Consider the following 230,686-nt stretch of genomic DNA (forward strand, 5'->3'; position numbering starts at 1 on the left):
CGCGTGCTTGACGAATCAATAGAAACTTTTTTTATGATGACGAACAATCAGTACTCTTTTTTAAGTTCAAGCATCGTAAAAGAAGTCGCAAAATATAACGGGCCTGTTTCAGAGTTTGTTCCTCCGGAAGTTGAACAGGCGCTGAAGCAGAAATTTAAAGGATGAGAAGCGCTGATCGGCGTCTCATCCTTTTTTTGTCCGTGCTGACAGCCTGTAACAATAAATCAATGCGTATACGGCGAGAGCTGTCAGCGTGATGGCGGGCCCGGTTTCAACAAGTGTATTCCATCCGCTGACGGCAGCAGATCCCGCGTCCTGATCGCGGAAAGGGAGGAATACGGACTGGTAAGGTTCGTCCAATGCAAGGTAAAGCGGCTTCCACAGTAAGAGAATAAAGAGTGCGGCATAAATGCCCTGAAGGATACGCGCCGCGAAAAACGGTTTAAAGCGGATATCTGTTTCCGATAAAATGCCGGCTACCTGGGCCTGTACGGAAAGGCCGCTGAACCCGAGAATAAAACTCACAATCATGGCTTTCGGCAGCAAGGCGGCATCAGCTTCACTGACCAGCTTGCTCCCAAGTGTAATTTCAAACATTCCGCTGATAAGAGGGATGTCCAGATTTGCCGGAAGATGAAAAAGGGAAAGCAGCGCGTTTGTAAATACAGAAAGCACATCCATGACTTGTACGATTGATAATAACCGGCTGAAAACCGAAAACAATATAATAAAACCGCCCACCATCAGCAAGGTTTGTACAGAAGAGGTGACGGCGTCGCCCAAAATTTTTCCGAGCGGCCGCTTTTCCGAAAGCCGCGCCTTGTGGAGGGCCAGAAATGCTTCCTTCAGAGAAGGGAGAGCGATCGTCTTTTTACCGGTATACGCCGCTTCTTCTTTCCGTCCGTATGAACGCATCGTCAGGCCGACGGCGATGTTTCCGAGATAGTGAGCCGATGCCAGCAGAATGCCGAGAGACGCGTTATGAAAAAAGCCGACCGCCACAGCAGCGAATATAAATAACGGATTGGATGAATTGGTAAAAGAGACGAGGCGTTCAGCCTCTACTCTGGAGATTTGTTTATCCTGGCGCAGCCGTGCAGTCAGCTTCGCGCCGGCCGGATTGCCTGAAGCCATGCCCATAGCCAGTACAAATCCGCCGACCCCCGGCACTCTGAAAATGGGACGCATAAAGGGTTCGAGTAAAAGGCCGACAAATTTGACAATGCCGAATCCGATTAAAAGCTCAGATAGAATAAAAAACGGAAGCAATGAAGGAAAAACGACCTCCCACCACATGGAAAGACCGGTTTTGGAGGCTTCGAATGAGGCCTGAGGGTGTGAAATAACCGTCGCCGTCAAAAAAATGAAAAACAATGAAATCAAAAATGTATGAAACTTAGACAAATTCATTCTTACCTCCCCGATGCTAAAATTGCACACTGACATTTATATCATGATAAAATATAGAACAGACCTTAAAGGCGGCCGGGCAAGTACCTATTTGTCATCCTGTACTAATATACGAGCATAGGGGTTCAATTTAGACCATAGAATTCATGTATAGGATGTCTATTAGGGGGTTCGTCGCGTTGGCCAAACCTACAATCGGGTTAGCGTTAGGTTCGGGAGGGGCAAGAGGCATCGCTCATCTCGGAGTGTTATCCAGTTTACATAAGCATCAGATTCCAATTGATATGATTGCCGGCAGCAGCATGGGAGCATTAGTCGGAAGCTTTTATGCGGCCGGGCATGACGTGGCTACGATGAAAAAAGTCGCCAAAGCATTTAAGCGGCGGCTGTACGCGGATTATACGATGCCGAGGCTCGGATTTTTAAAAGGAGACCGCATCAGGCAGCTTGTTCATGCCTATACGTACGGCAAGCCGATAGAAGAACTGCGGATCCCGCTCGGCATCGTGGCCTGCGACCTTCAGACCGGCGAAAAACTCGTTTTTACGAAAGGTTCAGTGTCCGAAGCCGTCCGCGCGAGCATCAGCATACCGGGCGTTTTCGTCCCGCAAAAAATGAACGGACGTATGTTAGTCGACGGCGCGGTGGTTGACAGAATCCCGGTTTCCGCCGTAAAAGATATGGGTGCTGATATCGTCATCGCCTCTGACGTATCCCGGGTGAAAAAAACGGAAAAAGCGGCACATATTTTTGATGTAATCATGCAAAGTATGGATATACTGCAAAATGAATTGGTCCGTCACCAGACCATTGCCGCAGACGTCATGATCCGCCCTTCTCTTGAATCATTCAGCTCAAGTTCTTTTGCCAACATTGATCATATGATCACAGCGGGCGAAGAAGCCGCAGACCGGATGATCGGCCGGATTAAACAAGAAATAGAGAACTGGGAGGGCTAACTCATATGAAAGCAAAACATTTTCGCTGGGTGTTTATCATCCTGATCTTATTAATTGCTGTTACATTTATTAAGCTTCCGTATTACATTACACAGCCGGGAGAAGCATCAGAGCTGAGACCGCTGATTAAGGTGGACGGAGGCTATCCTGAAAAAGGAAGCCTTTCCTTGATGACTGTCAAAGTAGGCCCCGCCAATCCGTATACATATCTTTGGGCGAAAGTGCATCCTTACGATGAAATCGTCCCTGATGAAAGCATAAAAGAAGAGGGCGAATCGGACTCGGATTATATGAAGCGCCAGCTGCAAATGATGAAAAGCTCCCAAGAAAACGCGGTCATTGCCGCTTATCAAAAAGCCGGGAAACAGGTGAAATATTCATTTAACGGGATTTTCGCCAGCTCAGTCGTCTCTGACATGCCGGCAAAAGGAAAAATAGAGGTCGGTGATAAAATCATCAGCGCGGACGGGAAAACATATGAATCCGCTGAAAAGCTGATTGATTATATCAGCAGCAAAAAAGCGGGGGAAAAAGTAACGTTTCACGTTGAACGGGACACGAAAGAAAAGACCGTTGACATTGTGCTGAAATCATTCCCGGAAGACCCGAAAAGAGCGGGAATCGGCGTCGCGTTATATACGGACCGGAACGTGAAAGTAAAGCCGGATCTTCATTTCAGCATTGAAAACATCGGCGGGCCTTCTGCGGGTCTCATGATGTCTTTAGAAATTTACAACCAGCTGACAAAACCTGACGAAACAAAAGGCTATAATATAGCCGGAACGGGGACAATCGACGTGGACGGCAAGGTCGGACCGATCGGCGGAATCGATCAGAAAGTCGTCGCCGCAGACAAAGCGGGAAAAGATATTTTCTTTGCGCCGAATCAAAACGGAGCTGAAAATTCTGATTACAAAAATGCGCTAAAAACGGCGAAAGCAATCAAGTCCGATATGAAGATCGTCCCTGTCGACACCATGCAGGACGCACTTGACTATTTGGATCAGCTGAAAGTAAAAAGCACCTGATACAGGCAGGTGCTTTTTTTACGCATTCAAAAAACGCTGTTCGTCTTCATCATAGCGGATCGGCGCTTGTGAAAATTCCTGTTTCTCAAACAATGTGCGTTCAGGTTCTTTTATCGGCAGGCTGTAAACCCGTCCCGCCAGTATGTCCAGATCCAGAGCGGGATGAGAGAAAGAAGAGAGCTTGCTGACGAGAGGTGCGGTAAGCTCTTTTTTCTTTGCCGACAGGTACGCCTGTCCTTTTTTCGTCATTCCGAGAAGACGGATATAAGGAGCGCTTGAAGGCTGTAAAAGCCGATGCATGTCTTCCTTTTTCGTCCGTGTCAGAATGTGCGTGTTCATCCGCTGCAGCCTCGTCCACGTGTATCGTTTTGTTTTCAATCGTTCCATCATTTCGCGATAGGATCGGGCTTGTCTGATGGTGCGCAAAATTCTGTGCTCAAGGCCTTCTTCCACTTCGTAGATTCGGCTCAATTCTTCAGCGGACAGAGTGCTGACGCTGTATTTTACATATGAAAAATAGTCTTCCGTGCTGTGCCATATCCCGTATGCATTTCTGTATGCCTCCAGCTCACGCGCAGACGCTTCCGGGAGAAAGCTCCTTGCGGCCGCCGTTCCTTTTTCTATCAGCGCTTTCCGGATGCTTGTTGCGCTGGCTATCCGGCTGTTATCTCCGGGAAGCTCGTCGTCATGATACTGGGAAGCGATTCTGGCTGTCGTATAAGGCTTCATAGCGGAACCGAAGGCGTGTATCGCTCTAACGTAGTGAAAACCGAGAATATTGTTCGGCTTGGACAAATCGAGCATGTCCCGCCCTTTGAATATGTGTGAAAAAGCTTTTGAGGCGGCGGCCGGATAGCTGAGACCCTTTTTCATCTCCTCTTTCAGAATCTGGCTGCAGTCATCTTCCTTTCGGCTGAACGCTTCAGACGCTTCAATAAAGGGTTCGATCCGCCCGTTTTCGCTGCCGAAAAACAAGCTGCTGCATCCTAAATGATGAAGAAGCGAAACGCTGCCGCGCGCGAATAATTCCGCTTTTTGTACGGCATATATATAAGGGAGCTCAATGACGATATCTACGCCGTTTTCCAGCGCCATTTTTGTCCGGGCCCACTTTGAGACGGCGGCCGGTTCCCCGCGCTGCAAAAAAGGGCCGCTCATCACCGCCGCCGCGACGCTGCTGTCCGTTTTGATTTTTGCTTGTTCCGCATGATAGCGGTGTCCGTTATGAAAGGGATTATATTCAACAACCAGGCCGACTGCTTTCATATTTGTCCCGCCTTTCTTGCTATGTTTTGCTTCGTGTGGTACATTTGCAAATGAAGTGCATATTTTAGTCCGTTTCGTTTAGTGTATGCATAGCCTATCCGGCTGTCAACGATTGCATGACGGCGGCATTATGCTGTAAAGAAAAAATATTGACAAAAACATTCTGAAAAGCTATAATCATGTTTGTTGCTTTCCTGAGGTGATACAAATGAAATGGACGATTTATCAGCTTCATCAAATGGCGAAAAAGAGCTTTGAATTTGATGAAACAGTTGAGTTAAATGAGCTGACAAAATTGAATTCTGACATCCGCCGCATTTCTCCCGTCCGGGTGAAGGGCCGCGCGGAGATTGAATCCAAGCAAGTTTCGTTTGACTTTACGATTTCAGGCGAAATGGTTTTGCCGTGCTCAAGAACTTTAGTTGATGTGCCGTATCCATTTACAATCGCGACAAAAGAACTGTTTAGATTTCATAAGTCGGATGATATAGAAGATGAGGACGTTCATATTGCTGAAGACGATATCGTTGACTTAACTCCGATCGTAAAAGAAGAGATTCTTTTAGAAATTCCTATGCAAGTCTTTTGTGAAACTGAACAAAAAGAAGGAGCCGCTCCCCAAGTGGGGAAGGATTGGCAAGTGATTTCTGAGGAAGACAAGAAAAATCAAATCGACCCCAGACTTGCGGATCTGAAAAAGCTCTTAACACAAGATGATGAATCTTAACTCTTTAAGGAGGTGGGAATAATGGCTGTACCTTTTAGAAGAACTTCTAAAATGAAAAAAAGATTGCGCCGTACACATTTCAAACTAAATGTACCTGGTATGACAGAATGCCCGTCATGCGGAGAGATGAAATTGTCTCACCGTGTATGTAAAGCATGCGGATCATACAACGGCAAAGACATAAATGTTAAAAGCAATTAATGTATGAAGAAAAGCGCGGGAATCTCGGTTCCTGCGCTTTTCTTTTTTTTTTGCCCCTCCGGCCTGCTTCCGCCGAAAAAATTGTGAGCGCCAGTAGTCTATCTAATCTATCAGCGGCATATGTATGAGGTAAATGAGCAAATATGGAGGGAGATACGATTGACGATAACGAGACAAGACGCGTGGACGCAAGATGAAGATTTGCTGCTGGCCGAAGTGGTGCTCAGGCATATTCGGGAAGGCGGGACCCAGCTTTCCGCTTTTGAAGAAGTCGGCAGAGCGCTGACGAGAACGGCTGCCGCCTGCGGGTTCAGATGGAATTCTTATGTCAGAAAACAATATCAGTCAGGGATAGAACTGGCGAAAAAACAGCGGAAGGAATTAAGAAAGCAGATCGGGGTGCATTCCGCCAATCTGCCGGGAACCGTCAAACAGCCTCCGATCCGCAGGGCGGAAGGAGAAAAAGAGCTGTCCATTGATGATGTCATTTTGTTTCTTCAGCAATTTAAAGAGTCGCCGGCCGCAGCGGATGTTCGTCATGAAAAAGAAAAACTCACAGAACAGCTGACCGCGCTGCAAAAAGAAGTCGAGGATCTGCGTGAGGAAAATGAAAGCTTGAGAAACAAGCTGGAGATGACGGAAGAAGATTATAAAGCGTTAATTGACATTATGGACAGAGCGAGAAGGATGGTCAATTCAAAAGAAGACGACAGGAAATCGGCGCAGAGCCTGTAAAATGAACCGGCCTGAGGGCGGCGGCCCGGCCGGTTTTTTATTATGCCGTTTCTCCGGATGTCATTTCACCGTCCATATCGGGGTGCCAGATGTAAGGATTTTCTCCTTTATCACGCGCCATATCATATTTAACGGGCTCAAAATTCATCTTATCCCAGAATTCTGCTGATTTCATGCGTGAATTTGTCCTGATCGGCATTCTGAAGGATTTTGCAAAATCAACAAGCGCTTTTCCGTATCCGTTGTTTTGATAGCCCGGAAGAACCTCAAGCTTCCAAAGTTCCAAAAAGTCCTGACGCTGATCAAAATACGGATTCGCACCTCCGTTTACCTGATATAAACTCATTCTCGCCACTAGTTTATCCCCGAAGTAAATCCCGTAAAAAGGCGAGGTGCTGTCATTTTCAATGATATTATCCTGAAGATCTTCAAGCATCGACAGCTCCTGCATTCCGTATTCCTTAAACCTTTTAAATTCTTCGAGTGTCTTAAAGTTGATGAGCAGGCGCTCTATTTTCAACACAAACTCCCCCTTTGTTGTGTTCTACCATTATTGTAAACGCTTTAATTGAAAATTCCAACTATAATATGCTTGCCTGTCTTTTTGCTCAAAACGAAATTGAAGTAATTTGCGGCGGCTTCTGCTATGATAATATGGAAAAATGCAGATATAGGGTGTGACAGTGTGAAAATCGGAATTATCGGCGGCGGAGCGGTAGGTCTTTTATGTGCTTACTACTTATCGTCCCGCCATCAGGTAACGGTCATTACGCGGCGGACGGAACAGGCTGATGCGATTAACTCAGGCGGTATCCGGCTTTTGAAAGACGGAATAGAATGTACGGCGGCATGCAGAGCGCAAACCGGCCTCACTTCCGGATTCGACCTCTTAATCGCAGCCGTTAAACAGCACCAGCTCAGTGCTGTGCTGCGGGATCTTGAGACGATAAAAGGGACGAATGTGCTGTTTTTGCAAAACGGCATGGGACACATACACGACATTAGAGATTGGCATACGGATCATTCGCTTTATGCCGGCACAGTTGAGCACGGAGCAAAAAAGATATCGGATCATGCCGTTGAACATACGGGAGCGGGAGCCGTAAGATGGAGTGTATTCAGCGCATCCCGGCCGGAAACGCTCAAAAGCATCTTTTCCGGCATGCACCGGGATTTTCCCGTATATGATGAAAACGACTGGTATCGGCTGTTAACGGGAAAACTGATCATCAATGTATGCATCAACCCGTTAACTGCATTGCTGCGCGTGAAAAACGGAGAGCTGTTAAGAAATGACGCTTACAAAAAATATATGAGAAACGTGTTTGAAGAAGCGGAGACAATACTTGGCCTCGCCGATAGAGAAAAAGCGTGGAACAAGGTTTGCGAAGTTTGCAGACTGACGGAAAAAAATCATTCTTCCATGCTCGTCGATATCATGGCAGGCAGGCGGACAGAGGCCGATGCGATTATCGGCTATCTTGTAAAAGAAGCGGAAAGCCGAGGATTGCCGGCCGTTCATCTCACGTTTTTACACCGCAGCATAAAAGCGTTAGAAAGAAACTGAAACAAAGTCTTTTGAGGTTTTCCGGTAACATGCTATACTCATTTCGGAAACCTAACTATTTATTGGAGAAAGGAAGTTCCAGACAGATGCAGCTAACTGAACTTTCCATCAAAAGTCAAAATAAGTTTGTGCAGCACTATATAGATGGAGAAAACATGTCTTCATTTTTTGATTATGATATTCATTCAGAGGACGTATGGCAAAAGAGGCTTCATGACTTGTCTTTGCGGCCGTTTGCCAGAGAGGAATTAGCCGATTATTTATCCTCCTATCACGAAAAATTTCACTCTGCCGCCATGCAGGCCTCCATCGAAAAACTGAGAGATCCAAAAAGCGCAGCGGTTGTAGGCGGCCAGCAGGCCGGTCTTTTAACGGGGCCTCTTTACACCATACATAAAATTATCTCCATTATCGTACTTGCCAGACAGCAGGAAGAGGCGTTACAGATTCCTGTTGTTCCGATTTTCTGGGTGGCGGGTGAAGATCACGATCTGGAAGAAATCAATTTTGTGCATACGTCAACAGAGAATAAAGGTCCGGTGAAACAGAAACTGCCGCAGTCGTACTGGAAAAAAACATCGGCGGCTAAAACCGAGCTAGATCAGCAAAAATGCGCGGCTTGGATTGATGAAGTGTTCGCTGCTTTTGAGGAAACGGATCACACAAACACACTCCTTCAAAACGTGAAGCGATGTTTACGCTCATCAGAGACATTCACGGACTTTTTTGAGCTGTTGATCGCCGACTTGTTTCAAGAAGAAGGCCTTATTCTGATGAATTCGGGAGATCCGGGGATTAAAAAGCTGGAAACGAGTATGTTTCAGCAGATTTTAAAACACAATCATGAGCTTGCCAAAGCCGTGTCAGACCAGCAGCGTCTTATGCGGGAAGCCGGTTATCACCCGATTATTGAAACGGACAAAGATCAGGCCAATCTGTTTTACGAACACGAGGGAGAGCGTTTCTTAATTGAAAAAGAAAACGGCGTTTTTGTCATTAAGGAGCTTGACCTGAAGTGGACGAACGACGAGCTTCATACTCATATGGAAGAAAAACCGGAATGTTTCAGCAATAACGTTGTGACAAGGCCGCTTATGCAGGAGTTTCTCATTCCGACTCTGGCGTTTATCGCGGGGCCGGGAGAAATCAATTATTGGGGTGAGCTGAAGCAGGCTTTCTCATTAATGGGCTTTCGCATGACGCCGGTAGTGCCGAGACTGAACATTACGATTCTTGAGCGCCATATTGAAAAGAAGCTTTCAGAACGGAATATCCCGCTTCAGGAAGCGATTGAACACGGCACCGGACACCTGAAAGACACTTATTTTGAAGAGCAGATTCCGGAAGAGTTTTCTTCTGTAATGGAACAGGCGAAGTCTCAGATTGAAGCTGTCCATAAACGCGCAAGGGACGAAGCGCTGAAGGTCGATTCAAGCCTTGAGCCGCTCTTACAGAAGAATGCCGCCTTCATTCAAGATCAGCTCTTCTTTTTAGAACGGACGGTAACGAAAAGAATTGAAGAAAAAGAAGGCTTTGTGCTGCGTGACTATGAAAGAATCCAAAACAGCATCAGACCGCTCGGCGCTCCGCAGGAACGGATTTGGAATGTGATGTATTATCTGAACCGCTACGGTCCAAAATTCTTCACAACCTTCAAACATCTGCCATTTTCTTTTCAAAACCAACATCAGATTGTCAAACTTTGAAATAAAGTTTTAAAGAACCCTGAATAGTTCAGGGTTTTTTTTTATGTGTAAACAGTGTAAAATGAGGTTGTGGAGAGAAGTGGCGGATAGTGGTGAGTTTAGGAGGGAAAGTGGGGGTCCTTATCATGTTTATGGGTGAATACCGGCATACTGTTGATGCAAAGGGCCGCATGATCGTACCCGCAAAATTCAGAGAAGGCCTCGGTGAGCAGTTCGTGCTGACCAGAGGACTGGACCAATGCCTTTTCGGCTATCCGATGAATGAATGGAAGCTGATTGAAGAAAAGCTGAAGGCTCTGCCGCTCACCAAAAAAGACGCCCGCGCATTTACCCGATTCTTTTTTTCCGGTGCGACCGAATGCGAACTGGACAAGCAGGGAAGGGTTAATATTGCGTCATCTCTTCTGAATTACGCAAAACTGGAAAAAGAATGTGTTGTCATCGGGGTTTCCAATCGAATTGAATTGTGGAGTAAGGTAATATGGGAACAATACACAGAAGAGCAAGAAGATTCATTCGCTGAAATTGCTGAAAACATGATTGGATTTGATATATAATGGATCTTCGTGCATCACAACAACAACTGACAATTCAATTCATTCCTGATAAAGGTGGGACCGACACAAATGTTTCAGCATAAGACAGTACTTCTTCGTGAAACCGTCGACGGTTTGAATATCAAACCGGACGGAACCTATGTGGACTGCACCCTTGGCGGCGCCGGGCACAGTACATATTTATTGCAGCAATTATCGGAAAAAGGACGCTTGATCGCCTTTGACCAAGATGACACGGCACTTGAAAACGCAAAGAAAACATTGTCCGAATACAAAGGACAGCTCATTCTGGTAAAAAGCAACTTTCGTTATTTAAAAGAGTGTTTACATGAACACGGCATTACGAGTGTCGACGGAATTTTATTTGATTTAGGAGTATCCTCTCCGCAGCTTGATACACCGGAACGGGGATTCAGTTATCATCATGACGCACCGCTGGACATGAGGATGGACCAGTCGGCCGCCCTTACGGCGAAAGAAGTCGTAAATGAATGGCGGTATGAGGACCTTGTGAGGATTTTCTTTAAATACGGAGAAGAAAAATTCAGCAAGCAGATCGCCCGGAAAATTGAAGAGGCAAGAGAAAAATCGCCTATTCAAACAACCGGCCAACTGGTCGATCTAATAAAGGACGCGATACCGGCTCCGGCAAGAAGAAGCGGAGGTCATCCGGCCAAACGTGTATTCCAAGCCATTCGAATCGCCGTAAACGACGAGCTTCAAGTATTTGAAGAGGCCCTCTTGCAAGCGATAGAGGTGCTGAAGCCGGGCGGAAGGGTGTCTGTGATCACTTTTCACTCGCTGGAAGACAGAATGTGCAAGACGACATTCAAGGAAAAATCATCACTTCCCGAACTGCCTCCGGGTCTTCCCGTGATACCGGAAGAATTTGAACCGGAATTAAAACTGATTACGAGAAAGCCCATAACGGCATCAAAAGAGGAGCTTGAAGAAAATAACCGCGCCCGGTCAGCGAAGCTCCGCATTGCGGAGAAACGAAAATAACGGGCAGCAAATGACAACATTAAAGGAGGTCATCAGCCTATGAGCAACTTAGCTTACCAGCAGGAAAAACAACAACGGCCAGTGATAAGTCCCGAAAAAAAGGTGATTGTCAAAAAGAGGGCTTCCATTACACTAGGGGAAAAGGTGCTGCTCGTCCTGTTTGCCATTGCCGTTCTCTCCACATCAATGTTTATCGTATCAAAGGCATACGCGGCGTACCAATCCAATATTGAGGTGCAAAAACTGGAGGAGAAAGTATCTGAGAAGAATAAGCAGATCGGTGATCTCGAAAAGACGGCTGCTGACTTAAGCCAGCCGCAGCGCCTGATGGATATCGCTAAAAAGCACGGTTTGAATCTGAAAGATAAAAAAGTGAAAAACATACAGGAATGATAACCCATGCCGAAAAAAAATAAGTTTATGAACAGAGGAGCAGCGATACTCAGTATTTGTTTCGCTCTCTTTTTCTTTGTCATTCTCGGGAGAATGGCGTACATTCAATTAACCGGTAAAGCAAACGGTGTAGAACTTGCAACAAAAGCGACCGAGCAGCACGAAAAAAAGCGGATGATAGAAGCGAGCCGCGGCTCTATTCTTGACCGGAACGGCAAAGTGCTTGCAGAGGACACGGCGACATATAAGCTCATTGCCGTACTTGATAAAAAAATGACGAGTGATCCGAAGCATCCTCAGCATGTCAAAGACAAAGAGAAAACGGCGGAAAAACTGGCGACCGTTATCAATCTTGATAAAAGCAAGATTCTGGACATCTTAAACAGGGATGGCGCGAAGCAGGTGGAATTCGGTTCAGCCGGCCGCGATATCTCTTATGCGAAAAAACAAAAGATCGAAAAAATGAATCTTCCGGGTATTTCTTTCTTAAGAGATACGAAGCGCTACTATCCGAACGGCATATTTTTGTCAAATGTTCTCGGCTATGCCGATGTGAATGAAAAAACAAACGAGATACAAGGCTCTTTAGGGCTTGAAAAAATACTGAATAACTATCTGACGGAACGTGACGGGTCCGTCACTTACGAAAGTGATAAATCCGGCTGGAAACTTCCGAACAGCAAAGAAAAAATCACCGCACCTAAAAACGGTGACAATGTATATTTAACCATTGATCAGAAAATTCAAACCTTTCTAGAAGACAGCATGACGAAAGTAGCGGAAAAATATAAACCGAAAAAAATTATGGCGGCTGTCGTAGAACCGAAAACAGGCAAAGTGCTTGCGATGGGGCAGCGTCCGAGTTTTGACCCGAATATCAGAAACGTCACCAATTATTACAACGACTTAGTGTCGTACGCGTATGAACCGGGATCGACGATGAAGATCTTTACGCTTGCCGCGGCGATTCAGGAAAATGTGTTTTCCGCAAACGAGAAATATAAATCAGGAACATATAAAGTGGGAGGCGGACCTGTTAAAGATTGGAACGATGGCGCCGGATGGGGTATGACAAGCTTCCATGACGGCCTCATGAGGTCATCGAATGTTGCTTTCGCCAAACTGGCCAATGAAAAACTGGGGTTTGACCGGTTTAATGAGTACCTGCACAAATTCGGGCTCTATCAAAAAACAGGGATTGATCTGCCCGGTGAAGTATCAAGTAAAATTAACTACAAATATGATTTTGACAAAGCGTCTACGGCTTACGGCCAAGCATCGGCGATAACACCGATCCAGCAGCTTCAGGCCGTCACGGCGATTGCCAATAACGGCAAAATGATGAAACCTTACGTCATTGATCATATTGTCGACCCCGATACGAAAAAAGTCGTCAAGCAGACAAAACCGGAGCAAGTTGGCACGCCGATTTCAGCCGATACGGCGAAAAAAGTCCGGAACCTGCTCGGAGAAGTCGTGACGTCAGACATCGGAACGGGAAAACCTTATAAAATTGAAGGTTTTGACGTCGCGGGTAAAACGGGAACCGCACAAATCGCCGGGACAGGCGGATATTTAAGGGGAACGAGCAACTATGTGTTTTCATTCATGGGCATGGCGCCGAAAAATGATCCTAAGCTCGTCATCTATGTAGCCGTGCAGCAGCCGCAGTTAAAAGCGGGTCAAAGCAGCTCTGATCCTGTCGCGGAAATCTTTAACCCGACGATGAAAAACAGCCTCCACTACATGAATATCGAACCGACGGAAAAAACAGATTCCGGCCAGGAAGAAACGAAAAGCCAAAAGATGCCTGACCTGACAGATAAGACGGTCACGGGCGCTGAGAAGGAAGCGAAAAATGAACACCTCACACCGATTGTCATCGGCAGCGATGTTGCTGTAAAAGAGCAGTATCCGACAGCCGGAGAAGATGTGATCACCAATCAGAAAATCTTCTTAAAAACAGACGGAAAGATGACGATGCCGGATATGTCCGGATGGTCGAGACGGGAAGTGCTTCAATTCAGCAAAGTATCAGGCATTCACATCGATGTGAGCGGTGAAGGTTACGCTTCAAGCCAAAGTGTGAAAAAAGGCAAAGAACTGAAAGAAAATACCGTGATTAAGGTGAAATTTAAAAATCCTGATTAACGGGACAGAGAAGTCCGCGGATGCCCGCGGGCTTCTTTTTTATGCGCTGCCGTTCTATGTGTCCAAGCTGAGGCATAAATTGAAACAAGCCTAAATAAGGAGTGGACGGTCCCTTGCGCGTTTCAAATGTAACGGTTCGAAAACGTTTATTACTGGTTTTGCTTTTTGGCGTAATCATTTTTTTGATCATTGACAGCAGATTAGGCTATGTCCAATTTGTGATGGGAGAAAAGCTGACTTCACTGGCTAAGGATTCCTGGAGCCGGAATTTGCCGTTTGAGCCTGAGCGGGGAGAGATCCTTGACCGAAACGGCGTGAAGCTGGCTACGAATAAAAGCGCGCCGACCGTCTTTGTCGTACCGCGCCAGATTCAAAATCCCATAAAAACGGGCAAGCTTCTCGCGTCAGTTTTAAATATGTCGGAAGAGAAGGTCTACAAACACATTACTAAGAAAACCTCCATAGAAAAAATCTCACCCGAGGGGCGGAAAATTTCCAATAAAAAAGCGAAAGAAATCAAAGCGCTCGACTTAAAAGGGGTTTATGTGGCTGAAGACAGCATCCGCCATTATCCGTACGGAAGCTTTTTGTCTCATGTTCTCGGTTTTGCCGGTATTGATAACCAGGGCCTTCTCGGATTGGAGGCTTATTATGATGATGACTTAAAAGGTGTAAAGGGATCAGTGAAATTTTATACGGATGCCAAGGGGAAGAAAATGCCTGATGAAGCGGATGATTACACCCCTCCGAAAGACGGACTTGATATGAAATTGACGATTGACGCCAAGGTTCAGACGATTATAGAAAGAGAGCTCGATAATGCTGCGGCGAAATATAATCCCGACGGAATGATTGCGGTCGCAATGAATCCGAAAAACGGGGAAGTGCTCGGTATGTCAAGCCGTCCTGATTTTGATCCGGCTGACTATCAATCCGTAGATCCGTCCGTTTACAACCGGAACCTGCCGGTATGGAGCACATATGAACCGGGTTCGACCTTTAAGATTATTACGCTTGCGGCCGCTCTCCAAGAGCAAAAAGTAAACTTGCAAAGAGACCACTTTTATGACAAAGGATTTGCCGAGGTTGACGGCGCCCGCCTCCGATGCTGGAAAAAGGGCGGCCACGGTTCGCAATCTTATCTTGAAGTCGTTCAAAATTCCTGCAACCCTGGGTTTGTACAGCTGGGGGAACGGCTCGGAAAACAAAAGCTGTTTCAATATATTAAGGACTTCGGCTTTGGAAAGAAAACAGGCATTGATCTGCAAGGGGAAGGAACGGGGATCTTATTCCCGCTTGACAGAGTCGGCCCGGTCGAACAGGCGACAACCGCTTTCGGACAAGGGGTTTCCGTCACGCCGATTCAGCAGGTGGCAGCCGTTTCCGCAGCAATAAACGGCGGAACGCTTTATACTCCGTTTATCGCCAAAGAGTGGGTTGATCCCGTTACGAAAAAAACCGTTAAGAAACAATCGCCGATTGCGAAAAGGCAAGTTATTTCCCAGGAAACGTCAAAGCAGATCAGATATGCTTTAGAAAGCGTCGTCGCTCAGGGAACGGGGCGGAATGCCTTTGTGGAAGGATATCGCGTCGGCGGAAAAACAGGTACCGCACAAAAGGTCAAAGACGGCAAATATCTCGAAAACAACCATATCGTCTCCTTTATCGGTTTTGCGCCGGCTGATGACCCGAGCCTTGTCGTGTATGTCGCGGTTGATAATCCGAAAGGCACGATTCAATTCGGGGGAACCGTCGCCGCGCCGATTGTCGGAAATATGATGAGAGACAGTCTGCCGGAGCTCGGCGTGAAACCGCGAAAAAATCAAATCGAGAAAAAATATCAATGGAACGACACAAAAACAATAGAGGTTCCGAATGTTGTAGGGATGTCTGTCTCTGATCTTGAGTCGCTGCTTGTCAATTTGAATATTGACTCCTCAGGAAAAGGAAGCAAAATTGTGAAACAATCACCTGCAGCCGGAACGAAAGTAAAAGAAGGCTCAAAGATCCGTGTTTACTTGAGTGAAGAATGAGTCTTTTTGAGGCAGCCGATTGTTTTCGGCTGCCTTTTATCATAAAGAGAAAAAAAGAAGATAACTTTTAAGATTAACTGGATGTATCCTTTTATTTACGCTAAAATATGAACTGTATGTTTAAAAGCCATTCTGACTTTTATAAACGGTTATCATGATAAAAGAATGAATAGAATTTCTGAGAGGTTTGATACAATGAAACTTACAAAGCTGCTTACATATTTAATGGCCGAACCTGTTCAAAATGACTTTCATGACCCTGACATAACTTCAATTGAGATGGACTCCAGGGAAGTGAGAAAAGGGAGTCTTTTTGTGTGTATAAAAGGGTATACGGTAGACGGACATGATTTCGCTCAAAAAGCCGCAGAAAACGGCGCAGCGGCCATCGTTGCCGAGAAAGAGCTTGACGTCGATGTCCCTGTCATTATCGTCCGCCGGTCACAGCGGGCGCTCAGCGTTCTTTCTGACGCGTTTTACGGGCAGCCGACAAAGCAGCTTCAGCTTATCGGCATCACCGGCACAAACGGCAAAACATCAACGACGCACATGGTTGATGAGATTTTCAAAAAAGCGGGAAGACAGACCGGTTTAATCGGAACGATGTACATTAAAATCGGGGATGAGACATTCCCGGTCAAAAATACAACGCCCGAAAGCGTCACACTGCAAAAAACGTTCAAGAAAATGAATGATGAGCATGTTGACACAGCTATTATGGAAGTGTCTTCGCACGCTCTGTCACTCGGCAGGGTTCACGGCTGCGATTATGATATCGCCGTATTCACGAACCTGACGCAGGACCATTTAGACTATCACAAGACGATGGAAGACTACAGACAGGCTAAAAGCCTCCTGTTTTCCCAGCTGGGCGGCTCCTTTAACCATGAAAAGCCAAAGCGGGCAGTTTTAAACGCAGATGACAAAGCCAGTGCTTACTTTGAAAAAGTGACGGCGGCGCACATCCTTACATACGGAATCGAGAACGATGCCGATGTCATGGCGAAACAAATCGAGATCTCTGCGCAAGGCACAAGTTTTGAACTCGTTACGCCAAAAGGAACAAAGCAGATCACGGTTTCACTCGTCGGCCGCTTCAACGTGTATAACGTACTGGCTGCAGCGGCGACAGCGATCGCAGCGGGTCTGCCGTTTGATACGATCACAAGCGCTCTTGAAGAGCTGCAAGGTGTCAGAGGCCGGTTTGAACTGGTGAATCATAATCAGCCGTTTCCTGTGATCGTCGATTACGCGCACACGCCTGACAGTCTGGAAAACGTTCTGAATACATGCAAAGACATGACAGAGGGCAAGCTTTTCGTCGTCGTCGGCTGCGGCGGAGACCGGGATAAAACGAAACGCCCGAAAATGGCGGAAATTGCGGTGCGGATTGCCGACGAACCGATTTTCACTTCAGATAACCCGAGAAGCGAAGACCCGCTGGCCATATTAAGAGATATGGAAAGAGGGGTAGAAGGCACCTACTATCACAGTATCGCAAACCGCGAGCAGGCTATCTTTTTTGCCATTGCCAACGCGAAAAAGGGAGATGTGGTTCTGATTGCCGGGAAAGGGCATGAAACCTATCAGCAGATCGGCAATGAAACATTCGACTTTGATGACGCCGAAGTAGCGGGAAGAGCTATTGTTGAGCTGAATAAAAAGTAAAACAGGAAAGAGTGTTAGAATGAGGGAAATGAAAAGAATTACGGGGACACAATGTGAATATGATAAATACGTATGTCGTTTGAACGAAACGGGAGGAGAAAAGAGCAATGCTTGAGCAAGTGATTTTATTTACAATAATAATGGGATTTTTAATCAGTGTTCTGATATCTCCGATTCTTATCCCGTTTTTAAGACGTTTAAAATTCGGCCAAAGTATCAGGGAAGAGGGGCCGAAATCACATATGAAAAAATCAGGGACGCCGACGATGGGCGGGGTCATGATTATCGTATCCATCGCCATTACGGCGATTGTCATGACGCAGAAATTTTCGCATCTGAGCGCGGAAATGTTTCTTCTGCTGTTTGTTACGATCGGATACGGCCTGCTCGGCTTTCTGGATGACTATATTAAAGTAGTAATGAAACGGAATCTCGGATTGACGTCGAAGCAGAAATTGATCGGCCAGATCATTATTGCCATTGTATTTTACGGAGTATATCATTATTGCCATTTTTCAACCGGCATCAGGGTGCCGGGCACACATCTGTCAATCGATCTCGGCTGGGGATACTTTATCCTCGTTCTCTTTATGCTTGTCGGAGGTTCAAATGCCGTCAACCTGACAGACGGTCTGGACGGTCTCTTGTCCGGTACCGCGGCTATCGCATTCGGCGCTTTCGCCATCCTTGCGTGGAACCAGTCACAATATGACGTTGCGATTTTCTCGGTTGCCGTTGTCGGCGCCGTTCTCGGTTTTCTTGTATTCAACGCCCATCCCGCCAAAGTATTTATGGGGGATACCGGTTCGCTTGCGCTCGGAGGAGCGATCGTGACCGTTGCCATTCTGACGAAGCTTGAAATTCTGCTCGTCATTATCGGCGGAGTTTTTGTTATTGAGACCTTATCTGTTATCTTACAAGTCATCAGCTTTAAAACGACAGGAAAACGAATCTTTAAGATGAGTCCGCTTCACCACCATTACGAATTGGTCGGATGGTCTGAATGGAGAGTTGTCGTCACATTCTGGACTGCGGGACTGCTGCTTGCCGTTTTAGGAATTTACATCGAGGTGTGGTTATAAGTGGAAAACGAACTTTTTTTGCAAAAACAAAACTTTCTGGTCCTCGGACTGGCGAAAAGCGGATATGCGGCTGCGTCGATTCTTCATGAAAAAGGCATTAACGTCGTCGTGAATGATCAAAAAGCCTTTGAAGAGAACGAACCTGCCAAAAGGCTTTCAGAAAGAGGAATCGAGGTCATCTGCGGTGAGCATCCGACGTCACTTTTTGATCAGCACCACATTACCATTCTGATCAAAAACCCCGGAATCCCGTATGAAAATATCATGGTGGAGGAAGCGCAAAGAAGAGGCATCCCGGTCTGGACGGAAATTGAGCTTGCGTATTATATCACCAATGCAAAATTCATCGGCATTACAGGTTCAAACGGGAAAACAACAACGACGACCCTGATTTATGAAATGCTGAAAGCTGACTCGATAAAGGCGCTGATCGCAGGGAATATCGGCACTGTCGCCAGTGAAGTGGCTTATCATGCTGACGGTGATGAATGGATCGTCACAGAGCTTTCTTCGTTCCAGCTTATGGGGACTCATGCGTTCAGACCTGAAATCGGCCTGATTTTAAATGTGTTCGACGCTCATTTGGATTACCATCACAGCCGTGAAAACTATGAAAAAGCCAAGCAGAACGTGTATCTTCATCAGCTTGAGAGTGATACGGCCATCGTGAATCAAAGCGATGAAACAGTCGTTCGGCTTGCCGAAAGCGGAAAAGCCGGCACCGTTCCGTTTTCAGTTCACCAGGAACTGTCAAGCGGCGCATTTATTAAAGACGGAATGCTGATGTTCGGCGATGAAGCGATTCTGCCTGTTGATGACATCGTGCTGCCGGGCGCGCACAATTTAGAAAATATATTGGCCGCTGTAGCCGCGGCAAAAACGGCGGGCGCGTCTAATAAAGCGATTCAGAAGGTGCTGACAAGCTTTACCGGTGTCAAACACCGTCTGCAGTATGTAACAGCAATCCGGAATCGTAAATTTTATAATGACAGCAAAGCGACGAATATTTTGGCCACAAGCAAAGCGCTCTCCGCGTTCAAAGCACCGGTTATTCTGCTTGCAGGCGGACTGGACCGCGGCAACGGTTTTGACGATCTGAAACCGTATATGGACAATGTCAAAGCGGTCCTGACGTTCGGACAGACAGCGCCGAAGATAGAAAAACTGGGCAATGAGCTGGGAATACAACATGTCAAACGTGTCGATAATGTTGAACAAGCAGTATCTGCGGCGTTTGCGCTCTCAAATGAAGGAGACGTCATCCTCTTGTCACCCGCGTGTGCAAGCTGGGATCAGTTCAAAACATTTGAAGAACGCGGTGACATGTTTATAGATGCCGTGCATATGCTTAAGTAAGGGCTTGTCTCTGTTCATCGGCAGCCCTAAATGACTTATGCTTGGGGTGTCGATTGCTTTGACTACTAAAAAAACAGCGCCTGATTTGTTATTAGTTATTATTACGTTATTGCTTTTAACAATAGGATTAATTATGGTCTACAGTGCAAGTGCGGTATGGGCGGATTATAAATTTGACGACTCGTTTTTCTTCGCAAAACGGCAGCTGCTGTTTGCGGGGATCGGCGTCATTGCCATGTTTTTCATTATGAATGTGGATTATTGGACATGGCGCACATGGTCGAAGCTGCTTCTGATCATTTGTTTTTTTCTGCTTGTGCTTGTGCTGATTCCGGGAGTCGGAATGGTGCGGAACGGTTCAAGAAGCTGGATCGGAGTGGGAGCGTTCAGCATTCAGCCTTCGGAGTTTATGAAACTCGCGATGATTGCGTTTCTGGCTAAATTTCTTTCTGAAAAACAGAAGAATATTACGTCATTCAGACGCGGATTCGTTCCCGCGCTCGGAATCGTGTTTTCTGCATTTATTATTATTATGTGCCAGCCGGACCTGGGAACGGGGACGGTAATGGTGGGCACGTGCATCGTGATGATTTTTGTATCCGGTGCGCGAATCGCTCATTTCGCGTTTCTCGGACTCATCGGTTTAAGCGGATTTGCGGCGCTTGTTCTGTCCGCTCCTTATCGGATTAAACGGATTACCTCTTACTTAAACCCGTGGGAGGACCCGCTTGGAAGCGGATTTCAGATCATTCAGTCGCTCTATGCCGTAGGTCCGGGCGGACTGTTCGGGATGGGGCTCGGCCAAAGCCGGCAAAAGTTTTTTTACCTGCCGGAGCCGCAAACCGATTTCATTTTTGCTATTTTATCTGAGGAACTCGGCTTTATCGGCGGTTCGCTCATATTGCTGCTGTTCAGTATTTTATTATGGCGGGGCGTCAGGATTGCCCTCGGCGCGCCGGATTTATACGGAAGCTTTGTCGCCATCGGTATTATTTCTATGATAGCTATTCAAGTCATGATTAATATCGGCGTTGTGACGGGGCTGATCCCGGTAACAGGAATTACGCTGCCGTTTTTAAGCTACGGAGGCTCATCACTGACGCTGATGCTCGCAGCGGTCGGCGTGCTTTTAAATGTCAGCCGGTACTCGAGGTATTGATCTGTATCTTGCCTCATCACTCATGATCTATTCGTTATCTATAAAAAAACAGACAACATCAATAACCCTGTCCTAAAAAACAGGGTTATCGCTATGTGATTAAGGGGGACATACGAATGCGTATTGCAGTAAGCGGAGGCGGAACCGGAGGACATATTTATCCGGCTTTGGCCTTTATTAAAGAAGTTCAGCGCCGGCATCCGGATGTGGAATTTTTGTATATCGGAACAGAGAACGGTCTTGAGAAAAAAATTGTTGAACGGGAAAATATCCCGTTCCGCGCCATTGAAATTACAGGTTTCAAACGAAAACTTTCTTTTGAAAATGTAAAAACCGTCATGCGTTTCTTAAAAGGCGTGAAGAAAAGCAAATCATATTTAAAAGAGTTTAAACCGGATGCCGTTATCGGTACAGGCGGCTATGTATGCGGTCCGGTTGTATACGCGGCCGCAAAAATGGGAATTCCGACGATCATTCATGAGCAAAACAGCCTTCCAGGCATCACAAATAAGTTTCTCTCGAAATATGTTAATAAGGTGGCAATTTGCTTTGAAGAGGCAAAATCGCATTTTCCTGCTGAAAAAGTTGTGTTTACGGGAAACCCGAGAGCCTCTGAAGTCGTCTCAATTAAGACAGGCCGCTCATTAACTGAGTTCGGGCTGAAAGACAATCAAAAAACGGTGCTCATTTTCGGCGGAAGCAGAGGCGCGGCTCCCATTAACCGTGCCGTTATAGATATGCAGGAAGAATTGAAAACGAGACCTTACCAAGTGCTTTATATTACCGGGGAAGTGCATTATGAGAAGGTAACGGCTGAGCTGAAAGGCGGAAAAGCCGCTGATAATATGGTGACAAAACCGTTTTTGCACCAAATGCCGGAGTACTTACAATCAATTGATGTCATTGTGGCAAGAGCCGGAGCGACGACGATTGCGGAGATCACCGCTCTCGGCATTCCGAGCGTGCTTATTCCGAGCCCGTATGTGACAGCCAATCACCAGGAAGTCAATGCGAAGGCGCTCAGCCAGCATGACGCTGCAATCGTACTGAAGGAAACCGAGCTCAGCGGAGAAAAACTGATCGCTGCGCTGGACAAAATCGTCATGAATGAAGAAACCTTAAAAGACATGAGTGAGCGGACAAAATCACTCGGTGTTCCGGATGCGGCAGCCAGACTGTACAGTATCATGGAAGACATAAAAAAATAGAGCAAATGGAATGCGGAGGTTTATGATGGAGAACGTAATTCAGGAATTAAGAGACCGCGAAGTCGGCAAAGTGCTGGAACAAGAACCGCTCGCGAACCATACAACGATGAAAATCGGCGGTCCGGCGGACATTTTAATCATCCCCAACCGTGTGGAAGCGGTCAAAGATATTATGGATATTGTGAAGAAACATGATCTGCCATGGACGGTTATCGGCCGCGGTTCAAATCTGCTCGTGCTTGATGAAGGCATAAGAGGAGTTGTCATCAAACTGGGCGCAGGTCTGGATCATTTGGAGATTGACGGTGATCAGGTGACGGTCGGAGGCGGCTATTCGGTCGTCCGGCTTGCGACTTCCATGAGTAAAAAAGGAATGTCCGGTCTCGAATTTGCAGCGGGCATCCCCGGATCAATCGGCGGGGCCGTCTATATGAATGCCGGGGCGCACGGATCTGATATGAGTGAGATTCTTGTGAAAGCCCGTATCTTATTTGAAGACGGCACAATCGAATGGCTGACAAACGAAGAGATGGATTTCAGCTACAGAACGTCTGTTTTGCAGAAAAAACGCCCCGGCGTCTGTCTCGAGGCAGTTCTTCAGCTTGAGCAAAAGGAACGGGAAGCCATTACGGCGCAAATGCAGCAGAACAAAGATTACAGAAAAAATACGCAGCCGTATTCAAGCCCATGCGCCGGAAGCATATTCAGAAATCCGCTGCCGAATCATGCCGGAAACCTCGTTGAAAAAGCGGGATTAAAAGGACATCAGATCGGCGGAGCGAAAGTATCCGAAATGCACGGGAATTTTATCGTCAATGCCGGCGGAGCGACTGCCAAGGACGTTCTTGACCTGATTGAGTATGTGAAAAAGACAATCCGTGAGCAGTATGATGTTGACATGCATACAGAAGTTGAAATCATCGGAGGGAATCGTTAAAAGGTTCTCTGATTTCCATGAGCTCATGTGATATACTTTTAACAAATGTCAAACGGCATCACAGCATGCCGTTTGTTTTTCAATCAGACGAATGTCAAGCTGTTTCATTCTTAGTGAGGTGGACAGGCAGTGAACCCAAATCATGAAAGAGAAAAAATCGTAAATATTGAAGAGCGGATTCCGAAAATCAAAGAGCAGCGGAAACAAAAAGCAAACCGCCGGCTGATTTCATTCATTGTGCTCTTTTTTATGATGGTGCTGATCATCGTGTACTTGCAGATGCCGATCAGCAAGGTGTCTTCTGTCACCGTTTCCGGAAACGAAAACGTGTCTGTAAAAGAGATCAACGCGCTTTCTGATATACATAACGGACAAACCGAGTTCTGGAGTCTGAACAAGAAAAAAACAGAAGAAAAGATTGAGCAGAATAAACTGGTGAAAAAGGCGGATCTTTCAAAAGTATTTCCTAATAAAGTCAGCATTCACATTGAAGAATACAAGACGATCGCGTATCTGCAGCGGAATGATGTGTATTATGAAGTGCTGGAGAACGGCACCGTGCTGCCGAACGAAGTCACGCCGGATGACGCGGGCCCGATTTTGGTTGACTGGACAAACGCGAAAAAGCGGGTCAAAATGGCGGAGCAGCTTGATAAGCTTTCCGGTTCGCTAAAGCAGTCGATTTCTGAAATCTATTATACACCGGTAAAAATGGATCAGGACCGGATCAAGCTGTATATGAACGACGGGTATGTAGTTACCGCTTCTATTAAAACATTTGCCGACCGGATGAAGACCTATCCTTCTATCGTTTCCCAGCTGGACGGCGGGAAAAAGGGGATTATCCACTTAGAAGTCGCTACGTATTTTGAAGAATTTAACAAAGGTAAATCCGGCAAGAAAAAAGAAAATGATTAATAGTTCTAAAGAACTAATTTCAAGGTGATTCAAAAGAATCTATTACAATCAGCGGGGCAGCCGATATAACCGATAGCGGAATAATTATGACTATGTTTGTTTTTGCCCGGGATAGGCTGCCGGACAAGCGGAAAATTCTCAATGCAATGGGCGTGTCTTCTTTAATGAGCATTGCATTTGGAATTTTCCTCCTGTTTCTTCTTTTTCCGGATGTTTCTGGAAATATCTATAGCTTTTCTGGAGGTTCATCTTAGTGTAGACTAATGGAAAGCGGGTATATTTGCATCTGGTTTGCACATTATGGCACCGTGACAGGAAATCTTACGGTAAGGTGGGCCGTCTCTAAAAAAAATAAAAAAAATGCGATATAAAAGAGGATATACATAGAATATAACGAATAGTTTCATTAAACATAAATTGTGAGAAATCAGATATAAATTTGTTGATGCTGTTGTTTTTGTTACACACTTGTAAAGCCACATCCATTGTATTGTTGTTCCGCAAATAATAGAATAGAATTTGATCGAAATGTGAGGAGGTGCCATAGAATGAACAACAATGAACTTTACGTCAGTCTTGACATCGGTACGTCCAATACAAAAGTGATCGTCGGAGAAATGACAGATGATTCCCTTAACATTATCGGAGTGGGAAATGTACCGTCTGAAGGGTTGAAAAAAGGCTCAATCGTTGATATAGATGAAACCGTTCATTCTATAAGAAAAGCGTTTGACCAAGCTGAAAGAATGGTAGGTTTTCCGCTGAAAAAAGCCATTGTCGGCGTTAATGGAAATTATATTCATATTCAAGATACGAACGGCGTTGTCGCTGTTTCCAGTGAAAACAAAGAAATTCACGTTGAAGACGTCCGCAGGGTAATGGAAGCGGCACAGGTCGTGTCGGTTCCGCACGAGCAGCTGATCGTTGACGTCATTCCGAAACAGTTTATCGTTGACGGAAGAGACGAAATTACCGATCCGAAAAAAATGCTCGGTGTGCGCCTGGAAGTAGAAGGCACGCTGATTACCGGCTCCAAAACGATCTTACATAATTTACTTCGCTGTGTGGAGAGAGCGGGCGTTGAAATTACTGATATCTGCCTGCAGCCGCTTGCGGCCGGTTCGGCGGCTTTGTCAAAAGACGAAAAAAACCTCGGAGTCGCCATGATTGATATCGGCGGCGGCTCGACGACGGTGGCGGTATTTGAACAGGGGCACCTGAAGGAGACAGCCGTCATTCCGCTCGGAGGCGAAAACATCACGAAAGATGTATCGATCGGATTGCGCACTTCCACCGAAGAGGCTGAAAGAGTAAAAAAACAATTCGGACATGCATTCTACGATGAGGCTTCAGAAGATGAAGTATTTGAAGTCACCGTCATAGGAACGAATCAAAAGCAATCTTTTACACAGCAGGAAATTGCCAATATTATTGAAGCAAGAGTGGAAGAGATTCTTGAGATTGCCGCAGCCGAAATTGAGCAGATGGGAATTACAGATCTGCCCGGCGGCTTTGTGCTGACCGGCGGACAGGCCGCAATGCCCGGAGTGCTTTCATTGGCACAGGAAGTGCTGAGGCACAATGTAAGGGTCGCAAGCCCGAATTATATCGGTGTAAGAGACCCTCAGTATATGACGGGTGTCGGCTTGATACAATTTGCCTGCCGAAATGCCAGAATTCAGGGAAGAAAAATAGGCTTTCATATGCCGGAAGAAGCCGTGCAGGAAATCGCGGTCTCTCACGAAGAAGAACATCATCAGCGGCCTGAGGCGCAGCAGCGTCCAAAAGCAAAACAAAAAACACAAGCCGAACACAACAAACCGAGCAAAATGAAAAAACTATTAAGCATGTTTTGGGAATAGATTGATAGTCATTCGGCAGATTAGGAGGATTTAGCATGTTGGATTTCGAAACAAACATAGACGGCTTAGCATCAATTAAAGTAATCGGAGTAGGAGGCGGCGGTAATAACGCGGTCAACCGAATGATTGAAAATGAAGTGCAGGGTGTAGAGTACATTGCGGTAAACACGGACGCGCAAGCTCTTAACCTGTCAAAAGCGGAAGTGAAAATGCAGATCGGGGAAAAGCTGACCCGCGGTCTCGGAGCGGGAGCGAATCCGGAAGTCGGCAAAAAAGCCGCTGAAGAAAGTAAGGAACAAATCGAAGAAGCGCTAAAAGGCGCTGACATGGTGTTCGTTACAGCCGGAATGGGAGGCGGTACCGGAACGGGAGCCGCACCGGTGATCGCGCAAATCGCAAAGGACTTAGGCGCTTTGACTGTCGGTGTCGTAACAAGACCGTTTACATTTGAAGGAAGAAAACGCCAGCTGCAGGCTGCAGGCGGTATCACGGCAATGAAAGAAGCCGTTGACACACTGATCGTTATTCCGAATGACCGCATTCTTGAAATTGTCGATAAAAACACACCGATGCTTGAAGCATTCCGTGAAGCTGATAACGTGCTTCGCCAAGGGGTGCAAGGTATCTCTGACCTCATCGCAACGCCTGGTTTAATCAACTTGGACTTTGCCGATGTCAAAACCATCATGTCCAACAAAGGTTCAGCATTGATGGGTATCGGGATCGCTACGGGCGAAAGCCGTGCTGCTGAAGCCGCCAAAAAGGCGATCTCCAGTCCGTTACTGGAAGCGGCAATCGACGGAGCGCAAGGTGTTTTGATGAACATTACGGGAGGTACAAACCTGAGCCTCTACGAAGTGCAGGAAGCAGCCGACATCGTCGCTTCTGCATCTGACCCTGATGTCAATATGATTTTCGGTTCAGTTATCAATGAAAATCTGAAAGATGAAATCGTCGTCACCGTTATTGCGACCGGTTTTATCGAACAGGAAAAAGATGACTCAAAACCGCAGCGTCCGAATTTAAACCAAGGATTGAAGTCTCAAAGCCAAAACGCTGCGAAACGTGAGCCGAAACGAGAAGAAACACAGCATCAAAACACGGTGAACCGCCATACATCACAGCCGGCGGATGATGCTCTCGACATTCCTACATTTTTAAGAAACCGCAACAAACGCGGCTGATGTAAAAAAGGACAAGACCACATGGTTTTGTCCTTTTTCTTTTTTGTGCACAGTCTTCCTTCCTATCCCCCATGATCTATACAGTGAAAAAAGAAGCTTTATACCTATGACGAATTGATTGTTTTTTAGTTTCATACGGCTTTCTACAGAATGTGACAATATCTGAATGGAAGATTGTCTACATTTAACGTACAGCATCGAAATGACAAACGATTCCAATTATGAAGGAGGGATACACATTTTATAGGGCGTTACCAAATAAGGGGGGATACGATTGAAGAAAAAAACAAGAAACAGATGGACAGGCTCCGTTTTAAGCGCGATTGTCGTCAGTTCACTGTTGTTTCCGGGTGCAGCCGGAGCGAACAGCACACCGGGGGCAGTTTCTTTCACCAAAGATCTTTCTTCCTCTAAGAGCATTCAGCATAAGATTTCCGATTCAGTCAAGAAGCGTTTTGAAAAAAATGATAAAGTCACGTTTCTTATCAAATTTAAAGAGAAAGCCAATACGAAAAAAGCGGTCAAACAAGCAGAAAAAAATGCCGAGTCTCAATCGCTTTCCGCAGCAAAAACCGAATATCAAAAGCGGTCAGCCGTCGTTTCTTCTTTAAAACTGGCGGCTCAAGATGCGCAGCAGAATCTGAAAACATATTTGGAAAAACAAAAAAAGAAAGGAAAGGCTGATCACATCCATTCCTATTATATTGTCAACGGAATGGCAGTCACTGCTTCGAAAGAGGTAATGGAAAAAGCCGCCTCATTTCCTGAAGTAGAAAAAGTTCTTCCGAATGAAAAACGTCAGCTTACTCAACGGCAATCAAAAGCTCCTTTTCAAATGAAGAAAAAACAAAAAGAGGTCAAAGCAAAGGAAGGCATCGAATGGAATATCAGCCAAATTGATGCGCCGCAGGCCTGGGCCTCAGGATACGACGGAACCGGCACGGTTGTCGCCTCCATTGATACGGGAGTTCAGTGGGATCATCCCGCGCTTAAGGAAAAATACCGGGGTTACGATCCTGAAAATCCCGCAGCGCCGAATCATGAAATGAACTGGTATGATGCCGTGTCCCATAAAGAAGCTCCCTACGATGACCTTGAACACGGCACTCATGTAACAGGGACCATGACGGGTTCAGAACCTGACGGCTCAAATCAAATCGGTGTGGCTCCGGGGGCGAAATGGATCGCAGTAAAAGCATTTTCAGATGACGGAGGAACCGATGCCGATATTTTGGATGCCGGTGAATGGGTGCTCGCGCCTAAAGATAAAAACGGCACGCCGCATCCCGAGATGGCGCCGGATGTTGTCAATAATTCCTGGGCAGGCGGTTCGGGAATGGACGAGTGGTACCGCGATATGGTGAATGCGTGGAGAGCGGCAGGGATTTTTCCTGAATTCTCTGCGGGAAATGAAGACTTATTTACACCGGGAGGACCGGGTTCAATCGCAAATCCGGCCAATTATCCTGAAGCATTTGCGACAGGTGCGACTGACATCGACAAGAAACTCGCTGATTTCTCACTTCAAGGCCCCTCACCGTATCATGAAACAAAACCGGACATTTCGGCTCCGGGAGTGAATATCCGTTCTTCTATTCCTGGAGGATCATACGAAGGCGGCTGGGACGGAACTTCAATGGCCGGGCCGCATGTGGCGGCGACGGCGGCTTTGTTAAGGCAGGCGAACGCCTCTATTACGGTCGATGAAATGGAAGACGTTTTGACGCGCACCGCCGAAAAGCTGACAGATTCCGTTTTTCCGGAATCACCGAATAACGGTTACGGCCACGGTCTCGTTAACGCTTTTGATGCCGTTTCTGCCGTAACGGACGGAATTGGAAGCGTAGAAGGCAAGGTATCTTCTGCGGGCGAAGATCACAATCCGCCCAGCTTTCGTCATGAACCGGTCTCAGAGGCTTACAAAGGGACAAACCTTCCGTTAACGGTTACAGCAGAAGATGATGTAAGCGTAACTGAGGTGATCCTCTCCTATCAGTTTGATGAAGGAGAGTGGAAAACGACAGCCGCCGTTCAAAAAAGCGGTGATGAAAAAAAGGGAACATACCAGGCGGAGATTCCGGACATAACGGGAAGCAAGATAAGTTATAAATGGACCATAAAAGATTTCGGAGGTCATTCTGTAGAATCTGATACGTACCGGGCTGACGTGAAACCGAGCATTACGGCGGGATACAAAGAGGATTTTGAATCACAGCCGGCGGGCTGGTCAAGTTACGGGACACATGACCAATGGGAATGGGGTATCCCGGGTTCAGGGCCAGGCGCCGCATTTTCCGGAGAAAAAGTGTATGCGACGAATCTGTCCGGCCCTTATGCCGATTCGGCCAATATGAATCTGGTGATGCCTCCGATACAAGTTCCGGAAACAGGGCGGCTGTTTTTACAATTTAAAAGCTGGCACAAGCTCGAAGAATTTTTTGATTACGGGTATGTGTTCGTTCTGCCGGAAGGGAAATCAAATTGGGAGCAGGCGGCCGTTTACAATGGTGATTCCGCAGGATGGAATGATGAAGAGGCAGATTTATCTGCGTATAAAGGCCAAAACATAAAGCTCATGTTTAATATGCAGTCTGACGAAGTACTCAATGAAGACGGATGGTATATCGATGATGTCCGGCTTTCAAGCAGCCCTCTCGGCAAGGCGGCTAAAAATAGTAAACACAATAGACAAACACCTCCCGGCCACCTGAAGAAAAAAGCCATCAATCCGAAACAGGCCAAACCGGCAGTGAAATCGCCCGGAAAAAGAGTGAAACGTGAAACAAACCTCCTGCCGCTCAGAGCGCAAATCAGTGTCGCCGAGACGGGGAAATCCGTATATTCCGACCCTGCAAGCGGAAGCTACAGCCTGTCACATAAAGCGGGAAACTATACGCTGAAAGCCGAGGCATACGGATTTAAGTCCGCTTCGAAACAAGTTTCTGTTCAAGCAGACAAAACCGCGCAGGCAGACTTTATACTGGAGCAAATGCCGTCCGGCACGCTAAAAGGAACCATCACCAATCAGTCCACAGGCGAACCGGTAAAAGGGGCTGCGCTTTATGTGGCCGAGGATGCCGCAATTGAGCCGGCGGTGACAAACGATAAAGGGGAATATTCGCTTAAGGCGTACGAAGGCTCCTACACAATCAAAGTAGCGGCAAAAGGCTTTTACAATAGCGAATTTTCTGTCGACATCAAAGGAGATGCTGAAAAAAACGTCAAGCTTAAGCCGTATGTCGGTTATGAAGGGGAAATCGCCTATGATAACGGGACGGAAGAAGCCGCGCTGTCATATTTTAAAGCCGGCAGCAAATCTGCCGTTAAGATGACCCTCAAAGATGGAAAAGAACACGGTATGCTGACAGGAGGCCTTTTTAAATTTTGGGGCGCCGACTGGCCTGATCCGGGCGGTATCGAATTTCAAGCAGAAGTATATGATGTATCCGGCCCTGATGGAGCTCCTGGCAGCAAAATTGCCGGCCCGTTCCAAGCTGAAGCGCTTCGAAACGGCGAGTGGACCAAAGTGGATCTCAGCTCAAAAGGAATCGCGGTCGGAAAGGATTTTTATCTTGTGTTCCGTCAGACGAAACCCGATCCTTATACACCTGCCCTGTCATCTGATGACGGCAGTCCGTACTCGAACAGAAACTGGCAATACCTCGACGGCCGCTGGTCAAAAGCCGATAAATCAGACGGAAACTTTATGATCAGGGCTTTGGTCGACTACGAAGCTTCTGTGCCTGAGATAACGTCGCCTGAAGACCGGTCATTTACAAGCAAGAAGTCAATCACGGTGAAAGGAACGGCTTCACCAAAAACCGCTGTCCGTCTTACCAATAACGGTAAAACCGCCGCAGAAACGAAAGCAGATGCAGACGGCAATTTCCAGGCCGGTGTCACACTCACTAAAGATGCCAATCGGCTGACGGCGGCATCTGTGACAGACAGCGGGTCAACCGACGAGTCACGCCCTGTCACGGTCATACTGGATGAGGATAAGCCTGATGTGACGATTGACAGTCCGGCAAACGGTGATAAAACAAATAAAGAAGCAGTGACTGTAAAAGGAAAAGTGCACGACGACCATTTAAAATGGGTAAAGGTGAACGGAAAAAAAGCTGAAGTAAATAACGGTTCTTATCAAGCGAGAACCCTTCTGGAAAACGGCAGCAATGAGATCAAGGTCACGGCCTCAGATGAAGCGGGTAACAAAACAACGAAAAAGACGGTAATCGATGTCAATTACAATGCTCCCGTCATTTCCGGATTGGTTCCCGGAGCGGATAAGGAATTAAAAGCCGGAGAATCAGTGAAAATCGCTTTTTCAAGCGGAAAGAAATTAGACGCTTCCTTCGTGATCCGTCTGCCTCTGACAAACGCCCGGGCAGGGAGCCAAAACGCAACAGAGCTTCCGCTGAGAGAAATTTCTCCGGGACGATATGAGGGTTACTGGACGGCGGCTTTTTCCATCAAAGCAAGCGGAGCAAAAATTGACGTTATCGCAAGAGATGACTACGGAAATGAAACGAGACAGACGGCTAAAGGAAAACTTTATATCAATGAGTAAAAACAGAGCGCTGCCAAATCACGGCAGCGCTTTTTTAGTTGAAGGGAACAATAGAAAATCAACCTTTTCGGCCCTCGACAAATAAAACGGTTATCCCTTAAAAATTGTACTTTACCCTCAACATTAATTGACAGACTTTCCCACAGAGCTTGCTTTATACTTATGAAACAAGAGAGAGAAACAGATATGTAAGACAAAAGAGGAAAGGGGTCAGATGTGAAAATCTATTTGGATGTCATTTGGCTGTTGAACTTTTGTTTTGATTCTCTTTTGCTTTTATTGACCGCCTTTATTTTAAAACGCCAGGTGAAAAAAAGAAGAGTGGCCGCCGGCGGTTTCATCGGGTCAGCCATTGTGCTTCTGATGTTTACGCCTGTTTCTCCCTTTGTGGAGCATCCGGCGGGAAAAATGGCGTTTTCGGTAGTCATCGTGCTTACGGCTTTTGGCTTTAAACGGTTCCGATACTTTTTTCAAAATTTGTTCGCCTTTTATTTCGCGACTTTTCTCGTCGGCGGGGGAATGATCGGCGTACATTCCCTGCTGCAGACAGAATCAATTGTGCAGCAAGGCGTAATGGTCACAAGCCAGACCGGATTCGGCGACCCGATCAGCTGGATGTTTGTAGTTATCGGGTTTCCGGCCATATGGTTTTTTTCGAAAAAGAGAATTGAAGACATTGAGACGAAGTCCATTCAGTACGATGAACTTGTCATGGTGCAGGCGGAATTCAGCGGACAGACAATCCGCGCGAAAGGATTGGTGGATTCCGGGAATCAGCTGTATGATCCGCTGACGAAAACGCCGGTCATGATTCTCCGCATTGACAAATTCGCTCCGATTCTCAGCGAAAAGGAAACGGACCTCATCAAATCCGCCAGTCCGCTTGAAGTGATAGAGCAGCTTGATGATTCGTTCCGCCATGCGGATAAGCTGAGGCTGATTCCATACAGGGGCGTCGGCCAGGACAATCAATTTTTACTCTGTTTAAAGCCGGATTACGTCACGATTTTAACAAAAGACGAGATGATCGCATGTGAAAAATGCCTGATCGGCATCAGCACGAAGCCATTATCCGCGGACGGTGAATTTGACGGAATTGTTCACCCGAAGATGCTGACAGGGAAGGCTGTAAAACATGTTTCCTGACGAAAAGTCTGTTATTCATCATACTCAAAACGCGTGGTATTTAGAAGGGGGAGGAAGATGAAAAAACTTAAGCTGCGTCTGACATATTTGTGGTATAAATGGCTGATGAAACTCGGACTGAAAAGCGATGAAGTGTATTACATAGGAGGAAGCGAGGCGCTGCCGCCGCCTTTGTCTAAAGAAGAGGAGCAGGTGCTCTTATTAAAGCTGCCGAGCGGGGATCAGGCGGCGCGGGCCATCCTGATTGAGAGAAACTTACGTCTTGTCGTTTACATTGCCCGCAAATTCGAAAACACCGGCATCAATATCGAGGACTTAATCAGCATCGGCACCATCGGTTTGATCAAAGCGGTAAACACGTTTAATCCGGAAAAGAAAATCAAACTCGCCACCTACGCATCGCGATGTATTGAAAACGAAATTTTAATGTACTTGCGCCGAAACAATAAAATCCGTTCAGAGGTGTCCTTTGATGAACCGCTGAACATTGATTGGGACGGAAACGAACTGCTGCTTTCGGATGTGCTCGGCACAGATGATGATATTATTACAAAAGACATTGAAGCCAATGTGGATAAAAAACTTTTGAAAAAAGCGCTTGAGCAATTAAATGATAGAGAAAAGCAGATCATGGAACTGCGATTCGGGCTTGTCGGTGAAGAAGAAAAAACACAAAAAGATGTAGCCGACATGATGGGGATTTCACAATCTTATATCTCCCGGCTCGAAAAGCGGATTATCAAAAGACTGAGAAAAGAGTTTAACAAAATGGTGTAAAATTTTTTCCATCTGACAGCCCTTACTGCTGCAAGGATTGCCGCCGCCGGATGTTTATTTCTGTAAAATGGCGGTGCATATTTTTCCCACCCGAGGAGATACTTAACGTTGTACAGCAGCTCCTAGTGGGAGGGAAAAACGTGTCAAGAAATAAAGTCGAAATTTGCGGGGTGGATACCTCCAAATTACCGGTGCTCAAGAATGAAGAGATGAGAAAGCTGTTTAGGCAATTGCAGGATGAGGGCGATGATTCAGCGAGGGAAAAGCTTGTAAACGGCAACCTGCGCCTTGTCTTAAGCGTCATTCAGAGGTTTAACAACAGAGGAGAGTATGTTGATGACTTATTTCAGGTCGGCTGCATCGGACTAATGAAATCCATTGATAATTTTGACCTAAGCCATAATGTTAAGTTTTCAACATACGCTGTACCGATGATCATCGGAGAAATCCGCAGATATTTGCGGGATAACAATCCGATCCGCGTCTCGAGGTCGCTTCGCGATATCGCATATAAAGCGCTTCAAGTAAGAGAGCGGTTAATCAGTGAGACAAGCAGGGAGCCGACAGCAGAGGAAATCGCCAAAGTTCTTGAAGTGCCCCATGAAGAAATTGTGTTTGCCCTTGACGCCATCCAGGATCCGGTTTCACTGTTTGAGCCGATTTATAATGACGGCGGCGATCCGATCTACGTGATGGACCAGATCAGCGATGAGCGCAACAAGGATACACAATGGATTGAGGAGCTCGCTCTGAAAGAAGGCATGAGAAGACTGAACGAACGGGAAAAAATGATTTTGCGAAAGCGCTTTTTCCAAGGGAAAACCCAAATGGAAGTCGCTGAAGAAATCGGGATATCCCAAGCTCAGGTCTCAAGGCTTGAAAAGGCAGCCATTAAACAAATGAATAAGAATATCCATCAATAACGGAAAAAGCCTTTAAACTTTGTTTAAAGGCTTTTTTCATGCGATGGTTTACGTTTGCAAAAAAGTGATGTATTCTAATGTGTAAAAGTTTTTAGAAAATTTAAATAAAGTAAACGGGGGAAACTGCAATGATTTTACAGCTGGACAGTGTGTCATTAAAAAGAAACGGGAAATGGATTTTGAAAGATATCAACTGGCGCGTTGAGAAAAACGAAAATTGGGTGCTGTACGGATTAAACGGAGCCGGAAAAACGGCTTTGCTGAATATGTTATGCTCTTATTACTTCCCCACTTCAGGAGAGATGCAGGTGCTCGGCCATCAATTCGGCAAAACAGAGCTCGGTGACAGGCTCAGAAGGAAAATCGGCCTTGTTTCGGCAGGTCTTCAGCACAAATTATATGCCGCGGACTCCGCTTTTGAAATCGCCCTCAGCGGCGCGTACGCCTCAATCGGGCTGTACGAAACTCCGAGTGAGCAGGTAAGGGAAAAAGCGATCGGTCTTCTGAAGGATTTGGGCGCCATCAGTTACGCCGACAGACGGTATGAAACATTATCACAAGGGGAAAGACAAAGAGCGCTGATTGCGCGGGCGCTTATGGCTGATCCGGAACTGCTGATTTTGGACGAACCCGTGACGGGTCTTGATTTTATGGCAAGGGAGCAGCTGCTGGACACGATTACGTCGATCGCCGAAAAAGAAAATGCACCGTCCATCCTTTATGTCACCCATCACGCTGAAGAAATTCTGCCGGTATTTGATCAGGCGCTGCTTTTAAAACAAGGCGAGGTGTTCGCCTCCGGGAAAATCAGGGACATGCTTTCTGACGAGCGGCTTACAGCGTTTTTCGATACGCCTGTCAATGTCTTATGGAACAATGGCCGCCCGTTTTTAACACGTGCAAAAGCGGCATCATCCGTCAAATAACATCAATTCACCCTGGGGGTGCTGCTGACATGCAGCTGAGAGAGACGTTGGTCTCAACCCTTAACGGACCTGATCCGGATCATGCCGGCGGAGGGAAGCGGTGAAAAAAGCGGAGGAAGATCCGTTTTTTACCCGTTTCATTTTAATGAAACGGGTTTTTTGATACAGCCAAAGGGGAGATTTCCAATGCATCAGATTGATATGCTGTTACACCAGGCGGATAAACGGCGGGGCGATTTAATACAAATAGCTGAAAGGTTGATCGCCTTTCCGACACCGGCTCCGCCTGCAAGAAATACAACAGAAGCCCAAAAGTGGGTGGCCGGCTTTTTAAAAGAAACGGGCTGCTCGGTCGATATGTGGGATGTGTATCCGGAAGATCCGAATGTAGTCGGTGTTTTAAAAGGGACAGATTCAAGCAGGCATCAAAGCCTGATTTTAAACGGACACATTGATGTGGCAGAAGCCGGGGGCGAAGACTGGAACTCTGACCCGTTTCAGCCGCTCGTAAAAGACGGCATGCTGATCGGAAGGGGCGCCGCTGATATGAAAGGGGGTTGGGCGTGTGTTCTTTTCTCTCTGAAGCTGATCCATGATGCCGGCATTAAGCTTCCGGGCGACCTCATTGTACAGTCTGTAATCGGAGAAGAAGTCGGCGAGGCGGGGACGCTGGAATGCTGCAAACGCGGCTATCACGCGGATTTTGCGGTTGTCGCGGATACGAGCAGCCTGCATATTCAGGGGCAGGGCGGTGTCATCACCGGCTGGATAGAATTGAAAAGCAAACAAACATTTCATGACGGCATGAGGCGCAATATGATTCATGCGGGCGGAGGCACATTCGGAGCGAGCGCCATCGAAAAAATGGCGAAAATCATCACTGCCTTGGGAGAGCTGGAGCGTCACTGGGCGGTAACGAAAAGCTATCCCGGCATTGCGCCCGGCACCAATACGATCAACCCCGCCGTCATTGAAGGCGGAAGACACGCAGCGTTTGTCGCCGATGAATGCCGGTTATGGATCACCGTCCACTTTTATCCGAACGAAACGCACGAACAAGCAGCTGCAGAAATCGAAGACTATATTAATCGTGTCGCTGACAGTGATCTGTGGCTCAAAGAAAACAGGCCGGTGTTCAAATGGGGCGGATCTTCGATGATTGAAGACAGAGGAGAGGTGTTCCCGGCGCTGGAAATCGATCCGCATCATCCGGCAGTTTCTGTCTTGGCTGCATCACACTCAGCCGTCAAAAAACAGGAGCCCGTCATTGATGTTTCCCAAACCGTAACAGACGGAGGGTGGCTTTATCAGGCCGGGATTCCGAGCGTCATATACGGCCCCGGCGATTTAAAAAACGCCCACTCCGTAAACGAGGAAGTGTCCGTTGATGAGCTTATGGACTATACGAAAATCATGCTGAGATTTATTCTCGACTGGTGCAGCCGCAAAAAAGATTGCCCGATGTGACAAGGTTCAGCCCGGCCGTTCATATAATAGGAAAAAGAACGGGCAAAGGGCGTGATACGGATGATCAGCATATCTGAATTTCAAATAAAAGATGTGGTAAACGTGTCGAACGGAAAAAAACTCGGAAGCATCGGGGATATTGATATTAACGTGACAACGGGAAAAATTCAGGCGATTATTTTAGGCGGCAGCGGAAAAGTTCTCGGTTTTTTCGGAAAAGAAGAGGAAATGATCATTCCTTGGCGAAATATAGTTAAAATTGGGGAAGATGTCATCTTAGTGCGTGTAAATGAACCAAAGGGGGGAGCGTAATCCTCCCTTTACTTGTAAAAAGCCGGAAATCTCAATGTTTCCGGCACATTTATTTATCTCATTTTTCAATCAGCCGCTAAACGTATGCTTAAAATTGTGTTAAAATGAGTGGGAAATTACGCTTTTTTAATGTTTGTCGAAAGGTTGGATCTCCATGAATACATATCACCCGTTTAGTCTTACCACCCCCTCGGCACTCATGATAGAAGACTGGAACTGTGTGAATCAGCTTAACACAAAGGTCATCGCCGGATTCACAACGAAAAACGGCGGTGTCAGCAATCCTCCGTATGAGTCATTAAATACCGGATTGCACGTCCGGGACGAAGCTCATGATGTTGTGACAAACCGTGAAGTCATAGCGTCCTTATGCGGTACTGATCTGGATTCCTGGGTGTTTGCCGACCAGACACATGAAAACCGCGTCCGGCGCGTGACAGCCGGGGATAAAGGAAAAGGAGCGAGAGACTATTCTTCCGCATTCCGCGGGACGGACGGGCTCTACACGAAAGATGCGAATCTTTTTTTGGCCCTTTGTTTTGCGGACTGTGTGCCCTTGTATTTTTATGACCCGGTGAAATCCATTATCGGCGCTGCCCATGCCGGATGGAAGGGGACGGTCAAACAAATCGGACGCATCATGACGGAACGCTGGGTAAACGAAGAAGGCTCCCGTTTAACAGATATTCAGGCTGTCATCGGTCCGTCCATCAGCGCGGGAAGCTATACAGTCGACGACCGCGTCATCAATGAAGTGCGGGCGCTGCCCTTTACGGCTGAATCCGCCATATGCGAAACGGAAAAAGGCCAGTATCAGCTTGATTTAAAAGAGGTCAACCGTCTTCTTCTGATACATTGCGGCATTCCGGAAGAAAACATTTCAGTCAGCGGTCTATGCACCGAACGAGAGCATGAACTATTCTTTTCACACCGCCGCGACAAAGGGAAAACGGGACGCATGATGTCCTTTATCGGAATGAAGGAGGCATAAGATCTTGCGTGTTGCTGATCAATTACGACATATAAACGAAAGAATAAACGAAGCATGTAACAGATCGGGCCGAAGCCCCGAAGATGTAACCGTCATCGCGGTTACAAAATACGTATCAGCTGAAAGGGCTCAAGAGGCCGTTGATGCCGGTATTACAAGTCTGGGAGAAAACCGGGATGCCGAGCTTATCCATAAGCAGGAAGTCGTCAAAGGAAGCCCGGAGTGGCACTTTATCGGCAGTCTTCAGTCCAGAAAGGTGAAGGCCGTCGTTGACCGTGTATCTTATATTCATTCCTTAGACAGACTGTCATTGGCAAAAGAGATTGAAAAACGGGCGCAGCATGCGGTTCGCTGTTTTGTGCAGGTGAATACTTCGCTTGAACCGTCTAAGCACGGTTTGAAAACAGAGGAGGTCATCCCCTTTATCAGAGAGCTTTCTGAGTTTAGAAACATTTCTGTAGAGGGCCTGATGACGATGGCTCCCCTGACAGACGATACAGAAACGATCAGAGCCTGCTTCCGGCAATTGCGTGATCTGAGGGATCAGGTGCAAAAACTGAATCAGACAAACGCACCGTGCCGGGAACTGTCAATGGGCATGTCAAATGATTATGAAATCGCTGTTGAAGAGGGCGCAACTTTTATCAGAATCGGCTCTTCATTAGTCGGAAATGAACCGGGGGGTGTAAACAAATGAGCATGAAAAATAAACTGAAAAACTTTTTCTCAATGGATGAGGAGGAGTATGAGTACGAATACATTGAAACAGAGCAGGATCATCAGGAAGAGCATGAACAGCAGAAAGATAAACAGCCTGCTTACGCTCAGAAGCCGCAGGGCAAGCAGAACGTAGTAAGCTTGCAAAGTGTTCAGAAATCCTCTAAAGTGGTGTTGAGTGAACCGCGGGTATATGCGGAAGCGCAGGAAATCGCCGATCATTTAAAGAACAGGCGGGCGGTTGTCGTCAATCTGCAGCGCATCCAGCATGATCAGGCGAAAAGAATCGTCGACTTTTTAAGCGGTACCGTCTACGCCATCGGCGGCGACATTCAGAGAATCGGTTCAGATATTTTTCTGTGCACGCCTGATAATGTCGACGTTTCCGGCACGATTTCGGAGCTTATAAATGAAGACGAACATCAGAGGTGGTAAAGCAGGATGATTCTTTATCAAATTTTTTCCGTTCTGAGTTATTTAATTTACATCTACTCGTTTGCCCTGATCATCTATATCTTTATGTCATGGGTGCCGAGTACGAGAGAAACGGCGGTCGGACGGTTTCTCGCAGCGATTTGCGAACCGTATTTAGAGCCGTTCAGAAGGATCATTCCGCCCATTGCCATGCTGGATATATCCCCGATTGTAGCGATTATCGTGCTTCGGTTTGCCACGACGGGGCTTTGGGGCCTATACCGCATGATCGCAATGTATACTTGAATGCGACAGTTTGATACGGGCTTGGCACCAGCCAAGCCTCTTTACATAGAAAGGAAAGAACATGAGCGATATTTACCAGCACTTCAGACAAGACGAGCGGCCTTTTATTGATCAGGTGCTTGAATGGAAACAGATTGTCCTGGACCAGTATCGGATGAAGCTGACTGATTTCTTAGATCCCAGGGAACAGGTGATTGTAAAAGCCGTTATCGGCGACGCCTGCGGTCTTGCGTTTTTCGGAGGATATGACAGAGCTGAGCGCAAACGCGCGATTTTATACCCTGAATATATGGAACCTGAACAGGATGATTTTGAGCTTCGGGCTTTTGACGTTCAATACGCTGAAAAATTCGTCAGCATTGACCACCGCTCTCTTCTCGGATCATTAATGGGGATCGGCTTAAAGCGGCAGAAATACGGCGATCTGATTTTCTCAGAGGCAGCCGTGCAGCTCATCGTCTCCGCTGAAATCGCCGATTTTGTCAGCACTCAGCTGACCAAGGCGGGCAAAGCGCCGGTAAAGCTTGAGAAAATCGAGCTTTCCGCTCTTCACATTCCCGCTTCAGATGTCGAAATAAGGGATGACACGGTTTCTTCATTGCGTCTCGACGCCGTCTGCGCTTCAATGAGCAGGCAATCCCGGCAGAAAGCGCAGGCGCTTGTGAAAAATGGGCTCGTTAAGGTGAATTGGAAAGCTATTGAAGATCCGTCTTATCAGGTTGCTGAAGGGGACATGCTCTCGATTCGCGGCTTCGGACGATGCAGTTTGGCAAAAGTTGACGGAAAAACGAAAAAAGACAAATGGAAAGTTACATTTGAACGGCAAAAATGAGTCGTTTTTTCAGTTTTTTTCTCCATCTGTGCCGTATTTGTTTTATAATGTGAACTAGATAACCGTACTGAAATGTAAAAATGGAGGTGGCAATATGCCATTAACGCCGAATGATATCCATAACAAAACGTTTACAAAAGGTTTTCGCGGATATGATGAAGATGAAGTAAATGAATTTTTAATGCAGGTCAGAAAAGATTACGAAATCGCACTCCGTAAAAAAACGGAGCTTGAGGCGAAAGTGAACGAGCTGGACGAAAAAATCGGCCACTTTGCCAATATCGAAGAAACGCTGAATAAATCAATTCTCGTAGCCCAGGAAGCAGCAGAAGACGTAAAGCGCAACTCGCAGAAAGAAGCGAAGCTGATCGTCCGTGAAGCAGAAAAAAATGCCGATCGCATCATCAATGAGTCGCTTTCCAAATCAAGAAAAATCGCAATGGAAATCGAAGAGCTGAAAAAACAGTCTAAAGTCTTCAGAACACGTTTCCAAATGCTGATTGAAGCGCAGCTCGACCTGCTGAAGAACGATGATTGGGATCATCTGCTGGAATACGAAGTCGACGCGGTATTTGAGGAAAAAGAATAATTTTCAGATTTTCTTGACATTCTCCGGCCCGTTCGAATATAATACGTTCATAAATTCAGATGAAAAGACGATTGAAAGGGACCGGCATGACTCAAAACAGGCTATAAAGCGAACCGGGGAAGGTGAAAGCCCGGGATGGCCGGAATCATGCAGATCAGCCCTTTAGTTTCCTTTCTGAACCGAGAGTAGGAAAGGACGTTCCATCACGTTACGATGTTCGAGAGGAAAAGACGGATGATCCGTTTTTTCTAAAAGGGTGGTACCGCGAGATAAGCTTTCTCGTCCCTTATGGGATGAGAGGGCTTTTTTTATTTTCTGAAAAATGTTGTGGAGGAATGAAAATGGATTACAAAGATACGCTGTTAATGCCGAAAACAGATTTTCCGATGCGGGGAAATCTGCCGAATCGTGAGCCGGACATGCAAAAAGACTGGGAGGAGCAGGATATTTACCGTCTTGTTCAAGAACGGACGAAAGACCGCCCGAAATTCGTGCTGCATGACGGACCTCCTTATGCAAACGGAGACATCCACATGGGCCATGCCCTGAACAAAATCCTGAAAGACTTCATCGTCCGCTATAAATCAATGAGCGGCTACAACGCACCGTACGTGCCGGGCTGGGATACGCACGGACTGCCGATTGAAACGGCGCTGACGAAAAACAAAAAAGTAAACCGGAAAGAAATGTCCGTCGCTGATTTCCGCAAGCTTTGCGAAGATTATGCATGGCAGCAGATCGAAAGACAGCGCGAACAATTCAAGCGTCTCGGCGTCAGAGGCGATTGGGAAAACCCGTATGTTACGCTTCAGCCTGAATTTGAAGCGCAGCAGATCCGCGTTTTCGGCGAGATGGCGAAAAGAGGCTATATTTATAAAGGGCTGAAGCCGGTCAACTGGTCGCCTTCAAGTGAATCTGCCTTAGCAGAAGCGGAAATTGAATATCAGGACAAACGTTCCGCGTCTATTTATGTTGCGTTTAAGGTGAAAGACGGTAAAGGCGTTCTGGAAAACGGAGAAAGCTTCATCATCTGGACGACGACGCCGTGGACGATGCCTGCCAACCTCGGAATTTCCGTTCATCCTGATCTTGAATACAATGTCATCAAGGTTGGAGACAAGCGTTATGTAGTGGCGGCTGAACTGATCGAAAATGTAGCGGAGGCATGCGGCTTTGAAAATCCTGAAGTTGTCGCATCATATAAAGGCAGAGAATTAGAATACATCACTGCAGAACATCCGCTGTACGGCAGAGATTCACTCGTCATGCTCGGTGACCACGTCACAACCGATGCCGGAACAGGCTGTGTTCATACTGCCCCGGGCCACGGGGAAGATGACTTTATCGTCGGCCAAAAGTACGGCTTAGAAGTACTGTGCCCTGTTGATGAAAAAGGAAACATGACCGACGAAGCGCCGGGCTTTGAAGGAATGTTTTACGATAAAGCCAATAAACCGATCACGGAGAAGCTTGAAGAAAACGGCGCGCTCTTGAAACTCGAGTTTATTACACACTCCTATCCGCATGACTGGAGAACGAAAAAACCGACCATCTTCAGAGCGACAGCGCAATGGTTTGCGTCAATTAAAGATTTCAGATCCGATCTGCTTGATGCCATCAAACAAACGAAGTGGGTGCCGGAGTGGGGCGAACAGCGCCTTTACAACATGGTTCGCGACCGCGGTGACTGGTGTATCTCAAGGCAGCGCGTGTGGGGTGTTCCGATCCCGGTATTTTATGCAGAAAACGGTGAGCCGATCATCACTGACGAAACGATTGAACATGTGTCTGAGCTGTTCAAACAGCACGGCTCAAACGTCTGGTTTGAAAGAGAGGCAAAAGACCTCCTGCCGGAAGGATTTACACATCCGGGAAGCCCCAACGGAATCTTCACGAAAGAGCAAGACATTATGGATGTATGGTTTGATTCGGGTTCTTCCCATCAGGCTGTTCTTGAAGAACGAGATGATCTTGTCCGTCCGGCTGATTTATACCTTGAAGGCTCTGACCAATACCGCGGCTGGTTTAACTCATCTCTTTCCACCGCTGTTGCAGTCACCGGCAAAGCGCCGTATAAAGGCGTATTAAGCCACGGATTTACACTTGATGCAAACGGCCGTAAAATGAGTAAATCACTCGGCAATACGATTGACCCGACAAAAATCGCAAAACAGCTTGGAGCTGAAATTCTGCGTTTATGGGTATCTTCCGTAAACTATCAGGCCGATCACCCGGTTTCTGAAGATATTCTGAAGCAGGTCGCGGAAGTATACCGGAAAGTCCGCAACACGTTCCGCTTCCTTCACGGCAACCTGTTCGATTTCGATCCAAGCGTCAATGCCGTGGATGTAAAAGATCTCCGCGAAGTGGATCAATATATGCTGATCAAGCTGAATAAGCTGATCGACAAGGTGAAAAAAGCGTACGATGAATACGAATTTGCGGTTGTTTATCACAGCATTCACAATTTCTGTACGATCGAGCTCAGCTCATTCTATCTTGATTTTGCAAAAGATGTTGTGTACATCGAGTATGCGGATCATCCGGACCGCCGCAGCATGCAGACCGTCTTTTATGAAACGCTGCTGGCATTAGTGAAGCTGACGGCGCCGATTCTCCCGCACACGGCGGATGAAATGTGGTCTCATTTATCATTTGTTGAAGAAGCGAGCGTGCAGCTGACAGATATGCCGGAAACCATTGCTGTTCCGGACAGTCAAGCGACAGAAGAAAAATTCGACCGCTTCATGGAGCTTCGAAACGACGTGCTGAAAGCTTTGGAAACAGCCCGTAACGAAAAAATTATCGGAAGATCATTGGAAGCGAGCCTGACTTTGTATCCGAACAAAGAAAACCGCGACCTCTTGTCATCCATTAAAGAAAACATCGCGCAGCTGTTTATCGTCTCAGAACTGACAGTAAAAGACGAAAGTGAAGCGCCGGAAAACGCGCAAAGCTTCACAACAGGAAAAATGACCGTAGAAAAAGCGGAAGGCCAGATGTGTGAGCGTTCCCGCGTAATTTCTAAAGATGTCGGAGCCAATCCGAAATATCCGACATTATCACTGCGCAATGCGGAAATCGTTGAAAAATATTATCAAAAATAATAAATGAGAAAGCGCCCGGTGTCAGCCGGGTGCTTTTTTACATGCCAGCAATGTCATCGATTAGAACGGCAGGAAAATTCTTATGGGCTTCAAATGGCGCTCTGAGGGCAACAATAAAGCTATAACATCAAGAGCAGGAGTTGTGATGAATGAATGATCAACTGACCGCAATCCACACGGAGCTTCTCATGATGAAAGAAGAACTTCAATCAAGATTATTCGAATATTCTTGCTTTCAAATGTCAGCATCTGTTGAACCTTCAATGAACGACCAAGAAGCAACTCTGATCTATCATATAAAAGAAGAACTTCAAGATGTTCTTCTTGCCCTGTCTAAGTTTGAAAACAATACGTACGGTTATTGTGAAAAAACAGGCGCCCCCATTCCGATTGAAAAACTTGCGGTGCTGCCGACGGCCAGAACCGCTGATGATTTTTATTATCCCGCTCAATTTGAAAAGAAAACCCTTCCATATTGGGAACCCGGAGATTATGCATATGATCAGGCGCTGTATGAGTGACAGCGTCTGTTTGTATACGCTTATGATCTGCCTTTACTCTGGCATCTTTTACTGATAAAATTCATAAAGGATAAAAGTAACTGTATACTGGAGGAACGTGTGTGCTTTATTATCTTATCGCTCTTTTTATTATTATTGCCGACCAATTGACCAAATGGCTTGTCGTCAGCCATATGGAATTGGGACAAAGCATACCTGTCATCGACCAGGTGCTTTATATCACATCTCATCGCAACACGGGAGCGGCGTGGGGGATTTTAGCCGGCCAAATGTGGTTTTTCTACGTCATTACCATCGCCGTGATTATCGGAATCGTTTATTACATACAGCGTTATGCAAAAGGGCAGATGTTACTCGGAATTTCTCTCGGCTTAATGCTGGGAGGTGCGGCCGGAAACTTTATTGACCGGGCGGCGCGCCAGGAAGTGGTGGATTTTATTCATGTCATCATCGTGGATTATCACTATCCGATTTTTAATATCGCGGACTCCTCACTGTGCGTCGGTGTAATACTTTTATTTATTCATATGCTGTTTGACAGCGGGAAAAAGAAGGAGCAATAACATGAATCAATTTGAGATAACCGTTCAGCCTGAACAAAAGAGCGAACGGATTGATAAATTTTTGGCTTCAACGGGAGAAAACTGGTCACGCACTCAAGTGCAGCAATGGGTAAAAGAGGGACTGGTATCCGTTAACGGCAAATCCGTAAAAGCGAATTATAAAATGCAGCCCGGCGATCAGGTAAACGTCACCATTCCTGAACCGGAAGAATTGGACGTGCTTGCAGAGCCGATGGATTTGGACATTTACTATGAAGACCAGGATGTCTTGGTTGTGAACAAACCGCGGGGCATGGTCGTACACCCGGCGCCCGGCCATGTGACAGGGACGCTCGTAAACGGACTGATGGCTCACTGCAATGATCTTTCAGGCATTAACGGCGTCATGCGCCCGGGAATCGTCCACCGGATTGATAAAGATACCTCCGGCCTGTTAATGGTCGCTAAAAACGATATGGCGCATGAATCACTCGTTAATCAGCTTGTCAATAAAACCGTGACGAGAAAGTACACAGCGGTTGTCCACGGGTTGATTTCACATGATGACGGAACGATTGACGCTCCGATCGGAAGAGATAAGAAAGACCGTCAAAGCATGACCGTAACAAGAGAAAGCAGCAAAAACGCCGTCACGCATTTCCACGTGCTTGAGCGGTTTCAAGACTTCACGCTCGTAGAGTGCCGTCTTGAAACCGGAAGAACGCATCAGATCCGTGTTCATATGAAATATATCGGATTTCCTTTGGCAGGCGACCCGAAGTACGGACCGAGAAAAACCATTGATTTCAACGGTCAGGCGCTTCATGCCGGAATATTAGGTTTTGACCATCCGCGGACGGGCGAATACATGGAGTTTGAAGCGCCCCTTCCTGAAGATATGAAAAAACTCATTGAACATTTGAGAAATAGCCATTGACAGCGAGTTTCTTTTCTGGAATAATAAAAACAAGCTGAATAGATTCTTTAACACAGTCCAGAGAGGCTGAGAAGGATAACGGATAGGACAGAAAAGATACATGTGTGTCTTCGTCCTGGAAAGGAACCCCTCTATGCTCTGGCAGGAGGGGTTTTTTCTTCTTATATACGAATGGAGAGGTGTCACGAGTGAATCAAAAAGCTGTTATTCTCGACGAACAGGCGATCAGGCGGGCGCTGACAAGGATAGCCCATGAAATGATCGAACGGAATAAAGGAATGAATGACTGCATTCTTGTAGGGATTAAAACAAGAGGTATTTATTTAGCGAAGCGGCTGGCCGAGCGGATCGAACAGATTGAAGGAAATCCGGTCACCGTCGGGGAAATCGATATCACCCTTTACCGTGACGATCTCACAAAAAAAACGAGCAATGAAGAGCCGCTTGTAAAAGGCGCGGACATTCCGGCCGATATCACAGACCAAAAGGTCATTGTGGTTGATGATGTGCTTTATACCGGCCGGACGGTGAGAGCTGCGATGGATGCTCTCGTTGATGTCGGGCGGCCGTCATCGATACAGCTTGCCGTGCTTGTCGACAGAGGACACCGGGAGCTGCCGATCAGAGCGGACTATATCGGGAAAAACATTCCGACCTCAAAAGCTGAAAAAGTGATGGTTCAGCTGAGCGAAGTTGATCAGACTGATATGGTCGCCATTTACGAAAATGAATAATCACCCTTTTTAAATGCATTCCAGAGAGTTTGCAAAGAGGATTTTAAAACACAAAGCCGGGCGGATCGACGCGGCCGGCCTTTGTATGCCTCTTTGCGCAAAAAGCAAAGAGGTTTTTTTATACCATTTGAAAGTCAACCGGGAGGAAAACGCCATGAGTAAGAAAAAAGTAAACCTGGGAGTCAGGGACGTCCCCAATCCATTGTCCTGGCTGTCATTCAGCCTGCAGCATTTATTCGCCATGTTCGGTTCAACTATACTCGTGCCGAAACTGGTCGGAATGAGCCCGGCAGTGGCGCTTGTCACGAGCGGAATCGGGACACTCGCCTATCTCTTGGTGACAAAAGGCCAGATTCCCGCTTATCTCGGCTCATCATTCGCCTTTATATCACCGATTATCTTGGTGAAGGCGACGGGAGGGCCGGGGGCTGCCATGGTCGGCGCTTTCCTGGCGGGAATTGTGTATGGCCTGATCGCGCTTCTCATCAGGCAGCTTGGAACGGGGTGGCTGATGAAGCTGCTGCCCCCGGTGGTCGTCGGGCCGGTCATCATCGTCATCGGCCTCGGACTGGCAAGCACAGCCGTCAATATGGCAATGTATGCTGATCCGAATGCGAAGGAACTCGTTTACAGCCTGAAACATTTCAGTGTAGCCGGCGTCACTTTGGCCATCACCATTATCTGCGCCATCTTTTTACGGGGATTTTTAAGCTTGATTCCGGTATTGATCGGCATTATAGGCGGATATCTGTTTGCGCTGACACAGGGCATCGTCAATTTTCAGCCGGTCATTGATGCAAAATGGTTCGCCGTTCCTGAATTTATCATCCCTTTCAAAGACTACACGCCGTCAGTGACATTGGGCATTGCCGCTGCGATGGTGCCGGTCGCTTTCGTGACGATGTCAGAACATATCGGCCACCAAATGGTGCTGAGTAAAGTTGTCGGACAGGATTTCATTAAAAAGCCGGGACTGCACCGCTCCATAATGGGGGACAGCGTAGCGACGATTATCGCTTCGTTAATCGGCGGCCCGCCGACGACAACATACGGCGAAAACATCGGTGTCCTGGCAATTACGAGAGTTTTCAGCGTCTTTGTCATCGGCGGCGCGGGAGTGATTGCGCTGTGTTTCGGATTTATCGGCAAAGTTTCAGCGCTGATCAGCTCTGTTCCGTCCGCGGTTATGGGAGGCGTTTCCTTCCTGCTCTTCGGAATTATCGCCTCCAGCGGCTTAAGAATGCTGATTGACAACAACATTGATTATGAAAACAAGCGAAATTTAATTATCACATCCGTCATCCTCGTGATCGGCGTCGGAGGGGCTTTTATTCAAGTATCAAAAGGCGGGTTCCAAATATCCGGCATGGCGCTTGCGGCAATCGTCGGAGTCATCCTGAACCTTATCCTGCCGCATGCAAATGAAGAAGACGCGATTGCATCAGAAAAACAAAATCATATGTAAACCTTTTAAAGAAAGTCCAGAGAGGCTTGGAAGGGTTATAACGGGAAGAAGCTGTACGGCTCTTCTCTCTTTAACCGCACCCCGAGTCTATAGACCGGGGTGTTTTTTACGGCCTTCAAGCGGAAACGGAGGAGAAAAAACATGAATCATTTAACGACGATGTCTGAACTGAGCGCGGCTGAAATTACAGAACTGCTGCGAGAGGCAAAAGCGATAAAGGAGGGTACAGTCCGTCCCGATCTCACGGAAAAATTCGTTGCGAATCTGTTTTTTGAACCGAGCACGAGAACGCGGTTCAGCTTTGAAGTGGCGGAAAAAAAACTCGGGATGAACGTGCTCAGCTTAGACGGCACGAGCACAAGCGTTCAAAAAGGCGAGTCCTTATACGACACGGTCAAAACACTGGAATCAATCGGAGCGGACGCCTGCGTCATCAGGCACAGCACGGATGAATATTACAAAGATCTGACCGGCAGAGTCAATATTCCGATCTTAAACGCCGGCGACGGCTGCGGCCAGCACCCGACTCAGTCATTGCTCGATTTAATGACGATTCAAGAGGAATTTGAGACCTTTCAGGGCCTGACGGTTTCCATTCATGGCGATATCAAACACAGCAGGGTGGCAAGGTCAAATGCCGAGGTGCTGACAAGGCTCGGCGCACGTGTGCTGTTTTCTGGTCCGCCGCAGTGGCAGGATGAGAAAAACGCCTTCGGCACCTGTGTTCAGACGGATGAAGCCATACAAGCTTCAGATGTCGTCATGTTGCTCCGCATCCAAAATGAAAGGCATCAGACAGAAGCCGACCAAAAAGGCTACCTGGAAGCATACGGGCTGACCGCAAAGCGGGCGGAGAGCATGAAGCGGCATGCTATCATCATGCATCCCGCACCGGTGAACAGAGGAGTCGAAATTGACACAACATTAGTGGAATGCGGAAAATCAAGAATCTTTAAACAAATGGAAAATGGTGTGTATATCAGAATGGCAGTATTAAAAAGAGCACTGCAAACCAATGTGAAAAGGGGAGAAGCGGCTTATGTCTTATCTCATTAAAAACGGCTGGATGTTAAATGAACAGGGAGAAAAAGCGGCACAGGATATCCGGGTAACGGGTGAATTCATTTCGGAAACCGGGCTTCTGACAGCGAAAGACGGAGAAACGGTGATCGACGCTGAGGGACTGTTCGTTTCACCTGGGCTCGTAGACCTTCATGTCCACTTCAGAGAACCGGGCGGCGAGAAAAAAGAAACCATTGAGACGGGCTCTAAAGCCGCGGCGCGCGGCGGTTTTACCACAGTCGCCGCCATGCCGAATACAAGACCGGTGCCGGATACGAAAGAGCAGATGGAATGGCTGCAAAACAGGATCAAAGAAACCTCATCTGTCAGGGTCCTTCCTTACGCATCCATTACGATCAGACAAACCGGCGAAGAAATGACAGATTTTGAGGCGCTTCATGAAGCGGGCGCATTCGCCTTCACCGATGACGGCGTCGGCGTTCAGACGGCCGGAATGATGTATGAAGCCATGAAACGGGCGGCTTCAATAAATAAAGCGATTGTCGCTCATTGTGAGGATAACTCGCTTATTTACGGCGGAAGCGTGCATGAAGGATCTTTTTCAAAAGCGAACGGCCTGAACGGCATACCTTCCATTTGTGAAGCGGTACATATTGCCCGTGACGTCCTGCTGGCGGAAGCGGCGGGCTGCCATTACCACGTGTGTCATATCAGCACGAAAGAATCCGTCAGAGCCGTAAGAGACGCAAAAAAAGCGGGAATCCGCGTGACGGCGGAAGTATCGCCGCACCACCTGCTGCTTTGTGACGAAGATATCCCGGGACTTGATACCAATTTTAAGATGAATCCGCCGCTTCGCAGCAAAGAGGACAGAGAGGCGCTGATTGAAGGGCTTTTAGACGGTACGATTGATTTCATCGCCACTGACCATGCGCCGCATACAGAAGAAGAGAAAAACACGGACATGAAGCTTGCGCCTTTCGGTATCGTCGGTTTAGAAACTGCCTTTCCGCTTCTGTACACACATTTTGTGAAAAACGGGGCGTGGACGCTGAAGCAGCTGGTTGATTTCATGACGGTAAAACCTTGCGAGGCATTCGGTCTTCCGTACGGAACGCTTGCACCGGGGGCGCCGGCTGACATCACCCTGATTGATCTGGAAAAAGAAGCGGCCATTGACAAAGATACATTTTTATCTAAAGGAAAAAATACGCCATTCAACAAGATGAAGTGCTTCGGCTGGCCTGTTGCAACGATGGCTGCCGGTAAACTTGCATACGAAGAAGGGAGACTCGTCAAATGAAAAGAAGACTAGTGCTGGAAAATGGAGCGGTATTTGAGGGTGAAGCATTCGGGAGCCTGGAGCATACTGCGGGTGAAGTCGTATTCAACACGGGAATGACCGGTTATCAGGAAATTTTATCAGACCCGTCTTACTGCGGGCAGATCGTGACGCTGACGTATCCGCTGATCGGCAACTACGGAATTAACAGAGATGACTTTGAATCCATCACTCCTTTTGTAAAAGGGCTGATCGTAAAAGAACTGTGCGAGCTGCCTTCCAACTGGCGTTCGGCTTACACGCTTGACGAGTATCTGAAAATGAAAAATATCCCCGGCTTACAAGGGATCGACACGCGAAAACTCACCAGAATGATCCGCACGGCCGGCGCATTAAAAGGAACGTTTGCTTCAAGTGAGGAGAATGTCGGAGAGGTTCTTGCAAGGCTGAAAGAAACGGAACTGCCGAGAAATCAAGTCGCTCAAGTATCGGCGAAAACGGCATATCCGAGTCCGGGCCGCGGCAAACGCATCGTGCTCGTCGATTTCGGTATGAAGCACGGCATCTTAAGAGAGTTAAACAAAAGAAAATGCGATGTCATCGTTGTGCCGTACAATGTAACGGCGGAAGAAGTGCTTCAGCTCAAGCCGGACGGCATCATGCTTTCTAACGGACCCGGAGATCCGAAAGATGTGCCGGAAGCCATTGAAATGATAAAAGGCATACTCGGGAAGGTGCCGTTATTCGGAATCTGCCTCGGCCACCAATTATTTGCGCTGGCATCGGGAGCGGAAACGGAAAAAATGAAATTCGGACACAGGGGTTCCAATCATCCGGTTAAAGAGCTTGCGACAGGGAAAGTCGCTTTAACAGCCCAAAACCACGGATATACAGTTTCTTCAATAGATGAGACAGAGCTTGAAGTGACGCACATTGCGATCAATGATCAAACGATCGAAGGACTCAAGCATAAAACATTGCCGGCATTTACGGTTCAGTACCACCCTGAAGCTTCACCGGGGCCGGAAGACGCCAATCACTTATTTGACAGATTCATTGACTTGATCGAAACAACTGAGAAAGAAGGGGAAGCGGTATGCCAAAACGCGTAGATATTAAAAAGATTTTAGTGATCGGATCAGGCCCGATTATTATCGGACAGGCGGCGGAATTTGATTATGCGGGCACACAGGCGTGTCTCGCTTTAAAGGAAGAAGGCTATGAAGTCATTCTCGTCAACTCGAATCCGGCAACGATTATGACGGATACGGAAATGGCTGATCGGGTATACATCGAACCGCTGACGCCGGAGTTTCTCACGCGTATTATCAGAAAAGAACGGCCGGACGCCATCCTGCCGACTCTGGGCGGACAGACCGGACTAAATCTTGCCGTCGAGCTGTCTGAACTCGGGGTTCTTGAGGAATGCGGAGTGGAAGTGCTCGGCACAAAGCTGTCCGCCATCCAGCAGGCGGAAGACCGCGACTTATTCCGTACGCTGATGAATGAGCTGAATGAACCGGTGCCGGAAAGTGAGATCATCCGCACTTTACAGGAAGCCGAGGAATTTGTCGGCCGGATCGGGTTTCCGGTTATCGTGCGCCCCGCTTACACATTAGGCGGAACGGGCGGCGGCATCTGCTCGAATGAAGCGGAACTGAAAGAGATCGTCGAAAACGGATTAAAGCTCAGCCCCGTCCATCAGTGCCTTCTGGAAAAAAGCATCGCCGGTTACAAAGAGATCGAATATGAAGTCATGAGAGACAGCAGAGATCACGCGATCGTCGTCTGCAACATGGAAAATATCGATCCGGTCGGCATCCATACGGGCGACAGCATCGTCGTTGCCCCGAGCCAGACTTTGAGCGACCGGGAATATCAGCTTTTGCGCAATGTTTCATTAAAGCTGATCCGCGCGCTCGGCATTGAAGGCGGCTGTAATGTTCAGCTCGCGCTCGATCCTGACAGCTTCCAATACTACATTATCGAAGTGAATCCGCGGGTGAGCCGCTCATCCGCCCTCGCTTCAAAAGCGACGGGTTACCCGATCGCAAAGCTTGCGGCGAAAATCGCAGTCGGGCTTTCTCTTGATGAAATGATGAATCCCGTAACGGGAAAAACATATGCGGCTTTTGAGCCCGCGCTTGACTATGTCGTTTCTAAAATCCCGCGCTGGCCGTTCGACAAATTTGAGTCGGCAAACCGCAGACTCGGAACGCAAATGAAAGCCACCGGAGAGGTCATGGCCATCGGACGCACCCTTGAAGAATCGCTGTTAAAGGCGGTCCGCTCACTGGAAGCCGATGTCTATCACCTGGAACTGAAGGATGCGGAAGAGATTTCTGACGGGCTTTTGGAAAAACGGATCAGAAAGGCCGGAGATGAACGGCTGTTTTATCTCGCAGAAGCGTTCAGAAGAGGCTACACAGTGGAGCAGCTTCATGAGTTTTCCGCAATTGACGTATTCTTTTTGCACAAGCTCTCTAAGCTGGTCGCTTTTGAAACCGAGCTGAAAGCGGAAAAAGGCAGCCTCGCCGTCCTGCAGACAGCGAAGGAACTCGGTTTCTCCGATAAATATATCAGCCGGGAATGGAATATGCCGGAACAAGAGCTGTATCAAATGCGAAAAGGAGCAGCCATCAAGCCTGTATATAAAATGGTGGATACATGCGCGGCGGAATTCGAATCAGAAACCCCGTACTTCTACAGCACATATGAGGAAGAAAACGAGTCTGAGGTAACATCAAGAAAAAGCGTCGTCGTCCTCGGCTCCGGTCCGATCCGCATCGGACAGGGCGTCGAATTTGACTATGCGACCGTTCATTCTGTCTGGGCCATCAAGCAGGCAGGTTATGAAGCGATTATTATCAACAACAACCCTGAGACGGTGTCCACTGATTTCAGCATATCAGACAAACTGTATTTTGAACCGCTGACGGTAGAAGATGTCATGCACATCATCGATTTGGAACAGCCGGAAGGCGTTGTTGTCCAATTCGGCGGCCAGACGGCGATCAACCTTGCGGAAGAATTGAGCGCCCGCGGCGTCAAAATTCTCGGTACATCACTTGAAGATTTAGACCGTGCGGAAGACCGGGATAAGTTCGAGCAGGCGCTTGAGGCGCTGAATGTGCCGCAGCCGCTCGGAAAAACCGCCGTGTCGGTGAACGAAGCGGTCAAAATCGCTGCATCCATCGGCTATCCGGTACTTGTCCGCCCTTCGTATGTGCTCGGCGGCCGGGCGATGGAAATCGTCTATCACGAAGAAGAACTGCTTCACTATATGAAAAATGCGGTCAAAATCAACCCGCAGCATCCGGTGTTAATCGACCGTTATCTGACGGGGAAAGAAATCGAAGTCGATGCCGTATCCGATGGCGAAACAGTCGTTATTCCGGGGATTATGGAGCATATCGAGCGGGCCGGCGTCCATTCAGGGGATTCAATCGCCGTCTATCCGCCTCAGTCTTTAAGCGGAGACATTAAGAAAAAAATCGAACAATACACTGTAGCCTTGGCAAAAGGCCTTAATATCATCGGATTGCTGAACATCCAGTTCGTACTGTCGCAAGGTGAGGTGTATGTGCTTGAGGTAAATCCGCGGTCAAGCAGAACCGTGCCGTTCTTAAGCAAAATCACTAAGATTCCGATGGCGAATCTGGCGACAAAGGTCATTCTCGGCCAAAAGCTTGCTGATTTCGGCTATCAAGAGGGGCTGCAGCCTGAACAGCAGGGGGTATTCGTGAAAGCGCCTGTCTTCTCATTCGCGAAGCTGAGAAGAGTGGATATTACGTTAGGCCCTGAAATGAAGTCGACGGGTGAGGTCATGGGCAAAGATTCAACCTTGGAAAAAGCGCTCTATAAAGCGCTGATTGCCTCTGGCATTCAAATCCCGAACTACGGCTCAGTGCTGTTGACCGTTGCTGATAAAGATAAAGAAGAAGGACTGCTGATCGCCAAGCGGTTCCACGCCATCGGCTATAAAATCTTGGCGACGGAAGGAACGGCGGCTTATTTGAAAGACGCTCAGATTCCGGCTCAAGTCGTCGGGAAAATCGGCGAAGAAGGGAAAAATCTGCTCGATGTGATCAGAAACGGCGAAGCGCAATTTGTCATCAATACGCTGACAAAGGGCAAACAGCCGGCCAGAGACGGCTTCAGAATCCGCCGCGAATCCGTTGAGAACGGAGTCGCCTGCCTGACATCTTTAGATACGGCCGAAGCCATTTTGCGGGTATTGGAAAGCATGACATTCCGGGCGGATCATATGCCTGCATCCGAAACCAATCAAAAGGCGGCAGTCACGATATGAAAAAAGCGCATTTGACTGTTCAATCCAACTTAGAAATTGCCGACCGGATTTATAAGATGGTGCTGAAAGGAGAGCTTGTCCGGCACCTTACCGAGCCGGGTCAATTTCTTCATCTGAAGGTGAGTGACGCGGTCACGCCGCTATTAAGAAGACCGCTCAGCATTGCGGACGTCAATTTCGCCGCGGATGAAGTATCCGTTATCTACAGAGCTGACGGTGAGGGAACGCGTCTTTTGTCCGGGAAAAAAGCGGGCGGCAGGATAGACGTTCTCGGCCCTCTCGGCAACGGATTTCCCGTCCGGCGGATTAAACCCGGCAAAACCGCGCTGTTAGTCGGAGGCGGAGTGGGGGTTCCGCCTTTGCAGGAACTGTCAAAGCGCCTGACGGAAAAAGGCGTAAACGTCATTCATGTGCTTGGATTTCAATCAGCAAAGGATGTTTTTTACGAACAGGAATGCCGTGCGTACGGAGACACTTATGTGGCGACGGCTGACGGAACATATGGAGAGAAAGGGTTTGTCACTGATATCATCCGTGAAAAGCAGCTCGAATTCGATGTCCTGCTAAGCTGCGGACCGACACCGATGCTGAAAGCTCTGAAGCAGCAGTACGGCCATAAAGAGGTTTACCTTTCGATGGAAGAGCGGATGGGCTGCGGCATCGGGGCCTGCTTCGCCTGCGTGTGCCGCACGGGTGAAAGTGATACATCCTATGTAAAGGTCTGCCTTGACGGGCCGGTATTTAAAGCTGAGGAGGTGGCGCTGTAATGTTAGAGGTGAATCTGCCGGGTCTCCAATTGAAAAACCCGATCATCCCCGCTTCCGGATGTTTCGGTTTCGGGAAAGAATATGCCGGATTTTACGATTTATCATGCCTCGGAGGCATTATGATTAAAGCAACGACGAACGAAGCCCGCTTCGGAAATCCGACACCGAGAGTGGCGGAGACAAGCGCGGGAATGCTGAATGCCATCGGACTGCAAAATCCCGGCCTTGAGCATGTGCTCAATCATGAGCTGCCTTGGCTCGAACAATTTGACACGCCGATTATCGCAAATGTCGCCGGTTCTCAGGTGGACGACTATAAAGAAGTGGCCGAGCACATCAGCCAAGCGCCGAATGTGCATGCGCTTGAGCTTAACATTTCATGTCCGAATGTCAAAACGGGGGGGATTGCTTTTGGTACTGATCCCGTCATGGCGGCCGAACTGACAAAAGCGGTGAAAGAAGTTTCCGCAGTGCCTGTGTATGTGAAGCTTTCGCCTAATGTCGCAAACATAACCGAAATTGCCAAAGCGATTGAAGCGGCCGGTGCTGACGGTCTGACGATGATTAATACACTCATCGGGATGAGGCTCGACCTCAAGACCGGACGGCCGATTTTAGCAAATAAAACGGGCGGACTGTCAGGCCCGGCGATCAAACCGGTCGCCATCCGGATGGTATACGAAGTCAGCCAGGCCGTTCAAATTCCGATTATCGGGATGGGCGGCGTTCAGACCGCAGAGGATGCATTAGAATTTCTTCTTGCGGGAGCGAGTGCGGTTGCCGTCGGTACAGCAAACTTCGTCAATCCGTTCGTCTGCCCGGAAATCATAGAACAGCTCCCCCGTGTGCTGCGCCAACACGGCTTTCAATCTGTAAGTGAATGCATCGGAAGGAGCTGGAAACATGAAAAACAACCTGCCCATCATCGCGCTTGATTTTGCATCAGGGGAAGAGACTTTAACGTTTTTAGACTTGTTTGAAAAGGAAAGGCTTTTTGTCAAAACGGGGATGGAACTTTTTTATCAGGAAGGCCCCGCCATCATTCACCAATTAAAAGAACGGAACTGTGATATATTTTTAGATTTAAAGCTTCATGATATCCCGACTACGGTCAATAAAGCGATGAAGCGGCTGGCCCGCCTCGGCGTTGATCTCGTCAATGTGCATGCGGCAGGGGGCGCACGCATGATGCGCGCGGCCCTTGAGGGGCTTGAAGAAGGCACGCCGGCAGGCAGAAAACGCCCGTCTTTAATCGCGGTGACTCAGCTGACCAGCACTTCAGAGCAGGTGGCGAAGGAAGAGCTTCTGCTGCAAAAGCCGCTGTTAGAAACGGTTGTGCACTACGGCAAAATGGCGGAAGAGTGCGGGCTGGACGGAGTGGTATGTTCGGTCCATGAAACAAAAGCCATTTATGAAGCGGTCCGGCCTTCATTTCTGACAGTCACGCCGGGCATCCGCACGGCCAGTGACGCAGCTGACGATCAAGTCCGGACGGCGACTCCGTCATTTGCGAAAGAAAACGGTTCGTCAGCCATCGTCGTGGGCCGCTCAATTACAAAAGCGGAAAACCCCGTTAAAGCATATGAAGCAATTAAACTGGAATGGGAGGGCGTTCGCCGATGAAACAGGCTATCGCAAAACATCTATTACACATTGAAGCTGTCTTTTTACGTCCGAATGAGCCGTTTACGTGGGCGAGCGGCATTTTATCACCGATCTATTGTGACAACCGTCTGACATTGTCGTATCCAAAAGTGAGAAATGATGTGGCGGACGGGCTCGGCAAACTGCTGAAGGAGCATTTCCCCGAGGCGGAGATGATCGCGGGCACTGCAACGGCGGGCATTCCGCATGCTGCGCTTCTCGCAGACCGTACAGGCGTGCCGATGTGCTACGTCAGAAGCAAACCGAAAGCGCACGGCAAAGGAAATCAAATAGAAGGCGCCATTAAGAAAGGACAAAAAACAGTCGTGATTGAAGACTTGATTTCTACCGGAGGCAGCGTGCTTGAAGCTGCGGCGGCCCTTCAAAGAGAGGGCGCGGAAGTCCTAGGCGTCATTTCCATTTTTACATACGGACTGCCGAAAGCAAAAGAAGCCTTTAAAAAAGCGGGTCTTCCTTATTACTCGTTAACCGATTATGACACGCTGATTGAAGTCGCGCTTGAAAACGGAACGATTCATTCAGCTGACATTGAAAAACTGAAATCATGGAAACTGAATCCCGAGTCAAAAGATTGGTTTAAAAAATAATGACAATAAAAACAGGCCTCAGGGCCTGTTTTATTATTCCTATCAAAAAACTCGGGTTGACTTCTGTTAGAATTGTGCTAAAATTTAGTACAAATCTAAAAAGCTTATCAAGAGCGGCTGAGGGACTGGACCGATGACGCCCGGCAACCTGCGTGTATTGCAAGGTGCCGCATCCAGAAAAATGCACAGCATTTTGAAGATAAGGGCTATACCGGGTCACTGTCTTTCATTCCGCTGGATTGAAAGTTTTTTATATGAAAAAAAGATTGAGGGATAAGACAACCGGCAGAGAACAACAGCTGTTTGATTGTCTCCGGGAGGAGGAAAGAAAAAATGCTAACGTATGACACATGGGAGGAACCGGCGATTACATTTCCGGAAGACGATTCCTATAAAGGCGCGCTGTCCGTTTTAAAATGGGCATACGGCCACTACGGAGACCAGCTTGTTTACGCGTGCAGCTTCGGGATTGAGGGCATCGTCCTGATCGATTTAATTTCTAAAGTAAAGAAAGACGCGGAAATCGTGTTTCTCGATACGGGTCTTCACTTTAAAGAAACATATGAAACGATCGAAAAAGTGAAAGAACGTTACCCGGGGCTGAACATTATCCTGAAAAAGCCCAGCCTTACTCTCGAGGAACAGGCCGAGGCTCACGGAGATAAACTGTGGGAAAGAGAACCGAACCAGTGCTGCTACATCAGAAAAATTCTGCCGTTAAGAGAAGCACTCGCAGGGCATCCGGCATGGCTGTCCGGCCTTCGCCGGGATCAAGGGCCGAGCCGGGCGAATACGAATTTCCTGAATAAAGACGACAAGTTTCAATCGATTAAAGTATGCCCGCTGATCCATTGGACATGGAAAGACATCTGGAGATATACTTCCAAGCATGAGCTGGATTACAATATCCTCCATGATCAGGGGTATCCGAGCATCGGCTGTGAACCGTGCACTTCACCTGCGTTTACCGCGGAAGATTTGCGGAGCGGCAGATGGAACGGCATGGCGAAAACCGAATGCGGACTGCATGAATAAAGGAGCTGCCCGATGGAATTAGCCGCTATTTTATTCTGCCTGTTTTTTGCCATGAATATCGGAGCCAGCGGAGCCGCGGCATCAATGGGAGTCGCTTACGGGTCCGGCGCCGTTAAAAAGAAAACATATGCGCTGATCATCTGCGCGGCCGGAGTCCTGTCAGGGGCGGTTATCGGCGGCGGTGAAGTCGTTAAGACGATCAGCGGCGGAATCATTCCCGAACAAACCATTACGCTCACCATTGTCTGCATTATAATCGGAGCGGCGGCGCTATCGTTATTCACGGCGAATGTGCTCGGCATTCCGCTGTCGACGAGTGAGGTCACTGTCGGGGCGATTGTCGGTGTCGGCGTCGCGTACAAAGTATTGTTTTTACAGCATCTTTTGGTCATCGTGATTTTTTGGGTGCTCGTACCGTTCGTCGCGTTCTGTTTCACCTTTCTCGTATCGAAGGTATTCAGTTCTCTGAATATTCGAGTCATTTCGAAACGGAAACAGAAGATTTTAGGGATTGTGCTGCTTTTTGCGGGGTTTTGGGAAGCTTTTTCAGCCGGAATGAACAATGTCGCAAATGCGGTGGGCCCTTTGGTGGCTGCGGGCGTACTCAGCGTGTCAAAAGGAACGCTGTACGGAGGCATCTTTGTCGCTCTCGGCGCTCTGCTTTTAGGACGTAAAGTGCTTGAAACCAACGGGAAAAAGATTACGAGATTTTCAGCCGGAGAAGGCATACTGCTTTCAGGAACCGGCGCGGGGCTTGTCATTATCAGTTCCGTCTTCGGTCTGCCGGTCCCATTGGCGCAAGTCACATCATCATCAATTATCGGTATCGGAATGGCCAAAAACGGGCCGAACGTTTTTCATAAAGAAGTCGTGAAAACGATGCTCAAAGTTTGGGTCGTTTCGCCGTTTTTGTCACTGTCGATTTCGTATCTGCTTGTCTCCCTGCTGTTAAAAGGAGATTACTATTCCATCTTTATGATGGCCAGCGTGCTTTTGGCAGCTGGCGGAGCCGCCAGTCTGATGAAAGCCATCCGAAAAGAGAAACGCTCTGTCCATGAACAAGGCGGGGGCATTTAACTATTAATCTGAGTTTATTTATCTGTTAACTGGGAGGAATCATGTATTATGAGTTTAGCACCGCACGGAGGAACATTAATTAATCGGGTGAATGAGCAGTATGATCTTACACCCGTCCACAAAGAAATTGAGCTTGATTTGATTTCGTTCGCTGATTTAGAGCTGATCGGAATCGGGGGGTACAGCCCGATTGAAGGATTTTTCACAGAAAAAGATTACGTGTCAGTCGTTGAAAATATGCGTCTGGCATCAGGGGTTGTCTGGTCCCTGCCGATCACGCTTCCGGTCGATTCAGAAAAAGCGGCTGAGCTTGCCGTCGGCGACACGGTGAAACTGACTTACGGCGGAGAAACATACGGTGTCGTCGACATCGAAGATATTTATACGCCGGATAAACAAAAAGAAGCCGTTCACGTATATAAAACCGATGATGCCGCGCATCCGGGCGTGAAAAAATTATTTTCACGCGGCGATACGTATGTCGGCGGGCCGATCACATTAATTAAAAAAGCGTCAAAGCAGTTTCCTGAGTTTACATTTGAACCTGCCGATACAAGACGCAGCTTCGAAGAAAAGGGCTGGAAAACCATCGTCGGTTTCCAAACGAGAAATCCGGTCCACCGCGCCCACGAATATATCCAAAAAACCGCGCTTGAGACGGTTGACGGCCTGTTTTTGAACCCGCTCGTCGGTGAAACAAAATCAGATGACATTCCGGCGGATGTCAGAATGGAAAGCTACCAGGTGCTGCTCGATCATTATTATCCGAAAGACCGCGTTTTCCTCGGCGTATTTTTGGCGGCTATGCGGTATGCGGGGCCGAGAGAAGCCATTTTCCACGCGCTTGTCCGCAAAAACTACGGCTGCACGCATTTTATTGTCGGCCGCGATCATGCCGGCGTCGGTGATTACTACGGCACATATGAAGCGCAAGAGCTGTTTGATCAATTTACAGCGGATGAACTCGGGATTACACCGATGAAATTCGAGCACAGCTTCTTCTGCCAGAAATGCGGCAACATGGGAACGGCCAAAACATGCCCGCATGACAGAGAAGACCACGTCATTCTGTCAGGAACAAAGGTCAGAGAAATGCTGCGAAGCGGCGTCATGCCGCCGGCGGAATTCAGCCGTCCTGAAGTTGTCGAGGTGTTGATTAAAGGGCTGAAAACGAAAGAAGAAGCAGGCGTTTCTTAAGGAGGAAAATAGAGTGACAAATCGTGATATCGTATGGCATGAAGCCTCAATAACGAAAGAAGAATACCAGCAGAAAAACAAGCATAAAAGCTCTATCCTCTGGTTGACGGGCTTAAGCGGTTCAGGGAAATCTACAATTGCAAACGCCGCAGCGCGCGAGTTGTTTGAACAGGGCTATCAAGTCATTGTGCTTGATGGTGATAACATCCGCCACGGCTTAAACAAGGACTTAGGTTTTTCCGATGATGACCGCAAGGAAAATATACGCCGCATCGGGGAAGTGGCGAAGCTTTTCGTTCAGCAGGGAACCATCGTCATCACGGCTTTTATTTCTCCCTTCCGTGAGGACAGAGATCAGGTGAGAGAGCTTGTGGCAGAGGGCGAATTTAATGAAATCTACGTGAAATGCGACCTCGATATATGTGAAAAGCGCGATCCGAAAGGTTTATATAAAAAAGCAAGAAATGGTGAAATTCCGTTCTTTACGGGGATCGACTCACCGTATGAAGAGCCGAAAGCGCCTGAGCTCGTACTTGATTCAGGCAAATTTGAACGTGAAGAATGCACCGGAAGACTGGTTGACTTTGTGAAAAACAGCTTAGCATAATAGGTCCAAAAAGGCCGCGCAATCAGCCGGATATCCCCTGCAATGGCGGGATATGGTAAAATAGCTGAAGTGCGGCCTCGCGGCTGTTCTGGGAAGATTTCAAAACGGATCGGGGAGACATGCTATGGGGAAAGTATTTATCGTTGGAGCCGGTCCGGGAGATCCGGACTTATTAACGGTGAAGGCAATGAAGGCCATACAGAAAGCGGACGTTATATTATATGACAGATTGGTAAACAAAGAGATTTTACAATATGCCGGCGAAGAAGCGGATCTGATTTACTGCGGCAAGCTCCCGGATTTTCACATTATGAAACAGGATACGATCAACCGTTTCCTTGTGAAGTATGCGAAAAAGGGGAAAACCGTTGTAAGGCTCAAGGGGGGCGACCCGTTTGTTTTCGGCCGCGGAGGCGAAGAAGCGGAGGCTCTCGCACAAAACGCCATTCCGTTTGAGATCGTTCCCGGCATTACATCAGGAATCGCGGCTGCTGCTTATGCCGGCATTCCGGTGACGCACAGAGAGGCGAGCTCCAATGTCGCATTCGTTACGGGGCATTATAAACAAGAAGACGACTTTGAAGAAAAATGGAAAGCGCTGGCGACGGGTATTGATACGCTGGTGATTTATATGGGAATTAAAAATATCCGGCAGATTGAAAGAATGCTGCTGGAAAACGGCAGAGACGGCGGCACTCCGGCAGCCTTTATTCATTGGGGAACGACGGACAGGCAAAAAACAGTCGTCTGCACCGTCGGCACGCTTTCAGATACAGTGATAAAAGAAGAAATCAAAAACCCGAGCTTAATTGTTATCGGTGATGTCGTCAATTATCACTGCAAACTGGACTGGTATGCATCTGAACAGAAAAATCCGGATTTGAGCGAGGCGTTGTAAATGAAGCAGGCGATTTTATATATCGGGCACGGTAGCAGGCTTAAAAAAGCGCAGACAGAGTCCGCGGCGTTTTTAAAAAGATGCATGCCGCACGCTGACGCTCCCATTCAGGAAATCTGTTTTTTAGAACTGCAGGAACCGTCTATTGAAGCGGGATTTGAAGCTTGTGTCAGACAAGGCGCCACTCATATTGCGGCTGTGCCTTTGCTGCTGTTGACCGCTGCCCACGCGAAACATGACATTCCGGCTGAAATCGCCCGTGCGGCGGCCCTGCATCCCGATATAAAAGTGACATATGGTGTTCCGATCGGAGTGGACGATGAAGTCGTAAAAGCCGTGCATCATCGTATTGAAGATACCGGAGTGCCCATTGAGCAGGCGAAAGTGGTGCTGATCGGAAGAGGAAGCACAGATCCGGCCGTTAAAAACGCAGTCAGTGAGATTGCCGGAAAACTTGAGGCGATTACACCTGTTAAAGAAGTCATCCCCTGTTTTTTAACAGCATGTGACCCGCACTATAAAGAAGTGTTTGCCGGCCTTGAAGAGGATGACGGAGCACCCGTTTTTATCGTTCCATATCTTCTGTTTACCGGGCTTTTAATGACTGAGATTGAACGGGAAGTTCAAAAGCTTCAAACGATCAATCAAAATATTCATCTCGCTTCATACTTAGGTTTTCACCCGCATATTAAGCAGGCGTTTTTGAACCGTGTGACAGAAGCTGTCCGAAACCCCGGCGGGCAGTTTGATTTTAAGGGGGGACAGTATGCTGCCTCTTCACATTAATCTCAGCGGAAAAAGAATTGTCATCGCGGGCGGAGGCAATGTTGCCTTAAGAAGACTCAAAACAGTGCTTCCGGAAGGCGCGGATATTACTGTAATCAGTCCCGATGCCCTGCCTGAAATTAAACAGCTGGCGGATGAAGGACGTATCCGCTGGGTTTCCCGTAAAATTGAAATGAAGGATCTTGCGCCCGCTTTTTTCATCATTGCCGCGACAAATGACCGCAGCGTGAATCGGGAGATAGCCGCGGGCGCTTCTGAAACGCAGCTGGTCAATTGTGTAAGCGAGGCTGAACGGGGCAGCGTGTATATGCCGAAGATCATCCGCAAAGGGCGCATTCAAGTATCCGTATCAACAAGCGGCGCAAGCCCGGCACATACGAAAAGACTGGCTGAGGACATAAAGCCTCTCATTACTGCTGATTTGGCTGAAGAAGTGGATCAATTATTTGAGAAAAGAAGAAGATCATAAAAAACACCTTGTCTGTCATCAGGCAGGGTGTTTTTTATACTGTCCTGACAGTCCGCCGAATGTGAAAAATTCAAAACGAAAGCGGTCAGGATTGCGAAGTGATGAGGAATATGTATGTGATCCCGATGCCGCCTGGATTCCGCCCGCATACAAAGGAAAGGTCAGAGACCCGCCCGGATGTGCTCAGGTTCGGCGAGGGAAGGTGAAAGTATCCGCCGCCAAATCAGGTGTGACTGTTTTAATCACAGACGGCCCGGCGGATCAGGCAGACATGACGGGAAACTGATCAGATATTGTAAAGATGATTCTGACGGCTGGGAGAGTTTCGTCTCCGTTTATACGTAATAAAAAACACCTCCAAGCTGAGCGCGGGTTTCAGCTTGGAGGTGCGTTTATTTTTTCAGCCGTATGACAAGGTCGGCATCAGGTGTGACAAATACGGTATGCTGGCTGTCATAGGTGACAAATCCGGGCTTTGCGCCGTTTGGCTTTTTCACATGTCTGATTTTTGTATAATCAACCGGAACGGAGCCGGAATCTTTCGCTTTGGAAAAATAAGCGGCGATCGCAGCGGCCTCCAGTATGGATTGTTCATCCGGATCGCTGCTTTTAATCACAACGTGGGAACCCGGAATGTCTTTCGTGTGGAACCATAAATCATCCCTTGCGGCAGCTTTTGTCGTTAAGTACTCATTTTGTTTATTGTTTTTGCCGACAAGAATCGTCAATCCCTGTGAAGATTCATATTGCTCCAAAACAGGAACGTGCTGCTTCTGTTTTTTCTGTCCTCTCTGCTGTTTCGGCCGCAGATATTTGCCTTCCACAAGCTCTTCCCTTATTTCGTGAATATCCTTTGTGGAGGCGGAGGAGAGCTGCTGGATCAGCTGATCGAAATAAGCGATTTCCTCCTCGGCCAGACGGATCTGTTCTTTTACCACCTCGACGGAATTCTTCGCCTTTTGATACTTTGTAAAATACATCTGTGCATTTTCTGACGGTGTTTTGTTCGGATTTAAAGGGATGGTCACCGTCTTACTTTCTTCATCATAATAATTGATGACTTCCGCTTCTTTGTCACCTTTTTTCAGCATATACAAATTCGCCGTCAGCAGTTCGCCGTATAGCTGGAATTCCTTCGCATTCTCTGAGTAGTCGAGCGTCTTTTCCAGCTTTTTTATCTTATTGGCGTTCTTTTTCCGTTCATTTGCGACAAACCGCTCGAGATCCTGCGCCTGCTGTTTGACGCGGTCGCGTTCCGCTTTGCCGAAATAAAACCGGTCCAACAGCTCACTCAGTGAGTGAAAGGTGCGCTCCTCTCCGTTTACATGTGTGAGAGACAGGAGATAAAAGTATTCCTTTCCGCCGGCTGTCGTAATGTTCGGTGTAAACCTGCAATCTTTCACGGCATGGAACATTTCAAGCAGCGTCTTCGGCAGCGTTATTTTGTTAGCGAGACCCGCTCTGTGAACGGCTTCTTTTGCAAACAGCGGAGAAACACCGGAGAAATGTCTGACGATCTGCTGGTCAAGCCGTCCTTCCTGAAAACTGAGATAACGCAAAACGTCCTCTTCATCCGCGGCAAGCGGCGAAATTTTTTCCTGAGCGGGAGGAAGCTTGTAATCATATCCCGGCAGAACGGTCCGGTAGCTGTTCATCGACGGAGATAAATGTTTCAGCCCGTCGATGATGGCTCCTTCTCCGTCAGTCAGAATAATATTGCTGTGCCGTCCCATAATTTCAACATACAGCGTTCTTACGGTTTCGTCGCCGATTTCATTTCTGCTTTTTATGCGGAATATCATAATCCGGTCTAATCCGGCCTGCTCTATTTTCTCAATAAATCCGCCTTCTATATGCTTTCTGAGCAGCATACAAAACATCGGCGGCTCGCTCGGATTTTCATAGGCCTGGTTTGTCATGTGCACCCGTGAATAGCTCGGGTGCGCCGACAATAATAATTTGTGGTTTTTTCCGTTGGCGCGGATATGGAATATCACATCGTGCTTAAAAGGCTGATGGACTCTCGTGATCCGGCCTCCGGCAATCCGGCTGTTTAATTCATGTGTCATTCCGTATGTAAACATGCCATCAAAAGACATATAAAACACCCTTTCCTTCTTCCTGCATTCGATAATTATAGCATGAAAAGGGGCGAGTCAGAATAAGCTTGTTTACAGAGTGACATCTCTAAAGCGAGGCAGGGGAGTGGACGAGAAGAATGAAGTTTCATGAAATGGGACAAACCGATTTGCTGAAAGCAACAAATACGTCCATTAAACAGGGGTTGACCGAAAAAGAGGTGAAAAAACGCCTTGAAAAGCACGGACCGAACGAGCTTCAGGAGGGCAAGAGGACACCGGCGATCGTCGTGTTTTTCGCCCAATTTAAAGATTTTATGGTGCTCGTGCTGCTGGCGGCGACCTTAATATCCGGGTTTTTAGGCGAATATGTAGATGCCGTAGCGATTATGGCGATTGTATTTGTCAATGGGGTTCTCGGTTTTTTTCAAGAGCGGCGTGCGGAAAAGTCATTACATGCACTAAAAGAGCTGTCAACGCCGTATGTGTCAGCGTTGCGGGACGGGAGCTGGAAGAAAATTCAGTCCAAGGAGCTCGTTCCCGGCGATATCATGAAATTTTCAAGCGGCGACCGGATTGGCGCGGATGTGCGGATCGTTGAAGCGAAAAGCCTTGAAATTGAGGAATCGGCGCTGACCGGGGAATCAATTCCGGTGGTTAAACAAGCTGATAAACTGAGAAAGCCGGATGTTTCGTTAGGCGACATCAGCAATATGGCGTTTATGGGTACGATCGTAACGCGCGGCAGCGGTGTCGGCGTTGTCGTCGGTACAGGAATGAATACGGCAATGGGGAAAATCGCCGATATGCTGGAATCCGCCGGCAGCCTTTCAACACCGCTGCAGCGAAGACTTGAAGAGCTCGGCAAAATTTTAATTATCGTCGCGCTCCTTTTAACGGTATTGGTCGTTGCAGTCGGCGTCTTACAGGGACATGATCTTTACAGCATGTTTTTGGCCGGGGTGTCATTGGCCGTCGCCGCGATTCCGGAAGGGCTTCCCGCCATTGTTACGGTGGCATTATCAATCGGCGTCCAGCGCATGATCAAACAAAAATCAATTGTCAGAAAGCTCCCGGCGGTTGAAACATTGGGCTGCGCCTCTGTCATTTGTTCTGATAAAACCGGCACGCTGACACAAAACAAAATGACCGTCACCCATATGTGGTCAGGCGGCAAAATTTATAAAGTGTCAGGCATCGGCTATGAGCCGGAGGGCGTTTTCACCCGAGATGAGCGGGAAATCAAGCCGAAAGATGAGAAGATTCTTGAACAGATGCTGGTTTTCGGCGCGTTGTGCAACACATCTGAAATCGCACTGAAAGACGGCCGTTATGTACTCGACGGTGATCCGACAGAAGGAGCGCTGCTGACGGCAGCAAGAAAGGGCGGCTATTCAAACGATTGGCTCAGCGGGCAATACCGCGTGGTTGCCGAGTTTCCGTTTGACTCCGTCCGCAAAATGATGACCGTCATTATAGAGGATAAGGAAAAAAAGCAGTTCGTCATCACTAAAGGAGCGCCCGATGTGCTGATTGACCGCTCGTCACATCTGATGCACGGCGCAAGAAGTACGCCTTTTTCAGGAGAAAAGAAAGCAGAAACGGAAGCGGTTCTGAAAGAGCTGGCGTCGCAAGCTTTGCGTACGATTGCGATTGCTTATAAACCGCTTAAGGCCGGAGAAAAGCCGACAATGGAGCAGGCGGAAAAAAATCTGACGATGCTCGGCTTGTCAGGCATGATTGATCCGCCCCGTCCGGAGGTCAGACAGGCCATTAAAGAATGCCGTGAGGCCGGCATTAAAACGGTTATGATCACAGGAGATCACGTCGAAACGGCAAAGGCCATCGCAAAAGATTTGCGTCTTCTTCCGAAAAAGGGACGTGTGATGGACGGCAAGACGCTGAATGAGCTTACGGAGAAAGAACTTATCGAAACGGTCGATGATGTCTACGTCTTCGCACGCGTGTCACCTGAACATAAATTGAAAATCGTCAAAGCGTTTCAGGAAAACGGACACGTCGTCGCCATGACGGGAGACGGGGTTAATGACGCGCCGGCCATAAAGCAGGCAGATATCGGTGTTGCCATGGGCGTGACGGGAACGGATGTGGCAAAGGAAGCCTCTTCTCTCATTCTGGTGGATGATAACTTTGCTACGATTAAATCAGCCATAAAAGAGGGACGGAATATCTATGAAAATATAAGAAAATTCGTCCGGTATTTGCTCGCCTCCAACGTCGGTGAAATTTTAGTGATGCTGTTTGCGATGCTTCTCGCTCTGCCGCTGCCGCTCGTCCCGATCCAGATATTGTGGGTGAACTTAGTCACTGACGGGCTGCCGGCGATGGCCCTCGGTATGGATCAGCCGGAAGGAGACCTGATGAGGCGGAAGCCGCGGCATCCGAAAGAAGGAGTGTTTGCGAGAAAACTGGGCTGGAAAGTCGTATCAAGAGGGTTTTTAATCGGAGCCGCAACCATTTTTGCGTTTATCATCGTCTATCACCGCAATCCTGAAAATCTGCCCTACGCACAGACCGTTGCATTCGCGACTCTTGTCCTGGCTCAGCTTATACACGTGTTTGACTGCCGGAGCGAAACGTCTGTTTTCTCCCGGAATCCGTTTGAAAATATCTATTTGCTCGGCGCCATCATTTCTTCTATCTTCCTGATGGTCATCGTCATCTATTATCCGCCGCTGCAGCCGATTTTCAAAACAGTGCCGATTACGCCGGGCGATTGGATGCTGATTATCGGTATGTCTGGCATACCTACTTTTTTGCTGGCGGGTTCACTTTTGACAAGAAAAAAATAATTCCATATGATATAATCTTAGGGGTAATAGCATGTCTATTGCCCTTTTATTTTGATAACGGGAAAGAATTGGGTGTTTCATATGATACGGAGTATGACAGGCTTCGGCAGCGCAAGCAGCACAAAAGGCGATCTCTCGGCAACCGTTGAATTGAAATCCGTCAATTACCGGTTCAAAGAAGTGAACGCCCGCCTGCCACGGCCTTTGCTATATGTAGAGGATAAGCTGAAACAAACGATATTGCAGCATATACAGCGCGGAAGAGTAGAGCTGTTTCTCACTGTAAACAGTGACGCGCTCATAAAAAGAAGCCTGAACATCGATTGGGAGCTCCTTGATGAATATGTGAGCGCCGCACGCGTCATGAAAGAGCGCTACAGCCTGGCCGCAGAACCCGATGCAATGGATTTCTTTAGATTTGAACACATTGCGCAGATTCACGAAGAACAGATGCGTGATGACAAGCTTGAAGAAGTCATCAGGGAAGCCGCTGAGCTGGCTGTAAAGGAACTTTGTGACATGAGGGAAAAAGAAGGCCGGCTTTTGGCGGAAGACTGTTTTCTGCACATTGAGCGGCTTGAGACGCTGTCCGAACAGGTGAAAGAGCGCGCTTCGGCCGTTGTTATTCAATACCGCGAGCGTCTTTACGCCCGAATGAAGGAATGGACGGAGGACGCGCTCGACGAAAGCAGGCTGATCACGGAATGCGCCATTTTCGCCGATCGTTCTGATATAACGGAAGAAATTACCAGATTAAAGAGCCATTTTGTTCAATTCCGTGATATATTAAAAGAAGGCGGGGCAGTCGGCCGCAAACTTGATTTCCTTGTTCAGGAGCTTAACCGGGAAGCGAACACGATCGGCTCAAAAGCCAATGATCATCAAATCACAAAGCTTGTCGTTGAAATGAAAAGTTCTATTGAAAAATTGAAGGAACAAGTGCAAAATATAGAATAGCGACTGTGCGTATTGTTTACAGACGGTCTCTTCAGGTTACACTAGAGACGTCTATTTTACAGGGGGAACGTAGAAGATGACGATTAAACTGATTAATATCGGATTTGGCAATATCATCTCCGCCAATCGGATGATTTCGATTGTCAGCCCGGAGTCTGCGCCAATAAAGCGAATGATCCAGGATGCAAGAGACCGCGGAATGCTAATAGACGCTACATACGGACGAAGAACCCGTGCAGTTGTCGTCATGGATAGTGATCACATTATCTTATCTGCCGTCCAGCCTGAGACAGTTGCACACAGACTTTCTGTGAAAGAAGAAATTATGGATGAAGGGCAGGGGTAATTGCCGCATGAAAGAAAGAGGGTTATTAATCGTTCTCTCAGGTCCCTCCGGAGTTGGAAAAGGAACGGTTCGGCAAGCAATATTTTCACAACAGGACACGAAATTTGAATACTCAATTTCAGTCACGACGAGAAACCCGAGAGAGGGCGAGGTCGACGGCGTCGATTATTTCTTTAAATCCAGAGAAGAATTCGAACGCATGATTGAAAACAACAAACTGCTTGAGTGGGCAGAATATGTCGGCAACTATTACGGAACGCCCGTTGATTATGTCGAACAGACGCTTCAAGAAGGAAAAGACGTCTTCTTAGAGATTGAAGTGCAGGGCGCGCTCCAAGTGCGGAATGCATTTCCGGAAGGCCTGTTTATCTTCTTAGCGCCGCCGAGTCTTTCTGAGCTGAAAAACAGAATCGTGACAAGAGGGACTGAAACCGACGATTTAATCGAAAACAGAATGAATGCCGCAAAAGCTGAAATCGAAATGATGGACGCGTATGATTATGTCGTTGAAAACGACGATATCCAAACGGCTTGTGATAAGATTAACGCAATCGTTCTCGCCGAGCACTTAAAACGTGAACGCGTCGCTCCGAGATATAAGAAAATGCTGGAGGTAGAATAACTTATGTTAGATCCGTCAATTGACTCTTTAATGAATAAATTAGATTCTAAATATACGCTGGTGACTGTGTCTGCAAGACGCGCGCGTGAAATGCAGATCAAAAAGGACCAGCAGATTGAACATACCATTTCTCACAAATATGTAGGCAAAGCTTTAGAAGAAATTGACGCGGGCCTGCTTTCGTTTGAAAGAGAAGACAGCGAATAACAAGCACACGTAGCAACCTATCTCTACATAGGTTGTTATTTTTTTCCGTTTGGGATTTGTCCAATGCTTTCATAAAGGGGAGAAGACTTCATGAAAAACCGAAACATTTTGCTATGCGTAAGCGGAGGAATCGCCGTTTATAAAGCTTCCGCACTCACGAGCAAGCTGGTTCAGGCCGGCGCAAATGTCAAAGTGATTATGACTGAGTCCGCGCGTGAGTTTGTTTCTCCGCTGACATTTCAGGCGCTGAGCCGGAATGAAGTGTATACAGATACATTTAATGAACAGAATCCGAAGGTGATTTCTCATATTGATGCCGCTGACTGGGCGGATTTAATTATTGTCGCGCCCGCTACGGCAAATATCATCGGCAAGCTTGCCAACGGAATTGCTGATGATATGCTCACAACGACGGTGCTGGCGGCTGAGGCCCCGGTCTGGGTGGCGCCTGCGATGAATGTCCATATGTATGATCATCCGGCGGTGAAACGGAACATCTCTGTGCTTTATCAGGACGGGGTCCGCTTTATCGAGCCGAGTGAAGGCTATTTGGCATGCGGATATGTCGGCAAAGGAAGGCTGGAGGAGCCGGAGCTTATTGTTGAGCGTGTCAGTGAGCATTTTAAGGAGCCTGAAGACGATGCGCCGCTGAAAGGAAAACATATTGTCATTACGGCCGGTCCGACGCGCGAAGCCGTGGACCCTGTCCGCTTCTTCACAAATAAATCCACCGGCAAAATGGGCTACGCTGCTGCTGAAGCCGCCGTCCGTCTCGGGGCGCGGGTGACGCTGATTTCAGGCCCGGTGTCAATAGAGCCGCCAGTCGGGCTGTATCAGTTTCTTCCTGTGCAATCGGCAGCTGATATGAGAGAAGCCGTGCTTTCTGTGTTTGATTCATGCGACATGGTGATTAAGACGGCGGCCGTGGCCGATTTTACGCCGGCGGCTGTTTCTGATCACAAAATGAAGAAGAAAGACGGTTCGCTCGTGATCGAATTCAACCGTACGGCAGACATACTGAAAGAACTCGGCGAACGGAAAACACACCAGCTGCTGGTCGGATTTGCGGCTGAAACGCAAGACGTCGAACGCTATGCGCGCAGAAAACTCGAACAGAAAAACCTTGATATGATCGTGGCGAATGATGTGAAAGCGGAAGGGGCCGGATTTGGCACGGATACGAATGTCGTCACCTTCTATTTCCGGGACGGAAGAAAACGGGAGCTTGCGCTTATGTCTAAACTTGACGTTTCCTTTGAAATGCTGAAGGAAATGACCGCTTTGAAAGCCGAGGACCGAAAACCCGTATGAATGTAGCAGAAGTCATTGTCGATGTCAGCTCCAAAAACATTGACAGACCCTTTGATTACAAAATTCCCGATCATTTAAAAGGGATGATCGAAGTCGGCATGCGGGTGATTGTCCCGTTTGGCCCGCGCAAGCTTCAAGGATTTGTGACCGGTTTGAAAGATTCGTCCGAATTAAACGGCGGCTCAATGAAGGAAGTCGAGAAGCTTCTTGATTTGACGCCAGTTCTGACTGAGGAACTGATGCAGCTGTCTTCATGGCTTTCTGACAAAACGCTGTCGTTTAAAATCACGGCGCTTCAGGCAATGCTGCCCGCCGCACTGAAGGCGAAGTACGAGAAAGAGCTGAAAGTCGTTGACGAAGAAGCGCTGACCCCGGACATCAAACAGCTTTTCAGGAATCAAAAAAGTCTTCTGTACTCGGATATTACCGATGAAAGCATTCTTTCGTCACTTCAGAAATTCGTGCGCAAAGGAAGCATTGATGTCACATATAAAGTCGCCCAAAAAACGAATAAAAAAATGATCCGCATGATCGAAGCGGGGGCAGACAAAGAAGAACTCGCCCGGCACGCAGATTCATTGACAAAGCAGGCTTCTAAACAGCTCGCCGTGCTTACTTATTTTATCGGCGGGGGAGAAAAGATTTCCGCGGCTGAACTTTGCAAAAAGACCGATTCCAGTTCCGCGACGCTGAAAACGCTTCTTAAAAAGGGGCTTCTTACGGAAAGCTTTGAGGAGGTTTACCGCGATCCTTATCAGGACAGAATGTTCAAAAAAACAGAGCCGCTCTCTCTTACAGAAGAGCAGCAGGCCGCTTTTGAGCCGATTAAACAAGCCGTAGCCGATCATGTCCACCACGTCTTTCTGCTTCACGGCGTCACGGGCAGCGGCAAAACGGAAATTTACCTGCAATCCATAGAAAAAGTGCTGGCAAAAGGACAAGAAGCGATCGTGCTCGTTCCGGAAATCTCGTTGACACCGCAAATGGTCAACCGTTTTAAAGGCCGCTTCGGCTCACAGGTTGCGGTCATGCACAGCGGATTATCCACAGGTGAAAAATACGATGAATGGCGGAAGATTCAGCGCAAGGAAGTCCGGCTTGTCGTCGGAGCCAGATCGGCCATCTTTGCCCCGTTTGAAAATCTCGGCATGATCATTATTGATGAAGAGCACGAATCTTCCTATAAGCAGGAGGAAATGCCGCGGTATCATGCAAAGGATGTAGCCATCCGCCGGGCCGAGCATCACAGCTGTCCGGTCGTCCTCGGGAGCGCCACGCCGACATTGGAGTCATTTGCGCGGGCGAAAAAAGGCGTTTATGAGCTGCTTCCGTTAAAACATCGCGTAAACCGCCAGCTCATGCCTGACGTTTCTCTCGTTGATATGAGAGAAGAACTGAGAAACGGCAACAGATCAATGTTTTCAAGAGAGCTGATGGAACAGCTGGAAGAGAAGCTCGCAAAAAAAGAGCAGGCCGTCCTTTTTCTGAATAAACGGGGGTATTCCTCGTTTGTGATGTGCCGGGACTGCGGTTATGTGCCGCAATGTCCGCATTGCGACATTTCCATGACTTATCACCGCTACGGACAAAGGCTGAAATGCCATTACTGCGGCCATGAGGAACCTGTCCCGGGAACATGCCCGGAATGCGGCAGCGAACATATCCGCTTTTTCGGCACGGGCACGCAGCGTGTGGAGGAGGAGCTTACCAAAGTGCTGCCTCAGGCGCGCGTGATCAGGATGGATGTGGATACCACTTCAAGAAAAGGCGCACATGAAAAACTGTTGTCAGCGTTCGGTGAAGGGAAGGCGGATATCCTGCTCGGTACGCAGATGATCGCAAAAGGGCTTGATTTTCCGAACGTGACGCTCGTCGGAGTATTAAGCGCAGATACGACGCTTCACATCCCAGATTTCAGGGCCGCGGAGAAGACATTCCAGCTGCTGACGCAGGTAAGCGGACGGGCCGGGCGGCATGAAAAGCCGGGAACGGTGGTCATTCAAACGTATACACCGTCTCATTACAGCATTCAGCTGACGAAAACGCACGACTATGAAACTTTTTTTCAGCAGGAAATGGCGCACAGACGGGCCCAGTCATACCCGCCGTATTATTACGTGGCGCTGGTGACCGTTTCTCATGAAGAAGCGGCAAAAGCCGCGGTCACCGCAGAAAAGATTACAAACTATTTAAGAGCGGGATGCGGGCCTGATACGAAAATTCTTGGGCCGGCGGCTTCCCCGATTGCCAGGATCAAAGATAGATATCGCTATCAATGCGTGATAAAATACAGACAGGAAAACGAGTTGCAGATTCAGTTGAAAAAGATACTGGAGCACTATAAACGAGACATTGCGCAAAAGCATGTAATGATTTCAATCGATATGAATCCGTACATGCTGATGTAACATTAGTTTTTGGAGGGCAAAATTTTGGCTGTAAAAAAAATCGTCACACACCCGGCGGAGGTTCTGGAAACACCCGCCGATGAAGTGACAGTGTTTGATAAAAAATTAAAAAAACTGCTTGACGATATGTACGATACGATGCTCGAAATGGATGGCGTCGGTCTCGCCGCGCCGCAAATCGGCATTTTAAAAAGAGCGGCCGTCGTGGACATCGGTGAAGAAAGCGGCCGGATCGACCTTGTAAATCCGGTTATTCTTGAAAAGAGCGGTGAACAGACCGGAGTCGAGGGCTGCTTAAGTTTTCCCGGGGTTTTCGGCGATGTCACCCGCCCGGATTACGTAAAGGTAAAAGCCCACGACCGTAAAGGAAAACCGTTTATTTTAGAAGCGGAGGGTTTTTTGGCCAGAGCCGTTCAGCATGAAATGGATCATTTAGACGGCATTTTATTCACATCAAAAATTACGGCTTACTACACTGAAGAAGAACTGGCAGAAATGGAAGGATGATTGGATGACAAGGATCGTTTTTATGGGAACGCCCGATTTTTCAGTTCCCGTCCTGCGCACGCTTATTGAAGACGGATATGAAGTGGTTGGTGTCGTTACGCAGCCTGACCGCCCGAAAGGCAGAAAAAAAATCATGACGCCCCCTCCTGTAAAGGCTGAAGCTGAACGTCACGGCATTCCCGTGCTTCAGCCCGAAAAAGTAAGGCTCGAAGAAGAAATAGAAAAAGTGCTCAGCCTGAAGCCGGACCTGATTGTTACGGCGGCATTCGGACAGATCCTGCCCAAGCAGCTGCTGGACGGCCCGACATACGGCTGTATCAACGTACACGCGTCACTATTGCCTGAATTAAGAGGCGGAGCGCCGATACATTATTCGATTCTCCAAGGCAAGAAGAAAACGGGCGTGACGATCATGTATATGGTTGAAAAGCTTGATGCGGGCGATATGATTTCTAAAATCGAAGTGGAAATTGATGAAACGGATAACGTCGGCACGTTGCACGACAAATTAAGCATAGCGGGGGCAAAGCTTTTGTCAGAGACCGTCCCGAACGTCATTTCCGGAAATATTAAACCGATCAAACAGGACGAATCAAAAGCGACTTACGCGCCTAACATTAAGCGTGAGCAGGAGCGGATTGATTGGGCAAAGCCCGGAGAAGAGATCTACAACCAGATCAGAGGTTTAAACCCTTGGCCTGTCGCCTATACAACTTTGAACGGTCAAACTATTAAAGTATGGGCTTCTGAAAAAGTTGCAGCAAAAACTGAAGCTGCGCCCGGAACAGTCATCCGCACGGAGCAAAACGGCATTGTCGTCGCATCAGGAAACAGCACCGCCCTTTTAATCACTGAGCTGCAGCCGGCGGGAAAAAAACGGATGAAGGGCGAAGATTTTGTAAGAGGCAAAAATGTGCAGCCCGGTGACGTGTTAGGAGCAGCAAATGAAGAAAATTAATGTCCGGGAGCTCGCCCTTGAAGCGCTTGAGAAGCTTGAGCAAAATCAGGCATACAGCAACCTGCTTCTTACATCGGTTATCAAAACGAACACGCTCAGCGATCAGGACAGAGGACTGCTGACAGAGCTTGTCTACGGAACGCTGCAAAATAAAATCGCCTTAGACTATATGCTGAAGCTTTTTATCCGCAAGCCGAATAAGGTGAAGCCGTGGGTGATTCAGCTGCTTCGTCTGTCCGCGTATCAAATGGAGTATTTAGAAAAAATTCCGGATCGCGCCGCCATCCATGAAGCGGTTGAAATCGCCAAAAAACGCGGGCATAAGGGCATTGCGTCCTTTGTCAACGGCATTCTCCGCTCCCTGCAGCGTGAGGGGGCGCCGTCATTCGCTGAAATTGAAGACCCGGTTCTCCGTCTTTCTACAGAGACAAGCCATCCCGAATGGCTCGTAAAAGAGTGGGTCGAGGCGTACGGCTTTGAGGCGGCTGAAAAAATCTGCCGGATTCATCTCATTCCGCCGAAGCAGACGCTCCGTGTCAATCACATAAAGAGCGACAGGGAAACGGTGCTGAATGAGATGGAGAATGCCGGTCTGGAAGCGGAAGCCGGAGACCTTTCTCCTGATGCGATTAAGCTTTTGAAAGGAAGCATCGCGAACACGACATTTTTCCAAAACGGCCGGGTATCCATACAGGATGAAAGCTCAATGCTTGTCGCGCGGGCGCTGGACCCGAAGCCGGGCGAAACCGTTTTAGATGCATGCGCCGCACCGGGCGGAAAGTCGGCTCACATTGCGGAACTGATGGAGAACGAGGGGAGCCTCACATCGCTTGATCTTCACCGCCATAAAGTGAAGCTGATTAAAGAGGGCGCAGAACGGCTCGGACTTACGATCATCGACGCGCAAACGATGGATGCGCGAAAAGCGGGAGAGGCCTTTGGCGCAGAACGGTTTGACCGTATTCTCGTTGATGCGCCTTGCTCAGGTTTCGGTGTCATCAGAAGAAAACCCGATATGAAATATACGAAGACGCCGGAGGACAGCAGACGGCTGTCAGAAATCCAGCTCGGCATTTTAAGGGAAATCGCCCCATTAGTAAAAAAAGGTGGCACACTCGTATACAGTACGTGTACAATGGATCGGACAGAAAATGAAGAAGTTATGCATGCGTTTATACAAGAACACCCTGAGTTTGAACCCGATTTGTCTCTTGAAAAGCGGCTGCCTGAAAAGGCGAGACCCTTTGTTCAGGATGGAAGCCTTCAAATTCTTCCGCATTATTTCGGAACAGACGGTTTCTTTATTAGCAGCATGAGAAAGAAGGGATAAAAAATGACACAATTAAAAAAGACAAGCGTACGGAAAGAGCTGCGGACTGAGCAGCCGTCCATTTACTCTTTTGAATTAGATGAAATCAAACAATGGCTGACCGAGAATGGCGAAAAGCCGTTCCGCGCAGCACAGATTTTTGAATGGCTCTATGAAAAGCGGGTTTCTTCATTTGATGAAATGACAAACCTCTCAAAAAGCCTGCGTGAAAAACTCGAGAGCAATTTTGTGCTGACAACGCTGAAAACGGCTGTAAAACAGACATCTCAAGATGGCACGATGAAATTTTTATTTGAGCTTCATGACGGTTATACGATCGAAACGGTTTTAATGAGACACGAGTATGGTAATTCTGTATGTGTAACGACACAGGTCGGCTGCCGGATCGGCTGCACATTTTGCGCGTCAACACTCGGCGGACTGAAACGGAATCTTGAAGCGGGAGAAATCGTCGCTCAAGTCGTGAAAGTGCAAAAGGCGCTTGATGAAACGGATGAACGCGTCAGCTCAGTCGTCATCATGGGAATCGGAGAGCCGTTTGATAATTTCAATGAAATGCTCGCTTTCTTAAAAATCATTAACCACGATAAAGGGCTGAACATCGGAGCGCGTCATATCACAGTTTCCACCAGCGGAATCATTCCGAAGATTTACGATTTCGCCGATCAAAAAATGCAGATCAATTTCGCGATTTCTCTGCATGCTCCGAATACGGAAATCAGAAGCCGTCTGATGCCGATTAACAAAGCCTATAAGCTTCCTGACCTTATGGAGGCCGTCAAATATTACATCGAGAAAACAGGCAGACGGATCAGCTTTGAATACGGGCTGTTCGGCGGCGTAAATGATCAGGTCGAACATGCAGAAGAGCTTGCAGAACTGTTAAAAGACGTGAAATGCCATGTCAATTTAATTCCGGTAAACTATGTGCCTGAACGGGATTACGTCCGCACACCGAGAGATCAGATTTTCGCATTCGAAAAAACGTTAAAATCCCGCGGTGTAAATGTCACGATCAGAAGAGAGCAAGGCCATGACATTGACGCGGCCTGCGGTCAGCTTCGCGCGAAGGAGCGTCAAGACGAGACGAGGTGAAGAGGTTGATTACAGCCTTGAAAACAGATACAGGTAAAGTCCGCCGGCATAATGAAGATGCGGCGGGCATTTTCACAAAAGAAGACGCGGTGCTTGCGGTTGTCGCCGACGGCATGGGCGGTCATCTTGCCGGAGATGTAGCGAGCAGGATGGCGGTTGCGGCGATGGAAGAGCAGTGGAACCGGACCGAAACGGTTCCTTCTCTGCCGTCCGCTTGCGAGGATTGGCTGAAAGACCGGATTCATGAGGCGAATGTCAAAGTACATGACCACGCTAAAGCGAATGAAGAATGCCGGGGAATGGGCACCACCATTGTCTGCGCCTTATTCACGGGGAAGTTTGTCACTGTGGCTCATATCGGAGACAGCCGGTGCTACCTGCTTCAAGAGGGGGAATTCACTCAGCTGACTGAGGACCATTCGCTTGTGAATGAGCTGGTCAAGACGGGGGAAATTTCGAAAGAGGACGCCGAGCACCATCCGCGGAAAAATGTATTGACGAGAGCGCTGGGGACAGATGAAACCATCAGCCCCGACGCCCGTTCTTTTGAACTGTCTGACGGCGATCAGCTGCTTTTATGCTCTGACGGACTGTCAAATAAAATAGAAGATCACGAGATCAAACAAATGCTTCAAGCCGAATCTGATCCTCAGGAAAAAGTAGACCTTCTCATCAGCAAAGCGAATCAAAACGGCGGCGAAGATAACATCACGGCTGTGTTGATTGAGTTTTCCGCAGATGAAAAAGAGGGTGAAGACAAGTGCTAACCGGCAAGCGGATCAGCGGGCGTTATCATATCCTCCGGCCCATTGGCGGCGGCGGAATGGCAAACGTTTTTTTAGCTGAGGACATCATTCTCGAACGTGAAGTCGCAATTAAAATTCTGCGGTTTGACTTTGTGAATGACATTGATTTTATCAGGCGTTTCAGAAGAGAAGCACAGTCGGCATCAAGCCTCGATCATCCGAATATCGTCAGTATTTACGATATCGGGGAGGAAGGCGATATTTATTACATTGTCATGGAATATGTGGAAGGCATGACATTAAAGGAATACATAACCGCACACGGACCGCTCCATCCGAAAGAAGCGCTGTCCGTTATGGAGCAGATCGTCTCGGCCATCGCCCATGCCCATCAAAACCATATCGTGCACCGGGATATTAAACCGCACAATATATTGATAGATCATTTAGGGCATATCAAGGTGACGGATTTCGGCATCGCCACAGCACTTACATCTACGACAATCACACATACGAATTCTGTGCTGGGCTCGGTTCATTATTTGTCTCCGGAGCAGGCGAGAGGCGGCCTGGCAACGAAAAAATCAGATATTTACGCGCTCGGCATCGTGCTGTTTGAGCTTTTAACAGGCAAAATCCCTTTTGACGGAGAATCAGCCGTCAGCATAGCGCTAAAGCACCTGCAAACAGAAACGCCTTCCGCCAGAAAGTGGAACCCTTCCATTCCGCAGAGCGTTGAAAACATTATTTTAAAGGCAACCGCTAAAGATCCGTTTCACCGCTATGAAAGCGCCGAAGACATGGAGGCGGACATCAGAACGGCTTTTGACGCCGGCAGGCTGAATGAACAAAAATTTTCCGTGCAGGATGATGAGGAAATGACAAAAGCCATTCCCGTTATTACTGACGGCGCAAAAGCCGCTCCTCAGGCGGAAACGCCGGGGGAGACGGATGATAAGGAACAGCAGCCAGCCAAAAAGAAAAAACGGAAATGGCCGTGGGTTTTGCTGGCCGTCTGTTTCATTTTCATTATGGCGGCTGTTCTTGCGGTCACCGTGTTCCCGTCTTTATTTATGCCTAAAGATGTAAGCGTCCCCGACGTACGGGGCATGAAGTACGAAAAAGCGGAAGCCCTGCTTGAAAAGAACGGGCTCCGGGCTGATCCTGATATAACGGACATTGAAGATGAAAAAATAGAAGAGGAATTAATGGTCAAAACGGACCCAAAAGCGGGGTCTACCGTTAAAGAAGGTTCTTCTGTAAAACTGTACAAAAGCATCGGAAAACCGAAAACCCAGCTGATCGACGTGAAAGGACGGCAGATCGGCGACGCAAAAAAAGCGCTGAAGGAAAAAGGCTTCAAACATGTTAATGTAAAAGAAGAAAACGATGACAGCGAGGCCGGCACCGTAATTGATCAGGACCCGTCAGCCGGCACCGATATGGTCGCAAGCGACGATGAAGTCAATCTAACGGTCAGCCTCGGCCCGGCGGACGTTACGCTGAGGGACTTAAAGACTTACAGCAAAGAAGCGGCTTCAGGGTATCTTGAAGATAACGGCCTGCAGCTTGTTGAAAAACAAGCCCATTCAGATGACGTGCCGGAAGGACAAGTCATGAAACAAGAACCGTCAGCCGGCACTGCGGTTAAGCCGGGAAGTAATGTTGAAGTGACGTTCTCGCTCGGACCTGAAGAAAAACCGGCGAAAACGGTAAAAGAAAAAATCAGCATTCCTTACGAACCTGAACATGAAGGGGACGAGCTTGAAGTGCAAATCGCCATCGATGATAAGGACCACAGCATCTCTGATACGTATGATTCATTTAAAATAAAAGAGCCGACTGAAAAAACAATTGAACTGAAGATTGATCAGGGACAGAAGGGGTATTATCAAGTGATGGTCGATCATAAAGTCGTCAGCTACAAAACGATTGAATACCCGAAAGATAATGACTGACAAGGAGGGACCCTATGCCTGAGGGCAAAATTATAAAAGCGTTAAGCGGATTCTATTATGTCTTGGATGAATCACAGGACAAGATCATTCAATGCAGGGGCCGGGGCATTTTCAGAAAAAATAAAATAACGCCCCTGGTCGGCGATTATGCCGTTTATCAGGCTGAAAATGATAAAGAAGGCTACCTGCTGGAAATCAAAGAACGAACAAACGAGCTGATCAGGCCGCCGATTTCAAATGTCGATCAGGCCGTTCTCGTCTTTTCTGCCGTTCAGCCGGCGTTCAGCACGTCTTTATTGGACCGTTTTCTCGTCCTTGTGGAAGCCAACGGCATTCACCCGATCATCTGCATAACCAAAATGGACTTAGCTGCAGACGGGGAATCGAAAGAGGCGATACTTTCTTACGTGAAAGACTATCAGGCGATCGGTTATGACGTATATGTGACGTCATCAAAAGAAAACAGCGGCTTAACAGGCATTGTGAAACACTTCGAGAACAAAACGACGGTGTTTGCCGGCCAGTCCGGAGTCGGAAAATCTTCGCTTTTAAATGCGATCAGCCCGGAGCTTGAGCTGAAAACAAACGAGATTTCCGCGCATTTGGGACGCGGAAAACATACGACGCGCCATGTGGAGCTCATTCATACATCAGGCGGTCTTGTCGCGGATACTCCGGGGTTCAGTTCGCTTGAATTTACCGGCATTGAGGAAGAAGAGCTGGGCAGCACGTTCCCTGAGATCAGAGAAATAAGCGCCTCTTGCAAATTCAGAGGCTGTCTGCATCTTAAGGAGCCGAAATGCGCGGTAAAGGAAGCGGTGGAAGAAGGAGAGATTCAGCCGTACCGCTATGAGCATTACAAAGAATTTATGCAGGAAATAAAAGAGAGAAAGCCGAGGTATTAATATGATTAAGGTTGCGCCATCAATTCTTTCCGCCGATTTTGCTTCACTGGGCGAGGAAATTAAAGACGTGGAAAAAGGAGGGGCAGACTATATCCATATTGATGTCATGGATGGCCATTTCGTCCCTAACATTACAATCGGGCCGCTTATCGTTGAAGCCGTCCGTCCGGTGACTGATCTGCCGCTGGATGTCCATCTTATGATTGAAAACCCGGACCGCTACATCCCGGCATTCGCAAAAGCCGGTGCGGACATCCTTTCTGTTCACGCTGAAGCGTGTCCGCATCTTCACCGGACCATTCAATTGATAAAAGAGCAGGGGGTAAAAGCGGGAGTTGTGCTTAATCCGCATACGCCCGTCCAAATGATTGAACATGTGATCGAGGAGCTTGACCTTGTGCTGTTAATGACGGTTAACCCCGGTTTTGGCGGACAGCGCTTCATTCATTCGGTTCTGCCGAAAATCCGTCAGGTCAAACAGCTGGCTGAGGAGAAAGGCCTGTCTGAGCTTTTAATCGAGGTGGACGGAGGCGTTAATAAAGAAACAGCCCCTTTATGCGCTGAAGCGGGCGCCAATCTGCTTGTTGCCGGGTCTGCCGTATATAATCAGCCGGATCGGAAAAAAGCCATCGCTGACATCCGAAACGCATCATAAACATGCTGAAAAAGAGCCCGGTGAAAGCCGCCGGCTCTTTTCGCGTCTAAGAGAGAGGATAGCATATGAAGACAATCAATATCGTTGCGGGCGGCCCGCGGGAGCTTATTCCCGATCTATCCGAATACACAGACGGAGATACGACGTGGGTCGGAGTTGATAAAGGGACGGTTGCTCTTTTGGAGGCCGGAATCATTCCGCAGGAAGCTTTCGGTGATTTTGACAGCATTACGGAAGAGGAGCTCATGCAGATTCAAAAAGCGGCGCCGGCCCTCCATGTGTATCAGGCGGAAAAAGATTATACCGATCTTGAACTCGCCCTTGACTGGGCTTTACAAAAAGAACCGGAAAATATTCGGGTATTCGGTGTGACGGGCGGAAGAGCCGATCACTTTTTAGGGAACATCCAGCTGCTGTATAAAGCCTTACATAAGCATACCGATGTCAAGCTGATCGACCGGCAGAATGACATTCAGATGTTCGGGCCCGGCCGTTATACAATTGAAGAAAAAGCGCGCAGACGCTATATTTCTTTCATTCCGTTTACGGAAGCGGCAGACGGCCTGACACTCGACGGTTTTAAATATCCCCTTGATAATTGTCATATTCCTCTGGGTTCCACACTATGTATTAGTAACGAACTCATTCATTCACGAGGTACTTTTTCGTTTGCAAAAGGCATATTAATAATGGTAAGGAGCGCGGATTAGAAAAGCGGCTTCTGCCATATGCGGAAAAAACCATGAATCCTAAAGTGATGAACGCAGCGGATACGGGACTTATAGGAGGGGACAAAATGAAATTTTATACCATTAAATTGCCGAAGTTTTTAGGAGGAATTGTCCGGGCGATGCTGGGCTCATTTAGAAAAGAGTAAGCCCAAGAAGCTGAAATTGCCCTCTTTGAACGCATAAAAAACGCCTGCCGCATAAAAGGGCAGGCGTTCATTTTTGCTTATACACGCTCAACTTTACCGGATTTTAAAGCCCGGGCAGATACATACACTTTTTTAGGTTTGCCGTCAACGAGGATGCGGACCTTTTGAAGGTTTGCGCCCCAAGTACGCTTAGAAGCGTTCATTGCGTGAGAACGGTTGTTTCCGGCTTTTGTTTTTTTACCTGTAATAAAACATTTACGTGCCATTTGTTTCCCTCCTAACTGCGCGAAACATCTTTTTAAACATAGTGTCTCAGATGCTTTCGTTATACAATACTTTAAATAATTTACCACAGCTAAAAACCGTTTGCAACTATTGTTTCCCTTACTTTCAAGAAAAATCACTTGACATGTAAAACCAATCACATTTCCGCGCTGAAGGCCGCTGTCTGTATCTTTTCTTTTCATAATGGGATACATATAGTAGAATAATGATAACTCTATGCATCTGAAGGAGGAACCTGTGTGTCCATTGAAATGAAGACAAAATACGGACAGATTGATATATCCAACGAAGTCATCGCAATGGTTGCCGGAGGCGCTGCCATTGACTGTTACGGAATAGTGGGGATGGCCTCAAAAAACCAGATTAAAGACGGTTTGTCTGAAATCCTCCGGAGAGAGAACTTCGCAAAAGGCGTACATGTCCGTCAGGAAGCCGAACAAATACATATCGACATGTACATTATTGTCAGCTACGGCACTAAAATATCCGAAGTAGCCCACAATGTTCAGACGAAGGTAAAATACACAGTAAATCAAACAACCGGACTTGCAGTTGATTCTGTAAATATTTATGTCCAAGGCGTACGAGTAACGAACCCGTAGTGAGGAGGATGAGTATTGTCTAGACGAAACTTAGATGGGAGAGCTTTTGCGGCAATGATTCTGGCGGGGGCTGAGACATTGTCTCAAAACGCATCCGCAGTGGATGCGCTGAACGTGTTTCCCGTGCCTGACGGCGATACCGGAACAAATATGAATTTATCGATGTCATCCGGTGCAAGAGAGGTAGAGCACATTGACTCACCCGACATCGGCAAAGTCGGCATCGCCCTGTCAAAAGGCCTGCTTATGGGAGCGAGAGGAAACTCAGGGGTGATCTTGTCCCAATTGTTCAGAGGTTTCACAAAGAGCATTGAAAACAAAAACCAAATAGATGCCCGAGAGTTTGCCGCAGCACTCCAAGCGGGAGTGGATATGGCATATAAGGCGGTTATGAAACCGGTTGAAGGAACGATTTTAACCGTGGCCAAGGATGCGGCTAAAAAAGCGGTCGCCTCGGCCAAAGAAGAAACCGATATTATTTCGGTCATGGAGGCCGTTATTGAAGAAGCGGAAGCGTCGCTCAACCGCACGCCGGATCTGCTTCCTGTTTTAAAGGACGTCGGTGTCGTTGACAGCGGCGGAAAAGGTCTGCTTTGTGTATATGAAGGCTTTTTGGCTGCTTTAAAAGGAGAGGCCGTACCGAAAAAAGCGGTTCTTCCGGCACTCGATGATATGGTGAATGCCGAGCATCATAAAAGCGCGCAGAGCATGCTGAGTACAGAAGACATTGAATTCGGATTTTGTACGGAAGTGATGGTGAGGCTGGATCAAGATAAACGGACGTTCAAGGAAGAGGCGTTCAGAAACGAACTGAGCCGTTTCGGCGATTCATTGCTGGTCGTGGCTGATGATACGCTGGCGAAAGTTCATATTCATGCCGAAGAACCAGGGAACGTACTCAATCTCGCACAGCGTTACGGCGATTTGATTAAAATTAAAATTGAAAACATGAGGGAACAGCATACTTCAATCATCAGCCAAGAACATGATGAAAAAAAGCCGGCCGGCGTTATGAAAGAAGCCCGCAAGCCTTTTGGCATCGTGACTGTGGCAATGGGAGAGGGCATTTCTGAATTGTTTACGAGCATCGGCGCTTCACACGTAATCGAAGGCGGCCAGACAATGAATCCGAGCACGGAAGATATTGTTGAAGCCGTTCAGTCTGTCAATGCGGAGATGGTTTTCATTCTTCCAAACAATTCCAATATTGTGATGGCTGCCAATCAGGCGGCGAGCGTGGCTGAAGAAAATGTCATTGTCATTCCGGCAAAAACGGTCCCTCAAGGCATGACCGCCCTGCTTGCGTTTAACCCTGACCAGCCGGCTGATGTAAATGAAGCCAATATGCTTGAGGCCATCCGGAATGTGAAAAGCGGCCAGGTGACATATTCAGTCAGAGACACCCATATTGACGGCAAAGATATTAAAAAAGGTGATTTTATCGGCATTTTAAACAGTTCAATTATCGGCAGCGCCGAAGATCGGATAAGTGCGGCGAAATTGCTGCTGGATGAAATGATCGGGGAAGAAGATGAAATCGTCACCATCCTGTACGGAGAGGACGCGCCGGAAGAAGAAGCTGAGAAACTCGCTGAGTATATTGCTAGCGTCTGTGAAGATATCGAGGTTGAAATCCATAACGGCAGACAGCCTCTGTATCCATATATATTTGCGGCAGAATAGAAGGGCTTATCAGGCCCTTCTATTCTTATGCCTTTATTTACCTGCGGCAGTGCGGCAGTGTGCCTGCTTGCCAATTGAGAAATGTTCAATTAGTCTAAAGAAAAGCGCTGAATGAAGTGATGTTAAGGAGGAGCAAACCAGCATGAAGTATAGAAGCGTTTTTGATATTATCGGCCCGGTCATGATCGGTCCGTCCAGTTCACATACCGCAGGCGCCGCCCGGATCGGCAGAGTGGCCAGAAGCTTATTCAGGCGGGAGCCCCGCCGGATCGTTGTGTCTTTTTACGGATCATTTGCAGAAACGTATAAGGGTCACGGCACTGATGTCGCGATTATCGGCGGCCTGCTTGATTTTGATACATTTGATGAACGGATTAAAACAGCGATTCAAATTGCGGAAGAGAAGGGCATATATGTAGAGTTCCGTACAGAGGATGCCGTGCCCGTTCATCCGAATACGGCGCGTATCGTCATTTCTGATGATGAGGGAGAGCTTGCCCTTACCGGTATTTCCATCGGCGGCGGAAAAATAGAAATCACGGAGCTTAACGGCTTTGAGCTGCGACTTTCCGGAAACCACCCGGCTATTTTAGTCGTTCATAATGATAAATTCGGCACGATTGCAGGCGTTGCCAATGTGCTTGCGAAATTCTCCATCAATGTCGGACATATGGAAGTGGCGCGTAAGGACGTCGGCCAGCTTGCGCTGATGACGATTGAGGTCGATCAGAATATTGAAGAAGAAGTGCTTGACGAACTTTCAACACTTCCTAATATTATACAGGTTACTAAGATAGCTGACTAAAAAGTCAGGAGGAAAATGACATGTTTCGTAATGTAAAAGAATTAATAGAAATCACTCAAGAAAAACAAATTCCGATTTCGGAAGTGATGATCACCCAAGAGATGGAAGTGACGCAAAAAACACGGGAAGAAATCTTTCAAGGAATGGAGCGCAATCTCTCCGTCATGGAAGCAGCTGTTGAAAAAGGGCTGAAGGGCGTCACGAGTCAGACCGGTTTAACAGGCGGAGATGCCGTGAAACTTCAGGCATACATCCAATCGGGAAGAAGCCTGTCGGGCAATCTGATTTTAGACGCCGTTTCTAAAGCTGTGGCGACAAATGAAGTCAATGCGGCGATGGGAACGATCTGCGCTACACCGACCGCCGGCTCTGCCGGAGTTGTGCCGGGAACGTTATTCGCCGTAAAGCATAAGCTGAACCCTACGACAGAACAAATGATCCGTTTTCTGTTTACAGCCGGCGCGTTCGGTTTTGTCGTAGCAAATAATGCGAGTATTTCAGGAGCGGCAGGAGGCTGTCAGGCGGAAGTCGGGTCAGCATCAGGCATGGCAGCGGCTGCGATTGTGGAAATGGCGGGCGGAACGCCTCAGCAATCAGCGGAAGCAATGGCGATTACACTGAAAAATATGCTCGGTCTCGTATGTGACCCGGTCGCCGGATTGGTAGAAGTGCCGTGTGTCAAACGAAACGCAATGGGAGCATCCAACGCGATGATCGCGGCGGATATGGCGCTGGCCGGGATTACAAGCCGTATTCCTTGCGATGAGGTGATTGACGCGATGTACAAAATCGGCCAGACGATGCCGACAGCACTGCGTGAAACGGGACAAGGCGGTTTAGCTGCGACACCGACGGGAAGAGAATTAGAGAAAAAAATTTTCGGAGGAGCGCTGAAATCAAGTGACACACCATCAGCAAACTAGTATAGCGGAAATTAAGGGCATTGGGCCGGAAACAGAAAAAACATTGCACGAACTTGGTATCTATGACATTTCTGATCTTCTGAATTATTTCCCTTACCGTTATGACGACTATGAGCTGAGGGATTTAGAAGAAGTAAAACATGAAGAAAGAGTGACGGTAGAAGGGAAGGTTCATTCAGAACCTTCTCTTACCTATTACGGCAAAAAACGAAACAGGCTGACATTCAGGGTGCTTGTCGGCAATTATTTAATTACCGCGGTCTGCTTTAACCGTCCCTACTTAAAAAAGAAACTGACGTTAGGTTCTGTCGTCACGATATCCGGGAAATGGGATAAACACAGACAGACCGTTTCCGTGCAGGAATTAAAAACTGGTCCTCATCAAGAAGATAAAAGCATTGAGCCTGTTTATTCCGTTAAAGAAAACGTCACCGTAAAAATGATGAGACGGTTTATTAAGGAAGCGCTGCAGCATCATTTGGACAGTGCAGCCGATCCGCTTCCTGAAAAATTGAGAATCCGCTATAAGCTGCCTGATTACAAACATGCCCTGCAGACGATGCATCAGCCTGAAACGAGGGAATCGTTACAGCAGGCAAGACGCCGGTTTGTTTACGAGGAATTCTTATTATTTCAGCTGAAAATGCAGGCGTTCCGTAAAGCGGAAAGGGAACAGTCCAAAGGCATCAGCCATGTGTTTCCTGCTGAAAAGCTCGCCGCTTTCACAGACAGCCTGCCGTTTTCGCTCACGACCGCACAGACGCGCGTGCTTCGGGAAATTACCGCTGATATGACATCCCCTTACCGAATGAACCGTCTGCTGCAAGGTGATGTCGGTTCAGGGAAAACGGCCGTCGCCGCCATCGCTTTGTACGCTGCGATTCTGTCGGGGCATCAGGGGGCATTAATGGTGCCGACTGAAATTCTGGCCGAACAGCATGCAGATTCTCTCGTATCGTTGTTTGCAAATGAAGATGTAAATATCGCGCTTTTGACGAGTTCTGTAAAAGGAAAGCGGCGCAGGGAGCTGTTGGAGCGGCTTGCTCTCGGAGAGATTGATATTTTAGTAGGGACCCATGCTTTAATCCAGGATGAAGTAGAATTCAAAGCGCTGAGTCTTGTTATTACGGACGAGCAGCACCGGTTCGGGGTCGAACAGCGCAAAAAACTCAAGAATAAAGGTCAGGATCCGGATGTGCTGTTTATGACAGCCACTCCGATTCCGAGAACGTTGGCCATTACCGTCTTCGGAGAAATGGATGTTTCCGTGATAGATGAAATGCCCGCGGGGCGAAAACAAATCGAAACGTATTGGGTGAAACACGACATGCTGGAGCGGATTTTGGCTTTTATAGAAAAAGAGCTGAAGCAGGGAAGGCAAGCCTATATTATCTGCCCGCTCATTGAAGAGTCGGATAAACTGGATGTACAGAATGCGATTGACGTATATAACATGCTGTCTGACGTTTACCGTGGTAAATGGAATGTCGGCCTGATGCACGGGAAGCTCCATTCTGATGAAAAAGATCAAGTGATGAGAGAATTCAGCGCCAATCAATGTCAGGTACTTGTGTCAACAACCGTCGTAGAAGTCGGGGTGAACGTGCCGAATGCGACGATTATGGTCATCTATGACGCCGACCGTTTCGGATTATCTCAGCTCCATCAGCTCCGCGGCCGGGTCGGGCGGGGAGACCACCAATCTTTCTGCATCTTGATGGCCGATCCGAAATCCGAAACCGGGAAGGAACGGATGAGAATCATGTCAGAGACAAACGACGGCTTCGAGCTGTCTGAAAAGGACCTTGAACTGCGCGGCCCCGGTGATTTCTTCGGAAAAAAACAGAGCGGTATGCCCGAGTTCAAGGTGGCGGATATGGTTCATGACTACAGAGCTTTGGAAACGGCCCGCCAGGATGCGGCCAACCTGGTGTCTTCAGAGGCTTTTTGGAAAGATGACGAATACCGCATGCTGCGCGGTCAATTACTTTCAAGCGGCGTCTTAGAAGGGGAGAAATTAAGCTGATTCTGTAAAATTCGGCGGCTTTCAAAAAACAATCATTGCATTCCAATCTATGAGATTATATACTACTATTAGTACCTAGTCTTAATTGTCCGGATGGTGTTTACAGATGAGAAGAAGCAAGAAAGAACGCCAAAAATTATTGCAGCAGACGATCAAATCGACACCCTTCATCACAGATGAAGAATTAGCGGGGAAATTCGGCGTCAGCATTCAGACGATCCGTTTAGACCGCTTAGAGCTCTCAATACCGGAGCTGAGGGAAAGAATTAAAAACGTGGCAGAACAAACGCTTGATGATGAAGTGAAATCATTGTCTTTAGACGAAGTGATCGGTGAAATCATTGATCTGGAGCTTGACGGCCAGGCCATTTCCATATTAGAAGTAAGACGCGAACATGTCTTCAGCCGCAATCAAATTGCGCGGGGGCATCATTTGTTTGCGCAGGCGAACTCACTCGCCGTAGCCGTCATTGATGATGAGCTGGCGCTGACCGCAAGCGCAAATATCCGCTTTACAAGACAGGTGAAAGAAGGCGAGCGCGTCGTTGCGAAAGCCAAAGTGACGGCAGTCGAAAAAGAAAAAGGCAGAACGGTAGTTGAAGTCAACAGCTATGTGGGAGAAGAAGTCGTGTTCTCCGGCAGCTTTGATATGTACCGTTCAAAACAATCATAAAGGTGGAGCATGCATGAGAATAGCTGTAGATGCAATGGGAGGCGACAACGCACCCAAAGCTGTTATTGACGGAGTAATGAAGAGTATTGAGGCATTTGACGATCTTCATATTACGCTGGTCGGTGACAAGACAACAATAGAATCACACTTGCCAACAACATCAGACCGCATCACTGTGTTGCACGCCGATGAAGTGATTGAACCGACGGATGAACCGGTCCGCGCCGTACGCAGAAAGAAAAACTCTTCTATGGTGCTGATGGCGCAGGAAGTGGCTGAAAACAGAGCGGACGCCTGCATCTCAGCGGGGAATACAGGCGCACTCATGACAGCGGGACTGTTTATCGTCGGCAGAATTAAAGGAATCGACCGGCCTGCGCTTGCGCCGACGCTTCCGACCGTTTCAGGCGACGGTTTCCTTCTTTTGGACGTGGGAGCCAATGTCGATGCCAAACCGGAGCATCTCGTCCAGTACGGAATTATGGGATCTGTATATGCCCGGCAGGTTCTCGGAATCAGCTCGCCCCGCGTCGGCTTGTTAAATGTCGGCACGGAAGAAAAGAAAGGAAACGACCTGACAAAAAAGACGTTTGAATTATTAAAAGAAACAAACGTGAATTTTGTCGGAAACGTTGAGGCGAGAGACTTGCTCGAAGGCGCTGCTGACGTCATCGTCACAGACGGCTTTACGGGCAACGTCACGTTGAAAACATTGGAAGGTTCAGCGTTATCGATTTTCAAAATGCTGAAAGATACACTGACTTCAAGTTTTGTTTCTAAGCTCGCAGCGGGAGTGCTGAAGCCGAAGCTGATGGAAATGAAACTGAAAATGGACTATTCTGAGTACGGCGGGGCGAGTCTTTTCGGTTTGAAAGCGCCCGTCATTAAAGCGCACGGCTCTTCTGACGCACGCGCTGTTTACCATGCGCTGCGCCAGGCGAGAGAAATGGTCAGCCAAAACGTGGCCGCATTTATAGAAGAAGAAGTAAAAGAAGAAAAAACAGATGAGTAGTCTGGAGGTTACCGCATCATGAGTAAGATTGCATTTTTATTTCCCGGACAGGGATCACAATATATCGGTATGGGAAAAGACCTGTACGAACGCGAAGAAGCGTCAAAACGTATTTTTGATGAAGCGGATGAAACGCTTGAAACAAAGCTGAGCTCGCTCATTTTTGAAGGTGACGCTGAAGAATTGACCCTTACATACAATGCGCAGCCCGCGCTGTTGACAACGAGCATCGCCGTATTGGAAAAGTTTAAAGAATCCGGCATCACCCCTGATTTCACCGCCGGCCACAGCCTCGGAGAATATTCGGCGCTTGTTGCGGCGGGAGCGATGACATTTAAAGATGCCGTTTACACGGTAAGAAAACGGGGAGAATTCATGAATGAAGCCGTGCCGGCCGGAGAAGGCGCCATGGCTGCTATTCTCGGAATGGATGCGGAGTCCTTGAAAAAGGTGACGGATCAAGTGACGGAAAACGGTCATCTCGTACAGCTTGCAAACCTGAACTGCCCCGGCCAGATCGTCATTTCCGGAACGGCAAAAGGCGTGGAGCTGGCTTCAGAGGAAGCGAAAAACAACGGAGCAAAACGGGCGATCCCATTAGAAGTAAGCGGACCGTTCCATTCTGAATTAATGAAGCCGGCAGCGCAAAAACTCGAGGAGGTGCTCAGCGCCTGTGAGTTGAAAAATGCGGCTGTTCCCGTGATTTCAAACGTTTCGGCTGACGTTATGACAGAAAAAGACGATATCAAGAAAAAACTGATCGAACAGCTGTATTCGCCTGTTCGCTTTGAAGAAACCATTAACAAACTGATTGACGAAGGCGTCACGACGTTTGTTGAAATCGGGCCCGGAAAAGTGCTTTCAGGCCTTGTGAAAAAAGTGAACCGCCGCCTTAAAACAATCTCGGTTTCTGACCATGAAACCATCGAACTGGCGATTCAAACGCTGAAGGAGGAGAATCAGGATGCTTAATGAAAAAACAGCAGTGGTAACGGGAGCGTCCCGCGGAATCGGTCGGGCGATCGCGCTTGATCTTGCGAAAAACGGCTGTAATGTAGTAGTCAACTACTCCGGGAATGAAGCGAAAGCGAACGAAGTCGTAGATGAGATCAAATCTTTGGGCCGAAACGCGATCGCCGTAAAAGCCGATGTATCAAATTCCGAAGAAGTACAAAACATGATGAAAGAGGCTGTCGCTGCATTTTCTTCAATCGACATTCTCGTGAACAATGCGGGGATCACAAAAGACAATCTTCTGATGAGAATGAAAGAAAATGAATGGGATGATGTCATTAACATTAACTTAAAAGGTGTATTCAACTGCACGAAAGCCGTTACAAGACAGATGATGAAACAGCGCTCCGGCCGGATTATCAACGTATCATCAATCGTCGGCGTCAGCGGAAACCCCGGCCAGGCAAACTATGTGGCGGCAAAAGCCGGTGTGATCGGCTTAACGAAGTCATCAGCCAAAGAGCTTGCGAGCCGAAATATTACGGTCAATGTCATTGCTCCGGGCTTTATTTCCACGGATATGACGGACAAGCTTTCTAAAGAAGTCCAAGATGAAATGCTGAAGCAGATTCCGCTCGCGCGTTTCGGTGATCCTTCCGATATCAGCAGCGTTGTTACGTTCCTTGCTTCTGAAGGATCGCGTTATATGACGGGCCAAACCCTTCATATTGACGGCGGAATGGTGATGTAAAGATTTGTTTTTAAAATTTCATCCTAGTTTCTCTAGTTTTTTAAAAACGAATCCTCTATAATACTTGAGGGGAGGTGAATTGCTATGGCAGATACATTAGAGCGTGTAACGAAAATCATCGTAGACCGCCTTGGCGTTGATGAAGCTGACGTCAAACTTGAAGCTTCTTTCAAGGAAGACTTAGGTGCTGATTCCCTAGATGTAGTTGAGCTTGTTATGGAACTTGAAGACGAGTTTGATATGGAGATTTCTGACGAAGATGCTGAAAAGATCGCAACAGTCGGCGACGCTGTGAACTACATACAAAACCAGCAATAAGCTGATGCTAAAAGTCCCGCCTGACAGCGGGGCTTTAGCCCTTTAATCGTTCGGTTACCGGCGTCTGACGCTGTACGCGCAGCCGATTCCGTTTACGGCGGGGAGCGCGGTGAACCTGATGTGCCTATGGAGGTTACTATGTCAAAACACTCACATTTTAAAGATAAAAAAAAGTTCTATAAAAAAATAGAGCAATTTAAAGAGTTCCAAGAACGGATTTCGGTTCATTTTCAAAACGAGAAACTTTTGTATCAAGCATTTACACATTCATCTTATGTGAATGAGCATCGGAAAAAGCCGTATGAAGACAACGAAAGGCTTGAATTTTTAGGTGACGCTGTTTTGGAACTGACGATCTCCCAATTCTTATTTGCCAAATATCCGGCCATGAGTGAAGGAGATTTGACGAAGCTGAGAGCCGCTATCGTATGCGAGCCGTCACTCGTCTCACTTGCCCACGAATTGTCATTCGGCGATCTTGTTCTCTTGGGAAAAGGAGAAGAAATGACGGGCGGCAGAAAGCGTCCTGCGCTTTTAGCGGATGTGTTTGAAGCGTTTATCGGCGCACTGTATCTGGATCAGGGCCTTGAGCCGGTTCAGCAATTCCTGAAAGAGTACGTGTTCCCTAAAATAAACGATGGTGCTTTTTCTCATGTGATGGATTTCAAAAGCCAGCTTCAAGAATTTGTACAGCGGGACGGAAAAGGATCGCTTGAGTACAAAATTCTCAATGAAAAAGGGCCTGCCCACAACCGGGAATTCGAGGCGCTGGTCTCCCTTAAAGGTGAGGCGCTCGGTATCGGGAACGGACGTTCCAAAAAAGAAGCCGAGCAGCATGCGGCACAGGAAGCTCTTGCAAAATTGCAAAAACATCATACGAAACAATAAAATCCCCCTGTATCCCTAGGGGGATTTCAGTATGTCTGCGCCTGATATAAGCGGGTGATTATGATAATATTGAGATACTTATACGATAAGGAGGATCTGGGATGTTCCTCAAACGTTTAGACGTTATAGGATTTAAATCATTTGCAGAACGGATATCCGTTGACTTTGTAAAAGGCGTCACGGCCGTTGTCGGTCCGAACGGCAGCGGAAAGAGCAACATTACCGAAGCCATCCGCTGGGTGCTCGGCGAACAATCGGCACGCTCGCTTCGGGGCGGAAAAATGGAAGATATCATTTTTGCGGGAAGTGATTCGCGCAAGCGGCTGAACCTTGCCGAAGTCACGTTAACGCTTGATAATGAAGATCAATTTCTCCCGATCGATTATCACGAAGTCAGCGTGACGAGACGGGTGTACCGTTCCGGAGAAAGTGAATTTCTCATCAACAATCAGCAGTGCCGCCTGAAAGACATCATTGACTTATTTATGGACTCCGGGCTTGGAAAAGAAGCATTCTCTATTATCAGCCAGGGGAAAGTCGAAGAGATTCTCAGCAGCAAAGCGGAAGACCGCCGCAGTATTTTTGAAGAAGCGGCCGGCGTGCTGAAATATAAAACACGAAAGAAAAAAGCGGAAAACAAACTGTTTGAGACGCAGGATAACTTAAACAGGGTGGAAGATATTCTCCACGAGCTTGAAGATCAGGTCGAACCGCTGAAAATCCAGGCATCAATCGCCAAAGACTACTTAGAAAAAAAGAATGAGCTTGAGCATGTCGAAATCGCCCTTACCGCCTTTGACATCGAACAACTGCATGGCAGATGGTCGGGTTTAAAAGACAAGGTGCAGGCTGCTAAAGAAGAAGAATTGGCGGAATCATCGGCTCTGTCCGCAAAAGAAGCGATGATAGAAGAGACGAGAGATAAAATCCACGCGCTTGATGAATCCATCAACGAACTGCAGCAGGTTCTGCTCGTGACAAGTGAAGAGCTGGAAAAGCTGGAAGGCCGGAAAGAAGTGCTGAAAGAGCGTAAAAAAAACGCCGCGCAAAACCGGGAACAGCTAGAGGAATCCGTTACACATTACACGAACAAAGAAGCCGAACTGAAAGCGGACATTGAAAAGCAGTCTGCCGTCTATGATAAACTTCGTGCGGAAGTGAAGCGGTTAAACGCCCAGGTGAAAGAAAAGCAGCAGGCTCTCAGTCTGCATAATGAAAATGTAGAAGAGAAAATCGAACAATTAAAAAGCGATTACTTTGAATTGTTAAACAGTCAGGCGTCGATTCGCAACGAGCTGCAGCTTTTAGATGACCAGATGTCCCAATCTGCGGTCCAGCAGGCGAGACTGACCGCAAACAATGAAAAATATCTTGAAGAACGTAACGATATTGCAGTCCGCAAAGCGGCGTGCGAAGAGGAATTGGCCGCCGTTGAAGAGGATATTCACAATCAGGTCGTCCGCTTTCGCGAAGTCCAGACAGCATATGAACAGAAAAAACGCCAGTATGAAAAGAAAGAATCAGCGCTGTATCAGGCATATCAATTCGTCCAGCAGGCCAGATCCAAAAAAGATATGCTTGAAACGATGCAAGGCGATTTTTCAGGATTTTACCAAGGCGTAAAAGAAGTGCTGAAGCAGAAAGAGCAGCTCGGCGGCATCCGCGGCGCCGTTCTCGAACTGATTGCCACCGAACAAAAATATGAGACGGCGATCGAGATTGCACTCGGCGCAGCGGCGCAGCACGTTGTCACAGACGATGAGCAGGCGGCGCGGAAAGCGATTCAATATTTAAAACAGAATTCCTTCGGCCGCGCGACGTTCCTGCCGCTTACGGTTATGAAACCGCGCCAGCTCCAAACCCGTGATGAACAGACGGCTTCAAAGCATCCGTCTTTCCTCGGCACAGCGAGCGGGCTTGTCACATATGATGCGGCGTATCGGAATGTCATTCAAAACCTTCTCGGCACCGTGCTGATCACTGAAGATTTAAAAGGCGCGAATGAACTGGCCAAGCTTCTCGGGCACCGCTACCGCATCGTGACGCTTGAGGGCGATGTCGTCAATCCAGGCGGATCAATGACAGGCGGCGCGGTCAAAAAGAAAAACAATTCTCTGCTCGGCAGAAGCCGCGAGCTTGAGACGGTGACTGCGCGGCTTGCCGAAATGGAAGAAAAAACAGCTCTGCTCGAAAAAGAGGTCAAAGCGCTGAAGCAGGCCATTCAAGAGCTTGAACATACGCTGAGCGGTCTCCGTGAAGACGGTGAGGCTTTCAGAACAAAGCAGCAGGATGTAAAAGGCAGGCTGTATGAACTCGAAGTTGCTGAAAAGAACATCAATACCCATCTGGAGCTTTACGACCAGGAGAAAGCATCACTGACGGAAAGCAGCCGGGAAAAAGAGACGCGCAAATCAGCTCTGGAAGAACAGCTGAGTGAGGCATCCGGCCAGCTGAAAGAGCTTGAGGAAGAGATGGAAAGGCTGACAAAACAAAAGCAGACCCTATCCTCAACAAAAGAAACGCTCTCTCATGAACTGACGGAATGTAAAGTGGCCGCTGCGAAAAAAGAACAGGCGTGCTCGAGTGAGGAAGACAACCTCAAAAGGCTGAAAAAAGAGCTTGAAGAAACGCAGCTCGCTCTGAAAGAAACACGGGAAGATTTAAGCCTCCTGACCTCAGAGATGACGTCCAGCACAAGCGGTGAGGAGCAGCTTGAAGAAGCAGCCCATCATAAGCTTCACGATAAAACGAGAACGATCGAATTGATCGCCAGCCGGCGCGACCAGCGTGTGAAGCTACAGCGGGCGCTTGATACGAACGAGCTTGAATTGAAAGAGATGAAGCGTCTGTACAAGCAAAAAACGGACATTCTGAAAGATGAAGAGGTAAAACTCGGCCGGATGGAAGTTGAGCTTGATAATCTCTTGCAATATTTACGCGAGGAGTACAGCTTATCCTTTGAAGGGGCAAAAGAACAATATCAGCTTGAACTCGAGCCTGAAGAGGCGAGAAAACGGGTCAAACTGATCAAGCTTTCAATTGAAGAGCTCGGAACGGTCAATCTCGGCAGCATCGATGAATTTGAAAGAGTAAACGAACGGTATCAGTTTTTAACAGAGCAGAAAAATGACCTGACGGAAGCGAAAAACACACTGTTTCAAGTCATTGAAGAAATGGATTCTGAAATGACGAAGCGATTCCATGAAACGTTTATCCAGATCCGTTCTCAATTCAACGATGTGTTCCGTTCTTTATTCGGAGGAGGACGGGCTGAACTGAAGCTGACTGATCCGAATGATCTTCTTAATTCCGGGGTGGACATTATCGCGCAGCCTCCGGGCAAAAAACTGCAAAACTTAAATCTTTTGTCAGGGGGAGAACGGGCGCTGACTGCCATTGCCCTTTTATTCTCTATTCTGAAAGTAAGGCCCGTGCCGTTCTGCGTCCTTGATGAAGTGGAAGCTGCGCTTGATGAAGCCAATGTATTCAGGTTTGCGCAATATTTAAAAAAATACAGCGGCGACAGCCAGTTTATCGTCATCACCCACAGAAAAGGCACCATGGAAGAAGCGGATGTCCTCTACGGTGTTACGATGCAGGAATCCGGCGTTTCCCGAATGGTTTCGGTCAAACTGGAAGAAACAAAAGAATTCGTTCAGTAACGAGGAAAGAGGTTGAAAGATGAGCTTTTTTAAAAAATTAAAAGAGAAAATCACGAAACAGACAGACTCCGTCTCTGAAAAATTTAAAGATGGTCTTGAAAAAACAAGAAATTCCTTCTCAAATAAAGTGAACGAACTCGTCTCCCGCTACCGGAAAGTCGACGAGGATTTCTTCGAGGAGCTTGAGGAAGTGCTGATTGGCGCTGACGTAGGTTTTACAACCGTCATGGAGCTGATTGATGAGCTCAAAAAAGAAGTGAAGCTGAAAAACATCCAGGATCCTCAGGAAGTGCAGTCCGTCATTTCTGAAAAGCTTGTCGACATTTATAACAGCGGCGACGAACAGATTTCTGAATTAAATATTCAGGACGGGCGCCTGAACGTTATTCTGCTTGTCGGGGTAAACGGTGTCGGAAAAACGACAACGATCGGAAAACTTGCCCATAAGTTGAAGAATGAAGGCAAATCCGTTGTGCTCGCTGCCGGAGACACCTTCAGAGCCGGGGCGATTGAACAGCTTGAAGTGTGGGGAGAGCGTACAGGCGTGCCTGTCATTAAGCAGGCTGCCGGAAGCGACCCTGCGGCGGTTATTTATGATGCCGTACACGCGGCTAAAGCAAGAGGAGCGGATGTGCTGATTTGTGATACGGCCGGCCGCCTTCAGAATAAAGTTAACTTAATGAAAGAGCTTGAAAAGGTCAAACGCGTCATCGAACGCGAAGTGCCTGAGGCTCCGCATGAGGTTCTCCTCGCGCTTGACGCGACGACAGGTCAGAATGCGATGGCGCAGGCGAAAGAATTCTCCAAAGCGACGAATGTGACGGGTATCGCATTAACGAAGCTTGACGGCACCGCAAAAGGCGGTATCGTCCTGGCGATCCGCAATGAGCTTCACATCCCCGTGAAACTGGTCGGCCTTGGAGAAAAGGTTGACGATCTCCAGCGGTTTGATGCAGAATCTTACGTATACGGTCTCTTTTCGGATTTAGTTGAAAAAGCCGAGGATTAATGAATAAAAAACGAGTATAAAAGGGACGGTTTTATACTCGTTTTTTTATACGCATTGATAGATCGGAATGGAGGGGACAGTTGTTGGACAAATGGCTGAAAGCTGAATTGGAAAGTAAGATCGGCGCGATAAACCATATGTTGCTGCTGGATGAACAGGGAGGCACTTCAACCGTTCGAAAAATAGTGACCGGTCAAGACGCATTTTTGCTGAAAAGTTCTTTTCAACAGAAGTATCGGGAATGGTTAATGAGAGAAGCCTTCGTTTTACAACAACTGACGGAAACTCGTCGTCTGCCTGTTCCTATTTACTATGGGATGATACAGGAACAGCATGCCAGCCATATCATCATGTCATTTGAGGATGGAATCACCCTGACTTCGGCTTTAAGAAAAGCCAAAGGGGATACTGAAAAGAAAAAGCTGATCAAAAGTTTCGGCCAGTTTCTGCAGCGGCTGCATGAAACCGAAATGGTCTCTGGTTTACAGCCGGAAACAGACTGGCTCGATCTGCAAATCAAACGAGCCGGGGAATATGTCAAAAAAGGACAAGCTGAAGGAAGTGCAGAGCTTTTGAAGGAATTGGACAGGTACAGGCCTGTTCCTGTTCAGCAGACAATGATTCACGGTGACTGCACGACTGATAATGTGCTGGTGAGAGACGGAGAGGTCTATCTGTTTATCGATGCTGCGGGAATATCGGCGGGAGATCCGCGTTATGATGAATCATTAGCGATCAGTCGTTTTGTCACAAATGAAGCATGCCTCAATGCTTTTTACGAAGGTTATTGCCGCTATCGTGTATCAAAACAAGAATTCGAGTATTTTAACGACGGTCTGTATGAATTTTTTTGAAAACTTATTATGTAAAAAGAGCATCATGCTTTGACAAGATAAAAACTTGACACACGCTCTGAAACCATGTAAACTAAGTTTTTGTAAAGGGATTTGACTTAACAAAGGGGAGAGCTCAAATGTCGCTCGAAAAAACGACGAGAATGAACTATTTGTTTGACTTCTATCAGTCGTTGCTGACGTCAAAACAAAAGAGCTATATGTCGCTTTATTATCTGGACGATTTCTCCCTTGGTGAAATAGCCGAAGAGTATGACGTTTCAAGGCAAGCCGTTTACGATAACATCAAACGGACTGAAGCGATGCTTGAACAATATGAAGAAAAACTGCTCCTTTTTAAAAAGTTTCAGGAGCGTAAAGAAATGTTTACAAAGCTGAAAGAGCTTGCTTCCGGCTTGCAGGAAGAGGAAAAAATGACGGCTCTGATTGAAGCGCTTGAGAAATTAGATTAGGAGGCGGCAAACAATGGCATTTGAAGGATTAGCCGACCGACTGCAAAAGACGATTTCAAAAATCCGCGGAAAAGGAAAAGTCAGCGAACAAGACGTAAAAGAGATGATGCGTGAAGTCCGTCTTGCGCTTCTTGAGGCTGACGTTAACTTTAAAGTCGTAAAGGATTTTGTGAAAAAAGTAAGTGAACGGGCTGTCGGACAGGACGTCATGCAGAGTCTGACACCCGGTCAGCAGGTTATTAAAGTCGTAAAAGAAGAGCTTACCGAGCTGATGGGCGGCGAAGAAAGCAAAATTGCCGCCGCCAAACGCCCGCCGACCGTTATTATGATGGTCGGGCTCCAAGGTGCCGGTAAAACGACAACCACGGGGAAGCTTGCCAACCTGCTGCGCAAAAAACATAACCGCAAACCGCTGCTCGTGGCTGCGGATATTTACCGCCCCGCCGCGATTAAACAGCTGGAAACACTGGGGAAACAGCTTGATATGCCGGTCTTTTCGCTTGGCGATCAGGTCAGCCCGGTGGAAATTGCCAGACAGGCGATTGAAAAAGCGAAGGAAGAGCATCATGATTATGTGATTTTAGATACCGCCGGACGGCTGCACATCGATCATGAACTGATGGATGAGCTCTCCGGTGTAAAGGAAGTCGCAAATCCTGAGGAAATTTTCCTTGTCGTCGACTCAATGACCGGTCAGGATGCGGTAAACGTCGCCAAAAGCTTTAATGACCAGCTCGGTTTAACGGGCGTCATTTTAACAAAGCTTGACGGGGATACCCGCGGAGGTGCGGCGCTTTCTATCCGCGCGGTCACCGAAACGCCGATTAAATTCGCCGGAATGGGAGAAAAGCTCGATGCTCTTGAAGCGTTCCATCCTGAACGGATGGCATCCCGGATTCTCGGAATGGGTGACGTGCTGACGCTGATTGAAAAAGCTCAGGCGACCGTTGATGAAGACAAAGCCAAAGAGCTTGAGCAGAAAATGAGAACGATGAGCTTCACATTGGATGATTTTCTGGAGCAGCTCGGCCAGGTCCGAAACATGGGGCCTCTTGACGAACTGCTGCAAATGATGCCCGGCGCAGGCAAAATGAAAGGCTTAAAAAACATCCAAGTCGATGAAAAACAGCTGAATCATGTGGAAGCGATCATTAAATCAATGACTGTTCTTGAAAAAGAACAGCCGGATATTATTAACGCCAGCCGGCGGAAGCGGATTGCCAAAGGAAGCGGAACATCCGTTCAGGAAGTCAACCGTCTTTTAAAGCAGTTTGAGGAAATGAAAAAAATGATGAAGCAGATGACCAACATGTCAAAAGGGAAGAAAAAAGGCTTTAAATTACCTTTTATGTAATCGGTTATACATGATAAAACCGTTGTTAAGAAAAAACACTTTACAAACACTTTTATCATTGTTAATATACTATCTTGTTGAAATATTTTCGGAGGTGCTAGTAAAATGGCAGTAAAAATTCGTTTAAAACGTATGGGAGCAAAAAAATCTCCTTTCTATCGTATTGTTGTAGCAGATTCTCGTTCACCGCGTGACGGCCGTTTCATCGAAACAGTCGGCACATACAACCCGGTTGCAAAGCCGGCTGAAGTGAAAATCAACGAAGAGCTTGCTCTTAAATGGCTTCAAACAGGAGCTAAACCTTCTGATACAGTCCGCAACTTGTTCTCAAGCCAAGGAATTATGGAAAAATTCCACAACGCTAAACAAGGCAAGTAATGACTGATCAGAACTTGGAAGATTTGATTGTCAGCATTGTGGCTCCGCTTGTCGACCATCCGGAAGACATAACGGTCACAAAGGAAGAGACTGATCAAAAGATTGCGCTGCGCTTATCTGTCAATAAGTCAGATACCGGTAAGATTATCGGAAAGCAAGGCCGGACTGCAAGAGCGATTCGAACCGTCGTTTTTGCAGCTGGCGCACAGTCTTCTAAGAAAGTTCAATTTGAAATATTTGACTGAAAAAGGGAGAGGGCCGGCACCTCCCCTTTTTTTACACGTAAAAAAGGCAAATGAACAGAAATATGTTGGAAGAGTGGGGAGTCTGGTCCTATGCAGATTATTCACAGGGTAACCGTTATGCAGGTTCTGACCGAGCAAAGCAAGGAAAAGCTTTTGGCCTCTTTTGCAGAAAAAAAGCAAACGCTTGAACGAGAATGCAGCCAGCTCTATTTTCAGCTTAGAAAACATGAAAAAGATCAGCAGAATCCCGATGTAGCGGAATCTTTTAAAAAAGCCATTGAAAAAAGACAAGACAAAATCAAAATGATCGATTTCCAAATAAGCCAGACAGAGTCGCTCCCGCTTGGAAGCGAAGTGAAGGAAAAGGAGATCGATGCGCTGCTTTCAATCAATGTCGGTGATAACTGGCATGAAAAAACAGCGGCAAATACCATCGTCATAAAAGACGGGGTAGTAATTGAAATCCGCCCGAGGTGATAATATGACAAACAGATGGTTTAATGTAGGCAAAATTGTAAATACCCACGGCATTAAAGGCGAAGTGCGGGTCATTTCTAAAACGGACTTTGCCGAAGAACGGTACAAGCCCGGCAATACGCTCTATTTGTTTGCGGAAGGGGCTGCGGAGCCAATCAAAGTAACGGTCAGCGCCCACAGGCTTCACAAACAGTTTCACCTGCTGCAATTCAAAGAAATGCCGAGTCTCAATGAAGTCGAACACTTAAGAAACATGGTGATCAAAGTCCCTGAAGAAGACTTGGGAGAGCTTGAAGAAGATGAATTTTATTTTCATGAAATCATCGGCTGCGAGGTTGTGTCAGAAGACGGGGAACTGATCGGCACAGTGAAGGAAATCTTGACGCCCGGGGCTAATGACGTATGGGTGGTTGCAAGAAAAGGCAAAAAAGATGCGCTCATTCCGTATATTGCTTCTGTGGTAAAGGATATTAATATAAATGAGAAGAAAATTAAGATTCATGTAATGGAAGGGTTAATAGACGAATGAAAATCGACTTTTTAACACTGTTTCCCGAAATGTTTCAAGGGGTGCTCGGCTCATCCATTCTGCAAAAAGCACAGGAAAAAGAGGCTGTCCGTTTTGACGTCATCAATTTCCGGGCTTTTTCGGATAATAAACACCAAACGGTTGATGATTACCCGTACGGCGGGGGAGCCGGGATGGTGTTAAAGCCGCAGCCCGTATTTGATGCGGTTGAAAAGCTGACAGCCGGTACGGACGCCAAGCCGCGCATTATTCTCGTCTGCCCGCAAGGTGAGCGTTATACGCAGAAGAAAGCCGAGGAGCTGGCGGAAGAGGAACATCTCATGTTTATTTGCGGACATTATGAAGGGTATGATGAACGGATCCGGGAACATCTTGTCACTGATGAAATCTCCATCGGGGATTTTGTGCTGACCGGGGGAGAGCTCCCTGCCATGATGATTGCCGACAGCGTTGTCAGGCTTTTGCCGGGCGTCCTCGGAAAAGAAGCATCCCACGTGGAGGATTCCTTCAGCACGGGGCTTTTAGAGCATCCGCACTATACGAGGCCAGCAGATTATAAAGGCTTAAAAGTGCCTGAGACCCTTCTGTCCGGCAACCATGCCAAAATACAAGAATGGCGCAATAAAGAATCAATCAGAAGAACCTTTTTAAGACGTCCGGATCTTCTTGAAAACTATCCTCTCACTGATGAGCAAAGAAAATGGATTTCCGAGTGGGAAAACGAATAGATTCTATTGCGCAGGTGATGAAGATATGATAAGATACTACTTGTGGCTTAAGGAGGCTTATCCTTCAGAAGCTTGAAAACGATGTTCCGCTGTGCCTTGCAGTTGTGGCCAAGAGCATCTGTTGGAAGGAGTTGAAAACGATGCAAAAACTAATTCAAGATATCACAAAAGAACAGCTTCGCACTGATCTTCCTGCGTTCCGTCCTGGTGACACTTTACGTGTACACGTAAAAGTTGTTGAGGGTAACCGTGAGCGTATCCAGATCTTCGAAGGTGTTGTGATCAAGCGTCGTGGTGGTGGAATCAGCGAAACGTTCACAGTTCGTAAGATTTCTTACGGTGTTGGCGTTGAACGTACATTCCCTGTACACACACCAAAAATCGCGAAAATCGAAGTTGTACGTTACGGTAAAGTACGTCGCGCTAAGCTTTACTACCTGCGTGAACTTCGCGGAAAAGCGGCTCGTATTAAAGAAATCAGACGATAATGATAACGAACGAAAAGAGCTTGTTACCCGTAACAGGCTCTTTTTTTATATGAAATTTGTAAAAGCGGAACAAGCAACGTAAAATACATAAGAGATCATCGGAACATCCGGTTCCGGTAAATAAGGCAGGTGTCGAAGTCACATGACCATTCAATGGTTCCCGGGCCATATGGCTAAAGCGAGACGGGAAGTAACAGAAAAACTGAAATTAATTGATATCGTATACGAATTGGTGGATGCGAGAATCCCGATGTCATCGAGAAATCCGATGATTGAGGAGATTTTAAAAAATAAGCCGCGCATTATGCTTTTAAATAAAGCCGATAAGGCGGATGCGGCTGTGACTGCCCAGTGGAAGGACCACTTTCAGGAACAGGGCATTCCCTCTCTTTCAATAAACTCCGTTAACGGGCAGGGACTGCATCAAATCGTGCCGTCCTCGAAAGAGCTGTTGAAGGATAAGTTCGATAAAATGAAAGCAAAAGGCATTAGGCCGAGAGCAATCCGCGCATTAATCATCGGCATTCCGAATGTCGGCAAGTCTACGCTCATTAACCGGCTGGCCAAAAAAAACATTGCCAAGACGGGAGACAGGCCCGGCATTACCACTTCACAGCAGTGGGTAAAGGTAGGCAAGGAATTAGAGCTGCTCGATACACCGGGAATTTTATGGCCTAAATTTGAAGATGAGCTTGTCGGCTTGCGCCTGGCGATCACCGGGGCGATTAAAGATACGATTATCAACCTGCAGGATGTGGCTGTTTTCGGGCTGCGCTTTCTGGAAGAGCATTATCCCGACCGTTTGAAGGAGCGCTACGGACTTCAGGAAATCCCTGAGGATATCGCCGCTCTTTTCGACGCGATCGGTGAAAAACGCGGCTGTTTGATGGGCGGCGGAATGGTTGACTATGATAAAACAACGGAAGTCATCATTCGGGACATCCGTACGGAAAAATTCGGCAGGCTTTCATTTGAAGCACCATCAGAATAAAGACGCGCAGCGATGCGGGTCTTTATTTTTTCCGCAGAATACCGATATACATAATGTAAGGGAGAAGAGAACGTGAATACATTAACCGTAAAAAGCGTAAAAGAACGCCTGCAAGAGATCAGGGACGAAAGCGACCCCTTCCTTGCCCAATGTGAGAAAGACCCGAGAAAAAGCGTACAGACGCTTTTAGAGCAATGGCTGAAAAAGCACGCGAAGGAAAAAGCTCTTAAAGAGCAATGGCTGAACATGACGGCATACGAAAGACTGTCATCCAAAAAGGGCTTCCGCCTGATTGCGGGTGTTGACGAAGCCGGAAGAGGGCCGCTTGCCGGACCGGTTGTCGCCGGCGCCGTCATTTTGCCGGCAGAATGCGAGATTCTCGGTCTCACGGACTCGAAGAAATTGTCGGAAAAGAAGCTCGAGGAGTATTACAGCCGGATCACGGAAGAAGCGGCGGCTGTAGGAGTCGGCATTGTCCATGCGGACGTCATTGACCGGATCAACATTTATGAGGCCGCGAGACTGGCGATGGTAAAAGCCGTCAATGCTTTAACGGAAACTCCTGATTATCTGCTTGTTGATGCCATGACCCTTCCGCTCGACATTCCGCAGTCATCAGTTATAAAAGGGGATGCCAAAAGCGTGTCAATTGCCGCCGGAGCCTGCATAGCAAAAGTAACGCGGGACCGTCTCATGGCTGAGTACGCCAAAACCTACCCCATGTACGGCTTTGAAAAAAATAAAGGCTACGGAACGAAAGAACATCTTGAAGCTCTTCAGGCATACGGACCGACAACTATTCACCGAAAAACGTTCGCTCCCGTTCAATCTTATTGTTAGAAAAGAGGCTTAAGACATGAACATTAGCGGCGAAATCCAAGCGGCTTTCAGACAGCTGACGGCGGAAATCCCTCCGGACCGGCAGGACGGCGGTAAAGACAGCGGCGCTCAAAGGCTGCTGTTAGGGAAGGTTCTCCGTTTGCTGGACGATCAAAGCGCTCTTATCCAGATCGGCGGCCGGACGATGCAGGGAAAGCTTGAAACCGCCCTCCGACCGCAGGCGTATTACTGGTTTTCTTATGACAAACAGCCGGCGGAAAAAACGGGCCGGCTTCATGTCATCGACCAATTCGAAGGAAGCCCGAAAACCGTTCAGGAAGCGGCGGGTAGACTGTTAAACGCACTTTCCGTCAAACCGGGCCCTGTGTCTCTGCAGATTGCCGAAACGTTTATGCAGCAGAAGCTGCCGATGACGGAAAACAGTCTCAAAGCCTGCATCCGCTGGGCTGAATCGCTTCCGGCCGCCGAATTGAAAAAAGCGGCGGAAACAATCGTATTTGCGCTGAAACGGGAACTGCCCGCACATCCGGAAGTCTTGTCAGCCATTCATGCCGTTAAATATCCGGTTCCGACCCGTCGCCTCCTCTCAGGACTGCTTCAGGCAATCAATCAGGCTCCGCAATCGGCAAAAGAGCTGTCTGTGCTCAAAGAGGCGGTTTCTGACGTATTAAACGCGGAAACGGATCTTCATGCAGAACGTCTCTTGAAGAAGCTTGCCGAGGCTGCACGCATGCCGATCCCAGAAACCGGGCTGATGGATGAAGAAGAACGGACGGAATCAAAACAATCACCATTTGTCCGAGAGACTCGTGAAAACGGAAAGGCAGTCTCAAGCCAACCTTCTCCTCCGAGTGCGCGGACAGATCCGGAACTTCCTGAAAAAACGGCAAAACAGATTATAGAGAAATTAATGACATCGGCAGAAAAAACTGAAAACCGCCCCGTAAAAGTAACGGCGGAGATCATTAAGGCTTTCATTTCTCAAGAAAAAACATTTAAAACAGCACCTGTTCTTCAAAAAGCACATCTGACAGAACAGGAGGCGGCTGTTTTCGAAAAAGCCGTTCAGCTCACCGAATTGAAATATGCGGAAAAAGATGATGTATTAAGCCTTTTGCAGAAAATCAAAAAAGGATTGGGCACGCGTGATGAATTATCATTCATTACAGCGCTTGAAAAAGGCGTATCTCCGCAGCCGGAGAAACAAGCGCTGAAAACCGCCCTCCAAGCCGTCCGGACGCTTCAAGAAGCGCCCCAATCCGTTAAACAAGAGGCGGAACCGCTTATTCATAAATTAAACGGCCAGCTGTTTATTGAGCAGCATAACCCTTCTTTTACGCAGATGGTGCTGTCATTTCCGCTGGGAGCGTCCGCGTATGAGAATGATATCACAGTTCTCTTTAAAGGACGGAAGAAGCCGGACGGAAAACTTGATCCGTCACATTGCAGGCTCCTGTTTTTGCTGCATCTTGAAACACTGCAAGAAACCGTTGTGGACTGCATGATTCAGCAAAATGTAATGACCATTACGGTTGAGACTGATTTTGAGCTTCAGGCGGCCATCGACCCTCTCGTACCGACTTTAAAAGAAGCCGTAAAAGAAACGGGCTTCAGCCTGTCAGGCGTCACGTCTAAAAAACGGCGCCCGAAAGACCAGAGCGCTCTTGTGGAAGAGTTTATAGAAAAAGACGGCGGAAGAAAAGTGGATGTGAAAATATGAAAGAGCAAACGCCGTTAAGAAGAGCTGTCGCCCTGCATTACGACCGGCAGAAAGACCAAGCCCCGAAGGTTGTCGCAACAGGCAGGGGGCATGTGGCGGAAAATATTATAAAAGAAGCTGAGAAGGCTGGGGTCCCCATTCAGGAAGACAGAACCCTTGTCGAATTAATGCGCCATTTGACGGTTGACGATCAGATACCGGAGGCGCTCTATGAAACCGTTGCCGAAATTTTTTCATTTGTTTACAGACTGGACGAAACCCTGAAAAACGAAAAATAAGGATCATTCATTTCCCGGACTCCGTTTAAATTTATATTTTCAATAAAATAAAAGTTAGAATGTTTGGAAGGATATAAAGATTTTGTTTTGAACCCTAGACAATTCTTCCAGTATTATATAGAATGAAAGCGCAGTCTATTTTTAGTTTTGCTACATAAGTTAGGAGGATGGGAAATGAATATCCATGAGTACCAGGGAAAAGAAGTCCTCAGAAAATACGGGGTGTCTGTTCCTGAAGGTAAAGTGGCTTTTACAGCAGAGGAAGCAGTTGAAAAAGCAGAGAGCCTGTCAAGCTCGGTTTATGTCGTAAAGGCGCAAATCCATGCTGGCGGCCGCGGCAAAGCTGGTGGGGTAAAGATTGCAAAAACAAAAGATGAAGTGAAAGAGTATGCCGAAGAACTGTTAGGCAAGACGCTCGTCACACATCAAACGGGTCCGGACGGACAAGTAATAAAACGCTTACTTATTGAAGAAGGCTGCGATATTAAAAAGGAATACTATGTCGGGCTTGTACTTGACCGCGCTACTTCAAGAATCGTTTTAATGGCGTCTGAAGAAGGCGGTACTGAGATTGAAGAAGTAGCAGAAAAAACACCTGAAAAAATTAAAAAAGCGGTAATTGATCCGGCTGTCGGCCTTCAGGGCTATCAGGCAAGGGAAATTGCGTTCGCAATTAACATCCCGAAAGAGCTAGTCGGCAAAGCCGCTAAATTTATGCTCGGTTTATATAAAGCATTTGTTGAGAAGGACTGCTCCATCGCCGAGATCAACCCTCTCGTCGTTACGGGGGACGGAAACGTCATGGCGCTGGATGCTAAGCTGAACTTCGACAGCAATGCGTTATACAGACAAAAAGACATTATGGAATACAGAGATTTAGATGAAGAAGATCCGAAAGAAATCGAAGCGTCAAAATACGATTTAAGCTACATTTCCCTTGATGGAAATATCGGCTGTATGGTAAACGGCGCGGGTCTTGCAATGTCTACAATGGATATCATTAAACACTACGGCGGAGAACCTGCAAACTTCCTTGATGTCGGGGGCGGCGCAACCGCAGAAAAAGTGACGGAAGCTTTTAAAATCATTCTTTCCGATCAAAACGTAAAAGGAATTTTCGTTAATATTTTCGGAGGCATCATGAAGTGTGATGTCATCGCCGAGGGTGTTGTTGAAGCGACGAGACAAGTCGGATTGACATTGCCGCTGGTCGTGCGCCTTGAAGGGACAAACGTAGATTTAGGAAAGAAAATCCTGAATGAATCAGGCTTAAACATCACATCTGCGGAATCAATGGCAGACGGCGCACAGAAAATCGTATCCTTAGTTTAGGAAAGAATGAAAGGCAGGGGACCAGATAATGAGTGTTTTTATCAATAAAGATACAAGAGTTATTGTACAGGGGATTACAGGTTCTACCGCTTTATTTCATACAAAGCAGATGCTGGAATACGGCACGAATATCGTTGGCGGTGTAACACCTGGAAAAGGCGGAACGGAAGCGGAAGGCGTACCGGTATTCAATACGGTCGCAGAAGCGGTTCATACAACGGGCGCTGATGCGTCAGTCATTTACGTGCCGGCTCCGTTTGCGGCGGACGCAATTATGGAAGCGGTTGACGCAGAAATTGATCTTGTCATTTGTATCACTGAGCACATTCCGGTTTTGGACATGGTGAAAGTGAAGCGCTTTATGGAAGGCAAGAAAACGAGATTAATAGGGCCGAACTGCCCGGGTGTTATTACACCTGAAGAATGCAAGATCGGCATTATGCCGGGATACATTCATAAAAAGGGTCATGTAGGCGTTGTATCCCGTTCAGGAACATTGACATACGAGGCCGTCCATCAGCTTTCAGAAGCCGGCGTAGGCCAATCTACCGCTGTAGGGATCGGCGGCGATCCGGTCAACGGCACGAACTTTATTGACGTGTTAAAAGCGTTCAATGAAGATCCTGAAACACATGCCGTCATCATGATCGGAGAAATCGGCGGCACAGCTGAAGAAGAAGCGGCTGAGTGGGTGAAAGCGAACATGACGAAGCCTGTTGTCGGCTTTATCGGCGGTAAAACCGCGCCTCCGGGAAAACGCATGGGCCATGCGGGCGCCATCATCTCCGGAGGAAAAGGCACGGCAGAAGAAAAAGTCAAAACGATGAACGCCTGCGGAATTGAAGTCGCGGAAACCCCTTCTGTAATGGGTGAAACGCTGATTAAGGTGTTAAAAGAAAAAGGCTTATTTGAAACGTGCAAAACGCACTGATCGAAGCAGGGGCAGCCGTAACGGCTGTTCCTGTTTTTGCTGAAAAAAGAGGAGGTTGCCAGATTTGGATCAAGCATCGCGCTGTTTAATGGTCTGCAGTATTAATCAAATCATTTCCCCGTCTCTTCTATTAAAATGGTGGAAAGCTGATCACTCTCTGTCTTTTTTACCGGATCCGCATCCATTAACTGCTTTATCAGAAGGGAAAACAGTGCCCGAAGCAATTTTTCGGGAAATAGAGCGCAAGGATCCGGAACTTGATGAAGTTCTGTCCGATTACCGCCGCAAAGGCATTACTGTCATTCCGATTTCATCAACCCGCTATCCAACATGGCTTAAAGCGATTTATGATCCGCCGGCTGTCTTGTATGCAAAAGGGAACACGCCGCTTCTTGAAAAAGGGAGAAAACTCGGGATTGTAGGAACGCGGAAACCGACAGAAGACGGAATAAAAGCGGCTGGGCATCTTTCCGCCGAACTCTCAAAAAAAGGCTGGGTCATTGTAAGCGGGCTTGCATCCGGTATAGACGGATTGTCTCATAAGGCGAGCATCAGGGCAAAAGGGCTTACGATCGGCGTGATAGCCGGCGGATTCCATCACATCTATCCCCGGGAAAATCTCCTGTTAGCAGAATACATGGCTGAACACCATCTCCTACTCTCAGAACATCCTCCTGAAACAAAGCCGAAAAAATGGCATTTTCCGATGAGAAACCGCATAATCAGCGGACTAAGTGAAGGAATTGTGGTCGTGCAGGGAAAAGAAAAAAGCGGTTCATTAATCACAGCTTACCAGGCCCTCGATCAAGGCAGAGAGGTATTTGCCGTTCCGGGTTCCATATTTAATCCATATTCCGGAGGACCTATAAAACTCATTCAAGAAGGGGCGAAAGCTGTATTATGCGCAGAGGATATTGACGGAGAGCTGACCGCCCGATGCGTTCAGTATACGGAACCCTTTTGAAATATCGTTTGACAAACGGTATTGTAATATTTAATAATAGTGAGGATTTAAAGTTGCATATTATTTTCATGTATAAAATGACGTTCATCATAAAGAATGAAATGTTGAAAGCCATAAAAAGGCAGCTCTAAAATGAATTGATACTTGAAAAGAGAGAGAACACCTCTTGAGGGGGATGAAAATGTCTGATTATCTAGTCATCGTGGAATCGCCGGCAAAGGCGAAAACGATTGAACGTTATTTAGGGAAGAAATATAAAGTCAAAGCTTCAATGGGACATGTCCGGGATCTTCCGAAAAGTCAAATGGGAGTTGACATCGAACAGAACTTTGAACCGAAATATATTACGATCCGCGGAAAAGGCCCTGTTTTAAAAGAATTAAAAACAGCGGCAAAGAAAGCAAAAAAAGTCTATCTCGCGGCCGACCCCGACAGAGAAGGGGAAGCGATTGCATGGCATCTCGCACACAGTCTTGATCTGGATCTCAGCTCGGACTGCCGGGTCGTCTTTAATGAAATAACGAAAGACGCCATTAAAGAATCATTTAAACATCCGCGCATGATTAACATGGATCTTGTCGATGCGCAGCAGGCGCGCCGCATACTAGACAGACTCGTCGGATACAAAATCAGCCCGATTCTTTGGAAAAAAGTAAAAAAAGGCCTCAGTGCGGGCCGTGTGCAATCCGTTGCGCTCCGTCTGATCATCGACCGGGAAAAGGAAATCAATGACTTTAAACCTGAAGAGTACTGGACGATTACCGGCTCATTTTTAAAGGGAAAAGAGACGTTTGAAGCCGGATTTTTCGGGAAAAACGGCAAAAAGCTTCCTTTAAAAAGCGAAGAAGACGTAAAAGCCGTCCTTGCTCAGCTGAAAGGCAATAAGTATACAGTTGACAAGGTGACGAAAAAAGAGCGCAAACGAAATCCAGCTCTGCCGTTTACAACGTCCACTCTGCAGCAGGAGGCTGCCAGGAAGCTGAATTTCAGAGCGAAGAAAACGATGATGATCGCTCAGCAATTATATGAAGGAATTGATCTCGGCAAAGAAGGGACAGTCGGACTCATCACGTATATGAGAACGGACTCAACGCGGATTTCCAATACAGCCGTTGAAGAGGCATCAGCTTTTATTGATCAGGCGTACGGAAAAGAGTACTTAGCGGGAAAACGGAAACCGGCAAAGAAAAATGAAAACGCTCAAGATGCCCACGAAGCGATCCGCCCGACTTCAGTGCTCAGAAAACCAGCCGACTTAAAAGCGGTGCTTGGAAGAGACCAGCTCAGACTATACAAGCTGATTTGGGAGCGCTTTGTTGCAAGCCAGATGGCGCCTGCCGTCCTTGATACGATGAGTGTCGATCTCAGCAATAACGGATTGACATTCCGGGCAAACGGAAGTAAAGTCAAATTCGCCGGCTTCATGAAAGTCTATGTAGAGGGTAAAGACGATCAGCTGGAAGAAAAAGACCGCATGCTTCCGGACCTTAAAGAGGGAGACACGGTTTTATCAAAAGATATTGAGCCTGAGCAGCACTTTACTCAGCCGCCTCCGCGTTATACAGAGGCGCGCCTGGTTAAAACGCTTGAAGAACTGGGGATCGGCCGTCCTTCGACATATGCGCCGACTCTTGACACCATCCAGCGCCGCGGTTACGTGGGATTAGACAATAAACGGTTTGTGCCGACTGAGCTTGGGCAGATCGTGCTGGATCTTATCATGGAGTTTTTCCCGGAAATCATCAACGTTGAATTCACGGCTAAAATGGAAAGAGACCTTGACCATGTTGAAGATGGCCAGACAGAATGGGTTCAAATCATTGACAGCTTCTATACCGATTTCGAAAAACGCGTGAAAAAAGCGGAAGCTGAAATGAAAGAAGTGGAAATTGAACCTGAATACGCAGATGAAGATTGTGAATTATGCGGCTCCCGGATGGTTTATAAAATGGGCCGATACGGTAAATTTATGGCGTGTTCCAACTTCCCTGACTGCCGGAATACAAAACCGATTGTCAAACAAATCGGCGTAAAATGTCCGAAGTGCCATGAAGGAAACATTGTCGAACGAAAATCAAAAAAGAAACGCGTCTTTTACGGCTGTGACCGTTATCCTGAATGCGACTTCGTATCTTGGGACAAACCGATTGAACGAAAATGCCCGAAATGTGAAAATATGCTCGTAGAGAAAAAGCTTAAAAAAGGCATACAAGTCCAATGCGTCGAATGCGATTATAAGGAAGAACCACAGAAGTAGCGGTGAGCAGAGCCTTGCTCACCTTCTTTGTGTGGAAGGGACAAACAACAGGAGATGAAAAGAAATGAACCAGCAAACAGTTAATGTAATCGGAGCAGGCCTTGCCGGAAGTGAAGCGGCATGGCAGCTTGCAAAACGAGGAATTCAAGTAAAACTATACGAAATGCGGCCCGTCAGGCAGACGGCAGCCCATCATACTGATAAATTCGCTGAACTGGTATGCAGTAACTCCCTCCGTTCTAATACACTCGCTAATGCGGTAGGCGTATTAAAAGAAGAAATGCGGGCCCTTGACTCAGCAATCATTCAATCTGCTGATAAATGCTCGGTTCCGGCAGGGGGAGCGCTTGCAGTTGACCGCCATGAATTTGCGCAAAGCGTGACGGATCTCGTGAAAAACCATCCGAACGTAACGGTTCTTACTGAGGAAGTAACAGAGATTCCGGAAGGCCCGACGGTTATCGCGACCGGACCGCTTACGTCAGAATCGCTTTCACAGCAGCTGAAAGAGCTCACGGGAGAAGAGTATCTGTATTTTTATGACGCGGCGGCGCCGATTGTCGAAAAAGACAGCCTTGATATGGAGAAAGTGTACTTAAAATCCCGTTATGACAAGGGAGAAGCGGCATACTTAAACTGCCCGATGACAGAGGAAGAGTTTGACCGTTTCTATGAAGCATTGACGACGGCTGAGACGGTTCCTTTAAAAGAATTCGAGAAAGAAATCTTCTTTGAAGGCTGTATGCCGATTGAAGTCATGGCGAAAAGAGGCAAGAAAACGATGCTGTTCGGACCGATGAAACCGGTCGGACTGGAAGATCCGAAAACAGGCAAGCGCCCTTATGCAGTCGTTCAGCTCAGACAGGATGACGCGGCGGGAACGCTTTATAATATTGTAGGTTTTCAGACACATTTAAAATGGGGAGACCAAAAAGAAGTGCTTAAACTGATCCCCGGCCTTGAAAATGTTGATATTGTCAGATACGGCGTCATGCACAGAAACACATTTATCAACTCGCCGAGCCTTTTGAACCCGACATATCAATTTAAACAGCGGAACGATCTGTTTTTCGCAGGCCAAATGACCGGTGTAGAGGGTTATGTTGAATCTGCCGCTTCAGGTCTTGTAGCGGGAATCAATGCCGCCAAACTTGTGCTCGGTCAGGATCTTGTGACATTCCCGCAGGAGACGGCGATCGGAAGCATGGCTCACTACATTACGACGACAAATCAGAAGAACTTCCAGCCGATGAATGCAAACTTCGGTCTCTTAAAAGAATTGCCTGTAAAAATTAAAAACAAAAAAGAACGAAATGAAGAATACGCTAAACGCGCAATCGGGACTATTCAAACTATTTCGAAAACGATATAGCTTTTCATTGCAACTTCGATGCATTATATGATACCATTTAAAAGCCCTTCGGAGAGGGAGGTCTTCATAATGACTGAGAATGTTAACTTTTTTTTAAAGTTATTCGTTGAATATTTACAAATTGAAAAAAATTATTCACAATATACTATTGTGAATTATGTTAATTCGATTGAAGAATTTGGGATGTTTCTGCATGCTCAAAATATAAATGGAATGAAAGAAGCTGCATATCACGATGTGAGAATATTTTTGACAGAGGCTTATGAAAAAGGCCTGTCAAGAAAAACAATCAGCAAGAAAATTTCAGCTTTGAGAAGCTTCTATAAATTTTTAATGAGGGAAAAGCTTGTTGAAGAGAATCCGTTTCAGCTTGTTCATCTGCCGAAACAAGAGAAACGGATTCCGAAGTTTCTTTATGAAAAAGAACTTGAGGAGCTATTCGCTGTCTCAGACAGAAGTCAGCCGTCAGGGATGCGCGATCAGGCCCTGCTTGAGCTTCTTTATGCGACCGGAATGAGGGTCAGTGAGTGCTGTACGCTCACTGTCGGCGATCTTGACCTGTTCATGGATACGGTGCTCGTTCACGGGAAAGGCAAGAAGCAGCGCTATATCCCGTTCGGCTCATATGCCCGTGATGCGCTGGAGCTGTATATCAACAGCGGAAGGCAGTGCCTGCTTGAAAAAGCAAAAGAGCCTCATGATGTGCTGTTTGTCAATCAAAGAGGCGGCCCGCTGACCGCCAGAGGAATCCGGTATATTTTAAGCGGGCTTGTAAAAAAAGCATCCGGCACTTTACATATACACCCGCATATGCTTCGGCACACGTTTGCGACTCATCTGCTGAATGAAGGGGCTGATTTAAGAAGCGTCCAGGAGCTTTTGGGCCATTCCAATCTGTCTTCTACGCAGATATACACGCATGTATCGAAGGAAATGCTGAGAAACACATATATGTCCCACCACCCGAGAGCTTTTAAAGAAAATTAAAAGGAGGCCCTTCTCATGTCATCTTTTCATGCGACAACGATTTTTGCCGTCCAGCATAACGGGAAAAGCGCTATGTCAGGAGACGGCCAGGTCACATTCGGTCAGGCTGTAGTCATGAAACATACTGCGAGAAAAGTGAGAAAGCTGTTTAACGGAAAGGTTCTGGCCGGATTTGCGGGATCTGTTGCAGACGCTTTCACACTTTTTGAAATGTTTGAGGCGAAGCTTGAAGAATACAACGGCAATTTAAAACGTGCGTCGGTTGAGCTTGCGAAAGAATGGCGCAGCGATAAAGTGCTGCGCAAGCTGGAAGCCATGCTGATTGTCATGAACCAGGATACCTTGCTTCTCGTATCGGGAACAGGTGAAGTGATTGAGCCGGATGACGGCATTTTGGCAATCGGCTCCGGCGGAAACTACGCCCTGTCAGCAGGAAGAGCGCTGAAAACCTATGCCGGAGAGAATCTGTCCGCCAAAGATATTGCAAAAGCCGCTTTGAAAATCGCAGGCGAGATCTGCGTGTACACAAACGATCAGATCATTTTGGAAGAACTTGAATAGAAAGGACTTGAGGCGCATGGAAAACAAACCGTTAACACCGAGACAAATCGTAGATCGGTTGGATCAATACATTGTAGGACAGCAGGATGCGAAAAAAGCTGTCGCCGTGGCATTAAGAAACCGCTATCGCAGAAGTCTTCTTGATGAAAAACTGAGAGACGAGATCGTTCCCAAAAACATCCTGATGATGGGCCCGACCGGGGTAGGGAAAACAGAGATCGCCAGACGGATCGCCAAGCTTACCGGTGCGCCATTTATAAAAATTGAAGCGACAAAATTTACAGAAGTCGGCTATGTAGGCAGAGATGTCGAATCAATGGTCAGAGACCTTGTTGAGACATCCGTGCGGCTCATTAAAGAAGAAAAAATCAGCGAAGTGAAAGAACAGGCTGAAGAAAATGCAAACAAACGTATAGTGCGGCTTCTCGTTCCGGGAAAGAAAAAACAAGCGGGTGTGAAAAATCCGTTTGAAATGCTTTTCGGAGGAAGCCAGACGGCAAATGATGATGAAGCCGACCAGCAGGAAGAAGCAAGCCTTGAAGAAAAAAGAAAACGCATGGCGCATCAGCTCGCATTGGGAGAGCTCGAAGACCATTACGTCTCCGTAGAGGTGGAAGAGCAGCAGCCGTCGATGTTTGACATGCTGCAAGGCTCCGGGATGGAGCAGATGGGCATGAATATGCAGGATGCGCTGAGCAATCTGATGCCGAAAAAGAAAAAACGCCGCAAAATGACGGTCAGAGAAGCAAGGAAGGTTCTGACCAATGAAGAGGCAGGCAAATTAATCGATATGGATGAAGTCGGCCAAGAGGCCGTGTTAAGAGCTGAAGAGGGCGGCATTATCTTTATTGACGAAATAGATAAAATCGCAAAAAACGGAGGGGCTTCTTCCTCAGCAGATGTATCGAGAGAAGGCGTTCAAAGAGATATCCTTCCGATTGTCGAAGGATCTACCGTCGTCACGAAATACGGCTCCGTCAAAACAGATCACGTGCTGTTTATCGCAGCCGGGGCATTCCATATGGCCAAACCGTCTGATCTGATACCGGAGCTGCAGGGCCGCTTTCCGATTCGTGTAGAATTGAGCAAGCTGACGGTGGATGATTTTGTGAAGATTCTCGTCGAACCCGATAACGCGCTGTTAAAACAATATCAGGCTTTATTGCAGACAGAAGGTATATCTCTTGAATTTTCTGACGAAGCTATTCGTAAGATCGCCGAAGTGGCTTATCATGTGAATCAGGACACGGACAACATCGGAGCGAGAAGGCTTCACACGATATTGGAACGTCTCTTGGAAGACCTGTCGTTTGAAGCGCCGGACGTGACGATGGAAAAAGTCGCCATCACGCCGCAATACGTTGAAGAAAAGCTCGGAACGATTGCAAACAACAAAGATCTAAGTCAATTTATATTGTGAAAATTTAATAAGAGGAATTCTAGGAGGATTATTTATCATGGCTTTACTACAAAAAACACGAATTATTAACAGCATGCTGCAGGCTGCGGCAGGCAAACCCGTAAACTTTAAAGAAATGGCTGAAACGCTTCGTGACGTCATTGATTCTAATATTTTCGTCGTCAGCCGCAGAGGAAAGCTTTTGGGCTACTCTATTAATCAGCAGATTGAAAATGACCGCATGAAAAAAATGCTTGAAGACCGCCAGTTCCCGGAAGAGTACACGAGAAATCTGTTCAATGTTCCGGAGACGTCTTCAAACCTTGATATCAACAGCGAATACACGGCGTTTCCTGTGGAAAACAGAGACCTGTTCCAAGCGGGCTTAACAACGATCGTGCCGATCATCGGCGGAGGAGAGAGACTGGGCACGCTGATTCTGTCCCGTCTGCAGGATCAATTTGAAGATGATGATCTCATTCTTGCTGAATACGGGGCAACCGTTGTAGGAATGGAGATTTTAAGAGAAAAAGCGGAAGAAATCGAAGAAGAGGCGCGAAGCAAAGCGGTTGTTCAAATGGCGATCAGTTCTCTGTCTTACAGTGAACTTGAAGCGATTGAGCATATCTTTGAAGAGCTTGACGGAAACGAAGGCTTGCTTGTGGCAAGTAAGATTGCGGACCGTGTCGGCATTACGCGTTCAGTAATCGTTAACGCGCTGAGAAAGCTGGAAAGCGCAGGCGTCATTGAATCCAGATCACTGGGAATGAAGGGGACGTACATTAAAGTTCTGAACAACAAATTCCTTATTGAATTGGAAAACCTTAAATCTCATTAAGACAAAAGCAGGATCCCTGAAAATGGGGGTCCTGCTTTTTTTATGGACAATAGGTGAAAAGTTGCAGTTTAAAGTTGCTTATTGGAAGCTGATCTGAGATAATCCATCTTGCTGTGTGAAAAAAGGAGGAAGATACAGAAATTCTGCTATTTTCAGTCTTATATTAAACAAATGCTTGTAGTCCAAATACTCTAGGACTTAATACCTACATGCAAAATAGATATAATTGAGCACTTTTTTTTAGCCTAACTTCATAGACTTTAAGCCTGTTATTTCTTACAATAAGCATATGGTTTTACAATTCTCGACAAGGATTTTTAGGAGAAAAATATCTGAAATGGAGGTAAGTGGATTTGGACTTATTTTCTGGAACTATACAAAATCTTGAGAATGCCTTGGGGAGAGCGGACATTAAGCAAAAAGTCTTAACTAATAACATCGCCAATATAGATACACCGAACTATAAGGCAAAAAAAGTCTCTTTCCGAAATTTGTTAGATCAGGAAACATCCAATCTTGAGGCGGTAAAAACCGACTATCGGCACGTTGACTTTACGGGTTCAGGGGACGATTATTCTATCGTGTCCAGCAGTGATACATCGTACCAGCAAAACGGAAACAATGTCGATATCGACAAAGAAATGACAGATTTAGCCGAAAACCAAATTAATTATCAGGCTTTGGTTGAAAGAATGAGCGGCAAATTCAATTCTCTGAAAACCGTCTTGACAGGAGGAAAATAATGAGTGGCTTTCAAAGCTTAAATATTTCGGGCTCCGCTTTAACTGCACAGCGTGTCCGGATGGACGTCGTATCGTCCAACCTGGCCAATATGGATACAACGAGAGCGAAGCAGGTAAATGGCGAATGGGTGCCTTACAGAAGAAAGCTGGTATCTCTCCAATCCGGAGGCGAATCATTTTCGTCCCTTTTACATTCCAAGATGAACGGAACAGGAAGCGCTGGAAATGGCGTAAAGGTATCTGGCGTTACGGAAGACCCGTCCGCTTTTAATCTCGTTTATGATCCGGAGAATCCTGATGCGAATAAAGACGGATATGTGCAAAAACCAAATGTAGACCCATTAAAAGAAATGGTGGATCTTGTCAGCAGCACGAGATCATATGAAGCAAACGTAACTGCATTAAACGCCTCCAAAGGCATGCTTTTGAAGGCTTTAGAAATCGGAAAGTAAGGTGATGTAAGTGGTTAACGCTATTACTCCTTTTCAGCTTCAACAAACCCAAAACACTCAAAACGTAACGAATCAATTAAACCAAACTCAAAAAACTGATTCTTCAAACCAAACAAGCTTTTCGGAGCTTTTAAAAAACTCTATTGATTCGTTAAATGAGTCACAAGTAAAATCTGACCAAATAACGAACGAACTGGCTGCAGGAAAGGATGTAAACCTTGACGAGGTCATGATCGCTACCCAAAAAGCAAATATCTCTCTGACGGCCGCTACCGAATTCCGCAATAAAGCCGTAGAAGCCTATCAGGAAATCATGAGAATGCAGATGTAGTGGTCAGATTGAAGAGAATGACTGGAATGACCGGGGGTTAACATGAATCGTACTCTAATGCAAATGAAAACCAAAACGGCAGCGTTTTGGAACAACAGATCAAAAACACAGAAGATACTCATGGTAAGCGGCTTGGCCGCATTCATTATTTTACTCATCGTCGTTATTATTTTTACTTCGTCTGAAAAGATGGTGCCTCTTTATAAAGATTTGTCCGCGGAAGAAGCGGGGAAGATTAAAGAAGAGCTCGATACGAAAAAGGTGTCTTCTGAACTTGCTGACGGCGGCACGGTCATTAAGGTTCCTGAGAGCCAAGTGGATTCGCTTAAAGTCCAGCTTGCCGCGGAAGGCCTGCCGAAAACGGGATCAATTGATTATTCGTTTTTCGGACAAAATGCGGGCTTCGGCCTGACAGATAATGAGTTTGACGTTTTAAAGGTTGAGGCGACTCAGACCGAATTGTCAAACCTGATAAATGAAATGGACGGTATTAAAAGCTCGAAGGTCATGATCAATATGCCGAAAGAAGCCGTGTTCGTCGGTGAAGATCAGCCGGCAGCGTCCGCATCTATCGTTTTGCAGATGAAACCGGGCTACTCGCTTGATCAAAACCAGATCAACGGGCTGTACCATCTCGTTTCTAAAAGTGTTCCGAACTTAAAAGAAGATAATATCGTCATAATGGATCAAAATTCTACATATTATGACAAAAGTGACAGCGGTGCAGGGTCCGTTTCTGACAGTTATGCATCTCAGCAAGGTATTAAGTCGCAGGTCGAAAAGGACATTCAAAAACATGTTCAGTCACTGCTCGGCACAATGATGGGGCAGGATAAGGTCGTTGTTTCCGTAACGGCGGATATTGACTTCACGAAGGAAAAACGCACTGAAGACACTGTCGAACCTGTCGATAAAGATAACATGGAAGGCATAGCGGTAAGCGCCGAAAAAGTTGCGGAAACGTATAAAGGCGACGGCGCGGCCAACGGCGGCACGGCCGGAACGGGAAGCAATGACACCGTGAACTATGCTGAGACAAACGGCGGTTCAAACAGCGGGGACTACGAAAAAAGCAGCAATAAAATCAACTATGAAGTCAACCGTATTCATAAAGAAATCGCGGAAAGCCCGTATAAAGTGCGTGATTTAGGCATTCAAGTCATGGTGGAGCCGCCTAATCCGAAAAATGCCGCTTCCTTATCAGCACAGAGACAGGCTGATATACAGAAGATTTTAGGAACGGTCGTCAGAACGTCTCTTGATAAAAACGAAACGCAAAATCAAAACCTGACAGACAATGATATCAACAATAAAATCGTTGTATCCGTTCAGCCGTTTGACGGAAAAACAAGCCTGAACACAGATTCGGCACAATCTTCAGGTCTTCCGATCTGGGTATACATTACAGGCGGCGTACTGCTTGCGGCCATTATTCTGCTTATTATTCTCCTCATCAGAAAGAAACGCTCACAAGAGGATGAATACGAAGAATATGAATATGAAACACCGCCGGAGCCGGTTCGATTGCCTGATATCAACGAAGAGAAAATTGAAACGGAAGAAACAGTCAGACGAAAACAGCTTGAAAAAATGGCTAAAGAAAAACCGGAAGACTTTGCTAAATTGCTTCGAAGCTGGCTGGACGAGGATTAGGGGGAATGGAAAATGGCGAAACGTGATCAGAACAAGCTTACAGGAAAACAAAAAGCAGCCATCCTCATGATTTCCTTAGGCCTTGATGTATCAGCTTCTGTGTACAAGCATTTGTCTGAAGAAGAAATTGAAAGATTGACTCTCGAGATTTCGGGAGTCAGAAGCGTCGATCATCAAAGAAAAGATGAAATCATTGAAGAATTTCATAATATCGCAATCGCTCAGGACTATATTTCACAAGGCGGTTTAAATTACGCCCGCCAAGTGCTTGAAAAAGCGCTCGGAGAAGACAAAGCGGTAAGCATTTTAAACAGGCTCACCTCTTCTTTGCAGGTAAAGCCGTTTGATTTTGCGAGAAAAGCGGAGCCCGAACAGATTTTAAATTTCATTCAGCAGGAACATCCGCAAACGATGGCGCTGATTTTATCCTACCTTGACCCGGTGCAGGCCGGACAGATTTTGTCTGAGCTGAACCCGGACGTTCAGGCTGAGGTGGCAAGAAGGATTGCGGTTATGGACAGAACGTCTCCCGAAATCATAAATGAAGTGGAGCGGGTCCTTGAACAAAAGCTGTCCTCCTCCTTTACGCAGGATTATACGCAGACCGGCGGCATAGAAGCCGTTGTTGAAGTGTTAAACGGTGTAGACAGAGGAACGGAAAAAACGATCCTTGATTCATTAGAAATCCAAGATCCTGAATTGGCGGATGAAATCAAAAAACGGATGTTTGTCTTTGAAGATATTGTCACCCTTGATAACCGTGCGATTCAGCGCGTGATCAGAGACGTTGAAAACGACGACCTCCTGCTTTCATTGAAGGTTGCGAGCGAGGAAGTCAAAGAGATCGTCTTCAGCAATATGTCACAGCGTATGGTTGAAACGTTTAAAGAGGAAATGGAAATTATGGGGCCTGTGCGTTTGCGTGATGTGGAAGAGGCGCAATCAAGAATCGTGGGCGTCGTCCGCAAGCTGGAAGAAGCCGGAGAAATTGTAATCGCGCGAGGCGGAGGAGACGATATTATTGTCTAATATCATTAAACAGCAATCATCATTTTCTCCTGAACAAAAACGGCGCAAGCTTTCCTTGCAGGAAGTCAGGAAAACACATTCCCAGCCAGACCGGGAGGAACTTGAAAATCCGGAGGCGCTCATGGCCTTTGCCAAGGCCGAAGCCGACAGGGTGTCTGAAGAAGCGAAAAATCAATTGGATCACACTCTTCGGCAGATTGAAGAAGAGAAAAACCGCTGGGCGGAAGAAAAACAAAGATTGATGGAAGAAGCGAAGGCAGAAGGATATAAAGAAGGCATGGCATTGGGAAAAGCCGATGCTCAAGCTGAATATGCCAATCTCATCAGCCGGGCCAATGCCGTTATGGAAATGGCGAGACAGTCAGTCGAGGAAAAACTGGAAAGCGCTGAAGAAGAAATTATTGAGCTTTCCGTTGCGCTCGCTAAAAAAGTCTGGCGGCAAAAAAGTGACGATAAAGAGGCTTTCCTTCTGCTGGTCAAACAGGTAGTAGCCGAAGTAAAAGATTATGATGACATCTCCATCTATGTGGACCCTGAATATTATGAGACGGTTCATCAGCATATGGACGAAATTCAGCAGCTGTTATACAAAGAATGCAGATTAAGCTTATATGCCGATGAAAAAGCCGCAAAGGGAACGTGCTCGATAGAAACTCCGTTCGGACGTGTTGATGCAGGCATAGACACCCAGCTGATGCAATTAAAGCAAAAACTTTTAACGGCGCTTGAGGCGGGAGCGGAGCAATGAAGACACAGTATTTAATAGACTCAATTGAAACAGCGGATCCGTACAAACGCTACGGCAAGGTTAAACGGGTCATCGGGCTGATGATTGAATCAAAAGGGCCCGAAAGCTCAATCGGAGATGTTTGTCTCATTTATCCGAAAGGCCATGCAAAAAAAGCGATTAAAGCTGAGGTTGTAGGCTTCCAGGATGAAAACATTCTGTTAATGCCTTATCTGGAAGCAGCCAGTATCGCGCCGGGCAGCATTGTGGAGGCCACTGGCGAGTCGCTCCGCATCAAAGTAGGGGCGGGGTTAATCGGACAAGTTGTCGACGCGTTCGGCGAACCTCTTGACGGCCGGGCGCTTCCGAAAGGTTTGTCCCCCGTTTCGACAGAACAGCAGCCGCCAAACCCGATGAAACGCCCGCCGATACGGGAAAAGATGGGTGTCGGCGTCAGATCGATTGACAGTCTGCTGACGGTAGGAAAAGGGCAGAGAATCGGGATTTTTGCCGGAAGCGGAGTCGGGAAAAGCACCTTGATGGGAATGATTGCGAAGCAGACTGAAGCTGATTTAAACATTATCGCACTTGTCGGTGAACGGGGGCGCGAGGTGCGTGAATTCATTGAGAAGGATTTAGGCGAAGAAGGCCTGAAACGCTCGATAGTCGTAGTCGCGACCTCTGATCAGCCTGCGTTAATGCGATTGAAAGCGGCGTATACGGCCACCGCCATTGCGGAGTATTTCCGCGATAAAGGCCGGAATGTGATGTTCATGATGGACTCCGTCACGAGGGTCGCGATGGCTCAGCGGGAAATCGGCCTGGCAGCGGGAGAACCGCCGACAACAAAAGGATATACACCTTCTGTGTTCGCTATTTTGCCCCGTTTGCTGGAAAGAACGGGCGCGAATGAACAAGGAACGATAACCGCTTTTTATACGGTTCTCGTTGACGGAGATGACATGAACGAACCGATTGCCGATACGGTGCGCGGAATATTAGACGGGCATATCGTTCTCGACCGGGCGCTGGCCAACAAGGGGCAGTTTCCGGCCGTGAACATCCTGAAAAGCATCAGCAGGGTCATGTCTAATATTTCAGACACAGCGCACATAGAGGCGGCCAACAAATTCCGTGATCTTCTGTCAACTTATCAAAACTCTGAAGATCTCATTAATATCGGAGCTTACAAAAGAGGGTCATCAAGAGAAATTGATGAAGCGATTCAGTTTTATCCGCAGCTTATTCAATTTTTAAAACAAGGAACGGAAGAACCTGCTCAATTGGAAGACAGCATTGCGGCATTGACGAGTCTGACAGGAAATGAGGAATAAACATCATGGCTTACCAATTCAGATTTCAAAAGCTGCTGGAATTAAAAGAAAATGAAAAAGACCAAACATTGACTGAATACAGACAATCGGTTTCTGAATTTGAGACAGTGGCTGAAAAACTATATGAAAATATGAGCAAAAAAGAATTGCTCGAAAAAGACAAAGAATCAAAGCTGAAATGCGGGATGAGCGTTCAGGAAATGAGACATTATCAGCAATTCGTTTCCAACCTTGAGAACACCATCTACCATTATCAAAAGCTTGTCATTATGAAACGAAATGAAATGAATGAGAAGCAGGAACAGCTCACCGAAAAAAACATTGAAGTAAAGAAATTTGAAAAAATGCGGGAAAAACAATTTAATATGTTCGCACTTGAAGATAAAGCTGCAGAGATGAGGGAAATGGACGACATTTCAATCAAGCAGTTTATGATTCAGGGGCATTAGGAGCGAATGAAATGGCCGATAAAGAAAAGAGATCTGGAAAGTTCGGTTCAATCCTGCTTTTTATCATGATCCCGCTGATTTTTCTGATCATCGTCGCAAGCATCATCCTTTGGGCTGCCGGCGTTGATGTGATGAAGCCGATTCAGGAAACAGCCGCTAAAACGCCTGTTTTAAAAGAATTGGTTCCCGAAACGAAAGAAATGAAAAGCGCGGCGGAAAAGCAGAAGGAAGACAGAACGGCTTCTCTTGAAAAGACCATAAAGGAACAAAAAAGTGAAATTAACATTTTGAATAAAGATTTAGACACAAGCAAGTCCGAAATCGATAATCTGAATCAGAAAATCCGTTCGCTGAAACAGGAAGCTGAACAGCAGCAGAAAACGAAGACGGATGAAACAAAAAAAGACGCTTCGGATTCAGCCGGAAAAGATAAAATGATCAACATCTATAAAAGTATGGACAGCGGTAAAGCGGCAAGCATTATCGTAAAGCTGAAAGAAAAAGAAGCCCTCGATATTTTAAATGGATTAAGTAAAAAGCAGCTTGCTGAAATCTTGACGAAAATGACTCCTGAACAAGCGGCTAAATATACAGAAAAACTATCCGCTGACGGAAATAAGGAGTGATGTAAGTTGAAGCTGCTTGAATTAACGGGTAATCGTACGCAGACTGCGCAAAACAGCAATGTGAAGATGAATGAAAACAGCTTAGGTCTATTTCAGAACTGGCTCCTGTCGGAAATCACTTCTCCCCGGCAGCCCGGAGATGAAACAAAAACAAGTGACGCAGAGCTGAATGACGCCCTATCGAAAATCGGTGATTGGCTGAAAGCCGGCCCGGAAGATAAAGAATTGCAGCTTAAACAGCTGCTTGAGGCGGTAAAAGCTCTTGAAGGAAAGCAGACAGCTGAAACAGCTCTTCCTTTATTGAAACAGCTTGCCGAATCCGTTGAAGACATGTTAGCGGGAAAACAGCATGAGACGAAGCCTGAAACGGATGAGCCGGATTCTTCCGAAAAAGACGGGGATTCCGTCAAGGATGCGCTTGAGAAGGGCCTGCTTTTCATTCAAGAAGCCGTATCCCGGCTCTTCACATCTCAGCAGGAACTGCCTGACAGCACGCAGGCAAAGGCGGTTTACCGGGAAGGCGCCCGTTTATTAGAGGCATTGAAAAAACAAGGCGTTCCGGACCGCGTGATTCAAGACCTGCGGCAGACATTTTTTCCGAAAAACGAATCTGCATCTAAACTTTACGCCATGACAGCCGCTGAGCTGAAGAGCTTTCAAAGCGTCGCGGAGCAGCTTGCGGGCCTTTCTCAAAAGGGAACAAAGGAATGGGATATGGCTGAAACTGAGCTGAAAGCTTTTGTGTTATCTCAATCATCTGAATCATCCCAAGAGTCAGCCGGGAAAACGGAACAGCAAAACGGCGGCACGGTTTCTCACGCAAAGGCGCCTGACAGCAAATTGTCTGCACATATACTGTTTTCGGGAACGAGAAGCCTTGCCGGCATTCAGCAAGCGTCCGCAGGAGCTGAACAGCAGCCGGCAGAAAATAAACCGTTAACGGATCAGGTCATCAGCGGCTGGAAACAGATGAAATACACGCCTTTCGGGAAAACAACCGGAAGCTTTACGATTCGTCTTAATCCCGAGAACCTCGGATTTGTCACAATTAAGGTGACAAACGAAAACGGGATGTTTCAAAGCAAAATAATCGCATCCAGCCAGTCCGCGAAAGAGCTGCTGGAACAGCATCTTCCTCAGCTGAAACAGTCGCTTCCGAATATGTCGGTCCAGATCGACCGTTTTACAGTCCCGCTTCAAGGCGGGGATCAGCAGCCTGATTACGGGCAGACGGCCGATCACAATAAACAGCAGCATCAGGGACAGAGAGAGCAGAAGAACCAGCAGCAGTCAGGCGATTTCGGAGATATGCTGGAGGAGCTTTCTCTCAATGAAATGGAGGAAGAATAGTTGACATCAGTAAACTCGGATTATGCCGCGGCGGGCGCTTCAACCACTTCAAACGCGAAGAGCACCTCCGCAGTAAACAGCAGTACGAATTTAGGGAAAGACGAATTTCTGAAGATCTTAATGACACAGGTTCAAAACCAGGACCCGCTCAATCCGGTTGATGACAAAGAATTCATCAGCCAGATGGCGACATTTTCTTCATTGGAACAAATGATGAATATGAATACGACGATGACTAAATTTGTAGAAAATCAAGATCCGTTTACGATGTATGTGAACTGGATCGGCAAAAATGTCACATTCAGCGACAGCGACGGGAAGGATCAGACAAGCCCAGTCAATTCAGTCAAGCATTCAAACGGCAATTACGTGCTCGTGCTTGAAAATGGCAAAGAGGTCAGTCCGTGGAATGTCACGGCCGTCAGCGAAACATCTAAATAAAAAGAAACCCAGGGGGAATTTAACATGTTACGTTCATTATATTCCGGTATCAGCGGCATGAAAAACTTTCAGACAAAACTAGATGTAATCGGCAATAACATCGCCAATGTCAACACAGTGGGATTTAAGAAAAGCCGCGTTACATTTAAAGATATGATCAGCCAGACAGTCGCCGGCGGTTCAAACGTGACCAATTCAAAACAAATCGGCTTGGGTGCCGCGACTTCTTCCATTGATGTCGTTCATTCAACCGGCGCCCCGCAGGCTACACAGAATAAAACCGACCTAGCCATTGACGGAGACGGCTACTTTCAGATTAATACAGGTTCGGGAATCGTTTACACACGTGCGGGGAATTTCGGAAAGGACAATCAAGGCAACCTTGTTACGACTGACGGGTACTACCTTGAAAAAATCGGCGGCGGCAAAATCAATATTCCGACTGATGCGAAAGATTACAGCATCGGTGCAGACGGAACCGTTACATACACTGATGCAGGGGATGCGGTTCATGATGCCGGACAAATCGGTCTGGTCACGTTCCCTAACAGCGCCGGTCTGGAAAAAATCGGAGGCAATCTTTACAGAGAATCATTAAGTTCAGGAGCTGCGAGCGCAGTCACCACTCCGGGCGAAAACGGAACGGGTAAGCTTTTGGCAGGCTATCTTGAAATGTCAAACGTAGATCTGACAGATGAATTTACCGAAATGATCGTTGCTCAGCGCGGTTTCCAATCAAACTCAAAAATCATTACGACTTCAGATGAAATCCTTCAGGAGCTGGTTAATCTGAAACGGTAAGGAGGGAGGAGAGGCGGTTAGGCCGCTTCTCCGGATTGCATGATTCAAGTCACCCGTTTAAACGGCCAGCCTTTTACGCTGAATGCGCTGTTTATCGAACAGATTGAGTGCTTCCCCGACACGACGATTACACTGTCCAACGGCAAAAAGTTCGTAGTGAAAGAACCGGAAGAAGCAGTTCTCAAAAAAGTCATATCGTTTTACCATAGCATACAAATATTTTCACTGGATCAGGGAATAGAGGAAGAAGAATGAAGAAAAAATTAGTCATCATTTTGCTGATTATTTTAATTGTCATCGCCGGCCTCGGAACGGCAGCATATTTTGTCGTCAGCGGACACTCCGGCAAAGATAAAAAGCCGACAATTGACGAAGTCGTTGCAGCCACTGTGTCTGTCGACGATATCACGACAAACTTAAAGTCTGACAGCATCATCCGTATCGGCATCAAGCTTGAAACCGACTCGGCTAAAGCGAAGGAAGAACTTGAAAAACGCGATTTTCAGGTGAAAGACAACATCATTTCCATTTTAGCTGACACAAGCGCCGGAGAGATTGAGGGAGATAAAGGAAGAGAAGCGTTTAAACAATCATTAAAAGAGAAAGTAAACAGCTATCTCCAAGAAGGAAAAGTTCAGAAAGTGTACATTACCTCCTTTAATCTGCAATAAAAACAAATTTGACAGAATACGGAGGTGAAGAAAATGTCAGGAGAAGTTCTCTCCCAAAATGAAATAGACGCACTGCTTTCCGCCATTTCCACGGGTGAGGCGGATGCGGAAGAGCTGAAAAAGGAAGTTAAAGAGAAAAAAGTAAAGGTATATGATTTTAAACGGGCTCTCAGATTCTCGAAAGATCAGATACGCAGTTTAACCCGGATACATGATAACTTTGCGAGGCTTCTCACAACACACTTTTCCGCCAAGCTCAGAACGTATATTCATATATCCGTCAGCTCAGTTGACCAGGTGCCGTATGAAGAATTTATCCGTTCCATACCGAACATGACGATTTTAAATTTATTCGATGTTCATCCGATGGAAGGCAGAATCATGATGGAGGTTAATCCCACCATCGCATACGCAATGCTGGACCGCGTCATGGGAGGCATCGGCATCACTCATAACAAAGCTGACAGCCTTACGGAAATTGAAACGAATATTATTTCTAACTTATTTGAAAATGCACTGGGCAACTACAAAGAAGCTTGGCAATCAATTGCTGATATTGACCCTGAAATGACTGAATTTGAAGTGAATCCTCAGTTTGTACAGATGGTTTCCCCAAATGAAACAGTCGTTGTCATTTCTCTCAATACACAGATAGGTGAAATCAGCGGTGTCATTAATCTTTGTATTCCCCATGTCGTACTTGAGCCGATTATCCCTAAGCTTTCCGTACATTATTGGATGCAATCAGACCGGAATGAAGCGAAGCCCGAAGAAACGAAGCTGCTTGAAAAGCGCATCATGACGGCTCAAATTCCCGTTGTGGCTCTCTTGGGCGCTTCTGAACTGACAATAGAAGAATTTTTAAGTTTGGAAGTCGGAGACTGTATAACTCTGGACAAATCAGTGACTGATCCTCTTACTGTATTGGTCGGAAACAAACCGAAGTTTTTAGGGCAGGCCGGCCGGGTGAATCGAAGACAGGCAGTGCAAATTTTAGATCACGACATAAGAGGTGAACAAGATGAACAATAGATTATCTCAAGATGAAATCGATGCTCTTCTTAACGGCACAAGCAGTCAGTCAGAGGATACAGAACAGCCTCAAGGGGCGAACTTGTCTGAACTTGAGCGCGATGCGATCGGAGAAATCGGGAATATTTCGTTCGGCAGCTCGGCTACGGCGCTGTCCACTCTTTTAAATCAAAAAGTGGACATTACGACGCCGAGTGTGACCGTCATTTCAAAAAGCAAAATCAGTGATGAATTTCCTCATCCGTATGTTGCCATTGAAGTGAACTACACAGAAGGCTTTGACGGCAGCAATTTGCTCGTCGTCGAACAAAGCGACGCGGCCATCATTGCGGATTTGATGATCGGCGGAGACGGCCGGGGCGCCGATCCGTCACTCGGTGAAATCCACCTGAGCGCCGTGCAGGAAGCAATGAATCAAATGATGGGCTCGGCTGCTACGTCAATGTCGACCGTATTCAGTAAAAAGATTGACATTTCTCCGCCAAGGGTTGAACTTCTGGATGTGACGGAAGAAAAAGGGACCGACAGAATACCTGAGGATGACCTGCTCGTAAAAGTGTCATTCCGTCTGAAAGTCGGTGAATTAATCGATTCGAGCATCATGCAGCTTTATCCGATTACGTTTGCGAAAGATCTGATCGCAGAACTGATGACTGCAGACCAGCATGAGTCAGAGGCCGCAGAAACCGTATCAGAACCACAGGAAACATACGAAACGCCGCAGCCGGAACCTGCCATGCAGCCGGAGCCGCAGGCAAAACCCGAGCTTCCGAAGAGACAGGGAACCGCAAAAAAAGCTGCGCCTGTTCAAGTCGCTCCGGTAGAATTCCAGGCGTTTGATCATAACGAAGCGGCGCAAGGATCAAGGAATAACCTTGATATGCTGATGGATATTCCGCTTTCCGTTACGGTTGAGCTCGGCAGAACGAAGAGAAGCGTCAAAGAAATCCTTGAACTTTCTGCGGGAAGCATTATTGAGCTTGACAAGCTGGCTGGTGAACCTGTTGACATCCTGGTCAACCAGCGGATCGTGGCAAAGGGCGAGGTCGTTGTCATAGAAGAAAACTTCGGCGTGAGAGTCACTGATATTTTAAGTCAGGCAGACCGCCTTAACAATTTAAAATAAGCGAACATAGAGGAGAGAAACAGATTATGGCACACAGAATTTTAATTGTAGACGATGCAGCATTTATGAGAATGATGATCAAGGATATTTTAGTGAAGAACGGTTTTGACGTTGTAGCTGAAGCTTCAGACGGAGCGCAGGCAGTCGAAAAATTCAAAGAGCATTCCCCCGACCTAGTGACAATGGATATTACAATGCCTGAAATGGACGGGATTACAGCTCTAAAGGAAATTAAACAGATCGATCCGCAGGCGAAAATCATCATGTGTTCGGCTATGGGCCAGCAGTCAATGGTTATTGACGCCATTCAAGCCGGCGCAAAAGACTTTATCGTGAAACCATTCCAAGCGGACCGCGTGCTTGAAGCCATTAATAAAACATTAAGCTAAAGGGTGTACGACTGTTGAAAAAGAGTCATGGTTTACTAGCTTTGATTTGTTGTTTCGTTTTACTCAATGTACATCCGTTCCCTGCTTTTGCGGCGGAGTCTGACAATTCCACCGTCAACGAATGGTTTGACAAACAATCAACAAACAAAACAGAGAAAAAAAGCGATACATCGAAACAAACGGCTGATCAAGAGATAGGGGATGCTTCTGCATCTTCTGTCTCCGCTTTTGATTTTGTAAAGATGATCGGGGCGTTATTATTTGTCATTCTGCTGATCTATGGATTTGTCAAACTGATGAATAGAAGAAACCGTCTGCTGAAGCCGTTTCAATATGTAGAAAATATCGGCGGAACGTCAGTCGGCCAAAACCGTTCCGTGCAGCTGATTAAAGTGGGAAACAGCGTTCTCGTAGTCGGTGTGGGCGAAACGATACAGCTTTTAAAAGAAATTGAAGATGAAAAAGAGCGCGAGGCGATTCTGAGCCAATACGAAGAGTCGATGTCTTCAAAAGTGGAATGGACCAAGCTCGTAAATCCGCGTAAGGATGGAGAAAAAAAGCCGCAAACGATGCTTCCGTCGTTTTCAAAAGCGCTGAAAGAACAGCTGAACGAGCTGAAACAAAGCCGTTCTGAAGGAAAGAAGAAAGGCCCTTATCATCATGAATGAATTCGTTAATCTTTTTAATTCAAGCAGTCCGACCGAAGTCAGCTCCACTGTTAAATTACTGCTGCTTTTGACTGTCTTTTCAGTAGCGCCGGGGATTCTGATTTTGATGACCTGCTTTACGAGAATCGTCATCGTTCTGTCTTTTGTGAGAACCTCACTGGCGACGCAGAACATGCCTCCGAACCAGGTTTTAATCGGCCTTGCGCTGTTCTTGACGTTTTTTATTATGGCGCCGACTTTTTCAGAGATTAATAAGGAAGCCTTAACGCCGCTGATGGACAACAAAATCAGTCTCGATGAAGCATATACAAAAGCCGAGAAGCCGATTAAAGAGTATATGAGCAAGCATACAAGACAGAAGGATCTGGCGCTGTTTATGAACTATGCCAAAATGAAAAAACCTGAATCGATTCAGGATATTCCTTTGACGACGATGGTCCCCGCTTATGCGATATCAGAACTCAAAACCGCTTTTCAAATGGGCTTTATGATTTTTATTCCGTTTTTAATTATCGATATGGTCGTGGCGAGCGTCTTAATGTCAATGGGAATGATGATGCTTCCGCCGGTTATGATCTCTCTGCCCTTTAAAATATTGCTTTTCGTTTTGGTCGATGGATGGTATTTAATCGTGAAATCTTTGCTTGACAGCTTTTAGGGTAGGTGCTAATTGTGAGTTCAGAATTTGTAATTTCCATGGCGGAAAAAGCCGTATATGTAACACTAATGATCAGCGGGCCGCTGCTTGCGATCGCGCTGATCGTCGGTTTGCTCGTCAGTATCTTTCAAGCGACAACTCAAATCCAGGAACAGACGCTAGCGTTCATTCCGAAAATCGTGGCGGTGATGCTTGGACTGATCTTTTTCGGTCCTTGGATGCTGTCGACGATTCTTTCGTTCACAACTGATCTGTTCTCTCATCTGAACCGATTTGCAGGGTAGAATCAAATGAATTCCATCATTGATTTATTTCCCGCTTTTTTATTGGTCTTTATCAGAATCTCTGCTTTTTTTGTAACGGTGCCGGTGTTCGGACATCGGAATCTGCCGGCGGTTCACCGGATCGGCTTTGCTTTTTTTCTTTCGGTGATCTGCTTCAGCACGCTGAAACATGCGCCGGAAATAGAAATAGGGGAACAGTATATGCTGCTTGTCATAAAAGAGGCCGTTGTGGGCTTGAGCCTCGGGCTGATTGCTTTCATGATGATGACAGCCATTCAGATAGCGGGTTCCTTTATTGATTTTCAGATGGGCTTTTCCATCGCCAATGTCATTGATCCGCAATCAGGAACGCAAAGCCCGCTGATCGGACAATTCGTTTATACGCTTGCGCTGTTATTTATGCTCAGCGTAAACGCCCATTATCTTTTATTGGACGGGATTTATTACAGCTTTCAGTATATCCCGCTTGATCAGGCATTTCCGTCGTTTGGAAATGATCACTTTGGGCTTTTTATCGCAAAAAGCTTCAATGCCATGTTCATTATCGCTTTTCAAATGTCTGCGCCGGTTGTGGCCAGTCTGTTTTTAGTTGATTTGGCGCTCGGTATTGTGGCGAGAACGGTGCCGCAGCTGAATGTTTTCGTTGTCGGGCTTCCTCTGAAAATAGCCGTGAGCTTTATTATGCTGATCGTTTGTATGGCGGTGATGTTTGTCGTCGTCCGCAACATCTTCAGCCTTACCGTTGAAACCATGCGGAATCTATTGGCATTGGTCGGTGTGACATGATGAGACTCAGACTGAATCTGCAATTCTTTGCCGGTGAAAAAACGGAGAAAGCCACTCCGAAAAAACGGAAGGATACAAGAAAGAAAGGACAGGTCGCGAAAAGTACGGATGTGAATACAGCCGTTTCTTTACTGATTATCTTTCTTTCGCTGATCGCGCTCGGTCCTTATATGCGGGACAGGCTGCTGTCCTTTATTAAAACGTTTTATACGAAATCGATATCATTACATCTGTCAGCATCTTCCGTGCATGAACTGTTCGTCGATACGGTGAAAGATATCAGCCTCATCCTCGCGCCGATTATGCTGGTCGCGCTTGTGGCAGGTGTCGTGAGCAATTATATGCAGGTGGGTTTTCTGTTTTCTGCGGAAGTCCTCAAGCCTGACTTGAATAAGCTCAGCCCGCTGAAAGGATTTAAGCGGATTTACAGCATGAGGGCGATTGTTGAACTGGTCAAATCCATTTTGAAGATTACTGTGGTCGGTTTTGCCGCCTTTATGGTGCTCTGGCTGCATTATGGCGATATTCTCCGCCTTCCGCTTTTAACGCCTGCGGAAGTGCTCACTTTCGTTTCTAAGCTCACGCTTTGGATGGGGCTTGCGGGATCAGGGGCTCTAATGCTGCTGGCCGGGCTTGATTACTTATATCAGCGTTTTGACTATGAGAAAAATATCAGAATGTCAAAGCAGGATATAAAAGATGAATACAAAAAATCGGAGGGTGATCCGATTATCAAGTCTAAAATTAAGCAGAAGCAGCGGGAAATGGCGATGAGGCGGATGATGCAGGAAGTGCCGAAAGCGGATGTCATCATTACCAACCCGACCCATTATGCGATTGCTTTAAAATATGATGAAAAGAAAATGGACGCCCCTTACATTGTTGCCAAAGGGGTCGACCATCTCGCATTAAAAATCAGGCAGATCGCCAAAGAACACGATGTCATGACGATTGAAAACAGGCCGCTCGCGCGTGCGTTATATGATCAGGTTGACATTGACCAGGCTGTGCCGGAAGAGTTTTTCAAAGTCATTGCGGAAATTTTGGCTTATGTATATAAAACGAAACAAAAAGTATAGTGAATTTCAGATTCAAAAGGAGAGAAAAACAGCATGTCAACAAGAGATTTATCGGTTTTAATAAGTGTTGTCCTCATTGTGGCAATGCTGGTGATTCCATTCCCTCCATGGTTGTTAAGTATTTTGATCATCATTAATATCTCTCTTGCGTTGATCGTGCTTCTCACCACAATGAATATGCAAGAACCGCTGCAATTCTCGATATTCCCGTCATTGCTGCTGTTATTGACGCTGTTTCGGCTTGCGCTCAATGTGTCGACGACACGTTCGATTCTTTCTCACGGAGAAGGGGGAAAGGTAGTTGAGACATTCGGGAATTTCGTTGTCGGCGGAAATGTGCTGGTAGGGCTTGTTGTTTTCATTATCTTGATTATTATTCAGTTTATCGTCATTACAAAAGGCGCCGAGCGGGTATCGGAAGTGGCGGCGAGATTTACGCTCGATGCGATGCCCGGAAAGCAAATGAGTATTGACGCGGATTTAAATGCCGGCATGATTACGGAGCAGGATGCAAAGCACAGACGTGAAAAAGTCGCCCGGGAAGCGGATTTTTACGGCGCCATGGACGGTGCGAGCAAATTCGTCAAAGGGGATGCCATCGCGGGGATCATCATCGTGATGATCAATATTATTTTCGGAATCGTAATCGGCATGCTGCAGCAGGGGATGAGCATACAAGAAGCTGCGTCTCACTTTACAATGCTGACGGTCGGTGACGGTATCGTTTCTCAAATGCCGGCCTTGCTCATTTCAACGGCTACGGGGATTGTCGTGACGAGAGCGGCCTCTGAAGGAAACCTCGGTCACGATATTACAGGCCAGCTGTTTGCTTATCCGAAGCTCTTGTATGTAGCCGCGGGAACTGTACTTTTGCTCGGTCTGCTTACACCGATCGGCATTCTGCTGACGGGGCCGATCGCTGGTCTGCTTGCATTCGGCGCTTATATGCTGTCCAAAGCGGATAAGCCGAGCGAAGAAGAGGAAGAAATTCTTGAAGAAGAGGCTCAGGCGGATGAACTGAAAAGCCCGGAAAGCGTTGTGCAGCTTTTACATATTGATCCGATTGAATTTGAGTTCGGATACGGACTCGTGCCGCTTGCAGACGCGGGGCAGGGCGGTGATCTTCTTGACCGCATCGTCATGATCAGACGTCAGCTTGCGCTTGAATTGGGACTTGTCATTCCGGTTGTGCGCATCAGGGATAATATCGCGCTCCAGCCGAATGAATACAGATTGAAAATTAAAGGCAATGAAGTCGCTAAAGGAGAGCTCCTGCTAGATCATTACTTAGCGATGTCACCGACGCCTGAAGATGACGTCATTGAAGGCATTGAAACGATTGAACCGTCGTTCGGACTTCCCGCAAAATGGATCAGCGAAGCTGCAAAAGATGAAGCGGACATGCTGGGGTATACAGTTGTTGATCCGGCGTCAGTCGTATCTACGCATATTACAGAAAAAATTAAGCAGCATGCTCATGAACTGGTCGGCAGACAGGAAACAAAGCAGCTGATCGATCATCTGAAGGAAAATTATCCTGTGCTTGTTGAGGAAGTCACGCCAAACCCTCTTTCTGTCGGCGATATTCAAAAGGTGCTTGCCAAATTGCTGAGAGAAAAAGTTTCAATCAGAAACTTGGTGACCATTTTTGAAACTCTTGCCGATTACGGAAGATTAACGACAGATTCAGACCTTTTGACAGAATACGCGAGACAGTCGCTTGCCAAACAAATCACGGCACAATATGCGAGAGAGCATGAAACGCTGAAGGTCATCACATGCTCAGGACGGGTGGAAAAAGCGATTGCAGACGGGGTTCAGCAGACTGAACAGGGCAATTACCTGTCACTCGATCCTGAGGTTTCCGACAGCATCATCCGTTCTGTCGCTAAAGAGGCCGAGCAGCTTTCCATCCGTCAGGAGTCAGCGATTCTTCTTTGCTCGCCTGCTGTCAGAATGTATGTAAAACAGCTGTTAGAACGGTATTTCCCTGATCTTCCGGTTCTTTCTTATAATGAGCTGGAAGCAAATGTTGAAGTACAGAGCATTGGAGTGGTGGATATTTAATGAAAATAAAAAAATTTACAGCCGCTTCAATGCAGGATGCCGCGAAGCAAATCAAAAAGGAACTCGGCAATGATGCCGTTATTTTACATTCCAAACAAGTAAAGAAACGAAAATGGCTGGGGCTGCGGTCGCAGCAGGCCGTCGAAGTGATAGCGGTTTTAGATCGTGACGTCAGGGAAGCGAGAAAAACGCCGCCGGCTGCCGCTGGAGAAATGAAAAAGACGGAAACGGCGGAGAAAGCTGAGCCTGTTCAGCCGCCGCTTCTTCCGGATCAAAGTATTTCCGGCGAACTGGCGCATTTTAAAGAAGTGCTCCCTGAACCATTAAAAAAAGCCGAGAGACTATTGAAGCAAGCCGGGCTTCCTGATCATACGCAAAACGCCGTACTCAGTGAATTGCTCAGTTCTTCAATTGTTTCCGGAGATTTAACTGAAGATAATGTCAGATCAAAACTGCAGGATTTGTTAGTGAAAAAACTCCCTTCGGCAGACAGGTGGCAGGAAGGGATTCAATCAAAATACGTCGTGCTTTTCGGTTCAACCGGGGCCGGCAAAACGACTACACTTGCGAAACTTGCGGCCTCATCAATGCTGACAGAGCATAAAAAAATTGCCTTTATGACGACGGATACTTACCGGATTGCCGCGGTCGAGCAGCTGAAGACATATGCGGAGCTGCTTCAGGCTCCTCTTGAAGTATGCTATTCAAAGGAAGAATGTCTGAAGGCACTGGAAAAATTCGCTGAATACGACCATGTTTTCATTGATACAGCCGGCAGAAACTTTAAAGAAGAGCAGTATATTACGGAATTACAAGAGATGATTCCGTTTGAATCAGGATTACAATCCTTTCTCGTATTATCGGCATCTGCAAAATATGAAGATATGAAACAGGTGCTGAAACAGTTTTCCGGTGTGCCGGTCAATCAATTCATTTTCACGAAAACGGATGAAACCGCCTCACTCGGCTCCGTGTTTCAAGTGCTGTCGGAATCAAGAATCGGCGCCGCCTATTTGACAAATGGACAGGATGTGCCTGAAGACATCCTATCGGCTTCACCAAAAGAGTTTGTAAGGATGCTTTTGGCATGAAACCCGATCAGGCAGAGTCATTAAGAAGGAAAATGAGAGAGCGGCAAATGATCAAGCCGGAGCTTTATGAGAAAAAAGCGAAGACATTAGCCGTCATCAGCGGTAAAGGCGGCGTCGGAAAATCTAATTTAACATTAAACATGGCAGTTGCCCTGCAGGAAAAAGGAAAAAAAGCACTCATCATTGATCTTGACATCGGAATGGGCAACATTGATGTGCTGATCGGCGCTGCTTCTTCCCGCACCATTATTGATGTGATGGAGAATCGGCATGCATTGGCTCAATCACTTTCCTCCGGTCCGAAAGGCCTTCGCTACATATCCGGAGGAACGGGGCTTGAGGCGATCTATCAAGCAGACAGAGAGAAGTGGTCGGCTTTTATGAATGGTCTTTCCGCTGTATTAAGCGATTTTGATTACGTTCTGTTTGATATGGGAGCGGGACTTTCAAAAGAACAGCTGCCGTTTATTTTATCGGCGGAAGACATTCTCGCCGTGACAACGCCTGAGCCGACGGCCATTATGGATGCCTACAGCGCGATCAAACATCTTTTGCTCGCGGATGAACGGCTGACCGTAAACATTGCCGTCAATCGCGCCCGCGCCCAAAAACAGGCGCTGGACACGTACAACCGCCTTTCTCATGCGATTCACACGTTTTTAGGCGCGGAGGTGCGTTTCGCCGGCTCCATACCCGATGATCCGCTAGTAAGTCAAGCCGTCATTGACCAGGTGCCTTTTTTAATAAAAAGTCCTCAAGCAAAAGCCAGCAGGTCCGTCCGTCTTCTGACGGATGTCTTGTTTCAAACGGAAGAAAACAAACCAAGAGAAGAGAAACCGGCATTTATTGAGAGATTATCTTCTTTTTTATTGAGGAGGACTTTACAGTGATTCGTGTGCTTGTCGTTGATGACTCAGCTTTTATGAGAAAGATGATTACCGATTTTCTGGCTGCGGAAGTGCAGATAGAAGTCATCGGGACAGCCAGAAACGGGGAAGAGGCGCTGAAGAAAATAGAGCTTCTCAAACCGGATGTTGTCACGCTTGATATTGAAATGCCGGTCATGAACGGAACGGATACATTGCGGAAGATCATCAGCATATATAAACTTCCCGTCATCATGGTATCGAGCCAGACACAGCAAGGGAAGGACCGAACGATCAACTGCCTGGAAATGGGCGCTTTTGATTTTATCACTAAGCCTTCCGGATCGATTTCACTTGATCTTTATAAAATTAAAGAGCAGCTGATTGAGAGAGTGATTGCAGCCGGGCTGTCCCGCGCACAAAAACCTGAGGCGGCAGTGAAAGAGCCTTCTATCCCGGAACGTCCGGCTTTGGCGGGATTTGAAAGACCGAAAGCAAAATCCGCCAAGCAGGCCGTCTTCATCGCGACCTCTACAGGCGGACCGCGTGCCCTGCAAAAGGTGATTCCGAAACTGCCGAAGGATTTAAAGGCGCCTGTATTTGTCGTTCAGCACATGCCTGAAGGCTTCACCGCTTCACTTGCAGACAGACTCAACCATTTGTCAGATATTCAGGTCAAAGAAGCGGAAAACGGTGAAGAAGCGAAAGACGGATGGGTGTACATCGCGCCCGGCGGAAAAAATATGACGGTTGCAGAGGAAGGCGGAAGGCTCCGCATCATTCTTGACGTTCATGATACGGAAAGCCGGCATAAACCGTCAGCCGATTATTTGTTTCGGTCGGCAAGCCGCTTATCCGATTACGAAAAGGTAGCCGTCATTATGACAGGCATGGGCAGCGACGGAACCGAAGGCGTAAAAGAAATGCTCAGAACAGGCGGCGTTAAAACGATTGCGGAATCGGACGAATCCTGTGTTGTGTTCGGAATGCCGAAGTCAGCGATAAAGGCGGGCCTCATTCATGAGATTAAACATGTGGAAGATATCGCGGCATCCATCACCGGATGTGTGAAAAAAGAGAGGGTGTGAATCAATTGGATATGAATCAATATTTAGATGTCTTTATTGATGAAAGTAAAGAGCACTTACAGACATGTAACGAAAAGCTGCTGCTGTTGGAAAAAGATCCGGCAGACCTTCAGCTTGTGCATGACATCTTCAGAGCTGCCCATACGCTGAAAGGCATGAGCGCAACGATGGGATATACAGATCTGGCGCATTTAACCCACCTGATGGAAAATGTGCTGGACGCCATCCGCAACGGAGAAATGCCCGTTACATCGGATTGGCTGGACGTGCTGTTTGAAGCGCTTGATCATCTTGAAGAGATGGTGCAGTCCATTATTGACGGAGGAGACGGCAAACGTGATATTTCTGAAGTAAGTGCGAAGCTCGACGTAAATGCGGTGCATGAGACTGCGGCTTCAGCCGAAACAGCAGAACCGCCGGCTTCAAAACAACAGACTTCAACTGAATGGAATTATGATGAGTTCGAACGGACTGTTATTGAAGAGGCGGAAGAACAAGGATTCAGCCGCTATGAAATAACGGTTTCCCTGAATGAAAGCTGCATGCTCAAAGCCGTGCGCGTGTACATGATATTTGAAAAGCTGAATGAAGCCGGGGAAGTCGCAAAAACGATACCCGCCGCGGAAGTACTTGAGACGGAAGATTTCGGAACGGATTTTCAGGTGTGTTTCTTGACAAAGCAGCCTGCTGAAGAAATTAAAGAACTCATCAGCGGCATTTCAGAAGTGGAGAAAGTCGAAATTTCTGCCGGTGCGCCGTTAAAAACGGCCGAAAAACCGCAAGCGGCTGAACCGGTGAAGGAAACTCCGGTTAAAAAGGCTGAAAAAACGCCGAAGCCGCAAGCGAAAACGGAAGAACAGCCGAAGCATCACAGCGGCTCGAAAACGATTCGTGTCAACATTGAAAGGCTGGATTCTTCAATGAATCTTTTTGAAGAACTTGTCATTGACCGCGGACGTCTTGAGCAGATCGCCAAAGAGCTTGACCACAATGAGCTGACTGAAACCGTTGAACGCCTGACCAGAATTTCGGGCGACCTTCAGTCTATTATTCTTAATATGCGGATGGTGCCGGTAGAAACCGTCTTTAACCGTTTCCCGAGAATGATCCGCCAGCTTCAAAAGGAATTAAACAAGAAAATCGAATTGTCCATCATCGGAGCTGAAACGGAGCTGGACCGCACGGTGATTGATGAAATCGGCGATCCGCTTGTGCATTTAATCAGAAACAGCATCGATCACGGCATTGAATCGCCTGAAGTGCGGGTGAATAAAGGAAAACCGGAATCGGGTCATGTCGTGCTTAAGGCATATCACAGCGGCAATCATGTCTTTATTGAGGTTGAAGATGACGGGGCCGGCCTGAACAGAAAGAAAATTCTTGAAAAAGCGCTCGAGCGGAGTGTAATCACCGAACGTGATGCTGAAACGCTTGAAGATAATGAGATTTACGAGCTTATTTTTGCTCCTGGCTTCTCGACTGCCGATCAAATTTCTGACATTTCAGGGCGGGGCGTCGGCCTGGATGTCGTAAAAAATAAACTCGAATCACTCGGCGGCTCTGTCAGTGTCAAATCCGCGGAAGGTCAAGGTTCTCTTTTCAGTATCCAGCTTCCGCTGACACTTTCAATTATATCCGTTCTTCTCATTAAACTGGAAGAAGAGACGTTTGCGATACCGATTTCTTCTATTATAGAGACGGCTGTTATTGATAAGAAAGATATCCTGCAGACGCATGACAGAGAAGTGATTGATTTCAGAGGCCAAATCGTTCCGATCGTCTATCTGAAAAAAGAATTCGGCATTACGGATTCAAAACAGGATGCCGATCAGTTCCATGTAATCGTCGTGAAAAAGGGCGATAAATCCACTGCTTTTGTCGTGGACTCTTTTATCGGACAGCAGGAAGTCGTACTGAAATCACTCGGCGACTATTTGACGAACGTCTTTGCGATTTCCGGCGCTACGATTCTCGGAAACGGAGAAGTGGCGCTGATTATTGATTGCAATGCGCTGATCTACTAAAACGACACGAGGAGGTGCCCGCATGACTGCTGAAATCAAAACAGGTGAAAAAATGATTGTGTTTATGATAAACGGGAAAGAATACGCTATCTCAGTTTCCCAGGTGAAATCAATTGAAAAGTGGCAAAAACCGACGAGGGTCCCGGGGGTGGAATCTTATATCCGCGGCGTTATCAATCTGCGCGGAGTGATTACCCCGGTTCTTGATTTAAGAAAACGTCTGAACCAGCCTGAACAGGACATCACAGAAGAGACACGGATTATCATCATTTCTTACCGTGACGCCGATGTCGGATGGGTCGTGGATGAGGCCAATGACGTCATCACCGTGCATGAAAATGAAATTGAATCCGCGCCTGAAAGCCAGACAAAGGAAACGGATGTGTGGATTAAACAGATCGTCAAGCAAGATAACAGGCTCCTCAATATTATCGATGCGCATGCGGTGCTGGATAAAGGTGCTTCGGCATCTGCGTCCGGAGAGCCGAATGCTTAAAGGGGAAAAGACAACATGAGTAAGTTTGAAGCGATCAAAGAAGAGCAGATGGATATTTTGCGGGAAGTCGGAAATATCGGGGCGGGTCACTCGGCTTCTGCCATGGCTCAGCTGCTGAACAGAAAGATAGACATGGAAGTGCCGTTTGCGACTTTATTGACATTTGATGAGCTCGCTGATTTTTTCGGCGGGGCTGAAACGCCGGTCGCCAGTATCTTTTTAAGAATGGAAGGCGACATGACCGGTTCTATCTTTCTCATCATGCCTTTTGATCAAGCGGAACAGTTTATCAGAGAGCTGATCGGAAATCCGGATTTTGATATTGACCAGTTGGGTGAAGATCATTTGAGTTCTTCTGCTTTACATGAGTTCGGCAATATTTTAGCAGGCTCCTATTTAACGGCATTGGCTGATTTGACAAAGCTTGAGATTTACCCGAGCGTGCCGGAAATCTCACTTGATATGTTCGGGGCAGTTATCAGTGAAGGACTGATGGAGCTCAGCCAAGTCGGAGAGCATGCCATTGTCGTGGATACTTCTATTTTTGACCAGGGCAGCCGGCAGGAGCTCAAAGCCCACATGTTTATGCTCCCGGACTACGATTCTTTTGAAAAGCTCTTCGTCTCATTGGGTGCGGCTTTATGAGCCGTGCGGAAGCCGCAGTCGTTAAAGTGGGGATTGCGGATGTTCAAGTCGCGCGTTACCCGGATAAAATCCGAACCTCGGGACTCGGTTCATGCGTGGGGCTGGTTTTATACGATAAAGACAAACAAACGGCAGGACTCGTTCACGTCATGCTGCCGGACTCCGGTTTATCAAAAACGGCGGAGCTCAACCGTGCAAAATACGCGGACACCGCCGTTAAGATGACAATTGATATGCTTTTGAAAGCCGGCTGCCGCAAGTTTGCCCTGAAGGCAAAACTCGCCGGGGGAGCGGAGATGTTTAAGTTTAAAATGACAAACGACCTGATGAAAATCGGTCCGAGGAATGTAGCGGCTATCAAAGAGCAGCTTTCATTGTATAACATTCCGGTCATCAGTGAAGATACGGGCGGCTCAAGCGGCCGGACGATTGAATTTGAGCCAAAGTCCTGCATGCTGCACATTCGAACTGTTAAACAAGGTGAAACAACGATTTAATAAAGGTATGAGGTAGGGGGATAACAATGCAATCCTTGAATTATGAAGATCAGGTGCTTTGGTCGCGCTGGAAAGAGTGGAAAGATCCTAAAGCCGGTGATGATTTAATGCGCCGTTACATGCCGCTGGTCACATATCATGTCGGCAGAATTTCCGTCGGACTGCCGAAATCGGTGCATAAAGACGATCTAATGAGCCTTGGTATGCTTGGTTTATATGATGCCCTGGAAAAATTTGACCCCGGCCGGGATTTAAAATTTGATACCTATGCCTCGTTTAGAATTCGCGGTGCAATCATCGACGGGCTGCGTAAAGAAGATTGGCTGCCCAGAACTTCACGGGAGAAGACAAAAAAAGTCGAAGCGGCGATCGAAAAACTTGAACAGCGCTACCTTCGGAATGTGACGCCTTCAGAGATCGCAGAAGAGCTGGGGATGACGGAGCAGGACGTAGTATCAACGATGAATGAAGGATTTTTTGCCAATCTCTTATCAATTGATGAAAAGCTTCACGACCAGGATGACGGTGAGAATATTCAAGTGATGATCAGAGATGACAAAAATGTGCCGCCGGAAGAAAAAATCATGAAAGACGAGCTGATCGCTCAGCTGGCGGGCAAAATTCACGAGCTCTCTGAAAAAGAGCAGCTTGTCGTCAGTTTATTCTATAAAGAAGAACTGACTTTGACCGAAATCGGACAAGTCCTGAACCTTTCGACGTCGCGGATTTCACAGATTCATTCAAAAGCGCTGTTTAAATTAAAGCACCTGCTTGAAAAAGTAATTCAATAATGAACTCATGGTTAGCGAGTGAAAAACATGTCAACACTATTATGGCTTTTAAGCTTTGTGCTTCACGGCGTACTGCTTTATGCCGTCATTATTCTGTACACGAGGTTTTCAGCCCTCAAGGAGACGGAGCGCCAGCAGAAGAAGATTCTTGAAGAGACGGAAAACACTCTTGCAGCGTTTCTGCTTGAGCTGAAAGAAGAAAATGAAAGACTCGAAGACGCAAAAAACCGGAATGATCAAGCACCTGACGCAGAAGACGCCGAACCCCGGCCGGAACCGAAAAAAGAGCCTGATATTCCGGACCACATGGAAAAGCTCATCAGTGCAACGGAACGGGCTGAAAGTGATGAAAACAGCGGCGCGCATTCGTTTGAAGAACGTGTTTCAGAATTATATGAACAAGGGCTCACCCCCGCGGAAATCGCCAAACGGGTGCAGAGCGGAAAGACAGAAATCGAGCTGTTTTTAAAATTTCGCGGCAAAGCTGTAAAGGATTCTTGATTGTCGCATAAAGCTGTGTTATATTATGTCTTGGTGTTAAATACACACGCTTAACGATTTATGCAGAGGGTGCTGCAAACGGCAGTTCTGCACAAAAATGACCTAAGCGGAGGAAAAAAACCATTTTATTAGGAGGAAATCACATGTCAGTTATTTCTATGAAACAATTGCTTGAAGCTGGTGTTCACTTCGGCCACCAAACACGCCGCTGGAACCCAAAAATGAAGCGTTACATTTTCACGGAGCGTAACGGAATCTACATCATTGACCTTCAAAAAACAGTGAAAAAAGTAGAGGAAGCTTACAACTTCACGAAAAACCTTGCTGCTGAAGGCGGAAAAATCCTTTTCGTCGGCACAAAAAAACAAGCTCAGGATTCTGTTAAAGAAGAAGCTGTACGCTCTGGCATGTACTATGTCAACCAACGCTGGTTGGGCGGTACACTGACAAACTTCGAAACAATCCAAAAACGCATTAAGCGTCTGAAAGACATCGAGAAAATGCAAGAAAACGGTACATTTGAAGTACTTCCGAAAAAAGAAGTTGTTCAATTGAAAAAAGAATTAGAGCGTCTTGAAAAATTCCTCGGCGGAATTAAAGACATGAAGGATCTTCCTGATGCATTATTCATCATCGATCCTCGCAAAGAGCGCATCGCTGTTGCGGAAGCTCGCAAATTGAACATTCCTATCATCGGAATCGTAGATACAAACTGTGATCCTGATGAAATTGATGTCGTAATCCCTGCAAACGATGACGCAATCCGCGCTGTCAAACTTCTTACTTCTAAAATGGCAGATGCTATTCTTGAAGCGAAGCAAGGCGAAGAAGAAGCGGAAGCTGCTGAAGAGACTGCACCTGAAACAGAAACGACAACTGCGTAACCTAATCAAAAGGTGATAAGAGGGACTGCCTTTTATCACCTTTTTTCAAGAAAAATGTATCTATACATATCTTGTTTACACATATAAGGAGGAATTCAAATGGCTATTACTGCACAGCAGGTAAAAGAACTGCGTCAAAAAACAGGCGCTGGTATGATGGACTGTAAAAAAGCATTGACTGAAACTGACGGAGATATGGACAAAGCAATCGACCTTCTGAGAGAAAAAGGAATTGCGAAAGCGGCTAAAAAAGCTGACCGTATCGCTGCTGAAGGTTCTACTCTTATTAAAACTGACGGCAACAAAGGCGTTATCTTAGAAGTAAACTCTGAAACTGATTTCGTTGCGAAAAACGAAGGCTTCAAAGAGCTTCTGAACACGCTTGCTGATCACCTTCTTGCAAACGCTCCTGCTGATCTTGAAGAAGCGATGGGTCAAAAGATGGAAAACGGTTCTACTGTTGAAGAATACATCACAAGCAACGTTGCTAAAATCGGAGAGAAAATCACTCTTCGCCGTTTTGCTGTTCTTACAAAAGAAGACAGCGAAGCGTTCGGTGCTTACCTTCACATGGGAGGCCGCATCGGCGTATTATCCGTTCTTAGCGGAACAACTGACGAAGATCTTGCAAAAGACATCGCGATGCATGTTGCAGCGGTAAATCCTCGTTATATTTCCCGCGACCAAGTGTCTGAAGAAGAAGCAAACCATGAGCGTCAGATCCTGACTCAGCAAGCTCTTCAAGAAGGCAAACCGGAAAACATCGTAGCTAAAATGGTTGAAGGCCGTCTGAACAAATTCTTCGAAGAAATTTGCTTATTAGACCAAGCTTTCGTTAAAAACCCAGACGAAAAAGTGAAACAAGTTGTGGCTGCGAAAAACGCATCTGTTAAAACTTACGTCCGCTACGAAGTTGGAGAAGGTATTGAAAAACGCCAAGAAAACTTTGCTGAAGAAGTTATGAACCAAGTGAAAAAATAATGGCGGAAAGCCTTGGCGAATCTTTCGCGGCTTTTCAGGCAGTATAGGGGACACTACTTGTGTTCCCTATTTTTAAAACTATATTTACAAACCTTTTTTTCTCTTGCATAATAGGAAACGGCAATGTTTACACTTGGAGGTTATTATGGAAAAACCAAAATACAATCGTATCGTTTTAAAGCTTAGCGGAGAAGCATTGGCAGGAGAGCAGGGAAACGGCATTAATCCGACCGTTATCCAATCCATCGCTAAACAGGTAAAAGAAATCGCTGAGCTTGACGTCGAAGTGGCCGTAGTTGTAGGCGGCGGCAACTTATGGCGCGGAAAAACAGGCAGTGACTTAGGAATGGACCGTGCGACGGCCGATTATATGGGCATGCTTGCTACTGTCATGAACTCACTTGCCCTGCAGGACAGCCTGGAAACGCTCGGAATTCAGTCCAGAGTGCAGACATCAATTGAAATGCGTCAGGTCGCTGAGCCTTACATCAGAAGAAAAGCCATCCGCCACCTGGAGAAAAAACGCGTTGTGATTTTTGCCGCGGGAACAGGAAACCCTTATTTCTCTACGGACACAACCGCAGCGCTGCGTGCCGCTGAAATCGAAGCGGATGTGATTTTAATGGCGAAAAATAATGTCGACGGTGTGTATAATGCCGATCCGAGAAAAGATGAGTCAGCTGTTAAATACGAAAAATTATCTTATCTCGATGTGTTAAAAGACGGGCTGGAAGTCATGGATTCTACGGCTTCTTCACTATGTATGGATAATGATATTCCGCTGATCGTCTTTTCTATTATGGAAGAAGGAAATATTAAGCGTGCCGTAATCGGCGAATCAATCGGAACGATCGTAAGGGGGAAATAACGTTGTCAAACGAAGTATTAACACAAACAAAAGAACGCATGGAAAAAGCGGTTGCTGCTTATTCACGTGAATTGGCGTCAGTCCGCGCGGGACGTGCCAACCCATCTCTATTGGATAAAGTGACAGTAGAATACTACGGTGCCCAAACACCTTTAAACCAGCTGTCTTCCATCAATGTGCCTGAAGCGCGTATGCTTGTTGTCACACCGTATGACAAAACGGCAATCGGCGATATTGAAAAAGCGATCCTGAAAGCTGATCTTGGCGTAACTCCGACAAGTGACGGAACAATTATCCGCATCGCGATCCCGGCTCTGACGGAAGAAAGACGTAAAGAACTTGTCAAAGTCGTGAAAAAATACGCGGAAGAAGCGAAAGTAGCAGTCCGTAATGTCCGCCGTGACAGCAACGATGACCTCAAAAAACTTGAGAAAAACGGGGACATTACAGAAGACGAGCTTCGTGCTTCCAGTGAAGAGGTTCAAAAGTTGACAGATGAATATGTGTCAAAAATTGACAGTGTCACGAAGGACAAAGAAAAAGAAATCATGGAAGTTTAATGAAAAACTATGTACAATAGATAATGTGAAAAGACCCTCTCATGTTTACAGGGGGTTTTTTTGTTAATACTGTTGATTACATTGATCATCAGCAACGCAACCTTTTTGGGTGACGGAGGAATCTCATGCTCAACATACTCAAAAATTGGAAGAATCAGCAGAATGCGGCTTCCAACTTAGAACGGTATACAAAAGAAGACATACTGAAGGGTGAAATTCCCGCACACATTGCCATTATTATGGACGGAAACGGACGCTGGGCGAAGAAGCGCTCACTCCCGCGGATTGCCGGACATCATGAAGGAATGAAAGTGGTAAAAAGGGTGACAAAGCTCGCAAATCAGCTCGGCGTTAAAGTTCTGACTCTTTATGCGTTTTCAACTGAGAATTGGAAGCGCCCGAAGATGGAAGTCGACTTTTTGATGAAGCTTCCGGAAGAGTTCCTGAATACGTATCTTCCTGAATTGATAGAGGAAAATGTACAGGTGAAAATTATCGGAGATGAATCCGCGCTCCCTTCTCATACGTACAGGGCGATTGAGAAGGCCGTAAAAGATACAGAACAAAATGACGGGCTGATTCTCAATTTCGCTTTGAACTACGGCGGACGCACGGAAATCGTCAATGCGGCAAAAGCACTGGCCGAACAGGTGAAAAGCGGCACGCTGAATATCGAAGACATTGATGAAGCGCTCTTTTCCGGGCATTTAATGACAGAATCAATCCAGGACCCGGAGCTGCTCATCAGAACGAGCGGAGAAATCAGACTGAGCAACTTTATGCTTTGGCAGGTGGCTTACAGTGAATTTGTTTTTACAGATGTCCTGTGGCCCGATTTTAAAGAAGATCACTTTCTGCAGGCAGTGGGAGAATTTCAGCAGCGGGGCCGGAGGTTTGGCGGAATTTAGAGGATGGTGGAAATGAAACAAAGATTGTTAACAGGTGTTCTGGCAGCGGCACTATTTTTATTTTTGGTTATTTTCGGAGGATTGCCGTTCACCGTATTTGTTTACGTGATGGGAAGTATAGCGCTTTTTGAGCTTTTGCGGATGAAAAAGCTCAGATTTTTTTCTTTTCCGGGTCTGATCAGCCTCTTATTGTTATGGGTGTATATGATGCCGGACAAATATCATTTTTTCGATGCGAAAATGGAAGTAACGATTTTCGCCGTATTGATTCTGCTCAGCTATACGGTGCTCGTGAAAAACACCTTTACGTTTGACGAAGTCGGGTTTATCGTTCTCGCGACGGTATATATCGGACTGTGTTTTCATTATTTTATTGAAATCAGAAACATTGAAACAAACGGGCTTTTGTATATCTTTTATGCCTGCGTTGTCATATGGTCAACGGACTCAGGCGCATATTTCGTCGGAAAGTCGCTCGGGAAGCGGAAGCTGTGGCCCGAAATCAGTCCCAACAAAACGGTGGAAGGGTTTCTCGGCGGTATTGTCATCGCCCTTATTTTTACGGCTGTTTTTCAGCTGTTTGCGCACCTTCCGATTTCATACCCGGTTCTTTTGGTCATCACGCTTGTTCTGTCTGTGTTCGGACAGATCGGGGATTTGGTTGAATCAGCGCTTAAGCGGCACTATGATGTGAAAGATTCGGGGAAAATCCTTCCCGGGCACGGCGGCATTTTAGACCGATTTGACAGCTTTTTGTTTGTCATGCCGTTCTTATACTTTCTGCTTGCGCTTTTTTCATGAGAAAGGCTAATATGAAAATAAGACCGATCTGGACGCATAGAATGGGAGTGGCATTTTGAAGAATATTTGTCTTTTAGGAGCAACAGGATCAATCGGGGAGCAGACGTTAGACGTATTGCGCATGCATCAAGATCAGTTCCGTCTCGTCTCGATGACTTTCGGTAAAAACGCCGAGAAAGCGATCCCGTTGATCAGAACGTTTCAGCCGAAATATGTAGCAGTCGGCGACATGGATACATATCAAAAAGTGAAAGAAGCGTCTTTTTCTCATGAATGTCAAATCGGCATCGGAGAAGAAGGCCTGATTGAAGCGGCAGTCATGGACGAAGTGGATATCGTGGTCAATGCGCTGCTTGGAAGCGTCGGTTTAATCCCGACTTTGAAAGCGATTGAACAGAAAAAAACAATTGCGCTTGCAAATAAGGAAACTCTCGTCACTGCCGGGCATATAGTGAAAGGACACGCAAAACGATACGGTGTTCCTCTTCTTCCGGTCGACAGCGAACATTCCGCTATTTTTCAGGCACTGCAAGGCGAACAGAGCAAAAATATCGAGCGCCTGATCATTACGGCATCCGGCGGCAGTTTCAGAGATAAAACGCGGCAGGAGCTTGAGTCTGTAACGATTGCCGACGCCCTTAATCATCCGAACTGGTCGATGGGTGCAAAGATTACGATTGACTCGGCTACAATGATGAATAAAGGGCTTGAAGTCATTGAAGCGCATTGGCTGTTTGACATTCCGTATGAACAGATTGACGTTGTATTACATAAAGAGAGCATCATTCATTCGATGGTTGAATTTCACGACAGAAGCGTCATCGCCCAGCTCGGAAATCCGGACATGAGGGTGCCGATTCAATACGCGCTGACATATCCGGACCGGCTGCCTCTGCCTGAAGCAAAAAGGCTTGAATTATGGGAGATCGGAAGCCTTCATTTTGCGAAAGCTGACTTTGAAAGGTTCCGCTGCTTACAATTTGCCTTTGAATCAGGTAAAATAGGGGGAACGATGCCGACGGTTTTAAATGCGGCCAACGAAGAAGCCGTTGCCGCTTTTCTTGCCGGACGGATTTCATTCTTATCGATTGAAGACCTGATTGAAAAAGCATTGGACCGCCACAGCGTAATTCAGGATCCGAGTCTTGCGGATATCCAAGAAGTGGACAAAGACACCCGGGGATACGTTAATTCAATACTCACATAAGGTGGTATGTTCGTGAATACAGTTATCGCGTTTATTATTATTTTCGGAACGCTCGTTTTTTTCCATGAGCTCGGGCATTTATTGCTCGCCCAAAGAGCGGGAATCCTTTGCCGTGAATTTGCGATCGGCTTCGGCCCTAAAATCTTTTCATTTAAAAAGAATGAAACCGTGTATACGATCAGGCTCCTTCCGGTCGGAGGGTTCGTCCGCATGGCCGGTGAAGACCCGGAGATGATTGAAGTCAAACCCGGTTATACCGTCGGGCTTCTTTTTAATAAAGAGGACGAAGTGGAAAAAGTCATCATTAATCAAAAGGAAAAATATCCCGACGCTTTAATTATCGAGGTGGAGACGGCTGATCTTGAGCACGAAATGAAGATTACCGGGTACGAGCAGGGGAAAGAAGATGAACTGGCGGGCTTTACTGTCAGTCAGACCTCTTTTTTTATCGTAGACGGAGAAGAAGTGCAGATTGCGCCTTACAATCGACAATTCGGGTCTAAACCCGTATGGAAGCGGATTAAGGCGATTGCTGCCGGTCCGATAATGAACTTCATCTTAGCGTATGTCATTCTCGTCATGCTCGGATTCATTCAAGGCGTGCCTTCGAATCAGCCTGAGCTCGGGAAGCTGACAGACAATGGACGCGCAGCTGCTGCCGGTTTAAAAGAAGGCGACTATATCCAGAGCATTAACGGTGAAAAAATGAGGTCATGGACCGACATCGTGACAGCAGTAAAAGAAAATCCCGGGAAAAAAATCGATGTCGCCGTCAAACGGGACGGCAAATCGTTTCATATCTCGGTTACACCTGAAGCTGTAAAAGATGAAAATAAAAAAACAATCGGCCGCTTCGGCTCTTATGCGCCGACTGAAAAAGGCGCGCTTGCAGCGATTGCTTACGGCGCGACATCTACCGTTGATGTTACAAAAGCGATCCTGACCAATCTGAGCAAACTTGTGACAGGCCAGTTTAAGCTTGATATGCTTTCGGGCCCTGTCGGCATTTATGATATGACGGATCAAGTTGCAAAAACCGGTATTATCAACCTATTCCAGTTTGCGGCGTTTTTAAGCATCAACCTGGGAATCGTCAACCTGCTGCCGATACCGGCGCTTGACGGCGGACGGCTGCTGTTTTTATTCATTGAAGCAATCCGCGGCAAGCCGATAAACCGTGACAAGGAAGCATTTGTCGTATTTATCGGCGTAGCTTTCTTAATGCTTCTTATGCTGGTTGTCACATGGAACGATATCCAGCGTTTATTCTTATAATTGACTAGTAAAAAATCAGAGGTGCGAAGACATGAGACAAAGTTTGACGCTTATTCCGACCCTGAGAGAAGTGCCGGCTGATGCTGAAGCAAAAAGCCATAAGCTTCTGCTGAGAGCGGGATTTATCAGACAAAATACGAGCGGGGTTTACAGCTACATGCCCCTGGCTTACAGGGTCATTCAAAACATTCAGAAGATCGTGCGTGAAGAAATGGAAAAAATCAACGCGGTGGAAATGCTGATGCCGGCCCTTCAGCAGGCTGAAACATGGCAGGAATCAGGCAGATGGTATACGTACGGACCTGAATTAATGCGTCTGAAAGACCGCCACGGCCGTGAATTTGCTTTAGGCGCGACACATGAAGAAGTCATTACTTCTCTCGTGCGCGATGAGGTGAAATCTTATAAGCGTCTGCCGCTCACTCTTTACCAGATCCAGTCTAAATTCAGAGATGAAAAACGCCCGCGTTTCGGGTTATTGCGCGGACGCGAATTCATCATGAAAGATGCGTATTCTTTCCATGCTTCTGAAGAAAGTCTGGAGGAAACATACCAAAACATGTACGGCGCATACAGCAGCATTTTCGCACGCTGTGAATTAAACGTCCGTCCCGTTATTGCCGACTCGGGCGCGATGGGCGGAAAAGACACGCATGAATTTATGGCTCTTTCTGAAATAGGGGAAGATACCATCGCTTATTCCGATGGATCCTCTTACGCAGCCAATACGGAAATGGCGGAAGTTGTCATGAACAGCGAGCCGTCAGATGAAACACCCGAGGCATTGGAGAAAATTGATACGCCGAATGTCAAAAGCATTGAAGAGCTCGCTTCGTTCTTGCAGATTGAGCCGAGCGCCTGCATCAAATCAATGCTGTTTAAAGCGGATGACCGATTTGTTCTCGTGTTAGTAAGAGGCGATCATGAGGTCAATGACGTGAAAGTGAAAAATCTTCTGAACGCGGAAGTGGTTGAGCTTGCGTCTCATGAAGAAGTAGCGGAGAAACTTGGCACGGAGCCGGGATTTGCGGGGCCGATCGGCGCTGCCGGCGACATTGAGATTTATGCCGACCAAGCCGTGAAAGTAATGGTAAACGCCGTTTGCGGCGCGAATGAAAAAGACCGTCATTACCGAAACGTAAACATCGAACGTGACGCGTCTGTAAAAGCGTATGCCGATCTTCGAATCATTCAGGAAGGCGATCCGTCACCTGACGGAAAAGGCACGATCCGTTTCGCTGAAGGGATTGAGGTCGGACAAGTCTTTAAACTCGGCACGCGTTACTCTGAAGCGATGAATGCGACATACCTTGATGAAAACGGGCGTGCGCAGCCGATGCTGATGGGATGTTACGGAATCGGCGTGTCCAGAACGCTTTCAGCCATCGCTGAACAGCATCACGACGAAAAAGGCTTGATCTGGCCGAAGAGCGTTGCTCCGTATGATCTTCATATTTTGGCGCTGAATATGAAAAACGAAGCGCAAAAAGAGCTTGCTGAACAGCTTTACGGCAAATTCCAGGCGGAAGGTTATGAGGTATTATACGATGACCGCGCTGAACGCGCAGGCGTGAAGTTTGCTGATTCTGATCTGATCGGCCTTCCGATCCGCATCACTGTCGGAAAACGTGCCGACGAAGGCATCGTAGAAGTGAAAATCCGCAAAACCGGTGAATCTGCCGAAGTTTCAGTGGATGAGCTTTCTGAATTTATTAAGACGAAGTAATCACCATAACGAATCGTACAAAATCATGTTAAAATAGAGAAAAAAGAAGGTACCTCATCACCTGCGGAGGTACCTTCACTTATGATGTTTTAAGGGAGGGATACTGTCTGAATGGAACAGTTATCAGTAAACAGAAGACAGTTTCAGATTCTTCTGCAGCAGCTTAATATGACAGATGATACCTTCATGACATACTTTGAAGACGGAGAGATTGATAAACTGACAATCCATAAAGCAGAAAAAGCCTGGCATTTCCAATTTCGCTTTAAGGCTCTTTTGCCGTATCAAATATATGATTCATTCATGATGAGGTTAACACAATCGTTTGCTCACATCGCCCGTGTCACATCGTCTGTTCAGGTCATCGACCCTACAGTGACAGAGGAGCTTGTACAGGATTATTGGACACGCTGTATTGAAGAGCTTGAAGGAACCTCGCCGCCGATGGTGGCTCTTTTGAATCAGCAGAAACCGAAGCTCAAGGGAAATAAACTGATCGTGAAAACAAAAACAGATACAGAAGCATCTGCGCTCAAAAATAAATACAGCGCACTGATTCAGCACAGCTACCGCCAATTTGGCTTTCCGGAACTGCAGCTGGATACCGAAATTTTCGTATCTGACCAAGAAGTCCAGAAATTCCGCGAGCAAAAGCTTGCTGAAGATCAGGAGCGGGCGATGCAGGCGCTTATCGAGATGGAGAAGAAGGAAAAAGAGGGCGATGAGGATCAGGCACCGTCCGGACCGCTTGTCATCGGCTATCAAATTAAAGAGAACGAAGAAATCCGGACGCTTGACAGCATCATGGATGAAGAAAGAAGAATCACGGTGCAGGGGTTTGTGTTTGATGCTGAAACACGTGAGCTGAAAAGCGGACGCACGCTCTGCATTTTCAAAATCACGGACTATACAAACAGCATTTTAGTAAAAATGTTCGCCAGAGAAAAAGAAGACGCCGCTTTGATGAAAACGCTGAAAAAAGGCATGTGGGTGAAGGCGCGGGGAAGCATTCAAAACGATACATTCGTCAGAGACCTCGTCATGATTGCAAATGACGTGAATGAAATAAAAGCCAAAACCCGTGAAGACACCGCTCCTGAAGGCGAAAAACGGGTTGAGCTTCATCTGCATTCTCCGATGAGCCAAATGGATGCTGTAACGGGCATCGGAAAGCTTGTCGAACAGGCGAAAAAATGGGGACATGAAGCGATTGCGTTAACTGATCATGCCGTTGTGCAGTCTTTCCCGGATGCCTATTCCGCCGCGAAAAAACACGGCATAAAAATGATATACGGAATGGAAGCCAATATCGTGGATGACGGCGTTCCGATCGCATACAATCCAGCTCACCGTCTCCTGGAAGAAGACACATACGTCGTCTTTGACGTTGAAACGACAGGTCTGTCCGCAGTGTATGACACCATCATTGAGCTTGCCGCAGTCAAAATAAGAGGCGGAGAAATCATCGATAAATTCGAAGCGTTCGCCAATCCGCACCATCCGCTGTCAGCAACGACGATAGAGCTTACCGGGATAACGGACGACATGGTCCGCGACGCTCCCGATGTCGTTGACGTCGTCCGGGATTTTAAAGAATGGATCGGCGATGACGTGCTTGTGGCTCATAACGCCAGCTTTGATATGGGATTTTTAAATGTGGCGTACAAGCGTCTTTTGAAAACGGAAAAAGCGAAAAATCCGGTTATTGATACGCTGGAACTCGCGCGTTTCCTGTATCCTGAGTTTAAAAATCACCGCTTAAATACGTTATGTAAGAAGTTTGATATCGAATTAACCCAGCATCACCGAGCGGTCTTTGACGCTGAAGCAACGGGCTACCTGCTGTTGAAAATGCTCAAAGATGCCGCTGAAAAAGACATTTTTTATCATGATCAGCTGAATGAGAATATGGGACAATCTAATGCTTATCAAAGATCAAGGCCTTATCACGCTACATTGCTTGCCGTAAATGAGACCGGCCTTAAAAATCTGTTTAAGCTCGTGTCCATTTCTCATATTCAATATTTCTACAGAGTGCCGCGTATTCCGAGGTCGCAGCTTAATAAATACAGAGAAGGTCTGTTAATCGGCTCTGCCTGTGACAGGGGAGAGGTCTTTGAAGGCATGATGCAAAAATCACCTGAAGAGGTTGAAGATATCGCATCCTTCTATGATTATCTTGAAGTGCAGCCGCCGGAAGTATACAGACACCTTCTGCAGCTTGAGCTCGTCCGGGATGAAAAAGCGCTGAAAGAAATCATCGCCAACATCACGAAGCTCGGGGAAAAATTGAATAAGCCGGTCGTTGCCACCGGAAATGTCCACTATTTAAACGATGAGGATAAAATTTACCGGAAGATCTTAATATCTTCCCAAGGCGGCGCCAACCCGTTAAACCGGCACGAACTGCCTAAAGTGCACTTCAGAACGACAGATGAAATGCTGGATGCTTTCTCCTTTCTCGGTGCGGAAAAAGCGAAAGAAATCGTGGTTGACAATACGCAGAAAGTCGCTTCGATGATCGATGAGATCAAACCGATCAAAGACGATCTGTACACGCCGAAAATTGACGGGGCTGATGAAGAAATCCGTGAAATGAGCTATCAGCGCGCCAGAAGTATTTACGGTGAAGAGCTTCCTGAAATTGTGGAAGCGAGAATAGAAAAAGAATTAAAAAGCATCATCGGTCATGGATTCGCCGTTATTTATCTCATCTCTCATAAGCTTGTAAAACGGTCTCTGGATGACGGTTATCTCGTCGGCTCCCGGGGGTCCGTCGGTTCATCGCTTGTGGCGACCTTAACGGAAATCACTGAAGTGAATCCGCTCGCTCCGCACTATGTGTGCCCGAGCTGCCGATATTCCGAATTCTTTAATGACGGATCAGTCGGTTCCGGTTTTGACCTTCCGGATAAAAGCTGCCCGTCTTGCGGCACACCTTTGAAAAAGGACGGGCATGATATCCCGTTTGAAACGTTCTTAGGCTTTAAAGGTGACAAAGTACCCGATATCGACTTGAACTTCTCAGGTGAGTATCAGCCGCATGCCCATAACTACACGAAAGTATTGTTCGGTGAAGATAACGTGTATCGCGCGGGAACGATCGGCACAGTTGCGGAAAAGACGGCTTACGGATATGTGAAAGGCTATGCGGGCGACCACAACCTACACATGCGCGGCGCGGAGATCGACCGTCTGGTGCAGGGCTGCACCGGCGTTAAGAGAACGACCGGCCAGCACCCGGGGGGGATTATCGTTGTCCCGGATTACATGGATATTTACGATTTTTCCCCGATACAATTCCCGGCAGATGCGACGGGGTCTGAATGGAAAACGACTCATTTTGACTTCCACTCCATTCATGACAACCTGCTGAAGCTTGATATATTGGGGCACGATGATCCGACAGTCATCCGGATGCTCCAGGATTTAAGCGGAATTGATCCGAAGACGATTCCGACAGATGATCCGGAGGTTATGAAGATTTTCCAAGGCACAGAATCGCTCGGCGTAACTGAAGAGCAGATCGGCTGTAAAACGGGGACGCTCGGCATTCCTGAATTCGGGACGCGATTTGTGCGGCAGATGCTTGAGGATACGAAGCCGACGACGTTCTCCGAGCTTGTCCAGATTTCCGGGCTTTCCCACGGAACGGACGTATGGCTCGGCAATGCGCAGGAACTGATACACAACAATACGTGTGAACTGAGCGAAGTGATCGGCTGCCGTGATGACATTATGGTTTACTTGATCTATCAGGGCCTTGAGCCTTCACTGGCCTTTAAAATCATGGAATTCGTCCGTAAAGGCAAAGGCCTGACGCCGGAATGGGAAGAAGAAATGAAAAAGAACAATGTGCCGAACTGGTATATTGATTCATGCAAAAAAATCAAATACATGTTCCCGAAAGCCCACGCCGCCGCATACGTGCTGATGGCGGTGCGGATTGCCTATTTTAAAGTGCATCACGCGCTTTTATATTATGCTGCGTATTTTACCGTCCGCGCAGATGACTTTGACATTGATACAATGATTAAAGGCTCGACCGCCATCAGAGCGGTGATGGATGATATCAGCTCTAAAGGGCTTGATGCTTCGCCGAAGGAGAAAAACCTCCTTACCGTGTTAGAGCTTGCGCTTGAAATGTGTGAGCGCGGCTATTCCTTCCAGAAGGTCGATCTATACCGTTCGAGCGCTTCGGAATTTATCATTGACGGCAACAGTCTCATCCCGCCGTTCAACTCAATTCCGGGACTCGGAACCAACGCCGCTCTCAATATTGTGAAAGCGCGGGAAGAAGGGGAGTTCCTTTCAAAAGAGGATCTTCAAAAACGCGGAAAAGTGTCAAAAACCATTTTAGAGTATTTAGACCGTCACGGCTGTCTTGAGTCGCTTCCGGACCAAAATCAGCTGTCTCTGTTTTAAGCTTTGTGCACAGCCTCCGAGCGGAGTTTGATTTGCATTAAATATATGGTTATGGTATAGTTTTATTGGAAATGCTAACGATTACCGAGGCAAAGAGTGGGGAAACCCGCTCTTTTGTATTGAACAGGCAATTTTGCCTCGACATGTCCATCGTTTTCTCAATGCCCCTGCTCTTTTGAAGCAGGGTTTTTATGCAGAGGAACGGCTGATATGATATCGACAGCACAAGGAGGAAAAACATGAGCAAAAAAGTGACTGATACCGTTCAAGGAATGGCTCAGCCCATACTGGATGACCTTCAGCTTGAACTCGTAGACATTGAATTTGTCAAAGAGGGTCAAAACTGGTTCCTTCGCGTGTTTATTGATTCCGATAACGGTGTTGATATTGAGGAGTGCGCCAAAGTCAGCGAAGCGTTAAGCGAAAAGCTGGATGAGGCCGATCCGATCACTCAGAACTACTTTCTTGAAGTATCTTCTCCTGGAGCCGAGCGTCCATTAAAGAAAAAAGCCGACTTCGAAAAATCACTGGGCAAAAATGTGTACATGAAAACGTACGAACCGATTGACGGTTTAAAAGTGTTTGAAGGCAAATTGGCTGAATTTGATGGACAAACTGTTACAATAGAGATGACGGTCAAAACAAGAAAGAAACGGGTCAATATTCCGTATGAAAAAATAGCTAACGCGAGATTAGCTGTAACATTTTAATGAATGAAGTATTAGTGTTTAAGGGGGGAGACCGCTAACATGAGCAGTGAACTATTAGATGCTCTCACTATTCTTGAAAAAGAAAAAGGCATCAGTAAAGACATTATCATCGAAGCAATTGAAGCTGCCTTAATTTCCGCGTATAAGCGAAATTTTAACCAGGCGCAAAACGTACGGGTCGATCTGAACCGTGAGACGGGCACGATCCGCGTGTTCGCAAGAAAGGATGTCGTAGACGAGGTATACGATTCAAGACTTGAAATCTCGCTTGACGACGCCCAGCACATCCATCCGAACTACCTTGTCGGAGATGTCGTTGAAATAGAAGTAACGCCGAAAGACTTCGGCCGCATTGCTGCGCAGACGGCGAAACAAGTGGTGACGCAGCGTGTCCGTGAAGCTGAGCGCGGCGTGATTTACTCAGAATTTATCGATCGTGAAGAAGACATCATGACGGGAATTGTACAGCGCTTAGACAGCAAGTTTATTTACGTGTCTCTCGGCAAGATTGAAGCGCTGCTGCCCGTCAATGAACAAATGCCGAATGAGAGCTATAAACCGCACGATCGGATTAAAGTATTTATCACAAAAGTCGAAAAAACGACAAAAGGGCCGCAGATCTATGTATCAAGAACGCATCCTGGCCTGTTGAAGCGTCTTTTTGAAATCGAAGTGCCGGAAATTTATGACGGAACGGTCGAACTGAAATCCGTTGCCAGAGAAGCGGGCGACCGCTCTAAAATCTCCGTCCGCACTGATGACCCTGACGTTGATCCGGTCGGTTCATGCGTTGGTCCTAAAGGCCAGCGGGTGCAGGCGATCGTCAATGAACTGAAAGGCGAAAAAATTGATATCGTCAACTGGTCTGATGATCCGGTTGAATTTGTTGCCAATGCGCTCAGCCCGTCTAAAGTGCTGGATGTCATCGTCAGCGAAGAAGAAAAAGCCACGACTGTCATCGTTCCTGATTACCAGCTTTCTCTGGCAATCGGAAAAAGAGGGCAAAACGCCCGCTTAGCCGCGAAATTGACAGGCTGGAAAATCGATATCAAAAGTGAAACGGATGCAAGAGACCTTGGCATCTATCCGAGAGAGCATGAAGAAGATGACGATTTAGAGCCGCTCTTTATGGAGCCTGAAACAGCCGAATCGGATGAATAAGAGGTGACTTTAGGTGAATAAGCGAAAAAAAATTCCTCTGCGCAAATGCGTGGTAACGGGGGAAATGAAGCCTAAAAAGGAACTGATCCGAATTGTCCGTTCTAAAGAAGGAGAGATTTCAGTCGATCCGACCGGAAAGAAGAACGGGCGGGGTGCCTATATCACCCTTGAGAAAGAATGCATCTTAGCTGCGAAAAAGAAAAACACATTGCAAAATCAATTTCAATCACAAATCGATGACCAGATTTTCGAAGAATTGCTGGAACTGGCGGAAAAGGTGAAAAAATAACATGTCTGGAATGGAATGGTTTCCCTTGCTGGGTCTGGCCAATCGAGCTCGTAAGGTCGTGTCGGGCGAGGACTTGGTTATAAAAGAAATTAGAAATGCGCGTGCAAAACTTGTTCTGCTGACAGAAGATGCATCTGCGAATACTGCAAAAAAAGTATCCGATAAATGCAATTATTATAAAGTGCCTTATAAAAAAGTCGAAAGCCGCGCGGATCTCGGCCGCTCTATCGGCAAGGAATCACGTGTCGTTGTCGCCGTCACTGACCAAGGTTTTGCGAATAAGCTGATCAGCTTGCTCGATTAATATTTTTGGGGGTGAACGAATGGCTAAAATGAGAGTTTACGAATATGCAAAAGCCATCAATGTTTCAAGCAAGGAAATTTTGACTGCGCTGAAAAACATGGATATAGTAGTAAATAACCATATGGCAATGCTTGAAGAAAAGACCATTAAGCAGCTTGATGCGAAATTTAAAAAAGGCGGCGCCGGCGTTACATCTCAGAAGCCTGCGGAAACGAACAAAAACAAGCCGCAAGGGATTAATCAGCAGCCTGCTGGGAATCAACCAAACAAAATTCGAGACGGAAAGAAGAATGACGTGCAGAATAATCAATTTAACAAAAACAAGAAGAACAACAACAACAAAAACAAAAACAAACGCAATCATAACAACAAAAATCAGTATCAGCAAAAACCGCTGAAACCGAAAAAAGAGCTTCCTGAGAAAATTACGTTTTCCGGCTCTTTAACAGTCGGGGCCTTAGCCGAAGAACTTGGCAAAGAACCGTCTGAACTCATTAAAAAACTGATGCTTCTGGGCGTAATGGCTACGATTAACCAGGAGCTTGACAAAGACACAATCGAACTGATCGCATCTGAATACGGTGTGGAAACAGAAGAAGTGATTGTGCTCGAAGAAACTGAGCTTGAAAAGTATGAAGAGGCTGACAAAGAAGAAGATCTTCAAATCCGTCCGCCTGTCGTGACGATCATGGGCCACGTTGACCACGGGAAAACGACCCTTCTTGACAGCATCAGAAAAACAAAGGTTGTTGAAGGTGAAGCCGGCGGAATCACCCAGCATATCGGGGCGTACCAGATCGAAGAAAACGGCAAAAAAATCACGTTCTTAGATACTCCGGGACACGCGGCGTTCACAACAATGCGTGCGCGCGGTGCGGAAGTAACTGATATTACCATTTTAGTCGTAGCGGCTGATGACGGCGTTATGCCGCAAACAGTCGAAGCCATCAACCATGCGAAAGCGGCTGAGGTTCCGATTATCGTTGCCGTGAATAAAGTGGATAAAGAAAGCGCGAACCCTGACCGTGTCATGCAGGAGCTGACTGAATACGGACTCGTTCCTGAAGCATGGGGAGGAGAAACGATTTTCGTTCCTCTGTCCGCTCTTACAGGCAAGGGAATAGACGAGCTTGTCGAAATGATTCTGCTTGTCAGTGAAGTGGAAGAGCTGAAAGCCAATCCGAACCGTCAGGCAAAAGGAACGGTTATTGAAGCTGAGCTCGATAAAGGAAGAGGATCTGTCGCGACACTTCTCGTTCAAACGGGAACATTGCATGTCGGAGATCCGATCGTTGTCGGAAATACATTCGGCCGCGTGCGGGCCATGGTCAATGATCTCGGCCGCCGCGTGAAAACAGCCGGACCGTCCACACCTGTAGAAATCACGGGCTTAAACGACGTACCGCAGGCTGGCGATCAATTCCTCGTCTTTAAAGATGAAAAAACAGCCCGTTCTGTCGGTGAAGCACGCGCTTCCAAGCAACTGGAAGAACAGCGCAGCGACAAAGCGAAGCTGAGCCTCGATGATCTGTTTGAACAAATTAAACAAGGCGATGTCAAAGACATCAATTTAATCGTAAAAGCTGACGTTCAAGGTTCAGCCGAAGCGTTAACAGCCGCTCTTCAAAAAATTGAAGTAGAAGGCGTAAAAGTGAAAATCATTCACACAGGCGTCGGTGCGATTACGGAATCAGACATCATTCTCGCATCTGCTTCAAATGCAATCGTTATTGGGTTTAATGTGCGCCCAGACGGAAATGCTAAGAGCACGGCTGAAGCTGAAAATGTAGATATCCGTCTTCACCGTATCATTTACAAAGTCATCGAAGAAATTGAAGCGGCGATGAAAGGTATGCTTGATCCTGAATACGAAGAAAAAGTCATCGGTCAGGTTGAAGTGCGCCAAACATTCAAAGTGTCGAAAATCGGCACGATTGCCGGCGGATATGTAACAGACGGCCACATTACACGTGACAGCGGACTCCGCCTGATCCGTGACGGCGTGGTCATCTTCGAAGGGGAAGTAGACGTTCTGAAACGCTTCAAAGATGATGTGAAAGAAGTTTCACAAGGATATGAATGTGGTATAACGATTAAGAAATACAATGACATTCGCGAAGGCGACGTCCTTGAAGCGTATGTCATGCAGGAAATCGAAAGAAAGTGATCGGATTTGCGGAATGTGAATGCATCATTTATGATGCGGGATCATTAAAGGAGAAACGAGCCGTTCTGAAGCGGATTATAACGAGGGTTCAGAATAAGTTCAACGTGTCGGCCGCAGAAATCGGCTATCAGGACACTTGGCAGCGGACCAGCTTCGGAATCGCCGTCGTCTCCTCCTCTCACGTTCAGGCGGAAAAGGAGATCCAGCGTGTACTCGCGTTTATTGACTCCTTTCCCGAGATAGAACGGACGATCACTAGAACAGAGTGGTTTTAACTTAGAGGTGATTGAATTGAGTATGAGAGCAAACCGTGTCGGCGAGCAGATGAAAAAAGAGCTCGGGGATATTATCAGCCGAAAGCTGAAAGACCCGAGAATCGGATTTCTCACTGTAACAGACGTACGTGTTTCAGGTGATTTACAAATAGCGAAGGTGTATATCTCCGTCCTCGGCGGAGAGAAAAAGAAAGAGGAGGCGCTGAAAGGGCTTGAGAAAGCGAAAGGATTTATCCGTTCCGAAATCGGCAGCCGAATCAGACTCCGCAAAACGCCTGAGCTTGAATTTGAATTTGATGAATCAATTGAGTACGGCAATCGTATTGAAACATTGATTCACGAACTGCATTCAGATAAACCGTCTGAATAACGGGAAAGAGGATGGGCGAGTGTCGTCTGTCCTCTTTTCTGCGTTTTACGGGATACAATTGATAACAAAGGAGCGAAAGACAGATGGTTAACGGAGTTCTCCTTTTACATAAACCGGTCGGCATGACTTCTCACGACTGTGTAATGAAAATAAGAAAACTGTTAAAAACAAAGAAAGTCGGGCATACGGGAACCCTTGATCCGGAAGTGTCAGGCGTACTGCCGATCTGTGTCGGACGGGCTACAAAGATCGTTGAGTACGTCACCGACAAGTCAAAAACGTACGATGCTGAGATCACTCTCGGTTTCTCCACATCGACCGAAGATCAGACGGGAGAAACGGTCAGCGTAAAACCTGTCAGGGAGCCGCTGAAAGAAGCGGATATCAAAGCCGTTTTAGACGAATTGAAGGGACCGCAGGAGCAAGTGCCGCCGATGTATTCCGCGGTAAAGGTCAACGGGAAAAAGCTCTATGAATACGCCAGAGCGGGTATTGAAGTGGAGCGGCCGAAGCGGAATATCACGATTGAAGATATCGCGCTCACTTCCCCTGTCACTTATAACGAAGACACAGCATCATTCCGCTTTACAGTCACGTGCTCAAAAGGCACTTACGTCAGAACGTTGGCGGTGACAATCGGTGAAAAACTCGGCTATCCCGCGCATATGTCGCATCTCATCCGCACTGCTTCAGGCGATTTCAGCCTTGATGAATGTTTCACGTTTGAGGAACTTGAACAGCAGGTTTCGGACGGAACGGTTGCAGAGCATGCCGTGCCGATCGATAGAGCGCTCAATCATTTGCCGAAATGGGTCATAAGTGATACATTAGCTAAGAAAGCTGAAAACGGGTCGGTGTTTGACATCCCGGCGGAATTTTCTGCAATGACAGCTGACGCCCGTATAGCGGTCTGTACTGAAGACGGAGAATGTGTGGCCATTTATATGCCGCATCCTTCAAAAAAAGGACTGCTGAAACCGGCTAAAGTGCTCATGCAAAAAAGCGAACAATAAGAAAAAAGGTGACCGTTCTGTGAAGACGATACATATTTCTCATCCGCATCATTTACAAAAAGAAGAGCAGCCGGCGTCTGTCATGGCGCTCGGCTACTTTGACGGCGTTCATTTGGGACACCGGAAAGTAATCGGAACAGCCAGACAAATTGCCGAAGAAAAAGGCCTGTCGCTGGCCGTTATGACGTTTCATCCACACCCTTCCCATGTGTTGGGCAGGGACAAAGAGCCAAAGGATCTGATTACGCCGCTTGAAGATAAAATCAGCCAGATCGGGCGTTTAGGCGCTGATGTGCTGTATGTCGTAAAGTTTGATGAAGCGTTTGCGTCTCTGTCTCCAAAACAGTTTGCCGAGGAGTATATTTTAGGGTTGAACGCGCGGCACGCTGTGGGAGGCTTCGATTTTACGTACGGAAAATACGGAAAAGGCACGATGGAGACGCTGCCGGACGATTTAAACGGCAAGGCCGGATGCACGACTGTCGAGAAACAGACCGAGCAGGACAGAAAGATCAGCTCCACTTATATCCGGTCAGCGCTGCAGGATGGTGACGTTGAACTTGCGCACACTCTTCTCGGCCAGCCGTATTTTATCCGGGGCACTGTGATTCACGGAGACAAGAGAGGCCGCACCATCGGTTTTCCGACCGCGAATATCGGCCTGCACAACAGCTATATCGTGCCGCCGACAGGCGTGTATGCAGTGAAAGCCGAAATAAAAGGCGAGGTGTATGAAGGCGTCTGCAACATCGGCTACAAACCGACCTTTTATGAAAAGCGTCCCGATCAGCCGTCAATTGAAGTTCATTTGTTTAATTTTCAACAGGATGTATACGGAGAAGACGTTAAAATCGAGTGGTACAAACGAATCCGAAGCGAACGGAAGTTTAACGGCATCGATGAACTGACGGCTCAGATCGGTAAAGACAAACAAGAAGCGATCCGTTTTTTCAGCAAATAACGGAAAAAACATCAAAAGTACACAAATTTTATTCTAAAAGATTTGCATATGGGCGCGATTTTTAGTATCATATGTTTCGTAGTCTTAAAACCATTGCTTGGCAATCCGAAGTCACCGACGGTTGCTAGGTAACTGGGGCTAATTATGATATGGAGGTGAAACAGGATGGCAATTACTCAAGAGCGTAAAAATCAACTCATCAGCGAGTTCAAAACACACGAATCTGATACTGGTTCTCCAGAAGTTCAGATCGCTATCCTAACAGACTCAATTAACAACTTGAACGAGCATTTGCGTACTCACAAGAAAGATCACCACTCACGTCGCGGTCTTCTTAAAATGGTAGGTAAACGTCGTAATCTTCTTACGTATCTGCGTAATAAAGACGTAACTCGTTACCGTGAGTTAATTAACAAACTAGGCTTACGTCGATAATCGTAAAAAGCGGGAGGATTCCCGCTTTTTTATCGTATTAAAGCGAAAAAAATAATAATAAAAAAACAATGAAATCCTTTTACATACTACTTTGACATTGATATGTTCAATTCATTTCGTTCATAATAGGAGTAATTGATTATTTCACACATTAAGAGAGGAGCTCGTAATCGAATGGGACAAGAGAAACATGTCTTTACCATAGATTGGGCCGGCAGACAGCTTACAGTAGAAGCCGGCCAGCTTGCCAAACAGGCAAACGGCGCTGTCATGGTCCGCTACGGCGATACTGCAGTGCTCAGCACAGCAACCGCATCAAAAGAACCGAAACCGCTAGATTTTTTCCCGCTTACCGTTAACTATGAAGAAAGATTATACGCAGTAGGTAAAATTCCGGGCGGTTTTATTAAAAGAGAAGGCCGTCCAAGTGAAAAGGCTGTTTTAGCCAGCCGTCTGATCGACCGTCCGATCCGCCCGCTTTTCGCAGACGGATTCCGTAACGAAGTACAGGTCATCAGCATTGTCATGAGTGTTGATCAGGACTGCTCATCTGAAATGGCTGCAATGTTCGGTTCATCACTCGCTCTTTGCGTTTCCGATATCCCGTTTGAAGGCCCGATCGCGGGTGTGACGGTAGGCCGCATTGACGGGAAATTCGTCATCAATCCGACGGTTGACCAGCTTGAAAAAAGTGATATCAACCTCATCGTTGCAGGCACAAAAGATGCCATCAACATGGTGGAAGCCGGAGCGGATGAAGTTCCTGAAGAAATCATGCTTGAGGCGATTATGTTCGGTCACGAAGAAATTAAGCGCCTGATCGCATTCCAAGAAGAAATCGTCGCAGCAGTCGGCAAAGAGAAAACAGAGATCGAACTGTATGAAATTGACGAAGAGCTCAGCGAAAAAGTAAAAAGCCTTGCGGAGCCGGATCTTCTCAGCGCCATTCAGGTTCACGAAAAACATGCTCGCGAAGACGCGATCAATGAAGTGAAAAATGCAGTTGTCGCGAAATTCGAAGAAGAAGAGCATGATGAAGATACAATTAAAAAAGTGAAACAGACACTGTCTAAACTCGTGAAAAACGAAGTGCGCCGTTTGATCACAGAAGAAAAAGTCCGTCCGGACGGCCGCGGCGTTGATCAAATCCGCCCGCTTTCTTCAGAAGTCGGCCTTCTGCCGAGAACACACGGATCCGGTCTGTTTACGAGAGGACAGACGCAGGCGCTCAGCGTTTGTACATTAGGCGCCCTTGGAGACGTTCAGATTCTTGACGGTTTAGGCGTGGAAGAGTCAAAACGCTTTATGCATCATTATAACTTCCCGCAGTTCAGCGTAGGGGAGACAGGCCCGATGCGCGGACCGGGACGCCGTGAGATCGGTCACGGTGCTCTTGGAGAGCGTGCGCTTGAGCCGGTCATTCCGAATGAAAAAGACTTCCCGTATACGGTCCGCCTCGTATCTGAAGTGCTTGAATCAAACGGTTCCACTTCACAGGCCAGCATCTGCGCAAGTACGCTTGCCATGATGGACGCAGGTGTTCCGATTAAAGCCCCTGTTGCAGGTATCGCGATGGGACTTGTGAAATCAGGCGAGTACTATACGGTATTAACCGATATTCAAGGGATGGAAGACGCCCTCGGTGACATGGACTTTAAAGTAGCCGGCACGGAAAAAGGCGTGACAGCGCTGCAAATGGACATTAAAATTGAAGGCCTTTCAAGAGAAATTCTTGAAGAAGCGCTTCAGCAGGCGAAAAAAGGAAGAATGGAAATCTTGGACAGCATGCTCAGCACGCTTGGTGAATCAAGAAAAGAACTTTCTCAATATGCGCCGAAAATTTTAACGATGACCATTAATCCGGATAAAATCCGTGACGTTATCGGACCGAGCGGTAAACAAATCAACAAAATCATTGAAGATACCGGTGTTAAAATTGACATTGAACAAGACGGCACCATCTTTATTTCTTCTACTGATGAAAGCAGCAACCAAAAAGCGAAAAAAATTATCGAAGATCTTGTCAGAGAAGTCGAAGTCGGCCAACTTTACCTCGGTAAAGTGAAACGGATTGAGAAATTCGGCGCTTTTGTTGAAATCTTCAGCGGAAAAGACGGTCTCGTTCACATCTCTGAACTAGCGCTCGAACGGGTCGGCAAGGTTGAGGATGTTGTGAAAATCGGTGACGAAATCCTTGTGAAGGTAACTGAAATTGACAAACAGGGACGAGTGAATCTGTCGCGTAAAGCAGTGCTGCGCGAAGAGAAAGAAAAAGAACAGGAACAACAACAATCTTAAATGAAAACCTAACAAGGAGCCTGGGAGACCCGGCTTCTTTATTTTGAGAAAGACAACAGACGGGTTCTACCTTGTCCTCCTCATACATAATGTGTGATGAGGGGGGAAGGACATGTTGAAAAAATTCGTGCCGTTTGCCGTTTTTTTATTTCTTTTTTTTGTTTCGTTTGAAATGTTAAAAAACCCGTATACAGTTGATTACATAGACGCAATGAAAAAAGACGCGGTAACTGTGTCAGCATCAAAAGATCCGCTCTATGAAGAATTACTGCAAAAAGCGTCAGAGTATGAAGTGAAGCCGCAAGACGCGCGGATTGACAAAATATGGAAGAGTATACCGGGATATAACGGTTTAAAAGTCAATGTGGAAAAATCCTATAAACAAATGAAAAAGGACGGAGAATTTCACGAAGACGACCTTGTCTATGAGCAGGTAAAGCCGAAAGTCCATCTTGATTCTCTCGCGCCCGAACCCATTTATAAAGGAAATCCCGACAAACCGATGGTCGCTTTCCTGATAAATGTCGCCTGGGGGAATGAATACGTGGAGCAAATGCTGCCTATTCTGAAGCGGCACCAGGTCAAAGCAACTTTCTTTCTTGAAGGGAAATGGCTGAAAAACAATCAGGAACTGGGGAAAAAAATAGCGGCAGACGGACATGAAATCGGAAATCATTCATACAATCACCCTGATATGAGCAAACTGACTTCAGGAAGCATTTCCGAACAGCTTGACAAAACCAATGCACAAATCAGCGAGACGCTCGGCATGAAGCCGAAATGGTTTGCGCCGCCAAGCGGCAGCTTCAGAAAAGCCGTGGTCGACCTTGCGGCGGAAAAAGGAATGGGCACCATCATGTGGACCGTTGACACCATTGACTGGCAAAAACCGTCTCCCGCTGTTTTACAAACAAGGGTGTTGAGCAAAATACATAACGGAGCCATGATTTTAATGCATCCGACTGATCCGACTGCGAAAAGCCTGGATACACTGATTGCAAAAATCAAAGAAAAAGGCTACGCGCTCGGCTCAGTGTCTGACTTAATGGATGAAAACAGGCTGATGAAGTAGCAGGCGGCAGTTGCCTGTCTTTGAATAGGAGGAACAGACTTGATAAAACGCTATACATGCCAAAACGGTGTAAGAGTTGTGCTTGAAAATAATCCAACGGTGCGGTCTGTGGCAATCGGCGTCTGGATCGGGACGGGATCACGTCATGAAACGCCGGAGACAAACGGTATTTCGCACTTTCTTGAGCATATGTTTTTTAAAGGAACAAATACCAGGTCCGCACGTGAAATCGCAGAATCCTTCGATCGGATAGGCGGCCAAGTGAATGCCTTCACTTCAAAAGAATATACGTGCTATTACGCCAAAGTGCTGGATGAGCATGCAAACTACGCACTTGATGTGCTGGCTGATATGTTCTTTCATTCTGCTTTTGACGAAGATGAGCTCAAAAAAGAAAAGAACGTCGTATATGAAGAAATCAAAATGTATGAAGACGCGCCGGATGACATTGTCCACGATCTGCTGAGCAAAGCGACATACGGCAATCATTCGCTCGGATACCCGATTCTGGGGACGGAGGAAACGCTTTCGTCGTTTAACGGCGATTCTCTCAGACAGCATATGGATGACTTTTACACGCCGGACCGCGTCGTCATTTCTGTCGCCGGAAATGTAACGGAACAATTCATTAAAGACGTGGAGAAATGGTTCGGTACATACGAAGCGAAGGGCAAAGCAAGCGGCATCAGCGAGCCTGAGTTTCATTATGAAAAGCTGACCAGAAAAAAAGACACCGAACAGGCGCATCTCTGTCTCGGTTTCAAAGGCCTGAAAGTCGGAGATCCGGACATTTACGATTTGATCGTCTTAAACAACGTGCTCGGCGGAAGCATGAGCAGCCGTCTTTTCCAGGATGTGCGCGAAGATAAAGGACTGGCCTATTCTGTATACAGCTATCACAGTTCCTATGAAGACAGCGGTATGCTGACGATTTACGGAGGCACCGGCGCGAATCAGCTCGGACTTCTGTCTGAAACCATTCAGGAAACGTTATCGGTTCTAAAACGTGACGGTATCACTCCAAAAGAGCTGGAAAACAGCAAAGAGCAAATGAAGGGGAGCTTAATGCTCAGCTTAGAAAGCACAAACAGCAAAATGAGCCGGAACGGGAAAAACGAACTCCTGCTCGGAAAGCATAAGACCATGGATGAAATTATCGCTGAATTAAATGCGGTCAGCCTGGAAAGCGTCAACGGCCTCAGCCGCCGCTTATTTACGGATGATTACGCACTATCGCTCATCAGCCCGACCGGCAATATACCGGCCTCGTCTTAAGCTGCAAAGCAGTCTGCCTCTATACGGGGCAGGCATTTTTTTTTGCTCCGGGTCATATAGTACAAGGGGGTGGCTATCATGAGGCTCAGTGAACTGTCAGGTAAAGAAATTGTGGATATTAAACGTGCAGAGCGGCTCGGCGTGCTCGGCCAGACCGATTTGGAAATTAATGAACAGGACGGACAAATTACCGCGCTGTTGATACCGACGGTAAAATGGTTCGGACTGCGAAAACAAGGCCACGACATCCGCGTCCCCTGGAACCATATCCAAAAAATCGGGTCAGACATGATCATTTTAGACGTTCCGGGGGAGATCACGCCTCCCGAAGAGTAGATCTTATTCATTTTTTGCAAGCACCGGCTCATACAGCCGGTGCTTTTTTCATGAAAAAGACGCTGTACATTCACCGCCCTTTCTCTTTGCACATACGATGAAGAGGAGGATGACACTTAAAAGATCCAGTAACTGTAAAGAAGGTGAACGTTTCAGATGTTAACCGGATTAACAATTGCGATCATTGGCGGTGACGCAAGACAGCTTGAGATTATAAGAAAGCTGACAGAACAGCATGCCGATATTTATCTTGCAGGGTTTGACCAATTGGATGACGGTTTTACAGGAACCGTCAAATGCAAAATTGATGAGATTCCCTTTCAAAAAATAGACAGTATCATCCTGCCTGTATCGGCAACGACCGGAGAAGGCGTTGTTTCCACGGTTTTTTCAAATGAAGAAGTGGTATTAAAGCAGAGCTATCTTGAGCGGACACCGGAGCATTGCGTCATTTATTCAGGCATCTCCAATGCATATCTTGAGGGGATCGCCAGCGAAGCCGGCCGTAAGCTTGTGAAATTATTTGAGCGGGACGACATCGCGATATTCAACTCGATTCCCACTGTTGAAGGAACAATCATGATGGCGATTCAGCATACGGATTATACCATTCACGGATCAAATGTCGCCGTTCTCGGCATGGGGCGCACCGGTATGACGATCGCCCGGACGTTTGCAGCGTTAGGGGCGAAAGTAAAAGTGGGCGCGCGGAGTTCGGCTCATTTAGCCCGTATATCGGAAATGGGGCTTTCTCCTTTTCAACTTGAAGAGCTTACTGAACATGTAAATGATATTGATATCTGCATTAACACCGTACCGAGCTTGATTCTGAATCAAAGCGTTTTATCGCGCATGACGCCGAAGACCTTGATTTTGGATTTAGCATCCCGTCCGGGCGGAACGGATTTCAAATATGCTGAAAAACAAGGCATTAAAGCGCTGCTTGCTCCGGGTCTTCCGGGAATTGTGGCCCCGAAAACAGCCGGACAGATTATTGCGAACGTATTGAGCAAGCTTTTGGCAGACTTAAAGAAAGAGGGGAAATAGCCATGTCTCTGAAAGGGAAAAGAATCGGATTCGGATTAACCGGCTCGCATTGCACATATGAGGAAGTTTTTCCGCAAATAGAGGCGCTTATCAGTCAAGGAGCTGAAGTCCGGCCGGTCGTGACGTCAACCGTTCAATCGACCGATACCCGCTTTGGGGAGGGGGGAGATTGGGTCAGAAAAATTGAAGAAGCAACAGGCTTTGAGGCGATTGATTCCATCGTAAAAGCAGAGCCTCTCGGGCCGAAACTTCCGCTCGACTGCATGGTCATCGCCCCTTTAACTGGAAATTCAATGAGCAAACTCGCAAATGCGATGACTGACAGCCCCGTCCTTATGGCTGCGAAAGCCACGATCCGCAACGGCCGGCCGGTCGTGCTCGGAATTTCAACAAATGACGGACTCGGTTTAAACGGAACGAATTTAATGAGGCTGATGTCCGCAAAAAACATATATTTCATCCCGTTCGGCCAGGATGACCACGTGAAAAAACCGACATCGCTCGTCGCCAGAATGGATCTCCTTCCGATTACGGTAGAAAAAGCTCTTTTGCACCAGCAGGTTCAGCCGGTGCTCGTACACCATCATGAATAAAAAATCATGATGACAGAAAATCATTCCGGAATAAAAAAATTCGGTCAATCCGTGACTATTCTATGGTAAAATAAAACGTAAAATGCAAAGTCAATTCAACAAATGATGCTTAATTGGCGGAAGGAGTTTTACAGATGGGAAGAGGATTACACGTAGCAGTTGTCGGAGCGACGGGAGCCGTAGGACAGCAAATGCTGAAAACACTGGAAGACAGAAACTTTGAAATCGAAACACTCACACTACTATCCTCAAAGCGTTCTGCTGGTACGAAAGTAACGTTTAAAGGCGAAGAATATACAGTGCAGGAAGCTGTTCCTGAAAGCTTCGAAGGCGTTCATATCGCGTTATTCAGCGCCGGCGGAAGCGTATCACAAAGCTTGGCGCCTGAGGCTGTAAAACGGGGAGCCATCGTGATTGACAATACGAGCGCATTCCGTATGGACGAAAATACACCGCTCGTGGTGCCTGAGGTGAACGAAGGTGATCTGCACAAACATAACGGCATTATCGCCAATCCTAACTGTTCAACGATTCAGATGGTGGCTGCGCTTGAACCGATCCGCAAAGCGTACGGTTTGAAAAAAGTCATTGTATCTACTTACCAAGCTGTTTCCGGAGCCGGCAATGAAGCGGCGAAAGAATTGTACAGCCAGACAAAGGCGATTTTAAACAATGAACCCGCAGAACCGTCCATTATGCCGGTTAAAGGCGACAAAAAGCATTATCAAATCGCATTTAACGCCATTCCGCAAATTGATAAATTCCAAGACAACGGCTATACGTTTGAGGAAATGAAAATGATTAATGAAACGAAAAAAATCATGCATATGCCGAAGCTGGAAGTGGCTGCGACATGTGTCAGACTGCCGATTGAAACAGGGCACTCAGAATCTGTTTACATTGAGCTTGACCGTGATGACGCAACCGTTGAAGATATTAAACAGCTTTTAAAAGAAGCTCCGGGTGTTACGCTTCAGGATGATCCGGCGGAGCAGCTTTACCCGATGCCTGCTGATTGCGTCGGCAAACGCGATGTATTTGTAGGAAGAATCCGGAAAGATTTGGACAGAGCAAACGGTTTTCATTTGTGGGTTGTTTCTGATAACCTGTTAAAAGGCGCCGCTTGGAACTCAGTTCAAATCGCGGAAAGCCTGCAAAAACTGAACCTCGTATAAAACAAACGTATTTTCTATAGGCGAACAGAAGAGAGTAAGGCTCTGCCTGCTCTCTTCTGTTACGTCAGACTAATTTGGAGTGAAAATAGTGAAGATCATAGTTCAAAAATTCGGCGGAACATCCGTAAAAGATGACAAAGGCCGCAAGCTTGCGCTAGCACACATTAAAGATGCCATAAGTGAAGGTTATAAGGTTGTCGTTGTCGTATCGGCGATGGGAAGAAAAGGAGACCCGTACGCGACAGATTCTTTAATCGGGCTCCTTTACGGCAGCCAGTCCGACATTTCTCCGAGAGAGCAGGATATGCTTCTGTCTTGCGGAGAAACGATTTCGTCCGTTGTTTTTTCCAGCATGCTGAAGGAAAACGGCATAAAAGCCGCAGCTTTAACAGGAGCCCAGGCCGGCTTTTTAACCAATGCCCAGCATACTGACGCCAAAATTATAGAAATGAAAACAGAGCGGCTTTTCGCTGCACTCGCCAGCCATGATGCCGTCGTTGTCGCAGGGTTTCAGGGAGCGACTGAAAAAGGCGACACGACGACGATCGGCAGAGGAGGAAGCGATACATCAGCGGCGGCGCTCGGCGCGGCGGTTGATGCTGAGTTTATCGACATTTTTACGGACGTGGAAGGCGTTATGACAGCCGATCCGAGAATCGTGGAAAATGCTAAGCCGCTTCCGAATGTAACATATACGGAAATCTGCAACCTTGCTTATCAAGGCGCGAAAGTCATTCATCCGCGCGCGGTGGAAATCGCCATGCAGGCAAAGGTGCCGATCCGCGTGCGCTCCACTTATTCAAAAGACAAAGGCACTTTGGTGACGTCCCATCATTCGTCCAACGTCGGCAGCGATGTATTCGAACGGCTGATCACGGGGATCGCACATGTGAAAGATGTGACGCAATTTAAGGTTCCCGCCAAAATGGGGCAATACAACGTTCAGACTGAAGTCTTTAAAGCAATGGCAAATGCCGGAATCAGCGTAGATTTCTTTAACATTACGCCGAGTGAAATCGTATATACCGTAGCCGGCAGTAAAACGGAAGCCGCGCGCAGCATTTTGGCTGAATTAGGATATGAACCGACAGTGACGGAAAGCTGTGCGAAAGTGTCAGCGGTCGGCGCCGGAATAATGGGTGTTCCGGGTGTCACGTCAAAAATCGTCTCCGCACTTTCTGATAAAGGCATTCCGATTCTGCAATCTGCCGACAGCCATACGACGATCTGGGTGCTCGTTCATGAAAAAGATATGGTAACGGCCGTAAATGCGCTGCATGAAGTGTTTGAACTTTCAAAGTAAATGTGATTGAATCATGATGAGGTGAAAAAAATGAATGTCGGAAATATATCTACAGCGATGATTACCCCCTTTGACAGTAAAGGGAATGTAGACTTTCAAAAACTGTCTACATTAATCGACTATTTGTTGAAAAACGGCACGGATTCTTTAGTCGTCGCAGGCACGACCGGCGAATCCCCGACACTTTCAACGGAAGAAAAAATTGCACTCTTTGAATTTACAGTCAAAGAAGTGAACGGACGCGTGCCTGTTATTGCGGGTACAGGAAGCAACAATACGAAAGACTCCATTAAACTGACAAAAAAAGCTGAAGAAGCCGGCGTCGATTGCGTTATGCTTGTCACGCCGTATTATAATAAGCCTTCCCAAGAGGGGATGTACCGTCATTTTAAAGCCATAGCTGAAGAAACGTCTCTTCCTGTGATGCTTTACAACGTGCCGGGCAGAACGGTCGCTTCGCTTGCGCCGGAAACGGCCATCAGACTTGCGGAGATTCCGAATATCTCTGCGATTAAAGAAGCGAGCGGCGATCTTGATGCCATTACGAAAATTATTGCCGAAACACCGGAAGATTTTTACGTCTATTCAGGTGATGACGGGTTAACGCTTCCTATTCTCGCAGTCGGCGGAAGAGGAGTCGTGTCAGTGGCCAGCCATATCGTGGGTTCTGACATGCAGCAGATGATTAAAAACTATACGAACGGGCAGACGGCAACCGCGGCACTGATTCATCAGAAGCTTCTGCCGATCATGAAGGAGCTCTTTAAAGCGCCTAATCCGGCTCCGGTCAAAACGGCGCTGCAGCTGAAAGGCCTTGATGTCGGATCTGTGCGTCTTCCTCTTATCCCGCTGAATGAAGATGAACGTCTGAGCCTGAGCAGCGTCATCAGCGAACTGTAAGAAAAAATTTATACAGTTGAAATACGCGGTCATTCTCATTTTTATCGTGAGTTTGACCGTTTTGTATACATATTGGTTTTCCCTAAACCTTCCGCTTCTTCTTGTTTTCTAAAATTGATATCAGTTATAATAGGAACAAGTGATGATGGACGGGTATGAGACTAGGAGGATACAGATTTTGAAAAAGAAAAATACAGAAAACGTCAGAATTATCGCCCTTGGCGGCGTCGGAGAAATTGGGAAGAACCTATATGTCATTGAAATTGACTCAGACATATTTGTAGTGGATGCAGGGCTGATGCACCCTGAAAATGAAATGCTCGGTATTGATGTTGTCATTCCGGATATTTCCTACTTAGTAGAACGGGCTGACCGCGTGAAGGCCATCTTTCTGACACACGGGCACGATGAAAACATCGGGGGCGTCTTTTATTTATTGAACAAGCTGTCGGTGCCGGTATACGGAACGAAGCTTACGCTTGCATTACTGAGAGAAAAACTCAAGCAGTACGGGCATAATCGAAAAGCTGATTTACGTGAAGTTCACTCTAAATCAGTCATTACATTTGAATCAACGAAAGTATCGTTCTTTAAAACGATTCACAGTATTCCGGATTCAGTCGGAGTCAGCTTCAAAACATCACTTGGCTCTATTGTATGCACGGGAGACTTCAAATTTGACCAGACGCCTGCATATCACCAATCATGTGATATTGGCGAAATTGCCAAAATCGGAAACAGCGGCGTGCTCGCCCTGCTTTCTGACAGCGCCAATGCGGAGCGCCCGGGGTATACTCCGTCAGAAGCATATGTAAGCGGTGAAATTTCCGATGCGATGAACAATTCAGAAAACCGTGTCATCATTGCTGTATTCGCGTCTAATATCAACCGGATCCAGCAAGTGATACAGGCTGCCGTCCAGAACGGCCGCAAACTTGCAATCGCCGGAAAAAATCTGCAAAACGTGCTTCAGCTTGGGCGCAAACTCGGCTATATTGAAGCCGACGATGAAATGTTTATTCCTGTGCAGGATGTGAAAAAATATCCGAAGCGGGACGTGGCAATTGTTACAGCCGGAAGCCATGGTGAGCCGCTGGCCGCTCTTACGCGGATGGCCAAGCAGGCGCACAAGCAGCTTAACATTGAAGAAGGAGACACCGTTGTCATTGCATCAACACCGATTCCGGGGCATGAATTGATATATTCCAAAACCGTCAACCTGCTTGCCCGCGCCGGCGCTCAAGTCATTTTCGCCCAAAAACGAGTGCATGTGTCCGGTCACGGTTCGCAGGAAGAATTGAAACTCATGCTTAATTTGCTGAAACCGAAATATTTAATTCCGGTTAACGGTGAATTCAGAATGCAAAAAGCGCATTCCAAAATCGCAGAAGAGATCGGCATGAAACGCAGCGATATTTTCTTGATTGAAAAAGGTGACGTCGTTGAATTCCGCGGCCAGAATGTGAAAATCGGGGATAAAGTCACATACGGAAACGTTCTGATTGACGGCCTCGGAGTCGGCGACATCGGCAACATCGTGCTGAGAGACCGCCGCTTATTGTCACAAGACGGCATTCTCATCGTTGTGATTTCACTCGATAAGCAGAAGAAGAACCTTGTTTCAGGCCCTGAGATCATTACGCGCGGTTTCGTGTATGTCAGAGAATCAGAGGGGTTAATTGTACAAGCTACTGAGCTCGTCCGCTCTATCGTGACTGAAGCGACGGAAACATCTGCCGTAGAATGGTCCACGCTGAAACAAGCAATGCGTGATGCGCTGAATCAATTCCTTTATGAAAAAACAAAACGCAAGCCGATGATCATTCCGATCATTATGGAAGTATAATGTTACAAAGCCGGAGCGCATGATGCTCCGGCTTTGTTTTTGTTCATGTCCCGGATGGAAATCATCATCTTTGTTCATAATACAAAGAGACATTCGGAAAGGGTGAAAGATAAAATGGATCATCGTATGGAAAACACCGAAGAACAGCAGCCCGAAAAATCAGATGCGAAAGACAGCATTATGAGCAAAATTCAGCAGCTGGGAGAGACATCTCTGCCGCAAATGTCCCAAGATACCAATATTCACTGCCTGACGATCATCGGCCAAATTGAGGGGCACGTCCAGCTCCCGCCGCAAAATAAAACAACCAAATATGAACATGTCATTCCGCAAATCGTCGCCATTGAGCAAAATCCGAAAATCGAAGGACTTCTGATCATCTTAAACACCGTCGGAGGCGATGTGGAAGCGGGGCTTGCGATTGCGGAAATGCTCGCATCCTTATCAAAACCGACCGTCTCAATCGTACTCGGCGGGGGCCACTCCATAGGTGTGCCGATCGCCGTGTCATGTGATCATAGTTTTATCGCGGAGACAGCGACAATGACCATTCACCCCGTTCGGCTTACAGGTCTGGTTATCGGTGTTCCGCAAACGTTTGAATACCTGGATAAAATGCAGGAGCGGGTTGTCAACTTTGTGACCCATCATTCAAATATTTCCGAAGAAAAATTCAAAGAGCTGATGTTTTCAAAAGGAAACTTAACCAGGGACATCGGAACGAACGTAGTCGGCAAAGATGCGGCTGATTACGGACTAATTGATGACGTGGGCGGCGTCGGACAGGCGATAAAAAAGCTGAATCAGCTGATAGAGGAACGAAAGGGCGAGGAAGGAAGGATGATTCAATGATCCTTTATACCGTCATGCCCCAAGAAGTCGTTTACGGTCAGGATATAGAGCAAAGCGTGCATGAACAGGTAGATTACGCCGGCGTGCCGCTGCTAGTTGAGATGAAGGGAAATGAAGCTGAAGTCGTACAGATTTTAAGTACGAACCCGATGGATTTTCTGAATCCGGACATCGCTCCGGGACAAAAAATCAAGCTGAAAATCTAACCGGCATTCAGTCCGTTTCTCGGGGGCAAAATATGCTATAATAGGGGAATCCTACAGAAAAATGCAGCCGGCAAAAGGCTGCTTTTCTTCATGATGTATGATTTTACATTTTTTAACGCAGTAAGGTGATGAGTGTGGCAAAGAAAAAACGGAAATCTAAAAAGAAACAAGAGAGTAAGCTCAATCTAAAATACGAACTAAGCGGACTGCTCTGTGTTGCAATCTCGATTATTGCTGTTTTGCAGCTCGGCGTTGTGGGACAGACATTTGTGTACTTGTTCCGTTTTTTTGCCGGAGAGTGGTTTATTTTATGCTTAATTGCGCTCTTCCTTCTCGGAATTTCGCTGTTTTGGAAAAAGAAGAGTCCAAGCCTTTTAACGAGAAGAAAGGCGGGGTTGTACTGTATTATCGCCAGTATTTTGCTGCTGTCTCACGTGCAGCTCTTTAAAAATCTGTCTCATCACGGGTCGATTCGGTCGGCAAGTGTCATCGGCAACACGTGGGAGCTGTTTATGATTGACATGAAACAGCAGGCTGCTTCCCCTGATTTGGGCGGCGGCATGATCGGCGCGGTACTGTTTGCAGCTTCCCACTTTTTATTTGCATCAACGGGTTCACAGATCATGGCGATCGTGCTGATCTTAATGGGGCTGATTCTTGTAACGGGGCGTTCACTGCAGGAAACGCTCAAAAAGTGGACGAGCCCCGTCGGCCGGTTTATCCGCAGTCAATGGCAGGCATTTCTTGAGGATATGAAGACGGTCAGAACGAATATGTCTTCGCCGAAAACAAAAACCAGATCGGGCAAAAAACAAAAACGGGTTCAAAAGAAAAAAGAAATGCCTGAGCCCGAAGAAGAGGATGAGGAAATCATTTCGCCGATCATCCATTCAGAGCCGATTATTTCAAGCTTTTCAGACCGTCAGGAAGAACGCGTCGAACCGCTGATTCCGGAAAAAACGCAGGAGACGGCGCAAGCGGCAAAAGATGAGCCTTCCGGCGGCGCTCAAGACAGTGACGAAACGGCTGCCGCTCCGCCGATGACGTTTACAGAGCTTGAAAATAAAGATTATCAAATGCCTTCATTGGACATTCTGGCTGACCCGAAACATACCGGCCAGCAAACCGATAAGAAAAACATTTACGAGAATGCAAGAAAACTCGAACGGACTTTTCAAAGCTTCGGGGTAAAGGCGAAAGTGACCCAAGTTCATCTCGGCCCGGCGGTCACAAAATATGAGGTGTATCCGGACGTCGGGGTCAAAGTCAGTAAAATCGTGAATCTGAGCGATGACCTTGCGCTCGCGCTTGCCGCCAAGGATATCCGGATAGAAGCGCCGATTCCGGGTAAATCAGCAATCGGCATCGAGGTGCCCAATGCTGAAGTTGCGATGGTTTCGTTAAAAGAAGTGCTTGAATCCAAGCTCAATGACAAGCCGGACGCGAAGCTTCTGATCGGCTTGGGACGAAATATTTCCGGGGAAGCCGTGCTTGCCGAACTGAACAAAATGCCCCACCTGCTCGTAGCGGGGGCAACGGGAAGCGGAAAAAGCGTCTGTGTCAACGGTATTATTACGAGCATTCTGATGAGGGCCAAACCGCATGAAGTGAAGATGATGATGATTGACCCGAAAATGGTTGAGCTGAATGTGTATAACGGCATTCCTCATCTGCTTGCGCCGGTCGTGACAGATCCGAAAAAGGCCTCGCAGGCTTTGAAAAAGGTCGTCAATGAGATGGAGCGCCGCTATGAGCTGTTCTCCCATACGGGTACGAGAAATATAGAAGGCTATAACGACCATATAAAGCGGTCAAATGCCGAAGAAGAAGTCAAGCAGCCTGAGCTGCCATACATCGTCGTCATCGTTGACGAGCTTGCCGATCTGATGATGGTCGCTTCTTCCGATGTGGAAGATTCAATTACGAGACTTTCACAGATGGCGCGGGCGGCGGGAATTCATTTGATTATCGCGACTCAGCGGCCTTCAGTTGACGTTATTACCGGTGTTATTAAAGCCAACATTCCGTCAAGAATTGCCTTCAGTGTTTCATCTCAGACCGATTCACGGACAATTTTAGACATGGGCGGCGCTGAAAAGCTTCTGGGGCGCGGAGACATGCTGTTTCTGCCTGTAGGCGCGAATAAGCCTGTCCGGGTCCAGGGAGCATTTTTATCGGATGAAGAGGTTGAGCATGTCGTCGATCATGTGATTACGCAGCAAAAAGCGCAGTATCAAGAAGAGATGATTCCGGAAGAAGTGTCGGAAACACACAGTGAAGTAACGGATGATCTCTATGACGAAGCGGTCGATTTGATTATCGGCATGCAGACGGCATCAGTCTCCATGCTTCAAAGGCGGTTCAGAATCGGATATACGAGAGCAGCCCGTCTGATTGACGCAATGGAGGAACGGGGCGTCGTCGGGCCGTATGAAGGAAGCAAACCGAGGGAAGTACTATTATCTAAGGAACAATATGATGAGCTCTCTTCTTAAAAAGGAGAGAGTTTTCACTGAAAATGATATCACCAAAATCATTCCTATTTATTTTTTTATTAAAACATGATATAGTTGTCCCAATTGTTCAATAATTTATGAAAGTGGTTTACGGAGGGGAAACATGTCTACAAAAGCTGACAATCGTCACTTGTACCTAAAAGTGATTGAGCGAATCAAAGAGGATATACAAAACGGAATTTACACCGAAAAGGAAAAGCTTCCTTCTGAATTTGAGCTTTCAAAATCTATGGGTGTCAGCCGGGCAACTCTGCGTGAAGCTTTGCGTATCCTTGAAGAGGAGCATGTGATTATCAGAAGGCACGGTGTGGGCACTTTCGTCCATACAAAACCGCTGTTTCTTTCAGGTATTGAACAGCTCAACAGCGTGACGAAAATGATTCAGCAGGCGAACATGGTGCCGGGTACGATTTTTTTGTCGTCTCAGGTCATCACGCCGACTGATGAAGATATCGCTAGATTCCGGCTTGAGCCTGAGCAGGAGCTTTTTTATTTGGAACGCGTGAGAACGGCAAGCGGCACTCCGGTCGTTTACTGTTTAGATACGATTCCGATGCACATTCTGCCGAATTCTTTCTGTCATGAACAGGAATCTATTTTTGATCTTTTGGAAAAAAACTCCGGGTCTGTGATCAGCTATGCCGTTGCTGATATCGAACCGATCGGATATCACGATACGATTTCACCGGTTTTGGAATGCGAGCCGGAGACGGCGCTTTTATTGCTGAAGCAAACCCACTATAATCAGAATGATGAACCTGTGCTGTATTCATTAAATTATTTCCGGGCTGATAAGTTCAGTTTTCATGTTGTAAGAAAACGTTTTTAAGACAGACGCGTCATGTGTCTGTTTTTTTTTATTTGCCGCTTCAATACATACTTTGTTTTCCGCAAGGCACAATAAAACAGGAAACAACCAAGTATAGTGAATGGGTGAATAAGTTGAGTAAGAAGAAAAATGGAACAAAAAATATCATTGCTCTGGCTTCTGTACCGCTCGTGATGACACTCGGGAATTCCATGCTGATTCCTGTGCTTCCGATGATTGAAAAGAAGCTGTCCATATCGTCTTTTCAAGTATCGTTAATTATAACGGTCTATTCGATTGTGGCGATTATTTGTATTCCGATTGCCGGATATTTGTCCGATAAATTCGGAAGAAAAAAGGTTCTTCTGCCTTGTCTTCTCATAGCCGGTGCGGGCGGAGCGCTTGCCGCGATAGCTTCCACCGCGTTCAAGCATCCTTATCCCATTATCTTGGCGGGGCGGGTGCTGCAAGGAATCGGTTCGGCAGGGGCGGCTCCTGTAGTGATGCCGTTTATCGGTGATTTATTCAAAGGAGATGATGAGCGGATTACCGCGGGGCTCGGCGACATTGAGACGTCAAACACGGCCGGGAAAGTATTAAGCCCGATTCTCGGGTCGCTCTTGGCTGCATGGTTTTGGTTTATGCCGTTTTGGTTCATTCCGTTTTTTTCGCTCATCAGTTTTTTTCTCGTATTGTTTTTGGTGGCAAAGCCGGAGAAACAAAAAGAAGCGCCTTCTATTTCCGAATTTGTGAAAAATGTCGGCCGCATATTTAAGCGTGACGGACGCTGGCTCTTTACGGTATTTATCATCGGCTGCGTGATTATGTTTTTGCTGTTCGGGGTTCTTTTTTATTTATCAGACTCACTGGAGAAGAAATACGGAATTGACGGTGTGGCTAAAGGATCGCTTTTGGCAATCCCGCTTTTATTTCTATCCGTCAGTTCATATATATCAGGCAGAAAAATCGGGAAAGACCAAGGCAAAATGAAGTTTTGCATTGTTTTCGGAATGAGTGCCGTGACACTGTCGTTTATCGGCCTATGGTGGAATCACAGTTTTTATTTATTATTTATCTTTTTGTGTGTCAGCGGTATCGGTATCGGAATAGCATTACCGGCATTAGACGCTGTCATCACAGAAGGCGTAGACAACGAGGAATCGGGAACCATCACCTCGTTTTATAACAGCATGCGGTTTATCGGAGTAGCGGCGGGACCGCCGATCTTTGCTGCCCTGATGTCAAATGCAGGCTGGCTGATTTTTATTTTATCCGCTTTTTGCGGTATTGTGTCTGTATTTTTAGCGCTGTTAAATATCTCATCACAAGCAAAAGAAAAAAAGGAATCATTAAAGACGGTGTAATCTGCACTGTCTTTTTTTATTTTATTTTGAAGATTGACATGATATCGTCAAGTCGTTATCCTTTTTAATAGTTAAACATTTTAACTATTGGAAGGAGGGGGAAAAGGTGCATGAAGAAAAAGTAAAGCAGCTGATTCAGCGTTATTCCGATGTATACCTGCACGTCTTAAAAAAAATTGACAGCATTATCGCTGAAAAAGTGAACAAAGAGCTGACATTGGATCAATATAACATACTCCGCTATATTATGCTCAATCCGGATTGCAAATCAATTGAACTGGCCGCGGTGTGCCACGTCAACAAAAGCGCCATTACATCGATGACGAACCGCCTGTATGAAAAAGGCTACATCAATAGAGAACGCAGCCAAAGCGACCGCCGGAGCATACTTTTAAATGTCACGGAAAAGGGGACGGAAGTATTTCACCGTGTGGAGCGGCGGATTGAGGAACTCGTCCGTTCATATATTATGTATTTTGATGAAGACGAGGCGGAGATGTTCGTTAATACATATGAAAAATTATATCGATTGATGATGACAGAGGAGGATCAGCAGACATAATGAAAAACATTATCCGAGCCCGCTGGATCATCGCCGCGTTATGGATCGCCGCAACGGTGATATTTATGCTTACAGCGCCTGATATGGCTGAATTGACACGGGAGAAAGGGCAGATTTCCGTACCGGACGGATATTCCTCTTCTTATGCCCATGAATTGCTTGATGAAATGTCTGATTCAGATGCACCGTCTTCTTCCGCCGTCATCGTATTTCACGAAAAAGGATTAATGACAGACAAAAAAGATCGTCTGGAAGAAGCCGTCAGCACTTTGTCTGAACAGAAAAAAGCGCTTCAGATTAAAACAGTGACTTCATACTTCGGGGAGAAAAATGACGACATCAAAAAACAGCTGCTGTCAAAAGACAGACAAACGATGCTCGTTCAGCTGCAGCTTGATACATCCAAAAACGATATCCTCGAAATAAAAAATAAAATTGATAAAGAGCTGAAACCGTACGGCGTATCATACGGCATTACAGGCCAGTCGCTGATCGACGAAGATGTGTTAAAAAGCTCACAGGACGGCTTGAAAAAGACTGAATATATAACGGTCGCTTTTATCCTGATCGTGCTGGTCCTTGTATTCCGGTCAGTGGTCGCTCCGTTTGTGCCGCTTTTATCTGTATTGATATCTTATTTAGTCAGCCAGTCGATTGTCGCATTTTTAGTCGACCAGCTGAATTTTCCGCTCTCAACTTTTACGCAGATTTTTATGGTTGCGATTATGTTCGGAATCGGTACAGACTACTGCATTCTGCTTCTCAGCAGATTTAAAGAAGAACTGTCGCATGGCGCTGATATAAGAGAAGCGATTGTCGTCACCTACAAAACGGCCGGAAAGACGGTTTTGTACAGCGGCGGTGCGGTGCTGATCGGATTTGCCTGCATCGGATTTGCGACATTTAAGCTGTATCAGTCGGCAGCCGCCGTTGCGGTCGGTGTCGCGGTGCTGCTGCTTGCGCTCATGACGATCGTGCCGTTTTTTATGGCTGTTTTAGGAAAAAGACTGTTTTGGCCCGTTAAGGGCGATATTTCCCATCCTCAAAGCAAAGCTTGGGAAACGGCAGGGCGGTTTTCATTTAAAAGGCCGCTCATCAGTCTTGCAATCGTTGCGGTATTCACCGTCCCGCCTATCCTTCTTTACAAAGGATCGCTATCTTACAACAGCCTTGACGAAATCGGGGATAAATATGAATCCGTCCGCGCGTTTAATACGATTTCAGGCGCATTCGGCCCGGGAGAACTTCTTCCGGCCACAGTCGTCATCAAAAATGATGAGCCATTAAATACCGAAAAACACCTGATTGATATCGAAAAAATCAGCAGAGAACTTGAAAAAACAGAGGGTGTAAAAACGGTCAGAAGCGCCACGCGCCCTGCCGGAAACGGATTGAATCAATTATTTGTCACAAATCAGGCAAAGCAGCTTCAAGAAGGGCTTGATAAAGGCAATACAGGACTTGAAAAAATCACGGACGGATTAGGGCATGCCGCAAAGTCGTTAGCTGATTCACAGCCGCAGATCGAAGAGTCGGGGAAAAGCGTCAATCAGCTTATTAACGGAACATTGTCTCTGAAATCCGGGCTTTCTGATATAGGAGAAAACCTGAATAAACTGCAGGCTGGCGTGAATGAGAATAAAGCCGGCGTCGCCCAGATGAGAAATCAGATTGAAGAGCAAAAACAAATGCTGACTTCACAGCTCAAACAAAACAGCGGTCTCGCTTCAGAAACGCAAAACGCTTTAAAATTGGTAAAAACCGTCCTGCCGATGAAAGATGAAGCCAGCAGACAGCTTGCCGATTTGAACAAGCAGCTTGCCCGGCTGCCGTTTGCAAAATTGGAAGCGTCAATACCGTCAGTCAAAACCGATCCCTCTTACAAAGAAATCAAATCGGCCTTTACGGGTGTACAGTCAGCCGTTTCCAAGGCAAACGCGGATGCAGAAGCGTTTTCTAAACAGGTCGACAGTCAAAAGGATCATCTGCAGCAAGCGGAAAAACAATTTGCCCGGCTGGCAGCCGCACAGAAGAAGATTGACACTCAAATTAACGCAATGATCAATGGACTGACCAGCATTGAAAACGGTCTGCAGCAAGTGTCAGACGGACAGGGGGCTCTTGCAGGACAAATGCCGCGCCTTGAATCGGCGGCAGGACAGCTCGCGGAGGGCCAGAAAAAAATGAAGAGCGGTCTCGGTGATTTTTCTTCCCGGCTCAGCGATCTTTCTTCAGGCCTTAACGATAGTGTAAAAGGGCTTAAGAAAGTATCAAGCGGCATGATGGGGGCGAATGATTACCTGGGTGAGCTTCACAAGGCGTCAGATAAAGAAATGACAGGCTGGTTTGTGCCGAAAGACGCGTTGACAAACAGTGATTTCACAAGCGTGTTTAATACGTACATGTCAGATGACAGAAAAACGACAGAATTGACCGTCGTTCTTGATAACAATCCTTACTCAAATACGGCCATTCAAGATATTCAAGCGATCAAAGCGAGCGTAAAAAGAGCCATTCCGAATACGGATCTGAAGAATGCCTCTTTCGGCGTTTCGGGAGTCTCCAGCATGAATGCCGATCTGAAAGAAGTATCGGATTCAGACTTCAAACGGACGGCAATGTTTATGCTGGCGGGAATTTTTCTGATTCTCATCATAATGCTGCGCTCTCTCATTATGCCTGTTTATTTAGTGGCGTCGCTCGTACTGACGTATTTCGCATCCATCGGCGTGACGGAATACATCTTTACACACTTCTTCGGGTATCCGGGCGTAAACTGGGCCGTACCGTTCTTCGGCTTTGTTATTTTGATGGCTCTTGGTGTGGATTATTCCATCTTTTTAATGGACCGCTTTAATGAGCTGAAAAAAGAAGGAACGGGGCCCGCAATGATCAGCAGTATGAAAAATATGGGTTCCGTCATCATTTCTGCGGCGATTATTTTAGCGGGAACCTTTGCGGCCATGCTGCCGTCAGGCGTTCTTTCCTTATTACAGATTGCAACCGTGGTATTAACAGGCCTTCTCATGTATGCAATTGTCGTCCTTCCGTTTTTTGTACCGGTCATGGTGAAAATATTCGGAAGAGCCAACTGGTGGCCTTTCAATTTGAAAAAATAACGTTCAATGCCTCTGCCTGTTTTCGGGCAGAGGTTTTTTGTTTCCTTATAAATCCTCCAGTTGATATAATTACATCTGCGCACTCTTTTTTGCGAATGCTGAAATTTGGTCATAATACATACTATTAAAGAATGAACGAAGGAGGTTTCACATGACTTATGTAAATGAAATGAAGTCAAAGCACGGCGGGATCACCGCCCATATCGTAAAGACTGAGAAATTTAAAACCGTTTCGCTGACGTTTAAAATGCTGGCTCCTTTAACGAAAGAGCTCGTAACAAAAAGGGCGCTGTTTCCGCATGTGCTTCTGCGCGGAACAGAAAGCCGCCCGAAAACCGCTGATCTGCGTTCTTATTTTGATGAGCTGTACGGCACATCCGTTTCAGCTGATCTGACAAAAAAGGGAGAACGTCATGTCATTACGTTCAGACTTGAGATTCCTAATGAAAAGTATCTGAAGGACCGCACACCGTTATTGGAAAAAGGCCTTCAGCTTTTATCAGAGCTTGTCTTTTCGCCCGCTTTGGAAAACGGCGCCTTCCTGCCCCTTTATGTCACGCAGGAAAAACGGACGCTGAAACAGCGGATTCAAGCCGTATATGATGATAAGATGAGATATTCTAATCTGCGTCTCGTTCAGGAAATGTGCAAAAGCGAACCGTATGCCCTTCACGTCAACGGCGAGTTCGATGATGTTGAACACATTACACCGCAAGATTTGTATGAAGCCTATCAAAAAGCCATACGCGAAGATCAGCTGGACCTGTACGTCATCGGCGATGTTGATTCAGATCAGGTGAAAACGGCCGTTGATACGTATTTTAAAACGGAAGAACGGGAGCTGCAGCCTTTTGAAAGAAGCGCGGCGAATGAACAGCCCGATCCGAAGGAAGTCATTGATGAAGAGGACGTCAAGCAGGGCAAGCTGAATATCGGATTCCGGACCAATACGACATATACAGATCCGGATTATCCGGCATTGCAGGTGTTTAACGGGCTGTTCGGGGGGTTCTCTCATTCAAAGCTGTTTATAAATGTCCGTGAAAAAGCGAGCCTCGCCTATTATGCAGCCTCAAGGGTGGAAAGCTTCAAAGGGCTTTTGATGGTCATGTCGGGCATTGAGGTGAAAAATTATAAGCAGGCCGTCACCATAATCGAAGAACAATTTCAGGCTATGCAAAACGGTGACTTTTCAGAGGACGATATCGCCCAAACGAAAGCCGTTATTAAAAACCAAGTGTTAGAAACGATTGATACGGCATACGGCTTAGCGGAATTTCTGTATCAGCAGGCTTCAGCCCAAGTGGAGATACCGATCGAAACTTTCCTCGACAATATCGAGAAAGTGACAAAAGAGGACATTATCAATGTCGGAAAGAACATTAAGCTGGATACGACTTATTTCTTAAAAGGGACGGGGGGAGCATCTTGACTAAACCGATAAACTTCGAACAGCTTCAGGAAACGCTGTATCATGAAAAAATGGCAAACGGCCTTGATGTCTATGTGCTGCCGAAACAGGGTTTTAATAAAACATACGCCGTGTTTACGACAAAGTACGGTTCCATTGACAATCAATTCGTTCCTTTAAATAAGGAAGAAATGGTACACGTCCCTGACGGAATCGCGCATTTTCTGGAGCATAAACTGTTTGAAAAAGCGGACGGCGACGTGTTTCAGGACTTCAGTAAGCAGGGGGCGTCGGCAAATGCCTTTACATCATTTACACGAACCGCTTATCTGTTCTCCAGCACTTCTAATGTAGAGAAAAACCTGGAAACACTCGTGGATTTTGTTCAGGACCCGTATTTCACGGAAAAATCAGTTGAAAAAGAAAAAGGCATCATCGGCCAGGAAATCAATATGTATGATGATAATCCGGATTGGCGGCTGTTTTTCGGCCTTATCGAAAATATGTATAAAGACCACCCCGTGAAAATTGACATTGCCGGAACGGTGGAGAGCATCTCTCATATTACGAAAGATCTGCTGTATGAGTGCTACGAAACGTTTTATCACCCGAGCAATATGCTGCTCTTTATCGTCGGTCCCGCAGATCCTGAAGCGGTCATCAGCCAGGTGCGGAAAAACCAGGAGAAAAAGCCGTTTACAGACCAGCCTGAAATCAAACGTAAAGAGGTTCAGGAGCAGGAAGCGGTTTTCCGCCGGGAGCAGGAATTAAAAATGAACGTGCAAGGCTCAAAATGTCTTGTCGGTTTAAAGGCGAAAGACCCTTATAAAACGGGGCGGGAGCTGTTGAAGCACGAGCTCAGCATGAACCTCATGCTTGAATGTCTCTTCGGAAAAAGCTCACCGCATTACGGCAACTTGTACGATAAAGGCTACATTGATGAAACCTTCAGCTTTGATTACACGGCTGAATACGGATTCGGTTTTGCCTCTGTCGGAGGAGATACACCGGAGCCGGATAAGCTCGCTGACGAATTAAAACAGATGCTGCTTGATGCAGAATCAGCCGTGACTGCGGAAAAACTTGACCTTGCGAGAAAAAAGAAAATCGGGTCATTTTTAAAAGCGCTCAATTCACCTGAATATATTGCCAACCAATTCACACGCTACGCCTTTTTAGATATGAGTCTGTTTGATGTCGTAACCGTACTGGAGCAGATCACCCTGGAAGACGTAAAGCGGGTCATTAAAGAAGAAATATCAGAAGACAGGCTGACAGTCTGCAAAGTCGTGCCAAAATCATAACAAAACATCCCTCACGCCCTGAGGGATGTTTTTCTGGGGAAAGAAGGAGTATTGATTGATGAAACAGACAGCGCTCGTAACCGGAGCAAGCGGCGGAATCGGACAAAGTATAAGTGAAGTCCTCGCAAAAAACGGATATGACGTCCTTTTGCATTATCATTCTAATAAGGAAGCCGCACACAGGCTTGCGGAAAGGCTGAGCGCATCATTCGGCGTAAAAGCCTCCGCTATTCAGGCTGATCTGTCCTCACCGGATGGCGCGGAGACACTCAGCCGCTCCGTTAAGCAGCCTGTGGACGCTTTGATATTAAACAGCGGCAAAAGTCATTTCGGCCTGATTACGGACGTTACGGATGACACGGCGCGGGAGATGGTGCAGCTGCATGTGACGAGTCCGTTTCTTTTGGCGCGTAATCTGGTGCCCGGCATGATCCGGAAAAAAAGCGGGAGCATCGTCGCGATCGGTTCCGTCTGGGGAGAAACAGGCGCATCGTGCGAGGTATTATACAGCATGGTCAAAGGAGCGCAGCATTCGTTCGTCAAAGCGCTTGCCAAAGAGCTCGCTCCGAGCGGCGTCCGCGTGAATGCAGTCTCGCCGGGTGCCGTTGATACAAATATGCTTGATCAGTTCACGTCTGATGAAAAAGAAGCGTTGGCAGATGAAATTCCCGCGGGCCGGCTGGCGAAGCCGGAGGAAATCGCCGAAGCGGCAGCCTTTTTATTATCGGACAAGGCTTCCTATATTACGGGGCATATATTATCCGTAAACGGCGGCTGGCACTGCTGAAAAAAATGTGTGTATAGTTTGCATCTGCACGGACAAAATAATTTTGTAACAACAGATGAAATGGAGGAACCCAACATGTCAGTATTAGAAAACTGGGATAATTGGAAGAATTTCCTTGGCGACAGATTGAACTATGCGCAGGAAAAAGGGATGAGTGATGAAACGATCACTGACCTCGCTACAGAAATCGGCGGTTACCTTGCGAACGAAGTCGACTCGAAAAACCATCAGGAAAAAGTGCTTGCTGATCTTTGGAGCGTTGCCTCTGAAGATGAACAGCGCGCCATCGCAAATATGATGGTGAAGCTTGTTGAAAATAACAGCACTCATTAAGAGGGGGGATTTCTCCTCTCTTTTTTTATGTTTTCCTCTATAGAGCAACATTCTTCTTTCTAATTAGAGAAAAATGTTTTATGATAAAGGAAGGTAAAAATTTGCCACAATGGAGGGGGTATATCATTTGGCAAAGCTCGAATGGTATTTTGAATATGAAATTCAAGTGAACCGCCCCGGCCTGCTCGGGGATATTTCATCTCTTCTAGGGATGCTGTCAATTAATATTGTCACAATTAACGGTGTCGACCTTTCCAGAAGGGGAATGCTGCTCAGATGCCGGCATATAGATCAAATTAAACGATTGGAATCAATTTTAAAAACAATGGAGACCATTAAAGTAACGAAGCTGAGAGAACCGAGGCTTCGCGACCGTCTCGCAGTCCGCCACGGAAGATACATTCAGCGTGATGCCGATGACAAAAAAACCTTCCGTTTTGAAAGGGACGAGCTCGGTCTTCTGGTTGACTTTATGGCCGAGCTGTTTAAAAAAGAAGGGCACAAACTGATCGGAATCCGAGGAATGCCGAGGGTCGGAAAAACGGAGTCCATCGTTGCGTCAAGCGTTTGTGCCAGCAAAAGATGGCTTTTCGTATCATCAACGCTGCTAAAACAAACGATCCGGAGCCAGCTGGTTGCCGATGAATACAGCACGGAAAACGTGTTTATCCTCGACGGCATCGTTTCGACAAGACGGGGATCTGAGCGCCATCTTCAGCTCGTCAGTGAAATTATGCGGCTTCCGGCGACAAAGGTCGTGGAGCACCCCGATATTTTTGTTCAAAATTCGGAGTATACGCTCGATGATTTCGATTATATTATCGAACTCAGAAATGATCCTGACGAAGTCATTACATATGAACATGCAGAAGAACCGCAAATGTTTGATCAGACCGGTTTTTCAAGCTTTGATTTTTAATATTGGAAGGTGTTTGTTGTGACAGAATTAGCAATCCGGCTTAAAGAAGCCAGAGAGGAAAAAGGGATGTCATTGGATGAACTCCAGGCGGCGACGAAAATTCAGAAAAGATACTTAACCGCTCTGGAAGAAGGCAATTATGACGTCATTCCCGGCAATTTTTATGTGCGGGCGTTTATCAAGCAATACGCTGAAGCTGTCGGGCTTGATTCAGATCAGTTATTTGAAGAATATAAAAAAGACATCCCTAACACGTACCATGACGATGTGTCGGAAAAAATCTCCGGTCTCGCCATGCAAAGGGAGCTTCCTAAGTCCGCTTCAAAGGCGGCGGAATGGCTTCCGACCGTCCTTGTCGTCATCGGTGTCATTATCGTCATCGCGATCATTTATGCGATTATTCAGTTCGGAATGAGCAAATCCGGGCAGACAGACGGAGATAAGGCCGTCACCCAAAGTGAGAGCAAGTATGAGATTCCTAAGGATTCTGCGCTGAAAAACGACGGCAATACAAACGACGAAGCGCAATCTGACAGCAAAAAAGACAAAAAGGATACAAAAGCGTCAGAGCAGAAAAAGAAAGAAAAAAGCAGTGATAAGACGGAGATCAAAGCGGCCGGAACGGAAGGCTCGGCTTCTTCATACAACGTCTCCGGGGCAGATAAGTATAAGCTTGAACTGATTGCTTCTGACAGCGCATGGATCCGCGTCCGTGATGACAGCGGCGGTTCTTTAAAAGAAGGAACGCTGCAAAAAGGCGAAACCTTTAAAAAAGACGTCACGGATCAAAAGCAGATTGAAATCCGCACGGGCTATGCCCCTAACCTGAAAATTAAAATCAACGGAGAGGTTCTGTCCTATGAACTCAATCCGCATGATGTGATGGCGCAGACCATCACAATCAAGATGAAAAAATAAAAGGGGAAAAGTCATCTGAACGATTAAGATGACTTTTTCTTCACGTCCGAGTACATATTATTGGAGGGGCTTTATGTTTAACTTACCGAATAAAATCACACTGGCAAGAATCGCTTTAATTCCTGTATTTATGATTATCATGCTTGTTCCTTTTCATTGGGGCAGCGTTCATATAGGGGATGAATCGATTCCGGTCGCGCATCTTACGGGAGCTGTTTTATTCATTATCGCATCAACGACTGACTGGGTGGATGGCTACTACGCCAGAAAACTGAACCTCGTGACAAACTTCGGGAAATTTTTAGATCCGCTGGCTGACAAACTGCTGGTGTCCGCGGCATTAATTACGCTTGTGCAATTTGACCTTGCGCCGGCGTGGATGGTCATCATCATCATCAGCCGCGAATTTGCCGTAACGGGATTAAGACTTGTGCTGGCGGGAACGGGGGAAGTTGTAGCCGCCAATATGCTGGGGAAAATTAAAACATGGGCCCAGATCATCGCTGTTGCCGCGCTTTTGCTGCATAATCTTCCGTTTGAGCTCGTTTCTTTCCCGTTCGGCGATATCGCTTTATGGGTGGCCGTGCTCTTCACAGTCATTTCCGGCTGGGATTATTTTGCGAAGAACTGGGATGCGTTAAAAACATCTAACTAAGGAAGAAGGACTTAAAGATGGAAATAGCAAAAAAAGCAGAAATCATTGCGGTCGGCTCGGAGCTTCTGCTCGGCCAGATCGCCAATACGAACGCGCAGTTTATCAGTAAAGAGCTGGCGGAAATCGGTGTAAACGTGTTTTACCATACCGCTGTCGGTGACAATCCGGAGCGGCTTAAGCAAGTCATCCGCATTGCCGAAGAGCGCTCAGACCTGATTATTTTTTCAGGCGGCCTCGGGCCGACCAAAGACGATTTAACGAAAGAAACCATTGCAAACACACTGGGGCGCCCGCTCGTTCTGAATGACGAAGCATTCCGGTCGATCGAAGAATATTTCGTGAAAACAAAACGGACCATGTCGCCGAATAACCGCAAACAGGCGCTCGTCATTGAGGGCTCGGACGTTTTGGCGAATCATTTCGGCATGGCGCCGGGAATGCTTGCAGAGCACGGCTCAAGGCTTTATATGCTGCTTCCCGGACCGCCGAGCGAGCTGCGTCCGATGTTTGAAAATGAAGCGAAACCGCTGCTTCTTAAAAAGCTTGGTTCTAATGAGAAAATCGTTTCAACCGTGCTGCGGTTTTTCGGAATCGGTGAATCCCAGCTTGAAGCTGATTTAGAAGATATCATTGACGCGCAGACGAATCCGACGATTGCGCCGCTTGCTGCTGACGGCGAGGTCACGCTGCGTTTAACGGCGAAACATGCTGACGAAAAAGAAACAGAACGGCTTTTAAAAGAAACGGAAGCCGCCATTTTAGAACGTGTCGGTGAATTTTTCTACGGATATGATGATACGTCCCTGGTGAAGGAGCTTTCAAAAGCATGCAGACAAAACAAAATCACGATTTCTTCTGCCGAAAGCTTTACAGGCGGCCTGTTTTCAGAGTGGGTGACTGATTTAAGCGGTGCGTCTCAACTATTTGCAGGGGGCGTTGTCTGCTATTCCGACAGCGTGAAACAGCATGTGCTCGGCGTGAAAGCTGAGACGCTCGCAGAAAGCGGAGCGGTCAGCAAAGAGTGTGCGAAAGAGCTTGCAGCCGGTGTGAGAAAGCTGACCGGAAGCGATATCGGCATCTGCTTTACCGGGGTTGCGGGTCCCGACCCGCAGGAAGGGCATGCGCCGGGCCGCGTCTTTATCGGCATTTCAGCGGAAGGAAAAGAAGAGGTGCACGAATTTCACTTTTCCGGCTCAAGAACCGGAATCAGAAAGCGCGCCGCTAAATACGGCTGCCATCTCATTTTAAAAATGCTGGATCAAAAATAAAGTTTTAAAGAGCCGTTTTCTCTGATTTTTAAGTTTTATAAGGGAAATTATGCTCTTTTGCAGAAAAGCGAACGCGGAAAAAATCCGAATATGCGTTCGCTTTTTTCTTGGCAAATGCCAGTAAACAAGGTATAGTATATGTAGTGGCAAGATAAAGGAGGAAAAAATAAATGAGTGATCGTCAGGCAGCCTTAGATATGGCTCTTAAGCAAATAGAAAAACAATTCGGCAAAGGTTCCATCATGAAGCTCGGAGAAAAAACGGATACAAGAATTTCAACGGTGCCAAGCGGCTCCCTTGCACTTGATACCGCTCTCGGAATAGGCGGATACCCGCGCGGACGGATTATTGAAGTATACGGACCTGAAAGTTCAGGTAAAACGACTGTAGCGCTTCACGCAATCGCTGAGGTTCAGGAAAAAGGCGGACAGGCCGCATTTATTGATGCTGAGCATGCTCTTGATCCTGTTTACGCGCAAAAGCTCGGTGTCAATATCGAAGAGCTTCTGCTTTCTCAGCCGGATACGGGAGAGCAGGCGCTTGAGATTGCTGAAGCGCTGGTGCGAAGCGGAGCTGTTGATATCGTAGTCGTTGACTCTGTTGCGGCGCTTGTTCCAAAAGCTGAAATTGAAGGTGACATGGGTGATTCACACGTCGGTTTACAGGCGCGTCTTATGTCTCAGGCGCTCCGTAAGCTTTCCGGCGCTATCAATAAATCTAAAACAATCGCAATCTTTATTAACCAGATTCGTGAAAAAGTCGGCGTTATGTTCGGAAATCCGGAGACGACACCGGGCGGCCGCGCGCTGAAATTCTATTCTTCCGTGCGTCTTGAAGTGCGCCGTGCCGAGCAATTAAAGCAGGGTAACGACGTCATGGGGAATAAAACGAGAATTAAAGTCGTAAAAAACAAAGTCGCTCCTCCGTTCCGTACGGCTGAAGTGGACATTATGTACGGTGAAGGAATCTCCAAAGAAGGGGAAATCATCGACCTTGGAACTGAACTGGATATCGTGCAAAAAAGCGGTTCGTGGTATTCTTATGAAGAAGAACGCCTCGGTCAGGGCCGTGAAAACGCCAAGCAGTTCTTAAAAGAAAATAAAGACATCATGCTGATGATTCAGGAACAAATCCGTGAACATTACGGTTTAGACAATAACGGTGTAACGGACAAAGCGGAAGAAGTTCAGGCAGAGATGGAATTAGAAGAATAAAAACACGATCAAAAGAGCGGAGTAAGCAATTTCCGCTCTTTTTTTTGTGTGTTTCAAAAAACACTGGCTGTTTCGGAAAATTTTATCTGGAATGTTACAACTTTTTTCACCCTTCACTCGTCTAACATCATGGCGAAAGTTGAAATTATATCTGAGGAGGAAAAAAGATGACGAGCCCCCGCCGCACAAGAATAAATAAAAAAAGAAAGAAGAAGCTGATGAAAACGGGAGGGCTGTTTCTTTTTCTGCTGCTTGTCACTGTTTTTATTATGATCTGGACCGTCACAGCGCATCATCGGGAGAAAGAATCCGTTAAAAACGCTCCCGCCGCTCAATCTGATACTTCAAAAGACCAGACTCAACAGAAAAAAGAAAAGACGCAAAAAGAGAAAACACCTAAATCAATCGATCACAATAAACAGATCAGCAATTACTTGCAACAGATCGGGTTCAGCGGCACAGCAATGATCGTAAAAGATGGAAAAGTTGTGCTGAAAAAAGGCTTTGGCTATGCGGACCGAAAACAAAAAATTAAAAACAATCCGGAGACATCATATTATATCGGTTCTTCACAAAAAGCGTTAATCGCGACGGCTGTCCTGCAGCTTGAAGAAAAAGGGCTGCTGCAGACGAGTGACCCCGTCAGTACATACTTGCCGAATTTTCCTAACGGCACGCGCATTACATTGAAAAACCTGCTCAATCATACGTCCGGCATAAACGGGCATATTGAGGGTCGGGGACCGATTTCTCCAATTGATTTAATCAAGGATATAGAATACCGCGGAATTAAACGGCAGCCCGGGGTTTGGGATTACAGGGATTCCAACTATTCAGTGCTTGCTTATATCGTATCTCAGGTCAGCGGGGAGTCTTATGAACAATATATAAAAGAACACGTGTTCAAACCGGCCGGAATGAAGCATGCCGGATTTTACAAAACATTTGCTGAAGCCAAATATCCTGCCGTCGGCTACAAAGTCGATGAGAGCGGCAGTCTTGTAACGCCGCACCTTTTGGATTTATCGCAGCTGTACGGGGCGGGCGATATGTATATGAGCGCTGAAGATCTCTATAAATTTGATAAAGCGATCGTAAACGGCACGCTCCTTTCAAAAGAAAGCTTCACAAAAATGTTTACAGCAGGAAGCAGTGCCGCTTACGGGATGGGGTTTTACATTGATCCGGGAAGCTATTCCAATCACGGTGTTATGCCCGGTTACAACATTTTGAACAGCTTCAGCCATTCGGCAAGCAAATATGTCATATTACTGTCAAACATTCAGAATAACGCCAAATTAGGACAGGTAAACAATAGAATTTACCAATTGCTTAACCAGGCGGACTGACAGAGCCGTCATTCACGAAAAGCGGAGGAAGGTATGGTATGATATATACATGGGCGACGATCCGAGCTGAAGGCGAATCGTTAAGCTGGCAAGCTTGACAAGTATTTCCGACACAATTACAATGAAGTTGTAACATTTGTTTTTTTAACATGATTGTTAAACCATTTAAACTTGACAAGGGCATGAGAGACTCATTCCCTGTGAAGGTTCTGTATGTTGAGAAAATCAGACAATGTACATGCCGGCACTTATTTAAGCAAAAACCAAGTTCATAGCAAGAGGAGGTGAAAGTATGACCCCAATGACGGTTCTCATCTCCATTTTGCTGACTCTGCTCGGTTTAGTTGTTGGCTACTATGTTCGTAAAACCATTGCCGAAGCAAAGATTGCGGGCGCACGCGGTGCTGCCGAGCAAATCCTTGAAGATGCAAAGCGTGATGCTGAAGCACTGAAAAAAGAAGCTCTGCTTGAAGCAAAGGACGAAATCCATACACTTCGAATAGATGCTGAACAGGAAGTTCGTGAAAGACGAAATGAGCTTCAAAAACAAGAAAACCGTTTACTTCAAAAAGAAGAAAATCTTGACCGTAAACACGAAGGAATTGATAAACGGGAAGCGATGTTGGAGAAGAAAGATCATTCTCTGAATGAACGACAACAACATATTGAAGAGATGGAAAGCAAAGTGGATGAGATGATTCGTATGCAGCAGTCAGAACTCGAACGCATTTCGAGCCTGACACGGGATGAAGCGAAACAAATCATTCTTGACCGGGTTGAAAATGAGCTTTCACATGACATCGCCATCATGACAAAAGAAACCGAAAACCGTGCGAAAGAAGAGGCAGATAAAAAGGCGAAAAACATTCTGTCGCTTGCTTTGCAGCGCTGTGCAGCAGATCATGTTGCCGAAACGACGGTATCGGTCGTCAATCTTCCGAATGATGAGATGAAAGGACGTATCATCGGCCGTGAAGGGCGTAACATTCGTACGCTTGAAACGCTTACAGGTATTGACCTGATTATTGATGACACACCTGAAGCAGTCATTCTTTCCGGATTTGATCCGATCAGACGGGAGACGGCAAGAATCGCTCTTGATAAACTCGTTCAGGATGGCCGTATTCATCCGGCGCGCATTGAAGAAATGGTTGAAAAATCCCGCCGTGAGGTTGATGACTATATCCGGGAAATGGGTGAGCAGACGACGTTTGAAGTCGGCGTTCACGGACTCCACCCGGATCTGATCAAGATCCTCGGCCGGTTGAAATTCCGTACAAGCTACGGGCAGAACGTACTGAAACATTCTATGGAAGTTGCGTTTTTAGCCGGTTTAATGGCTTCCGAGCTTGGAGAAGATGCAAAGCTTGCCAAGCGGGCCGGTCTTCTGCATGACATCGGTAAAGCAATTGACCATGAAGTGGAAGGAAGCCACGTGGAAATCGGAGTGGAGCTTGCGACCAAATATAAAGAGCATCCAGTCGTCATTAACAGTATTGCGTCACACCACGGAGACGAAGAGCCGACTTCCATTATCGCCGTTCTGGTCGCTGCCGCTGATGCACTGTCAGCCGCAAGACCGGGCGCGAGAAGTGAAACGCTCGAAAACTATATCCGCAGACTTGAAAAGCTTGAAGAAATCTCCGAGTCTTACGAAGGTGTTGAAAAATCATTTGCGATTCAGGCCGGCCGTGAAGTTCGCATCATGGTGAAACCGGACTCCATTAATGATTTAGAAGCCCATCGTTTGGCGCGTGATATCCGTAAACGAATTGAGGACGAGCTTGATTATCCGGGACACATTAAAGTGACCGTGATCAGAGAAACTCGAGCCGTAGAGTATGCAAAATAAAGTGATGCTTAGCGCATCACTTTATTTTTTTGAGTCCCTGAAAAGGAAGGAATGGAATGTATGAGAATTTTATTTATCGGAGATGTTGTCGGTTCCCCGGGCCGCGACATGGTAAAAGAATATGTCCCGAAACTGAAAGCGAAACATAAACCGCATTTTACAATTATTAACGGAGAAAATGCAGCACACGGAAAAGGACTGACGGAAAAGATCTACCACAGCCTGATGGAAGCGGGAGCAGATGCCATTACAATGGGAAACCATACGTGGGATAAAAGAGAGATCTTCGACTTTATTGATGATGTGCCGCATCTTGTCCGGCCGGCGAATTTCCCGGAAGGTACGCCGGGCAAAGGCATTACTTATATTAAATCGAACGGAAAAGAGCTTGCCGTCATTAATTTACAGGGACGGACGTTTCTTCCGCCGCTTGATGATCCGTTTGCTAAAGCGGATGAATTAATAGAAGAAGCGAAAAAGCGCACGCCGTACATTTTTATTGATTTTCACGCCGAAGCGACAAGCGAAAAAATTGCGATCGGCTGGTACACAGACGGAAGAGCCTCTGCCGTGGTAGGCACCCATACACACGTGCAAACGGCAGATAACCGCATTTTGCCGAAAGGAACGGCATATATTACTGATGTAGGCATGACGGGTCCGTACGACGGAATTCTCGGTATGGACAGAGAAACGGTCATCAAGCGGTTTAAAACCAATCTTCCCGTCCGGTTTACGGTGGCGGAAGGTAAAACTACGCTGAGCGGAGTGCTCATTGACATCGACGATCAAACGAAAAAGGCCGTAAATATCGAACGGATATTAATCAATGATGACCATATGTTCTTTGAATAGGTGATCATGTGTTTATTTTATAAAAATATTAAAAGGAAAAGCAGGAATATAGCAACTTCTTAGTGAATATAGTAGAAATGGAAGGTAGCCCGCTATTTTTGAAAAGCATTGTGGGGATGGCTTTTTGGATAGCAACATCTAATAATGATTGTTCTAATGAACACTCACTTATCCATTGTAAAACTAAGGGGGAGCAGAAATGGAAATCTTAAAAGTTTCAGCAAAATCAAGTCCAAATTCAGTAGCAGGCGCGCTTGCCGGCGTATTGAGGGAACGCGGAGCCGCCGAAATTCAAGCAATTGGGGCGGGTGCCTTAAACCAGGCTGTTAAAGCGGTTGCGATTGCCAGAGGCTTTGTCGCGCCAAGCGGCGTAGATTTGATTTGTATTCCGGCTTTTACAGATATACAGATTGACGGAGAAGAAAGAACGGCGATTAAGTTAATCGTCGAACCCCGTTAAAAACAAAAACATGTACATTCTCAACCTGCTTGCGTAAGGCGAGCAGGTTGTTTTTATTGCTGTCATATTTTCTCACAATATTATATTGATAGTACGAAGAGATGATAAATGGCTTTATTCATATAATATTCAAAAAAAATCCCGCCCATTTTTCCGGACGGAAGCAGTTGTTTTCCTCGAGTGGACACTGGTATTTACCTCCTTTTTATCTCATGTTACAATCCAGTTATTACAGTGTTTTTTCGAGGAGGAGTGTACATGTTGGGAGGAAAGATGAAAGCTATCGTTAAAAATGAAAACGCTTTCGGAGCAACACTGAAAGAAATTCCCATACCTTCCATTAATGAGAATGAAGTTCTCATTAAAGTACAGGCCGCATCTATATGCGGTACAGATGTGCATATTTATAATTGGGATCAATGGGCGCAGAAACGAATCAAAACACCTCAAGTATTCGGACATGAATTCAGCGGTATCGTAGCGGAAACGGGCAAGCGCGTCACAAATGTCAAAATAGGTGACTACGTTTCGGCTGAAACCCACTTCGTCTGCGGTACTTGTGTCCCGTGTTTAACAGGAAAACATCATGTGTGCACCCATACAAAGATCCTCGGCGTAGATACAGCCGGCTCCTTCGCTGAATATGTCAAAGTGCCGGCCCGAAATGTTTGGAAAAACCCCGCTGATATGGACCCCGCCGTCGCCTCTGTTCAAGAGCCGCTTGGCAACGCGGTGCATACGGTGCTGGAAAGCAGCCGGCTTGCGGGCGGTTCCGCTGCAATTATCGGCTGCGGACCGATCGGGCTGATGGCGGTGGCGGTGGCTAAAGCGGCCGGTGCATCCCGTATTGCGGCCATTGATAAAAATGATTACAGGCTGGCTCTTGCGAAGAAATTGGGAGCTGCGATCACCATTTCAGCTGATGAGGAAGATCCGCTTGAGGTGATCGACACCTTAACAGGCGGAGAAGGGATCGACCTTGTCTGCGAAATGTCAGGCCACCCGGCAGCCATAACACAAGGATTAAAGATGGCCGCCAACGGGGGGAGGTTCCACATGCTGAGTCTGCCGGAACGTCCGGTGACGGTTGACCTGACAAATGACGTGGTGTTTAAAGGACTTACCGTCCAAGGCATCACAGGCAGAAAAATGTTTGAAACATGGCGGCAGGTATCGCACCTGCTTGAATCCGGCCTTGTTGATCTGACGCCGGTGATCACGCATCAGTTTCCGCTTGAAGACTTTGAAAAAGGGTTTGACCTGATGAGAAAGGGACAGTGCGGCAAAGTCATTTTGATTCCATAAGGGGAGGATTCTATAATGAAAGAATTTGAATTTCTAAAAGCAGAGCTTGATAAAATGAAAGAAAATAAAACGTGGCAGCAAATGAAACAAATTGATACGAAGCAGGGTCCGTCGGTTGAAGTCAAAGGGGAAAACGTGATACAGCTTTCATCGAACAATTATCTCGGTTTGACGTCGCATCCGAGACTTGTCGAAGCGGCCAAACGCGCCGCGGAAGAATTCGGAGCGGGTACGGGGTCCGTCCGTACAATCGCCGGAACATTCAAAATGCACAATGAGCTGGAGAAAAAATTGGCAACCTTTAAAAAAACAGAAGCGGCACTTGTTTTTCAATCGGGGTTCACAACGAATCAGGGCGTCTTATCAAGCATTCTTACAAAAGAAGATATCGTGATCTCTGACGAACTGAACCATGCTTCCATTATTGACGGAATCAGGCTGACAAAAGCAGATAAAAAGGTGTACCGCCATGTTGATATGGACGATTTGGAAAGGGTGCTGAAAAAATCAATGAATTACCGCATGCGCCTGATCGTCACCGACGGCGTATTCTCAATGGACGGCAACATCGCTCCTTTGCCTGACATCGTCAAACTTGCAGAGGCGTACGATGCCTTTGTGATGGTCGACGACGCGCATGCTTCCGGCGTACTCGGAAAAAACGGAAGGGGAACGGTTAATCACTTCGGGCTTGACGGAAGAGTCCACATACAAGTGGGCACATTAAGCAAAGCCATCGGAGTGCTTGGCGGTTACGCCGCAGGGTCGCAGGTTCTGATCGATTACCTGCGCCATAAAGGGCGCCCTTTCTTATTCAGCACTTCTCATCCGCCTGCGGTAACGGCCGCATGCATAGAAGCCATTGACGTCCTGCTGGAAGAGCCGGAGCATATGGAAAAGCTATGGGAGAACACGGCGTATTTCAAAGACAAACTGGTTCAAATGGGGCTGACCCTCACAAAAAGCGAAACACCGATCGTGCCGATATTAATAGGGGAGGAAGAAAAAGCCCAGGCATTATCAGACCTTTTATTGACCCGCGGCGTGTTTGCGCAAAGCATCGTGTACCCGACGGTCGCCCAAGGAAAAGCGAGAATCCGCACCATTATTACGGCGGAGCATACAAAAGAGGAGCTTGACCGGGCCCTGGAAGTAATCCGTTCAGCCGCAAAAGAGCTTCAGCTTGTGTAAGGGGGAAATGATTCCCTCTTTTTTATTTCTTATTGATTCTTATTCTCAATAAGGTGTACAATAATAGGCTGGCGGTTGTGCCAAACGCTTTTAACCAGTATACTTGAGGGTGGAAGTTTCGGTTGAAAGGAGACATTCGAACATGAATGAAAAGCAAAAGCAGGAAAGCGGACAAGTGAATCCGGCGGACAAAAAATCCGAAAAGGATTACAGCAAGTATTTTGAAGCCGTATATATTCCGCCTTCTTTAAAAGATGCGAAAAAACGGGGCAAAGAATCCGTTCAATATCATAACGATTTTAAAATCTCTGAAGAATTTAAAGGCCTCGGTGAAGGCAGGAAATTTTATATCCGCACGTACGGATGCCAAATGAACGAGCATGATACGGAAGTCATGGCGGGTATTTTTATGGCGCTCGGTTATGAAGCGACAAATTCGGTTGATGACGCGAACGTTATTTTATTAAACACTTGCGCCATCCGGGAAAACGCTGAAAACAAAGTGTTCGGAGAGCTCGGCCATTTAAAGGCGCTCAAAAAAAATAACCCGGACTTGATTCTCGGCGTCTGCGGCTGCATGTCACAGGAAGAATCAGTCGTAAACCGCATCCTTAAGAAGCATCCGTTTGTCGATATGATTTTCGGCACACACAACATTCACCGTCTGCCGGAACTGTTATCAGAGGCATATTTATCAAAAGAGATGGTCATTGAAGTGTGGTCGAAGGAAGGGGATGTCATTGAGAACCTTCCGAAAGTCCGCAACGGAAAAATTAAAGGCTGGGTCAACATTATGTACGGCTGCGACAAGTTCTGCACATACTGCATCGTACCGTATACCCGCGGAAAAGAACGAAGCCGCCGTCCTGAGGAAATTATCCAGGAAGTCAGAAGACTTGCAAGCGAAGGCTATAAAGAAATCACGCTGCTCGGTCAAAACGTGAATGCGTATGGAAAAGATTTTGAGGATATGACGTACGGTCTCGGTGATTTAATGGACGAACTGCGTAAAATTGATATTCCGAGAATCCGGTTCACGACGAGTCATCCGCGTGACTTTGATGATCATCTGATCGAAGTGCTAGCCAAAGGCGGCAACCTTTTAGACCATATCCATCTTCCGGTTCAATCGGGAAGCTCAGCGATGTTAAAAATGATGGCCCGTAAATATGACCGAGAACGCTATCTGGAGCTTGTCGGAAAAATTAAAGCGGCGATGCCGAACGCTTCACTGACGACCGATATTATTGTCGGTTTTCCGAATGAAACGGATGAACAATTTGAAGAAACGCTTTCGTTATATCGCGAAGTGGAATTTGACAGCGCATATACGTTTATTTACTCTCCTCGTGAAGGCACACCAGCGGCGAAGATGAAAGACAATGTTCCGATGAGGGTCAAGAAAGAACGTCTTCAGCGCCTCAATGATTTGGTGAAAGAAATTTCAGCCAAAAAAATGAAGGAATATGAAGGCAGGACTGTCGAAGTATTAGTTGAGGGAGAAAGCAAAAATAACCCTGACATTCTTGCCGGCTATACGGAAAAAAGCAAGCTCGTCAACTTCAAAGGGCCGAAAGACGCCATCGGCAAGATTGTACGCGTCAAAATCGAACAGGCGAAAACATGGTCGCTTGACGGTGTGATGGCAGGAGAAGCAATCGAGGTGAAATAATAATGACGCTTTACTCAAAGAAAGACATTGTACAGCAGGCTAGGAACCTTGCGAAAATGATTTCTGAAACAGAAGAAGTTGATTTTTTCAAACGCGCCGAGGCGCAGATTAACGAAAATGAAAAAGTCTCTGCGATTATTAATCAGATTAAAACCCTGCAAAAGCAAGCCGTTAACCTGAAGCACTACGAAAAGCTTGAAGCGCTGAAACAAGTGGAAAGTAAAATTGACGCCCTGCAGGAAGAGCTTGAAGGGATTCCGATCATTCAGGAATTCAGAGATTCCCAGATTGAGGTCAATGACCTTCTTCAGCTTGTCGCACATACGATCTCAAATCAGGTGACAAACGAAATCATTACATCTACCGGAGGCAACCTGCTGACGGGAGAAACCGGTTCAAAAGTAAAACATTCGAATAACAGCTGTTCTATTTAAACACGGGGCCTTCATCGGCCCGTGTTTTTTTGCTGTTTGAGAACTAATTGTAATATGTACTAAATTTTCATTGTCTCAACGTTTTGTCCTATTTTTACTGGAAAGTTTTATCATACTTAAAAGTAAAGTTTCTGGGCAGGGCTGCATACAATGAAACAGAAACTTTGTATTTTTATATTTTTATTATAAAAATGCACATGAGACAAATGCCCAGCATAAGATAACACGAAGAAGAACAAGGAGGCCTGCCGGAATGTCTGAATACAGGGAAATTATTACGAAAGCGGTAGTTGCGAAAGGAAGAAAATTCACCCAATGCACCAACACGATCTCGCCTGGAGAAAAACCGTCAAGTATATTGGGCGGCTGGATTATCAACCACAAGTACGATGCCGAAAAGATCGGGAAGACTGTAGAAATTGAAGGGTATTATGATATAAACGTCTGGTACTCTTACGCCGATAATACAAAAACGGAAGTTGTAACCGAGAGAGTAAAGTATGTCGATGTGATTAAACTCAGATACAGAGACACAAATTACTTAGATGACGAACACGAAGTCATTGCCAAAGTGCTGCAGCAGCCGAATTGTCTTGAAGTCACCATTTCTCCTAACGGAAATAAAATCGTGGTTCAGGCAGAGAGAGAATTTTTAGCAGAAGTGGTCGGTGAAACGAAAGTCGTCGTCGAAGTCAATCCTGACTGGGAAGAAGACGATGATGATGATTGGGAAGACGATCTTGATGAAGAATTAGAGGACATTAACCCTGAATTTTTAGTCGGAGATCCTGAAGAATAAGTTGAGGCTAGGGGAGTTTAACACCCCAAGTCTCTTTTTTATATATAAAGATATCACTCTTTTGTTTATGTTATAATGGGATTCGGATAAGAGAAGATACATAGTGAGGGATTAAATGATGGCTAGTTACACGCCTATGATACAGCAATATTTGAAGATAAAGGCAGAGCACCAAGATGCCTTTTTATTTTTTCGGCTTGGTGACTTTTATGAAATGTTTTTTGAAGATGCAAAAAAAGCGTCGCAAGAGCTTGAAATTACACTGACAAGCAGAGACGGAGGTTCGGCTGATAAAATTCCGATGTGCGGCGTGCCGTATCATTCTGCGGCGGCTTATATTGAACAGCTGATTAAAAAGGGCTATAAAGTGGCGATCTGTGAGCAGACGGAAGATCCGAAGGCGGCTAAAGGCGTTGTAAAAAGAGAAGTCGTCCAGCTGATCACCCCGGGAACCGTGATGGATGGAAAAGGCATCCATGAGTCGGAAAACAACTTTATCGCTTCCGTTTCCGAATTTCGTAACGGATACGGTCTCGCTTTATCGGACTTAACGACCGGAGAAAACCTGGCCGTATTTATTGAGCGGATTGAAGATGTCATGTCAGAAATTTACTCAGTCGGCGCAAAGGAAATTGTCGTATCAAGCAAGTTTAACGAACATACAGCTGCTCAGCTGAAAGAACGGTGCAGCGCAACGATTTCGATCGAAGACGGGGAAATAACAGAACGCATTGAAATCGCAAAGCACTTGCCGGGCGAAGAGCTGACAGAGACGTTTATGCGTTTATATACGTATTTGCAGAAAACGCAAAAACGGAGCCTGGATCATCTGCAGCCGGTTCAAGTATATGAATTGGAAGAAGCGATGAAAATTGACCTGTATTCAAAACGGAATCTTGAGCTCACGGAAACGATCCGTTCGAAAAGCAAAAAAGGGTCATTGCTTTGGCTTTTAGACGAGACGAAAACAGCGATGGGCGGCCGGCTTCTCAAACAATGGATTGACCGTCCGCTGATCAGGGCATCCCAAATCGAAGAACGCCAGGAAATGGTCGAGACGCTGATCAATCATCTGTTTGAGCGTGAAGATCTGCGCGAGCGCCTGAAGGAAGTATACGATTTAGAACGTCTGGCGGGCCGGGTCGCATTCGGAAACGTCAACGCAAGGGATTTAATCCAGCTGAAAGAATCTTTAAAACAAGTGCCGAGCATTAAAGAGCTTGTAGGGTCTCTTAACCATAAAAAAGCAAAAGAACGCGCCGGCTTGATTGATCCGTGCGGAGATTTGCTTGACCTGTTAGAAGAAGCCCTTCATGAAAACCCGCCGTTATCGTTAAAAGAAGGCAACTTAATTAAAGACGGCTATCATCAGAAGCTCGATGAGTACCGTGACGCCAGCAAAAACGGTAAAGACTGGATTGCCAGACTGGAGCAGCAGGAACGCGCTTATACGGGCATCCGTTCATTAAAGGTCGGTTTCAATAAAGTGTTCGGCTATTATATTGAAGTCACAAAAGCAAACCTTCATCTGCTTGAGGACGGGCGGTATGAGCGGAAGCAGACCCTCACAAACGCCGAACGGTACATTACGCCGGAATTGAAGGAAAAAGAAGCGCTTATTTTAGAAGCGGAAAACAACATCTGCGAGCTGGAATATGAGCTTTTTGCCGGACTGCGTGAAAAGGTGAAACAATTTATTCCGCGTCTGCAGCGTCTTGCCAAACAAATGAGTGAGCTGGATGCGCTGCAATGCTTTGCTACGATCAGTGAAAACAGGCATTACACAAAGCCCGTCTTTTCTGATAATGAAGTAAAAGTCATTGAAGGGAGACACCCCGTCGTCGAAAAGGTGATGGACAGTCAAGAATACGTGCCGAACAACTGCCTGATGGGCGATTCGCGGGAAATGCTCCTGATTACGGGTCCGAATATGTCAGGTAAAAGCACGTACATGAGACAGATCGCACTTCTATCGATCATGGCCCAGATCGGCTGTTTTGTACCCGCAAAAGAAGCGGTTCTGCCGATTTTTGATCAAATCTTCACGAGAATCGGGGCAGCGGATGATTTGATTTCCGGACAAAGCACCTTTATGGTGGAAATGCTGGAAGCGAAAAACGCGATTGTGAACGCCACAAAAGACAGCCTGATCCTGTTTGATGAAATCGGCCGCGGGACATCAACGTACGACGGAATGGCGCTGGCACAGGCGATTATTGAATATGTTCATGATCATATCGGCGCTAAAACACTGTTCAGCACGCATTATCATGAGCTGACGGTGCTTGAAGATAAGCTTCCTCAGCTGAAAAACGTTCATGTGCGCGCAGAGGAATATAACGGAACGGTCGTGTTTCTCCATCAAATCAAAGAAGGAGCCGCAGATAAAAGTTACGGCATTCATGTCGCCCAGCTTGCGGAGCTTCCGGACGATCTGATCAGCCGGGCGCAGGAGATTTTGAAACAGCTTGAGCAGACGGGAGATAAACCGGAGCTTCCGGCGGCACCTGAGAAAAAGCCCGCCGTCAAAGAAGAACCGGCACAGCTGTCCTTTTTTGCTGACGGTGAAAAAGAACAGAAGACACCGGCTGTTTCTAATAAAGAAAAACAAGTGCTTGAAGCTTTTAAGTCAATCAATATTCTCGATATGACGCCGCTTGAGGCGATGAATGAAATGTACAAGCTGCAAAAAAAATTAAAATAGAAAGAGGTGACGGACTTGGCAAAAGTCATCCAGCTGTCAGATGAACTCTCAAATAAAATAGCGGCCGGTGAGGTGGTCGAACGGCCTGCCTCAGTCGTTAAAGAATTGGTGGAAAACGCCATCGACGCAAACAGCACAGTCATTGAAATCGACATAGAGGAAGCGGGGCTTTCGTCGATTCGGGTGCTCGATAACGGCGAAGGTATGGAAACCGATGATTGCAAGCGGGCTTTCCGCCGCCACGCGACCAGCAAAATCAAAGATGAAAACGACCTGTTCCGGGTGAGAACACTCGGTTTCCGCGGAGAAGCTTTGCCAAGTATCGCGTCTGTTTCTCATCTGGAAATCAAAACGAGCATCGGCGAGGGAGCGGGAACCCATCTCATTCTTCAGGGCGGGAATATCATTTCTGAACAGAAATCCTCCAGCAGAAAAGGAACAGAGATTATCGTTACCAACCTGTTTTTCAATACACCCGCCAGATTGAAATATATGAAAACCGTGCATACGGAGCTCGGCAATATTACGGATGTCGTCAACCGGATTGCTCTTGCGCATCCGGAAGTATCCATCCGTCTCCGCCATCAGGGGAAAAATCTGCTGCAGACAAACGGTAACGGGGACGTGCGCCATGTGCTGGCCGCAATTTACGGGACGGCGGTTGCGAAAAAAATGATACCGCTCCATGTCAGCTCGCTTGATTTTGAAGTCAAGGGCTACATTGCACTTCCGGAAATCACGCGTGCATCCAGAAACTACATGTCATCTGTCATTAACGGAAGATACATTAAGAATTTCCCGCTTGTAAAAGCGGTGCATGAGGGCTATCACACACTTCTGCCGATCGGCCGCCATCCGATTACGTTTATCGAAATTACGATGGACCCGATTTTGGTCGATGTCAATGTCCATCCGTCGAAGCTTGAAGTCCGCCTCAGCAAAGAGACGGAGCTGCATGAGCTGATCCGTGACGGGATAAAGGAAGTGTTTCAAAAGCAGCGGCTTATTCCGAGCGCCCAGCTACCGAAAAAATCAGCGCCGGCACCGGCCAAAAACGAACAGCAATTTATGACATTCGAGGAAAGCGCGCCTGAGCGGAAACTTCCTGAAAAAACGCCTGAGCCGTCTTACTCACCGATGAAACTGAGTTCGGTCGTAAAAGAGCCTGAGCCGGTCATAGAAGAAGAGTCCCTGACGGATGAAGCAGGTCACGGAGTGCCGCCGAAGATCGGCATGCCGGTAACGGAAGCGCCTGTTTCCGATATTCCGGAGCCTGAAGTGGAGGCTGACTCTGAAGAAATACGGGAAGAAAGAGTTCCGGTGATGTATCCGATCGGCCAAATGCACGGGACATATATTTTAGCCCAAAACGAAAACGGCTTGTATATCATTGACCAGCATGCGGCGCAAGAACGGATTAAATACGAATATTTCCGGGAGAAAGTCGGGCAGGTCGAGCCTGAAGTACAGGATATGATCGTGCCGCTCACCTTTCATTATGCGGCAAATGAAGCGCTGATCATTGACCAGCATCAGCATGAGCTTGAAAGCGTCGGAGTATTTTTAGAAGCATTCGGCACGAACAGCTACATCGTCCGCTGCCATCCGGCCTGGTTTCCAAAAGGGGAAGAAGCTGAACTGATTGAAGAAATCATTCAGCAGGTGCTTGACGCCAAACAAATCGATATTAAAAAACTGCGGGAGGAAGCGGCCATTATGATGAGCTGCAAAGGCTCAATCAAAGCGAACCGCCATTTGCGCAACGACGAAATCAAAGCGCTCTTGGACGACCTGCGCCGAACGACAGACCCGTTCACATGCCCGCACGGCCGGCCGATCATTATCCATCACAGTACGTATGAGATGGAGAAGATGTTTAAGCGTGTGATGTAATAACAACGTTTATGTGAGACTAAACCGTTATTTACCCACAAGCAGCCTTACTAGTTTGAATGACCCAGCCTTTCAGAGATAACTTTTGAGTTTTTTAATTTCTGGCATAATTGTTGCATGGTATACCGTAAATCATGAAGATAATTTGTTTAACATCCAGCTGTTTTTCTGTCATATAAAAATTGTTTATGGGTAGTAATTGGGGTTGGCGATGTAGTATCCTGTGTTTGGTGGAACCGTCTATATCGTCAATTGACTGCATTAATAGTGAAATAATGGAGAAAACGATTCCTGAAAAATCTCATGCTATTTGTGAAGAATTTAAATAAAATTGGAATTTGGCGGGTTATACTATCCGCAAGTTAGTCAAGGGGGACTAGTAATTAGCCCCCTTATATTTAGTTCTTCCTGCATTTTTTTCTATTTTTGATTAAACTGAAAACCACTAAGAGAACTACACCGACAGCAACAATATAAAATGAAATTTCCGCTGCGGCGGTGTTAATATTCTTAAGGACAAGGATAAGCCCTATTAAAATTATAGGAATGATATAAGTTAGAATTCTTATAGCTTTTGGGCTCGGTTCAGCATTACTTTTATCTTCCATAGTTACCTCCGATCTTAAACACTTTAGAAAATAATCACTTTAAAGCTTAACACAGGATAAATTTGTTAAACACCAACAATAGCCCCGTTTAAGGAAAAGCATAAGAGTTTTAGTAATCCACAAAGTTGCTGCCGGGTTGCCAGTTACTTTTAGAGCATCCGCATAGCACGCATCTTCAACTGCACCAGTAAAATTGTCAATGATATTAAGAATTATTTCAAAACCGCCGATTCCACCCATAGCAGCTTTAACTTTAGTAGGTATTGCGTCCCAAGCTGCTCTCAGTGCTTTTATAGCTCAGGACAAATCACCTTGAACAGTAAACTCCGACCCATATCACATAGTCTATTTGTCTAAATCTTAATATTTACTTTTTACACTTAATGATTTTATGTTAGTTTTGTTTTTGCACAGTAAAAAGATAACTTTATTTAGCCCTAACAAAACATCTGAGCTCCTTGTCAATAATCACATATAAATCGTCTTCAACTGACGTCTTTTTACATGCGCGACGCTTTTGTGAATTGTTGCAGCTAGACTGGTTTTTGAACGGTTTTCTCGCAAAAGAAAAGAGTGTAAATTACGCCGTACTTTTCTCAGTTCAATTATGTTAATGTCAACATAACGTTGAATTCGGTGTAAGAACTAAGGTATTCTGATATATTTCGAGAGCCCGTGTGATTTAGTTTATCTTGAAGAAAAGGATTGAAATAATAATCTTAATTGCGGGTCATTTCTAAAAACTGATTATCTCCTCCGGCTGCTTCGCAATTGCTTTTCAAAACAAAAGCTCAATTTGTTTTATTTTTATCCGAAAATTATACCATCCTTCATTTTCTGAATAAAATTACCTAAAGAATTCATCTAAATGAACATCCTGATTTCCTGATATATCAGCATAGCAATTTGTAAAAATGGCCCAGACTGGTGCTTTTGGCGGGAGCAGAAAGTTTTTTTAACTTTACCGGAAAATCCATGGAAAAACGTGGTGTCATCTGGTAAAGTGGTTACAGTCGGCTGGGCGGCAGCAGTCTGCCCGGATCTTTTAAATGGGAATGGTGACAATGGATCATACATATGAAGTGCATCAAATCAAAACTTATCACCAGATGTGGTCCAACTATTGTTATATTATCGCAGACCGCTCAAAAAAATCTGCGATAGCGGTGGACCCGTCCTGGGAAATCGATAAAATAACCGATAAACTGCATGAATTGGATGTTGATTTATCAGCTATTTTATTAACACATTCGCATTATGACCATGTAAACTTGGCGGAGCCGCTTCAGCAAATCTATCATTCTGATATATACATGTCGTCGGCGGAAATCGATTTCTATCAATTCCGGTGCAGAAACTTAATAGCGCTTGAAGACGGACAAACCTTTGCGGCCGGAGGGTTTATCATCAGAAGTATATTGACCCCGGGACATACAGCCGGGGGAATGTGCTATTTGCTATCTGATCACCTTTTTACCGGTGACACCGTGTTTACAGAAGGGTGCGGTATATGTGAGGACAGGGGCAGCTCAGCTGAAGATATGTTTCACAGTATACAGAGGATCAAAGCCTCTATTCCGTCGCATGTGCGTGTGTATCCGGGGCACTCCTTCGGGGAGAAGCCGGGTCAAAAAATGGAGAGTCTTTTGAAAAACAATATTTACTTTCAGATTGAAAAAAAAGAACATTTCGTGAATTTCCGCAACAGAAAAAATCAAAAAGGGCTGTTTCATTTTAAGTAGCGTATAATTTGGTTCTATCTAACTAGTTTTTCTTTTAGGCCACGGAACTTCTGAATTGAAATGATAGTCATTGCTCGCTTTTTGGTGATGAATGGCTGAGTAACGGTAGTTTGCGGATAAAAGCGCCGGGCAGGCCGAATGGGACATTCTGCTTATGTCTATTCCAAAAGCCCTGAGTCCGCCTTCTGGCAGGGAAAAATAGGCATTATTCAGGATTCCGCATAGGATAAATTAACTTGACATGGTATTTTTGTGAAGTTACTATCAACTTGAACATGCTTCTTAACTGAATCCGAGAAAGGATGGCTGAGAAAATGATCACATACATATTCCCCGGACAAGGTTCTCAAAAGCAGGGAATGGGAAGCTCATTGTTTGATGAATTTAAAGACTTAACGGAGCAGGCTGATGAAACACTCGGATATTCCATGAAACGGCTTTGTCTTGAGAATCCGTATTCCAACCTTCACAAGACGCAGTTCACCCAGCCTGCTTTATATGTTGTAAACGCGTTAAGCTATTTGAAAAAAATCCAAGATAATGACATAAAGCCGGATTATGTGGCCGGCCACAGTTTGGGAGAATATAATGCGCTGTTTGCAGCAGGTGCTTTTGATTTTATTACCGGCCTGCAGCTTGTCCGTAAAAGAGGCGAATTAATGAGTATGGCCACTGACGGAAAAATGGCCGCCGTTATGGGGTTAACCGCAGCTCAAGTGTCAGACGCCCTTCAAACGCACGGATTACATACGATTGATATTGCCAATATGAATTCTCCTCACCAAGTTGTCATATCCGGACGCAAAGAAGACATTGAAAGAGCCAAAAGCGTATTCGAAGGATTAAAAGACGTTACGATGTTTCATCCGTTAAACGTCAGCGGCGCTTTTCACTCGAGATATATGAGCGAAGCAAAACAAGAGTTCGAAAATTTTTTACAGTCATTTCATTTTTCTGCTATATCAATTCCTGTCATTTCTAATGTGCATGCCAGACCTTATGAGCAAGACGGAATCCACTCCGTTCTGGCCGATCAGATCGACCACTCAGTGCGATGGAACGACAGCATCCGCTATCTGCTGGACAAAGGGCGGATGGAATTTGAAGAAGTCGGCCCGGGCCATGTGCTGACAGGACTTATTCACCGCATCAAAAAAGAAACTGAAGCTTCACCCGCCATGTAGCGGAACGCAAGTCAAAATTCTTATCTCACACAATAGTGCCAGCCATACAACATCACGACCACTTCACCTGCACACGACATCACGAAAAACGTACAAATCAATATTTTGAAAAAATAAAGAGCAAAAAGGAGAACAAATGAACCAGCCAATTGTTTTCATGTTTTCTGGACAGGGTTCCCAATACTATCAAATGGGGAAAGAGCTGTTTGCACATAACGCCGCTTTTCGGCAGAAAATGCTTGACTTGGACGATTTTGCAGTCAGCCGTTTCGGTTACTCTGTCCTGAAAGAGGTTTATCATACAGGCAATCGTCTGTCTGATCCATTTGACCGCCTTCTTTTCAGCCATCCTGCCATTTTTATGGCTGAGTACGCACTTGCATATGCTTTGGAGCAAAGAGGCATACGTCCCGATTATGTGATCGGAGCAAGCCTCGGAGAGTATGCAGCAGCCGCTGTATCGGGTGTGCTGAGCGCCGAGGATGCTTTAGATTGCGTGCTGGAACAGGCCCGAATCATTACGGAAACTTGCCGTAACGGCAGCATGCTTGCGATACTGGGTGATCCGGCTTTATATCAAGATGATCCGCTGCTCGGCGAACATAGTGAATTGGCATCTGTAAACTATCATTCTCACTTTGTCATCTCGGGAGAGCGGGAACATATCAAAAAGATCAGGGACGATCTGAGAGAGAAGCAGATTCCTCATCAGCTATTGCCGGTATCTTACGGGTTTCACTCAGCGCTGGTTGATCAGGCTGAACAGCCGTACAAGCGTTTTTTAGCTCAGAAATCAATCCGGACTCCGTTTATACCGTACATCTCCAGTGCGACCGGAGAGGCTGAGACCGATATACAAGCGGACTTTTTCTGGGATATTGTAAGAAAGCCGATTCGATTCCGCGAAGCGCTTCAATTCGCAGACAACCGCCAAAAAGGATTGTATATCGATGCCGGGCCTTCCGGAACGTTGGCCGCATTTGCCAAACAGATTCTTCCCGCAGGATCGGCTGAACGCATCCGTGCCATTATGACGCCGTTTCATAAAGAACAAACCCATTTGCAGCAAATAGAAGACAGTATTTTATCACCGCCCGGAAGGAGACTGTAAGATGATCAGCTTTGTTTTTCCAGGCCAAGGCTCGCAAAAAATAGGGATGGGAGAGGACCTGTTCGGCCGCTATCCTGAATTAACCGCAAAGGCCGATCACATTCTCGGATATTCCATTCAGGAGCTGTGCCGGGACGGAGAACGTCTCAATCAGACTCAATTCACTCAGCCGGCGCTCTATGTCGTCAATGCCCTCAGTTTTTTGAAAAAAACAGAAGAAACCGGCTTGAAACCGGATTTTACCGCCGGACACAGTTTAGGCGAATATAACGCGTTATACGCCTCGGGCGCCTTTGATTTTGAAGAAGGCCTACAGCTGGTCAAAAAAAGGGGCGAACTGATGAGTCGCGCAAAAGGAGGCGGCATGGCAGCGGTGATCGGCCTGACTCATGAGCAGGTGACGGATGTTTTAAAAGAGTATCACTTGCATATGATTGATATCGCCAACATGAACACACCGCAGCAAATTGTCATTTCCGGATATAAAGAAGATATTGAAAAAGCCGCATCCGTTTTTGAAGCCGTAAACGGCGTAAAAATGGTTCACCGCTTAAATGTCAGCGGCGCCTTTCATTCCAGATATATGATGGAAGCGAAGGAGGAGTTTTCACGGTTTGTTGAATCTTTCCAGTTTAAACCGCTGTCCATCCCGGTCATTTCAAATGTGACGGCAAGACCATATGAGCAAACCGAGCTGAAAGAGACACTCACCGGACAAATAACGGGATCGGTGAACTGGACAGACAGTATCCGTTTCTTAATGGGAAGAAAGAACATGAGTTTTGAGGAAATCGGTCCCGGAAAAGTGCTGACAGGGCTGATTCAAAGAATTACGGCTGAAGCGGAGCCGATAACAGATGAAATCAAAGTCCCGGCTGAGGCTGGAAAAAGCTCAATTACGGCGGCGTCTTTAGGAAATGAAGAGTTTAAGCGCGATTATCAATTGAAATACGCCTACTTGGCCGGCGGCATGTACCGCGGAATTTCTTCGAAGGAAATGGTCGTCAAACTGGCCGAAAAAGGAATGATGGGCTTTTTCGGAACGGGCGGTTTGAACATCGCGCACGTTGAGGACGCCATTTTGTCAATTCAGCATGAGCTTCGTGACAGCGGTTCCTTCGGTATTAATGTTGTACATAACATGAAGCATACAGATTCAGAAGAAAAAATGATTGATCTTTTACTGAAGCATGGGGTTCAGAACTTGGAAGCATCAGCATTTTTAACGGTTACTCCCGCTTTAGTAAGGTTTCGCGCTAAGGGGTTAAAACGCGGTGCCGGCGGACAAATAATAGCGCGTCAGCGGATTATCGCCAAGCTGTCCCGTCCGGAAGTAGCGGAAGCATTTCTCAGCCCGGCGCCTGATCACATTCTGCAGAAACTTGCAGCCGAAAACAAAATTACCGCTGAAGAAGCAAGTCTGATGAGAGAAATACCCGTTGCGCATGACATCTGCGTAGAGGCTGATTCAGGCGGCCACACTGACGGCGGAGTTGCTTACAGTCTCATGCCGGCGATCATCCGTTTACGAGATGAGATGATGAAAAAATACCGATACGGCAAAACCGTCCGCATCGGAGCCGCAGGGGGAATCGGGACGCCTGAGGCTGCTATGGCCGCATTTATGCTCGGCGCTGATTTTATTGTGACCGGATCCATTAACCAATGCACCGTTGAAGCAGCGACGAGCGGCCTTGTAAAGGATCTCCTGCAGCAGATGAATGTACAGGACACGGCCTACGCGCCGGCCGGCGATATGTTTGAATCAGGCAGCAAGGTGCAGGTATTAAAGAAAGGGCTGTTCTTTCCGACCCGGGCCTCTAAGCTGCATGAACTGTATCAGCGTCACCGCTCAATTGAAGAAATTGATGAAAAGACACTCAGACAAATAGAAGAGAAGTATTTTAAGGCAAGTGTAAGCAGTATTTATGACAAAGTGAAGGCTCATTATTCGAATGAAGACATTTCAAAAGCCGAACGGAATCCGAAACAGAAAATGGCGCTCATATTCAAATGGTATTTCAGGCAAAGCTCTGCTTCGGCGATTAAAGGAGACCCGGATGCCAAGGTAGACTTCCAGATTCATTGCGGCCCGGCATTAGGCGCCTTTAATCAATGGGTGAAAGGTACGGAGCTGGAGTCCTGGAAAAACCGCCATGCCGATGGTATCGGCCTTCGTCTTATGGAAGAGACGGCCTCGCTTTTGAATCAGAAGTTAGGCTCATTTCTGCAAACGTGTTGACAAGACGAAATGATAGATTGAAAACATGGAATATTCATAAAAGATGAAACAGGGAGGAACTGACAATGAGTGAAGAAAGAATCTTTGAATTGCTGCAGAACACAATCTACGAGGTATTGCCTGATTTAGAAGGCGAACAGCTTTCACAGGAAGACCGGTTAGTTGATCTGGGGGCGGACTCAGTGGACCGCGCCGAAATTATCACGATGATGCTTGAAGAATTATCACTGCAGATCCCGCGTGTTGAGCTGACTGGAGTGTCAAACATCGGCGAATTGGCGGCAAAGCTTTATGAAAAGGTACAGGCTGTCTGATAAAACGGTGAAAAAATCGGAAACTCAAAATTCATATTGGAGGCGAAGTTCATGGCGGCTGCCGGAATAGAAGCGATAAATGTGTTTGGCGGGACGGCATACCTTGATGTCATGCAGCTGGCGGAGTACAGAAACTTAGACCCTGCCAGATTTGAGAATTTACTGATGAAAGAAAAAGCGGTGGCGCTTCCGTACGAAGACCCCGTCACATTCGGCGTTAACGCGGCAAAGCCGATTATCGACCGATTGACAGAGGCTGAAAAAGACAGAATCGAGCTGCTGATTACCTGCTCGGAGTCCGGCATTGACTTCGGAAAATCACTCAGTACATATATTCATGATTACTTAGGCCTCAACCGGAACTGCCGTTTATTTGAACTGAAGCAGGCCTGTTATTCAGGAACGGCGGGTTTGCAGATGGCGCTTAACTTTATTTTGTCGCAGACATCCCCCGGAGCGAAGGCGCTTGTCGTCGCGACGGATATTTCCCGGTTTTTAATTGCCGAAGGCGGCGATGCGTTAAGCGAGGATTGGTCTTACGCCGAACCGAGCGCCGGAGCGGGTGCCGTCGCCTTATTGATCGGTGAAAATCCAATTGTATTTCAGGCGGATGCGGGCGCCAACGGCTATTACGGCTATGAAGTGATGGATACATGCCGTCCGATCCCGGACAGTGAAGCCGGTGACGCCGACTTGTCATTGATGTCTTATCTCGATTGCTGTGAACAGACATTTCACGAGTACAAAAACCGTGTGCCGGGCGCTGACTATAAAGAGACGTTTCACTATCTTGCTTTCCATACACCGTTTGGCGGCATGGTCAAAGGAGCTCACCGGACGATGATGCGCAAGCTTGCAAAAGCGAAAAACGCTGAGATCGAACAGGATTTTCAAACCAGGGTAGAGCCGGGGCTCCGCTACTGCCAAAGAGTCGGAAACATTATGGGGGCAGCCTCTTTACTGGCTCTTGCAAGCACGATTGACCAAGGGGCATTCGACACTTCTAAGCGGATCGGCTGTTTTTCGTACGGCTCCGGGTGCTGTTCAGAATTTTACAGCGGCGTTGTGACGCCTGAAGGACAAACGCGGCAGCATTCTTTCAAAATAGAAGAGCACCTGAACAACAGGTACAGGCTGTCCATGGAAGAATATGAAGAACTGTTTAAAGGCAGCGGTTTGGTGAAGTTTGGAACCCGGAATGTCAAATTGGATGTGAATATGATTCCGAACATTTTAGACCATCATACCGGAAGCCCTCGTTTGTATTTGGAAGAAATCACGGAATTTCATCGGAAATACAGGTGGATCCCGTGACCTATGAAACGATAAACGTCCGTTTTCAGCAAAATGTCTGCTTCATCACCTTTGATCGGCCTGAAGCCAACAATACGATTAATGAGTGTTTAGTGGAGGAATGCCTGCACGTTCTTTCTGAATGTGAAGACTCCGTGACCTCCGTAGTGCTTGAAGGGCAGCCGGAGGTATTTTGTTTCGGGGCGGATTTTGATGAGATGTACCGGAAAATGAGGCAGGGAATGCAGCATGCGGAATCGCAGGAGCCGCTTTACCGTTTGTGGCTGGCATTAAAATCCGGGCCGTACATCACAATCGCCCGCGTCCGCGGAAAAGTAAATGCGGGAGGTGTCGGTTTTGCCGCCGCCTGCGATATCGTCATTGCAGAGGAGAGTGCTTCGTTCAGTTTATCTGAACTGTTATTCGGACTTTATCCAGCCTGCGTTCTGCCGTTTTTAATTCAAAGAATCGGATTTCAAAAGGCGCATTATATGACGATTATGACAAAGCCCGTGCCGGCGCGCCAGGCGCTTGAATGGGGACTTTGTGACGTATGCGTCCCGGACTCAGCAACAGAGCTGAGAAAGCATTTGCTGCGCCTTCGCCCGCTGTCGAAAAAAGCAGTCATCCGCTATAAAAAATACATGGATTCCTTAAACGACCTTGTTCATCGTTCGAAATCCATTGCTCTAGCCGAAAATCAAGCGATGTTTTCAGATCCGGATAACCAATCAGCCATTTTCCGTTATGCAGAAACGGGGCGGCTTCCTTGGGAAACGGAGAACAGTTAGGAGGATATCATGCCGAACGCCGCAGTTGAACTGCTCGAAATTGAACCGGATATTATCCAAGTGACAATGCAGGATAAAGCCCATAAAAACGCCTTCTCCAAAGAACTGACGGATGGATTGATGGAAGCATTCACCCGTATAAAAAAATCGTCAGTCTATAAAGCTGTGATTTTAACAGGATACGGCCATTACTTTGCTTCCGGAGGCACACAGGAAGGCCTGCTCAGGATTCAGCAGGGCATCACGAAGTTTACGGAAGACCGCATGTACTCTTTGGCGCTGGAATGTGATATCCCAGTCATTTCCGCCATGCAGGGCCACGGAATCGGAGGCGGGTTTGTCATGGGGCTTTTCAGTGATTTTGTCATTTTAAGCAAAGAAAGCGTGTATACCGCAAACTTTATGAAATACGGTTTCACCCCCGGAATGGGGGCTACCTTTATCGTTCCGGAGAAGCTTGGGGCAAGCCTCGGCCATGAAATGCTGTTAAACGGCGGCCACTACCGCGGCGGTGATCTGGAGAAAAGAGGGGTGCCTTTTCCGGTGCTTCCGCGGCAGGAAGTATTAGACTATGCGCAGGAATTGGCCCGTGAGCTTGCGGAAAAACCGAGAAACTCTTTAATTACATTGAAAAGGCACTTGGTGACGCCGTTTCGCGAGCAGCTTCCGGCTGTCATTGAGAAGGAGTTAATCATGCACGATGAGACGTTTCATGATGATGAAGTGAAAAAACGAATCACGACGATGTACGGAGTATAAGACATACATCTTACATACAGATGAAATGGAGGCAGCTCTATGAAAAGTGATATGAAGGCAAGCGGGTTACTCAAGCCATCTGTCAGCTATGGAAAACCATTGCGGCTTTCAGCGGATCAGCCGATGACGATTCCTGAAGTCCTGCACAAAACCGCCGCGGCAGCGGGAGATCAAAAGGGCATCACATATATACAGCCTGACGGCACCAAAGTGTATCAGACTTACAGCGGCCTGAAAAAGATCGCTCTTTCGATTGTGAAAGGGCTCCGCCAATCAGGAGTGAAGGCTCAGGATGAAGTCATATTACAGCTCAGTGACAATTCCCAGCTGATTCCTGCTTTTTGGGGCTGTGTTTTTTTAGGAGCGATCCCGGTTCCGCTTGCGGCCGCTCCGGCTTATACAGAAATGAACAGCGGGACGCAAAAACTGAAAGACGCCTGGACGCTTTTGAATCGGCCGTATGTTATCACAAGCCGTGACGTGCTGCCGGAGATGACTGAATGGGCGGAGGAGCAGGAGCTTTCCGGGTTTTGCGCTTTGGCGGCAGAAGATCTCAGTGAGCATGAAATGGATACGGACTGTCATCATCCCCGTCCGGAAGATTTGGCGATGCTGCTTTTGACCTCGGGAAGCACGGGCACGCCGAAAGCCGTGATGCTCAGCCATGAAAACATCGTCTGCATGGTCAAAGGAAATATTCAGATGCAGGGCTATACAAGTGAGGATGTCACGTTTAACTGGATGCCTTTTGACCATGTCGGCGGCATCGGAATGCTTCATCTGCGTGATGTTTATCTCGGATGTGAGGAAATCAACATACCGAGCGAATCCATTTTGATGGATCCTTTAAAATGGCTCGACCTGATTGATCATTACCGCGCTTCGGTCACCTGGGCCCCCAATTTTGCCTTTGGGCTGCTTGCCGATTTCGCAGAAGAGATTCAAACACGGAAATGGGACTTATCTTCCATGCGTTACATGCTGAACGGCGGGGAGGCCGCGGTTGCGAAAGTCGGACGCAGAATTATGGAGCTTTTAGAGCCGCACGGTCTGCCGGCTAATGCCATCCGTCCCGCATGGGGAATGTCCGAAACGTCTTCGGGCGTTATTTTCTCAGATGAGTTTACACTGAAAAACACGAGTGACGACGATCGTTTCGTCGAGATCGGTCTGCCGATCCCGGGGTTTAATATGAGAATTACGGATGACCGCAATCAAGTGGTGGAAGAAGGAGAAATCGGCCGATTCCAAGTGTCCGGTCTGACTGTAACGAGCGGATATTATGAGCGCCCAGACTTAAATGGTAGTGTCTTTACAGAAGACGGCTGGTTTGAAACGGGAGATCTCGGATTTCTGCGTGAAGGCCGCCTGACGATAACGGGGCGCACGAAAGATGCCATCATTATCAACGGTGTGAATTATTACAGCCACGCCATTGAATCAGCCGTTGAGGAATTGCCGGAAATTGAAACGTCATATACAGCGGCATGCGCCGTCCGGCCGAATCAAAGCACGACAGATGAGCTGGCGATTTTCTTTGTGACATCTGTTCCATTGGATGAGAACCGCATGACGAAGCTTCTTCATCACATTCACCAGCACGTGACACAGAGAATCGGCGTTACCCCTGATTATCTGCTTCCGGTCGCAAAAGAAGACATTCCTAAGACGGCAATCGGGAAAATCCAGCGTACTCAGCTGAAACATTCATTCGAACAAGGGCAATTTGATTCATTACATAATAACAGACAAGAAGGCGGCAATTCAGACACGGCTTCTGCAGAGAAAGAAATTGAACGGGATTTTATCCGTTTTCTGAAAGAGGAACTTTCCATCGCGGATGAGCTTGTTGATCCAAATACACCGTTTCAAAGTCTTGGCGTCAACTCCATCAAGATGATGAAACTCGCCAGATCAATTGAAAAAACGTATCACATCCGGCTGACGGCAAGAGAGCTGCACAAAAACCCGACGATTGGCGCTTTAGCGGCTTATACTGCTGAAAAAGCGGCAAACATGTCAGCGGAGCATCATTCCCAAAAAGCCGAACCGCCGGCAGAACGGGAGAAACGGCAAACGGCGCCGGCGCTTTCAGAAGTCCAAAAAGGGCTGTGGACATTGCAGAAAATGTCGCCTGAAACGACTGCATACCATGTCCCGCTCTGTTTCCGATTCACAACCGGAATCGACAAAGAGAAACTGAAACAGGCGTTTCAGCTCGTATTAAAGCAGCATCCGATGCTCAAAAGCGCCGTGAATGAAACAGACGGCGGGTTTTATTTCATAGAAGCGGCAGATCCTTTTGTATTCTCGGAAGAAGATATTTCTGACGTCAATGAATCACAAATATCCGCTCTGATACGGAAAAAAGTGAAAGAGCCGTTTGTCAAAGAAGGCGGGCCTTTGCTGCGCGTGCGGCTGCTTTCAAAATCCGCCGCGGAACATTATCTTTTGACGGTCATTCACCACATCGTGTTTGACGGTATTTCATCCATTACATTTATTCACAGTCTGCTGGATCATTATCAGGCGCTGGTGGAGGGAAAAGAAGAGTTTACGGCCGCCGTTCCCGGCATTCATCCCGATATCGCGGCTTGGGAAAAGCGGTATTTAGCGGGTGAAGAAAGCAAAGCTGCCCGCGCTTACTGGATGAAACAGCTCGGGGGAGATCTGCCTGACCTTCAGCTTCCGCCGATGCGCGCGGACAGCAGCGTTCCGGAGTTTACAGAAGATACGCTGACACGCCGTCTTCCCGAACGGCTGCTGAATAATCTAACGGCGTTTGCCGCATCCCGTTCGATTCATTTGTCTACCGTCATGCTGAGTTGCTATATGGTGCTTTTAAGCAAATATACGGATAAGGAAGATATTGTGACAGGCATGCCTGCCATGGTCAGACCTGAAGAACGCTTTGACGGAGTGGTCGGCCATTTCCTCAACATGCTTCCTATACGGAGCAGAGCCGGACGAAAAGAAACATTTGCTGACTTTGTTCAAAAGGTGCAGGATGCCGTTCTGGACGGACTGGATCACTCCTTTTATCCGTTTCCGAAAATGGTGCGTGATGTGCATGCGAAACCCCTGCAGAACGGTTCGCCTGTTTTCAGCAATGCCTTTTTCTATCAGAACTTTCTGCAGCATTCAAGCTATCAATCGATGCTGGATGAATACAAGGAATTCTCCTGTGAGTTTATAAAAGACATTCATCAGGAGGGGGAATATGATCTTGTATTTGAAATGTGGGAAGAAGCATCAGGCATGGATCTTACGATTAAATACAGCACCGAATTATTCGATGAAGCAGGGGCGGCCAGACTTTTCAGCCAATTTGTACAGGCCGCTGAAGCTTTGACGGCGAATCCGGATATGCCGCTTGAGAACGTTTCTCTCATGACAAAAAGAGAGGAGCACATGATTCTTAAGACTTGGAATGAGACAAGCCGTGAATATCCGGATGCCTGCTTCCATGAATTATTCGAACGTCAGGCGGCAGAAACGCCGGACGCTTGTGCGGTCGTGTATGAACAGCAAAAGCTGACGTACCGTGAGCTTGATGAAAAAAGCACGAAGCTGGCGCTCTATTTGCAGGCGCACGGTGCAGGCCCTGATGATCTCATCGGCATTTATACAGACCGATCATTGCATATGACTGTCGGCCTTCTCGGCATTTTAAAAGCCGGGGGAGCGTATGTGCCGCTTGATCCTTCTTATCCCGCTGACAGATTGGAATATATGATCGCCGACAGCATGATTTCAATGTGCCTGACGACAGCTGATTTAGAGCACTCCTTGAACTGGGGAGGCGTGCAGACAACTGCCATTGACCGCGATTGGTCTCGTATTGAAAGCACAGCCGCGGAAAGAACGTCGCTGAAGCGGTTAGTGACACCTGACGATCTGGCGTATGTCATTTACACGTCGGGCAGCACGGGCAAACCGAAAGGCGTGATGATTCCGCACCGGGCCCTGACCAATTTCTTAATCTCGATGGCATATGAACCGGGGCTTTCGTCTAAAGACAAACTGCTTGCCGTCACGACATATTGCTTTGATATCGCGGCACTGGAGCTGTACCTTCCTTTAATCAAAGGAGCGGAGTGCAACATCTGTAAGACAGAAGTCACAAAAGACGCACGGAAGCTGAAAGAGCTGATTCAAGAGTACAAACCGACGATCATGCAGGCGACGCCGTTTACGTGGAAAATGCTCTTTCATTCCGGATGGTCAAATGAAGAAAAAGTGAAAATCCTTTGCGGCGGAGAGGCGCTTAGCGAACAATTGAAGCAGCAGTTTCTCGATACGAAAAGTGAGGCTTGGAATATGTTCGGGCCGACAGAGACGACAATCTGGTCCGCGGTGCAGCGTATAACGGAAAATGAGAGCGCGCTTACGATCGGGCGCCCGATCGCCAATACCCGTGTGTATATTATGGATTCCGGTCTCAACCCTGTTTTAGAAGGGGTGCCGGGAGAACTTTGTATTGCGGGAGACGGATTGGCAAGAGGGTATTTCAACAAGCCTGAGCTGACAGATAAAGTTTTCGTCAGCCACCGGCTCGAACTGGGATCAAAGCTTTATAAAACAGGCGATATGGCGCGTTTTCTTCCCGGCGGCCGCATTGAATACATGGGACGGATGGACACCCAAGTCAAAATCCGCGGCTACCGGATTGAACCCGGAGATATTGAGAGCCGGCTGAATGCCTATCCGGCCGTACAGGAAAGCGTAGTGGTTGTGAACAATCACTCCGGAAATGAAAAGCTTTGCGCATTTTATATCCTGAAAAACGGAGAGCCGCTTCCGTCTGCAAAGGAATTGCGCAATCATTTGAAACAAGCGCTGCCGGCCTATATGACGCCAGCTTCGTTTATCCGTCTTGAAGAGCTGCCGCTCACACCGAACGGAAAAGTTGACCGCAAGCTTCTTGCTGCCCGTGATCTGACGGAAAAGCAGCCGGACACACAAACATTTTCATCATCTCATATCCAGCAGGCGGTGCTGGCGATTTGGCAGGATGTATTGAAAAGCAAAGATATAGAGCTTGATGACCGCTTTTTTGATGCGGGGGGAGATTCGCTTCTTGCCGTGACTGTCACTGACCGGATGACGCAGGAACTGGATTGTGAATTCAGTGTAACGGAGCTGTTTGAATACGCGACGGTAAAAGACATCAGCCGGTACATCACAGAACAAAAACCGAAAGAAGCCGTTTTGGCTCCTGTGCCGCAAAAGAAAGTGAATACAGAAGACCGGGAACACCCAGCGGGAGAAATTCCCGATTATTATGAGGACAGTGTCGCGGTTATCGGTATATCCTGTGAGTTTCCGGGAGCGAAAGATCATTATGAATTTTGGAATAACATCAAAGAAGGCAAAGAAAGCATCACCTTCTTTTCAAAAGAGGAGCTCCGCCGATCCGGTGTTTCTGAAGAACTGGCTGATCACCCCGGCTTCGTTCCGGCTAAATCAGTTTTAGAGGGGAAAGAAATGTTTGATCCCGGTTTCTTCGGCTTTTCACCGAAAGATGCGGAATATATGGACCCTCAGCTGAGAATGCTTTTGCTCCATTCATGGAAGGCAATCGAGGATGCGGGATATATCTCAAAAGAAATTCCGGAAACAAGCGTGTATATGTCTGCCAGCACGAACTCTTACCGCAGCCTGCTGCCGGAGGAGACGACAGCACAGCTGGAAACGCCGGATGGCTACGTGTCATGGGTGCTTGCCCAAAGCGGTACGATTCCGACGATGATTTCTCATAAACTCGGGTTAAAAGGGCCGAGCTATTTTGTCCATGCCAACTGCTCATCTTCGTTAATCGGCCTGCATTCGGCTTTTCAAAGCCTGCAGTCCGGCGAAGCCAAGTACGCTCTTGTCGGGGGTGCGACCCTTCATACGGAATCAAGTGCCGGCTATGTTCATCAGCCGGGGCTGAATTTTTCAAGCGACGGGCATATTAAAGCGTTTGACGCGGCTGCTGACGGAATGATCGGCGGTGAAGGAGCCGGCGCCGTGCTCTTGAAAAAAGCGTCGGATGCCGTTAAGGACGGCGACCATATTTATGCGCTGCTGCGCGGAATCGGCGTCAATAACGACGGAGCGGATAAGGTCGGATTTTATGCGCCGAGCGTCAAAGGACAGGCTGAGGTCATTCAGAAGGTCATTGATCAGACGGGCATCCATCCTGAAACGATCGCGTACGTCGAAGCTCACGGCACAGGAACAAAACTCGGCGACCCGATCGAACTGTCCGCACTTCAATCGGTGTACGGCCGATATACAGATAAAAAACAATACTGCGGCATCGGTTCAGTCAAAACAAATCTCGGGCATTTGGATACAGCGGCCGGAATGGCGGGCTGCATCAAGGTTGTCATGAGCTTATATCATCAGGAAATCGCGCCGAGCATCAATTACAAAGAGCCGAACCCGAATCTTCATTTAGAAGACTCTCCGTTTTACGTAGCGGGAGAAAAGAAAGAGTTAACCCGTGAGAACAGAGCGCACCGCATGGCTTTAAGCTCTTTCGGTCTTGGCGGAACAAACACTCACGCGATTTTTGAACAATATCCGGATGCATCCGAAGCAGCAGACGCTGCCGGTCCGTTCATCATTCCGTTGTCTGCCAGAAAAAAAGATCGTCTGAAGGAGTACGCAAAACAGCTGCTGGCTTTTCTGGAAAGAAAAACGGACGCCGGCCTCGCTGATCTTGCCTACACGTTCCAAGTCGGAAGGGAAGCGATGGAAGAGCGCGCGGCCTTTATCACAAGCGGCACTGCGGAGCTCAAGCGGCAGCTTGCCGATTTTATCAATGATAAGCCGGCTGTAACAGGCTGCTTCAGAGGAGAAAAACAGCAGGCGAAAGATATTGCCTGGCTTTCTGATGATGATGACAGTGCTGAACTCATTGAGAAATGGCTTGCGAAAGGAAAAGGAACGAAGCTCTGTGAAATGTGGAGTAAAGGTGTTGCCATCAATTGGCACAAGCTTTACAAAGACAAGCATCCGAAACGGATCAGCGTGCCGGTCTACCCATTTGCAAAGGAGCCGTACTGGCCGAAAAAAGCAGAAAAGAAAACATCTGCCGCACACACCGGAATCTCAGTTTTACACCCGCTCGTGCAGCAAAACACGTCAGATTTGGCCGTTCAGCGGTTCAGCTCACGGTTTACAGGCTCAGAATTTTTCCTGAAGGATCATGTGGTCAGGGGAAAAGCGGTGCTGCCGGGAGCGGCATATTTGGAAATGTCTTATGAAGCGGTAAAACGGGCGCTTGGCGGCTTATTAAAAGACCAAGACAGAATAACGCTCCATCATACCGTCTGGATGAAACCGATCGTCGTTCACGAACAAGAGCGCCAAGTCCATATTGCGCTGTTCCCTGAAGAGGACGGCATCATCTCATATGACATTTACAGCGTAAACGCTGACGATGAAGAAGTGCTGCACAGCCAAGGACGGGCTGAAATCATAAAGGCTGAACGAGAGCCTGAGGCCGACCTTTCTGCCATACAAAACAGATGCACAGCGGACATTCTTGATCCGGCGGCCTTTTATCGGGAAGGCCGGAGCAGGGGGATGTTCCACGGAAAAGCCTTCCAAGGCATTAAGTCTGCCTTTATCGGCGAGAAAGAAGTGCTTTCGGACATACAGCTTCCGGATTCTGTTTCTCATACGAACGGACAATTTACGCTTCATCCGAGCATCATTGATTCGGCTATTCAGACGGCGACGATCTGCATTATGCAGGAGTTTTCCGGACAAAAGCTGATTCTGCCGTTTGCGCTGGAATACCTTGAAGTCATCAAAGCATGCACACCGACTATGCGGGCGCATGCACGCTTCAGCGAAGGATATCAAACCGGTGATTCCGTGCAGAAAGCCGACATTGACCTGTTCGACGAAACAGGAGCGCTTTGCGTGAAGGTGAGAGGATTCTCTACGAGAGTGCTTGAAGGCGATGCAGAATCGGCTCAGCGGCCATCAGGCTCGGAAAAGGTCTTGTTTGCTCCGGTCTGGATAGAAACCGCCGCATCCGAGGAATCTTCTGTCCATGCTGATGAACATTTGATCATACTTTGTGAAGATGCCTGCCGTATAAAAGATGAAGCGGCATCCGGCCTGAAAGACGCCGAACTGCTGATTGCAGAAGGTGAGGGTGAAACAGCCGCTGAACGCTTCCAAAGCTTTGCGCAGACAATCGCTGAACACATCCGGCGGATCATCAGCGAAAAAAGGCAGGGCCGCATTCTGGTTCAGACCGTTATTTCAGCAGACGGCAGCCAGCAATTGTTTGCGGGGTTAACAGGTTTGTTAAAAACAGCCGAGCTGGAATACGGAAAACTTAACTGTCAGCTCATCGAGATGGGATCAATCGGCGAAATGCCGGCTGTCGCTCAAAAACTGAAAAACGACAGTCATCGGCCGCATGATAAACATATCCGTTATACAGGAGAAAAACGGCATGTGAAGGCTTGGGAAGAAATGCATCCTGCAGGTGGCGGCGCCGTCTGGAAGGACGAAGGCGTATATCTGATTACCGGAGGCGCAGGAAGCCTGGGGTTGATGTTCGCAAAAGAAATCGCAGGTCGCGTAAAACA

General features: G+C 46.9%; 213 protein-coding genes and 2 riboswitches (2 of these 215 only partly in view). Of the genes, 207 read left to right on the plus strand and 6 right to left on the minus strand.

Features of this window, described 5'->3' with window-relative positions:
* A protein-coding gene (gene coaD, locus ACWJJS_RS08625) for a pantetheine-phosphate adenylyltransferase (RefSeq protein WP_172614670.1) crosses the window boundary here: on the plus strand, window positions 1–165 show its end. It extends 318 nt beyond the left edge of the window; only the last 165 of its 483 coding nucleotides appear in the window; the start codon falls outside the window, past its left edge; it ends in the stop codon at window positions 163–165.
* Between the two features lie 18 nt (window positions 166–183).
* Here coaD and ylbJ read toward each other — a convergent pair whose 3' ends face one another.
* Complete coding sequence (gene ylbJ / locus ACWJJS_RS08630) at window positions 184–1,410, minus strand: sporulation integral membrane protein YlbJ (protein WP_003154466.1); 1,227 nt, start codon at window positions 1,408–1,410, stop codon at window positions 184–186.
* Window positions 1,411–1,589: 179 nt separating this feature from the next.
* Between ylbJ and ACWJJS_RS08635 the strand changes: the two genes are divergently transcribed.
* Window positions 1,590–2,369 (plus strand): patatin family protein, encoded by a 780-nt coding sequence (locus ACWJJS_RS08635; RefSeq protein WP_014304961.1) that lies wholly within the window; start codon window positions 1,590–1,592, stop codon window positions 2,367–2,369.
* Between the two features lie 5 nt (window positions 2,370–2,374).
* Window positions 2,375–3,397, plus strand: a complete 1,023-nt coding sequence (locus ACWJJS_RS08640; protein WP_182068842.1) for a SepM family pheromone-processing serine protease — start codon at window positions 2,375–2,377, stop codon at window positions 3,395–3,397.
* Window positions 3,398–3,415: 18 nt separating this feature from the next.
* Here the strand turns inward: ACWJJS_RS08640 and ACWJJS_RS08645 are convergent, their stop codons facing one another.
* Window positions 3,416–4,663 (minus strand): nucleotidyltransferase, encoded by a 1,248-nt coding sequence (locus ACWJJS_RS08645; RefSeq protein WP_182068843.1) that lies wholly within the window; start codon window positions 4,661–4,663, stop codon window positions 3,416–3,418.
* Window positions 4,664–4,871: 208 nt separating this feature from the next.
* On the opposite strand from ACWJJS_RS08645, the gene ACWJJS_RS08650 reads away from it, so the two are divergent.
* The 3 genes from ACWJJS_RS08650 (at window position 4,872) to gerR (ending at window position 6,326) form a co-directional block, all read left to right on the plus strand.
* The gene (locus ACWJJS_RS08650) at window positions 4,872–5,390 is read left to right on the plus strand and encodes a YceD family protein (protein ID WP_003154459.1); all 519 of its coding nucleotides are present in this window, start codon (window positions 4,872–4,874) and stop codon (window positions 5,388–5,390) included.
* A gap of 21 nt (window positions 5,391–5,411) precedes the next feature.
* Entirely contained in the window at window positions 5,412–5,591 is a 180-nt protein-coding gene (gene rpmF / locus ACWJJS_RS08655) for a 50S ribosomal protein L32 (RefSeq protein WP_003154457.1), read from the plus strand.
* A gap of 159 nt (window positions 5,592–5,750) precedes the next feature.
* The gene (gerR, locus tag ACWJJS_RS08660) at window positions 5,751–6,326 is read left to right on the plus strand and encodes a sporulation-specific transcriptional regulator GerR (RefSeq protein ID WP_003154450.1); all 576 of its coding nucleotides are present in this window, start codon (window positions 5,751–5,753) and stop codon (window positions 6,324–6,326) included.
* 40 nt (window positions 6,327–6,366) lie between these two features.
* On the opposite strand, the gene ACWJJS_RS08665 is transcribed toward gerR, so the two are convergent.
* Complete coding sequence (locus tag ACWJJS_RS08665) at window positions 6,367–6,849, minus strand: N-acetyltransferase (protein ID WP_015388272.1); 483 nt, start codon at window positions 6,847–6,849, stop codon at window positions 6,367–6,369.
* Between the two features lie 162 nt (window positions 6,850–7,011).
* Here ACWJJS_RS08665 and ACWJJS_RS08670 point away from each other — a divergent pair, with 162 nt between their 5' ends.
* The 51 genes from ACWJJS_RS08670 (at window position 7,012) to ACWJJS_RS08920 (ending at window position 64,379) form a co-directional block, all read left to right on the plus strand.
* Window positions 7,012–7,893 (plus strand): 2-dehydropantoate 2-reductase, encoded by an 882-nt coding sequence (locus ACWJJS_RS08670; RefSeq protein ID WP_317461446.1) that lies wholly within the window; start codon window positions 7,012–7,014, stop codon window positions 7,891–7,893.
* An 86-nt stretch (window positions 7,894–7,979) separates the two neighbouring features.
* Complete coding sequence (gene bshC / locus ACWJJS_RS08675; RefSeq protein WP_182068845.1) at window positions 7,980–9,599, plus strand: bacillithiol biosynthesis cysteine-adding enzyme BshC; 1,620 nt, start codon at window positions 7,980–7,982, stop codon at window positions 9,597–9,599.
* Window positions 9,600–9,724: 125 nt separating this feature from the next.
* Window positions 9,725–10,156, plus strand: coding sequence for a division/cell wall cluster transcriptional repressor MraZ (gene mraZ, locus ACWJJS_RS08680; protein ID WP_007409703.1), 432 nt, complete (start codon window positions 9,725–9,727; stop codon window positions 10,154–10,156).
* A gap of 69 nt (window positions 10,157–10,225) precedes the next feature.
* Window positions 10,226–11,161, plus strand: coding sequence for a 16S rRNA (cytosine(1402)-N(4))-methyltransferase RsmH (gene rsmH / locus ACWJJS_RS08685; RefSeq protein ID WP_007409704.1), 936 nt, complete (start codon window positions 10,226–10,228; stop codon window positions 11,159–11,161).
* Window positions 11,162–11,200: 39 nt separating this feature from the next.
* The gene (ftsL, locus tag ACWJJS_RS08690; protein ID WP_003154442.1) at window positions 11,201–11,554 is read left to right on the plus strand and encodes a cell division protein FtsL; all 354 of its coding nucleotides are present in this window, start codon (window positions 11,201–11,203) and stop codon (window positions 11,552–11,554) included.
* Between the two features lie 6 nt (window positions 11,555–11,560).
* Window positions 11,561–13,705: a penicillin-binding protein 2B gene (gene pbpB, locus ACWJJS_RS08695; protein ID WP_454023488.1), complete on the plus strand. Its 2,145-nt coding sequence runs from the start codon at window positions 11,561–11,563 to the stop codon at window positions 13,703–13,705.
* Window positions 13,706–13,818: 113 nt separating this feature from the next.
* Window positions 13,819–15,738: a stage V sporulation protein D gene (locus ACWJJS_RS08700; RefSeq protein ID WP_003154438.1), complete on the plus strand. Its 1,920-nt coding sequence runs from the start codon at window positions 13,819–13,821 to the stop codon at window positions 15,736–15,738.
* Between the two features lie 195 nt (window positions 15,739–15,933).
* Entirely contained in the window at window positions 15,934–17,406 is a 1,473-nt protein-coding gene (locus ACWJJS_RS08705; protein WP_014417717.1) for a UDP-N-acetylmuramoyl-L-alanyl-D-glutamate--2,6-diaminopimelate ligase, read from the plus strand.
* A gap of 107 nt (window positions 17,407–17,513) precedes the next feature.
* Window positions 17,514–18,488 carry a phospho-N-acetylmuramoyl-pentapeptide-transferase gene (mraY, locus tag ACWJJS_RS08710; RefSeq protein WP_007409707.1) on the plus strand — a complete coding sequence of 325 codons (975 nt, stop codon included), beginning with the start codon at window positions 17,514–17,516 and terminating at the stop codon, window positions 18,486–18,488.
* The gene (gene murD, locus ACWJJS_RS08715; RefSeq protein ID WP_015388268.1) at window positions 18,489–19,844 is read left to right on the plus strand and encodes a UDP-N-acetylmuramoyl-L-alanine--D-glutamate ligase; all 1,356 of its coding nucleotides are present in this window, start codon (window positions 18,489–18,491) and stop codon (window positions 19,842–19,844) included.
* Between the two features lie 58 nt (window positions 19,845–19,902).
* A complete protein-coding gene (gene spoVE, locus ACWJJS_RS08720; protein WP_003154430.1) occupies window positions 19,903–21,003 on the plus strand; it encodes a stage V sporulation protein E in 1,101 nt (366 codons plus the stop codon).
* Window positions 21,004–21,119: 116 nt separating this feature from the next.
* Complete coding sequence (murG, locus tag ACWJJS_RS08725; protein ID WP_003154428.1) at window positions 21,120–22,211, plus strand: undecaprenyldiphospho-muramoylpentapeptide beta-N-acetylglucosaminyltransferase; 1,092 nt, start codon at window positions 21,120–21,122, stop codon at window positions 22,209–22,211.
* A 25-nt stretch (window positions 22,212–22,236) separates the two neighbouring features.
* Window positions 22,237–23,148, plus strand: coding sequence for a UDP-N-acetylmuramate dehydrogenase (murB, locus tag ACWJJS_RS08730; protein WP_015388267.1), 912 nt, complete (start codon window positions 22,237–22,239; stop codon window positions 23,146–23,148).
* 129 nt (window positions 23,149–23,277) lie between these two features.
* Window positions 23,278–24,066, plus strand: a complete 789-nt coding sequence (locus ACWJJS_RS08735) for a cell division protein FtsQ/DivIB (RefSeq protein ID WP_024085278.1) — start codon at window positions 23,278–23,280, stop codon at window positions 24,064–24,066.
* A 548-nt stretch (window positions 24,067–24,614) separates the two neighbouring features.
* Window positions 24,615–25,928, plus strand: coding sequence for a cell division protein FtsA (gene ftsA, locus ACWJJS_RS08740; RefSeq protein WP_071391863.1), 1,314 nt, complete (start codon window positions 24,615–24,617; stop codon window positions 25,926–25,928).
* A 35-nt stretch (window positions 25,929–25,963) separates the two neighbouring features.
* Window positions 25,964–27,112: a cell division protein FtsZ gene (gene ftsZ / locus ACWJJS_RS08745; protein ID WP_070081790.1), complete on the plus strand. Its 1,149-nt coding sequence runs from the start codon at window positions 25,964–25,966 to the stop codon at window positions 27,110–27,112.
* Between the two features lie 274 nt (window positions 27,113–27,386).
* Window positions 27,387–31,682, plus strand: coding sequence for a S8 family serine peptidase (locus tag ACWJJS_RS08750; RefSeq protein WP_454023489.1), 4,296 nt, complete (start codon window positions 27,387–27,389; stop codon window positions 31,680–31,682).
* 216 nt (window positions 31,683–31,898) lie between these two features.
* Window positions 31,899–32,828, plus strand: coding sequence for a sigma-E processing peptidase SpoIIGA (spoIIGA, locus tag ACWJJS_RS08755; protein WP_094246956.1), 930 nt, complete (start codon window positions 31,899–31,901; stop codon window positions 32,826–32,828).
* 57 nt (window positions 32,829–32,885) lie between these two features.
* Window positions 32,886–33,605 (plus strand): RNA polymerase sporulation sigma factor SigE, encoded by a 720-nt coding sequence (gene sigE, locus ACWJJS_RS08760; protein ID WP_016936200.1) that lies wholly within the window; start codon window positions 32,886–32,888, stop codon window positions 33,603–33,605.
* A gap of 140 nt (window positions 33,606–33,745) precedes the next feature.
* Entirely contained in the window at window positions 33,746–34,528 is a 783-nt protein-coding gene (sigG, locus tag ACWJJS_RS08765; protein WP_003154420.1) for an RNA polymerase sporulation sigma factor SigG, read from the plus strand.
* 128 nt (window positions 34,529–34,656) lie between these two features.
* Window positions 34,657–35,454: an ABC transporter ATP-binding protein gene (locus tag ACWJJS_RS08770; RefSeq protein WP_369614252.1), complete on the plus strand. Its 798-nt coding sequence runs from the start codon at window positions 34,657–34,659 to the stop codon at window positions 35,452–35,454.
* A 4-nt stretch (window positions 35,455–35,458) separates the two neighbouring features.
* A riboswitch (TPP riboswitch) is annotated at window positions 35,459–35,567 on the plus strand.
* Window positions 35,568–35,640: 73 nt separating this feature from the next.
* On the plus strand, window positions 35,641–36,921 hold the full coding sequence (locus ACWJJS_RS08775) for an acetylornithine deacetylase (protein WP_454023490.1): 1,281 nt from the start codon (window positions 35,641–35,643) through the stop codon (window positions 36,919–36,921).
* Window positions 36,922–36,981: 60 nt separating this feature from the next.
* Window positions 36,982–37,233, plus strand: a complete 252-nt coding sequence (locus ACWJJS_RS08780) for a YlmC/YmxH family sporulation protein (RefSeq protein WP_003154415.1) — start codon at window positions 36,982–36,984, stop codon at window positions 37,231–37,233.
* A 154-nt stretch (window positions 37,234–37,387) separates the two neighbouring features.
* Window positions 37,388–38,224: a peptidoglycan editing factor PgeF gene (gene pgeF / locus ACWJJS_RS08785; protein WP_032868803.1), complete on the plus strand. Its 837-nt coding sequence runs from the start codon at window positions 37,388–37,390 to the stop codon at window positions 38,222–38,224.
* A gap of 4 nt (window positions 38,225–38,228) precedes the next feature.
* A complete protein-coding gene (locus tag ACWJJS_RS08790) occupies window positions 38,229–38,921 on the plus strand; it encodes a YggS family pyridoxal phosphate-dependent enzyme (RefSeq protein ID WP_454023491.1) in 693 nt (230 codons plus the stop codon).
* Entirely contained in the window at window positions 38,918–39,376 is a 459-nt protein-coding gene (gene sepF / locus ACWJJS_RS08795; protein WP_003154410.1) for a cell division protein SepF, read from the plus strand. The genes ACWJJS_RS08790 and sepF overlap by 4 nt, the downstream gene beginning before the upstream one ends.
* A gap of 6 nt (window positions 39,377–39,382) precedes the next feature.
* Window positions 39,383–39,661: a YggT family protein gene (locus ACWJJS_RS08800; RefSeq protein WP_003154408.1), complete on the plus strand. Its 279-nt coding sequence runs from the start codon at window positions 39,383–39,385 to the stop codon at window positions 39,659–39,661.
* A gap of 61 nt (window positions 39,662–39,722) precedes the next feature.
* Window positions 39,723–40,493, plus strand: a complete 771-nt coding sequence (locus tag ACWJJS_RS08805; RefSeq protein WP_308973150.1) for a YlmH family RNA-binding protein — start codon at window positions 39,723–39,725, stop codon at window positions 40,491–40,493.
* 94 nt (window positions 40,494–40,587) lie between these two features.
* Window positions 40,588–41,082: a septum site-determining protein DivIVA gene (divIVA, locus tag ACWJJS_RS08810; protein WP_003154406.1), complete on the plus strand. Its 495-nt coding sequence runs from the start codon at window positions 40,588–40,590 to the stop codon at window positions 41,080–41,082.
* 341 nt (window positions 41,083–41,423) lie between these two features.
* Entirely contained in the window at window positions 41,424–44,189 is a 2,766-nt protein-coding gene (ileS, locus tag ACWJJS_RS08815) for an isoleucine--tRNA ligase (RefSeq protein WP_173612738.1), read from the plus strand.
* A 149-nt stretch (window positions 44,190–44,338) separates the two neighbouring features.
* Window positions 44,339–44,710, plus strand: coding sequence for a TraR/DksA family transcriptional regulator (locus ACWJJS_RS08820; protein WP_003154399.1), 372 nt, complete (start codon window positions 44,339–44,341; stop codon window positions 44,708–44,710).
* A 101-nt stretch (window positions 44,711–44,811) separates the two neighbouring features.
* The gene (lspA, locus tag ACWJJS_RS08825; RefSeq protein WP_003154398.1) at window positions 44,812–45,273 is read left to right on the plus strand and encodes a signal peptidase II; all 462 of its coding nucleotides are present in this window, start codon (window positions 44,812–44,814) and stop codon (window positions 45,271–45,273) included.
* 1 nt (window position 45,274) lies between these two features.
* The gene (locus ACWJJS_RS08830) at window positions 45,275–46,189 is read left to right on the plus strand and encodes an RluA family pseudouridine synthase (protein WP_003154395.1); all 915 of its coding nucleotides are present in this window, start codon (window positions 45,275–45,277) and stop codon (window positions 46,187–46,189) included.
* 188 nt (window positions 46,190–46,377) lie between these two features.
* The gene (gene pyrR, locus ACWJJS_RS08835) at window positions 46,378–46,923 is read left to right on the plus strand and encodes a bifunctional pyrimidine operon transcriptional regulator/uracil phosphoribosyltransferase (protein ID WP_003154392.1); all 546 of its coding nucleotides are present in this window, start codon (window positions 46,378–46,380) and stop codon (window positions 46,921–46,923) included.
* 154 nt (window positions 46,924–47,077) lie between these two features.
* On the plus strand, window positions 47,078–48,388 hold the full coding sequence (gene pyrP / locus ACWJJS_RS08840; protein ID WP_007409727.1) for a uracil permease PyrP: 1,311 nt from the start codon (window positions 47,078–47,080) through the stop codon (window positions 48,386–48,388).
* 141 nt (window positions 48,389–48,529) lie between these two features.
* On the plus strand, window positions 48,530–49,444 hold the full coding sequence (locus ACWJJS_RS08845; RefSeq protein WP_454023492.1) for an aspartate carbamoyltransferase catalytic subunit: 915 nt from the start codon (window positions 48,530–48,532) through the stop codon (window positions 49,442–49,444).
* Complete coding sequence (locus ACWJJS_RS08850; RefSeq protein WP_070081799.1) at window positions 49,428–50,714, plus strand: dihydroorotase; 1,287 nt, start codon at window positions 49,428–49,430, stop codon at window positions 50,712–50,714. The genes ACWJJS_RS08845 and ACWJJS_RS08850 overlap by 17 nt, the downstream gene beginning before the upstream one ends.
* A complete protein-coding gene (locus ACWJJS_RS08855) occupies window positions 50,711–51,805 on the plus strand; it encodes a carbamoyl phosphate synthase small subunit (protein ID WP_007409730.1) in 1,095 nt (364 codons plus the stop codon). The genes ACWJJS_RS08850 and ACWJJS_RS08855 overlap by 4 nt, the downstream gene beginning before the upstream one ends.
* A complete protein-coding gene (gene carB, locus ACWJJS_RS08860) occupies window positions 51,790–55,005 on the plus strand; it encodes a carbamoyl-phosphate synthase (glutamine-hydrolyzing) large subunit (protein WP_171463502.1) in 3,216 nt (1,071 codons plus the stop codon). The genes ACWJJS_RS08855 and carB overlap by 16 nt, the downstream gene beginning before the upstream one ends.
* Window positions 55,002–55,772 carry a dihydroorotate dehydrogenase electron transfer subunit gene (locus ACWJJS_RS08865; RefSeq protein ID WP_167860124.1) on the plus strand — a complete coding sequence of 257 codons (771 nt, stop codon included), beginning with the start codon at window positions 55,002–55,004 and terminating at the stop codon, window positions 55,770–55,772. Before carB ends, ACWJJS_RS08865 begins: the two co-directional genes overlap by 4 nt.
* Window positions 55,772–56,707 (plus strand): dihydroorotate dehydrogenase, encoded by a 936-nt coding sequence (locus ACWJJS_RS08870; protein WP_003154377.1) that lies wholly within the window; start codon window positions 55,772–55,774, stop codon window positions 56,705–56,707. Before ACWJJS_RS08865 ends, ACWJJS_RS08870 begins: the two co-directional genes overlap by 1 nt.
* Window positions 56,676–57,395, plus strand: a complete 720-nt coding sequence (pyrF, locus tag ACWJJS_RS08875; protein WP_102422461.1) for an orotidine-5'-phosphate decarboxylase — start codon at window positions 56,676–56,678, stop codon at window positions 57,393–57,395. Before ACWJJS_RS08870 ends, pyrF begins: the two co-directional genes overlap by 32 nt.
* Window positions 57,392–58,024, plus strand: coding sequence for an orotate phosphoribosyltransferase (gene pyrE, locus ACWJJS_RS08880; RefSeq protein WP_003154373.1), 633 nt, complete (start codon window positions 57,392–57,394; stop codon window positions 58,022–58,024). The genes pyrF and pyrE overlap by 4 nt, the downstream gene beginning before the upstream one ends.
* Before the next feature lie 101 nt (window positions 58,025–58,125).
* Window positions 58,126–58,230, plus strand: a riboswitch (SAM riboswitch).
* A 127-nt stretch (window positions 58,231–58,357) separates the two neighbouring features.
* Complete coding sequence (locus ACWJJS_RS08885; RefSeq protein WP_003154369.1) at window positions 58,358–59,059, plus strand: phosphoadenylyl-sulfate reductase; 702 nt, start codon at window positions 58,358–58,360, stop codon at window positions 59,057–59,059.
* A gap of 12 nt (window positions 59,060–59,071) precedes the next feature.
* Window positions 59,072–60,136, plus strand: a complete 1,065-nt coding sequence (locus ACWJJS_RS08890) for an inorganic phosphate transporter (RefSeq protein WP_003154367.1) — start codon at window positions 59,072–59,074, stop codon at window positions 60,134–60,136.
* Window positions 60,137–60,184: 48 nt separating this feature from the next.
* Complete coding sequence (gene sat / locus ACWJJS_RS08895) at window positions 60,185–61,333, plus strand: sulfate adenylyltransferase (RefSeq protein WP_278071831.1); 1,149 nt, start codon at window positions 60,185–60,187, stop codon at window positions 61,331–61,333.
* 13 nt (window positions 61,334–61,346) lie between these two features.
* Entirely contained in the window at window positions 61,347–61,940 is a 594-nt protein-coding gene (gene cysC, locus ACWJJS_RS08900; protein WP_003154363.1) for an adenylyl-sulfate kinase, read from the plus strand.
* A gap of 124 nt (window positions 61,941–62,064) precedes the next feature.
* On the plus strand, window positions 62,065–62,838 hold the full coding sequence (gene cobA / locus ACWJJS_RS08905; RefSeq protein ID WP_070081802.1) for a uroporphyrinogen-III C-methyltransferase: 774 nt from the start codon (window positions 62,065–62,067) through the stop codon (window positions 62,836–62,838).
* Entirely contained in the window at window positions 62,839–63,624 is a 786-nt protein-coding gene (locus ACWJJS_RS08910) for a sirohydrochlorin chelatase (protein WP_454023493.1), read from the plus strand. It abuts the gene before it with no gap.
* Entirely contained in the window at window positions 63,605–64,093 is a 489-nt protein-coding gene (locus ACWJJS_RS08915; RefSeq protein WP_454023494.1) for a precorrin-2 dehydrogenase/sirohydrochlorin ferrochelatase family protein, read from the plus strand. Before ACWJJS_RS08910 ends, ACWJJS_RS08915 begins: the two co-directional genes overlap by 20 nt.
* Entirely contained in the window at window positions 64,071–64,379 is a 309-nt protein-coding gene (locus ACWJJS_RS08920) for a hypothetical protein (RefSeq protein ID WP_229154048.1), read from the plus strand. The genes ACWJJS_RS08915 and ACWJJS_RS08920 overlap by 23 nt, the downstream gene beginning before the upstream one ends.
* Window positions 64,380–64,485: 106 nt before the next feature.
* On the opposite strand, the gene ACWJJS_RS08925 is transcribed toward ACWJJS_RS08920, so the two are convergent.
* A complete protein-coding gene (locus tag ACWJJS_RS08925; protein ID WP_077723153.1) occupies window positions 64,486–66,192 on the minus strand; it encodes an Rqc2 family fibronectin-binding protein in 1,707 nt (568 codons plus the stop codon).
* Window positions 66,193–66,311: 119 nt separating this feature from the next.
* Between ACWJJS_RS08925 and ACWJJS_RS08930 the strand changes: the two genes are divergently transcribed.
* The 17 genes from ACWJJS_RS08930 (at window position 66,312) to spoVM (ending at window position 83,866) form a co-directional block, all read left to right on the plus strand.
* Window positions 66,312–68,984, plus strand: a complete 2,673-nt coding sequence (locus tag ACWJJS_RS08930) for a calcium-translocating P-type ATPase, SERCA-type (protein WP_077722185.1) — start codon at window positions 66,312–66,314, stop codon at window positions 68,982–68,984.
* 81 nt (window positions 68,985–69,065) lie between these two features.
* Window positions 69,066–69,941, plus strand: a complete 876-nt coding sequence (locus tag ACWJJS_RS08935; RefSeq protein WP_032856820.1) for a YicC/YloC family endoribonuclease — start codon at window positions 69,066–69,068, stop codon at window positions 69,939–69,941.
* 76 nt (window positions 69,942–70,017) lie between these two features.
* The gene (gene remA, locus ACWJJS_RS08940) at window positions 70,018–70,287 is read left to right on the plus strand and encodes an extracellular matrix/biofilm regulator RemA (RefSeq protein WP_003154355.1); all 270 of its coding nucleotides are present in this window, start codon (window positions 70,018–70,020) and stop codon (window positions 70,285–70,287) included.
* 7 nt (window positions 70,288–70,294) lie between these two features.
* Window positions 70,295–70,909, plus strand: coding sequence for a guanylate kinase (gmk, locus tag ACWJJS_RS08945; protein WP_025851320.1), 615 nt, complete (start codon window positions 70,295–70,297; stop codon window positions 70,907–70,909).
* Between the two features lie 3 nt (window positions 70,910–70,912).
* Window positions 70,913–71,116: a DNA-directed RNA polymerase subunit omega gene (rpoZ, locus tag ACWJJS_RS08950; protein ID WP_003154346.1), complete on the plus strand. Its 204-nt coding sequence runs from the start codon at window positions 70,913–70,915 to the stop codon at window positions 71,114–71,116.
* A gap of 90 nt (window positions 71,117–71,206) precedes the next feature.
* Window positions 71,207–72,427 (plus strand): bifunctional phosphopantothenoylcysteine decarboxylase/phosphopantothenate--cysteine ligase CoaBC, encoded by a 1,221-nt coding sequence (coaBC, locus tag ACWJJS_RS08955; protein WP_070081806.1) that lies wholly within the window; start codon window positions 71,207–71,209, stop codon window positions 72,425–72,427.
* Window positions 72,424–74,835, plus strand: a complete 2,412-nt coding sequence (priA, locus tag ACWJJS_RS08960) for a primosomal protein N' (RefSeq protein WP_014304990.1) — start codon at window positions 72,424–72,426, stop codon at window positions 74,833–74,835. Before coaBC ends, priA begins: the two co-directional genes overlap by 4 nt.
* Window positions 74,836–74,859: 24 nt before the next feature.
* Window positions 74,860–75,342 (plus strand): peptide deformylase, encoded by a 483-nt coding sequence (gene def, locus ACWJJS_RS08965; RefSeq protein WP_003154343.1) that lies wholly within the window; start codon window positions 74,860–74,862, stop codon window positions 75,340–75,342.
* A 4-nt stretch (window positions 75,343–75,346) separates the two neighbouring features.
* Complete coding sequence (gene fmt / locus ACWJJS_RS08970) at window positions 75,347–76,300, plus strand: methionyl-tRNA formyltransferase (RefSeq protein ID WP_094246950.1); 954 nt, start codon at window positions 75,347–75,349, stop codon at window positions 76,298–76,300.
* A complete protein-coding gene (gene rsmB, locus ACWJJS_RS08975) occupies window positions 76,287–77,630 on the plus strand; it encodes a 16S rRNA (cytosine(967)-C(5))-methyltransferase RsmB (RefSeq protein WP_454023495.1) in 1,344 nt (447 codons plus the stop codon). Before fmt ends, rsmB begins: the two co-directional genes overlap by 14 nt.
* Before the next feature lie 3 nt (window positions 77,631–77,633).
* Window positions 77,634–78,725: a 23S rRNA (adenine(2503)-C(2))-methyltransferase RlmN gene (rlmN, locus tag ACWJJS_RS08980; protein ID WP_003154339.1), complete on the plus strand. Its 1,092-nt coding sequence runs from the start codon at window positions 77,634–77,636 to the stop codon at window positions 78,723–78,725.
* 5 nt (window positions 78,726–78,730) lie between these two features.
* Window positions 78,731–79,492: a Stp1/IreP family PP2C-type Ser/Thr phosphatase gene (locus ACWJJS_RS08985; RefSeq protein ID WP_071391846.1), complete on the plus strand. Its 762-nt coding sequence runs from the start codon at window positions 78,731–78,733 to the stop codon at window positions 79,490–79,492.
* Window positions 79,486–81,429 carry a Stk1 family PASTA domain-containing Ser/Thr kinase gene (pknB, locus tag ACWJJS_RS08990; protein ID WP_077722187.1) on the plus strand — a complete coding sequence of 648 codons (1,944 nt, stop codon included), beginning with the start codon at window positions 79,486–79,488 and terminating at the stop codon, window positions 81,427–81,429. Before ACWJJS_RS08985 ends, pknB begins: the two co-directional genes overlap by 7 nt.
* 14 nt (window positions 81,430–81,443) lie before the next feature.
* Window positions 81,444–82,334, plus strand: a complete 891-nt coding sequence (rsgA, locus tag ACWJJS_RS08995) for a ribosome small subunit-dependent GTPase A (protein WP_101563010.1) — start codon at window positions 81,444–81,446, stop codon at window positions 82,332–82,334.
* A 1-nt stretch (window position 82,335) separates the two neighbouring features.
* Window positions 82,336–82,989, plus strand: coding sequence for a ribulose-phosphate 3-epimerase (gene rpe / locus ACWJJS_RS09000; RefSeq protein WP_003154331.1), 654 nt, complete (start codon window positions 82,336–82,338; stop codon window positions 82,987–82,989).
* A 65-nt stretch (window positions 82,990–83,054) separates the two neighbouring features.
* Complete coding sequence (locus ACWJJS_RS09005; RefSeq protein ID WP_003154330.1) at window positions 83,055–83,699, plus strand: thiamine diphosphokinase; 645 nt, start codon at window positions 83,055–83,057, stop codon at window positions 83,697–83,699.
* An 86-nt stretch (window positions 83,700–83,785) separates the two neighbouring features.
* Complete coding sequence (gene spoVM, locus ACWJJS_RS09010; protein ID WP_003154329.1) at window positions 83,786–83,866, plus strand: stage V sporulation protein SpoVM; 81 nt, start codon at window positions 83,786–83,788, stop codon at window positions 83,864–83,866.
* 77 nt (window positions 83,867–83,943) lie between these two features.
* Here the strand turns inward: spoVM and rpmB are convergent, their stop codons facing one another.
* Window positions 83,944–84,132, minus strand: a complete 189-nt coding sequence (gene rpmB / locus ACWJJS_RS09015; protein ID WP_003154328.1) for a 50S ribosomal protein L28 — start codon at window positions 84,130–84,132, stop codon at window positions 83,944–83,946.
* 258 nt (window positions 84,133–84,390) lie between these two features.
* On the opposite strand from rpmB, the gene ACWJJS_RS09020 reads away from it, so the two are divergent.
* The 124 genes from ACWJJS_RS09020 to mutL all read left to right on the plus strand — a co-directional run bounded on the left by ACWJJS_RS09020 (window position 84,391) and on the right by mutL (window position 212,042).
* The gene (locus tag ACWJJS_RS09020) at window positions 84,391–84,753 is read left to right on the plus strand and encodes an Asp23/Gls24 family envelope stress response protein (RefSeq protein ID WP_454023496.1); all 363 of its coding nucleotides are present in this window, start codon (window positions 84,391–84,393) and stop codon (window positions 84,751–84,753) included.
* 15 nt (window positions 84,754–84,768) lie between these two features.
* A complete protein-coding gene (locus ACWJJS_RS09025; protein ID WP_454023497.1) occupies window positions 84,769–86,436 on the plus strand; it encodes a DAK2 domain-containing protein in 1,668 nt (555 codons plus the stop codon).
* Window positions 86,437–86,578: 142 nt separating this feature from the next.
* Entirely contained in the window at window positions 86,579–87,241 is a 663-nt protein-coding gene (sdaAB, locus tag ACWJJS_RS09030; RefSeq protein ID WP_003154325.1) for an L-serine ammonia-lyase, iron-sulfur-dependent subunit beta, read from the plus strand.
* A 20-nt stretch (window positions 87,242–87,261) separates the two neighbouring features.
* Complete coding sequence (sdaAA, locus tag ACWJJS_RS09035) at window positions 87,262–88,164, plus strand: L-serine ammonia-lyase, iron-sulfur-dependent, subunit alpha (RefSeq protein ID WP_003154324.1); 903 nt, start codon at window positions 87,262–87,264, stop codon at window positions 88,162–88,164.
* On the plus strand, window positions 88,142–90,190 hold the full coding sequence (gene recG, locus ACWJJS_RS09040) for an ATP-dependent DNA helicase RecG (protein ID WP_326233574.1): 2,049 nt from the start codon (window positions 88,142–88,144) through the stop codon (window positions 90,188–90,190). Before sdaAA ends, recG begins: the two co-directional genes overlap by 23 nt.
* A 106-nt stretch (window positions 90,191–90,296) precedes the next feature.
* Window positions 90,297–90,863, plus strand: a complete 567-nt coding sequence (gene fapR / locus ACWJJS_RS09045; RefSeq protein WP_003154320.1) for a transcription factor FapR — start codon at window positions 90,297–90,299, stop codon at window positions 90,861–90,863.
* A 13-nt stretch (window positions 90,864–90,876) separates the two neighbouring features.
* Complete coding sequence (gene plsX, locus ACWJJS_RS09050; protein ID WP_003154319.1) at window positions 90,877–91,875, plus strand: phosphate acyltransferase PlsX; 999 nt, start codon at window positions 90,877–90,879, stop codon at window positions 91,873–91,875.
* Between the two features lie 18 nt (window positions 91,876–91,893).
* Window positions 91,894–92,847: an ACP S-malonyltransferase gene (gene fabD / locus ACWJJS_RS09055; RefSeq protein WP_003154316.1), complete on the plus strand. Its 954-nt coding sequence runs from the start codon at window positions 91,894–91,896 to the stop codon at window positions 92,845–92,847.
* Window positions 92,840–93,580 carry a 3-oxoacyl-[acyl-carrier-protein] reductase gene (gene fabG / locus ACWJJS_RS09060; protein ID WP_454023498.1) on the plus strand — a complete coding sequence of 247 codons (741 nt, stop codon included), beginning with the start codon at window positions 92,840–92,842 and terminating at the stop codon, window positions 93,578–93,580. Before fabD (ACWJJS_RS09055) ends, fabG begins: the two co-directional genes overlap by 8 nt.
* Window positions 93,581–93,664: 84 nt before the next feature.
* Window positions 93,665–93,898 carry an acyl carrier protein gene (acpP, locus tag ACWJJS_RS09065; protein WP_003154310.1) on the plus strand — a complete coding sequence of 78 codons (234 nt, stop codon included), beginning with the start codon at window positions 93,665–93,667 and terminating at the stop codon, window positions 93,896–93,898.
* Between the two features lie 138 nt (window positions 93,899–94,036).
* On the plus strand, window positions 94,037–94,786 hold the full coding sequence (rncS, locus tag ACWJJS_RS09070) for a ribonuclease III (RefSeq protein ID WP_003154303.1): 750 nt from the start codon (window positions 94,037–94,039) through the stop codon (window positions 94,784–94,786).
* A 101-nt stretch (window positions 94,787–94,887) separates the two neighbouring features.
* On the plus strand, window positions 94,888–98,448 hold the full coding sequence (gene smc / locus ACWJJS_RS09075; protein ID WP_454023499.1) for a chromosome segregation protein SMC: 3,561 nt from the start codon (window positions 94,888–94,890) through the stop codon (window positions 98,446–98,448).
* 19 nt (window positions 98,449–98,467) lie between these two features.
* Window positions 98,468–99,457, plus strand: a complete 990-nt coding sequence (gene ftsY / locus ACWJJS_RS09080; RefSeq protein WP_003154301.1) for a signal recognition particle-docking protein FtsY — start codon at window positions 98,468–98,470, stop codon at window positions 99,455–99,457.
* Between the two features lie 83 nt (window positions 99,458–99,540).
* Entirely contained in the window at window positions 99,541–100,311 is a 771-nt protein-coding gene (locus ACWJJS_RS09085) for a phosphotransferase family protein (RefSeq protein ID WP_070081816.1), read from the plus strand.
* A 119-nt stretch (window positions 100,312–100,430) separates the two neighbouring features.
* Complete coding sequence (locus tag ACWJJS_RS09090) at window positions 100,431–100,763, plus strand: putative DNA-binding protein (RefSeq protein WP_003154299.1); 333 nt, start codon at window positions 100,431–100,433, stop codon at window positions 100,761–100,763.
* 13 nt (window positions 100,764–100,776) lie between these two features.
* Complete coding sequence (gene ffh, locus ACWJJS_RS09095; RefSeq protein ID WP_003154298.1) at window positions 100,777–102,117, plus strand: signal recognition particle protein; 1,341 nt, start codon at window positions 100,777–100,779, stop codon at window positions 102,115–102,117.
* A 105-nt stretch (window positions 102,118–102,222) separates the two neighbouring features.
* Window positions 102,223–102,495 (plus strand): 30S ribosomal protein S16, encoded by a 273-nt coding sequence (gene rpsP / locus ACWJJS_RS09100; protein ID WP_003154296.1) that lies wholly within the window; start codon window positions 102,223–102,225, stop codon window positions 102,493–102,495.
* Window positions 102,495–102,740 carry a KH domain-containing protein gene (locus ACWJJS_RS09105; RefSeq protein ID WP_007611392.1) on the plus strand — a complete coding sequence of 82 codons (246 nt, stop codon included), beginning with the start codon at window positions 102,495–102,497 and terminating at the stop codon, window positions 102,738–102,740. Before rpsP ends, ACWJJS_RS09105 begins: the two co-directional genes overlap by 1 nt.
* 90 nt (window positions 102,741–102,830) lie before the next feature.
* On the plus strand, window positions 102,831–103,217 hold the full coding sequence (locus tag ACWJJS_RS09110) for a YlqD family protein (RefSeq protein ID WP_003154291.1): 387 nt from the start codon (window positions 102,831–102,833) through the stop codon (window positions 103,215–103,217).
* 4 nt (window positions 103,218–103,221) lie between these two features.
* On the plus strand, window positions 103,222–103,746 hold the full coding sequence (rimM, locus tag ACWJJS_RS09115; protein WP_003154290.1) for a ribosome maturation factor RimM: 525 nt from the start codon (window positions 103,222–103,224) through the stop codon (window positions 103,744–103,746).
* On the plus strand, window positions 103,743–104,474 hold the full coding sequence (trmD, locus tag ACWJJS_RS09120) for a tRNA (guanosine(37)-N1)-methyltransferase TrmD (protein WP_003154289.1): 732 nt from the start codon (window positions 103,743–103,745) through the stop codon (window positions 104,472–104,474). The genes rimM and trmD overlap by 4 nt, the downstream gene beginning before the upstream one ends.
* A 140-nt stretch (window positions 104,475–104,614) precedes the next feature.
* Entirely contained in the window at window positions 104,615–104,962 is a 348-nt protein-coding gene (gene rplS, locus ACWJJS_RS09125) for a 50S ribosomal protein L19 (protein ID WP_003154288.1), read from the plus strand.
* Between the two features lie 142 nt (window positions 104,963–105,104).
* On the plus strand, window positions 105,105–105,953 hold the full coding sequence (ylqF, locus tag ACWJJS_RS09130) for a ribosome biogenesis GTPase YlqF (RefSeq protein WP_070081818.1): 849 nt from the start codon (window positions 105,105–105,107) through the stop codon (window positions 105,951–105,953).
* A 72-nt stretch (window positions 105,954–106,025) separates the two neighbouring features.
* Window positions 106,026–106,793 carry a ribonuclease HII gene (locus tag ACWJJS_RS09135; RefSeq protein WP_094246942.1) on the plus strand — a complete coding sequence of 256 codons (768 nt, stop codon included), beginning with the start codon at window positions 106,026–106,028 and terminating at the stop codon, window positions 106,791–106,793.
* Window positions 106,794–106,809: 16 nt separating this feature from the next.
* Window positions 106,810–108,513 (plus strand): glycosyl transferase, encoded by a 1,704-nt coding sequence (locus tag ACWJJS_RS09140; RefSeq protein WP_454023500.1) that lies wholly within the window; start codon window positions 106,810–106,812, stop codon window positions 108,511–108,513.
* Window positions 108,510–108,791 carry a FlhB-like flagellar biosynthesis protein gene (locus ACWJJS_RS09145; RefSeq protein ID WP_007409769.1) on the plus strand — a complete coding sequence of 94 codons (282 nt, stop codon included), beginning with the start codon at window positions 108,510–108,512 and terminating at the stop codon, window positions 108,789–108,791. The genes ACWJJS_RS09140 and ACWJJS_RS09145 overlap by 4 nt, the downstream gene beginning before the upstream one ends.
* Before the next feature lie 174 nt (window positions 108,792–108,965).
* Window positions 108,966–110,123, plus strand: coding sequence for an ADP-forming succinate--CoA ligase subunit beta (sucC, locus tag ACWJJS_RS09150; RefSeq protein ID WP_003154283.1), 1,158 nt, complete (start codon window positions 108,966–108,968; stop codon window positions 110,121–110,123).
* A 28-nt stretch (window positions 110,124–110,151) separates the two neighbouring features.
* Window positions 110,152–111,054 (plus strand): succinate--CoA ligase subunit alpha, encoded by a 903-nt coding sequence (sucD, locus tag ACWJJS_RS09155; protein ID WP_003154281.1) that lies wholly within the window; start codon window positions 110,152–110,154, stop codon window positions 111,052–111,054.
* Window positions 111,055–111,118: 64 nt separating this feature from the next.
* Window positions 111,119–112,018 carry a DNA-processing protein DprA gene (gene dprA, locus ACWJJS_RS09160; RefSeq protein ID WP_017417773.1) on the plus strand — a complete coding sequence of 300 codons (900 nt, stop codon included), beginning with the start codon at window positions 111,119–111,121 and terminating at the stop codon, window positions 112,016–112,018.
* Between the two features lie 181 nt (window positions 112,019–112,199).
* A complete protein-coding gene (gene topA / locus ACWJJS_RS09165; RefSeq protein ID WP_025649465.1) occupies window positions 112,200–114,275 on the plus strand; it encodes a type I DNA topoisomerase in 2,076 nt (691 codons plus the stop codon).
* A 64-nt stretch (window positions 114,276–114,339) separates the two neighbouring features.
* Window positions 114,340–115,647, plus strand: coding sequence for an FADH(2)-oxidizing methylenetetrahydrofolate--tRNA-(uracil(54)-C(5))-methyltransferase TrmFO (gene trmFO, locus ACWJJS_RS09170; protein WP_265971959.1), 1,308 nt, complete (start codon window positions 114,340–114,342; stop codon window positions 115,645–115,647).
* A 69-nt stretch (window positions 115,648–115,716) separates the two neighbouring features.
* Entirely contained in the window at window positions 115,717–116,634 is a 918-nt protein-coding gene (xerC, locus tag ACWJJS_RS09175) for a tyrosine recombinase XerC (protein WP_007409774.1), read from the plus strand.
* 15 nt (window positions 116,635–116,649) lie between these two features.
* Window positions 116,650–117,195, plus strand: coding sequence for an ATP-dependent protease subunit HslV (gene hslV / locus ACWJJS_RS09180; protein WP_003154267.1), 546 nt, complete (start codon window positions 116,650–116,652; stop codon window positions 117,193–117,195).
* Window positions 117,196–117,211: 16 nt separating this feature from the next.
* Window positions 117,212–118,615 (plus strand): HslU--HslV peptidase ATPase subunit, encoded by a 1,404-nt coding sequence (hslU, locus tag ACWJJS_RS09185; protein ID WP_014305002.1) that lies wholly within the window; start codon window positions 117,212–117,214, stop codon window positions 118,613–118,615.
* Between the two features lie 37 nt (window positions 118,616–118,652).
* On the plus strand, window positions 118,653–119,432 hold the full coding sequence (gene codY, locus ACWJJS_RS09190; RefSeq protein ID WP_003154263.1) for a GTP-sensing pleiotropic transcriptional regulator CodY: 780 nt from the start codon (window positions 118,653–118,655) through the stop codon (window positions 119,430–119,432).
* A 353-nt stretch (window positions 119,433–119,785) separates the two neighbouring features.
* Entirely contained in the window at window positions 119,786–120,175 is a 390-nt protein-coding gene (gene flgB / locus ACWJJS_RS09195) for a flagellar basal body rod protein FlgB (protein WP_003154260.1), read from the plus strand.
* Window positions 120,175–120,627, plus strand: a complete 453-nt coding sequence (gene flgC, locus ACWJJS_RS09200) for a flagellar basal body rod protein FlgC (protein ID WP_003154259.1) — start codon at window positions 120,175–120,177, stop codon at window positions 120,625–120,627. Before flgB ends, flgC begins: the two co-directional genes overlap by 1 nt.
* A 10-nt stretch (window positions 120,628–120,637) precedes the next feature.
* Window positions 120,638–120,958 (plus strand): flagellar hook-basal body complex protein FliE, encoded by a 321-nt coding sequence (gene fliE / locus ACWJJS_RS09205; RefSeq protein ID WP_454023501.1) that lies wholly within the window; start codon window positions 120,638–120,640, stop codon window positions 120,956–120,958.
* Window positions 120,959–121,000: 42 nt separating this feature from the next.
* Window positions 121,001–122,611 (plus strand): flagellar basal-body MS-ring/collar protein FliF, encoded by a 1,611-nt coding sequence (fliF, locus tag ACWJJS_RS09210; RefSeq protein ID WP_454023502.1) that lies wholly within the window; start codon window positions 121,001–121,003, stop codon window positions 122,609–122,611.
* Window positions 122,612–122,623: 12 nt separating this feature from the next.
* Window positions 122,624–123,640, plus strand: coding sequence for a flagellar motor switch protein FliG (gene fliG / locus ACWJJS_RS09215; protein ID WP_003154256.1), 1,017 nt, complete (start codon window positions 122,624–122,626; stop codon window positions 123,638–123,640).
* Entirely contained in the window at window positions 123,633–124,388 is a 756-nt protein-coding gene (gene fliH / locus ACWJJS_RS09220; RefSeq protein ID WP_094246938.1) for a flagellar assembly protein FliH, read from the plus strand. Before fliG ends, fliH begins: the two co-directional genes overlap by 8 nt.
* Window positions 124,385–125,701, plus strand: coding sequence for a flagellar protein export ATPase FliI (fliI, locus tag ACWJJS_RS09225; protein WP_031379121.1), 1,317 nt, complete (start codon window positions 124,385–124,387; stop codon window positions 125,699–125,701). Before fliH ends, fliI begins: the two co-directional genes overlap by 4 nt.
* 5 nt (window positions 125,702–125,706) lie before the next feature.
* Window positions 125,707–126,150 (plus strand): flagellar export protein FliJ, encoded by a 444-nt coding sequence (gene fliJ / locus ACWJJS_RS09230; RefSeq protein ID WP_003154253.1) that lies wholly within the window; start codon window positions 125,707–125,709, stop codon window positions 126,148–126,150.
* Window positions 126,151–126,161: 11 nt separating this feature from the next.
* Entirely contained in the window at window positions 126,162–126,776 is a 615-nt protein-coding gene (locus ACWJJS_RS09235) for a MotE family protein (RefSeq protein WP_015388236.1), read from the plus strand.
* 6 nt (window positions 126,777–126,782) lie between these two features.
* Window positions 126,783–128,126, plus strand: a complete 1,344-nt coding sequence (locus ACWJJS_RS09240) for a flagellar hook-length control protein FliK (protein WP_454023503.1) — start codon at window positions 126,783–126,785, stop codon at window positions 128,124–128,126.
* Window positions 128,127–128,567, plus strand: a complete 441-nt coding sequence (flgD, locus tag ACWJJS_RS09245) for a flagellar hook assembly protein FlgD (RefSeq protein WP_003154247.1) — start codon at window positions 128,127–128,129, stop codon at window positions 128,565–128,567.
* A 24-nt stretch (window positions 128,568–128,591) separates the two neighbouring features.
* On the plus strand, window positions 128,592–129,368 hold the full coding sequence (flgG, locus tag ACWJJS_RS09250) for a flagellar basal body rod protein FlgG (protein ID WP_003154244.1): 777 nt from the start codon (window positions 128,592–128,594) through the stop codon (window positions 129,366–129,368).
* 39 nt (window positions 129,369–129,407) lie between these two features.
* Window positions 129,408–129,623, plus strand: coding sequence for a flagellar FlbD family protein (locus ACWJJS_RS09255; protein ID WP_003154243.1), 216 nt, complete (start codon window positions 129,408–129,410; stop codon window positions 129,621–129,623).
* The gene (gene fliL / locus ACWJJS_RS09260; protein ID WP_003154241.1) at window positions 129,620–130,039 is read left to right on the plus strand and encodes a flagellar basal body-associated protein FliL; all 420 of its coding nucleotides are present in this window, start codon (window positions 129,620–129,622) and stop codon (window positions 130,037–130,039) included. Before ACWJJS_RS09255 ends, fliL begins: the two co-directional genes overlap by 4 nt.
* Window positions 130,040–130,072: 33 nt before the next feature.
* Window positions 130,073–131,071 carry a flagellar motor switch protein FliM gene (fliM, locus tag ACWJJS_RS09265; RefSeq protein WP_003154240.1) on the plus strand — a complete coding sequence of 333 codons (999 nt, stop codon included), beginning with the start codon at window positions 130,073–130,075 and terminating at the stop codon, window positions 131,069–131,071.
* A complete protein-coding gene (gene fliY / locus ACWJJS_RS09270) occupies window positions 131,061–132,197 on the plus strand; it encodes a flagellar motor switch phosphatase FliY (protein WP_070081822.1) in 1,137 nt (378 codons plus the stop codon). Before fliM ends, fliY begins: the two co-directional genes overlap by 11 nt.
* 26 nt (window positions 132,198–132,223) lie before the next feature.
* Window positions 132,224–132,586: a chemotaxis protein CheY gene (gene cheY, locus ACWJJS_RS09275; protein WP_003154238.1), complete on the plus strand. Its 363-nt coding sequence runs from the start codon at window positions 132,224–132,226 to the stop codon at window positions 132,584–132,586.
* Window positions 132,587–132,600: 14 nt separating this feature from the next.
* Window positions 132,601–133,254: a flagella biosynthesis regulatory protein FliZ gene (gene fliZ, locus ACWJJS_RS09280; protein ID WP_003154237.1), complete on the plus strand. Its 654-nt coding sequence runs from the start codon at window positions 132,601–132,603 to the stop codon at window positions 133,252–133,254.
* Complete coding sequence (fliP, locus tag ACWJJS_RS09285; RefSeq protein ID WP_003154235.1) at window positions 133,247–133,912, plus strand: flagellar type III secretion system pore protein FliP; 666 nt, start codon at window positions 133,247–133,249, stop codon at window positions 133,910–133,912. The genes fliZ and fliP overlap by 8 nt, the downstream gene beginning before the upstream one ends.
* A 14-nt stretch (window positions 133,913–133,926) precedes the next feature.
* The gene (gene fliQ, locus ACWJJS_RS09290; protein WP_003154234.1) at window positions 133,927–134,196 is read left to right on the plus strand and encodes a flagellar biosynthesis protein FliQ; all 270 of its coding nucleotides are present in this window, start codon (window positions 133,927–133,929) and stop codon (window positions 134,194–134,196) included.
* A 6-nt stretch (window positions 134,197–134,202) separates the two neighbouring features.
* Entirely contained in the window at window positions 134,203–134,982 is a 780-nt protein-coding gene (gene fliR, locus ACWJJS_RS09295) for a flagellar biosynthetic protein FliR (protein WP_003154233.1), read from the plus strand.
* A complete protein-coding gene (flhB, locus tag ACWJJS_RS09300) occupies window positions 134,982–136,061 on the plus strand; it encodes a flagellar biosynthesis protein FlhB (RefSeq protein ID WP_003154232.1) in 1,080 nt (359 codons plus the stop codon). The genes fliR and flhB overlap by 1 nt, the downstream gene beginning before the upstream one ends.
* A gap of 33 nt (window positions 136,062–136,094) precedes the next feature.
* The gene (gene flhA, locus ACWJJS_RS09305; protein WP_003154231.1) at window positions 136,095–138,128 is read left to right on the plus strand and encodes a flagellar biosynthesis protein FlhA; all 2,034 of its coding nucleotides are present in this window, start codon (window positions 136,095–136,097) and stop codon (window positions 138,126–138,128) included.
* Complete coding sequence (flhF, locus tag ACWJJS_RS09310) at window positions 138,128–139,219, plus strand: flagellar biosynthesis protein FlhF (RefSeq protein ID WP_102422473.1); 1,092 nt, start codon at window positions 138,128–138,130, stop codon at window positions 139,217–139,219. The genes flhA and flhF overlap by 1 nt, the downstream gene beginning before the upstream one ends.
* Window positions 139,216–140,109, plus strand: a complete 894-nt coding sequence (locus ACWJJS_RS09315) for a MinD/ParA family protein (RefSeq protein WP_020955825.1) — start codon at window positions 139,216–139,218, stop codon at window positions 140,107–140,109. Before flhF ends, ACWJJS_RS09315 begins: the two co-directional genes overlap by 4 nt.
* Window positions 140,106–141,173: a protein-glutamate methylesterase/protein-glutamine glutaminase gene (locus ACWJJS_RS09320; RefSeq protein ID WP_017417783.1), complete on the plus strand. Its 1,068-nt coding sequence runs from the start codon at window positions 140,106–140,108 to the stop codon at window positions 141,171–141,173. Before ACWJJS_RS09315 ends, ACWJJS_RS09320 begins: the two co-directional genes overlap by 4 nt.
* A 5-nt stretch (window positions 141,174–141,178) precedes the next feature.
* Entirely contained in the window at window positions 141,179–143,197 is a 2,019-nt protein-coding gene (gene cheA / locus ACWJJS_RS09325) for a chemotaxis protein CheA (RefSeq protein ID WP_017417784.1), read from the plus strand.
* 22 nt (window positions 143,198–143,219) lie between these two features.
* Window positions 143,220–143,693: a chemotaxis protein CheW gene (gene cheW, locus ACWJJS_RS09330; protein ID WP_003154225.1), complete on the plus strand. Its 474-nt coding sequence runs from the start codon at window positions 143,220–143,222 to the stop codon at window positions 143,691–143,693.
* A 15-nt stretch (window positions 143,694–143,708) separates the two neighbouring features.
* Window positions 143,709–144,338 carry a CheY-P phosphatase CheC gene (cheC, locus tag ACWJJS_RS09335; RefSeq protein ID WP_014417781.1) on the plus strand — a complete coding sequence of 210 codons (630 nt, stop codon included), beginning with the start codon at window positions 143,709–143,711 and terminating at the stop codon, window positions 144,336–144,338.
* The gene (cheD, locus tag ACWJJS_RS09340; RefSeq protein WP_003154219.1) at window positions 144,335–144,835 is read left to right on the plus strand and encodes a chemoreceptor glutamine deamidase CheD; all 501 of its coding nucleotides are present in this window, start codon (window positions 144,335–144,337) and stop codon (window positions 144,833–144,835) included. Before cheC ends, cheD begins: the two co-directional genes overlap by 4 nt.
* Window positions 144,836–144,861: 26 nt before the next feature.
* Window positions 144,862–145,626, plus strand: coding sequence for an RNA polymerase sigma-28 factor SigD (sigD, locus tag ACWJJS_RS09345; protein ID WP_003154217.1), 765 nt, complete (start codon window positions 144,862–144,864; stop codon window positions 145,624–145,626).
* Window positions 145,627–145,653: 27 nt separating this feature from the next.
* Entirely contained in the window at window positions 145,654–146,127 is a 474-nt protein-coding gene (locus ACWJJS_RS09350; RefSeq protein WP_077722202.1) for a DUF6115 domain-containing protein, read from the plus strand.
* A gap of 143 nt (window positions 146,128–146,270) precedes the next feature.
* A complete protein-coding gene (rpsB, locus tag ACWJJS_RS09355) occupies window positions 146,271–147,011 on the plus strand; it encodes a 30S ribosomal protein S2 (protein WP_003154215.1) in 741 nt (246 codons plus the stop codon).
* 99 nt (window positions 147,012–147,110) lie between these two features.
* Window positions 147,111–147,992 (plus strand): translation elongation factor Ts, encoded by an 882-nt coding sequence (gene tsf, locus ACWJJS_RS09360; RefSeq protein ID WP_003154214.1) that lies wholly within the window; start codon window positions 147,111–147,113, stop codon window positions 147,990–147,992.
* Between the two features lie 145 nt (window positions 147,993–148,137).
* Entirely contained in the window at window positions 148,138–148,860 is a 723-nt protein-coding gene (pyrH, locus tag ACWJJS_RS09365; protein ID WP_003154213.1) for a UMP kinase, read from the plus strand.
* Window positions 148,861–148,862: 2 nt separating this feature from the next.
* Entirely contained in the window at window positions 148,863–149,420 is a 558-nt protein-coding gene (frr, locus tag ACWJJS_RS09370; protein ID WP_454023504.1) for a ribosome recycling factor, read from the plus strand.
* A gap of 125 nt (window positions 149,421–149,545) precedes the next feature.
* Complete coding sequence (locus ACWJJS_RS09375) at window positions 149,546–150,328, plus strand: isoprenyl transferase (protein ID WP_003154211.1); 783 nt, start codon at window positions 149,546–149,548, stop codon at window positions 150,326–150,328.
* A 3-nt stretch (window positions 150,329–150,331) separates the two neighbouring features.
* Window positions 150,332–151,129 carry a phosphatidate cytidylyltransferase gene (locus ACWJJS_RS09380; protein WP_148661861.1) on the plus strand — a complete coding sequence of 266 codons (798 nt, stop codon included), beginning with the start codon at window positions 150,332–150,334 and terminating at the stop codon, window positions 151,127–151,129.
* A gap of 55 nt (window positions 151,130–151,184) precedes the next feature.
* Window positions 151,185–152,336 carry a 1-deoxy-D-xylulose-5-phosphate reductoisomerase gene (dxr, locus tag ACWJJS_RS09385; protein ID WP_070081828.1) on the plus strand — a complete coding sequence of 384 codons (1,152 nt, stop codon included), beginning with the start codon at window positions 151,185–151,187 and terminating at the stop codon, window positions 152,334–152,336.
* A gap of 6 nt (window positions 152,337–152,342) precedes the next feature.
* On the plus strand, window positions 152,343–153,611 hold the full coding sequence (gene rseP, locus ACWJJS_RS09390; protein ID WP_088005384.1) for an RIP metalloprotease RseP: 1,269 nt from the start codon (window positions 152,343–152,345) through the stop codon (window positions 153,609–153,611).
* 31 nt (window positions 153,612–153,642) lie between these two features.
* The gene (proS, locus tag ACWJJS_RS09395; RefSeq protein WP_003154202.1) at window positions 153,643–155,337 is read left to right on the plus strand and encodes a proline--tRNA ligase; all 1,695 of its coding nucleotides are present in this window, start codon (window positions 153,643–153,645) and stop codon (window positions 155,335–155,337) included.
* 111 nt (window positions 155,338–155,448) lie between these two features.
* The gene (locus tag ACWJJS_RS09400; RefSeq protein ID WP_024085302.1) at window positions 155,449–159,762 is read left to right on the plus strand and encodes a PolC-type DNA polymerase III; all 4,314 of its coding nucleotides are present in this window, start codon (window positions 155,449–155,451) and stop codon (window positions 159,760–159,762) included.
* A gap of 239 nt (window positions 159,763–160,001) precedes the next feature.
* Window positions 160,002–160,472, plus strand: a complete 471-nt coding sequence (gene rimP, locus ACWJJS_RS09405; protein WP_003154197.1) for a ribosome maturation factor RimP — start codon at window positions 160,002–160,004, stop codon at window positions 160,470–160,472.
* A gap of 39 nt (window positions 160,473–160,511) precedes the next feature.
* A complete protein-coding gene (nusA, locus tag ACWJJS_RS09410) occupies window positions 160,512–161,633 on the plus strand; it encodes a transcription termination factor NusA (RefSeq protein WP_003154195.1) in 1,122 nt (373 codons plus the stop codon).
* A 13-nt stretch (window positions 161,634–161,646) separates the two neighbouring features.
* Complete coding sequence (gene rulR, locus ACWJJS_RS09415; RefSeq protein ID WP_003154193.1) at window positions 161,647–161,922, plus strand: glucose-induced regulator RulR; 276 nt, start codon at window positions 161,647–161,649, stop codon at window positions 161,920–161,922.
* A 1-nt stretch (window position 161,923) separates the two neighbouring features.
* A complete protein-coding gene (locus ACWJJS_RS09420; protein WP_003154192.1) occupies window positions 161,924–162,226 on the plus strand; it encodes a YlxQ family RNA-binding protein in 303 nt (100 codons plus the stop codon).
* A gap of 19 nt (window positions 162,227–162,245) precedes the next feature.
* Window positions 162,246–164,393, plus strand: coding sequence for a translation initiation factor IF-2 (gene infB / locus ACWJJS_RS09425; protein ID WP_015388229.1), 2,148 nt, complete (start codon window positions 162,246–162,248; stop codon window positions 164,391–164,393).
* A complete protein-coding gene (locus tag ACWJJS_RS09430) occupies window positions 164,390–164,668 on the plus strand; it encodes a DUF503 domain-containing protein (RefSeq protein WP_003154188.1) in 279 nt (92 codons plus the stop codon). Before infB ends, ACWJJS_RS09430 begins: the two co-directional genes overlap by 4 nt.
* Before the next feature lie 16 nt (window positions 164,669–164,684).
* Window positions 164,685–165,038, plus strand: coding sequence for a 30S ribosome-binding factor RbfA (rbfA, locus tag ACWJJS_RS09435; protein WP_003154185.1), 354 nt, complete (start codon window positions 164,685–164,687; stop codon window positions 165,036–165,038).
* 83 nt (window positions 165,039–165,121) lie between these two features.
* On the plus strand, window positions 165,122–166,051 hold the full coding sequence (truB, locus tag ACWJJS_RS09440; RefSeq protein WP_069013689.1) for a tRNA pseudouridine(55) synthase TruB: 930 nt from the start codon (window positions 165,122–165,124) through the stop codon (window positions 166,049–166,051).
* 19 nt (window positions 166,052–166,070) lie between these two features.
* Window positions 166,071–167,012 (plus strand): bifunctional riboflavin kinase/FAD synthetase, encoded by a 942-nt coding sequence (gene ribF / locus ACWJJS_RS09445; protein ID WP_003154183.1) that lies wholly within the window; start codon window positions 166,071–166,073, stop codon window positions 167,010–167,012.
* A 165-nt stretch (window positions 167,013–167,177) separates the two neighbouring features.
* Window positions 167,178–167,447, plus strand: coding sequence for a 30S ribosomal protein S15 (gene rpsO / locus ACWJJS_RS09450; protein WP_003154182.1), 270 nt, complete (start codon window positions 167,178–167,180; stop codon window positions 167,445–167,447).
* A gap of 174 nt (window positions 167,448–167,621) precedes the next feature.
* Window positions 167,622–169,745: a polyribonucleotide nucleotidyltransferase gene (gene pnp, locus ACWJJS_RS09455; RefSeq protein WP_071391827.1), complete on the plus strand. Its 2,124-nt coding sequence runs from the start codon at window positions 167,622–167,624 to the stop codon at window positions 169,743–169,745.
* 112 nt (window positions 169,746–169,857) lie between these two features.
* Window positions 169,858–170,817, plus strand: coding sequence for a polysaccharide deacetylase family protein (locus ACWJJS_RS09460; protein WP_146276790.1), 960 nt, complete (start codon window positions 169,858–169,860; stop codon window positions 170,815–170,817).
* A gap of 39 nt (window positions 170,818–170,856) precedes the next feature.
* Window positions 170,857–172,092 (plus strand): M16 family metallopeptidase, encoded by a 1,236-nt coding sequence (locus tag ACWJJS_RS09465; protein WP_003154178.1) that lies wholly within the window; start codon window positions 170,857–170,859, stop codon window positions 172,090–172,092.
* A 78-nt stretch (window positions 172,093–172,170) separates the two neighbouring features.
* A complete protein-coding gene (locus tag ACWJJS_RS09470; protein ID WP_003154176.1) occupies window positions 172,171–172,428 on the plus strand; it encodes a YlmC/YmxH family sporulation protein in 258 nt (85 codons plus the stop codon).
* A 156-nt stretch (window positions 172,429–172,584) separates the two neighbouring features.
* On the plus strand, window positions 172,585–173,475 hold the full coding sequence (gene dpaA, locus ACWJJS_RS09475; protein ID WP_025851250.1) for a dipicolinic acid synthetase subunit A: 891 nt from the start codon (window positions 172,585–172,587) through the stop codon (window positions 173,473–173,475).
* Between the two features lie 2 nt (window positions 173,476–173,477).
* On the plus strand, window positions 173,478–174,068 hold the full coding sequence (gene dpaB, locus ACWJJS_RS09480; protein WP_007409809.1) for a dipicolinate synthase subunit B: 591 nt from the start codon (window positions 173,478–173,480) through the stop codon (window positions 174,066–174,068).
* Window positions 174,069–174,202: 134 nt separating this feature from the next.
* Window positions 174,203–175,243 carry an aspartate-semialdehyde dehydrogenase gene (gene asd, locus ACWJJS_RS09485; protein ID WP_003154169.1) on the plus strand — a complete coding sequence of 347 codons (1,041 nt, stop codon included), beginning with the start codon at window positions 174,203–174,205 and terminating at the stop codon, window positions 175,241–175,243.
* Window positions 175,244–175,331: 88 nt separating this feature from the next.
* A complete protein-coding gene (dapG, locus tag ACWJJS_RS09490) occupies window positions 175,332–176,546 on the plus strand; it encodes an aspartate kinase (protein ID WP_025649453.1) in 1,215 nt (404 codons plus the stop codon).
* 30 nt (window positions 176,547–176,576) lie between these two features.
* A complete protein-coding gene (dapA, locus tag ACWJJS_RS09495; RefSeq protein ID WP_003154166.1) occupies window positions 176,577–177,446 on the plus strand; it encodes a 4-hydroxy-tetrahydrodipicolinate synthase in 870 nt (289 codons plus the stop codon).
* Between the two features lie 178 nt (window positions 177,447–177,624).
* The gene (gene rnjB, locus ACWJJS_RS09500) at window positions 177,625–179,292 is read left to right on the plus strand and encodes a ribonuclease J2 (protein WP_173612752.1); all 1,668 of its coding nucleotides are present in this window, start codon (window positions 177,625–177,627) and stop codon (window positions 179,290–179,292) included.
* A 114-nt stretch (window positions 179,293–179,406) separates the two neighbouring features.
* Entirely contained in the window at window positions 179,407–180,144 is a 738-nt protein-coding gene (locus ACWJJS_RS09505; protein ID WP_025851243.1) for a ClpP family protease, read from the plus strand.
* Window positions 180,141–180,350: a YlzJ-like family protein gene (locus tag ACWJJS_RS09510; RefSeq protein ID WP_003154161.1), complete on the plus strand. Its 210-nt coding sequence runs from the start codon at window positions 180,141–180,143 to the stop codon at window positions 180,348–180,350. Before ACWJJS_RS09505 ends, ACWJJS_RS09510 begins: the two co-directional genes overlap by 4 nt.
* 134 nt (window positions 180,351–180,484) lie before the next feature.
* Window positions 180,485–182,845 (plus strand): DNA translocase FtsK, encoded by a 2,361-nt coding sequence (locus tag ACWJJS_RS09515; protein WP_454023505.1) that lies wholly within the window; start codon window positions 180,485–180,487, stop codon window positions 182,843–182,845.
* Between the two features lie 124 nt (window positions 182,846–182,969).
* Window positions 182,970–183,695: a GntR family transcriptional regulator gene (locus ACWJJS_RS09520; RefSeq protein WP_065180276.1), complete on the plus strand. Its 726-nt coding sequence runs from the start codon at window positions 182,970–182,972 to the stop codon at window positions 183,693–183,695.
* A gap of 113 nt (window positions 183,696–183,808) precedes the next feature.
* Window positions 183,809–185,038: an MFS transporter gene (locus ACWJJS_RS09525; protein WP_070081835.1), complete on the plus strand. Its 1,230-nt coding sequence runs from the start codon at window positions 183,809–183,811 to the stop codon at window positions 185,036–185,038.
* Between the two features lie 106 nt (window positions 185,039–185,144).
* Window positions 185,145–185,600 carry a MarR family winged helix-turn-helix transcriptional regulator gene (locus ACWJJS_RS09530; protein WP_172614696.1) on the plus strand — a complete coding sequence of 152 codons (456 nt, stop codon included), beginning with the start codon at window positions 185,145–185,147 and terminating at the stop codon, window positions 185,598–185,600.
* Entirely contained in the window at window positions 185,600–188,719 is a 3,120-nt protein-coding gene (locus ACWJJS_RS09535; RefSeq protein ID WP_317461465.1) for an MMPL family transporter, read from the plus strand. The genes ACWJJS_RS09530 and ACWJJS_RS09535 overlap by 1 nt, the downstream gene beginning before the upstream one ends.
* 151 nt (window positions 188,720–188,870) lie before the next feature.
* The gene (gene yfmF, locus ACWJJS_RS09540; protein WP_014305019.1) at window positions 188,871–190,151 is read left to right on the plus strand and encodes an EF-P 5-aminopentanol modification-associated protein YfmF; all 1,281 of its coding nucleotides are present in this window, start codon (window positions 188,871–188,873) and stop codon (window positions 190,149–190,151) included.
* The gene (gene yfmH, locus ACWJJS_RS09545; RefSeq protein ID WP_070081837.1) at window positions 190,148–191,434 is read left to right on the plus strand and encodes an EF-P 5-aminopentanol modification-associated protein YfmH; all 1,287 of its coding nucleotides are present in this window, start codon (window positions 190,148–190,150) and stop codon (window positions 191,432–191,434) included. Before yfmF ends, yfmH begins: the two co-directional genes overlap by 4 nt.
* A gap of 58 nt (window positions 191,435–191,492) precedes the next feature.
* Entirely contained in the window at window positions 191,493–192,221 is a 729-nt protein-coding gene (ymfI, locus tag ACWJJS_RS09550) for an elongation factor P 5-aminopentanone reductase (RefSeq protein ID WP_317461467.1), read from the plus strand.
* A 75-nt stretch (window positions 192,222–192,296) separates the two neighbouring features.
* Complete coding sequence (locus tag ACWJJS_RS09555; RefSeq protein WP_003154150.1) at window positions 192,297–192,554, plus strand: DUF3243 domain-containing protein; 258 nt, start codon at window positions 192,297–192,299, stop codon at window positions 192,552–192,554.
* Window positions 192,555–192,681: 127 nt separating this feature from the next.
* Window positions 192,682–193,473, plus strand: coding sequence for a DUF3388 domain-containing protein (locus ACWJJS_RS09560; protein ID WP_003154149.1), 792 nt, complete (start codon window positions 192,682–192,684; stop codon window positions 193,471–193,473).
* Window positions 193,474–193,491: 18 nt separating this feature from the next.
* Window positions 193,492–194,391, plus strand: a complete 900-nt coding sequence (locus ACWJJS_RS09565; RefSeq protein ID WP_071391819.1) for a helix-turn-helix domain-containing protein — start codon at window positions 193,492–193,494, stop codon at window positions 194,389–194,391.
* A gap of 73 nt (window positions 194,392–194,464) precedes the next feature.
* Complete coding sequence (pgsA, locus tag ACWJJS_RS09570; protein WP_003154147.1) at window positions 194,465–195,046, plus strand: CDP-diacylglycerol--glycerol-3-phosphate 3-phosphatidyltransferase; 582 nt, start codon at window positions 194,465–194,467, stop codon at window positions 195,044–195,046.
* A gap of 17 nt (window positions 195,047–195,063) precedes the next feature.
* A complete protein-coding gene (locus ACWJJS_RS09575) occupies window positions 195,064–196,314 on the plus strand; it encodes a competence/damage-inducible protein A (RefSeq protein ID WP_454023506.1) in 1,251 nt (416 codons plus the stop codon).
* A gap of 170 nt (window positions 196,315–196,484) precedes the next feature.
* On the plus strand, window positions 196,485–197,528 hold the full coding sequence (gene recA / locus ACWJJS_RS09580; protein ID WP_102422481.1) for a recombinase RecA: 1,044 nt from the start codon (window positions 196,485–196,487) through the stop codon (window positions 197,526–197,528).
* Window positions 197,529–197,695: 167 nt separating this feature from the next.
* Window positions 197,696–198,877: a serine hydrolase domain-containing protein gene (locus tag ACWJJS_RS09585; protein ID WP_003154142.1), complete on the plus strand. Its 1,182-nt coding sequence runs from the start codon at window positions 197,696–197,698 to the stop codon at window positions 198,875–198,877.
* Between the two features lie 292 nt (window positions 198,878–199,169).
* A complete protein-coding gene (gene rny, locus ACWJJS_RS09590) occupies window positions 199,170–200,729 on the plus strand; it encodes a ribonuclease Y (protein ID WP_003154140.1) in 1,560 nt (519 codons plus the stop codon).
* Between the two features lie 60 nt (window positions 200,730–200,789).
* Window positions 200,790–201,584, plus strand: a complete 795-nt coding sequence (locus ACWJJS_RS09595) for a TIGR00282 family metallophosphoesterase (protein WP_003154137.1) — start codon at window positions 200,790–200,792, stop codon at window positions 201,582–201,584.
* A 199-nt stretch (window positions 201,585–201,783) separates the two neighbouring features.
* Window positions 201,784–202,044, plus strand: coding sequence for a stage V sporulation protein SpoVS (gene spoVS / locus ACWJJS_RS09600; protein ID WP_003154135.1), 261 nt, complete (start codon window positions 201,784–201,786; stop codon window positions 202,042–202,044).
* A gap of 258 nt (window positions 202,045–202,302) precedes the next feature.
* Complete coding sequence (gene tdh, locus ACWJJS_RS09605; RefSeq protein WP_454023507.1) at window positions 202,303–203,349, plus strand: L-threonine 3-dehydrogenase; 1,047 nt, start codon at window positions 202,303–202,305, stop codon at window positions 203,347–203,349.
* A 12-nt stretch (window positions 203,350–203,361) separates the two neighbouring features.
* Window positions 203,362–204,540, plus strand: a complete 1,179-nt coding sequence (locus ACWJJS_RS09610; RefSeq protein ID WP_454023554.1) for a glycine C-acetyltransferase — start codon at window positions 203,362–203,364, stop codon at window positions 204,538–204,540.
* 142 nt (window positions 204,541–204,682) lie between these two features.
* Window positions 204,683–206,212 carry a tRNA (N6-isopentenyl adenosine(37)-C2)-methylthiotransferase MiaB gene (miaB, locus tag ACWJJS_RS09615; RefSeq protein ID WP_003154116.1) on the plus strand — a complete coding sequence of 510 codons (1,530 nt, stop codon included), beginning with the start codon at window positions 204,683–204,685 and terminating at the stop codon, window positions 206,210–206,212.
* A gap of 2 nt (window positions 206,213–206,214) precedes the next feature.
* The gene (locus ACWJJS_RS09620) at window positions 206,215–206,646 is read left to right on the plus strand and encodes a RicAFT regulatory complex protein RicA family protein (RefSeq protein ID WP_003154113.1); all 432 of its coding nucleotides are present in this window, start codon (window positions 206,215–206,217) and stop codon (window positions 206,644–206,646) included.
* A gap of 253 nt (window positions 206,647–206,899) precedes the next feature.
* Window positions 206,900–207,445, plus strand: coding sequence for an outer spore coat protein CotE (gene cotE, locus ACWJJS_RS09625; protein ID WP_003154111.1), 546 nt, complete (start codon window positions 206,900–206,902; stop codon window positions 207,443–207,445).
* Between the two features lie 118 nt (window positions 207,446–207,563).
* Window positions 207,564–210,149, plus strand: a complete 2,586-nt coding sequence (gene mutS / locus ACWJJS_RS09630; RefSeq protein WP_094246926.1) for a DNA mismatch repair protein MutS — start codon at window positions 207,564–207,566, stop codon at window positions 210,147–210,149.
* A gap of 15 nt (window positions 210,150–210,164) precedes the next feature.
* Window positions 210,165–212,042, plus strand: coding sequence for a DNA mismatch repair endonuclease MutL (gene mutL / locus ACWJJS_RS09635; RefSeq protein WP_038463888.1), 1,878 nt, complete (start codon window positions 210,165–210,167; stop codon window positions 212,040–212,042).
* A 398-nt stretch (window positions 212,043–212,440) separates the two neighbouring features.
* On the opposite strand, the gene ACWJJS_RS09640 is transcribed toward mutL, so the two are convergent.
* Window positions 212,441–212,650 (minus strand): hypothetical protein, encoded by a 210-nt coding sequence (locus ACWJJS_RS09640; RefSeq protein WP_071391815.1) that lies wholly within the window; start codon window positions 212,648–212,650, stop codon window positions 212,441–212,443.
* A 1,064-nt stretch (window positions 212,651–213,714) separates the two neighbouring features.
* On the opposite strand from ACWJJS_RS09640, the gene ACWJJS_RS09645 reads away from it, so the two are divergent.
* From ACWJJS_RS09645 to ACWJJS_RS09685, 9 genes are all read left to right on the plus strand, one after another.
* Window positions 213,715–214,392 (plus strand): MBL fold metallo-hydrolase, encoded by a 678-nt coding sequence (locus ACWJJS_RS09645; RefSeq protein ID WP_038458061.1) that lies wholly within the window; start codon window positions 213,715–213,717, stop codon window positions 214,390–214,392.
* A gap of 314 nt (window positions 214,393–214,706) precedes the next feature.
* Window positions 214,707–215,576, plus strand: a complete 870-nt coding sequence (gene fabD / locus ACWJJS_RS09650) for an ACP S-malonyltransferase (protein ID WP_454023508.1) — start codon at window positions 214,707–214,709, stop codon at window positions 215,574–215,576.
* Between the two features lie 136 nt (window positions 215,577–215,712).
* A complete protein-coding gene (locus ACWJJS_RS09655; protein WP_454023509.1) occupies window positions 215,713–216,687 on the plus strand; it encodes an acyltransferase domain-containing protein in 975 nt (324 codons plus the stop codon).
* Window position 216,688: 1 nt separating this feature from the next.
* Window positions 216,689–218,929 carry an ACP S-malonyltransferase gene (fabD, locus tag ACWJJS_RS09660; protein ID WP_454023510.1) on the plus strand — a complete coding sequence of 747 codons (2,241 nt, stop codon included), beginning with the start codon at window positions 216,689–216,691 and terminating at the stop codon, window positions 218,927–218,929.
* 65 nt (window positions 218,930–218,994) lie between these two features.
* Window positions 218,995–219,243 carry an acyl carrier protein gene (locus tag ACWJJS_RS09665; protein WP_017417810.1) on the plus strand — a complete coding sequence of 83 codons (249 nt, stop codon included), beginning with the start codon at window positions 218,995–218,997 and terminating at the stop codon, window positions 219,241–219,243.
* A 51-nt stretch (window positions 219,244–219,294) separates the two neighbouring features.
* Window positions 219,295–220,557, plus strand: a complete 1,263-nt coding sequence (locus ACWJJS_RS09670; protein WP_454023511.1) for a hydroxymethylglutaryl-CoA synthase family protein — start codon at window positions 219,295–219,297, stop codon at window positions 220,555–220,557.
* Window positions 220,554–221,327 carry an enoyl-CoA hydratase/isomerase gene (locus ACWJJS_RS09675; RefSeq protein WP_032874967.1) on the plus strand — a complete coding sequence of 258 codons (774 nt, stop codon included), beginning with the start codon at window positions 220,554–220,556 and terminating at the stop codon, window positions 221,325–221,327. The genes ACWJJS_RS09670 and ACWJJS_RS09675 overlap by 4 nt, the downstream gene beginning before the upstream one ends.
* A gap of 9 nt (window positions 221,328–221,336) precedes the next feature.
* Window positions 221,337–222,086, plus strand: coding sequence for a polyketide synthase (locus ACWJJS_RS09680; protein WP_003154094.1), 750 nt, complete (start codon window positions 221,337–221,339; stop codon window positions 222,084–222,086).
* 39 nt (window positions 222,087–222,125) lie between these two features.
* Window positions 222,126–230,686 carry the 5' portion of an amino acid adenylation domain-containing protein gene (locus ACWJJS_RS09685; RefSeq protein ID WP_454023512.1) on the plus strand. The gene runs 6,391 nt beyond the window's last position, so 8,561 of the gene's 14,952 nt are visible here — the first part of the coding sequence; its start codon is at window positions 222,126–222,128; the stop codon falls past the right edge of the window.

This window comes from Bacillus sp. JK106 (assembly GCF_053663355.1).

What these genes read in the sequence shown, in the direction of transcription:
- ylbJ (WP_003154466.1), bottom strand. Translation starts at nt 1,410, where the DNA reads ATGAATTTGTCTAAGTTTCATACATTTTTGATTTCATTGTTTTTCATT.
- ACWJJS_RS08640 (WP_182068842.1), top strand. Translation starts at nt 2,375, where the DNA reads ATGAAAGCAAAACATTTTCGCTGGGTGTTTATCATCCTGATCTTATTA.
- ACWJJS_RS08645 (WP_182068843.1), bottom strand. Translation starts at nt 4,663, where the DNA reads ATGAAAGCAGTCGGCCTGGTTGTTGAATATAATCCCTTTCATAACGGA.
- ACWJJS_RS08650 (WP_003154459.1), top strand. Translation starts at nt 4,872, where the DNA reads ATGAAATGGACGATTTATCAGCTTCATCAAATGGCGAAAAAGAGCTTT.
- rpmF (WP_003154457.1), top strand. Translation starts at nt 5,412, where the DNA reads ATGGCTGTACCTTTTAGAAGAACTTCTAAAATGAAAAAAAGATTGCGC.
- bshC (WP_182068845.1), top strand. Translation starts at nt 7,980, where the DNA reads ATGCAGCTAACTGAACTTTCCATCAAAAGTCAAAATAAGTTTGTGCAG.
- mraZ (WP_007409703.1), top strand. Translation starts at nt 9,725, where the DNA reads ATGTTTATGGGTGAATACCGGCATACTGTTGATGCAAAGGGCCGCATG.
- rsmH (WP_007409704.1), top strand. Translation starts at nt 10,226, where the DNA reads ATGTTTCAGCATAAGACAGTACTTCTTCGTGAAACCGTCGACGGTTTG.
- ftsL (WP_003154442.1), top strand. Translation starts at nt 11,201, where the DNA reads ATGAGCAACTTAGCTTACCAGCAGGAAAAACAACAACGGCCAGTGATA.
- pbpB (WP_454023488.1), top strand. Translation starts at nt 11,561, where the DNA reads ATGCCGAAAAAAAATAAGTTTATGAACAGAGGAGCAGCGATACTCAGT.
- ACWJJS_RS08705 (WP_014417717.1), top strand. Translation starts at nt 15,934, where the DNA reads ATGAAACTTACAAAGCTGCTTACATATTTAATGGCCGAACCTGTTCAA.
- mraY (WP_007409707.1), top strand. Translation starts at nt 17,514, where the DNA reads ATGCTTGAGCAAGTGATTTTATTTACAATAATAATGGGATTTTTAATC.
- murG (WP_003154428.1), top strand. Translation starts at nt 21,120, where the DNA reads ATGCGTATTGCAGTAAGCGGAGGCGGAACCGGAGGACATATTTATCCG.
- murB (WP_015388267.1), top strand. Translation starts at nt 22,237, where the DNA reads ATGGAGAACGTAATTCAGGAATTAAGAGACCGCGAAGTCGGCAAAGTG.
- ftsA (WP_071391863.1), top strand. Translation starts at nt 24,615, where the DNA reads ATGAACAACAATGAACTTTACGTCAGTCTTGACATCGGTACGTCCAAT.
- ftsZ (WP_070081790.1), top strand. Translation starts at nt 25,964, where the DNA reads ATGTTGGATTTCGAAACAAACATAGACGGCTTAGCATCAATTAAAGTA.
- sigE (WP_016936200.1), top strand. Translation starts at nt 32,886, where the DNA reads ATGAAAAAACTTAAGCTGCGTCTGACATATTTGTGGTATAAATGGCTG.
- ACWJJS_RS08770 (WP_369614252.1), top strand. Translation starts at nt 34,657, where the DNA reads ATGATTTTACAGCTGGACAGTGTGTCATTAAAAAGAAACGGGAAATGG.
- ACWJJS_RS08775 (WP_454023490.1), top strand. Translation starts at nt 35,641, where the DNA reads ATGCATCAGATTGATATGCTGTTACACCAGGCGGATAAACGGCGGGGC.
- ACWJJS_RS08780 (WP_003154415.1), top strand. Translation starts at nt 36,982, where the DNA reads ATGATCAGCATATCTGAATTTCAAATAAAAGATGTGGTAAACGTGTCG.
- pgeF (WP_032868803.1), top strand. Translation starts at nt 37,388, where the DNA reads ATGAATACATATCACCCGTTTAGTCTTACCACCCCCTCGGCACTCATG.
- sepF (WP_003154410.1), top strand. Translation starts at nt 38,918, where the DNA reads ATGAGCATGAAAAATAAACTGAAAAACTTTTTCTCAATGGATGAGGAG.
- ACWJJS_RS08800 (WP_003154408.1), top strand. Translation starts at nt 39,383, where the DNA reads ATGATTCTTTATCAAATTTTTTCCGTTCTGAGTTATTTAATTTACATC.
- ACWJJS_RS08805 (WP_308973150.1), top strand. Translation starts at nt 39,723, where the DNA reads ATGAGCGATATTTACCAGCACTTCAGACAAGACGAGCGGCCTTTTATT.
- divIVA (WP_003154406.1), top strand. Translation starts at nt 40,588, where the DNA reads ATGCCATTAACGCCGAATGATATCCATAACAAAACGTTTACAAAAGGT.
- ileS (WP_173612738.1), top strand. Translation starts at nt 41,424, where the DNA reads ATGGATTACAAAGATACGCTGTTAATGCCGAAAACAGATTTTCCGATG.
- ACWJJS_RS08820 (WP_003154399.1), top strand. Translation starts at nt 44,339, where the DNA reads ATGAATGATCAACTGACCGCAATCCACACGGAGCTTCTCATGATGAAA.
- ACWJJS_RS08830 (WP_003154395.1), top strand. Translation starts at nt 45,275, where the DNA reads ATGAATCAATTTGAGATAACCGTTCAGCCTGAACAAAAGAGCGAACGG.
- pyrP (WP_007409727.1), top strand. Translation starts at nt 47,078, where the DNA reads ATGAGTAAGAAAAAAGTAAACCTGGGAGTCAGGGACGTCCCCAATCCA.
- ACWJJS_RS08845 (WP_454023492.1), top strand. Translation starts at nt 48,530, where the DNA reads ATGAATCATTTAACGACGATGTCTGAACTGAGCGCGGCTGAAATTACA.
- ACWJJS_RS08850 (WP_070081799.1), top strand. Translation starts at nt 49,428, where the DNA reads ATGTCTTATCTCATTAAAAACGGCTGGATGTTAAATGAACAGGGAGAA.
- ACWJJS_RS08855 (WP_007409730.1), top strand. Translation starts at nt 50,711, where the DNA reads ATGAAAAGAAGACTAGTGCTGGAAAATGGAGCGGTATTTGAGGGTGAA.
- carB (WP_171463502.1), top strand. Translation starts at nt 51,790, where the DNA reads ATGCCAAAACGCGTAGATATTAAAAAGATTTTAGTGATCGGATCAGGC.
- ACWJJS_RS08865 (WP_167860124.1), top strand. Translation starts at nt 55,002, where the DNA reads ATGAAAAAAGCGCATTTGACTGTTCAATCCAACTTAGAAATTGCCGAC.
- ACWJJS_RS08870 (WP_003154377.1), top strand. Translation starts at nt 55,772, where the DNA reads ATGTTAGAGGTGAATCTGCCGGGTCTCCAATTGAAAAACCCGATCATC.
- pyrF (WP_102422461.1), top strand. Translation starts at nt 56,676, where the DNA reads ATGAAAAACAACCTGCCCATCATCGCGCTTGATTTTGCATCAGGGGAA.
- pyrE (WP_003154373.1), top strand. Translation starts at nt 57,392, where the DNA reads ATGAAACAGGCTATCGCAAAACATCTATTACACATTGAAGCTGTCTTT.
- ACWJJS_RS08885 (WP_003154369.1), top strand. Translation starts at nt 58,358, where the DNA reads ATGCTAACGTATGACACATGGGAGGAACCGGCGATTACATTTCCGGAA.
- ACWJJS_RS08890 (WP_003154367.1), top strand. Translation starts at nt 59,072, where the DNA reads ATGGAATTAGCCGCTATTTTATTCTGCCTGTTTTTTGCCATGAATATC.
- sat (WP_278071831.1), top strand. Translation starts at nt 60,185, where the DNA reads ATGAGTTTAGCACCGCACGGAGGAACATTAATTAATCGGGTGAATGAG.
- cobA (WP_070081802.1), top strand. Translation starts at nt 62,065, where the DNA reads ATGGGGAAAGTATTTATCGTTGGAGCCGGTCCGGGAGATCCGGACTTA.
- ACWJJS_RS08910 (WP_454023493.1), top strand. Translation starts at nt 62,839, where the DNA reads ATGAAGCAGGCGATTTTATATATCGGGCACGGTAGCAGGCTTAAAAAA.
- ACWJJS_RS08915 (WP_454023494.1), top strand. Translation starts at nt 63,605, where the DNA reads ATGCTGCCTCTTCACATTAATCTCAGCGGAAAAAGAATTGTCATCGCG.
- ACWJJS_RS08925 (WP_077723153.1), bottom strand. Translation starts at nt 66,192, where the DNA reads ATGTCTTTTGATGGCATGTTTACATACGGAATGACACATGAATTAAAC.
- ACWJJS_RS08930 (WP_077722185.1), top strand. Translation starts at nt 66,312, where the DNA reads ATGAAGTTTCATGAAATGGGACAAACCGATTTGCTGAAAGCAACAAAT.
- ACWJJS_RS08935 (WP_032856820.1), top strand. Translation starts at nt 69,066, where the DNA reads ATGATACGGAGTATGACAGGCTTCGGCAGCGCAAGCAGCACAAAAGGC.
- remA (WP_003154355.1), top strand. Translation starts at nt 70,018, where the DNA reads ATGACGATTAAACTGATTAATATCGGATTTGGCAATATCATCTCCGCC.
- gmk (WP_025851320.1), top strand. Translation starts at nt 70,295, where the DNA reads ATGAAAGAAAGAGGGTTATTAATCGTTCTCTCAGGTCCCTCCGGAGTT.
- rpoZ (WP_003154346.1), top strand. Translation starts at nt 70,913, where the DNA reads ATGTTAGATCCGTCAATTGACTCTTTAATGAATAAATTAGATTCTAAA.
- coaBC (WP_070081806.1), top strand. Translation starts at nt 71,207, where the DNA reads ATGAAAAACCGAAACATTTTGCTATGCGTAAGCGGAGGAATCGCCGTT.
- priA (WP_014304990.1), top strand. Translation starts at nt 72,424, where the DNA reads ATGAATGTAGCAGAAGTCATTGTCGATGTCAGCTCCAAAAACATTGAC.
- fmt (WP_094246950.1), top strand. Translation starts at nt 75,347, where the DNA reads ATGACAAGGATCGTTTTTATGGGAACGCCCGATTTTTCAGTTCCCGTC.
- rsmB (WP_454023495.1), top strand. Translation starts at nt 76,287, where the DNA reads ATGAAGAAAATTAATGTCCGGGAGCTCGCCCTTGAAGCGCTTGAGAAG.
- rlmN (WP_003154339.1), top strand. Translation starts at nt 77,634, where the DNA reads ATGACACAATTAAAAAAGACAAGCGTACGGAAAGAGCTGCGGACTGAG.
- rsgA (WP_101563010.1), top strand. Translation starts at nt 81,444, where the DNA reads ATGCCTGAGGGCAAAATTATAAAAGCGTTAAGCGGATTCTATTATGTC.
- rpe (WP_003154331.1), top strand. Translation starts at nt 82,336, where the DNA reads ATGATTAAGGTTGCGCCATCAATTCTTTCCGCCGATTTTGCTTCACTG.
- ACWJJS_RS09005 (WP_003154330.1), top strand. Translation starts at nt 83,055, where the DNA reads ATGAAGACAATCAATATCGTTGCGGGCGGCCCGCGGGAGCTTATTCCC.
- spoVM (WP_003154329.1), top strand. Translation starts at nt 83,786, where the DNA reads ATGAAATTTTATACCATTAAATTGCCGAAGTTTTTAGGAGGAATTGTC.
- rpmB (WP_003154328.1), bottom strand. Translation starts at nt 84,132, where the DNA reads ATGGCACGTAAATGTTTTATTACAGGTAAAAAAACAAAAGCCGGAAAC.
- sdaAB (WP_003154325.1), top strand. Translation starts at nt 86,579, where the DNA reads ATGAAGTATAGAAGCGTTTTTGATATTATCGGCCCGGTCATGATCGGT.
- sdaAA (WP_003154324.1), top strand. Translation starts at nt 87,262, where the DNA reads ATGTTTCGTAATGTAAAAGAATTAATAGAAATCACTCAAGAAAAACAA.
- fapR (WP_003154320.1), top strand. Translation starts at nt 90,297, where the DNA reads ATGAGAAGAAGCAAGAAAGAACGCCAAAAATTATTGCAGCAGACGATC.
- plsX (WP_003154319.1), top strand. Translation starts at nt 90,877, where the DNA reads ATGAGAATAGCTGTAGATGCAATGGGAGGCGACAACGCACCCAAAGCT.
- fabD (WP_003154316.1), top strand. Translation starts at nt 91,894, where the DNA reads ATGAGTAAGATTGCATTTTTATTTCCCGGACAGGGATCACAATATATC.
- fabG (WP_454023498.1), top strand. Translation starts at nt 92,840, where the DNA reads ATGCTTAATGAAAAAACAGCAGTGGTAACGGGAGCGTCCCGCGGAATC.
- acpP (WP_003154310.1), top strand. Translation starts at nt 93,665, where the DNA reads ATGGCAGATACATTAGAGCGTGTAACGAAAATCATCGTAGACCGCCTT.
- rncS (WP_003154303.1), top strand. Translation starts at nt 94,037, where the DNA reads ATGTCAAAACACTCACATTTTAAAGATAAAAAAAAGTTCTATAAAAAA.
- smc (WP_454023499.1), top strand. Translation starts at nt 94,888, where the DNA reads ATGTTCCTCAAACGTTTAGACGTTATAGGATTTAAATCATTTGCAGAA.
- ftsY (WP_003154301.1), top strand. Translation starts at nt 98,468, where the DNA reads ATGAGCTTTTTTAAAAAATTAAAAGAGAAAATCACGAAACAGACAGAC.
- ACWJJS_RS09090 (WP_003154299.1), top strand. Translation starts at nt 100,431, where the DNA reads ATGTCGCTCGAAAAAACGACGAGAATGAACTATTTGTTTGACTTCTAT.
- ffh (WP_003154298.1), top strand. Translation starts at nt 100,777, where the DNA reads ATGGCATTTGAAGGATTAGCCGACCGACTGCAAAAGACGATTTCAAAA.
- rpsP (WP_003154296.1), top strand. Translation starts at nt 102,223, where the DNA reads ATGGCAGTAAAAATTCGTTTAAAACGTATGGGAGCAAAAAAATCTCCT.
- ACWJJS_RS09105 (WP_007611392.1), top strand. Translation starts at nt 102,495, where the DNA reads ATGACTGATCAGAACTTGGAAGATTTGATTGTCAGCATTGTGGCTCCG.
- ACWJJS_RS09110 (WP_003154291.1), top strand. Translation starts at nt 102,831, where the DNA reads ATGCAGATTATTCACAGGGTAACCGTTATGCAGGTTCTGACCGAGCAA.
- rimM (WP_003154290.1), top strand. Translation starts at nt 103,222, where the DNA reads ATGACAAACAGATGGTTTAATGTAGGCAAAATTGTAAATACCCACGGC.
- trmD (WP_003154289.1), top strand. Translation starts at nt 103,743, where the DNA reads ATGAAAATCGACTTTTTAACACTGTTTCCCGAAATGTTTCAAGGGGTG.
- rplS (WP_003154288.1), top strand. Translation starts at nt 104,615, where the DNA reads ATGCAAAAACTAATTCAAGATATCACAAAAGAACAGCTTCGCACTGAT.
- ylqF (WP_070081818.1), top strand. Translation starts at nt 105,105, where the DNA reads ATGACCATTCAATGGTTCCCGGGCCATATGGCTAAAGCGAGACGGGAA.
- ACWJJS_RS09140 (WP_454023500.1), top strand. Translation starts at nt 106,810, where the DNA reads ATGAACATTAGCGGCGAAATCCAAGCGGCTTTCAGACAGCTGACGGCG.
- ACWJJS_RS09145 (WP_007409769.1), top strand. Translation starts at nt 108,510, where the DNA reads ATGAAAGAGCAAACGCCGTTAAGAAGAGCTGTCGCCCTGCATTACGAC.
- sucC (WP_003154283.1), top strand. Translation starts at nt 108,966, where the DNA reads ATGAATATCCATGAGTACCAGGGAAAAGAAGTCCTCAGAAAATACGGG.
- sucD (WP_003154281.1), top strand. Translation starts at nt 110,152, where the DNA reads ATGAGTGTTTTTATCAATAAAGATACAAGAGTTATTGTACAGGGGATT.
- topA (WP_025649465.1), top strand. Translation starts at nt 112,200, where the DNA reads ATGTCTGATTATCTAGTCATCGTGGAATCGCCGGCAAAGGCGAAAACG.
- trmFO (WP_265971959.1), top strand. Translation starts at nt 114,340, where the DNA reads ATGAACCAGCAAACAGTTAATGTAATCGGAGCAGGCCTTGCCGGAAGT.
- xerC (WP_007409774.1), top strand. Translation starts at nt 115,717, where the DNA reads ATGACTGAGAATGTTAACTTTTTTTTAAAGTTATTCGTTGAATATTTA.
- hslV (WP_003154267.1), top strand. Translation starts at nt 116,650, where the DNA reads ATGTCATCTTTTCATGCGACAACGATTTTTGCCGTCCAGCATAACGGG.
- hslU (WP_014305002.1), top strand. Translation starts at nt 117,212, where the DNA reads ATGGAAAACAAACCGTTAACACCGAGACAAATCGTAGATCGGTTGGAT.
- codY (WP_003154263.1), top strand. Translation starts at nt 118,653, where the DNA reads ATGGCTTTACTACAAAAAACACGAATTATTAACAGCATGCTGCAGGCT.
- flgC (WP_003154259.1), top strand. Translation starts at nt 120,175, where the DNA reads ATGAGTGGCTTTCAAAGCTTAAATATTTCGGGCTCCGCTTTAACTGCA.
- fliF (WP_454023502.1), top strand. Translation starts at nt 121,001, where the DNA reads ATGAATCGTACTCTAATGCAAATGAAAACCAAAACGGCAGCGTTTTGG.
- fliG (WP_003154256.1), top strand. Translation starts at nt 122,624, where the DNA reads ATGGCGAAACGTGATCAGAACAAGCTTACAGGAAAACAAAAAGCAGCC.
- fliI (WP_031379121.1), top strand. Translation starts at nt 124,385, where the DNA reads ATGAAGACACAGTATTTAATAGACTCAATTGAAACAGCGGATCCGTAC.
- fliJ (WP_003154253.1), top strand. Translation starts at nt 125,707, where the DNA reads ATGGCTTACCAATTCAGATTTCAAAAGCTGCTGGAATTAAAAGAAAAT.
- ACWJJS_RS09235 (WP_015388236.1), top strand. Translation starts at nt 126,162, where the DNA reads ATGGCCGATAAAGAAAAGAGATCTGGAAAGTTCGGTTCAATCCTGCTT.
- flgG (WP_003154244.1), top strand. Translation starts at nt 128,592, where the DNA reads ATGTTACGTTCATTATATTCCGGTATCAGCGGCATGAAAAACTTTCAG.
- ACWJJS_RS09255 (WP_003154243.1), top strand. Translation starts at nt 129,408, where the DNA reads ATGATTCAAGTCACCCGTTTAAACGGCCAGCCTTTTACGCTGAATGCG.
- fliL (WP_003154241.1), top strand. Translation starts at nt 129,620, where the DNA reads ATGAAGAAAAAATTAGTCATCATTTTGCTGATTATTTTAATTGTCATC.
- fliM (WP_003154240.1), top strand. Translation starts at nt 130,073, where the DNA reads ATGTCAGGAGAAGTTCTCTCCCAAAATGAAATAGACGCACTGCTTTCC.
- fliY (WP_070081822.1), top strand. Translation starts at nt 131,061, where the DNA reads ATGAACAATAGATTATCTCAAGATGAAATCGATGCTCTTCTTAACGGC.
- cheY (WP_003154238.1), top strand. Translation starts at nt 132,224, where the DNA reads ATGGCACACAGAATTTTAATTGTAGACGATGCAGCATTTATGAGAATG.
- fliP (WP_003154235.1), top strand. Translation starts at nt 133,247, where the DNA reads ATGAATGAATTCGTTAATCTTTTTAATTCAAGCAGTCCGACCGAAGTC.
- fliR (WP_003154233.1), top strand. Translation starts at nt 134,203, where the DNA reads ATGAATTCCATCATTGATTTATTTCCCGCTTTTTTATTGGTCTTTATC.
- flhB (WP_003154232.1), top strand. Translation starts at nt 134,982, where the DNA reads ATGAGACTCAGACTGAATCTGCAATTCTTTGCCGGTGAAAAAACGGAG.
- flhA (WP_003154231.1), top strand. Translation starts at nt 136,095, where the DNA reads ATGTCAACAAGAGATTTATCGGTTTTAATAAGTGTTGTCCTCATTGTG.
- flhF (WP_102422473.1), top strand. Translation starts at nt 138,128, where the DNA reads ATGAAAATAAAAAAATTTACAGCCGCTTCAATGCAGGATGCCGCGAAG.
- ACWJJS_RS09315 (WP_020955825.1), top strand. Translation starts at nt 139,216, where the DNA reads ATGAAACCCGATCAGGCAGAGTCATTAAGAAGGAAAATGAGAGAGCGG.
- cheW (WP_003154225.1), top strand. Translation starts at nt 143,220, where the DNA reads ATGACTGCTGAAATCAAAACAGGTGAAAAAATGATTGTGTTTATGATA.
- cheC (WP_014417781.1), top strand. Translation starts at nt 143,709, where the DNA reads ATGAGTAAGTTTGAAGCGATCAAAGAAGAGCAGATGGATATTTTGCGG.
- cheD (WP_003154219.1), top strand. Translation starts at nt 144,335, where the DNA reads ATGAGCCGTGCGGAAGCCGCAGTCGTTAAAGTGGGGATTGCGGATGTT.
- sigD (WP_003154217.1), top strand. Translation starts at nt 144,862, where the DNA reads ATGCAATCCTTGAATTATGAAGATCAGGTGCTTTGGTCGCGCTGGAAA.
- ACWJJS_RS09350 (WP_077722202.1), top strand. Translation starts at nt 145,654, where the DNA reads ATGTCAACACTATTATGGCTTTTAAGCTTTGTGCTTCACGGCGTACTG.
- rpsB (WP_003154215.1), top strand. Translation starts at nt 146,271, where the DNA reads ATGTCAGTTATTTCTATGAAACAATTGCTTGAAGCTGGTGTTCACTTC.
- tsf (WP_003154214.1), top strand. Translation starts at nt 147,111, where the DNA reads ATGGCTATTACTGCACAGCAGGTAAAAGAACTGCGTCAAAAAACAGGC.
- pyrH (WP_003154213.1), top strand. Translation starts at nt 148,138, where the DNA reads ATGGAAAAACCAAAATACAATCGTATCGTTTTAAAGCTTAGCGGAGAA.
- ACWJJS_RS09375 (WP_003154211.1), top strand. Translation starts at nt 149,546, where the DNA reads ATGCTCAACATACTCAAAAATTGGAAGAATCAGCAGAATGCGGCTTCC.
- ACWJJS_RS09380 (WP_148661861.1), top strand. Translation starts at nt 150,332, where the DNA reads ATGGTGGAAATGAAACAAAGATTGTTAACAGGTGTTCTGGCAGCGGCA.
- rseP (WP_088005384.1), top strand. Translation starts at nt 152,343, where the DNA reads ATGTTCGTGAATACAGTTATCGCGTTTATTATTATTTTCGGAACGCTC.
- proS (WP_003154202.1), top strand. Translation starts at nt 153,643, where the DNA reads ATGAGACAAAGTTTGACGCTTATTCCGACCCTGAGAGAAGTGCCGGCT.
- ACWJJS_RS09400 (WP_024085302.1), top strand. Translation starts at nt 155,449, where the DNA reads ATGGAACAGTTATCAGTAAACAGAAGACAGTTTCAGATTCTTCTGCAG.
- rimP (WP_003154197.1), top strand. Translation starts at nt 160,002, where the DNA reads ATGAGCAAAAAAGTGACTGATACCGTTCAAGGAATGGCTCAGCCCATA.
- nusA (WP_003154195.1), top strand. Translation starts at nt 160,512, where the DNA reads ATGAGCAGTGAACTATTAGATGCTCTCACTATTCTTGAAAAAGAAAAA.
- ACWJJS_RS09420 (WP_003154192.1), top strand. Translation starts at nt 161,924, where the DNA reads ATGTCTGGAATGGAATGGTTTCCCTTGCTGGGTCTGGCCAATCGAGCT.
- infB (WP_015388229.1), top strand. Translation starts at nt 162,246, where the DNA reads ATGGCTAAAATGAGAGTTTACGAATATGCAAAAGCCATCAATGTTTCA.
- truB (WP_069013689.1), top strand. Translation starts at nt 165,122, where the DNA reads ATGGTTAACGGAGTTCTCCTTTTACATAAACCGGTCGGCATGACTTCT.
- rpsO (WP_003154182.1), top strand. Translation starts at nt 167,178, where the DNA reads ATGGCAATTACTCAAGAGCGTAAAAATCAACTCATCAGCGAGTTCAAA.
- pnp (WP_071391827.1), top strand. Translation starts at nt 167,622, where the DNA reads ATGGGACAAGAGAAACATGTCTTTACCATAGATTGGGCCGGCAGACAG.
- ACWJJS_RS09460 (WP_146276790.1), top strand. Translation starts at nt 169,858, where the DNA reads ATGTTGAAAAAATTCGTGCCGTTTGCCGTTTTTTTATTTCTTTTTTTT.
- ACWJJS_RS09470 (WP_003154176.1), top strand. Translation starts at nt 172,171, where the DNA reads ATGAGGCTCAGTGAACTGTCAGGTAAAGAAATTGTGGATATTAAACGT.
- dpaA (WP_025851250.1), top strand. Translation starts at nt 172,585, where the DNA reads ATGTTAACCGGATTAACAATTGCGATCATTGGCGGTGACGCAAGACAG.
- dpaB (WP_007409809.1), top strand. Translation starts at nt 173,478, where the DNA reads ATGTCTCTGAAAGGGAAAAGAATCGGATTCGGATTAACCGGCTCGCAT.
- asd (WP_003154169.1), top strand. Translation starts at nt 174,203, where the DNA reads ATGGGAAGAGGATTACACGTAGCAGTTGTCGGAGCGACGGGAGCCGTA.
- dapA (WP_003154166.1), top strand. Translation starts at nt 176,577, where the DNA reads ATGAATGTCGGAAATATATCTACAGCGATGATTACCCCCTTTGACAGT.
- ACWJJS_RS09505 (WP_025851243.1), top strand. Translation starts at nt 179,407, where the DNA reads ATGGATCATCGTATGGAAAACACCGAAGAACAGCAGCCCGAAAAATCA.
- ACWJJS_RS09510 (WP_003154161.1), top strand. Translation starts at nt 180,141, where the DNA reads ATGATCCTTTATACCGTCATGCCCCAAGAAGTCGTTTACGGTCAGGAT.
- ACWJJS_RS09520 (WP_065180276.1), top strand. Translation starts at nt 182,970, where the DNA reads ATGTCTACAAAAGCTGACAATCGTCACTTGTACCTAAAAGTGATTGAG.
- ACWJJS_RS09535 (WP_317461465.1), top strand. Translation starts at nt 185,600, where the DNA reads ATGAAAAACATTATCCGAGCCCGCTGGATCATCGCCGCGTTATGGATC.
- yfmF (WP_014305019.1), top strand. Translation starts at nt 188,871, where the DNA reads ATGACTTATGTAAATGAAATGAAGTCAAAGCACGGCGGGATCACCGCC.
- ymfI (WP_317461467.1), top strand. Translation starts at nt 191,493, where the DNA reads ATGAAACAGACAGCGCTCGTAACCGGAGCAAGCGGCGGAATCGGACAA.
- ACWJJS_RS09555 (WP_003154150.1), top strand. Translation starts at nt 192,297, where the DNA reads ATGTCAGTATTAGAAAACTGGGATAATTGGAAGAATTTCCTTGGCGAC.
- pgsA (WP_003154147.1), top strand. Translation starts at nt 194,465, where the DNA reads ATGTTTAACTTACCGAATAAAATCACACTGGCAAGAATCGCTTTAATT.
- ACWJJS_RS09575 (WP_454023506.1), top strand. Translation starts at nt 195,064, where the DNA reads ATGGAAATAGCAAAAAAAGCAGAAATCATTGCGGTCGGCTCGGAGCTT.
- recA (WP_102422481.1), top strand. Translation starts at nt 196,485, where the DNA reads ATGAGTGATCGTCAGGCAGCCTTAGATATGGCTCTTAAGCAAATAGAA.
- ACWJJS_RS09585 (WP_003154142.1), top strand. Translation starts at nt 197,696, where the DNA reads ATGACGAGCCCCCGCCGCACAAGAATAAATAAAAAAAGAAAGAAGAAG.
- rny (WP_003154140.1), top strand. Translation starts at nt 199,170, where the DNA reads ATGACCCCAATGACGGTTCTCATCTCCATTTTGCTGACTCTGCTCGGT.
- ACWJJS_RS09595 (WP_003154137.1), top strand. Translation starts at nt 200,790, where the DNA reads ATGAGAATTTTATTTATCGGAGATGTTGTCGGTTCCCCGGGCCGCGAC.
- spoVS (WP_003154135.1), top strand. Translation starts at nt 201,784, where the DNA reads ATGGAAATCTTAAAAGTTTCAGCAAAATCAAGTCCAAATTCAGTAGCA.
- tdh (WP_454023507.1), top strand. Translation starts at nt 202,303, where the DNA reads ATGTTGGGAGGAAAGATGAAAGCTATCGTTAAAAATGAAAACGCTTTC.
- miaB (WP_003154116.1), top strand. Translation starts at nt 204,683, where the DNA reads ATGAATGAAAAGCAAAAGCAGGAAAGCGGACAAGTGAATCCGGCGGAC.
- ACWJJS_RS09620 (WP_003154113.1), top strand. Translation starts at nt 206,215, where the DNA reads ATGACGCTTTACTCAAAGAAAGACATTGTACAGCAGGCTAGGAACCTT.
- cotE (WP_003154111.1), top strand. Translation starts at nt 206,900, where the DNA reads ATGTCTGAATACAGGGAAATTATTACGAAAGCGGTAGTTGCGAAAGGA.
- mutS (WP_094246926.1), top strand. Translation starts at nt 207,564, where the DNA reads ATGGCTAGTTACACGCCTATGATACAGCAATATTTGAAGATAAAGGCA.
- ACWJJS_RS09640 (WP_071391815.1), bottom strand. Translation starts at nt 212,650, where the DNA reads ATGGAAGATAAAAGTAATGCTGAACCGAGCCCAAAAGCTATAAGAATT.
- ACWJJS_RS09645 (WP_038458061.1), top strand. Translation starts at nt 213,715, where the DNA reads ATGGATCATACATATGAAGTGCATCAAATCAAAACTTATCACCAGATG.
- fabD (WP_454023508.1), top strand. Translation starts at nt 214,707, where the DNA reads ATGATCACATACATATTCCCCGGACAAGGTTCTCAAAAGCAGGGAATG.
- ACWJJS_RS09655 (WP_454023509.1), top strand. Translation starts at nt 215,713, where the DNA reads ATGAACCAGCCAATTGTTTTCATGTTTTCTGGACAGGGTTCCCAATAC.
- fabD (WP_454023510.1), top strand. Translation starts at nt 216,689, where the DNA reads ATGATCAGCTTTGTTTTTCCAGGCCAAGGCTCGCAAAAAATAGGGATG.
- ACWJJS_RS09665 (WP_017417810.1), top strand. Translation starts at nt 218,995, where the DNA reads ATGAGTGAAGAAAGAATCTTTGAATTGCTGCAGAACACAATCTACGAG.
- ACWJJS_RS09670 (WP_454023511.1), top strand. Translation starts at nt 219,295, where the DNA reads ATGGCGGCTGCCGGAATAGAAGCGATAAATGTGTTTGGCGGGACGGCA.
- ACWJJS_RS09680 (WP_003154094.1), top strand. Translation starts at nt 221,337, where the DNA reads ATGCCGAACGCCGCAGTTGAACTGCTCGAAATTGAACCGGATATTATC.